Source organism: Priestia sp. TSO9 (genome assembly GCF_021029645.1).
In the GTDB taxonomy this organism is placed as follows: domain Bacteria; phylum Bacillota; class Bacilli; order Bacillales; family Bacillaceae_H; genus Priestia; species Priestia megaterium_E.
Window position 1 is genome coordinate 346,029 of record NZ_JAJEKD010000009.1, and the last position, 230,686, is coordinate 576,714.

General features: G+C 38.3%; 221 protein-coding genes, 3 pseudogenes and 4 riboswitches. Of the genes and pseudogenes, 166 read left to right on the forward strand and 58 right to left on the reverse strand.

Annotated elements, in window-relative coordinates; genetic code table 11:
• Nucleotides 1-344 precede the first annotated feature (344 nt).
• From pxpB to LJC66_RS04550, 4 genes are read left to right on the forward strand one after another with little or no spacing between them, the layout of a single operon-like run.
• Nucleotides 345-1,067: a 5-oxoprolinase subunit PxpB gene (gene pxpB, locus LJC66_RS04535; protein WP_230931884.1), complete on the forward strand. Its 723-nt coding sequence runs from the start codon at nt 345-347 to the stop codon at nt 1,065-1,067.
• Entirely contained in the window at nt 1,057-2,055 is a 999-nt protein-coding gene (locus LJC66_RS04540) for a 5-oxoprolinase subunit C family protein (protein WP_230931885.1), read from the forward strand. Before pxpB ends, LJC66_RS04540 begins: the two co-directional genes overlap by 11 nt.
• Nucleotides 2,056-2,067: 12 nt before the next feature.
• The gene (locus LJC66_RS04545) at nt 2,068-2,823 is read left to right on the forward strand and encodes a LamB/YcsF family protein (RefSeq protein WP_230931886.1); all 756 of its coding nucleotides are present in this window, start codon (nt 2,068-2,070) and stop codon (nt 2,821-2,823) included.
• A gap of 9 nt (nt 2,824-2,832) precedes the next feature.
• The gene (locus LJC66_RS04550; protein WP_230931887.1) at nt 2,833-4,020 is read left to right on the forward strand and encodes an NRAMP family divalent metal transporter; all 1,188 of its coding nucleotides are present in this window, start codon (nt 2,833-2,835) and stop codon (nt 4,018-4,020) included.
• A 42-nt stretch (nt 4,021-4,062) separates the two neighbouring features.
• Here the strand turns inward: LJC66_RS04550 and trhA are convergent, their stop codons facing one another.
• The gene (gene trhA, locus LJC66_RS04555) at nt 4,063-4,713 is read right to left on the reverse strand and encodes a PAQR family membrane homeostasis protein TrhA (RefSeq protein WP_014461342.1); all 651 of its coding nucleotides are present in this window, start codon (nt 4,711-4,713) and stop codon (nt 4,063-4,065) included.
• Nucleotides 4,714-5,095: 382 nt separating this feature from the next.
• Here trhA and LJC66_RS04560 point away from each other — a divergent pair, with 382 nt between their 5' ends.
• The 4 genes from LJC66_RS04560 (at nt 5,096) to LJC66_RS04575 (ending at nt 8,576) form a co-directional block, all read left to right on the forward strand.
• Nucleotides 5,096-5,734, forward strand: coding sequence for a DUF1643 domain-containing protein (locus LJC66_RS04560; RefSeq protein ID WP_223260294.1), 639 nt, complete (start codon nt 5,096-5,098; stop codon nt 5,732-5,734).
• A gap of 101 nt (nt 5,735-5,835) precedes the next feature.
• Nucleotides 5,836-6,255 carry a hypothetical protein gene (locus tag LJC66_RS04565; protein ID WP_230931888.1) on the forward strand — a complete coding sequence of 140 codons (420 nt, stop codon included), beginning with the start codon at nt 5,836-5,838 and terminating at the stop codon, nt 6,253-6,255.
• A gap of 464 nt (nt 6,256-6,719) precedes the next feature.
• Nucleotides 6,720-7,373 (forward strand): 5,6-dimethylbenzimidazole synthase, encoded by a 654-nt coding sequence (gene bluB, locus LJC66_RS04570; RefSeq protein WP_034269758.1) that lies wholly within the window; start codon nt 6,720-6,722, stop codon nt 7,371-7,373.
• A gap of 168 nt (nt 7,374-7,541) precedes the next feature.
• Entirely contained in the window at nt 7,542-8,576 is a 1,035-nt protein-coding gene (locus LJC66_RS04575) for an AI-2E family transporter (RefSeq protein WP_028412216.1), read from the forward strand.
• 300 nt (nt 8,577-8,876) lie between these two features.
• Here LJC66_RS04575 and LJC66_RS04580 read toward each other — a convergent pair whose 3' ends face one another.
• Nucleotides 8,877-9,755: a LysR family transcriptional regulator gene (locus LJC66_RS04580; RefSeq protein WP_230931889.1), complete on the reverse strand. Its 879-nt coding sequence runs from the start codon at nt 9,753-9,755 to the stop codon at nt 8,877-8,879.
• A gap of 161 nt (nt 9,756-9,916) precedes the next feature.
• Between LJC66_RS04580 and LJC66_RS04585 the strand changes: the two genes are divergently transcribed.
• Complete coding sequence (locus LJC66_RS04585; RefSeq protein WP_230931890.1) at nt 9,917-10,897, forward strand: zinc-binding dehydrogenase; 981 nt, start codon at nt 9,917-9,919, stop codon at nt 10,895-10,897.
• 231 nt (nt 10,898-11,128) lie between these two features.
• Nucleotides 11,129-11,695 (forward strand): DedA family protein, encoded by a 567-nt coding sequence (locus tag LJC66_RS04590; RefSeq protein WP_230931891.1) that lies wholly within the window; start codon nt 11,129-11,131, stop codon nt 11,693-11,695.
• A gap of 118 nt (nt 11,696-11,813) precedes the next feature.
• Here LJC66_RS04590 and atzF read toward each other — a convergent pair whose 3' ends face one another.
• The 5 genes from atzF to LJC66_RS04615 all read right to left on the reverse strand — a co-directional run bounded on the left by atzF (nt 11,814) and on the right by LJC66_RS04615 (nt 20,240).
• Nucleotides 11,814-13,562 carry an allophanate hydrolase gene (gene atzF / locus LJC66_RS04595; RefSeq protein WP_230931892.1) on the reverse strand — a complete coding sequence of 583 codons (1,749 nt, stop codon included), beginning with the start codon at nt 13,560-13,562 and terminating at the stop codon, nt 11,814-11,816.
• Between the two features lie 14 nt (nt 13,563-13,576).
• The gene (uca, locus tag LJC66_RS04600; RefSeq protein WP_230931893.1) at nt 13,577-17,188 is read right to left on the reverse strand and encodes an urea carboxylase; all 3,612 of its coding nucleotides are present in this window, start codon (nt 17,186-17,188) and stop codon (nt 13,577-13,579) included.
• A gap of 16 nt (nt 17,189-17,204) precedes the next feature.
• On the reverse strand, nt 17,205-17,858 hold the full coding sequence (locus LJC66_RS04605) for an urea amidolyase associated protein UAAP2 (protein WP_230931894.1): 654 nt from the start codon (nt 17,856-17,858) through the stop codon (nt 17,205-17,207).
• 19 nt (nt 17,859-17,877) lie between these two features.
• On the reverse strand, nt 17,878-18,615 hold the full coding sequence (locus LJC66_RS04610) for an urea amidolyase associated protein UAAP1 (RefSeq protein WP_230931895.1): 738 nt from the start codon (nt 18,613-18,615) through the stop codon (nt 17,878-17,880).
• Nucleotides 18,616-18,661: 46 nt separating this feature from the next.
• Nucleotides 18,662-18,766: riboswitch (guanidine-I (ykkC/yxkD leader) on the reverse strand.
• Between the two features lie 124 nt (nt 18,767-18,890).
• On the reverse strand, nt 18,891-20,240 hold the full coding sequence (locus tag LJC66_RS04615; RefSeq protein ID WP_230931896.1) for an APC family permease: 1,350 nt from the start codon (nt 20,238-20,240) through the stop codon (nt 18,891-18,893).
• A 69-nt stretch (nt 20,241-20,309) separates the two neighbouring features.
• Nucleotides 20,310-20,412, reverse strand: a riboswitch (guanidine-I (ykkC/yxkD leader).
• A 212-nt stretch (nt 20,413-20,624) separates the two neighbouring features.
• Nucleotides 20,625-20,726, forward strand: a riboswitch (purine riboswitch).
• A gap of 505 nt (nt 20,727-21,231) precedes the next feature.
• Here LJC66_RS04615 and LJC66_RS04620 point away from each other — a divergent pair.
• Complete coding sequence (locus LJC66_RS04620; RefSeq protein ID WP_230931897.1) at nt 21,232-22,560, forward strand: amidohydrolase family protein; 1,329 nt, start codon at nt 21,232-21,234, stop codon at nt 22,558-22,560.
• 47 nt (nt 22,561-22,607) lie between these two features.
• On the opposite strand, the gene LJC66_RS04625 is transcribed toward LJC66_RS04620, so the two are convergent.
• On the reverse strand, nt 22,608-22,805 hold the full coding sequence (locus LJC66_RS04625; RefSeq protein WP_013055689.1) for a cold-shock protein: 198 nt from the start codon (nt 22,803-22,805) through the stop codon (nt 22,608-22,610).
• Between the two features lie 429 nt (nt 22,806-23,234).
• Here LJC66_RS04625 and LJC66_RS04630 point away from each other — a divergent pair, with 429 nt between their 5' ends.
• The 8 genes from LJC66_RS04630 to LJC66_RS04665 all read left to right on the forward strand — a co-directional run bounded on the left by LJC66_RS04630 (nt 23,235) and on the right by LJC66_RS04665 (nt 30,089).
• Nucleotides 23,235-23,867, forward strand: coding sequence for an NAD(P)-dependent oxidoreductase (locus LJC66_RS04630; RefSeq protein WP_230931898.1), 633 nt, complete (start codon nt 23,235-23,237; stop codon nt 23,865-23,867).
• Nucleotides 23,868-24,038: 171 nt separating this feature from the next.
• Nucleotides 24,039-25,025, forward strand: a complete 987-nt coding sequence (locus tag LJC66_RS04635) for a Gfo/Idh/MocA family protein (RefSeq protein WP_195695204.1) — start codon at nt 24,039-24,041, stop codon at nt 25,023-25,025.
• 608 nt (nt 25,026-25,633) lie between these two features.
• Nucleotides 25,634-26,176: a peroxiredoxin gene (locus LJC66_RS04640; RefSeq protein WP_014461319.1), complete on the forward strand. Its 543-nt coding sequence runs from the start codon at nt 25,634-25,636 to the stop codon at nt 26,174-26,176.
• Nucleotides 26,177-26,295: 119 nt separating this feature from the next.
• Nucleotides 26,296-26,739: a TlpA family protein disulfide reductase gene (locus LJC66_RS04645; protein WP_013055693.1), complete on the forward strand. Its 444-nt coding sequence runs from the start codon at nt 26,296-26,298 to the stop codon at nt 26,737-26,739.
• Nucleotides 26,740-27,201: 462 nt separating this feature from the next.
• The gene (locus LJC66_RS04650; RefSeq protein WP_230931899.1) at nt 27,202-27,813 is read left to right on the forward strand and encodes a sigma-70 family RNA polymerase sigma factor; all 612 of its coding nucleotides are present in this window, start codon (nt 27,202-27,204) and stop codon (nt 27,811-27,813) included.
• Nucleotides 27,806-27,952 (forward strand): YvrJ family protein, encoded by a 147-nt coding sequence (locus LJC66_RS04655; protein WP_013055696.1) that lies wholly within the window; start codon nt 27,806-27,808, stop codon nt 27,950-27,952. Before LJC66_RS04650 ends, LJC66_RS04655 begins: the two co-directional genes overlap by 8 nt.
• Before the next feature lie 4 nt (nt 27,953-27,956).
• A complete protein-coding gene (locus LJC66_RS04660) occupies nt 27,957-28,184 on the forward strand; it encodes a helix-turn-helix domain-containing protein (RefSeq protein WP_230931900.1) in 228 nt (75 codons plus the stop codon).
• 372 nt (nt 28,185-28,556) lie between these two features.
• Complete coding sequence (locus LJC66_RS04665) at nt 28,557-30,089, forward strand: diguanylate cyclase domain-containing protein (protein WP_230931901.1); 1,533 nt, start codon at nt 28,557-28,559, stop codon at nt 30,087-30,089.
• A 28-nt stretch (nt 30,090-30,117) separates the two neighbouring features.
• Here LJC66_RS04665 and LJC66_RS04670 read toward each other — a convergent pair whose 3' ends face one another.
• The 5 genes from LJC66_RS04670 to LJC66_RS04690 all read right to left on the reverse strand — a co-directional run bounded on the left by LJC66_RS04670 (nt 30,118) and on the right by LJC66_RS04690 (nt 32,393).
• Nucleotides 30,118-30,291 carry a twin-arginine translocase TatA/TatE family subunit gene (locus tag LJC66_RS04670; RefSeq protein ID WP_013055701.1) on the reverse strand — a complete coding sequence of 58 codons (174 nt, stop codon included), beginning with the start codon at nt 30,289-30,291 and terminating at the stop codon, nt 30,118-30,120.
• A gap of 73 nt (nt 30,292-30,364) precedes the next feature.
• Complete coding sequence (locus tag LJC66_RS04675) at nt 30,365-30,679, reverse strand: DMT family transporter (protein WP_013055702.1); 315 nt, start codon at nt 30,677-30,679, stop codon at nt 30,365-30,367.
• A gap of 1 nt (nt 30,680) precedes the next feature.
• Nucleotides 30,681-31,022 (reverse strand): quaternary ammonium compound efflux SMR transporter SugE, encoded by a 342-nt coding sequence (gene sugE, locus LJC66_RS04680; protein ID WP_025749661.1) that lies wholly within the window; start codon nt 31,020-31,022, stop codon nt 30,681-30,683.
• Nucleotides 31,023-31,064: 42 nt separating this feature from the next.
• Nucleotides 31,065-31,655 carry a TetR/AcrR family transcriptional regulator gene (locus tag LJC66_RS04685; protein WP_230931902.1) on the reverse strand — a complete coding sequence of 197 codons (591 nt, stop codon included), beginning with the start codon at nt 31,653-31,655 and terminating at the stop codon, nt 31,065-31,067.
• Nucleotides 31,656-31,739: 84 nt separating this feature from the next.
• Nucleotides 31,740-32,393, reverse strand: a complete 654-nt coding sequence (locus LJC66_RS04690; RefSeq protein WP_116515288.1) for a hypothetical protein — start codon at nt 32,391-32,393, stop codon at nt 31,740-31,742.
• A 908-nt stretch (nt 32,394-33,301) separates the two neighbouring features.
• On the opposite strand from LJC66_RS04690, the gene pgsB reads away from it, so the two are divergent.
• The 6 genes from pgsB to LJC66_RS04720 all read left to right on the forward strand — a co-directional run bounded on the left by pgsB (nt 33,302) and on the right by LJC66_RS04720 (nt 39,688).
• Complete coding sequence (gene pgsB / locus LJC66_RS04695; protein ID WP_014461310.1) at nt 33,302-34,483, forward strand: poly-gamma-glutamate synthase PgsB; 1,182 nt, start codon at nt 33,302-33,304, stop codon at nt 34,481-34,483.
• A gap of 16 nt (nt 34,484-34,499) precedes the next feature.
• Nucleotides 34,500-34,949 carry a poly-gamma-glutamate biosynthesis protein PgsC gene (gene pgsC / locus LJC66_RS04700; protein ID WP_013055707.1) on the forward strand — a complete coding sequence of 150 codons (450 nt, stop codon included), beginning with the start codon at nt 34,500-34,502 and terminating at the stop codon, nt 34,947-34,949.
• A 40-nt stretch (nt 34,950-34,989) separates the two neighbouring features.
• Nucleotides 34,990-36,186: a CapA family protein gene (locus LJC66_RS04705; protein ID WP_025749659.1), complete on the forward strand. Its 1,197-nt coding sequence runs from the start codon at nt 34,990-34,992 to the stop codon at nt 36,184-36,186.
• A 29-nt stretch (nt 36,187-36,215) separates the two neighbouring features.
• A complete protein-coding gene (locus LJC66_RS04710; protein ID WP_230931903.1) occupies nt 36,216-37,778 on the forward strand; it encodes a gamma-glutamyltransferase family protein in 1,563 nt (520 codons plus the stop codon).
• A gap of 20 nt (nt 37,779-37,798) precedes the next feature.
• A complete protein-coding gene (locus LJC66_RS04715; RefSeq protein ID WP_013082014.1) occupies nt 37,799-38,002 on the forward strand; it encodes a CapE family protein in 204 nt (67 codons plus the stop codon).
• Between the two features lie 123 nt (nt 38,003-38,125).
• Nucleotides 38,126-39,688, forward strand: coding sequence for a gamma-glutamyltransferase family protein (locus tag LJC66_RS04720; RefSeq protein WP_230931904.1), 1,563 nt, complete (start codon nt 38,126-38,128; stop codon nt 39,686-39,688).
• Nucleotides 39,689-39,714: 26 nt separating this feature from the next.
• On the opposite strand, the gene LJC66_RS04725 is transcribed toward LJC66_RS04720, so the two are convergent.
• The gene (locus tag LJC66_RS04725; protein WP_028407691.1) at nt 39,715-40,164 is read right to left on the reverse strand and encodes a staygreen family protein; all 450 of its coding nucleotides are present in this window, start codon (nt 40,162-40,164) and stop codon (nt 39,715-39,717) included.
• 148 nt (nt 40,165-40,312) lie between these two features.
• On the opposite strand from LJC66_RS04725, the gene LJC66_RS04730 reads away from it, so the two are divergent.
• The 3 genes from LJC66_RS04730 to LJC66_RS04740 all read left to right on the forward strand — a co-directional run bounded on the left by LJC66_RS04730 (nt 40,313) and on the right by LJC66_RS04740 (nt 41,935).
• Nucleotides 40,313-40,480: a hypothetical protein gene (locus tag LJC66_RS04730; protein WP_013055713.1), complete on the forward strand. Its 168-nt coding sequence runs from the start codon at nt 40,313-40,315 to the stop codon at nt 40,478-40,480.
• 192 nt (nt 40,481-40,672) lie between these two features.
• On the forward strand, nt 40,673-41,146 hold the full coding sequence (locus LJC66_RS04735) for a hypothetical protein (protein WP_230931905.1): 474 nt from the start codon (nt 40,673-40,675) through the stop codon (nt 41,144-41,146).
• A 129-nt stretch (nt 41,147-41,275) separates the two neighbouring features.
• A complete protein-coding gene (locus LJC66_RS04740) occupies nt 41,276-41,935 on the forward strand; it encodes a haloacid dehalogenase type II (RefSeq protein WP_028412245.1) in 660 nt (219 codons plus the stop codon).
• A 31-nt stretch (nt 41,936-41,966) separates the two neighbouring features.
• Here the strand turns inward: LJC66_RS04740 and LJC66_RS04745 are convergent, their stop codons facing one another.
• From LJC66_RS04745 to LJC66_RS04755, 3 genes and pseudogenes are all read right to left on the reverse strand, one after another.
• A complete protein-coding gene (locus tag LJC66_RS04745; RefSeq protein WP_013082019.1) occupies nt 41,967-42,149 on the reverse strand; it encodes a CsbD family protein in 183 nt (60 codons plus the stop codon).
• Between the two features lie 143 nt (nt 42,150-42,292).
• Nucleotides 42,293-42,787: an NUDIX hydrolase gene (locus tag LJC66_RS04750; RefSeq protein ID WP_230931906.1), complete on the reverse strand. Its 495-nt coding sequence runs from the start codon at nt 42,785-42,787 to the stop codon at nt 42,293-42,295.
• Nucleotides 42,788-42,876: 89 nt separating this feature from the next.
• Nucleotides 42,877-44,427: pseudogene (locus LJC66_RS04755) on the reverse strand (glycoside hydrolase family 10-like protein).
• A 215-nt stretch (nt 44,428-44,642) separates the two neighbouring features.
• Here LJC66_RS04755 and LJC66_RS04760 point away from each other — a divergent pair.
• The 12 genes from LJC66_RS04760 to rpiA all read left to right on the forward strand — a co-directional run bounded on the left by LJC66_RS04760 (nt 44,643) and on the right by rpiA (nt 54,936).
• A complete protein-coding gene (locus LJC66_RS04760; RefSeq protein WP_116742291.1) occupies nt 44,643-45,497 on the forward strand; it encodes a MurR/RpiR family transcriptional regulator in 855 nt (284 codons plus the stop codon).
• Between the two features lie 14 nt (nt 45,498-45,511).
• A complete protein-coding gene (locus LJC66_RS04765) occupies nt 45,512-45,817 on the forward strand; it encodes a PTS sugar transporter subunit IIB (protein ID WP_013082023.1) in 306 nt (101 codons plus the stop codon).
• 80 nt (nt 45,818-45,897) lie between these two features.
• Entirely contained in the window at nt 45,898-47,199 is a 1,302-nt protein-coding gene (locus LJC66_RS04770; protein WP_221783956.1) for a PTS sugar transporter subunit IIC, read from the forward strand.
• Nucleotides 47,200-47,253: 54 nt separating this feature from the next.
• A complete protein-coding gene (locus LJC66_RS04775) occupies nt 47,254-47,520 on the forward strand; it encodes a hypothetical protein (RefSeq protein WP_230931907.1) in 267 nt (88 codons plus the stop codon).
• A gap of 16 nt (nt 47,521-47,536) precedes the next feature.
• Complete coding sequence (locus LJC66_RS04780; protein WP_230931908.1) at nt 47,537-48,853, forward strand: 6-phospho-beta-glucosidase; 1,317 nt, start codon at nt 47,537-47,539, stop codon at nt 48,851-48,853.
• Between the two features lies 1 nt (nt 48,854).
• On the forward strand, nt 48,855-50,000 hold the full coding sequence (gene anmK, locus LJC66_RS04785; RefSeq protein ID WP_195695195.1) for an anhydro-N-acetylmuramic acid kinase AnmK: 1,146 nt from the start codon (nt 48,855-48,857) through the stop codon (nt 49,998-50,000).
• 17 nt (nt 50,001-50,017) lie between these two features.
• Entirely contained in the window at nt 50,018-50,353 is a 336-nt protein-coding gene (locus tag LJC66_RS04790; RefSeq protein ID WP_195695194.1) for a PTS lactose/cellobiose transporter subunit IIA, read from the forward strand.
• Nucleotides 50,350-51,438: a DUF871 domain-containing protein gene (locus tag LJC66_RS04795; RefSeq protein WP_230931909.1), complete on the forward strand. Its 1,089-nt coding sequence runs from the start codon at nt 50,350-50,352 to the stop codon at nt 51,436-51,438. The genes LJC66_RS04790 and LJC66_RS04795 overlap by 4 nt, the downstream gene beginning before the upstream one ends.
• Nucleotides 51,439-51,442: 4 nt before the next feature.
• Nucleotides 51,443-52,336: a BadF/BadG/BcrA/BcrD ATPase family protein gene (locus LJC66_RS04800; protein ID WP_230931910.1), complete on the forward strand. Its 894-nt coding sequence runs from the start codon at nt 51,443-51,445 to the stop codon at nt 52,334-52,336.
• A gap of 35 nt (nt 52,337-52,371) precedes the next feature.
• Nucleotides 52,372-53,286 carry an N-acetylmuramic acid 6-phosphate etherase gene (gene murQ / locus LJC66_RS04805; RefSeq protein ID WP_230931911.1) on the forward strand — a complete coding sequence of 305 codons (915 nt, stop codon included), beginning with the start codon at nt 52,372-52,374 and terminating at the stop codon, nt 53,284-53,286.
• 308 nt (nt 53,287-53,594) lie between these two features.
• Nucleotides 53,595-54,185: a hypothetical protein gene (locus LJC66_RS04810; RefSeq protein WP_098600133.1), complete on the forward strand. Its 591-nt coding sequence runs from the start codon at nt 53,595-53,597 to the stop codon at nt 54,183-54,185.
• An 82-nt stretch (nt 54,186-54,267) separates the two neighbouring features.
• A complete protein-coding gene (gene rpiA, locus LJC66_RS04815) occupies nt 54,268-54,936 on the forward strand; it encodes a ribose-5-phosphate isomerase RpiA (RefSeq protein WP_013055734.1) in 669 nt (222 codons plus the stop codon).
• 32 nt (nt 54,937-54,968) lie between these two features.
• Here rpiA and LJC66_RS04820 read toward each other — a convergent pair whose 3' ends face one another.
• Nucleotides 54,969-55,562: a YdbC family protein gene (locus LJC66_RS04820; protein ID WP_050688399.1), complete on the reverse strand. Its 594-nt coding sequence runs from the start codon at nt 55,560-55,562 to the stop codon at nt 54,969-54,971.
• Nucleotides 55,563-55,698: 136 nt separating this feature from the next.
• On the opposite strand from LJC66_RS04820, the gene LJC66_RS04825 reads away from it, so the two are divergent.
• Nucleotides 55,699-57,630, forward strand: coding sequence for a hypothetical protein (locus tag LJC66_RS04825; protein WP_230931912.1), 1,932 nt, complete (start codon nt 55,699-55,701; stop codon nt 57,628-57,630).
• 58 nt (nt 57,631-57,688) lie between these two features.
• Here LJC66_RS04825 and LJC66_RS27910 read toward each other — a convergent pair whose 3' ends face one another.
• Nucleotides 57,689-58,753 (reverse strand): L,D-transpeptidase family protein, encoded by a 1,065-nt coding sequence (locus tag LJC66_RS27910; protein ID WP_115653197.1) that lies wholly within the window; start codon nt 58,751-58,753, stop codon nt 57,689-57,691.
• A gap of 565 nt (nt 58,754-59,318) precedes the next feature.
• Nucleotides 59,319-59,993, reverse strand: coding sequence for a class I SAM-dependent methyltransferase (locus tag LJC66_RS04840; protein ID WP_230931913.1), 675 nt, complete (start codon nt 59,991-59,993; stop codon nt 59,319-59,321).
• Nucleotides 59,994-60,124: 131 nt separating this feature from the next.
• Between LJC66_RS04840 and LJC66_RS04845 the strand changes: the two genes are divergently transcribed.
• Together LJC66_RS04845 and LJC66_RS04850 are read left to right on the forward strand one after the other, a co-directional pair.
• The gene (locus LJC66_RS04845) at nt 60,125-60,994 is read left to right on the forward strand and encodes a LysR family transcriptional regulator (RefSeq protein ID WP_230931914.1); all 870 of its coding nucleotides are present in this window, start codon (nt 60,125-60,127) and stop codon (nt 60,992-60,994) included.
• A 31-nt stretch (nt 60,995-61,025) separates the two neighbouring features.
• A complete protein-coding gene (locus tag LJC66_RS04850) occupies nt 61,026-61,379 on the forward strand; it encodes a DUF4181 domain-containing protein (RefSeq protein WP_230931915.1) in 354 nt (117 codons plus the stop codon).
• Between the two features lie 37 nt (nt 61,380-61,416).
• On the opposite strand, the gene LJC66_RS04855 is transcribed toward LJC66_RS04850, so the two are convergent.
• Nucleotides 61,417-62,349 (reverse strand): aldo/keto reductase, encoded by a 933-nt coding sequence (locus LJC66_RS04855; RefSeq protein WP_025749635.1) that lies wholly within the window; start codon nt 62,347-62,349, stop codon nt 61,417-61,419.
• 184 nt (nt 62,350-62,533) lie between these two features.
• Nucleotides 62,534-63,247: a suppressor of fused domain protein gene (locus tag LJC66_RS04860; protein ID WP_230931916.1), complete on the reverse strand. Its 714-nt coding sequence runs from the start codon at nt 63,245-63,247 to the stop codon at nt 62,534-62,536.
• A 697-nt stretch (nt 63,248-63,944) separates the two neighbouring features.
• Here LJC66_RS04860 and LJC66_RS04865 point away from each other — a divergent pair.
• The 6 genes from LJC66_RS04865 (at nt 63,945) to LJC66_RS04890 (ending at nt 68,740) form a co-directional block, all read left to right on the forward strand.
• Nucleotides 63,945-64,115, forward strand: coding sequence for a hypothetical protein (locus tag LJC66_RS04865; protein ID WP_160297360.1), 171 nt, complete (start codon nt 63,945-63,947; stop codon nt 64,113-64,115).
• A 153-nt stretch (nt 64,116-64,268) separates the two neighbouring features.
• On the forward strand, nt 64,269-65,051 hold the full coding sequence (locus LJC66_RS04870) for a hypothetical protein (RefSeq protein ID WP_230931917.1): 783 nt from the start codon (nt 64,269-64,271) through the stop codon (nt 65,049-65,051).
• A complete protein-coding gene (locus tag LJC66_RS04875; protein ID WP_214985200.1) occupies nt 65,051-65,317 on the forward strand; it encodes a PqqD family protein in 267 nt (88 codons plus the stop codon). The genes LJC66_RS04870 and LJC66_RS04875 overlap by 1 nt, the downstream gene beginning before the upstream one ends.
• A 76-nt stretch (nt 65,318-65,393) precedes the next feature.
• Nucleotides 65,394-65,753 (forward strand): S24/S26 family peptidase, encoded by a 360-nt coding sequence (locus LJC66_RS04880; RefSeq protein ID WP_230931918.1) that lies wholly within the window; start codon nt 65,394-65,396, stop codon nt 65,751-65,753.
• A gap of 28 nt (nt 65,754-65,781) precedes the next feature.
• Nucleotides 65,782-67,584, forward strand: coding sequence for an ABC transporter ATP-binding protein (locus LJC66_RS04885; protein WP_230931919.1), 1,803 nt, complete (start codon nt 65,782-65,784; stop codon nt 67,582-67,584).
• A gap of 28 nt (nt 67,585-67,612) precedes the next feature.
• Nucleotides 67,613-68,740, forward strand: a complete 1,128-nt coding sequence (locus LJC66_RS04890) for a nucleotidyltransferase domain-containing protein (RefSeq protein WP_230931920.1) — start codon at nt 67,613-67,615, stop codon at nt 68,738-68,740.
• A 310-nt stretch (nt 68,741-69,050) separates the two neighbouring features.
• On the opposite strand, the gene LJC66_RS04895 is transcribed toward LJC66_RS04890, so the two are convergent.
• Entirely contained in the window at nt 69,051-69,761 is a 711-nt protein-coding gene (locus tag LJC66_RS04895) for a M50 family metallopeptidase (RefSeq protein WP_195695184.1), read from the reverse strand.
• A gap of 203 nt (nt 69,762-69,964) precedes the next feature.
• Between LJC66_RS04895 and LJC66_RS04900 the strand changes: the two genes are divergently transcribed.
• A complete protein-coding gene (locus LJC66_RS04900) occupies nt 69,965-71,164 on the forward strand; it encodes an amidase (protein ID WP_230931921.1) in 1,200 nt (399 codons plus the stop codon).
• Nucleotides 71,161-72,045 (forward strand): fumarylacetoacetate hydrolase family protein, encoded by an 885-nt coding sequence (locus LJC66_RS04905; RefSeq protein WP_098333749.1) that lies wholly within the window; start codon nt 71,161-71,163, stop codon nt 72,043-72,045. Before LJC66_RS04900 ends, LJC66_RS04905 begins: the two co-directional genes overlap by 4 nt.
• 38 nt (nt 72,046-72,083) lie before the next feature.
• Here LJC66_RS04905 and LJC66_RS04910 read toward each other — a convergent pair whose 3' ends face one another.
• Complete coding sequence (locus LJC66_RS04910; protein WP_230931922.1) at nt 72,084-72,500, reverse strand: hypothetical protein; 417 nt, start codon at nt 72,498-72,500, stop codon at nt 72,084-72,086.
• Between the two features lie 96 nt (nt 72,501-72,596).
• Nucleotides 72,597-73,100, reverse strand: coding sequence for an acyltransferase family protein (locus LJC66_RS04915; RefSeq protein ID WP_230931923.1), 504 nt, complete (start codon nt 73,098-73,100; stop codon nt 72,597-72,599).
• Nucleotides 73,101-73,339: 239 nt separating this feature from the next.
• Here LJC66_RS04915 and galE point away from each other — a divergent pair, with 239 nt between their 5' ends.
• The 12 genes from galE to LJC66_RS04970 all read left to right on the forward strand — a co-directional run bounded on the left by galE (nt 73,340) and on the right by LJC66_RS04970 (nt 83,010).
• A complete protein-coding gene (gene galE, locus LJC66_RS04920; RefSeq protein ID WP_230931924.1) occupies nt 73,340-74,320 on the forward strand; it encodes a UDP-glucose 4-epimerase GalE in 981 nt (326 codons plus the stop codon).
• A gap of 230 nt (nt 74,321-74,550) precedes the next feature.
• Nucleotides 74,551-74,733 carry a DUF3973 domain-containing protein gene (locus tag LJC66_RS04925; protein WP_013055747.1) on the forward strand — a complete coding sequence of 61 codons (183 nt, stop codon included), beginning with the start codon at nt 74,551-74,553 and terminating at the stop codon, nt 74,731-74,733.
• Between the two features lie 205 nt (nt 74,734-74,938).
• Entirely contained in the window at nt 74,939-75,328 is a 390-nt protein-coding gene (locus LJC66_RS04930; RefSeq protein ID WP_153251764.1) for a PepSY domain-containing protein, read from the forward strand.
• 258 nt (nt 75,329-75,586) lie between these two features.
• Nucleotides 75,587-76,276 (forward strand): hypothetical protein, encoded by a 690-nt coding sequence (locus LJC66_RS04935; RefSeq protein ID WP_230931925.1) that lies wholly within the window; start codon nt 75,587-75,589, stop codon nt 76,274-76,276.
• Nucleotides 76,269-77,870 carry a DUF6792 domain-containing protein gene (locus tag LJC66_RS04940; RefSeq protein ID WP_154991659.1) on the forward strand — a complete coding sequence of 534 codons (1,602 nt, stop codon included), beginning with the start codon at nt 76,269-76,271 and terminating at the stop codon, nt 77,868-77,870. The genes LJC66_RS04935 and LJC66_RS04940 overlap by 8 nt, the downstream gene beginning before the upstream one ends.
• On the forward strand, nt 77,871-78,233 hold the full coding sequence (locus LJC66_RS04945) for a hypothetical protein (RefSeq protein ID WP_230931926.1): 363 nt from the start codon (nt 77,871-77,873) through the stop codon (nt 78,231-78,233).
• A gap of 106 nt (nt 78,234-78,339) precedes the next feature.
• The gene (locus LJC66_RS27915) at nt 78,340-78,642 is read left to right on the forward strand and encodes a hypothetical protein (RefSeq protein ID WP_308280721.1); all 303 of its coding nucleotides are present in this window, start codon (nt 78,340-78,342) and stop codon (nt 78,640-78,642) included.
• A gap of 12 nt (nt 78,643-78,654) precedes the next feature.
• The gene (locus LJC66_RS27920) at nt 78,655-79,038 is read left to right on the forward strand and encodes a hypothetical protein (RefSeq protein WP_308280722.1); all 384 of its coding nucleotides are present in this window, start codon (nt 78,655-78,657) and stop codon (nt 79,036-79,038) included.
• On the forward strand, nt 79,035-79,712 hold the full coding sequence (locus LJC66_RS04955; protein WP_230931927.1) for a hypothetical protein: 678 nt from the start codon (nt 79,035-79,037) through the stop codon (nt 79,710-79,712). The genes LJC66_RS27920 and LJC66_RS04955 overlap by 4 nt, the downstream gene beginning before the upstream one ends.
• Nucleotides 79,713-79,973: 261 nt before the next feature.
• Nucleotides 79,974-80,138 (forward strand): hypothetical protein, encoded by a 165-nt coding sequence (locus tag LJC66_RS04960; RefSeq protein WP_230931928.1) that lies wholly within the window; start codon nt 79,974-79,976, stop codon nt 80,136-80,138.
• A 266-nt stretch (nt 80,139-80,404) separates the two neighbouring features.
• A complete protein-coding gene (locus tag LJC66_RS04965) occupies nt 80,405-81,178 on the forward strand; it encodes an EAL domain-containing protein (RefSeq protein ID WP_230931929.1) in 774 nt (257 codons plus the stop codon).
• Nucleotides 81,179-81,402: 224 nt separating this feature from the next.
• The gene (locus LJC66_RS04970) at nt 81,403-83,010 is read left to right on the forward strand and encodes a sensor domain-containing protein (protein ID WP_230931930.1); all 1,608 of its coding nucleotides are present in this window, start codon (nt 81,403-81,405) and stop codon (nt 83,008-83,010) included.
• A gap of 23 nt (nt 83,011-83,033) precedes the next feature.
• Here the strand turns inward: LJC66_RS04970 and LJC66_RS04975 are convergent, their stop codons facing one another.
• Nucleotides 83,034-83,348, reverse strand: a complete 315-nt coding sequence (locus LJC66_RS04975) for a winged helix-turn-helix transcriptional regulator (RefSeq protein WP_013055757.1) — start codon at nt 83,346-83,348, stop codon at nt 83,034-83,036.
• Nucleotides 83,349-83,641: 293 nt separating this feature from the next.
• Between LJC66_RS04975 and LJC66_RS04980 the strand changes: the two genes are divergently transcribed.
• Both LJC66_RS04980 and gdh read left to right on the forward strand, forming a co-directional pair.
• On the forward strand, nt 83,642-84,493 hold the full coding sequence (locus LJC66_RS04980) for a GRP family sugar transporter (RefSeq protein ID WP_028412283.1): 852 nt from the start codon (nt 83,642-83,644) through the stop codon (nt 84,491-84,493).
• Between the two features lie 62 nt (nt 84,494-84,555).
• Entirely contained in the window at nt 84,556-85,341 is a 786-nt protein-coding gene (gene gdh, locus LJC66_RS04985; RefSeq protein WP_025749618.1) for a glucose 1-dehydrogenase, read from the forward strand.
• A 142-nt stretch (nt 85,342-85,483) separates the two neighbouring features.
• Here the strand turns inward: gdh and LJC66_RS04990 are convergent, their stop codons facing one another.
• Entirely contained in the window at nt 85,484-86,446 is a 963-nt protein-coding gene (locus LJC66_RS04990; RefSeq protein ID WP_230931931.1) for a bile acid:sodium symporter family protein, read from the reverse strand.
• A gap of 201 nt (nt 86,447-86,647) precedes the next feature.
• Here LJC66_RS04990 and LJC66_RS04995 point away from each other — a divergent pair, with 201 nt between their 5' ends.
• From LJC66_RS04995 to LJC66_RS05060, 15 genes are all read left to right on the forward strand, one after another.
• On the forward strand, nt 86,648-86,848 hold the full coding sequence (locus tag LJC66_RS04995) for a DUF3311 domain-containing protein (RefSeq protein WP_013055761.1): 201 nt from the start codon (nt 86,648-86,650) through the stop codon (nt 86,846-86,848).
• Nucleotides 86,845-88,308 carry a sodium:solute symporter family protein gene (locus tag LJC66_RS05000; protein ID WP_047931766.1) on the forward strand — a complete coding sequence of 488 codons (1,464 nt, stop codon included), beginning with the start codon at nt 86,845-86,847 and terminating at the stop codon, nt 88,306-88,308. The genes LJC66_RS04995 and LJC66_RS05000 overlap by 4 nt, the downstream gene beginning before the upstream one ends.
• A gap of 85 nt (nt 88,309-88,393) precedes the next feature.
• Complete coding sequence (locus LJC66_RS05005; protein WP_195697141.1) at nt 88,394-88,648, forward strand: hypothetical protein; 255 nt, start codon at nt 88,394-88,396, stop codon at nt 88,646-88,648.
• 486 nt (nt 88,649-89,134) lie between these two features.
• Nucleotides 89,135-90,442 carry a sensor histidine kinase gene (locus LJC66_RS05010; protein WP_230931932.1) on the forward strand — a complete coding sequence of 436 codons (1,308 nt, stop codon included), beginning with the start codon at nt 89,135-89,137 and terminating at the stop codon, nt 90,440-90,442.
• A 1-nt stretch (nt 90,443) separates the two neighbouring features.
• Nucleotides 90,444-91,367, forward strand: coding sequence for a response regulator (locus LJC66_RS05015; RefSeq protein WP_195695165.1), 924 nt, complete (start codon nt 90,444-90,446; stop codon nt 91,365-91,367).
• Between the two features lie 216 nt (nt 91,368-91,583).
• Entirely contained in the window at nt 91,584-92,855 is a 1,272-nt protein-coding gene (locus LJC66_RS05020; protein WP_028407730.1) for a cation:dicarboxylate symporter family transporter, read from the forward strand.
• Between the two features lie 149 nt (nt 92,856-93,004).
• Complete coding sequence (locus LJC66_RS05025) at nt 93,005-93,184, forward strand: YfhD family protein (protein ID WP_013055768.1); 180 nt, start codon at nt 93,005-93,007, stop codon at nt 93,182-93,184.
• A 143-nt stretch (nt 93,185-93,327) separates the two neighbouring features.
• The gene (locus LJC66_RS27665; RefSeq protein WP_269067480.1) at nt 93,328-93,462 is read left to right on the forward strand and encodes a hypothetical protein; all 135 of its coding nucleotides are present in this window, start codon (nt 93,328-93,330) and stop codon (nt 93,460-93,462) included.
• Nucleotides 93,463-93,691: 229 nt separating this feature from the next.
• Nucleotides 93,692-94,156: a C40 family peptidase gene (locus LJC66_RS05030; protein WP_016766438.1), complete on the forward strand. Its 465-nt coding sequence runs from the start codon at nt 93,692-93,694 to the stop codon at nt 94,154-94,156.
• Between the two features lie 196 nt (nt 94,157-94,352).
• A complete protein-coding gene (locus LJC66_RS05035; RefSeq protein WP_230931933.1) occupies nt 94,353-95,228 on the forward strand; it encodes an N-acetylmuramoyl-L-alanine amidase family protein in 876 nt (291 codons plus the stop codon).
• A gap of 217 nt (nt 95,229-95,445) precedes the next feature.
• Nucleotides 95,446-98,760, forward strand: a complete 3,315-nt coding sequence (locus LJC66_RS05040; protein ID WP_230931934.1) for an Ig-like domain-containing protein — start codon at nt 95,446-95,448, stop codon at nt 98,758-98,760.
• A gap of 130 nt (nt 98,761-98,890) precedes the next feature.
• A complete protein-coding gene (locus tag LJC66_RS05045; protein ID WP_230931935.1) occupies nt 98,891-99,208 on the forward strand; it encodes a hypothetical protein in 318 nt (105 codons plus the stop codon).
• 37 nt (nt 99,209-99,245) lie between these two features.
• Entirely contained in the window at nt 99,246-100,088 is an 843-nt protein-coding gene (locus LJC66_RS05050) for an aldo/keto reductase (RefSeq protein ID WP_082178425.1), read from the forward strand.
• A 404-nt stretch (nt 100,089-100,492) separates the two neighbouring features.
• Nucleotides 100,493-100,660 carry a Fur-regulated basic protein FbpA gene (locus LJC66_RS05055; protein WP_230931936.1) on the forward strand — a complete coding sequence of 56 codons (168 nt, stop codon included), beginning with the start codon at nt 100,493-100,495 and terminating at the stop codon, nt 100,658-100,660.
• A 49-nt stretch (nt 100,661-100,709) separates the two neighbouring features.
• Nucleotides 100,710-100,913 carry an IDEAL domain-containing protein gene (locus LJC66_RS05060; RefSeq protein ID WP_016766443.1) on the forward strand — a complete coding sequence of 68 codons (204 nt, stop codon included), beginning with the start codon at nt 100,710-100,712 and terminating at the stop codon, nt 100,911-100,913.
• 528 nt (nt 100,914-101,441) lie between these two features.
• Here LJC66_RS05060 and LJC66_RS05065 read toward each other — a convergent pair.
• From LJC66_RS05065 to LJC66_RS05080, 4 genes are all read right to left on the reverse strand, one after another.
• Nucleotides 101,442-102,797: an arsenic transporter gene (locus LJC66_RS05065; RefSeq protein WP_025749607.1), complete on the reverse strand. Its 1,356-nt coding sequence runs from the start codon at nt 102,795-102,797 to the stop codon at nt 101,442-101,444.
• Between the two features lie 431 nt (nt 102,798-103,228).
• Nucleotides 103,229-104,338, reverse strand: coding sequence for an o-succinylbenzoate synthase (gene menC / locus LJC66_RS05070; protein WP_230931937.1), 1,110 nt, complete (start codon nt 104,336-104,338; stop codon nt 103,229-103,231).
• Nucleotides 104,335-105,162 carry a GNAT family N-acetyltransferase gene (locus tag LJC66_RS05075; protein WP_230931938.1) on the reverse strand — a complete coding sequence of 276 codons (828 nt, stop codon included), beginning with the start codon at nt 105,160-105,162 and terminating at the stop codon, nt 104,335-104,337. Before LJC66_RS05075 ends, menC begins: the two co-directional genes overlap by 4 nt.
• A gap of 26 nt (nt 105,163-105,188) precedes the next feature.
• Nucleotides 105,189-105,983 carry a MurR/RpiR family transcriptional regulator gene (locus LJC66_RS05080; protein WP_230931939.1) on the reverse strand — a complete coding sequence of 265 codons (795 nt, stop codon included), beginning with the start codon at nt 105,981-105,983 and terminating at the stop codon, nt 105,189-105,191.
• 190 nt (nt 105,984-106,173) lie between these two features.
• Here LJC66_RS05080 and LJC66_RS05085 point away from each other — a divergent pair, with 190 nt between their 5' ends.
• From LJC66_RS05085 to LJC66_RS05120, 8 genes are all read left to right on the forward strand, one after another.
• Nucleotides 106,174-107,544, forward strand: a complete 1,371-nt coding sequence (locus LJC66_RS05085) for a sigma-54 interaction domain-containing protein (RefSeq protein ID WP_230183721.1) — start codon at nt 106,174-106,176, stop codon at nt 107,542-107,544.
• A gap of 73 nt (nt 107,545-107,617) precedes the next feature.
• Nucleotides 107,618-108,934, forward strand: coding sequence for an aspartate aminotransferase family protein (locus tag LJC66_RS05090; RefSeq protein WP_230931940.1), 1,317 nt, complete (start codon nt 107,618-107,620; stop codon nt 108,932-108,934).
• A 63-nt stretch (nt 108,935-108,997) separates the two neighbouring features.
• Nucleotides 108,998-110,404, forward strand: a complete 1,407-nt coding sequence (locus LJC66_RS05095; protein WP_230931941.1) for a sodium:solute symporter family protein — start codon at nt 108,998-109,000, stop codon at nt 110,402-110,404.
• Between the two features lie 130 nt (nt 110,405-110,534).
• Nucleotides 110,535-111,872 carry an MFS transporter gene (locus LJC66_RS05100; RefSeq protein ID WP_230931942.1) on the forward strand — a complete coding sequence of 446 codons (1,338 nt, stop codon included), beginning with the start codon at nt 110,535-110,537 and terminating at the stop codon, nt 111,870-111,872.
• Nucleotides 111,873-112,203: 331 nt separating this feature from the next.
• Nucleotides 112,204-115,233 (forward strand): efflux RND transporter permease subunit, encoded by a 3,030-nt coding sequence (locus LJC66_RS05105; RefSeq protein ID WP_230931943.1) that lies wholly within the window; start codon nt 112,204-112,206, stop codon nt 115,231-115,233.
• Nucleotides 115,234-115,443: 210 nt separating this feature from the next.
• Nucleotides 115,444-115,617 carry a Fe3+ hydroxamate ABC transporter substrate-binding protein gene (locus LJC66_RS05110; protein ID WP_230931944.1) on the forward strand — a complete coding sequence of 58 codons (174 nt, stop codon included), beginning with the start codon at nt 115,444-115,446 and terminating at the stop codon, nt 115,615-115,617.
• 104 nt (nt 115,618-115,721) lie between these two features.
• The gene (locus LJC66_RS05115) at nt 115,722-115,985 is read left to right on the forward strand and encodes an autorepressor SdpR family transcription factor (protein ID WP_013055788.1); all 264 of its coding nucleotides are present in this window, start codon (nt 115,722-115,724) and stop codon (nt 115,983-115,985) included.
• Nucleotides 115,986-116,624, forward strand: a complete 639-nt coding sequence (locus LJC66_RS05120) for an SdpI family protein (RefSeq protein WP_230931945.1) — start codon at nt 115,986-115,988, stop codon at nt 116,622-116,624.
• 149 nt (nt 116,625-116,773) lie between these two features.
• On the opposite strand, the gene LJC66_RS05125 is transcribed toward LJC66_RS05120, so the two are convergent.
• Nucleotides 116,774-117,766 (reverse strand): DUF3231 family protein, encoded by a 993-nt coding sequence (locus LJC66_RS05125; RefSeq protein WP_230931946.1) that lies wholly within the window; start codon nt 117,764-117,766, stop codon nt 116,774-116,776.
• Between the two features lie 309 nt (nt 117,767-118,075).
• Here LJC66_RS05125 and LJC66_RS05130 point away from each other — a divergent pair, with 309 nt between their 5' ends.
• The 5 genes from LJC66_RS05130 (at nt 118,076) to LJC66_RS05150 (ending at nt 123,042) form a co-directional block, all read left to right on the forward strand.
• A complete protein-coding gene (locus tag LJC66_RS05130) occupies nt 118,076-118,294 on the forward strand; it encodes a hypothetical protein (RefSeq protein WP_230931947.1) in 219 nt (72 codons plus the stop codon).
• Nucleotides 118,291-118,551 (forward strand): hypothetical protein, encoded by a 261-nt coding sequence (locus tag LJC66_RS05135; protein WP_230931948.1) that lies wholly within the window; start codon nt 118,291-118,293, stop codon nt 118,549-118,551. The genes LJC66_RS05130 and LJC66_RS05135 overlap by 4 nt, the downstream gene beginning before the upstream one ends.
• Before the next feature lie 279 nt (nt 118,552-118,830).
• Nucleotides 118,831-121,362: an EAL domain-containing protein gene (locus LJC66_RS05140; RefSeq protein WP_230931949.1), complete on the forward strand. Its 2,532-nt coding sequence runs from the start codon at nt 118,831-118,833 to the stop codon at nt 121,360-121,362.
• Nucleotides 121,363-121,419: 57 nt separating this feature from the next.
• Nucleotides 121,420-122,064, forward strand: a complete 645-nt coding sequence (gene folE, locus LJC66_RS05145; protein WP_050688360.1) for a GTP cyclohydrolase I FolE — start codon at nt 121,420-121,422, stop codon at nt 122,062-122,064.
• Between the two features lie 48 nt (nt 122,065-122,112).
• Entirely contained in the window at nt 122,113-123,042 is a 930-nt protein-coding gene (locus LJC66_RS05150; RefSeq protein WP_230931950.1) for an NAD(P)/FAD-dependent oxidoreductase, read from the forward strand.
• Between the two features lie 36 nt (nt 123,043-123,078).
• Here LJC66_RS05150 and LJC66_RS05155 read toward each other — a convergent pair whose 3' ends face one another.
• Complete coding sequence (locus tag LJC66_RS05155; RefSeq protein ID WP_195695146.1) at nt 123,079-123,357, reverse strand: hypothetical protein; 279 nt, start codon at nt 123,355-123,357, stop codon at nt 123,079-123,081.
• 206 nt (nt 123,358-123,563) lie between these two features.
• Here LJC66_RS05155 and LJC66_RS05160 point away from each other — a divergent pair, with 206 nt between their 5' ends.
• Nucleotides 123,564-126,008 carry a sensor domain-containing protein gene (locus LJC66_RS05160; protein ID WP_230931951.1) on the forward strand — a complete coding sequence of 815 codons (2,445 nt, stop codon included), beginning with the start codon at nt 123,564-123,566 and terminating at the stop codon, nt 126,006-126,008.
• A gap of 334 nt (nt 126,009-126,342) precedes the next feature.
• Here the strand turns inward: LJC66_RS05160 and LJC66_RS05165 are convergent.
• From LJC66_RS05165 to LJC66_RS05190, 5 genes and pseudogenes are all read right to left on the reverse strand, one after another.
• Nucleotides 126,343-126,456: pseudogene (locus LJC66_RS05165) on the reverse strand (flagellin); the annotation flags it as partial.
• Between the two features lie 343 nt (nt 126,457-126,799).
• Nucleotides 126,800-127,798, reverse strand: coding sequence for a flagellin N-terminal helical domain-containing protein (locus LJC66_RS27925; protein ID WP_308280723.1), 999 nt, complete (start codon nt 127,796-127,798; stop codon nt 126,800-126,802).
• 235 nt (nt 127,799-128,033) lie between these two features.
• Nucleotides 128,034-128,675 (reverse strand): pyroglutamyl-peptidase I, encoded by a 642-nt coding sequence (pcp, locus tag LJC66_RS05180; RefSeq protein WP_230931952.1) that lies wholly within the window; start codon nt 128,673-128,675, stop codon nt 128,034-128,036.
• Nucleotides 128,676-128,689: 14 nt separating this feature from the next.
• Nucleotides 128,690-129,655, reverse strand: coding sequence for a DUF979 domain-containing protein (locus tag LJC66_RS05185; protein WP_230931953.1), 966 nt, complete (start codon nt 129,653-129,655; stop codon nt 128,690-128,692).
• The gene (locus LJC66_RS05190; RefSeq protein WP_230932166.1) at nt 129,656-130,360 is read right to left on the reverse strand and encodes a DUF969 domain-containing protein; all 705 of its coding nucleotides are present in this window, start codon (nt 130,358-130,360) and stop codon (nt 129,656-129,658) included.
• A 375-nt stretch (nt 130,361-130,735) separates the two neighbouring features.
• Between LJC66_RS05190 and LJC66_RS05195 the strand changes: the two genes are divergently transcribed.
• Together LJC66_RS05195 and LJC66_RS05200 are read left to right on the forward strand one after the other, a co-directional pair.
• Nucleotides 130,736-131,641 carry a zinc ribbon domain-containing protein gene (locus tag LJC66_RS05195; protein ID WP_230931954.1) on the forward strand — a complete coding sequence of 302 codons (906 nt, stop codon included), beginning with the start codon at nt 130,736-130,738 and terminating at the stop codon, nt 131,639-131,641.
• Between the two features lie 64 nt (nt 131,642-131,705).
• Nucleotides 131,706-133,163: a zinc ribbon domain-containing protein gene (locus LJC66_RS05200; RefSeq protein ID WP_230931955.1), complete on the forward strand. Its 1,458-nt coding sequence runs from the start codon at nt 131,706-131,708 to the stop codon at nt 133,161-133,163.
• Nucleotides 133,164-133,256: 93 nt separating this feature from the next.
• Here the strand turns inward: LJC66_RS05200 and LJC66_RS05205 are convergent, their stop codons facing one another.
• Nucleotides 133,257-133,814 (reverse strand): HPP family protein, encoded by a 558-nt coding sequence (locus LJC66_RS05205; RefSeq protein ID WP_230931956.1) that lies wholly within the window; start codon nt 133,812-133,814, stop codon nt 133,257-133,259.
• Between the two features lie 233 nt (nt 133,815-134,047).
• Here LJC66_RS05205 and LJC66_RS05210 point away from each other — a divergent pair, with 233 nt between their 5' ends.
• Nucleotides 134,048-134,839 carry a histidinol-phosphatase HisJ family protein gene (locus tag LJC66_RS05210; RefSeq protein WP_230931957.1) on the forward strand — a complete coding sequence of 264 codons (792 nt, stop codon included), beginning with the start codon at nt 134,048-134,050 and terminating at the stop codon, nt 134,837-134,839.
• A gap of 1 nt (nt 134,840) precedes the next feature.
• Nucleotides 134,841-135,278, forward strand: coding sequence for an SMI1/KNR4 family protein (locus LJC66_RS05215; protein ID WP_230931958.1), 438 nt, complete (start codon nt 134,841-134,843; stop codon nt 135,276-135,278).
• A 46-nt stretch (nt 135,279-135,324) separates the two neighbouring features.
• Here LJC66_RS05215 and LJC66_RS05220 read toward each other — a convergent pair whose 3' ends face one another.
• Both LJC66_RS05220 and LJC66_RS05225 read right to left on the reverse strand, forming a co-directional pair.
• Nucleotides 135,325-135,447, reverse strand: a complete 123-nt coding sequence (locus LJC66_RS05220) for an anti-repressor SinI family protein (protein WP_195695136.1) — start codon at nt 135,445-135,447, stop codon at nt 135,325-135,327.
• A gap of 20 nt (nt 135,448-135,467) precedes the next feature.
• A riboswitch (cyclic di-GMP riboswitch) is annotated at nt 135,468-135,554 on the reverse strand.
• A 111-nt stretch (nt 135,555-135,665) separates the two neighbouring features.
• A complete protein-coding gene (locus LJC66_RS05225) occupies nt 135,666-136,001 on the reverse strand; it encodes a helix-turn-helix domain-containing protein (protein ID WP_195695135.1) in 336 nt (111 codons plus the stop codon).
• Nucleotides 136,002-136,197: 196 nt separating this feature from the next.
• Here LJC66_RS05225 and LJC66_RS05230 point away from each other — a divergent pair, with 196 nt between their 5' ends.
• From LJC66_RS05230 to LJC66_RS05240, 3 genes are all read left to right on the forward strand, one after another.
• The gene (locus LJC66_RS05230) at nt 136,198-137,916 is read left to right on the forward strand and encodes a phospho-sugar mutase (protein WP_230931959.1); all 1,719 of its coding nucleotides are present in this window, start codon (nt 136,198-136,200) and stop codon (nt 137,914-137,916) included.
• Between the two features lie 613 nt (nt 137,917-138,529).
• A complete protein-coding gene (locus LJC66_RS05235; RefSeq protein WP_230931960.1) occupies nt 138,530-141,070 on the forward strand; it encodes an Ig-like domain-containing protein in 2,541 nt (846 codons plus the stop codon).
• Nucleotides 141,071-141,295: 225 nt separating this feature from the next.
• A complete protein-coding gene (locus LJC66_RS05240; protein ID WP_230931961.1) occupies nt 141,296-142,303 on the forward strand; it encodes a serine O-acetyltransferase in 1,008 nt (335 codons plus the stop codon).
• A 21-nt stretch (nt 142,304-142,324) separates the two neighbouring features.
• Here LJC66_RS05240 and LJC66_RS05245 read toward each other — a convergent pair whose 3' ends face one another.
• Entirely contained in the window at nt 142,325-142,774 is a 450-nt protein-coding gene (locus LJC66_RS05245) for a VanZ family protein (RefSeq protein WP_230931962.1), read from the reverse strand.
• 747 nt (nt 142,775-143,521) lie between these two features.
• On the opposite strand from LJC66_RS05245, the gene galU (LJC66_RS05250) reads away from it, so the two are divergent.
• The 30 genes and pseudogenes from galU (LJC66_RS05250) (at nt 143,522) to LJC66_RS05395 (ending at nt 176,930) form a co-directional block, all read left to right on the forward strand.
• Nucleotides 143,522-144,418 (forward strand): UTP--glucose-1-phosphate uridylyltransferase GalU, encoded by an 897-nt coding sequence (gene galU, locus LJC66_RS05250; protein ID WP_230931963.1) that lies wholly within the window; start codon nt 143,522-143,524, stop codon nt 144,416-144,418.
• 19 nt (nt 144,419-144,437) lie between these two features.
• Nucleotides 144,438-145,124 (forward strand): sugar transferase, encoded by a 687-nt coding sequence (locus tag LJC66_RS05255; protein ID WP_230931964.1) that lies wholly within the window; start codon nt 144,438-144,440, stop codon nt 145,122-145,124.
• A 171-nt stretch (nt 145,125-145,295) separates the two neighbouring features.
• Nucleotides 145,296-146,621, forward strand: a complete 1,326-nt coding sequence (locus tag LJC66_RS05260; RefSeq protein ID WP_230931965.1) for a UDP-glucose dehydrogenase family protein — start codon at nt 145,296-145,298, stop codon at nt 146,619-146,621.
• A gap of 116 nt (nt 146,622-146,737) precedes the next feature.
• Complete coding sequence (locus LJC66_RS05265; RefSeq protein ID WP_230931966.1) at nt 146,738-147,871, forward strand: glycosyltransferase family 4 protein; 1,134 nt, start codon at nt 146,738-146,740, stop codon at nt 147,869-147,871.
• An 8-nt stretch (nt 147,872-147,879) separates the two neighbouring features.
• Nucleotides 147,880-148,737: a glycosyltransferase gene (locus LJC66_RS05270; protein WP_230931967.1), complete on the forward strand. Its 858-nt coding sequence runs from the start codon at nt 147,880-147,882 to the stop codon at nt 148,735-148,737.
• A gap of 21 nt (nt 148,738-148,758) precedes the next feature.
• The gene (locus tag LJC66_RS05275; protein ID WP_230931968.1) at nt 148,759-150,027 is read left to right on the forward strand and encodes an O-antigen ligase family protein; all 1,269 of its coding nucleotides are present in this window, start codon (nt 148,759-148,761) and stop codon (nt 150,025-150,027) included.
• Nucleotides 150,014-151,495: a lipopolysaccharide biosynthesis protein gene (locus LJC66_RS05280; protein WP_230931969.1), complete on the forward strand. Its 1,482-nt coding sequence runs from the start codon at nt 150,014-150,016 to the stop codon at nt 151,493-151,495. Before LJC66_RS05275 ends, LJC66_RS05280 begins: the two co-directional genes overlap by 14 nt.
• Nucleotides 151,471-152,166 (forward strand): acyltransferase, encoded by a 696-nt coding sequence (locus tag LJC66_RS27930; RefSeq protein ID WP_308280724.1) that lies wholly within the window; start codon nt 151,471-151,473, stop codon nt 152,164-152,166. Before LJC66_RS05280 ends, LJC66_RS27930 begins: the two co-directional genes overlap by 25 nt.
• Before the next feature lie 110 nt (nt 152,167-152,276).
• Nucleotides 152,277-153,671, forward strand: a complete 1,395-nt coding sequence (locus LJC66_RS05290) for a glycosyltransferase (protein WP_230931970.1) — start codon at nt 152,277-152,279, stop codon at nt 153,669-153,671.
• A gap of 6 nt (nt 153,672-153,677) precedes the next feature.
• Entirely contained in the window at nt 153,678-154,835 is a 1,158-nt protein-coding gene (cps2T, locus tag LJC66_RS05295) for a beta 1-4 rhamnosyltransferase Cps2T (protein ID WP_230931971.1), read from the forward strand.
• Nucleotides 154,836-154,851: 16 nt separating this feature from the next.
• Complete coding sequence (rfbA, locus tag LJC66_RS05300; protein ID WP_230931972.1) at nt 154,852-155,754, forward strand: glucose-1-phosphate thymidylyltransferase RfbA; 903 nt, start codon at nt 154,852-154,854, stop codon at nt 155,752-155,754.
• The gene (gene rfbC, locus LJC66_RS05305) at nt 155,751-156,305 is read left to right on the forward strand and encodes a dTDP-4-dehydrorhamnose 3,5-epimerase (protein ID WP_230931973.1); all 555 of its coding nucleotides are present in this window, start codon (nt 155,751-155,753) and stop codon (nt 156,303-156,305) included. Before rfbA ends, rfbC begins: the two co-directional genes overlap by 4 nt.
• Nucleotides 156,306-156,312: 7 nt before the next feature.
• Nucleotides 156,313-157,323 (forward strand): dTDP-glucose 4,6-dehydratase, encoded by a 1,011-nt coding sequence (gene rfbB / locus LJC66_RS05310; RefSeq protein WP_230931974.1) that lies wholly within the window; start codon nt 156,313-156,315, stop codon nt 157,321-157,323.
• Nucleotides 157,323-158,168 (forward strand): dTDP-4-dehydrorhamnose reductase, encoded by an 846-nt coding sequence (rfbD, locus tag LJC66_RS05315; RefSeq protein ID WP_230931975.1) that lies wholly within the window; start codon nt 157,323-157,325, stop codon nt 158,166-158,168. Before rfbB ends, rfbD begins: the two co-directional genes overlap by 1 nt.
• A 155-nt stretch (nt 158,169-158,323) precedes the next feature.
• Entirely contained in the window at nt 158,324-159,076 is a 753-nt protein-coding gene (locus LJC66_RS05320; RefSeq protein WP_230931976.1) for a YveK family protein, read from the forward strand.
• Nucleotides 159,066-159,776 (forward strand): CpsD/CapB family tyrosine-protein kinase, encoded by a 711-nt coding sequence (locus tag LJC66_RS05325; protein WP_230931977.1) that lies wholly within the window; start codon nt 159,066-159,068, stop codon nt 159,774-159,776. Before LJC66_RS05320 ends, LJC66_RS05325 begins: the two co-directional genes overlap by 11 nt.
• A gap of 393 nt (nt 159,777-160,169) precedes the next feature.
• The gene (locus LJC66_RS05330; RefSeq protein ID WP_230931978.1) at nt 160,170-160,937 is read left to right on the forward strand and encodes a tyrosine-protein phosphatase; all 768 of its coding nucleotides are present in this window, start codon (nt 160,170-160,172) and stop codon (nt 160,935-160,937) included.
• Between the two features lie 38 nt (nt 160,938-160,975).
• Nucleotides 160,976-161,128: a hypothetical protein gene (locus LJC66_RS05335; RefSeq protein ID WP_170959563.1), complete on the forward strand. Its 153-nt coding sequence runs from the start codon at nt 160,976-160,978 to the stop codon at nt 161,126-161,128.
• Between the two features lie 60 nt (nt 161,129-161,188).
• Nucleotides 161,189-162,313, forward strand: coding sequence for a non-hydrolyzing UDP-N-acetylglucosamine 2-epimerase (gene wecB, locus LJC66_RS05340; RefSeq protein ID WP_308280725.1), 1,125 nt, complete (start codon nt 161,189-161,191; stop codon nt 162,311-162,313).
• 24 nt (nt 162,314-162,337) lie between these two features.
• Nucleotides 162,338-163,219 (forward strand): UTP--glucose-1-phosphate uridylyltransferase GalU, encoded by an 882-nt coding sequence (gene galU, locus LJC66_RS05345; protein ID WP_045293121.1) that lies wholly within the window; start codon nt 162,338-162,340, stop codon nt 163,217-163,219.
• A gap of 58 nt (nt 163,220-163,277) precedes the next feature.
• Nucleotides 163,278-164,531 carry a glycosyltransferase family 4 protein gene (locus tag LJC66_RS05350; RefSeq protein ID WP_230931979.1) on the forward strand — a complete coding sequence of 418 codons (1,254 nt, stop codon included), beginning with the start codon at nt 163,278-163,280 and terminating at the stop codon, nt 164,529-164,531.
• Nucleotides 164,525-165,811: a glycosyltransferase gene (locus LJC66_RS05355; protein ID WP_230932168.1), complete on the forward strand. Its 1,287-nt coding sequence runs from the start codon at nt 164,525-164,527 to the stop codon at nt 165,809-165,811. Before LJC66_RS05350 ends, LJC66_RS05355 begins: the two co-directional genes overlap by 7 nt.
• A gap of 23 nt (nt 165,812-165,834) precedes the next feature.
• Nucleotides 165,835-166,092, forward strand: coding sequence for a hypothetical protein (locus LJC66_RS05360; RefSeq protein ID WP_043979847.1), 258 nt, complete (start codon nt 165,835-165,837; stop codon nt 166,090-166,092).
• Nucleotides 166,092-169,604, forward strand: coding sequence for a CgeB family protein (locus LJC66_RS05365; RefSeq protein WP_230931980.1), 3,513 nt, complete (start codon nt 166,092-166,094; stop codon nt 169,602-169,604). The genes LJC66_RS05360 and LJC66_RS05365 overlap by 1 nt, the downstream gene beginning before the upstream one ends.
• A gap of 10 nt (nt 169,605-169,614) precedes the next feature.
• Nucleotides 169,615-170,616 carry a glycosyltransferase family 4 protein gene (locus LJC66_RS05370; protein ID WP_230931981.1) on the forward strand — a complete coding sequence of 334 codons (1,002 nt, stop codon included), beginning with the start codon at nt 169,615-169,617 and terminating at the stop codon, nt 170,614-170,616.
• A gap of 72 nt (nt 170,617-170,688) precedes the next feature.
• A complete protein-coding gene (locus LJC66_RS05375; RefSeq protein WP_230931982.1) occupies nt 170,689-173,379 on the forward strand; it encodes an accessory Sec system protein Asp2 in 2,691 nt (896 codons plus the stop codon).
• Between the two features lie 35 nt (nt 173,380-173,414).
• Complete coding sequence (locus LJC66_RS05380) at nt 173,415-174,692, forward strand: nucleotide sugar dehydrogenase (RefSeq protein WP_045293110.1); 1,278 nt, start codon at nt 173,415-173,417, stop codon at nt 174,690-174,692.
• Complete coding sequence (locus tag LJC66_RS05385; RefSeq protein ID WP_230931983.1) at nt 174,689-175,492, forward strand: ABC transporter permease; 804 nt, start codon at nt 174,689-174,691, stop codon at nt 175,490-175,492. The genes LJC66_RS05380 and LJC66_RS05385 overlap by 4 nt, the downstream gene beginning before the upstream one ends.
• 16 nt (nt 175,493-175,508) lie before the next feature.
• Nucleotides 175,509-176,267: pseudogene (gene tagH / locus LJC66_RS05390) on the forward strand (teichoic acids export ABC transporter ATP-binding subunit TagH); the annotation flags it as partial.
• Between the two features lie 282 nt (nt 176,268-176,549).
• Nucleotides 176,550-176,930, forward strand: coding sequence for a triple tyrosine motif-containing protein (locus LJC66_RS05395; protein ID WP_230931985.1), 381 nt, complete (start codon nt 176,550-176,552; stop codon nt 176,928-176,930).
• 39 nt (nt 176,931-176,969) lie between these two features.
• Here the strand turns inward: LJC66_RS05395 and tagU are convergent, their stop codons facing one another.
• Entirely contained in the window at nt 176,970-177,932 is a 963-nt protein-coding gene (gene tagU / locus LJC66_RS05400; RefSeq protein WP_230931986.1) for a polyisoprenyl-teichoic acid--peptidoglycan teichoic acid transferase TagU, read from the reverse strand.
• A gap of 195 nt (nt 177,933-178,127) precedes the next feature.
• On the opposite strand from tagU, the gene LJC66_RS05405 reads away from it, so the two are divergent.
• A complete protein-coding gene (locus tag LJC66_RS05405) occupies nt 178,128-178,889 on the forward strand; it encodes an SGNH/GDSL hydrolase family protein (RefSeq protein WP_230931987.1) in 762 nt (253 codons plus the stop codon).
• Between the two features lie 45 nt (nt 178,890-178,934).
• Here LJC66_RS05405 and LJC66_RS05410 read toward each other — a convergent pair whose 3' ends face one another.
• Nucleotides 178,935-179,666: a DUF6270 domain-containing protein gene (locus tag LJC66_RS05410; protein WP_230931988.1), complete on the reverse strand. Its 732-nt coding sequence runs from the start codon at nt 179,664-179,666 to the stop codon at nt 178,935-178,937.
• A 313-nt stretch (nt 179,667-179,979) separates the two neighbouring features.
• Here LJC66_RS05410 and LJC66_RS05415 point away from each other — a divergent pair, with 313 nt between their 5' ends.
• From LJC66_RS05415 to LJC66_RS05430, 4 genes are all read left to right on the forward strand, one after another.
• A complete protein-coding gene (locus LJC66_RS05415) occupies nt 179,980-180,732 on the forward strand; it encodes a CpsB/CapC family capsule biosynthesis tyrosine phosphatase (protein WP_098332213.1) in 753 nt (250 codons plus the stop codon).
• Between the two features lie 454 nt (nt 180,733-181,186).
• Entirely contained in the window at nt 181,187-181,954 is a 768-nt protein-coding gene (locus tag LJC66_RS05420; RefSeq protein ID WP_221817964.1) for a tyrosine-protein phosphatase, read from the forward strand.
• Nucleotides 181,955-182,054: 100 nt separating this feature from the next.
• Nucleotides 182,055-183,776: a pyruvate oxidase gene (locus LJC66_RS05425; protein WP_230931989.1), complete on the forward strand. Its 1,722-nt coding sequence runs from the start codon at nt 182,055-182,057 to the stop codon at nt 183,774-183,776.
• 43 nt (nt 183,777-183,819) lie between these two features.
• Nucleotides 183,820-185,400, forward strand: a complete 1,581-nt coding sequence (locus tag LJC66_RS05430; protein WP_230931990.1) for an FMN-binding glutamate synthase family protein — start codon at nt 183,820-183,822, stop codon at nt 185,398-185,400.
• A 24-nt stretch (nt 185,401-185,424) separates the two neighbouring features.
• Here LJC66_RS05430 and LJC66_RS05435 read toward each other — a convergent pair whose 3' ends face one another.
• Nucleotides 185,425-186,051, reverse strand: a complete 627-nt coding sequence (locus tag LJC66_RS05435) for a GntR family transcriptional regulator (RefSeq protein ID WP_230931991.1) — start codon at nt 186,049-186,051, stop codon at nt 185,425-185,427.
• Nucleotides 186,052-186,343: 292 nt separating this feature from the next.
• Between LJC66_RS05435 and garR the strand changes: the two genes are divergently transcribed.
• The 4 genes from garR to LJC66_RS05455 all read left to right on the forward strand — a co-directional run bounded on the left by garR (nt 186,344) and on the right by LJC66_RS05455 (nt 190,765).
• Nucleotides 186,344-187,246, forward strand: coding sequence for a 2-hydroxy-3-oxopropionate reductase (garR, locus tag LJC66_RS05440; protein ID WP_230931992.1), 903 nt, complete (start codon nt 186,344-186,346; stop codon nt 187,244-187,246).
• A complete protein-coding gene (locus tag LJC66_RS05445; RefSeq protein WP_230931993.1) occupies nt 187,243-188,682 on the forward strand; it encodes a four-carbon acid sugar kinase family protein in 1,440 nt (479 codons plus the stop codon). The genes garR and LJC66_RS05445 overlap by 4 nt, the downstream gene beginning before the upstream one ends.
• Before the next feature lie 106 nt (nt 188,683-188,788).
• Nucleotides 188,789-190,147 carry a GntT/GntP/DsdX family permease gene (locus LJC66_RS05450; protein WP_230931994.1) on the forward strand — a complete coding sequence of 453 codons (1,359 nt, stop codon included), beginning with the start codon at nt 188,789-188,791 and terminating at the stop codon, nt 190,145-190,147.
• A 138-nt stretch (nt 190,148-190,285) separates the two neighbouring features.
• Nucleotides 190,286-190,765: a competence protein ComK gene (locus LJC66_RS05455; RefSeq protein WP_230931995.1), complete on the forward strand. Its 480-nt coding sequence runs from the start codon at nt 190,286-190,288 to the stop codon at nt 190,763-190,765.
• A 100-nt stretch (nt 190,766-190,865) separates the two neighbouring features.
• Here LJC66_RS05455 and LJC66_RS05460 read toward each other — a convergent pair whose 3' ends face one another.
• The gene (locus LJC66_RS05460) at nt 190,866-191,357 is read right to left on the reverse strand and encodes a sigma-70 family RNA polymerase sigma factor (protein WP_013082134.1); all 492 of its coding nucleotides are present in this window, start codon (nt 191,355-191,357) and stop codon (nt 190,866-190,868) included.
• Nucleotides 191,358-191,827: 470 nt separating this feature from the next.
• On the opposite strand from LJC66_RS05460, the gene LJC66_RS05465 reads away from it, so the two are divergent.
• The 5 genes from LJC66_RS05465 (at nt 191,828) to LJC66_RS05485 (ending at nt 197,760) form a co-directional block, all read left to right on the forward strand.
• Nucleotides 191,828-192,574, forward strand: coding sequence for an SGNH/GDSL hydrolase family protein (locus LJC66_RS05465; protein ID WP_230931996.1), 747 nt, complete (start codon nt 191,828-191,830; stop codon nt 192,572-192,574).
• A gap of 723 nt (nt 192,575-193,297) precedes the next feature.
• The gene (gene nirB, locus LJC66_RS05470) at nt 193,298-195,712 is read left to right on the forward strand and encodes a nitrite reductase large subunit NirB (protein ID WP_230931997.1); all 2,415 of its coding nucleotides are present in this window, start codon (nt 193,298-193,300) and stop codon (nt 195,710-195,712) included.
• An 18-nt stretch (nt 195,713-195,730) separates the two neighbouring features.
• Nucleotides 195,731-196,057, forward strand: coding sequence for a nitrite reductase small subunit NirD (gene nirD / locus LJC66_RS05475; RefSeq protein WP_013055862.1), 327 nt, complete (start codon nt 195,731-195,733; stop codon nt 196,055-196,057).
• A 71-nt stretch (nt 196,058-196,128) separates the two neighbouring features.
• Entirely contained in the window at nt 196,129-196,899 is a 771-nt protein-coding gene (gene cobA / locus LJC66_RS05480; RefSeq protein ID WP_230931998.1) for a uroporphyrinogen-III C-methyltransferase, read from the forward strand.
• 24 nt (nt 196,900-196,923) lie between these two features.
• Nucleotides 196,924-197,760, forward strand: a complete 837-nt coding sequence (locus LJC66_RS05485; RefSeq protein ID WP_230931999.1) for a formate/nitrite transporter family protein — start codon at nt 196,924-196,926, stop codon at nt 197,758-197,760.
• Between the two features lie 217 nt (nt 197,761-197,977).
• On the opposite strand, the gene LJC66_RS05490 is transcribed toward LJC66_RS05485, so the two are convergent.
• Nucleotides 197,978-198,304 (reverse strand): cyclic-phosphate processing receiver domain-containing protein, encoded by a 327-nt coding sequence (locus LJC66_RS05490; RefSeq protein ID WP_014461165.1) that lies wholly within the window; start codon nt 198,302-198,304, stop codon nt 197,978-197,980.
• A 455-nt stretch (nt 198,305-198,759) separates the two neighbouring features.
• Here LJC66_RS05490 and LJC66_RS05495 point away from each other — a divergent pair, with 455 nt between their 5' ends.
• The 8 genes from LJC66_RS05495 to LJC66_RS05530 all read left to right on the forward strand — a co-directional run bounded on the left by LJC66_RS05495 (nt 198,760) and on the right by LJC66_RS05530 (nt 205,865).
• Nucleotides 198,760-199,737 (forward strand): carbohydrate kinase family protein, encoded by a 978-nt coding sequence (locus LJC66_RS05495; RefSeq protein WP_230932000.1) that lies wholly within the window; start codon nt 198,760-198,762, stop codon nt 199,735-199,737.
• Between the two features lie 461 nt (nt 199,738-200,198).
• Nucleotides 200,199-201,062, forward strand: coding sequence for a GRP family sugar transporter (locus tag LJC66_RS05500; RefSeq protein WP_129706892.1), 864 nt, complete (start codon nt 200,199-200,201; stop codon nt 201,060-201,062).
• Between the two features lie 273 nt (nt 201,063-201,335).
• Entirely contained in the window at nt 201,336-201,794 is a 459-nt protein-coding gene (locus tag LJC66_RS05505) for a VOC family protein (RefSeq protein ID WP_230932001.1), read from the forward strand.
• 100 nt (nt 201,795-201,894) lie between these two features.
• The gene (locus tag LJC66_RS05510) at nt 201,895-202,032 is read left to right on the forward strand and encodes a hypothetical protein (protein WP_195695091.1); all 138 of its coding nucleotides are present in this window, start codon (nt 201,895-201,897) and stop codon (nt 202,030-202,032) included.
• A gap of 167 nt (nt 202,033-202,199) precedes the next feature.
• Complete coding sequence (locus LJC66_RS05515) at nt 202,200-203,327, forward strand: DUF2087 domain-containing protein (protein WP_230932002.1); 1,128 nt, start codon at nt 202,200-202,202, stop codon at nt 203,325-203,327.
• 62 nt (nt 203,328-203,389) lie between these two features.
• Nucleotides 203,390-204,712: an MATE family efflux transporter gene (locus tag LJC66_RS05520; protein WP_230932169.1), complete on the forward strand. Its 1,323-nt coding sequence runs from the start codon at nt 203,390-203,392 to the stop codon at nt 204,710-204,712.
• Between the two features lie 110 nt (nt 204,713-204,822).
• Nucleotides 204,823-205,467 (forward strand): cupin domain-containing protein, encoded by a 645-nt coding sequence (locus tag LJC66_RS05525; RefSeq protein WP_230932003.1) that lies wholly within the window; start codon nt 204,823-204,825, stop codon nt 205,465-205,467.
• Nucleotides 205,468-205,592: 125 nt separating this feature from the next.
• Complete coding sequence (locus tag LJC66_RS05530) at nt 205,593-205,865, forward strand: hypothetical protein (RefSeq protein WP_230932004.1); 273 nt, start codon at nt 205,593-205,595, stop codon at nt 205,863-205,865.
• On the opposite strand, the gene LJC66_RS05535 is transcribed toward LJC66_RS05530, so the two are convergent.
• Nucleotides 205,816-206,646, reverse strand: coding sequence for an LCP family glycopolymer transferase (locus LJC66_RS05535; protein WP_230932005.1), 831 nt, complete (start codon nt 206,644-206,646; stop codon nt 205,816-205,818). The genes LJC66_RS05530 and LJC66_RS05535 overlap by 50 nt on opposite strands.
• Nucleotides 206,647-206,723: 77 nt before the next feature.
• The gene (locus LJC66_RS05540) at nt 206,724-207,095 is read right to left on the reverse strand and encodes a PilZ domain-containing protein (RefSeq protein WP_034270461.1); all 372 of its coding nucleotides are present in this window, start codon (nt 207,093-207,095) and stop codon (nt 206,724-206,726) included.
• A 585-nt stretch (nt 207,096-207,680) separates the two neighbouring features.
• Between LJC66_RS05540 and corA the strand changes: the two genes are divergently transcribed.
• A complete protein-coding gene (corA, locus tag LJC66_RS05545) occupies nt 207,681-208,652 on the forward strand; it encodes a magnesium/cobalt transporter CorA (RefSeq protein ID WP_013055874.1) in 972 nt (323 codons plus the stop codon).
• Nucleotides 208,653-208,691: 39 nt separating this feature from the next.
• Here corA and LJC66_RS05550 read toward each other — a convergent pair whose 3' ends face one another.
• Nucleotides 208,692-211,880 carry a S8 family peptidase gene (locus LJC66_RS05550; RefSeq protein WP_230932006.1) on the reverse strand — a complete coding sequence of 1,063 codons (3,189 nt, stop codon included), beginning with the start codon at nt 211,878-211,880 and terminating at the stop codon, nt 208,692-208,694.
• A 454-nt stretch (nt 211,881-212,334) separates the two neighbouring features.
• Here LJC66_RS05550 and LJC66_RS05555 point away from each other — a divergent pair, with 454 nt between their 5' ends.
• The 4 genes from LJC66_RS05555 to LJC66_RS05570 all read left to right on the forward strand — a co-directional run bounded on the left by LJC66_RS05555 (nt 212,335) and on the right by LJC66_RS05570 (nt 214,688).
• The gene (locus LJC66_RS05555; protein WP_230932170.1) at nt 212,335-212,844 is read left to right on the forward strand and encodes an SUKH-4 family immunity protein; all 510 of its coding nucleotides are present in this window, start codon (nt 212,335-212,337) and stop codon (nt 212,842-212,844) included.
• Nucleotides 212,845-212,986: 142 nt separating this feature from the next.
• Nucleotides 212,987-213,265, forward strand: a complete 279-nt coding sequence (locus LJC66_RS05560; protein ID WP_195695085.1) for a YesK family protein — start codon at nt 212,987-212,989, stop codon at nt 213,263-213,265.
• A 1-nt stretch (nt 213,266) separates the two neighbouring features.
• The gene (locus tag LJC66_RS05565) at nt 213,267-213,725 is read left to right on the forward strand and encodes a GNAT family N-acetyltransferase (RefSeq protein WP_230932007.1); all 459 of its coding nucleotides are present in this window, start codon (nt 213,267-213,269) and stop codon (nt 213,723-213,725) included.
• A gap of 477 nt (nt 213,726-214,202) precedes the next feature.
• Entirely contained in the window at nt 214,203-214,688 is a 486-nt protein-coding gene (locus LJC66_RS05570; protein ID WP_195695083.1) for a hypothetical protein, read from the forward strand.
• A gap of 216 nt (nt 214,689-214,904) precedes the next feature.
• Here the strand turns inward: LJC66_RS05570 and LJC66_RS05575 are convergent, their stop codons facing one another.
• From LJC66_RS05575 to nagA, 4 genes are all read right to left on the reverse strand, one after another.
• Nucleotides 214,905-215,630, reverse strand: a complete 726-nt coding sequence (locus tag LJC66_RS05575) for an SIS domain-containing protein (RefSeq protein WP_230932008.1) — start codon at nt 215,628-215,630, stop codon at nt 214,905-214,907.
• Nucleotides 215,631-215,645: 15 nt separating this feature from the next.
• Entirely contained in the window at nt 215,646-216,371 is a 726-nt protein-coding gene (locus LJC66_RS05580; RefSeq protein ID WP_230932009.1) for a GntR family transcriptional regulator, read from the reverse strand.
• A 144-nt stretch (nt 216,372-216,515) separates the two neighbouring features.
• Nucleotides 216,516-217,247 (reverse strand): glucosamine-6-phosphate deaminase, encoded by a 732-nt coding sequence (gene nagB, locus LJC66_RS05585; RefSeq protein ID WP_230932010.1) that lies wholly within the window; start codon nt 217,245-217,247, stop codon nt 216,516-216,518.
• Nucleotides 217,248-217,249: 2 nt separating this feature from the next.
• Nucleotides 217,250-218,434, reverse strand: a complete 1,185-nt coding sequence (gene nagA, locus LJC66_RS05590) for an N-acetylglucosamine-6-phosphate deacetylase (RefSeq protein WP_230932011.1) — start codon at nt 218,432-218,434, stop codon at nt 217,250-217,252.
• 329 nt (nt 218,435-218,763) lie between these two features.
• On the opposite strand from nagA, the gene nagE reads away from it, so the two are divergent.
• The 4 genes from nagE (at nt 218,764) to LJC66_RS05610 (ending at nt 222,649) form a co-directional block, all read left to right on the forward strand.
• Nucleotides 218,764-220,641 (forward strand): N-acetylglucosamine-specific PTS transporter subunit IIBC, encoded by a 1,878-nt coding sequence (nagE, locus tag LJC66_RS05595; RefSeq protein ID WP_230932012.1) that lies wholly within the window; start codon nt 218,764-218,766, stop codon nt 220,639-220,641.
• A 387-nt stretch (nt 220,642-221,028) separates the two neighbouring features.
• Complete coding sequence (locus LJC66_RS05600; protein ID WP_016763328.1) at nt 221,029-221,748, forward strand: DUF554 domain-containing protein; 720 nt, start codon at nt 221,029-221,031, stop codon at nt 221,746-221,748.
• Nucleotides 221,749-221,877: 129 nt separating this feature from the next.
• Nucleotides 221,878-222,252: a VOC family protein gene (locus LJC66_RS05605; protein WP_230932013.1), complete on the forward strand. Its 375-nt coding sequence runs from the start codon at nt 221,878-221,880 to the stop codon at nt 222,250-222,252.
• Between the two features lie 79 nt (nt 222,253-222,331).
• Nucleotides 222,332-222,649, forward strand: a complete 318-nt coding sequence (locus LJC66_RS05610) for a hypothetical protein (protein ID WP_016763330.1) — start codon at nt 222,332-222,334, stop codon at nt 222,647-222,649.
• A gap of 56 nt (nt 222,650-222,705) precedes the next feature.
• On the opposite strand, the gene LJC66_RS05615 is transcribed toward LJC66_RS05610, so the two are convergent.
• The gene (locus LJC66_RS05615; protein WP_195695077.1) at nt 222,706-223,023 is read right to left on the reverse strand and encodes an iron-sulfur cluster biosynthesis family protein; all 318 of its coding nucleotides are present in this window, start codon (nt 223,021-223,023) and stop codon (nt 222,706-222,708) included.
• Between the two features lie 517 nt (nt 223,024-223,540).
• Between LJC66_RS05615 and LJC66_RS05620 the strand changes: the two genes are divergently transcribed.
• The 4 genes from LJC66_RS05620 to LJC66_RS05635 are packed head-to-tail and all read left to right on the forward strand — an operon-like array spanning nt 223,541 to nt 228,319.
• The gene (locus tag LJC66_RS05620; RefSeq protein WP_230932014.1) at nt 223,541-225,235 is read left to right on the forward strand and encodes a DUF6583 family protein; all 1,695 of its coding nucleotides are present in this window, start codon (nt 223,541-223,543) and stop codon (nt 225,233-225,235) included.
• A 14-nt stretch (nt 225,236-225,249) separates the two neighbouring features.
• The gene (locus tag LJC66_RS05625; protein ID WP_230932015.1) at nt 225,250-226,473 is read left to right on the forward strand and encodes an ABC transporter permease; all 1,224 of its coding nucleotides are present in this window, start codon (nt 225,250-225,252) and stop codon (nt 226,471-226,473) included.
• A complete protein-coding gene (locus LJC66_RS05630) occupies nt 226,470-227,612 on the forward strand; it encodes an ABC transporter permease (RefSeq protein ID WP_230932016.1) in 1,143 nt (380 codons plus the stop codon). Before LJC66_RS05625 ends, LJC66_RS05630 begins: the two co-directional genes overlap by 4 nt.
• Entirely contained in the window at nt 227,609-228,319 is a 711-nt protein-coding gene (locus LJC66_RS05635) for an ABC transporter ATP-binding protein (protein WP_230932017.1), read from the forward strand. The genes LJC66_RS05630 and LJC66_RS05635 overlap by 4 nt, the downstream gene beginning before the upstream one ends.
• Nucleotides 228,320-228,371: 52 nt before the next feature.
• On the opposite strand, the gene LJC66_RS05640 is transcribed toward LJC66_RS05635, so the two are convergent.
• The 3 genes from LJC66_RS05640 to LJC66_RS05650 all read right to left on the reverse strand — a co-directional run bounded on the left by LJC66_RS05640 (nt 228,372) and on the right by LJC66_RS05650 (nt 230,579).
• Nucleotides 228,372-229,727 (reverse strand): hemolysin family protein, encoded by a 1,356-nt coding sequence (locus LJC66_RS05640; protein WP_195695074.1) that lies wholly within the window; start codon nt 229,725-229,727, stop codon nt 228,372-228,374.
• A 59-nt stretch (nt 229,728-229,786) separates the two neighbouring features.
• The gene (locus LJC66_RS05645; protein ID WP_050688249.1) at nt 229,787-230,152 is read right to left on the reverse strand and encodes a MerR family transcriptional regulator; all 366 of its coding nucleotides are present in this window, start codon (nt 230,150-230,152) and stop codon (nt 229,787-229,789) included.
• Nucleotides 230,153-230,378: 226 nt separating this feature from the next.
• On the reverse strand, nt 230,379-230,579 hold the full coding sequence (locus tag LJC66_RS05650) for a hypothetical protein (protein WP_195695073.1): 201 nt from the start codon (nt 230,577-230,579) through the stop codon (nt 230,379-230,381).
• Nucleotides 230,580-230,686: the final 107 nt, after the last annotated feature.

Here is a 230,686-nt window from a genome sequence, read left to right on the forward strand (position 1 = left end):
TACTCCCTATGAATGTATAGATACTTACACAAAAAACTGCTTTGGTATAGGAAACAAAGCAGTTTTTTTATGTGAAAAATTGAAAAAGCATCATCCTTTTGACGATAAAATTTTAAAAAGGTTGAATTTTTCTTTAGAATTTGTTTTAGTAGAACATAAGATTATTTTATATTTGTATAATGTTATTCATACAGAATAGGGGTTTAGTGTTCTTTTTTTTATTAGATATATAAGAAATTGTTATTTGAAAATGATAATTTCATTAGTAATTCTAATAAAGGTATTTATCTACAGCATTAAAGAGAGCTGCTCAAACAATACTAAGTAAAAAAGGAGGAGACGGAATGAGTAACGATTATCGACTTTATCCTCTTGGTGACAGCGGCATTGTCGTTTCATTTGGAGACGAAATTAATTTTGGCATACATAAACGCATTCAGCAGTTTACTCAGGTACTAGAGCAATCATTATGTAAGGGAATGATTGAATATGTGCCGGCTTTTACAACAGTTACAATCTATTATGATCCTTGGATAATGAGTGAAAAAGGAAGAAGAAATCCTTACACAGCAATATCTACATATATTGAAGAACTGCTTTCCCATCAGGAAGAAAAATCTGAAGCGGTCGCTAGACAAATTGACATTCCGGTGTGCTACGGAGGAAAGTACGGACCGGATTTAGAGAAAGTAGCTGCTTTTCATTCCTTAACGCCTGATGAAGTTATCTCCATTCATACGAGTGGAGAATATTTGGTGTATATGATAGGTTTTGCTCCTGGTTTTCCTTACTTGGGAGGGATGAGCGAAGAAATTGCGACTCCAAGAAAAGAATCACCGAGAAGCAGCATACCAAAAGGGTCAGTTGGCATTGCAGGAATGCAAACCGGCGTGTACCCAATTGAGACACCTGGAGGATGGCAGTTAATCGGGCGTACTCCTCTTACACTATTTAACCCAAAAAAAGATTCGCCAAGCTTGCTTCAAGCAGGTGATCGTATCCGATTTGTTTCCATTTCTGAAACGGAATATGAAGCCCAAAAGGAGGTGGATGAAGATGAGTATTAAAGTGATACGTCCCGGTTTATTAACAACGATTCAAGATATCGGCAGACATGGATATCAAAAGGACGGCATGATTGTCAGCGGGGCAATGGACAAAGTTGCTTTAAGGATTGCTAACTTATTAGTAGGAAATCAAGAAAATCAGCCGGTTATTGAAATTACGTTAATGGGACCAAAAATTGAATTTCAGCAAGATGCTTTGATTGCCCTGACAGGAGGGGATTTATCGCCAACTGTTAATGGTGAAGCTGTAAAGATGTGGCGGCCTTTATATGTGAAAAAAGGGAGCGTGCTGCAGTTTGGTGTTCCGACTTTAGGGTGCCGTTCTTATTTATCGGTTTCCGGTGCTTTTAATGTTCCAGCAGTTATGGGAAGTACATCTACTTCACTTCGCGCTCGGATAGGCGGGCTGCATGGTAAAGCATTACAGTCAGGAGACGAAGTATTAAGCCATCCTCCTACAGAAACAGGGGAAGCAATTATAAAAAAACTGGTGAAAAAGCAAACGGACCGCTCTTTTCAGCAGGCTTTTTGGACGATTCATCCTAAACTTATTCCTTCATACGAGACGCCTATTATCCGCACGATGAAGGGTGCGGAATTTGATTGGTTTACAAAAGAAAGTCAACAGCATTTCTTTAATCAAGAATTTGACGTTACCCCTCAATCTGACCGCATGGGCTATAGGCTAAAAGGGAAGAAACTAGTCCTTGGTCAAGAAAAAGAGCTGCTCTCTAGCGCTGTGACGTTCGGTACGATTCAAGTACCAAAAGAAGGACAGCCCATTGTTTTATTAGCAGATCATCAAACCACAGGAGGATATCCTAGAATCGGACAGGTAGCAACTGCAGATTTTTCAGCGCTTGCGCAAATTTCTCCAGGGAAAAAGGTTTCTTTTCAAGTAATTTCACTGGATGAAGCGCAGCATTTATATATGGAGCAGGAAAAGAAAATAAATCATATTAAAAGAGCACTTCGAATGAAAATATAAGGAGAGAAGAAGATGGCTACTGTTGATTTGAACTGTGACTTAGGAGAGAGCTTTGGGAACTATAGATTAGGAAATGATAAAGAAATTTTACGCTATGTAACGTCAGCAAATATTGCCTGCGGCTTTCATGCCGGAGATCCTTCGGTTATGAGAGAAACAGTAAAGCTGGCTTTGAGTGAAAATGTGGCGATTGGCGCGCACCCCGGATTGCAAGATTTAGCTGGATTTGGACGTAGATATATGAAAATTACGCCTCGAGAAGCTTATGATTTAATGGTGTATCAAATGGGGGCTCTTTCAGCTTTTATATGTGCAGAAGGAGGGACCCTTCATCATGTGAAACCTCATGGTGCTTTATATAATATGGCTGCAGGGAATCGAGACATAGCTAAAGCTATTGCTGAGGCTGTTTATAATGTTGGTGAGGAAGCTATTCTATATGGTTTGGCTGGAAGTGAATTGATTAAAGCTGGAAACGAAATGGGATTGCGTACGTTTCAGGAAGTATTTGCAGATCGAACCTATCAACAGAACGGCATGCTGACGCCGAGAAACGTTGAAAACGCCGTGATTCAAGATGAAGAAACGGCTATTTCTCAAGTAATTAAAATGGTCAAAGAAAAGAAAGTATTTACTGTGCAAAATGAAGAGATTTCCATTCAAGCAGATACCGTTTGTATTCATGGAGACGGTGCACATGCTGTTGAATTTGCCAAAGCTATTTGTGACAAGCTAACAGAAGAACAAATTATTATTCAACCACAATGAGGTGACATCATGAAAAAAGAACGCAACTGGAGCGTGCTGCTCGGCGCAGCATTTTTAATGGCTACTTCAGCAGTGGGTCCGGGTTTTTTAACTCAAACAACGGTCTTTACACAAGCTCTCGCCGCAAGTTTTGGTTTTGTCATTTTACTGTCGATTTTATTAGACATTGGCGTTCAGCTAAACGTATGGCGTATTATTGCCGTTTCAGAAAAAAGAGCACAGGATATCGCTAACACTGTTTTGCCAGGTCTCGGCTTATTTATTGCTATTCTAATTGTAATTGGAGGCTTAGCATTTAATATTGGAAACGTAGGAGGAGCGGGTCTTGGCTTTAATGCGCTATTTGGTATTTCTCCTAAAGCGGGTGCAGTCATTACAGCCATCATTTCTATCGCAATCTTTTTAGTCAAAGAAGCCGGAAAATTAATGGATCGTTTTGCTCAATTAATGGGCGGAATATTAATTGTTTTAATGGTGTATGTTGCAGTTTCTTCCGCTCCTCCATTAGGAGAAGCAGTATCTAAAACATTTTGGCCGGATCACATTGACGTAATGGCGATTGTTACTCTTGTAGGAGGAACAGTAGGAGGATATATTACATTTGCAGGAGGTCACCGTTTATTAGATGCAGGAATCAAAGGAAAAGCCGCGATTCCTGAAGTAACAAGAGGAGCAGTATCCGGTATTACCATTGCTTCGATCATTCGAATTTTTCTATTTTTAGCGACATTAGGTGTGTTGAGTCAAGGGTTAAAACTGAATCCTGATAATCCACCTGCCTCTGTTTTTCAGTTAGCCGCAGGAGATATTGGCTATAAATTATTCGGTGTCGTCATGGCAGCAGCGGCTATCACTTCAGTTATTGGTTCGGCATATACATCGGTTTCCTTTATTAAATCCTTCAGTAAAAGGATTGAGAAATATGAAAACTGGATTATCATTGCATTTATTACAATTTCAACCCTGGTTTTCTTAACGATTGGTCAGCCGGTCACGCTGCTCATCTTAGCTGGAGCATTAAATGGGTTAATCTTACCTATTACACTCGGTACAATGCTTATTGCGGCGTATAAAAAGAAGATAGTAGGCGATTACAAGCATCCGACTTGGCTTACCGTTTTTGGCGGTTTTGTGGTCGTTATTATGGCTGTGCTAGGAGTCTATACGCTTGTGACTCAAATGGCAAAACTGTGGTAAGGAATTCTATAACCAATTAAAAAAGGGCCTTCTGGCCCTTTTTTAATTGGTTATAGGCAATACATATAAAATGATTGCTAAAAAGTGGAGTACGGTTCCGCCAAGAACAAACATATGCCAAATCATATGATGAAAACGAAATCCTCGCCATACGTAAAAAACGGCCCCGATTGTATACAATACGCCTCCAACTACGAGAAGGACAATTCCTTGATGGGCAATGTTTTGAGTTAACGAATCCCAAGCAAATACAATCATCCATCCCATAAATACGTAAAGAATAGTGGAAATAAAAAGGAATTTCTTCACAAAAAAAGCTTTGAATACAATTCCTGCAAGAGCGATGCCCCATACAATTCCAAAAAGTGTCCAGCCGGTGGTTCCTTTAACTGCGATAAATAAAAATGGCGTGTACGTCCCGGCAATGAACAAATAAATAGAAGAGTGGTCAAATATCTCAAAAAGATCTTTTACCTTACCTTCCGGAAAACTATGGACAAGCGTAGAGGAGACATAGAGAAGCAGCATGGTTACCCCGTAAATAGTAAAACTGATAACATGCCAAGGCGTTCCTTCTAACGAAGAAAGTACGATTAAAAGCGTTAATCCAACAATGCTGAGTACGGCTCCAATGCCGTGTGTAATCGCATTTGCAATTTCTTCTCCTCTTGTAAATGTGTGTGTAGTAGCCATTTACAAAATCCTTTCTTTACACAAATTTATCTTCTATTTTCTCAGAGGATCAGTTTTGAACATACCTGCTGAGAAAAAATCCGTGACTGTCAAAAACATGAGTGAAAAGTTCATTGGTTATTTCTTTATTATAGACCATTCTTTTGATTTTATCTATTTTGACTGGAGGTTCGAAAAGAGGAGAGATGTATATGTGAATGTTCACTAGCTGTAAAAAGCATGTATAGAAGAAAAAAATGCTTTTTGAAAAAATGGCTGAAAAGTTGTCATGAAGGCATGATTTTGAAATACATATAAAATAAAACTTTTAACAGTCATGGTTACGATTACTGCTTAGCTCATTTGCAATAGATAAGTAACAAGATTGTAAGAAGGCAGGGGGATGGAAGCAGTGAAAAAAGAAGTTATTTTTGATGAAACAGGCACATACAAATACTCTCTATTATGCAAATGGAGTGAAGTGAACGAACGTAAACTTACGTTTGTCTTGTCATTTCCAGAAAATACGTATGAATACAGCGACGATACAGCTATATCCAAATGTATAGAACTGGCGCAAAAGTGGGGATTTGGAGTCTTAGAAATCGTTTATTTATTCAGCTATCAAACCGATCATGTTTCGTTTTTACGCATGCTTTCAAAGGAAGAAGCTGTTGGAACAAGAACAGGTGAGTATATTCAAAAAGCAGTGGAAGATGCTGAACTGGTTGTGGTAGCTTGGGGTGATCATGGAAGCATTTATAACCGGCAAGAGGAAGTAGAACGCTTTTTGAAACACAAGCCGGTATACTGTTTTGGAAAAACGAAGCAGCAATTCCCTCGCCATATTTTATCCGTCGTGCACCGTACAGAATTACAGAAATACGAAGTGCCGGCTAATCGTGAAGAGTCAGAAGAAGTTTCTTCGTTTATTGAAGACATAGATCAAAGTTTTGGTGGAGAGGATTATTCTCCAATTAAACAACTAACAGAAGAAGAACCGCTTATGTTTATTGAAGACATTGCCAGTATGTATCGATAAAAAGAAGAAGCGAGGTTTAGATTCCTCGCTTTTTCGTTAGTATAAAACACCAAGTTTTGTCATATGGTTGTATCAAGAAGCGTGTGTGAAGGGGGAACTTTATGAAGTTGTATGAAGTGTTGCACCGCATCACAACTATTTATAATGAGCTAGAAGAAGAGTGCTTTCAATATATAGGGGCTGTGATCAACGAAAATGCAGAGCTGGATATTTCTCGTCTAGAAGAATTAAGTACGCTGTTAAACTTCGTATATGAATGCTCGCAGGATGTATTAGTAGGTTCCATTTTAACAAAATTGGATTATGGACAACCCATTTATCAATTTGCTATGTTAAAGCCTATTTCCCTTGAAGGAAATGAAGATAAGTTAGATATTTTATATGAAGAAAAGGTGAAAGTAGAAAGAGCTATTCTAGATGTGTATACAGCTCAGCGAAAGAAGTTATTGACTCAAGCAGCTGAAGACTTAAAAGAACTGCACTACGAGCTGCAGACCTATGTGTATGCTTGCAACATATAAGTGAATCTGTTGAAATGGCAGGGCATATATACAAATAAAAGGGAACATGTTAGGATAAGTAAAAAGAACTCCTAATCAAAGAGTTCTTTTTATTGTAAAATATATGATTTTGAACTAGTAAAGCATAAAGACGGTGGTAATGGCAGTTACCCTTTTCTTTGTGCTTTTTTTATCCGATCGTGTTGATGATGCTGCTTACTGCGTTAAAAAAGTTCATAAGTACCTCGTTTAGCATGTAATATGCCTCCTCTCTTACTAAATATGTACAATCAAATTATCCAATTGTGTTAATGATGCTGCTTACCGCGTTAAATAAGTTCATTAAAACGTCGTTGAACATGTTTGCAACCTCCTTTATGATAGATTCATATAGTAATACGAGAAAACATAAAGTTTGGATCACATTTTTTAAATGGTTTTTTAGAAAAATAGTTAAAAAGAAAGTTTAATGGAGGTTGAAGAAGATGAACTCGTTTACAAACGACGAAAAGCAAGCGGTATATAAAGCGATTTACGGAAGAAGAGATGTACGAACATTTTTGTCTGATGAGATTCCGAATGAAACCGTTTATAACATTCTACAGGCTGCTCACAGCGGACCTTCTGTCGGGTTTATGCAGCCTTGGAATTTTATATTAGTATCTGATACAGAAGTGAAAAATAAACTTGCCTGGGCAGCAGATAAAGAGAGAAGAGCACTGGCTATTCATTATGAAGGTGAAAAGAAAGAAGATTTTTTAGAGCTAAAGATTCAAGGGTTAAAAGAAGCGCCGTTAACTATTTGCGTAACGTGTGATCCAACAAGAGGAGGCTCTCATGTTCTCGGAAGAAACTCAATTCCAGAAACCGATATGATGTCAACTGCATGTGCGATTCAAAATATGTGGCTTGCTTCATATGCAGAAGGACTGGCCATGGGGTGGGTAAGTTTTTATAAGAAAAATGATGTACGTGACATTTTACATATTCCTCCTCATATTGATCCTGTAGCGCTCATGTCAATTGGCTATACAGATAAATACCCTGAGAAACCAATCTTAGAACAAGCTAACTGGGAAAAAAGAAGGGATTTAGACAAGCTAATTTATCATAATATATGGGAAAATGAAAAAGAATAGCGGAGAGAAAATAAAGACATACTAAAAAGCGCCGAAATATAGTAAAATTTGAATATTAAATGATACACTATATATAGCGAAAGCGGATATGAGCGTCTAGCGTATCCGTTTTATTTATATGTATACAAATGACTTGGGAAAAAGAGAGATAGGAGAATTGAAGGTTTCATGAATATTGCAAGAAGTTGGCTTCACAACAAACTTACTGTTCGCATCATTACGCTTATTATCATTACCGTTTTACTTGTCAGCATTAGAAGTATGCTTCAGCTGCTGTTATTTACGTTTATTTTCACCTTTTTAATTGGTCGTCTTCAACAAACGTTAAGAAGAAAGCTTCCGCTTAATTCAACGCTTATACTCATCGTCATCTATATCGCACTGATTGGGGCGCTCGGTATTGTAGGATATGTATATATCCCGGTTATTATGACGCAAGTTACTGAGCTTGTACAGAAGCTGATGTATTTTTACAAACACCCCCCTGATAATACATTTGTCACCTATATTATCGATAATCTAAAGAGATTCAAATCACCGGAGAATATTCAGCAGAATATTGATTTAGTATACAGCTATTTATCTAATATTGGAAAAGTAAGTGCACAAGTTTTCTTAGCACTCTTATTGAGCCTATTCTTTTTACTTGAAAAGTCGCGGATTCACCGATTGTTTGTCCAATTGGAACAATCTAGGCTGGGCTGGTTTTTCAAAGAAGCTGGCTATTTGGGGAGAAAGTTTGTTAATTCCTTCGGCAAGGTAATAGAAGTTCAGTTTATTATTGCTTTTGTGAACAGCATTTTATCCGTTATTGCGCTGTGGGTGTTAGGGTTTCCTAATTTGCTTGCACTTGGCGTTATGGTCTTCCTACTAGGGCTAGTGCCGGTTCTTGGGGTATTTGTTTCACTCATTCCACTTTGTACAATCGCTTACAGTTTAGGAGGCGGTGTAAAAGTACTATCTGTGTTAATTATGGTGGTAGTACTTCACGCACTTGAAAGCTATGTATTAAATCCAAAGCTCATGTCATCTAAAACAAACTTGCCAACGTTCATTACGTTTATCATTTTAGTGTTTGGTGAACACTTCTTGGGCGTATGGGGGCTAATTCTTGGTATTCCTATTTTTATTTTCTTTTTAGATTTGGTAGGAGTAGATTCAGCACAGCAACTGTCAAAAAAAGAAGAGACTGGGACAAAATGATTTTAGACGAGGTGAAAAACGAACCATTAATCAAGATGTTTGATTAGTGGTTCGTTTCTTTTTTGCTATGGTGAACGGAGGTTTCATCTGTTTTCGTTCCTTCTAGCAGTTGATTGGAAGGCACGGCAAAGACTCCTGCGGGAAAAGCGGAACAGGTGAGACCCCGCAGGAGCGTAGGCGACGAGGAGGCTCAGCGGCCGCCCGCGGAAAGCGATGCCTTGCATGGAAATCAACTGCGGTGTCACAAGCGGTTCAGCTCATGTTATCCTATTTGTTCGTCTTTAGAATGGATTCATGTCCTTATTTCTCAACCTCTTCTTTTTTTAACGAGCGTATCGTTTTTTGAATGACTGGATGATCTCGATGCTTAAGTTTATAAGCAAGAAAGATCTGATTTTTTACTGCTAAATGTTCAAGTTCGATTTTTACTTTTTTTTCTCGAAGCGCTTCTTGAATTAAATAGCGGGGAAGCAGGCTGATTCCCATGTGATGCTGAATGGCTTTTAACACCGTTTGAAGATTTGGAATCACGTGATGAGGCTGAATTTCAGGTCGTTTTTTAAAATGCTGCCGCCAAAAACGTCTAATAATAGGAAGTTCAAGACCATAGCTAATCCACCGCTGGTTGTATAAAAACTCTTCTACGTCTTTACTAGCTGTCATTTCAAAAGAAGGAGGGACGGTTAAGACAAACTCTTCTTCTTCAATGACCGTATATTCAATTCCAGGTATTTGCAATCTTTGGGTTGTAATCGCAATATCAATTTCGTCGCTTTGTATCTTTTCAAGCAAAACAGAAGCAATACCAAACTGGCTGTAGCAGCGGATACCTGCATCTTTTATTCTTTCTAAAGCTTGTTCGGTAAAATACTCTACGGGAGAACCAATTTTTACGACCGGCAGCGCGTCGGGAGATGAAGCGGTCATTTTTAGTTCAATTGAAGCAGCTTCTAGACTTTCAATTAACGGGACAATACGCGTGTACAGTTCTTTACCTTTTTCTGTTGGAATCATTTTTCTCGGTGCACGGATAAATAACCCTTCCCCTATTTCAGCTTCTAAAGCAGCTAAGTGCTGACTCATGGCCGGCTGCGTTAAGATCCTCGCTCTGGCTGCTTCAGAAACGGATCGATATTTGTAAATGCTAATAAAGCTGCGGTACCATTCAAAATTAATCATTTATGCTATCCTTTCTTATAAATTTATTTATGGATATCTATTTATTTTCTAATTTGTATTATAGACAAGCTCCCTTTAAAATAAAAATAGTAAGCAAATCATTTTTAGATAAAATAATAAAAGCAGCGCTAGGAAAATGATTTAAAAAGGAGAGTTAGACTGTGAAAGCATTATTATTGCAAGATAAAAATAAATGGACAGAAATGAAAGTAGAAGAAATAGAAAAACCTCTTCCAAATAAAGGGGAAGTAGTAGTTGAAGTTCACGCAGTAGGACTTAATCCCGTAGATTATAAAACGGCTACTAATGGAAATCCTCATTGGACATATCCTCACATTCTAGGTTTAGATGTAGCTGGGACAATTGATGAAGTTGGAGAAGGAGTAGTTGATTGGAAAAAAGGAGACCGCGTTGTCTATCACGGGGACTTTATGAAAAAGGGCGGATATGCTGAATATGCGGTTACAACTGCTCATTCAATTTCGCGCATTCCTGATGCTGTTACATTTGAAGAAGCTGCTGCTTTGCCTACGGCAGGTTACACAGCGTATGAAGCACTATTTCGTAAACTTCCAATGAACCATATTCAAACCATCTTAATTCATGGAGGAGCTGGAGGCGTAGGAGGCTTTGGCGTGCAGCTTGCTAAAAACGCTGGAAAAATGGTTTTCTCAACAGCTTCAGCACATAATCATGAGTATGTGAAGTCGTTAGGAGCCGATTATGTAATTGACTATCGCGAGGAAAACGTCGCGGAAAAAGTATTGGAGCTGACAAATGGCCGCGGCGTAGATGCTGTGCTTGACACGGTGAGTGCAAAGAACGCAACGGATTCTTTAGATATGATTGCCTATAGAGGACATTTAGCACATATTGCTGGTGCACCTGATTATACAAAAGTAACGCCTTTTACAAAGGTGATTTCTTATCATGAAGTAGCTTTAAATGCTGCACACCACATTGATGACATGATTGCGCAAGCGGATTTAGCAAAAATGGGCGATGAGCTTTTAGCATTAGTAGCAGAGAAGAAAGTAGCTCCGATGATTGAGCGCATCATCTCGTTAAAAGAAGTGCCAAGTGCATTAGAAGAGCTTTCAAAACGCCATGTGAAAGGGAAAATCATTGCTAAAGTTAAATAATAGCAGAAAAAAACTCTTTTATTAGTTGTAATAAAAGAGTTTTTTTCTGCTATTTTCTTTTTTTGCGTTACTTCACTTATGAACTGCATATGATAGAAGATAATCAAATATAGCAAACGGATGCGTATGAGCTTTTTTTACTAGTAAAATTGCTTTGAAATCGTGAAATTTCGAATAGTTTGAGTTATGATGAAAGAACGTGAAATTTGTGTGATTGAAAGGAGAAAAAAGGTGCAAGGGTTTATTGATTTTGTACAAAATTTAGGCATAGTGGGCATCTTTATTGCTACAGCAATCGAAGCTGCGGCAATTCCTTTTCCATGTACGTTATCGATTTTGCTCATTGGCTCGGTGCTCCAGCTCTCAATATGGAAAATCCTTATTGTTTCAGCTGCTAATACCGTTATTTATATCGCATTCAACTATATTCCGTTCGTTATGGGATACAGGTTTGAATCTATTACCAAGCGCTGGTTTGGTGAAAAAAATATAAAGCGTGCCCAAAAATGGTTTCATAAATATGGAAAATGGAGCATTACGATTTCTCGTCCCATCAGTATCGCAAACTATATCACCTATTTGGCAGGCCTTAGTAAAATCAAATCTAAGGACTTTGTTTTATACAGCACCTTAGGTATTTTTCCGTGGTTTGTTTTTTTGCTCTATGTAGGAGGACTTGGAGATATTGAAAAAATCCAAAAATATTTGCATGATGTTGATCGTTTAATATTTGTTATTCTTATAATCGGAGTGATAGTTGGTGCAGGCTGGTGGATGAAAAAGAGAAGAAATACATAAAAAAGGACCGGCCTAAATAAGCAATTCCTTAAAATAAGAGAGTTTTTAAATCAAAGTTTTCATAATTCAAAAGAGCCGCCTCTAAGTCGAAAATTCGACTTAGAGGCGGCTCTTTTATTCAACTACGAATAGCCCGCCAGCTTCTATAAGACGTAATATCCTCCGCATCTTCTGTCGCATGAGCTTCACAAAGAAAACCCGCTACTTCACTGCCGTCTTCAAGAGTGATTTTGCCTAGTCCGAGAGGAGAAGGGATAGAATCGGCAAAAGAGCCGAGTAGTGATAAAGGCATTTCCCAAAGTTCAACTTCAATTTTTTCTCCTTGTTGATGTGTTCGCAACAGCCCCGGTTTTGCTGGAGAAGTAGGCAGTTTAAAAAGCTGATAATAAGGAGCGGTTTGGTCTTTTCGTACGAATGAAGCTCCGTGTTCACGCATTTGAGATTCAAGTGGAAACCCGCGCATATGCAAACCGCAAACAGCTACTAATGTTGTATCTTTTTTTGAAGCAACCGTTCGTTCACCATTTAAAAATAATTCGCTGAGTCCGAAAATGAATTGTTCGCCGTCAAATGTAGAGAAAAATGAAATGCCAAACGGTAAATCGAGATCCGCATCCTGAGATGGAAGAGAGACAGCACACAAGTCGAGTAAGTTACAATGATTTGTAAAACGCCCCATGTCACTGTTTGTTTCAATTGGATTTTCTCTTACTTGTTCCCGGGTCCACGTTCCGCCTGCTGTCGGCATAACAAGAACAGCATTTTTAAGCTGATGATATGCTTTATGTTTAAAGGATTGAAGCTTATGTGAAGCTTGAAATAAAGCAGCAGCATCATATTCTGATTTAGCTCCTGAACGAAGCACTTGCTCGGTTACAGGAAAGGCTGTTTCTTCATGAGAAGTGATAAATTCTCCTAAGTCAGCCCAGCGCTCTGCTACGTAAGGACCGTCATATAATAAAGCAGCTGCTTCACTTAAATACGAGCCGTCCATGTATTCGATAGGAATAGATAAATCTTCAATCTTTTTCACAGCTTGTTTCCATGCTTTTTCGTACTGCTCAGCAAACGGCCCGTAAAACGAAAGCGGTTCTTTTACCATATAAATTTTTTCAGGAAGCGCCGAAGAAGCCCGAACAACAGAGCGTGACCATGGGTCTCGATCGTCTACTCCTCTAATAATGGAATCTACGAGCAGTACGTCACTCCATTCATGAGCAAAAGCAGTGACGCAGTCTAAGCTTTTACATGCCGGAACTACACCTGCAGATGGCCAAGCTCCAAGGGAAGGTTTGTAGCCGATTAGGCGATTTAAACCAGCTGGAACCCGCCCTGAACCTGCTGTATCGGTGCCTAAAGAAAAAGCAGCATGCCCCCGAGCTACGGATACAGCTGATCCTGAGCTCGATCCGCCGCTAATGAGCTCTTGCTTTAACGCATTCTGCGTTTCGCCATACGGGCTTCGTGTCCCGACCAGTCCTGTAGCAAATTGGTCCAGGTTGGTCTTTCCAAGAGGAATAGCACCTGCATCGATAAGGCGTTGCACAACCGTAGCATGTTCAGAAGGGGTATACGTATATTCTTTACATCCGGCCGTCGTCGGTACATGTGCTACATCGATATTATCTTTAACGGCGAATGGAATTCCCCACAAAGGTAACGCTTCAGGGCCTAGCGTAGCTAAGCGATCTAGATAAGGTTTTAACTCACCGAGTATGGGAGGGGTAATCCAAATATTCATGTCTTTGTCAGCTTCTACCCGCGCAAGAATTTGATGTACTACATCTTCTGGAGTTAATTCTTTTTTGATATACATATCACGTAACCATTGAACCGAAAATGTTTTAGGCAAGCTCACTGTTTTCATTGTATCCACCGTCCTTAATGAGTAATTGGAGCAAAGGCTTTTATACCGGCAATCAGCTGTCCAGCTTGTACTTCATCGCCGGGTTTCACATGAATAGAGCTGATATATCCATCCATAGGTGCTAGCTGTGGAAACTCCATTTTCATGCTTTCTTCGATAATTAACGTATCGCCTTTTTTAACTTTTTGTCCTTCTTCTACAAGAACTTTCCATACGCTTCCCGGCATTGTACAGCGCGCGGCTTCCGTACCTTCGGGCAGTTCTTGTTCCGTAATTTCAGCTGTTTCATGTTCAGAGACGTACTCAGCTAAACCAAGTGCTTTCCAATTTTCTCGTTCTGTTTGAAAAGCAGCCTGCTGGGTGTGACGAAAAGCAGCCGTGCTTTCTTCAATAGATGAAAGAAAATCTAAATATTCTCCAAGTTTAAACGTTGTCTCCGTAATATCTGCTTCAAATCTCCCACGAAGGAAATCTTCGCGCAGTTTTAAAAGCTCATCTGCTTCTACTGGGTAAAATTGAATTTGATCAAAGAAACGAAGAAGCCACGGTTTTCCTGCTTCAAAACTTTCCGTTTGACGAAGTCGGTTCCACATTTGAATCGTGCGTCCCACGAATTGATAGCCGCCAGGACCTTCCATTCCGTATACGCACATATACGCACCGCCAATACCAACTGCATTTTCAGGCGTCCATGTACGGGCAGGGTTGTATTTCGTTGTAACTAAACGGTGACGAGGGTCTAGAGGCGTAGCAACAGGTGCGCCTAAATATACATCTCCAAGCCCCATTACAAGATAATTAGCATCAAATACAACTCGTTTAACATCTTCAAGGTGGTTCAGACCGTTTACTCGGCGAATAAACTCTAGATTGCTTGGACACCATGGTGCATCTGGACGAACGTTTTGCTGATAGCGTTCAATAGCTAATTGAGTCGCAGGATCATCCCATGAAAGTGGAAGTTTTACAATGCGAGACGGAACTTCCATTTCTTCAAGAGGAGGAAGCGCGCGATCAATAGTTGAAATGTGCTGACAAAGTTCAAGAATAGACATCTTTGTTGCATCAATATGAATTTGAAGAGAACGGATACCAGGCGTTAAATCTAGAACCGGTAAATCCTCACGCTTTTGGATAGCTTCCATTAAAGCATGTACTTGGAAGCGAAGCAGAAGATCAAGCTCCATTTCTCCGTATTCCACAAGTATATACGCATCGCCTGAGCAGCGGACGGAAAATGGGAAGCGTCTATTTTCCGTTTCGTTAATCAGCAGCGGATAATCGCTTTTAAGCGGCTGTGCTACTGGATTTGTAAGTGCAGGAAGTGATGCAGATGTTCCGATATGCTGTAAAAAGTCTTCCTGAGTACATTTGAGTTTTTCAGCTTGTTCAAGGTCAATTAATTTAAACGAAATTTTATCTCCGGGATGAAGCTGTCCTATTTTCCAAAACTCTGCTGAAGCGGTGGTAACAGGGCAAACAAAGCCGCCAAGACTCGGACCGTCTGGGCCAAGTAAAATAGGCATATCTCCCGTTAAGTCTAAGGTGCCGATGGCATATGCGTTATCATGAATATTTGATGGATGCAAACCGGCTTCTCCTCCATCTTCACGGGTCCAAAAAGGAGCGGGACCTATTAACCTAACGCCTGTTCTAGAGCTGTTAAAATGAACTTCCCATTTTGTATCTGTTAGCTGCTGTAAGTACTCTGGCTGTAAAAATTCTTCTGTACAATGAGGTCCTGGAATTACTCCGATTGTCCATTCTTTAGTCATGGCTGGCTGATAGGAAAGGGCAAGTTCATTTTCAACGTGAGAGTGGTCAGAGACACGGAGTACATCTCCCGTACGAAGTGCTCTTCCGCCGTGTCCTCCGAAGCTTCCTAGTGTAAAAGTAGAAGAACTGCCTAATATTTTAGGCATATCAAGTCCGCCGCCAATCAGTAAATACGTACGCATTCCTTCGGTTGCTTCATTAAATGAAAGAATTTGTCCCGGCTTTGCTCTAATGGTCTTATACATAGGGATTTCAGCGCCGTCTAATGTAGCATGCATGTTGGCACCCGTAATGCAAAAAGATACATTGTCTCTAAATTTATAAGAGCCGCCGCGGAGAGTCATTTCAATCCCTGGTGCATCCGGGGAGTTTCCGAGAAGTTTATTTCCTATGCGGAAAGCAAAAGGATCCATTGGACCGCACGGAGGAACCCCTACGTTCCAGTGCCCGGTGCGTCCCGGGTAATCTTGAACAGTGGACTGAACGCCTCCGTCTAATACTTCGAGTGCTTGTTCGCTGGGATTATATGAGTTAAGCATTTGAGTATACACGTCGCCTGTTTTGCACGCTTTTTCTTCTAGCAGTCCTTGCAAGTATTGAAGATTAGTAGTAACGCCGTATAATCTTGTCTCTTTTAAAGCAGCGCTCAATTTTAGAAGGGCTTCTTCTCGTGTTTTTCCATAAACGATAATTTTAGCGAGCATAGGATCATAAAGTGATGTTACAGTAATACCGTCTCGTACCCACGTTTCAACTCGAGCACTTTTAGAGAAAATTGCTTGGTCGATTTGCCCGCCGCTGGGACGAAAATCATTTAAGCAATCTTCTGCATAAATACGAGCTTGGATACTGTGACCTGAAGGCACGGGAAGCAAAGAAGGAAGGTTTACTAGCTCATCGCATGCTTCTTTAAGCATCCATTCTACTAAATCAACGTTTAACACTTCTTCTGTAACGCCGTGCTCTACTTGAAGACGAGTATTTACTTCTAAAAAATAAAATTCCTCCGCTTCGGCGTCATAAAGAAACTCTACCGTTCCTGCGCTTCTATATCCGACTTCTTTAGCTAGTCGCGTAGCTGCTTGCAGCATATTTTCCCGTATACATGAAGGGAAGTTTGGAGCTGGACTTTCTTCAATTACTTTTTGATTTCTTCGTTGAATAGAGCAGTCGCGTTCTCCTAAAGCCACTACTTCTCCAAAAGAATTCCCGAAGATTTGAACTTCTACATGGCGAGCTTTTTGAATGTATTTCTCTAAAAAAACACCGCTGTTTTTAAAGTTTGTTTGTGCTAAATGGCAAACTGAGTCAAAAGCTGCTTGAAGCGCTTTTTCATCTTGGCAAACACGCATTCCAATTCCGCCCCCGCCAGCTGTACTTTTTAACATAACGGGATAGCCAATCTCTTCAGCAGCACGTACAGCTTCTGATACATCTGTAATAAGAGGTGTACCGGGCAGCAAAGGCACATCGGCTTTTTGCGCAATTTCCCGAGCTGAATGTTTTAATCCGAATATTTCCATTTGCTGAGGTGTAGGACCCATAAATACAATTCCTTCAGCCTGACAGCGACGAGCAAATTCCGCGTTTTCACTTAAAAAACCGTAGCCTGGATGAATAGCTTCCGCGCCTGTTTTCTTTGCAATATCTAGAATAAGGTCTTCGTTTAAATAACTTTCTTTGACCGGGCCGCTGCCAATTAAAATGGCTTCATCTGCTTCATCAACGTGCAGGCTGTCTTGATCAGCTTCTGTATAAACAGCTACAGATTCCACTCCGAAATGTCGTAATGTTCGCTCAATTCTAACGGCAATTGCTCCTCGGTTCGCAATTAATACTTTTGTAAACATAGATGAACACTCCTTTTTATAATGAATCCCAAATAACTAAGTGAATAGGGGTAGGGTTATAATCGTTGCACGGGTTGTTAAGCTGAGGGCAGTTGCTGATCAATACAAGTGTAGGATGGATAGCTTCCATTTCCACATAGTATCCAGGGGCAGATACCCCGTCATTAAACGTTAATCCGCCGCTTGGCGTCACAGGTACATTCATAAAAAAGTTTACGTTTGGTGCTAAATCTCTTTTGGTGTAGCGGCTATCATATTTTGATAGCTGAAGCATAAATGTATCTCGGCAGTTATGCATCGGAAGCGTGTCATGTGCATAGCGTACGGTGTTGCTTTGTGCCGAACAAGCTCCGCCTAAGGTGTCGTGGCGTCCGCACGTGTCAGCAACAATTTTGACTAGTTCTTTGCCAGATTGAGAAAGCAGCACTGTGCCGGTGGATAAATAAATATTTCCTTGATTAGCAATCGTAGATACTGCACTGTAATGATCTTCTAGGTTTTCAGCATCAAAGAATAAAGTATCCGCTGCTTGATTGCCTTCTACATCTATTATTCTAAGCGTTTGGCCGGGTTTGAGCTCGTGCATCCAGCCATCCCCAGCCAGTACCGTTTCATCATAAATTGCGTTCTCTATTTTTCTGTTGCTTTCCGCTCGATTAAATACAGCCATTATAAAGCCTCCTTTATTTTTAAATCATTGATAGTGTTTTATTTCCAAGCAATAGATCATAAGACCATGTGTTTTCAAACGCTCGTTTACTTTCAGGTCTGAAATTTAAACAGTAGTCGTCTGAGCTTACAGGAGCTGCTTCATCTACGGTTATTTCAATCGGAACAGAAGGGTACGTTCCGCTCGGGTCTAGAGGGTTAGGTGTATTAGACAGTAGAAAAAGCAAATCCATTTCTGTTCTAAGTGTAATAAAATCTCCTTTTTTACAATGAGAAGAAACAAAATTCATATTGCCTTTTTCGTCGCAGTATACTTTTGAAAATAAGTTAAGGTTAGGGACTAGATCCCGTGTTGTTAAACCGTTGCGCAAAAGCTCCATTGAAAAATTTTCTTCGCCATTTCTTCGCCATTCGTTTCGAGATTCTTGATAAGTAGATGCGCCGTATTTTTGGTGAGTTAAGCTGCGCGTAGTGTAGCCTGAAATGGTATCATGCCAGCCGGTGGTGTCAGCAGTGATGCTTGCAAATGCTCTGCCGTTGTCACTCATCAGAACGTGTCCTTTTGTTAAGTGAGCAGTGTGCTGAGCTTTTAAGGTATCGGGCATGTTATATCGTTCTGTTAAATCATAAGCGTTGTATAATAGTAGGGATACATTTGCACCGGATTCTTGTGCGGTAAACGTCACCGATTTTCCTCTTCCAATTCGGCCTGACCATTTTCCACCAGCCGGGATTGTTTGCTTCCAGATAGAACTCATAAAATAACCTCCTTAGAATAAAAAAAGATAAAAGCCTGGGAGAGTAGTCTCCCAGGCTTTTATCCTTCCGTGTTATACAGCGTAGCGCTATATCGCTCTCTCTCGGACCAGTCTTTAACATATGTTAAACGGAACCCTAGACAGCTTTTTTGTTCTTAACGGCTGTAAGAACCTTTATCCATTTGTGGCTTTCGATTAACCGTAGTATAGTACGAGTGAAAATGAGTTGACAAGCAGTTTGTTAGAATATCTGACATGAAAACTGATTTTTCAGTTTATTTTTCAGGGACCGTCCCTTTTGAATGATCTCTCTTTACAAAAGGAGCCGACAGTCGAGATTTTACAAATAAATAGAGAAATCCAATAGTAAGCCAGGCGACACCAATCAAAAGAGTGTCTTTGTTTAACAGTGTGAGCAGCCATCCGATAAATGCTGCTCCGATCAAAGGGAAGATTAAATAGAGTATTGTTTCAGTAAACGACCGTTTCTTTAACTTAATATAAAAATGGGCAATGACTGATACATTAACAAATGTAAAAGCGGTTAAGGCACCGAAACTGACAAAAGTGACGGCTGTGTTTAAATCAATGAACATTCCCAAAAACGAAAAAGCGGTAACAAGCAAGATATTCACCACGGGCGTTTTAAACGTTGGATGAATATATGAAAATACCTTTTGAGGCAGTACGGATTCACGGCCTAAAGCATATAAAAAGCGAGTAACGCTTGTGACTGAAGAAACTCCTTGAGTAAAGGTTGCAATAATTAATACCGTAATAAATAGACTGCTTAAAAGATTTCCGCCCACTAATTTTACAAGGGTGTAGGATGCATTATCAGGGTTAGTAAACGTGAAGCCCGGATAGGCAATCTGTGTGAAATAAGAGATAGCGATGTACATAACAGCTGCGATACAAACAATAAGGAAAATGGCTTTTGGAATTGTCCTTTCCGGTTGAATCGTTTCTTCCGCCATTGTTGTAACTGCATCAAATCCTAAAAAGCAAAAGCAAATGAGCGCAGCTCCAGAAAAAATAGTCGTAAACGGTACATCTGAAGCCAAAAAAGGATGAAGTGAAAAAAGAGTAGAAGAACTAGCTTGACCTGTTGCAATATCTTTGACGATAAATAAACAAAACAAACTTATAAAGAGAATCTGAACTACAACAGAGATGCCGCTTATACGAGCTACAGATTTAATACCAACAATATTGACTAAAGCTAAGATAATGTTCATGACAATGACCCATACGTATACAGGAATAGAAGGAAATTCCGTATGCATAAAAATACCAAATGTTAAAATAGCAATAATAGGGGAGAAAATATAGTCTAAAAGAAGTGCCCAGCCTACTAAAAAGCCAAGGCGAGGATGTATAGCTTTTTTCGTATACGTATAAGCAGATCCCGCTATCGGATATGCTTTTACCATTCGACTATAGCTATATGCGGTAAAAAAGATAGCTAAAAAAGCAATTAAATAAGCAATGACCATTTGCCCTCCAGCCGCATCGTAGGCTACTCCGTAAACCGTAAAGAAAATCATTGGAGTCATCCAGGCAAGACCCAAAAACACAATTTGATATACCTTTAGCGATTTACTTAACGCTGGTTGGTTGTTCATATAAATCCCTTCTTTCCTCTATTTTTATTTTATAGTAGTAAAAAAGAAAAGCCTGGGAGAATGATGTCATTCTCCCAGGCTTTTATCCCTCCGTGTATACGGAACCATTCCGTACGCTCTCTCTTGGACCAGTCTTTAACATGTGTTAAACGGAACCCTAGATCGCTTTTTTGTCTTCAACAGAGTGAAGACCTTTATAGGTAATGTAAGTAGTTCGAAGTATAAGCAGGATTATAAGAAGATGCAACTACTGTGTTAGATAGTTTAACAAACTTTTTTAAAAAGTAAACTTTTGTAAAAGGCGAACTATATACAATTTTATTAAAAAGATTATTCGTTTATAGTTGACTTGCAGAAAGACCTGTAGTATATTTGTAGACAAGAAAAAGCTAAATACGGTTCACTCATATATGTTTGAGAATATGGCTCAGACGTTTCTACCTTATCACCGTAAATGATAGGACTATGAGTAAAAAGTGAATCTAGGTTCCCATTTTTACGTTAGTAGAAAGTTTGGTCCAAGCGATTCACATATTCATTTTTGAAAAGAAATGGATATGACACCGAAGGGATAAAAGCCCAGGCGGGTAGGTTTTTGCTCATTGTATTTGAGAGACCTGCCTTTGTTTGGGCTTTTTCTTATGTGTCTATTTACAGTATGAGCGAGTGATGGAAATTTCTTGTTTGTATCTGCATTGCTTTCTGGGGAGAATAGCGATGTAAAGCATGAAATCACTCATTGAAGCTTTATCTGTAAGCCCTCATTTAACCATGGGAAGTACATTCTATCTATTTTCTAGCATTTTTTCTTTGATGAGCAGCGTGGGGACGCTGCTCCTTTTTTTGTTCTTGCTTTTTTCTCTGTAAATAAAGGTCTCTAAAGAGAAGGTGATTTGCGAAATTTGGCGAATTAATGCTTTAAACAATAAATGATAGAGAAGATAAAGCGGTCTATGAAAAATGAAGAAGTTGAAAAATTGAGGAGGGAATTATGTTGCTTCACTTAATTAATGTTCGTTTGCCAATTATGCACGACCACGCTCTTTTTGAAGTGAAAATTTCAAATGGAATGTATACTTCTATCGTTTTACAAAACGGTTATCTTGAAGGTGACGAGTTTTTTCCGCTGCACGCGGCCGTGTTAGGAAAAGAAACGTCACTTGATGCACAGGGTCGTGTGCTATTGCCAGGATTTGTAGATATGCATATGCATTTAGACAAAGCTCATTCGCTTCCTCAAGTGCCCAATATATCTGGAACTCTTCAAGAAGCCATTAAAAATTACAGCAGCAGCCTGCCGGCATTTCCAGAAGAAGAAATTAAGCAGCGAATGTTAAAAACTGCTTTGCAGGCATTAGCTAACGGTACGACTACGATTCGAACGCATATTGATTTTGACTGCAGCATGGAAGAAGATAGTTTATTTCGAAGTTTACAAGCAGCTGTCGAAGTGAGAGATGAATTAAGCCCGTATATGGACGTGCAGGTTGTTCCGCTATTCTCTAACCTAGACATTGATGATATGCACAAGATGAATAAAATTGAACGAGCATTCGACCTTGAAATTGATGCAATTGGAGGCTGTCCTCATTTAGCTAGAAATCCAGAAAAAGAGATTGATGCTCTATTTTCGCTGGCTCAAGCCTATAATAAACCTCTTGACTTACATGTGGATGAGAGCGATGATCCGTCTGTTGATACAATAATTAATATTGCTCATAGAACAATTGAATTAGATATGGAAGGAAAAGTGGTAGTGGGGCATCTTTGCTCGCTTGCAGGAATGACTGATGCAACAGTGAAAGAAATCTTAAACCTTTTGAAACAGGCGAAAATTGGAGTTGTCACATTACCTGCTTCTAATTTATATTTACAGGGAAGAGAAGATAAAGGAATTGTAAGACGAGGCGTAACGCGTATTCGCGACATACAAAAAGCAGCGGTTCCAATTGCTACTGCATCTGATAACGTGAACGACCCTTTTCATCCGTTTGGAAAAGCAGACTTGCTGCAAGTAGGGTTGCTAACTGCCTATGCTGCACATATGGGAAGTCCGGATGATCAGCGACAGTTGCTCCGAATGATTACAAGTATACCAGCCCGGCTGATTGGAAAAGAAAAGTACGGAGTGGAAGAAGGAAACGAAGCAAACTTTGTTCTATTAAATGTCCAGTCTGTACAGGAAATATGGACTGAACTTCCCGAAACTCGCTTTGTTTTCAACAAGCATCGTTGGCTTAGCGTAAAAGAGACGCATCAGCGGCTCGCTGATACGAATTTGACTAACCTTTGGCAGGAAAATCAAATTTTAATTGGTTAAATAGACATAAAAAGAAGCTGTCACATTAGTGACAGCTTCTTAATCAATTACTTTTGAACGTTAGCAGCTTGTGGTCCACGAGCTCCATCTTCGATTTCAAATGTAACTTCTTGACCTTCTTCAAGTGATTTGAAACCTTCGCCTTGGATAGCTGAGAAGTGTACGAATACGTCGTCTTGTCCTTCTACTTCGATGAATCCAAAACCTTTTTCTGCATTAAACCATTTTACTTTACCTTGTACCATTGTAGTACCTCCTGTGTGGAAAATCCACGAATATATTACTATCTCTGCTCAATTTCAATAAGAATCACTTTAAAGAAAGTCTTTCTATTTGTTAACACCGAACAAGAAATAATATACCTATTATAACACTTTCTTATAAAAAAGAAACCTTTTTTCATAAAAAAGTACTCTGAGATAAAAATAAGTTGAAAATATGGATATATTTTGAAATGGTAAATGAACTATTATTTTGTGGCTTTTTAGCAATCGCTAAAATCTTTTATCTCGTAAAAAAATGAATAGCGAGGTTGACAAATTGAGTGATGTGTAACTATAATGGTTACAACGAGCTGAGAAGAATTAGCAGTGCTATAAAAATAAAAAGCTCAAATTTTTTTGTGTTACATGTAACTGTAATGGTTACAACTGAAATAAAAGGAGAGAATAAAAATGAAAATTGGTGTTATTGGAGCAACAGGCAAAGCAGGTCAATTAATTATGGAAGAAGCAAAACAGAGAGGACATGAAGTAACAGCCATTGTTCGAAATGCTTCTAAACTAAAAAATCAAACAAACGTAATGGAAAAAGATATTTTTGCCATTACTTCAAAAGACATTAAACAGTTCGATGCTGTGGTAGATGCATTTAATGCACCTCCTGGAAGCGAACAGCTCCACGTTGAGTCTATACAATCACTTATTAAAGTATTTCAAGGTGTTCAAACGCGACTCGCAGTAGTGGGCGGAGCGGGAAGTTTATTTGTAGATGCAGAAAAAACAACGCCTTTAATGAGCACAGAAGGTTTTCCAGCAGCTTATTATCCAACGGCTTCAAACATGGGTAAAGGTTTAAAAGAACTTGAAAAATCGACTATAAATTGGACTTATTTAAGCCCAGCAGCCTTTTTTGATGCAGAAGGTGCTCGCACGGGAGCCTATCAATTAGGAAAAGATCATGTGATCACAAATAGTCAAAATGAAAGCTATATTAGCTATGCTGATTATGCGATTGCTTTAATAGATGAATTAGAGAATAAAAACCATGTGAATGAACGTTTTGCTGTAGTGGGTGAGAAAGCATAAGCTTACGTTTGAGTCATATAAAAAACAGCTTACATTTGTTGTGAGCTGTTTTTTATATAAAACAAAATAGATATAAAGCACTTGGAAATGGTATAGATTTTTTATTATTTCTTCGTTTTTCTTTTTAAAGACGATACAATACAATATAGATGATAAAAAGGAGATGAAAAGATGATTCGTTTTGGCGTAATAGGAACAAACTGGATAACAGATCGACTGTTAGAATCAGCTCAGTATGTAGACGACTTTCAGCTTGCAGCTGTTTATTCTCGAACGATTGAAAAAGCAGAAGAATTTGCAGATAAATATGATATTCCTCATATATTTACTGATTTAGAGGAAATGGCGGTGAGTGCTGAAATTGATGCAGTGTATATTGCTACTCCAAATGCTTATCATGCGGAACAAGCTATCTTATTTTTGAAAAATAACAAGCATGTGCTGTGTGAAAAACCGCTCGCAGCCAATGCAGTAGAAGTAACTCGCATGATTCAAACAGCCAAAAATCACAAGGTATTGCTAATGGAAGCGATGAAATCAACCCTTCTTCCTAACTTCAAAGTGATTCAAGAGAACTTACATAAAATTGGTCCAATTCGGAAATACGTTGCATCTTACTGTCAGTATTCTTCTCGTTATGATAAATACAAAGAAGGTATCGTGCTTAATGCCTTTAAGCCAGAGCTTGCCAACGGTTCACTGATGGATTTAGGTGTATATTGTCTTTATCCTCTGATTACGTTGTTTGGAGGACCTCATAAAATAAAGGCAACGGCGTTTATGCTAGAATCTGGAGTAGATGGAGAAGGGTCAGTTGCTTTAGAATATGAAGATCGAGACGCGGTCATCATGTATTCTAAAATTACAAATTCGCATTTGCCAAGTGAAATTCAAGGAGAAAAAGGCAGTATGGTTATTGACAAAATACATACCGCTGAAAAGGTAGAAATTCGATACAATGACGGACGGGTAGAAGAGTTAACGGTCGATCAGCCTTATCCTGCTATGTACTATGAAATAAATGAATTCGTAGAGCTGTTAAAGCAAGGAAAGATGGAATCGGACACAAATTCTTATGAGAATTCATATTTAACAATGCACGTGATGGATAAAGTGAGAGAGCAAATCGGTCTTGTATATCCAAATGATAATAAATAACAGAGGCTGGGCAAAAGTAGTTTAGTTGAAGAAAGATCCGAACGATTTTGATTCTTGATGGAGAATCAAGCTCGTTCGGATTTTTTTATTGATAGGGTAAAAGTAGGTTTCATGTATGAAGTTGCTTCTAGCTATTGTACGGAAATCAATAGCGGTGTAACCCGTCATCCATGCTAGATCATTTTCCAATTTGTTCGTCTCTAAATTAGATTGAGATAGTTATGTCTCATTCTCTTTTATTGTGGTTATAAAGAGCATAATTGAGATTCAAAATCTTGCCGCAGCACATTTTAAAAGCAAATATGTTGAAACAAGGGAAGTTTTTTAGTATCTTCTATCTTTATTCATCCCTGCATACATAGGATTAATCAAGAGAAAGAATAAAAAGAGTGGAAAACATTCGATAATTAATCCTAGATTAAAATGATTATAAAAAAGTATTGACTATAATAATAGCTCGTGTATAATAAAGAATGTAATCAATAGTCATTACTAGTTTATAATGATACTAATAATCGTTATCAAATAGAAGCTGTCATTGATTGCATTAAAAATAATACATACAAGCATAAGCTTGTGAAATACATTGTACAAGGAGAGATTTTGACATGGCAGAACGTATGGTAGGAAAACAAGCACCACGCTTCGAAATGGAAGCTGTACTTGCAAATAAGGAATTTGGAAAAGTAAGTTTAGAAGAAAATATGAAAAACGGTAAATGGACAGTATTGTTCTTCTATCCAATGGACTTTACATTCGTATGTCCAACAGAAATTACAGCTCTATCGGATCACTACGAAGAGTTTGAAGATCTAGATGCTGAAGTTGTAGGTGTTTCTACAGATACAATTCATACTCACTTAGCTTGGATTAACACAGATCGTAAAGACAATGGACTTGGAGATTTGAATTATCCATTAGCTGCAGATCCAACTCATGCAGTAGCACGTGATTACGGCGTATTAATTGAAGAAGAAGGCGTAGCGCTTCGCGGATTATTTATTATTAATCCAGAAGGTGAATTGCAATACGCAGTTGTAAACCATAACAACATCGGCCGCAGCGTAGAAGAAACATTACGTGTACTTCAAGCCCTTCAAACTGGCGGACTTTGCCCAGCTAACTGGAAACCAGGTCAAAAAACACTTTAATAAATAGTGGTGGAGTAGAGGAGAAATTCCTCTACTGCTGCCATTAAAATAGAAAAGACAGTTTTCTAACTACAAAAAACAGAATATTCAGTTTAATTAATATGGAGGAGGATTTTAACATGAAATTACGTGAACAAATGCCTGAATTAACTGGAGCAACATCTTGGATTAACGACGAAGTAACAAAGGAAGACTTAGTAGGTGATAAAGCAACGCTTATCCACTTTTGGTCAGTAAGCTGCCATTTATGTAAAGAAGCAATGCCTGAAGTTAATGATCTTCGTGATGAGTATGATGATCAATTGAATGTTGTAGCAGTCCATATGCCTCGTTCAGAAGATGACTTAGATATGGGTGTTATTGAGGCAATGGCAATGGGACACGATATTACTCAGCCAATTTACGTAGACAGTGAGCATAAGTTAACAGACGCTTTTGAAAATAAATATGTACCAGCATATTATGTATTTGATAAAGAAGGTCAGCTTCGTCATTTCCAAGCGGGTGGAAATGGAATGCCGATGCTTCGCAAACGTATTAACCGCGTTTTAGGCGAAGAATAATCTCTACATGAAGAAGAAATAAAAAGGCCGGGATAAAAATATTTTAGCCGAAGTGAAAAACGAACCGCTAATCAAAATATTTGATTAGCGGTTCGTTTTTTTGTTGTGATGAACATAGATTTTATCTGTTTCGTTCCTTCTAGCAGTTGATTGGAGGGGAAGGCGAAGACTCCGCTTTTCCCCCAGGAGTCTTGCACGGAAATCAACGGCGGTGTCACAAGCGGATCAGCTCATGTATCCTATTTGTGCGTCTTTAAATTGAATCCATTTCGTTATCTCTCAATCTCTTTTTTTATTTTTTACTGAGTCTTTTCAATCATTAATAAGCCTTTCATCATATTGACATAAAAAACCTAATATAGTTAAATTTATATAAGAACAAATGTTCGTTTTTGGTGTTGTTATTTTACTCTTTTCTCCCTTTTTAATAAGTATAGGAAAAAAAAGGAGGAGATTTGCACAATGACTCAGCTCTATTCGCAGCAAGAAAAGCGGCACGACAAAGAATGTACATTTCATACATTTCTTACAAACCACAGCGCAACTCTTCAGACTCATATAATGAATACATTTTTGACACCAGAACGCTATGAGCGATTACAAAAAGCGGTTGTTAAAAATGATACAAAAGAACAACGACTTCTAAACAAAGAATTTCATCAGTTTTATAGCGAAGTTAGATTGCTTCATTATATTAACAAGCTTTGCAGACATTATTCCAGAGATGTTATGCGTGTAAAAGAAAAAGAGCGTTCTTATATTCCTCTTCGCCTGCAGCAGCCGGCTGCGCTAGATGAAAATCGAACAGTTGAAGATATGCTAGGAGTACAGGACGTGGCTGTATGGGAGCATGAATTTTTAGGAAATCAACTTGAAAATCGTATTCTTCATCATGCATTTCGACAATTAACGGCCAAGCAGCAGTGTATGCTGCACTTGATTATTGTCGAACGCTGGACTCATAAAGAAATCGCTGCTTATTTTTCTATTTCTCAGCAAGCGGTTTCTAATCATTATCAACGTGCGCTAAGCAAGTTGAAAAAAATTATGAAGGTGAGTGATAGATATGTTTGATCCTCAGTGGCTTCAACTTGTTGGAAACGTAGGATTTCCCGCTGTCCTTTCTTTTTATTTATTACTGCGTGTAGAAAACAATATAAAGCGACTTGAAGAAAAAGTGGAAGAACTAACAACTGACTTAAGAAAGAAGTGAAGAAATGGAAACTCTATATGAGCTTGTAAATAAAGTGAAAGCTGGAGATGAAGAGGCGTCAAGGCGTCTATTAAAAAAGCTGGAACCAAAACTAAATAAAGCTGTCCAAAGCTTTTCACTGCATGAGAGAGAAGACGTAAAGCAAGATTTAAAGATTAAAATTCTTTCCGCTGTTAAGACGTTTGATTTTTCCAAAACGCCAGGATTTTGGGAATTTTTACGCCAAAAATAAAAAAGAGCGCTCGTTGTATCGACGCTCTTTTTTTATTTTTGTTGCAGTTCGACTACGTACCTTACAGTAAAAAATACAAAAATAGAAAATGGATAAATATTAAAAAAAGGTAAAAGGTGATGTGTAAGAATAGAGTTTAGTAGTATACTAACAAGTAGAATTTCTTGTATAAAAGGAAGATAATCACTCTTTATATAGAAAGGATTGTCGGCGACGAATAGAGGATAGAAGAGTTTTATTTAATGAAGGAAAAAATCGTGCTGTTCGATAAATCAAACAGTACGATTTATAAAAAAGCGGCAGTAAACAATATGTAAGCTAAGAAGCCTATTGTTTTTTGTTTTAGCTTTTTGGAAAGAGGTGAAGAATAAAGTGAGTCAACTTCTCTTTAATATCACGTTAATTATTTCTTTCATGTTTGCTGCAAGTATAGTTCGAGAGCAAATCATTTATAGAGTAGAAGGGATAAAACGGTACAATATGTATCGCTTAATTTATTACGGATGTTCTTACGGACTATTAGGCAGCATTTTAATGGTATATACAATTAAAATAGATTCTACTATTATTCTTGACCTTCGCTTTTTAGCAGTGACAATTGTTTGTCTTTATGCAGGAATAGTACCCGCTATCATGGCGGCTTGTATTATAGGGGTAATGCGTCTGCTTTTGTTTGGAATTACGGCAAGCGGAATAATAGGCGCTGCTACAATTATCGTAATGGCTTTACTGTCTGGGTGGACGGTTCGCTTACCTTATCGTCCATTTATTCGTTTTCAATTAATGAATTCTATCAGCTTGCTTTGCGTATTTTTCTCACTGTCCTTTCTTTTTAAAGATATCAAGCACGCTGCTACAATTATCGTCTATTTACTGCCTGCTTCTTTTATAGGTGGGTGTTTAGTGTATCTGGTAGGCAGATATATATATGTATCTCGAGTAACGACAAGTCAGCATAAAAAGCTGTCTAAAATGTTTTCGGTTATGGTTCAAAATGCAAAGACAGGCACCATGATTGAAACGCCAGAGCGCGAAGTAGCCGTTATTAATCAAACTTTTTGTGACATGTTTGATATACCCGGACCTCCTCATCAATACGTTGGATTGAAAAGTAATCAGCTGTTTTTATCTCACGCTCCTATGTTGAAAGATCCTGCTAGGTTTTTAAAAACGGTAGAAAGCACCGTTTATTCAAAAGAGTCAATAGTAGATGAAGAAATTACGTTTATTAACGGTAAAATTTATGCGCGTGACTACATTCCAATCTATGAAGGTCATGTGTATATTGGCCACTATTGGGAATATCGAGATATTACGGAGAAAAAGAAGGCTGAGTGTGATCTTCGCAAAGCCAATAAAAAGCTTGAAATGCTGTCCATGAAAGATGGCTTAACGGGCCTGAACAACCGCCGATCTCTTGATAAACAGCTGGAAATTGAGTGGGAATACGCACGGAAAGAAAAAGAGCCGCTTTCTTTTCTTTTATTTGATATTGATTATTTTAAAGCGTATAACGATACCTATGGCCATATTCAAGGAGACGAATGCTTAAAAGAAGTAGCGAAAATCGCTAAAAGCGTTGTTTTTGACGAATCGGCTTTTGTCGCAAGATACGGAGGAGAAGAGTTTGGTATATTGCTTCCTCGAGCTAATCAATATGAAGCGATAAAAATGGCAGAAGCTATTAGACAGCAAGTGGAGGAGCGTGGAATTGTCCACCAGGCTTCTGACGTGTTTAAGTGTGTCACAATCAGCGTTGGAATAATTACAGTCGTTCCATCCGAAAACGTACAGCCCATTTCAATTGTCCATGGAGCAGATCAGGCTTTATATGAAGCAAAGCGTACGGGTCGAAATCAAATTTCAGTATATTCTCACCACAAAGAAGCTGACTCAAACGTTTGAGTCAGCTTTTAAAAGAGATATAAGCCTCTTATTTAGGAGGAGCTTTTTCTTTTTCGTCTTCTTCCATAATTCCTTTTGTAGCGTTTTTAAACTCTTTTAACGTTTTTCCAGCAGCTTTGCCTAATTCCGGCAGTTTCTTTGGACCAAAAAGCAATAGAGCGACAAATACAATTAAGGCAATTTCTCCAAACCCAAGGTTCATTGTCATCGTCTCCTATTTTTTGAGAGTGTTTACAAGTTTAGTATAGCACGAAAAGAAAGGAAGTAGTACACCCTTATCCAGTGATTTTAAGGCCGATTACACCTGCTACAATACAAAAAATAAATAAAATTCGACGCATATCTTTTGCTTCGCGAAAGAAAAGCATGCCAAGAAGTACGCTTCCGGCAGCTCCTACTCCCGTCCATATACCGTAAGCTGTTCCAAGAGGTATTTCCTTTAACGCTAAGGAGAGAAAATAAAAACTTCCTGCACCGAAAAGGATAAATCCAATCGAAGGAAACAATCGCTTAAATCCATCTGAAAGTTTTAAGAAAATCACAAATCCCACTTCGCAAAAACCGGCAGCTATTAATGCAATCCAAGCCATGTTAAGATTCCTCTCTTTCTGTTTCTTCAGTAGAAATTAACTTTAAACCGATGATTCCAAAGATCATTAATCCTAAAAATAAAATCTTTCCAATATTTGCGCCTTCGTCTAAAACGGTCATTCCGAGTATCGCTGTGCCAGCAGCTCCTATACCAGTGAACACTGCATAAGCTGTTCCGACAGCAATTTTTTTTAAGGCATTTGAAAAGAAATAAAAGCTGATGACAATTGTAACGATCGTAATGATTGTTGGAGTTAATTCAGTAAATCCGTGTGAATATTTTAAACCGATTGCCCATACAATCTCGAGCAAACCAGCGATAATAAGATAAATCCAAGCCATTTTAATTCCTCCTTACATAATAATAAGCCCTTTTTACAGGGCCTATTTAGCACGTATGCCTTCCCAAAATATTGTCCAAGCATCGTGAATTTTTTGGTCATAATACTCTGGTTCATAATAAAAGCGCTGAATGAACAGTCCGTCGGTTAAACAATAAAAGCTATTGATATACAAATCAATCGGACGTTCAATTATTTCGCCTTCAGCCATTCCCTTTGTAAAAATAGCATGCAGAATTTGATCAGACAATCGTTCGCTTCTTAAGAAAATAGCTTTTACTTCTGACTGTAGATGTTCAGGTGGAAACAAAATAAGACGACGGTACATCTGGCCAAAAGAATCTTTTTCAATCATCGTGCAGAAATCTACAACAAAGCAGTGAAGCTGTTCTTTAGCAGACTTTGTTTTATGCTGTTCGTATATAACAGATAACTTTGTTAAAAATAAATTCATTAAATCATGCACGGTTAGTAAAAATAAGTCGTCTTTGTTCTTAAAATGAGCGTACAGGGAAGGTTTTTTGATGCCTACTTTTGATGAGATATCAGCAAGCGATGTTTCTGTATAGCCTTTTTCTCCAAAGAGCTCCATTGCTGCAGCTCTAATTTTTTCTACAGTTGATAATTCACTCAAGAAAAGCTCCTCCTCAATCTAACTAACGGTCGTTAGGTAAAAGATATCAAATATAAAAAAAAGAAGCAAGGGAATCGCTTCTTTTTAATGTATTTTCACTAAATGACGCTGAGTTAAAAATAAAGAGAAGATAAAAATAAGCTCAAACGTATTTGTTACGGCTGTGCTTGGTATAGGAATTGACACGGCACTTCCTACAATCATCACGGCTACTCCAATCATCATACTGCTCCATCGCGTCTTGCGAAATAAGGAAATTCCAACAAAAAGCAAAATAATCGCCACAATGAGAACCATAAGAGGGGGACCGGATGATCCCACTAATGTATAGCGAACAATGCCATATTCGCGTACAACTTCCATGCGCTGACTAATCGTCTCGATTATTTCATAGCTAATTAAGGCAAACGTAGTTAGCAAAAAAAGAATGCCGGCAACAGGTTTTTTAGCCCATGTAATCGTCGAATATTTTGCTACGCCATATGCAAAGAGCACCAAAGTAGGGGTAAATAAAGCGTGAAACCAAAATCGAAGCATGCTGAGTGAACGCAAAGTATCGCCTTCACCGATAAATGAACCAATCCCAATCATTATATTATCGTAAATTAGTCCAGCTATTACTAAAGGAAGAAAAAGCATGTAAAACGGCGAAGTGTTTTTTCTTACTACATATATGCTAAAGAAAAACAGGACAATATAGCAAAAAGAAAATAGAAAATAAAGGATTGTATCAACCATTGTTTTCCTCCTTTTGATGATACTTCTTCTTTTTATGATAACATCATATGCCAAAAAAGTGAGAAATCATGCATTTTTCTAGGCAATCTTATCGGACGAAAGCTGCCTTTATCGGTAGAAAGATTCAGAAAATATTGAAATGAAAATAGGAAAAGAGGCCATAGTCAAGAGATTTAGATTTACTGAATTGATTATTAAATAAAGGAAATCTATAAAACAACAACAAAAGAACTAGACGCATATGGAGGCTAAATACTTATATATTTAGAAAAAAATATTTAATGTCCTTTCTATTTAAGTAAGTTAAATGTAAGCAGAAAATGATAAATAAATGTATTTTTCTTACTTTTATATCTATCTATCATCCTTACAAGTACGGTTGTTAGACAAATCCAATTGGTATATCCATAAAAAGTAATTTATGGGATAAAATATTTTTTATCCCACCTTTATATTACAAAACGTTTTCTAAAGTTAAGAAATTTTTAATTACGTAATATTTTAGTGTGTTAATTGTAAGAGTGATGTATAAAATATTCCTGTTATTATGGTAAAAAAAGGTATCGATGGGATTTTTCTAGGTAAATAAACTTTAGACCTATTCTGTGAATTTTCAATAAAACGATGAGTTTTTAATTCTGTAAATAGACAATCGGAATTGTAAGAATATATAACATTTGAGCTATTGACCACTAATGAGCGCAGATGATAGTTTTAGAGCTGTTGAAATTGGTGCTCGAGTCCATTTTTCAAAGCAGGTGTTTTAGCAGCATGCTAGCGCTGTTAATTGATTAGCTCCCATACATATATAAAGGGAGTGAAACTATGAAATCGTATATCTATCATTATGAATCAAAAGCATTCATAACGTATCCAACAGGAGAAGTTTGGAAGGAGAAGAATGAAACATGATCTTAATTATCCTATGCTGCCTATTTTTAGTAGGGTATGGCGTTTGGGAGTATCGCAGACATTTACGCAAGCTGCATTCAATTCCTGTACGAGTGAATGTTAATGGTATTCGCGGAAAATCCACCGTTACACGATTGATTACAGGTATTGTAAAAGAAGCAGGTTACAAAACAGTAGGAAAAACGACAGGAACACAAGCGCGTATGATCTACTGGCATACAAGTGAAGAAGAACCAATTATTCGTCGTAAAGAAGGTCCGAACATTGGAGAACAGCGACGAGTGGTAAATGAAGTTGCCGATATTGGCGCGGAAGCTCTTATTTGTGAATGTATGGCTGTACAGCCTGATTATCAAATCACATTCCAAAATCAGCTGATTCAAGCCAAGGTAGGCGTTATTGTAAACGTACTAGAAGATCACATGGATGTAATGGGTCCAACTCTAGATGAAGTTGCTCAAGCGTTCACTGCTACTATTCCTTATGATGGTCACCTTGTTACAATTGAAGGTCCATATTTGGAATACTATAAAAAAATAGCCGCAGAGCGCAACACAAAAGTTATTGTAGCTGACAATGATAAAGTATCTGAAGCGTATTTACGTGAATTTGATTATATGGTTTTCCCTGATAATGCTTCCATCGGTTTAGCAGTAGCAGAAGCACTTGGTATCGATGCTGAAACAGCGATGAGAGGAATGTTAAATGCTCAGCCTGACCCAGGAGCTATGAGAATTACAACGTTTGGCGATGAAAAAAATCCAGCATTTTTAGTAAATGGATTTGCTGCCAACGACGCTTCTTCCACGCTTCGTATTTGGGAACGTGTAGATTCAATGAACTATAGTGAAAAGCTTCCTATTGTCATTATGAACTGCCGTCCGGACCGTGTAGATCGCACGGAGCAATTTGCTGAAGATGTAATGCCATACATTGAAGCGGACGTAATGATTGCAATTGGTCAGACGACCTCACCAATCGCTGCTGCACACCAAAGAGGCGAATTGCCAACAAAAGAATTCTGGGATATGGAAGGCGCTTCTACAGAAGAAATTTTAGAGCGCATGAAGCCTTATTTAAAAGATCGTATTGTATACGGTGTCGGAAATATCCACGGTTCAGCCGAGCCGCTTGTTGAAGCTATTATTGAAATGAAAAAGATGAGAAAAGCAGTTTAATCTAGGAGGCCATTTCATGTTCGGATCAGATTTATATATTGCCCTTGTGTTAGGGGTTACACTAAGCTTAATTTTTACAGAAAAAACGGGCGTATTGCCAGCCGGTCTTATCGTACCGGGGTATTTAGCTCTTGTATTTGATCAGCCAATTACCATTTTAATGATTTTCTTAATTAGTATTTTAACGTATGTTATCGTCGTATACGGAATCTCAAAAGTAGTTATTTTATATGGACGTCGCAAATTTACAGCGATGTTAATTACGGGTATTGTGATTAAAGTTGCATTTGATTATTTCTTCCCGATCTTGCCGTTTGAAGTGTTTGAATTACGCGGAATTGGTATCATTGTACCGGGCTTAATTGCAAATACAATGCAAAAGCAAGGTCTTCCTTTAACAGTTGGAACAACGGTTTTATTAAGTGGTGTAACATTTGGAATTATGCAAGTTTATTATTTATTTTAATACACAAACAAACCGCAGCTGGTAAAGGAAGGTGAAAGCGTTGAAAGAGAAAAAATTAAACTTTCAAGAAAAAGTATTGATGTTTATAAAGAAAACAAAGCCTACAACAGGCAAGCAAGCTCTTATCTTAACGCCAATTTTAATCGTAATTTTAGCTCTTTCAGGATGGATGGAGCGTTCGGATGCTCTTGAAAACCCTGAGACGGCTAATCCAGAGGCCAATAATGATTTAACGATGACTATGGTCGGAGACATTATGATGGGTCGCCATGTAAGAGAAGTAACTGAACGCTACGGAGAAGATTTTGTATTCCGCAACGTGGAGCCGTTCTTTAAAAATTCGGATTACGTAAGCGGGAACTACGAAACGCCGATTTTAACAAACGACGTAGATTCATATAAAGCAATGGAAAAAGGTATTCATTTATATAGTAAACCTGCTGATCTAGCGACCGTTAAAAATGCAGGTTTCGACGTATTAAACTTAGCCAACAACCATTCAATGGACTACAGTGCAAAAGGGTTAGAAGATACGATCTCTACTTTTGAAGCAAACAAATTAGATTTTGTTGGTGCTGGCCGTAACTCTGAAGAAGCAAAGCATATTTCATATAAAGATGCTGACGGCATCCGCATTGCAACCGTAGGTTTTACGGATGTATATTCAGACGGAATGTCGGCTGGAAAAAACAACCCAGGTATTTTAAAAGCAGACCCGGATCTTATTTTCAGCACGATTCAGCAAGCGAAAGCAAATGCTGATTTAGTTGTAGTAAATGCCCACTGGGGTGAAGAATACGATGCACAGCCAAGTCCTCGTCAAGAAGGACTAGCAAAAGCGATGGTAGACGCTGGTGCGGACATTATCATTGGTCACCATCCGCACGTTCTACAGTCATATGACGTATATAAAGGTTCGGTTATTTTCTATAGCTTAGGAAACTTTATTTTTGACCAAGGGTGGTCAAGTACAAAAAATACAGCGATGGTTCAGTATCATTTAAACAAGCAGGGCCAAGCTAAAATTGATGTTATTCCAATGGTTATTAAAGCAGGTACACCAACTCCAACAGATAACCCTTGGCGTATGAAGCGTATTTATAACGATTTAAATAAGTTTTCTTCAAACCCTGAACTGTTAGAAAAAGAACGAAACAAGTTTGAATTAAACTTAGATCATTCTCGCATTATAAAACATGCAGAGGAGCGCAAAAAGAACGAAGCGCAAGCTAACTAATAGCCCGTCATACACAGAGGAGGTAAAAGATGATAAATAAACGTAATACGATTATTGTTTCCATTGTCATCTTTTCACTCATAGTAGGTGTATGTGTTTATCAATTTATGTTTCCAAAACAAGAATATGCAGTAAGTACTTCAGATCCTCGCGCCACAAAAGTAGGTATGGAAATTCTTAAACAAGGCGGTACAGCAGTTGATGCAGCTATTGCCATTTCCTACACGCTTGGTGTTGTGGAACCGTACGGATCAGGACTTGGGGGAGGCGGCGGAATGCTGATTGATCCAGCAGATGCCTCTCCAACATTTATTGACTACCGAGAAATTGCACCTAAGAATGATAAAGAAGATGAGATTGGCGTACCAGGGTTCGTCGCTGGTATGGATTATATTCAGCATCACTACGGATCTCTGTCGATGAGCAAACTAATCGACCCGGCCATTAACTATGCCGAGAATGGGTACAAAGTGGACAAAGATTTGCACGATAGGCTGGTTTCATACAAAGGAAATGTGAATGAAGATGAAATTCCTAGCTTTTATCCAGATAAGGACGCCATTAACACAGGTGAAATTGTCAAACAGCATGAATTAGCGAACACGCTGCAAAAGATTAAGGAAGAAGGGCCAAATGCTTTTTATAGAGGGAAAATTTCAGACGATATTACAGAAGAAACAAAAGTAAGTCACAAAGACTTGCGAAAGTATGCGCCTGTTGAACGGAAACCTCTATCGACGAATTATAAAGGTCATCAAATTATTTCAGCACCTCCTCCTTTTGCTGGTGCTACGCTCATTCAAATGTTAAAAATGACGGATCAAGAAGATATTTGGAAGCTGAAGGAATCGCATCCTAGTCTTTATTATCATTTTCTTGGTCAAATTTCAAAAGTAGCTTATCAAGACCGCTTGAAAAAAATTGCCGATCCGGCTTTTATAAAAGAAACGCCAAATGATTGGATCGACGATCATTACGTGCATTTACTTCGTAATAAATTAAATAATACTGAAACAGATCACACCAAAGTAAGCGACGTCGAAGAACATGAAAGTACCACTCATTTTGTTGTGATGGACGGTGAAGGAACCGTTGTATCAACAACGAATACGCTGAGTAATTTCTTCGGTAGCGGTGAATATGTAGATGGGTTCTTTTTAAATAATACGCTCAATACGTTTGGTGAAGGAATTAATAAGCGTCAACCTGGCAAGCGTCCAAGAACATTTACAGCCCCTACCATTATCCGTGAAGGTGATGAATGGGTAATGTCCATTGGCACACCGGGAGGAAATCGCATTCCTCAAGTGCTAACGCAAGTAATTGGGGATTATTTCGAAGACAAAGATTCCATTAAAAACGCAGTAGAAAACAAGCGTGTCATTTTTGATTCTCATAAGTTTTATTCAGAAGCTAAGCTTAAACAGTCAACTAAAGATGGTTTAAAAACGTACGGCTATGACTTAAAAAACAATGATAACGCGATGTTTTACGGAGGCGTTCAAGCTCTTGTAAAAGACTTAAAGAAAAATAAGATTCAAGGTGACGCTGATCCGCGCCGCCACGGTTTATGGGAAAAAAGTACAGACTAACTTAATTGGAGGAATAGAAAATGATCGCAAAACGAATCGTAGGGATTGTAGGACCAATTGCTATTGTAGCAGGAGTAGTAGCAGGACTTGGAGCTTTGAAACACCCGGCTACTCTTTCAACAGATGAACAGCAAAAAATTGAAAATAACGTAAAAATGATTGAACAAACAAAATCAGCTGCTACAGATGCAGTAAATGATGCTGCGGCAGCTGCTGGAAAATAAATCTTATGTAGTAACAAAAAGGCATCGTCCTAGACGATGTCTTTTTTGTGTTCAATGTAATGTATGGATAAAAATGAAAGCGCTTCACAAAATATACAGATGAGTAAAAATGGAGGGTAATATGTGAATAAAAAATTACTGTTGTTTAATATTATTGCTTTTTTATTATTAATTTGCGTTATAGCCGCTTTTTTTATGACTCAATCGAGTACAGATCTTAGTCCTGAAAAGCTGCTTAAAAAAAATAATGATCATTCTTACGGTGTGAGTTCTTCTAATTCTCTCGCAGCAAATGTAGGGATGGACGTATTAAAAGAAGGCGGGAATGCAGTAGATGCGGCTATTGCTATTTCGTATGCCCTTAACGTAGTCGAACCTTTCGGGTCTGGAATTGGCGGAGGTGGAGGTATGCTGATTGCCAAAAAAGATCAGCCTGCGACCTTTATTGATTACCGGGAAACCGCTCCAACTTCTATGAGCGGTAAAAACGGCGTGCCGGGATTTGTCGCTGGTATGGAATATATTCAGCAGAAGTATGGTACAAAATCAATGAGTGATTTGATTCAGCCGGCTGTTGAATACGCTGAAAAAGGGTTTGAAGTAGACTCTCTTTTATCGTCTCGATTGTATTACTCTAGAGGAAGGATGGATGTAGACGATCTATCCGCTTTTTATCCGAAGGGAGAAGCAATCGAAGAAGGAGAAACGTTGTCGCAGCCAGTGTTGGCTAAAACGTTAATCAAGATTCAGCGAGAAGGTGCGTCTGCATTTTATAAAGGAGATGTGGCACAAGATCTTGCTGATGCAACGCCTATTTCTAAAAAAGACTTATCTTCCTATCAAGTGACAGAAACCAAGCCTGTCGTTTCAACTTACAATGGAAGTGAAGTGATTTCAGCGCCTCCGCCTTTTTCCGGAATTACACTGATTCAAATGTTAAAAATGGCAGAGAAAGAAAATCTTGAAACAATGCCTGACAAAGAATATTACGAAACGATGAACAGAATTAAAAAAGCAGCTTACTCCGACCGATTAAAACAAATTGGCGATCCAGACTTTCATAATCAAAACTCAAGTGAATTAGTCAGTGATGATTATATAACAAACTTGGTCAATCACCCGACACGTTCTTCAGGTGAAGGCGATGAAGAACACGAAAGTACAACACATTTTGTGGTTATTGATTCAGAAGGAACCGTTGTATCTACAACTAATACGTTGAGTAACTTCTTTGGTACAGGCGAACAAGTTGACGGCTTTTTTCTTAATAACAACGCTGATACCTTTGGAAGCAAAGAACCGAATAATCGCGAGCCGGGAAAAAGAGCAAGAACTTTTACGGCTCCAACTATTATAAGAGAAAAAGGTGAGTGGGCGATGGGAATAGGTTCTCCGGGCGGAACGCGGATTCCTCAAATTTTAACTCAGGTACTTTCTAAAAACCTTGCAGGAAATGAATCGCTTCAAAGAGCTGTAAACGAACCGCGCTTTATTTTTGAAGATTCGACTATTTATGTAGAGCACGATTTAAATACAAAAAATATTCCTTCTACATTTCGAATAGAAACAAAGGAAAGCGACGTTTTTTATGGAGGTATTCAAGCGTTAACCATTAACTTTCAAGATAAACAAATGGAAGGAGCCGGAGACCCTAGAAGAAATGGAGTTTGGAAAACAGGAGATTAACGAAGTAAAGATCCCTTCTCATATGCCTAGGCATAGTGAGAAGGCGTTTGAAAATATCGAATGGAATGAAAATCTTTGTCGCTGGAATGAAAATGTACGTAAATGGGGGAACGATCTAAAGCAGGGTGAGCGTTGAAAAACGTGGCATCACCGTAGCGCAATGCTTTTAGCAAGTAAGGCATTTCCTGTTTGAAAATAGCGTACCGTATGGCTTGAACGGACTTTTCCGTTTGTTCATTGCCAATAAATACGTATACATACAGCGTATCAACACCGTCTTTGTGGAGCCATTCGGCAAAAAGCTCATTTCGCTGCTCATTTAATTGATCAACAGCAAACTTTTCGTCGATCCAAAGAAATAAATCGTCTGTTTGTTCAGAATGTGTGAGCGTATAGCGTCGCCCAATAAAAGGAAAGGTGGGCGTGCTTCCTTGGCGGTATGTGACGCTAAATTGCTGAGGATTAAAAGCAGACAAACGGCATCTTCCTTTCACGCTTTTAAGTAGTTTATGCATAAAAAAGAGAAATTTCACACATTCGCCAAGAATTTTAAGCGGTTTTTCTTACATGCATACTTATGAAAAAGTTGTTACACTGAAGAAAAGAAATAGTGGGTGATAAAAGATGGAGCCGCTGTATATTGTCTTATCAATTTTTTTAGCAGCGATGCTATCGTATGATATTGCTAAATTTGTTCGAGGGGACCGGCCAGATTGGAAAGAGGGTCTCGTGACGGGCCTTGTGTTCGTGGGCTTTTTAGCAGCCATGCAAATGGCTTTTCACATTGTATAGCGACGAAAGAAGCTGGGACAAACGTAGTTTAGTTGAAGGAAGATCCGAACGATGAATCGTTCGGATCTTTTATGTTTATGTCTCAATCCCTTTTTTAAAGATATGCCGGATAAGTTCAGTCCGGCAATACTAAAAAGCTTGGATATCGAATAAGCTGTTGTATACTGCATTTTTGATAAAGGGGCTTTTTACTTGTATCGAAAAAAAACACTGCTTTTGAAGCGAAGTTTAGGAGTAGCTGTGTTTCTTTCTGTTATTGCGCTGGGAGTTTGGGTGTTTCAATTTACATTCTTTTCTCCAAGTCATCAAGCCAAATCTGCCGTAAAAGAATTTTATACGCTAGAACAGGAAGGAAACTTTTCGGAATCATGGGACCTTTTTCATTCATCCATGAAAAAGAAATGGACAAAAGGTGCATACATACAAGATCGAGCACACGTATTTCTCAATCATTTCGGGGTAGACACCTTTACTTATTCCATTGAAGATGTTGAAAAAAGAAAGAGCTGGAAGATGGAAAATGATCGTAAAGCGTTTCCTGTTGTTTACGAAATGACCGTTATCCAAACGTATAAAGGGAAATATGGAAACTTTGATTTGGTGCAGAAAGTGTATGCTGTTCGTGAAAAAGGAGAATGGAAAGTCGTGTGGGATTATAAACAGTAGGAGAGCCTGCTGTTTTTTTATTTTCATAAGAAATGAGCATACCTCAGCTGTTAATAGGCCTCTTTTTTAACAGAAAAAACGTTATGTTTTTTTGCGAGTGGGTAAAATGAAAGAAGGAGGCGAACACAGATGAAATTTAAAACGATTTTATTTGATGCATATGGAACACTGTTTGATGTACATACCGTTATTGAAACGTGTGATAAGCTGTATCCGGAGCGGGGAGAAAGCATTAGTCATTTATGGCGTTTGAAGCAAATTGAATACGCCATGCAATATCAGCTGATGGGACGATACGTTGACTTTTATACATTAACAAATCAATCCCTGAAATATGCAGCAGAAGCAAATGATATTGATTTAACGGAACACGAAGAAAAAATGCTGATGAGTGCCTACATGAAGCTGAATGTCTACGATGAAGTCAAAGAGGTGCTCGCCTATTTAAAAGAAAAAGGGTATCGCCTGGCTATTTTTACGAATGGTCCTAAGCACATGATTGATCCGCTTGTTTCTTATCATAATATGAATCATTTATTTGAAGACGTTATTTCCATAGACGAAATCAAACAGTACAAGCCTACGATGGCAAGCTATCACTATGCAAAAAACAAAATGAACGCCAAAAGAGAAGAAGTATTATTTTTGTCATCGAATACATGGGATATTGCCGGTGCTAAAAACTACGGGTTCGCAACGGCTTGGGTCAACCGAAAAGGAAATGTAGCTGAACATAAAGAATTGCAGCCAAACGTAATCATTAAAAGCTTAAATCAGCTTATTAAATAAAAAAAAGACGAGCATTTAAGCTCGTCCTTTTTTATTTATTGCTAAATGTATCTTTTGTTTCGCCTACTGCTTTCTGAGCATTTCCTTTTGTTTTCTCAGCTTTTCCTTCACGCTGAAGGTCGCGGTTATTCGTTGCATTTCCCACTTGATCTTTTACTTCACCTTTAGCTTTTGATACATTTCCTTTAACTTTATCTCCTAAACCTTTACTCATTTTAATCTTCCTTTCTATTAGTAATTAAGTAGTGTTACTTGTCTGTTCCACCATTAGAAAGAAATTAAACATATTTTCTGATTTCAACTTAAACAGAAGCTAAGCGTACGATATTCAGGAGTAATTTATAGGCACTATCATTATTATTGTTTGGAGGTTTTAAGCTCCCAATCATCATAAATCTGAGATTCATAAGGCCATGATAATAAGCTTAAAGATTCCACTGCTTTTAGAACAAGAGGCGAAGCATTATCGATGTTGAAATCCTGCGGTGCAATCCACAATGCTTCCAAAGAATCTTGGCCTTCAAACTGTACGGGGTGGGAAAGAAGCTCACCGCCGGCAATGTCTACGTAATAAAATACAGCAATGTGATGCACGTGAGTAAATTCTTTCCACTTACAAGGATACTGAAAATCTGTTGTACCCGCTTGAGAAACAATGTTAATCTCAAAGCCTGTTTCTTCCACAAATTCTCTTTTCATTGCTTCCGTTAATGTTTCACCGTGCTCTAGCTGTCCGCCTGGCAAATCAAAGCGATGAATATACGGACCTCTATTTTTTCGAATAACAAGCAGCTTGTTATCTCGCATACAAATTCCATATACGCCAAAAGCGCGATCATAGTTTGGTTCCATCTTTTTTCACTACTTTCTATAACAGAATGGCTTGATAAAGCATCATTGGATTTCTTTATCCTACCATACATTTTGCTATAGAACCTTTTTTAATGAGCTGCTTTTACAGTAAGCGTGCGGGAAACGGCACTTTCGTCATGCAAACGGTCAACAGAGGTTACAACATATGTGTACGTTTGATTTTTGAGTGCATTTTGATCTACAAACAATTGTGTTTCTCCTGTTTTTCGAACGGTTGTCAGCAGGTTTTCTGCGTTGTTAATGTCACCTTTTTTATTGCCTTGAAAGCGATAAATGGCATAATAAGCCGAATCATTCTGCTGGTGATCTCGAATTTCAAACGCTGCTTCTTTTGTATGAGGGCCCGCGTTTTTTAATTTTGGTGCTTTTGGGGCCGTATTATCAAGCCAAGGCATTGCTGGAATAAGTGCAGGGTGTTTATAAATATCGTTTTGCAGCTTGTCTTTTATTCCGAGCGGGTTTCGGTTCAAATCTTTCAGGCTAAAATGCATGCTCCCTTGTACTTCTGGAAACTGGTGATTTAGAGCAATTTGCCTTGGATACTCATCGGGATCAGACCAAGCTTCCACCGCGTTGTTATTAATTTTGTAAGCAGCTTGTCCAATATAAAGGTGAACTGGCTTTCCGCGGACTTCATCTCTCCACCAGTTGAGCAGCGTATCGTAAGCAGCGGGTTCAAATCCAATATTCCAATAAATTTGCGGAGTGATGTAATCAATGTATCCATTTTGAATCTACGTACGCGTATCGGCATACAAATCATCGTAGTTTGTTTGTCCAGCAGTCGTCTCAGAGCCGGTTGGATCATTAGCAATGTTTCGCCATACGCCGAACGGACTGATGCCAAATTTCACGTATGATTTTGTTTTTTTAATAGATTTATTTAAATCTCGAACAAGCTGATTAACATTGTCACGCCGCCAGTCTTCAATATTGGAAAACGTTTGAGCACCGTAGGCTTCATATGTTTTTTGATCTGGGAACGGTTGACCTGCAATTTTGTAAGGATAAAAATAGTCGTCCATATGAACAGCATCAATATCATAGTTTCTTACGACTTCGAGCACTTCTTCAATAATAAAGTTTTTTACTTCTGGAATACCTGGGTTGTAGTAGAGTTGTTTTCCGTAGGAGACGACCCAATCAGGATGTTGTTTGGCAGGATGATTATCGGCTAGTTTGTTTAAATCAGTATGATTCATTGTAATGCGGTAAGGGTTAAACCATGCGTGGAATTCTAAGTTGCGCTTATGTGCTTCCTCTACCATAAAGGCCAGAGGATCATAGCCGGGATCTTTTCCTTGTGTACCGGTTAAATATTCTGACCACGGGCCATATTTTGACGGATAAAAGGAATCGGCGGTCGGTTTAATTTGAACAACAACAGCATTCATCCCCATCTTTTTTACTTCATCTAGCAAATAAGTAAACTCTTTTTTCTGCTGTTCAACCGGAAGACCAGGCTGAGAAGGCCAATCAATGTTGTATACGCTTGCAATCCAAGCGGCTCGAAGCTCCCGTTTTTGATACGTAGTAGGTACGTCTGCTTTAGCAGGCAATGTGCTCGAACAAAACAGCAGCAAAAACAAGATGCCTCCAACCCATTTTTTAATATGCATGTTCGTTCCTCCTTCTTTTTTGGTTGAGATAAAATTTCTTTCATAATATAGCATGCGGTCGTTATATTCACAATAGATTTTAATAAAATATTCTGAAAAATAAAATAAAGTTTTAAAAATATCAGAAAAATATTGAAATTAAACTTCAGAAAAAATATAATAATGGTAATTTAAAGAATATTTTAGAAATACGTTACTTAACGATGGAGGAATTCATGCGCCAATTTTCCGTACTTACTTTAATCGATGCACAAATGAATCATTACAGTCCTGCTGAAGGAAGAGTAGCTGATTACGTGTTAGAAAATCCTACGACCACGTTGAACTTAACGACCAAACAGCTAGCTAAGCAGTGTCAGTGCAGCGAAGCTACGATTATCCGCTTTTGTCAGCGTGTAGGGATCAATAGTTTTAAAGAATTAAAGATTGAATTAGCAAAAGATGCCCATAAGGTGAATAACGAGCAGCTGCCGAATCTTCCGGTTAATTTTGAAGACGATACCGAAGCTGTGCTTGAAAAAGTCATGAGCAAAAGTATGAGCGCACTGATGAACACGAGTCGTTTAGTGAGCTCTTCTGCAATTGATGAAGCTGCGGAAGCTATTCATGGAGCGAAGCGAGTGTTTTTATACGGAGCAGGAGGGTCATCAGTGGTTGCACTAGATGCTCAGTATAAACTGCTTCGAATTGATATTTCAGCGCTGTTTTCATTAGATAGTCATGTTCAAATGGTGATGGCTACGAATATGACAAAAGATGATGTGCTGTTTGTAGTATCAACTTCTGGTCAAACAAAAGAAGTGGTGGAACTGATGCAAATAGCCAAAGATAAAGGAGCAGCGGTTATTTTGCTAACGCAGCACGGATCATCTCCAGCTTCTAGATTAGCTGATATTCTGCTGACTATTTCAGTAGAAGAGCAGCATATTCGAATTGGAACGATGAGCGCTCGTATTGCTCAGTTAGCCATTGTAGATGCGATGTTTATACGGTTATGTATTCAAAAAGGCAATCAAGTGTTTGAACGCATAATCGATACACATAATGTAATTCAAAAAATAAAGAGGTAGGGGGAAACGAGAAAATGAAGGTATTGTTTGTATGTTCTGGAGGAATGTCAAGTTCAATTGTGGTAAAAGCATTAAAAACGGAAGCACAAAAGCACGGAACAGATATGGAAGTGCTGGCAATTGGGACAAATGAAGTGGCAGAGGAAATTCAAAAGGGCTGGGACGTTGTAATGGTTGCACCGCAGATTCGTCACCGGTTTAACGCAGTGAAAGCGGAAGCGGATAAAGCTTCTGTTCCATGCGGGCCCATTCCGCCGCAGGCTTATACGCCGCTTGGAGGTCCGACGCTTTATAAAACGGTTCAACAGCTCGTTAGCTGAGGAAAGCAGGTGTATTCCTGCTTTTTAAATAAATAGGGGATTTATTACACAAGGGGAGAATATAGAGGGGGAAAGGGTATATGAGCAAATTTGTGTCGTTTTTAGAGAACAATTTATCGGGACCCATGGCCAGGTTATCAGAACAGCGGCATCTTCAAGCCATTCGTGATGGTGTTATTTCCGCTTTGCCGTTTATCATTATTGGAAGTTTTTTCTTGATTCTAGCATTTCCGCCTGTGCCTCAAGATAGCACAATTGCGAAATGGGCAGCTGACAACAGCGCCAACATTTTAATACCGTATCGAGTAACGATGTTTATTATGTCTTTATATATAGCCTTTGGGATAGGGTATAACTTGTCCAAAAGCTATAATCTCGATCCGCTGTCAGGAGCACAAATTGCAGTAGCTGCACTACTTCTTACGCTGACTCCAAAGCTGATTGAAGAAGAAGGGTTTATGCTTCCAATGACCAATCTGGGAGGTCACGGTTTATTTGTAACGATGATTGTATCGATTTTATCGGTCGAGATTCTCAGGTTTTGTAAAGCAAAAAATGTCACCATTAAAATGCCGGAACAAGTGCCGCCTTCGGTATCGAGGTCTTTTGAAGCACTAATACCGGTTGCGATTGTTGTTGTACTTATGACGATTATTACGATTGTTTTAGGTATCGATCTTCACCATTTAGTTGATAAACTAGTTGCTCCGCTTGTGGAAGCTGGAGATAGTTTAGCAGGAGTGTTAATACCCGTTTTCTTAATTACGTTTTTCTGGTCATTTGGAATACACGGCGTCTCTGTTGTTGGGACAGTGGCACGTCCTGTATGGGAAGTGTACTTAGCGAAAAATGCTGAAGCGGTAGCAGACGGAGCTTCCACACTTCCGTATATTGCACCTGAAACGTTCTTTCAGTGGTTTGTGTGGATCGGAGGATCTGGAGCAACGCTGGGCCTTGTTTTAGCGATGCTGTTTTTCTCAAAATCTAAATATTCGAAAGCGCTTTCTAGAACATCTTTTATTCCAGCGGTTTTTAATATTAACGAACCAATTATTTTCGGTTTGCCAATTGTCTTAAATCCTATTTTAATTATTCCATTTATCATTATCCCGATTATTACAACGATCATTTCATACGCAGCAACGGCGACAGGTCTTATTACGCCAACCTACGTAATGGTTCCATGGACGCTCCCGGCGCCGATCGGAGCTTATCTATCAACCGGAGGAGACTGGCGGGCGGTTGTGCTAGTCGTTATTAATATTGCTATTTCTGTTGTCATTTATCTTCCGTTCTTTAAAATGTATGATCGAAAGATGGTCGAAATGGAAAAAAGCGATGAAGCAACGGTTGCACCATCCGATAGTTCAGTTCAAATGTAAAGAAAGAGAAGCCAACTTGTTTGGCTTCTATCTCTTTAGTAGGAGTGAGGGTCAATGTTTGTTCGGTTTCGATATAAAACTGTGTTTTTATTTCTGCTAACCATGGTTCTTTGCAACGTTATTTTTACACCTCTGCTGCAGTATGCTGGTTTATCAGCGCAGCATAGTTTATTTGCCATTACAAGCCTATCAGCAGCGCTGCTTACAACATTTATTTCCATTCGGCTTTCAACCGCAGCTTTATCTATAACCGCCGTTTGTATACGCTTTGTTCTGCTTGGAATAGGGTGCACAGCCGTTACATATTTAGCCGTTTTTTAACAAGGAGGGGCAAAAAATGAAAGTAGTGACAATAGGGGGAGGATCAAGCTATACACCTGAATTGGTCGAAGGGTTTATTAAACGATATGATGAGCTTCCAATTCGAGAGCTATGGCTTGTAGATGTTGAAGAAGGAAAAGAGAAACTTGAAATTGTAGGAGCACTTGCGAGAAGAATGGTCAAAAAAGCAGGTGTTGATATGGAAATTCATTTAACGCTTGATCGACAAAAAGCGTTGATAAATGCTGATTTTGTAACGACACAGCTTAGAGTAGGTCAGCTTGATGCGCGTATTCAAGATGAACGCATCCCTCTTAAGTACGGAATGATTGGTCAAGAGACAAACGGGGCGGGAGGATTATTTAAGGGCTTACGAACGATACCGGTTTTGTTGAAAATTGCCGAGGAAATACACGAAGTTTGTCCAAACGCCTGGCTTATTAATTTTACAAATCCTGCAGGTATGGTAACGGAGGCGCTGCTTCGCTACGGAAAGCACTCTAAGGTAGTAGGAGTTTGTAACCTGCCTGTACATATGACAAACTCCATCGCGGGCTTGCTTCAAGTAGAAAAAGAAGATGTTCACATTGAATTTGCAGGGTTAAATCACTTGGTATATGGACTGCATGTGTATGTCAAAGGAAAGGAAGTAACGCAAGAAGTCATTCAGCGATTAAGTGATCCCAAGTCTCAAGTAACAATGAGAAACATAGCTCCTATTCCATGGCAACCGGACTTTTTGGAAGCTCTTGGCGTGATTTTATGTCCTTATCACCGCTACTACTACAAAACAAAAGAAATATTAGCAGAAGAGCTTCTGACCTTTCAGTCAGGTACCACACGCGCTGAAGTGGTCAAAGCATTAGAAGCCGAGCTTTTTGAACTCTATAAAAATCCAAATCTAGAAATGAAGCCACCGCAGCTGGAAAAACGAGGGGGCGCTTATTACAGCGATGCCGCATGCAATTTAATTTCATCCATTTATAACGATAAAGGCGATATTCAAACATTGAATGTAAAAAACAATGGCGCTATCTCCTCACTTCCAAACCAATCTGCGGTTGAAGTAAACTGTGTAGTAACAAAGCAAGGGCCAGTACCGCTCGCTGTCGGTGAACTTCCGGTAGAAGTGAATGGACTTGTGCAGCAAATTAAATCGTTTGAACGAGTAGGAGCAGAAGCTGCGGTTACAGGATCTTATGAAAAAGCACTGGTTGCGCTGAGCATTAATCCGCTTGTTCCAAGTGACGAGCTGGCTAAGACGGTCTTAGATGAACTGCTTCAAGCTCATCGCAAGTATTTACCCGTTTTTTTTAAGGAAGTGAACGCGTAGTATGTATGCTGTTGGACTTATGTCAGGAACGTCACTCGACGGAATTGATGCAGCTCTTGTGGAGATTGAAGGAAGCGGCTATGAAAGTAAAGTTAAGCTTCTTCATTTCATTACCATGCCGTTTTCATCGCAGTTAAAAAAAGAAATTGAGCAGGCGCTTTCTTTTGAACATTCAAATGTACAGCTGATCTGCAGCTTAAATTTTAAACTTGGCTATGCATTTGCGGATGCAGTGAAAAAAGTGTGCCAAGAAGCTCGCTTTTCTCTTGAACAAATAGATGTTGTTGGATCGCATGGTCAAACCATTTACCATCAGCCTTATGCTTCGGGAAGTACAGCGATGTCTACACTCCAAATTGGAGAGCCGGCTGTTATTGCCTATGAAACCAAAACGAAGGTAGTAGCAAACTTCAGAGTGATGGACATGGCAGCAGGCGGGCAAGGTGCTCCGTTAGTTCCTCACACGGAACGGATTTTGTACAGCCACGCTGACCGTACAAGGCTGCTTCAAAACGTTGGAGGTATTGGAAATGTAACGTTAATTCCGCCAAAAAAATCTCCTATACCGGTAGTAGCTTTTGATACGGGGCCGGGAAACATGATGATAGACGAAGCGTGTCAGCAGCTTTTTAATGTTTCATTTGATGAAAATGGGCGTTTAGCAGCTGGAGGAAAGATTATTTCAGAGCTTTTAGAAGACTGTATGAATCATGATTACATGAAGCTTTCTCCTCCTAAATCGACGGGAAGAGAACTGTTCGGTACACAGTACACAAAGAGACTGCTAGAGAAATATAGCAAACATAAAAAAGAAGATCTGCTAGCCACGATTACTATGTTCACGGCATCATCCATTGTACATCACTATGAAATATTTATTTTTCCTGCCTATTCTATTGACGAAGTGATTATTGGAGGAGGCGGAAGTTATAATAATACGCTGATGAATATGATTAAAACGCAGCTCGGGAAGCGCTGCAGCGTGTATACACAAGAAGAAATTGGAATGTCTTCAGAAGCAAAAGAAGCCGTAGCTTTTGCGTTGCTCGCAAATGAAACACTTTCAGGTTATGCAAGCAATGTACCAAGTGCAACCGGCGCCTTGTCTCCTGTAATATTAGGAAACATTACGCCTGCACCACTATAAAAAAGGGGATGGAAGAAATGACAGAAGCAGCAAATATGGAAAATGAAATTTTTGAACTTATTGCATATGGAGGAAATGCTAGGTCACTTGCATATGAAGCGTTAGAAGCAGCTGAAGACTATGATTTTACTAAAGCTGACGAACTTTTAAAACAGTCTCAAGAAGAGCTTAGTCATGCTCATAAAACGCAAACCGCGCTTATTCAACGTGAATTAAATGGAAAAACAATTGAAAAGTCCCTGCTTTTAATTCACGCACAAGACCATTTAATGACGGCTATTTCAGAGCAAAAATTAATTGAGCATATGATTAAGCTTATTAAAAAATTTAAAAAAGAAGGCGAAAATCAATGAAAAAGCTAGGTATTGCGATTTATCCGGAACATTCGACTGTCGAAAAAGATAAAGCGTATATAGCACTTGCGCATCAATACGGATTTACCCGCATTTTTACATGCTTGCTTTCTGTTGAAGGCGATCAGAAAAAAGTAATGGCAAATTTTAAAGAAACCATTGAGTTTGCTAATGAGCTAGAGATGGAAGTAGTAGTGGACATCGCTCCTCGCGTATTTGGAGCGCTTGGCATTTCTTATGATGACTTATCTTTTTTTCACGAATTAGGGGCTTATGCTATTCGTCTTGATTTAGGGTATACGGGAAATGAAGAGTCCATTATGACTTTTAATCCATACGGCTTAAAAATTGAAATTAATATGAGCAATGCGACGAAGTATGTGGATAATATTTTAAGTTACCGACCGAATCGAAAGCAGCTGCTCGGGTCGCATAATTTTTATCCTCATCGATACGCGGGATTGTCGTATGATCACTTTGTAAAGTGTTCAGCATTGTTTAAAGAACATAACCTTGAAACAGCAGCCTTTATTAATTCACCAAGCGCTACTTTTGGGCCGTGGCCTGTTACTGAAGGGCTTTGTACGCTTGAAATGCACCGTACGCTTCCGATCGACGTGCAGGCTAAGCATCTTTTTAAAACGGGATTAATTGATTGTGCAATTATCGCCAATGCTTATGTATCAGAAGAAGAAATGAAGGCGCTGCGTGATGTTGTTCAGCAAGAGCGCTTTACTTTTAACGTGAACCTGTATGATACGATTACCGAGCTTGAGAAAAAAATTGTGCTGGAAGAGTTTCATTTTTACCGCGGAGACGTATCCGATTATTTAATTCGCTCTACGCAAAGCCGAGTAAAATATAAAAAAGAAGAATTCAAGCCTACGCATACTCCTTCCATTCGAAGAGGCGATATTTTAATAGAAAATGAACTCTACGGACAGTACAAAGGAGAGCTGCAAATTGCGCTGTTAGACATGGAGAACTCAGGTAAAACAAACGTAGTAGGACGCATTGCAGAAGAGGAAATATTCTTATTAAATGAACTGCAGCCATGGGACAAATTTGCTTTTTGTGAGCGGTGATAAAATGGACTATATTATTGGTATCGACGGCGGGGGAACAAAAACAGAAGGCGCTGCGTACAGCTTAGACGGTCAAGAGCTCGCTGCTTCAAAAAGTGGCTATGGAAATTTGCTTATTCATTACGATACGGCTATTACTCATATTGATGAATGTATTACGGCGTGCAAAACTGCGCTTGCTGGTCATACATGTAAAGGCATTTCACTAGGGCTTGCTGGAAGTAAAGCATTATCTAAAGAAGAAATAAAAAGATATTTTTACGATCGTTATCAGGTAGAAGTAGGTTTATATGATGACGCCATGATTGCACATGAAGCACTACTGCATGGAAAAGACGGGATTTTAACCATTGCAGGAACTGGAGCCGTCAGCATTGGGAAAAAAGACGGAGTGTACGAATACGGAGGAGGGTGGGGACATCTTCTTGGAGATGAAGGAAGCGGATATTGGATTGGTCTTCAAGCACTGATATTGCTGACGAAAGAGCATGATCAAAGCCTTCCTTACAGCAGCCTTAGTCAGACAATCTTGCAACATGTAAAAGCAGATACCATACACGATATAAAAAAGTTTGTCTATTCATCTCCTAAATCAGAAGTTGCTTCACTCACTCCGCTTGTTGTAAATCAAGCGAGAAATCATAAACAAGAAGCTAGTGACATTCTTCAACAGGCTGGAAAGAACCTTGCAAACATGACTCTTCATTTATATAAGAAACAGCGCTTTGAAGGGAGCTGCTTACTGGCCTGCAAAGGCAGCATTTTAACGGAAATTCCAGAAGTGTTTGATGTTTATAAAAAAGCATGTGAAAAAGAAATAAAGCATATCCAGTGGGCAACACAGCAAGTATCATCTGCTAAAGGAGCTTATCAGCTGTTCATGAACGAGTATAAATAGAGAAAAAATGATGGTGGAAAAGGCAGGGGATCACAGTGAACTTAAATCATATCTTAACAGAAAAACGCAATCCGCAAACCTTAAACATTGATGAATTATCAAGTCTGGAAATTGTAAAAAAAATTAATGAAGAAGATCATCAAGTGCCTCAGGCAATCAATAAGGTGCTGCCTGTTATTGCTCTGTTAGTAGATGAAATTGTCAGTGCTTTTAAACAAGGCGGACGTCTTATTTATATCGGAGCAGGTACAAGCGGGCGGCTAGGTGTATTAGATGCATCTGAGTGTGTACCAACATTCGGTACACCTGCCGAACAAGTAATTGGGATCATAGCCGGAGGAGACAAAGCGCTCCGGCATGCGTTAGAAGGAGCAGAAGATAATAAAAAACAAGCGATAGAAGATTTGAAAGCAATTAATTTATCAAATAAAGATATTCTTGTAGGTATAGCTGCAAGTGGAAGAACTCCGTATACACTCTCAGCGCTTGCGTATGCAAACAGCCTGGGGACAGTAACGGGCTGCGTTGTCAATTCTCCTCAATCACCTATGGAACAAGAAGCAAAATATGCAATAGTAGCAGAATCAGGGCCGGAAGTTGTGACAGGTTCAACCAGAATGAAAGCAGGAACTGCTCAAAAGCTTGTTCTTAATATGCTGACGACCGCTTCTATGATTCAAATTGGTAAAGTCTATAGCAATCTAATGGTAGACGTACAGCCGACTAACGATAAACTCGTACAGCGTGCTAAAAATATTATTGCGGAACTAACAGGCGTCTCATCAGAAGAGGCAGCGGAAATTTTACAAACCTATAAAACGCCAAAAGCCGCCATCCTTGCGCTTCTTACTTCTACAGAAGGTGATGAGGTGCATCGACTGCTTGATAAGCATGACGGACATTTAAAAAAAGCCATTGGAGAAGCAATGGAACAGCAGACTAAAGATTAACTCTTAAAAGAAGTGCATACAGCACTTCTTTTTTATTGAGTACATTTTTTGCACAATGTATGTGGATGAATTCGGTCTAATCATTTTGTGGGCAAGAACTACTAACGTATACGATAGAGCCCGGTGAGGCTAACCGCCTGTTAGCTCAGCGTCTGTTATCAAATTTACTATTGTAAAAAAGTTTATTTTCTCTAGTTAAATTAGCATGTGCGCTCTTATAATCCTTTGGTTATTTCTCCTTATGACGATATAAACGTCAATATGGTATTATCAAAAGTTAAAGGGGTATTAAAAGGTGTGTGGAAACAATGGATCGAAAAAAAGCCGCATCAGTAGCTGGAGCATTGGTCATTGCCGTAGGAATTTGGCTGTTTCAAAGCGGGAAATTTAAAAGTGAAGCGCAGGCAGATAAGTTTACGAGTACGTTTTTGGTCGATCATGAACAAACAGACAATGGATTTGAATTATTTACTTCGGATACCAATCAATATAGAATGTGGTTTCCGCTTCAGTATGTTATTCATAAATCTTCTTATAAAAGCAGTGAAGATGAAAGTGAAGTATGGACAGCATCAACGAAGGAAAATGATTCATACAATGCTGGGAAAATAACGGCTTTATTTTCTAAGAAAAAAAGCAAAGCAGCTCAAAATAAAATGGATGCGTTTCAGCCTGATTACATGTTAAAAGGTAAAAACGCAACGATTTATGTGAAAAAACAAACAAGAGATGGAAAACATAGCATTTATCATGCTTATGTGAATGATGATTATTCAGACAAGTATATTTACTATACGTTTGAACTAAAAAGCAGCGAACAGACAAACAGTACAAAACAGCAGTATTGGGTAGAGAAAATTCTTCTAAATACACAGTTTCAAAAAAACTCAGCTGAATAGTCAGCTGAGTTTTTACGTAAGGGTTCATAATGCTTTTGCTTTTTTATGTAAACGGGTACAATATGAGTAAGGAGGCCTTTGTATGATTGAAAAACAAGCAGTTGGTGAAAAAGCAGCACAATTTGTTGAAGATGGAATGATTGTAGGGCTAGGGACAGGTTCAACAGCTTATTATACAATTGTAAAACTAGGTGAACGAGTAAAAAATGGATTAAACATCAAAGCGGTGCCTACTTCTCAAAAAACAGAAGAGCTAGCAAGGAAACTAGGTATTCCCATTGTTACCTTAGCAGATGTTGAATATATTGATATAGCAATTGACGGAGCAGATGAAGTGGATAGCGAACTTTCTTTAATTAAAGGAGGAGGAGGCGCGCTGCTTCGAGAAAAAATGATTGCGTACGCAGCGAAGCGGTTTATCGTGATTGCGGATTCTAAAAAAATAGTGAAGACGCTAGGAGCTTTTCCTCTTCCTGTTGAAGTTATACGTTTTGGCTGGGAAATGACGGCGAAGCATATTCGCAGTGCAGGTTGTGTACCGCAGCTTAGGCTTTTAGATGATCATACGCCGTTTATCACCGATAACGGAAATTACATTCTAGACTGCCATTTTTCGGAAATTGAAAATCCTGCTGAGTTGGAAAAACAGTTGATAAGGATTCCAGGCGTAGTAGAAAGCGGTTTGTTTGTAGGAATGACGGAGGAAGTCATTACCGTACAAAATCAAGATGTTCATATCATAAAAAAATAGAAGCTTTGGCGTCGGGCCTAGGCTTCTATTTTTTAATTGGAAAGAACGTTCCAATTTTTCTCTAATTGATATATGTATTGAGACGCGTTCAGTACATTTGGATGAACGAAGGTATCAATTGTTTTTTGCGGACAAGCAGATCCGTATAATGAAAAAATGACAAGCTTGCTATGCTCGATTGGTGATACGACGTGAGATAAACAGCGATAAGAAGGATTTATCAAGCTTTTTACCATCTCATGGATATCTTCTTTGTCGTAAAAATCGACTTCAATTTCCGTCTTTACTAAATAACGGCTTTCAATGGCGCTGCTTCGATAATAATTGTAGCGTGCTCCTATGAAGTAGGACGGATCTGATGTGGAAACGTCCAAACTTGTATATGTTTGATCCTGCTTGCTTTTATAAAAAATAGAATCATGAGTATGCTTCATGAATTCTTGATAAGTTTTTCCATCTTCCCACAGAGCTAAAATACAAGCATCTGTTTCATCTTCCACGTTCCAACCCCCTAGTTGGCCAATGAAACCATTCACGTGTGCAAGAGCAGCCCAATGCTGTTGCGTATATGAAAAAGATGCTTTTTTATCAGTCGGTATGCTGCATTTCACAATTTTTGTCAACATTCTCCCATCACCTCAATTAATTACTTCGATAAATGAAGGAAAAATCCTTCTAAAAAGAGGAAAATCATAGACATATCCCCCCTTTAAAAGCCATACATTTCAAATAGGACAATGTTAGGGAAAGAAGGGGAAATGAATGAAAGTTTTTCGTGCAAAAGCCTGTCAATCTCCTATGCGAAAAGGCTGGTCAATTATGTTTCAGCATCCGTTTAAAAAAGATGAAAGAGGAAGATCGCACCCGTTTGTTAAACGGTTTATGTATACAGAGCAACACGATGAAATTGACATTCTGGTTGAAGAGATGAATGAACTGCTGAGAGTGCAGGATTTTTGGACAAGTACTGCAAAAGGAAGAGCAAAAGCAAGATATGATGAACGAGTAGTGAACGCTTTTTATAACGATATTGAAAAAAGGACGAGCGAACAAATTGACAGCGAGTATGAGTACATTCATGTAATCGGAGAACAAGGAAGCGGCAAAACAGCTTTAATCCGCCAGCTTCTTGGTATAAAAAAGGAATGTGATTTTCTAAGAATAGGCAGTAAAGGCGCTTATTCTGCTACGTATAAGGTGAAGGATTCCCAACACTATGAAGCTGCTGTCTATTTTTTTACGCGAAGTGAAGTGCAAAAGAAATTGGAGAATATCCTACTAAGAAGCGCTGAAGTGTATGCTGAAGGAGGCACGGATTATGACTTGGTCTTTGAGTTGTTACACGGAGATTCCTCTTTTAATCTGCGCGCTCTTTTGGGAGATATCCCATACAAAGCCCGTTATTTTAATGATGATGTTCCTTTAAGAATGAGCGACGAAAATAGTTCATTCAAACAATTTGTAGATGCAATTAAACGAGAAAGTGAAATAGTAAAAGACGCTGTTGATCAAGAAGGAAGAGATTTTGCAGAGGGATGGCACAAGCGGCTTGAATGTAGGAAAATCACCGAGCAAATGCTTCTTGCAATCGAATCACGGTTGAAAGAATACAAGGAAGGAACGTGGGAAGTAGGAGAAGACGACTGGCCAATATCCTGTCGTCTCACAGCAAAAGAGCTGTCTTCCTTTGGTCCGCTAACAAATGAAGAAGAAGAAAATAACGGACGTCTTATTTATCCATTGTTTCGTAGAATTGAAGTTTGCGGCCCTTTTTCTTTTAAAAAAGGAGTAGCGATTTGCGAGCATGCGTGTTTTGAATATAGGAGCGCCATCCACGATTCTTTTAAACAAGCAGCTTCTATTTTATACGTACATCATGGGCTTAAAGAATTAAATATTCAATTTCTTCAACAGCTCATCGTACATGGTCACGGTGCTAAGGTAAACGTTTGTGTTACACACGGAGATTTGCTTAACTCTCCAAGCTGCCGTACGGATTATGCTAAAAAACATGCCATGGCTAAAATGATAGATTATGCGCTTAAAAGCGTTTCACCTCTTATGAAAAAGCAGCTTCACTACTATTTAACAGTAGGGAATACGTCTATTTTAGAATGTGTACACGAGGAATCCAAAGAGAGTCACTTTCTGTATAAAGACTTAAAGGCAGCTTTAGTATCAGAACCGAGAAAAAAGCAGCAAGAGCTGCATCCTATTTATTTAAACTTGACTGTCTCTCAGGCTTTTTATGAAGCGATGGAGTCGCTGAACATTCCTTATATGGATAGAGAAACATGTTTGAACATTTCCTTAGGAGAGCATGAAGGGCCGGTGCCAGTCATTGCGTCCGCTTTTATTTCATCTGTCTACGAGCATTTTCTAAGCCAGCCGTCTGGGTGGTCAAGTACCTATCATTCCGTCACCGACCGACAGCAGGTTATTCAAGAATTGGCGGGTGAGTTTGCAACCGTCGTTTATTCCTATTTCAACGAACAGCTGCTTGAAAGATCCCGTAATGACTGGCTCGCTCTTTATAAACAAAAAGAAGACGATCAAGCCTACAAATATAGCAGACTGATAGAAAACGTAATTCCTGCCAAAAATGATATCTATCAGCAGCAAATTCTTATGAGAAACGTTTATCAGTTGATTAAGTATGTGATAGAAAAGAAAGACGGCGTAATGGTTCATTAAGGAGTCAATGTAAAAAGAGGTTTATAAATAAAAAAACAGAGCCTGATTTCAGGCTCTATTAGCGTTTAGAAATAGCAGTTAAAGTATTAGGTCCGGCAACGCCGTCAACTGCTAGCTTATTGTCTTTTTGAAACTTACGCACAGCAGCTTCTGTATTGGCACCGAAGATACCATCCGTGCCTTTTGTATCATAGCCAAGCGACGTTAATTTCTTTTGAAGAGCTTGAACATTGCTGCCTTTGCTTCCTTTTTTAAGCGTTTGTTTTGTGTTAATTGCTGTATCTGCTGGTGGATTTGTTGGCTTTGGATTTGTTGGGTTTGTTGGTGTCGTCGGGTTCGGTTTCGTTCCTGAACTTCCTAAAGCTTTATATGTTGATGGACCAACAATGCCGTCAGCGGTTAAGCCGTGGTCTTTTTGGAACTTACGAACAGCTGAATCTGTATTGGCACCGAACACACCGTCCGTACCTTTTGTGTTATAGCCAAGTGAAGTTAGCTTCTGCTGAAGTTCTTTAACTGCATTTCCTTTACTGCCTTTCTTTAAAACAGTTCCTGTAGAAGGAGCTGGAGTAGAACCTGAGTTTCCAGAAACATTGTATCCGTTTGCTGCTGCAATGTCGTTAAACGATTTAGAAGAAGTTGTAATCACAACTGGTGTACCGACGGTCACTTTACTAAATAACCATGCCACTTCTTCATCGTACATACGAACGCATCCGCTGCTTACATATTTGCCAATGGAAGCAGGATTATTATTTCCGTGAATAGCATACGTCGTGCCGTATGTACCTCTCGCATTTAGACCTAGCCAGCGATTGCCAAGAGGGTTTCTAGGATCTCCACCAGGAATGTTCCCTGAGTAATAAGGGCGATTGACAATTTTATTCACTACTTTGAAATGCCCTTCTGGTGTAAGAGACTGCGTGCGCCCTGTTGCGACTGAAAACGTTCGGACCAGTGAACCATTTTGGTAATAAGCGAGTTTATTTGTTGCTTTGTTAATGATAATTAAATGAGATGGTGTTGAAGCAGCTTCTGTTTTTGGAACCCCTACAAACAAGCAGGCTAGAGCTAGAATAGCCGCTATGAGTACGATTGTTGTTCTTGATATTCTATTTGCCATGTGCTGCGCCTCCTTAGGCTGCATTAATGAAAAACGTATGGTGCGGCAGTGCTATAAATTCTTCACTAATAAAATAAAAGACGAATAGCTGCATTTTCTATACCTGTATGTATGCGCTTAATAAGGAAATCATTAAGTAGAAAGACTTTACTAGCGGGAATTTATAATAATAAGAATAACTAAGTTTTTCTTGATGTTTTGCATAATTTTACTAATATAAGTTTACTAATCTAGCGGATTTATATTTACATAAGCAGCACATCCTTTCCAGTTCTTCATTTTCGTGTAAAGAAATGAAAGCGTTATACAGATTATTTTGTAATCATATTGTAACATAGTTGTATTTTTTATACCATAAAAAGACATAAAATAGTATAAAAATACTTTATATGGGTTTTGTGTACAAAAAATTCAAAAGTTCAGGAGAACGAAGCTATTATTAGATATACGAAACTGGAAAAGAAGTATGCGTAGTTTTGCGGAAATAGATAAATATTCTTATTCGAATATAGGGAGGAAAAAAGTAAAAAAACTACTTGCAAAGAGACAAGTAGTTTTTAAACCGTTATTTTTGAGCATACATTATAACAAAATTAAAAAATTTATAAATGCAATCCACTGTGCTGAACCCGCTTGCTGTTAGCCAATTTAACTGATCATGTAGGGTTGCCATTTTATCTAACTTCGTACGTTCATGAGCAGCCTCAAGTTGCTCATGAGTTAATCCGCTTGCGGCAATTCGTTCGCTCCAGTCTTTTTTATATAACTCTTCAATAATAGAAGAATGGCCTAATACTTGATCTGCATTAATAAATATTCCTCCTGTATGCAGTAAATTATGAATTTGTTCATACAGCTTTTGTTTTTGTTTGTCTTCTAAATGATGAATAGCAAGTGAAGAAATCACAATGTCGAATGAGTGCTCAAATTCGTAGCTTGTTATATCTGATACGATAAATTCCATATGCTGTTCATTTTTAAAGCGCTCCTTTGCTTTTTCAAGCATTTGATCTGAGACGTCAATCAACGTGAAATGCGCATCCGGATACTTTTCTTTAACAAAAGAAGAAAACAAGCCTGTACCTGCTCCGATATCAAGTATGCGAAGCGGCTTTTTCGAAAAGTGAAGAAGCGAAACGGGAATAGAATAAAAATCAAAAAAACAAGGAATGAGTTTGCGGCGCTGCTCATCATACTGAGAAGCATGAGCATTAAATTTTTCTTTCACATTATTTTTCATTTTTACAGCTCCTTTATTTGGTAATATTGAGATACATATATCGTATAGAAGTTTGGTAGAAAAGAAAATAAACAAAAATAGGCAGTATTGATTCCAGTTTGTTATGAATAGAAAGAGATGGAGAGAAGAAAATGGAGATCAAATGGTTAAAAACATTCATCATAGCGGCTTCTTATGAAAATTTCAGGCAAGCGTCTGAAGATTTATTTTTAACACAGCCTGCTGTATCAAAGCATATTCAGCGACTGCAGCAAGAGCTAGGCGCTGAGCTTTTTGAAAAAAAAGGTAAATATATTACGCTGACTGAGGCAGGACGCTTTTTTTTGCCTCATGCTCAAAAAATGGTGAGAGCATATGAAGAAGGAGTAGGGAATTTTAAGTTATGGAAGCAAGGATATAACCGAAAACTGACTATATCCGCTGCTCCTCAAATAGCAGCATCTGTTTTGCCGAGTCTAATCAAACAATTTGTAGAGAGATATCCCCATATTGAAGTCACGGTTAATATCACAAATTCGTTTCAAGTGGGAAAAGACATCAGCGACAGAAGGTCAGATATTGGATTAACAAGGATGCTTCCGGGTCAGGCAGACGTTTTTTATGAGTTAATTCATAAAGAAAAAGCAGTCTTAGTTGCCCCGTTTTCTGCAGGGACACGTACGGAACAGGAGCTGTTATCTTCCTACCGGCTGCTTACGAATAATCATCCTGTTTATTGGGAAGATTTGCTCCTTCAAATCAAGTCTTGTTATCGTCACATTCAGCTGCTTCCTGTGACGCAAGTAGAAATTACAAAGCGCTTTATTGAAGAAGGTTTAGGCGTATCTTATTTGCCATTTTCTATGGTGAAAAAGGAAGTTGAAAATCAAACGTTAAGCGTAATTTCACAGCAAAAAATTATCCGGCCTTCTTCACACACGTATATCGTAACAAAAGGCGAAACAGAAGAAATAAAGCAGTTTAAGCACTTTGTAGCTGAGACCTTAACAGAAACGAGCTGAAATGATACCATAAAAAGGAAGGGGGATGCCGATGTATATACTGATTATGCTAGTAGCAGCAGCGGTCGTAGTAGATTTAATTTTAAGAAAAGTGCTTCATATACCTCGCAGCAAATTTTGGGGCAAATACGAGTATGAAAGTCTAGCTTTAGAACGTTGGGACAAATATGTCATGGTAGCTTTTGTTCTTTTTCTAGTACTCGATGTGATTTTTATGGTGGTGGAGCCTTATATCGTGACTTGGTGGTTTTTAGGCATGCATATTTTGCTGAAAAGCATAGATGAATGGAAATATAAACAAGAAACAAAAGAATACGTAACAAGCTTTGTACAGATGGGCTTCTTCTTTACGGCTTTTGTTCTATTAGTCAGCGGAATTGTATAGAAAAAAGAGCTTTACCTATGGCAAAGCTCTTTTTATATTATTTAAAAATATGATCAATGTCTTTAATTTCGGAAGAAGTGAGCTGAACATCTAATGTTTTTAAGTTATCAAGTACTTGTTCAGCGCGTTTTGCCCCTGGAATTAACACATCAATTGAATCACGCGTTAAGTACCAAGCCAGAACAAGATGAGCTACTTCTACGCCTTTTGCGCTAGAGATTTGACGAAGACGCTCTACTTTTTCTAGGTTTTGCTGAAATGCTTCCCCGATAAAATGAGGCATATCTTCGCGCAGGTCATTAAACTTTGTGTTTTTATCGTATTTCCCAGCAAGTAAACCAGCAGCTAGCGGGAAGTACGGAATAAATGAAATGCGGTTTGCAGCCGTATAAGGTAAAATATCGTTTTCTGCTTCTCGCTGAATTAAGTTATATTGGCCTTGCACCACGTCTACATAACCATCTTTATTTGCTTCTTTTAACTGATCTAACGAGAAGTTTGATACGCCAATAGAACGGATCTTACCTTCATCTTTTAATTCTTTTAACGCACCAACCGCTTCGTCTTTTGGTGTGTTTTTGTCTGGGAAATGAATATAATACAAATCGATATAATCTGTTTGAAGGCGTTTTAAGCTATCTTCAACTGACTGTTTTAAAAACGCAGGAGAGTTGTCTAGCAGTACCTCATCTCCAACAATTTTATGTGCTCCTTTTGTGGCGATAACCGCTTCTTCACGATTTCCACGTTCTTTTAGCACTTCGCCAATTAGTTCTTCAGAACGTTTTGGACCATAAATGAACGCTGTATCAAGGAGGTTTATGCCATTATCTAGCGCCTTATGAACAAGGTCTTTGCCGACTTCTTCGTTTAGGTTAGGATATAAGTTATGTCCTCCTACAGCGTTTGTTCCAAGTCCAATAGGATTAACATATAATTCGGATTTTCCAATCTGTACTTTTTCTGCCATGTCTAACGTCCATCTCCTTTTTTATATCTTCTTTTTTACTATAGCAAAATATACCATGAATCAAAAATAGTACGCTCATATGAAAAGCAGCTTTAAAAAAGTATGTGAACTTGAGTTACATGTAAATAAGGAGTATATTCTACAGGGCTCTATTTCAATAGCAAAAATAAAAAAAGAACCTCTTCTAAATAAGAGATTCTCTTTTAGTCATGGTAATATGATAACTTTTTGACAGCTGAAATGTTTCAGCAAGCTGTCTGCGTCCTTGCGCTCCTTGTTCGCGTACATACTCTAATTCGTTTGGTGTAAGAAGCTTCATGCTAATCAGTTTAATAGATTCGTAAGGTAAAGAGAGGCTAGCTGAAACAGAAGGAGACTGAACGCCTAGCAATACACCAATTTCTCCATTTTCATTTACAAAATGAGACGGTACGTCCAAATCAGTAAATTCAATTGAAAGAATATCGTGCTTTATGAATAGTTCTAGCATATTAGGATGAGCGGCAGCATTTTGACTCATTTGATAAAGAAGGTCAAATGCCCAGTGATCCTGGATATCAGATACAGGTCCGCGCAGAGATTCATCATCGCATTCGATATAGAATTCTAAGCCTTTTCCTTGCTTTCGGCTCTTTTCTTCGGGGGATTGAAACGGATCGGACAAGCCGTCGCTTGCGAGAATAACCGTCTCTGTTTTTTGAACACGAATAAATGTTTGACGTCCAGATGGCCAAGCAGGCCCGCCAAAAAACATGGGATTTAACAAATGAGTTAATACGTCTCCGTCTACATGTCCAATTGTGTTCCAGTAGTCTTTTCTTTTTGAGATTGATTCCTCAAGAACACGCTCTGCTTCTTTTTCATGCTTCTTTTGCTTCCACTTTAAAAATAATGACAAGTATCCCACACCTCTTTACGACTTCATAGTACCCAATATATACCTCATTAAGGGAACTCGTAAACCACTATTTAACAATAGTGTATAAATTATTATATATGCTAGATACATATACGACGGTTTACTACTTTTACTCATCTACCACATAAATTTGCTTCTATTCCAATAATAAACAAAGATAAATAAAATAAAAATAAGTGATGTTCTTAATAAAGGTACGAATTTTGTAAAAATTTATATCTTTTTGTTCTTAATAAAGGTTTACTATTTTTGTTTTGTTCTTTATAATAGAAAACAACTAGTTATTAAGTATTATAAGCCCAGGTTTCATAGGTTTAAATGACTAGTCAGGGATATCTTTCATAATTTTGTTCTTTATAATGAACATTATTATGAAGTATGAAAGGAAAGTGAGTAGTGTCACAACTGTCTTCTATCCCCTTGTCTAAAGGACATATAAAAATTTAAAAAAGAATGTGTAGAAGCGTGAAATTCATGTGAAACAAATTACTTTTTGTGAAGTGTTTTTCTAGTTACTAGGTTAATAGTTGAGGGGAAACCTTATCACTTTGCTTCTGAGAGTTGGGGTATAGTAACTTCTTTAATTCTCGAGATCAAGGAGTTATAAAAGAACCCTCAAATTATTATATATAATCTGAATAATATGACGAATTGAAAGGAGGACTACATTATGAAAATGACAAAAAAACAACCAGGCGTATCATCTAAGCGCCCAATGGTTATGGATCATCAGCCTATTAGATTTGAAACTGCTCAAAGCTGGAATCCTGGACAAGGTAACCAAGACCACCCTGGACATGGTAATGGAGGTGTTAATTTCCCACCAAACAATCCAAATAGACCATAAAAAAGGATATACGAAGAGGCTCTAAACCCACTTGTTAGGCATCTTAACAAAATCTATTATTTTTAAATCAATGTTGAATGCTACATATAGATGATTGTAGAGATGCCTAACATTTACTTGTTTTTCTCTATTTAAAAATTGAAGGAGCATATTATGGAAAAAGTTACAATGAGAATTGGAGAGCATCAAGCTTTAATTGTTTGTCATTCATTTCAGATTTTAAATTTAATTCAAAAAAACTACGACCCTTTTTTTGCTGAAATTGAACGTCCAGATATGGTTATAAGAATAGAAGATGGATACGGAGTTCCTTTTGTAGACTATCAAGTAGAAGTCGAACAAAAGGTAGATACTATATCTTTTCAAAGGGCTGATTATAGAATTCAAGCAAACTTGAGCGAGGGAAAGGCTCAAATTCAAATTTATGATGAATTAGCTTTAAAGCATGCGCTTATGAATTTTTATAGTTCTTATATTGTTTATCACAACTGGGGGCTGCTTATTCATTCCTCATGTGCAACTGAAAAAGGAAAGGCCCATTTATTTGCTGGCCAATCCGGAGCAGGAAAATCAACTTGTGCACAATTGTCCGCTCCAAGACCCATTCTTTCTGATGAAGCAACTCTTGTAAAGGTAGAAGAAAATCAAATTACTGTGTTTAATTCTCCGTTTCGGAGTGAGCTCTCAGCTCCATCTATTAAAGGAACTATTCCATTAGCAAGTATTCAGCTGTTGCATCAAGCTTTAAACAACGAGAGAACAAAGTTGGGAAAAGCAAGTGCTTTACTTCAAATAATGGATAAAGTCTTTTATTGGAATAAAGACCACGAAGAAACAAAGAAAATTGTTCAAATGATAAAAGAGGTATTAGATTATGTACCTGTATATGATCTTTACTTTCAAAAAAATAATACGTTTTGGGAGTTGATATCCTAATGAAACAGTTTATTCGAAATCAAGATATGGAGGCCGTTCAACTTGACAGTGAATGGGTGATTTTAAACACGGAAGCATATACGGTAACAAAAATTAACGAATTGGGAGGTTGTTGCTGGTCTTTACTCGAAAACCCTTGTACCATTCCTTCACTTATTAAATCTTTGCAAGCGGATTATCAAATAGAAGACGAGCTTTCGTTTGAAGATATGGAAAGCTTTCTATCTGAATTAATAAAATATGGATTAATTGACCATGTCGATTAACCAAGAAAGCATACTATTGCTGAAGAGTGTTATAGAAAAAAAAGGGTATGTCCATTTTCCTTCTGAGGGGTTCAGCATGTACCCTTGCATTCGTCAAAATGACCTTTGTACCTTTGAAAAAGCATCTGTTTTAAAAAAAGGTGATATTGGTCTCTTTCATACGAAAAGCGGGCAATTGATTGCTCATCGATTAATTAAAACAAGATACAAGAAAGAGCAGCTGCACTATATATTTAAAGGAGATACTAATCTTTGCTGTGATGAGCCTGTAACGAGAGAACAAGTTATTGGAAAATTGACGGCAATCTCCCGAAAAAAACAAAAAAAAGTTTATATGGCTGCTCCTTTTGACTATATATGGTGCTGGTTAATGCTTTTTTTTCCTTTTAGCTCCCGTTTCTTAAAAAAATATATTAATCAAAAAATAGTTAATTAAGCTAATCGCTTATTTTTGGAGTGTTATGATGAAATTAAATCGAGCTGATATAAAGCGGTATTTTGACAAAGAGGAAATGATAAGCGCTTTTTCAATTGTATACCCTTTGCTTAGAAAACATTGGAAAGCTTACGCAGGTCTAATGCTTTTTTTATTGACGGACATTTTAATTACTCTTGTCTCCGCATGGTTTCTTGGAGATCTTTCAGATGCTGCCGTTCAAGGAGACTTTACCCGGGTTAAGCACTTGCTGCCACTTGCTTTTGGTCTAATACTTATAAGCTTTCTTACAATCTATTACGATACGTATATTGAAGCGGTTGCAACATCTTCTATTAAACGGGATTTAAAAGAGCAGCTTCTAAGGCAACTGTTACTTTCTCCCGTTCATAAAATTCATACAACCCACTCTGGAGAATTGATTTCTCATTTTACCAATGATATTAACAGCATAGATGGAATGATTGGGCGAAATCTTATTAACCTTATAAAATTACCGTTATTATTTATTGCTATCTTTCTTTATTTAGCCCATATTAGTCCATTACTGTCATTTGTGGGTTTATTTATTATACCTATTGCTGTGATTGCCGGTGGTGTTTTTGGTTTTTTATTGCGCAACAGCAGCAGGGAAATTCTAAAGTTAAACAGTGCAATGACGAGTAGTTTATCTGAAATCTTTCAAGGATTTATTGTCATTCGATCTTTTTTATTAGAACGATCTTTCTTTAGTAAATACCGTCAGCAAAATCAGCAAGCTTTAGCATTGGATTTGTATAATGGAAAAATGAAGGGGTTATTTTATGCAGGAGGCGAAGCTATTGCATTAATAGCCTTTCTAGTCACTCTATGCTTCGGCGCTTTAATCGTTTCAAAAGGAATGTTAACAGTGGGGTCCCTTCTAGCGTTTGTAACTCTAAGCAACCGGATAATTTATCCATTGAATGGACTCGCAGGACAGTGGGCTGCATTTCAACGGTCTATATCAGCAATTGAACGAATAGCTCCTATATTAAAAGTGCAATATGAAACTACTGACTTTCCTGAGTTTTCTCAAAAGAAACCAAAACAAAAAGCTATTTGTTTTCAGAATATGACCTTTAGCTATGACGGAGAAAGGTATATCTTTGAAAATTTTAATTTACAAATACCTGCAGGAAAAAGCATAGCTATCGTAGGAGCGAGCGGTGCAGGGAAATCTACTCTATTTAACTTGTTACAAGGTTTTTATAAGCCTCAAGCGGGAAAAATTTATGTGGATCAAACCCCGATTGGTACTCTTAATGCATCCGAACTGCAGAATTTAATTGCATATGTCCCACAAGAAACTTTTCTGTTTACTGGTACTATAAGAGAAAATCTGCTTTTAGCTAACCCTCTGACAACTGAAGAAGAGCTAGTCACAGCTGCAAGAGCTGCTCATATTCATGACTTCATTCTATCACTTCCTCATGGATATGAGACCAAAATAGGCGAAAAAGGGGTAACGTTATCCGGAGGGCAAAAGCAAAGGATTGCAATTGCTCGCGCTATTTTAAAGAATGCACCTATTTTGCTGCTTGATGAAGCAACATCTGCACTAGACAATGAAACAGAATACTTGGTTAAAGAAGCGCTCCAAAGAATTATGAAAAATAGGACAACTATCGTAATTGCTCATCGTTTATCTACTATTCAAAATGTTGATTCTATTATTGTCATTGATAATGGAAAACTGATTCAATCAGGAAAGCATGAAGAGCTGATTCATCAGCCAGGCTTATACCGAGACCTTGCTAATGTCAACACATCACAGCTTTCTAATAACGAAGAAAGAGCCATCATCCTGTAAAGACAGATAAATTAGGAGGACTTCCATAATGTTCATTGAGTTTATTCAATCATTATATGATCAAAGCCATCCATTGCCAGAAAATCCGAATGATTATAGCTCTATATTAGAAGATATCGAATACTTTCACTTATCAGCAACGGTATATTCTTTGTTAAAACAGCAAGGAAGAATGGAGCAAACGCCAACATATTTTCAAAATCAGCTGAAGACAGAATATCAAGCTGTTTTGTATAACAACCTTTATATTAAAAATCAGCTAAAGCTTATTTTGGATACGTTCGAAGCTAATGATATCTCTGCTATCCCATTAAAAGGAATTTTATTTAACGAAACATATTTTGGTCATTTCAGTGCAAGAAGGACAACGGACATTGATATATTAATTCGCAAAGAGGATATGGAAAAAGCGATAAGGTGTATTGAAGAGCTAGAATACGATACAGAAGGAGAATACTCATCTCATCACTTTCATCGTTCGTTTGGTAAAGTGATTCCTCATTCACCTGTTCCGTTAGCTATTGAACTTCATTGGGATCTTCTTAAAGAGGAGAGTTCCTCATTAGAGATTGAGCAATTTTGGAAGCACTCTACTCCTTTAGAAGGTTACAAACATATAAAACAACTGTCTGAAGTACATACCTTCTATATGATTTGTCTTCACGGCTGGAAGCATGGAATGGATTCTTTAAAATATTTTATCGATATTATACAAACTATACATGTCTTAAATCATAAAATTGATTACAATGCATTATTTAAAATAGCAAAAAACGATCACACTTTAAAAAGACTAACAAGTACATTAACAGTTGTTTATAATCAATTTCCACATCTCGATCAAATTAATAGCTTTCCTTTTAATAAAAAATCAAAAATATGGTGGGAGTATCAAGAAATACGTTATGGAGACAGACAAAGCGTAAAAGGATTTAAAAACCTTATTAGGGTACATTTGTCTGAGTATGACCAGTTCAAGCATTCTATGATCTTTTTTAAGAGATGGCTTTTTCCAAATAAATCGGAGATAACTAATCTTTATCCACCTTCAATAAAGCATAAAAAATATAGTATCTTTAGAGGATATATTAAATTTTATCAAAAAAAGTTTCATACATTATTTCGTGCTTTATTTTATTCAAAAGTTAAAAATTAGCAAAAATATTGAAAGAGTAATATAGTTAAACCTGGTTTTTGGTAATTTTACAAGACATTCAATGATCGGTGATTAAAACTTTAAAAAGGTAGCTATAATAAAGCGTCTTTCTACTTAGAAGGTGCTTTTTTGTTTTAGACAAAAACATTAAAAAGTCAGGTTACTTTTATGAAGGTGCTTTTAGATAAAAATCCATTGCAAGGAAAACGTAAATAAAGAATGCTATCTCACACAACGAGAGGCATCCTTTATTTAAATATATACGTTTGTGAAGCAATAATTAATTATATTGTTTCTTCTGTGTCGCTCTCTAATAAATCAGTTGAAAAATCAAATAAGCCACATAGACGGCCTGTGCGAAAAATAAAAAACCCCAAAAGCGTGCTGAAAGATGGGTAAGCTGCTTTAAACTCGTAGCGTCACCTGCATCGTGTGGATATTTGATGCTTAACACAAAAATAATAAAGGCAGAAAATAGAGATTCTACAAGTAACAGCGCACCAACAAACATCATGCTGTAGCGCGTAAGCTGTGGGTCTTGTAAATAATAAATACCACCGAGGATCAAACCGATAGAAAAAAGCCACGCAATTCCGTATCCGTTACGTACCCAAAGCAGTAAATTAATAACAACCACACTTCCTAACCCGTAAAAAAGCCAGTCGTAGTGATGGTGAACGAGCAGGTAGAAAAACAAATAAGCCATTGCTGAGCTGAACGGGTACCCGGCTAAAGCAATAATGACGCGCGGCAGCCATCCACGGGATCCCGCGTAGGTGGCAGTCACAGCTACGCCTTCATTATTGGTATACAGCTCAATGCGATTGACGCCTTTTCCGACAATAAGGCCCATTAACGCGTGGCCATCTTCATGAAACATCGTATTTAAATTTGAAAAATAACGTCCAATATGCCGAAGCAGCTGATTAATGCTAGGAGCAAATGAACCTATAAATGGAATGCCTCTTGTTAGCACAAAAGCTAATAAAATAAATAAGAAAAGCGTAGTAGATTGTTCCATCGCGATAGTCCTTTTCGTAAAATGGTATGTTTCTACTTTACTCGCAAACGTGCTAAAAGGGAAATAAAACGGCTAGTTTCTCTAGGAAAAGAGAAGCTGGAAGATTTGCATAATATTAATGTTAACAGACCTGACACATTCATTGACCAGCTTATTCCAAATTTTATATTCTAAACAGATATAAGAAATGAGGAGATGGTTGAATGAAAGATACGTGGAACGCATTTGTAGACAGTGATCTTTACGTACCTCCAACGGGAACGGGAATGTTAAATAACTTGAGTTTTGCGTTAAAAGACGTATTTGATGTACAAGGACATATATCAAGTGCGGGAAATCCAGATTGGCTCTCCACGCATCAGCCTGCAAGTGAACATGCAGACGTAGTAGCTGCTCTTTTAAAAGAAGGAGCTGCACTAAAGGGAGTTACGCATACTGACGAGCTTATGTACGGATTAAATGGAGAAAACGCGCATTACGGAACACCGGTAAACCCAAAAAGCGCAGATCGAATTCCGGGAGGTTCTTCAAGCGGATCAGCGGTTGCTGTCGCAGCGGGAATAACTGATTTTGCGATTGGAACAGATACGGGAGGATCGGTTCGAATTCCTTCAAGCTACTGCGGTATTTTCGGGTATCGTCCTTCTCACGGACGCATTTCTACAAACGGTCTGATTCCACTTGCTCCAAGCTTTGATACAGTGGGTGTAATGGCTAGAGACGGCCACACTCTGCAAAAAGTAGGAGCGGTTTTATTGAATTCAACGTCGCGTGCTAGTGGATTTACACGGCTTTATGTACCAACAGATGTGATGGAACTTGTGGATGAACAAAGCATGCGAGCTCTTGCGCCGTCTATAAATCACGTAATAGAGTCTTTCTCTACTATAGAAGAGATAGCGATTGCTCCTCAGGGTTTTTCTACATATATGGAAACCTTCCGTTTGCTGCAAGGAAAAGAAATCTGGCAAACGCACGGAGAGTGGATTCAAAAAGAAAATCCAACGTTTGGAGAAGACATCGGAAGCCGCTTTCAATGGGCGAGCACTCTTACATTATTAAATATGAATTATATAGAAGAAAAGCGTCGTGAACTTCGCTATTTTATGTACTCACAGCTTGGAGAAGAAGGAATATTAGTACTTCCTACAGCTCCAGGACCCGCGCCTGTAAAAGATGCAAAAGGACCGGAGTTAGAAAACAGAAGATTGCGAACACTTCAAATGACGTGTATTGCCGGCCTAAGCGGTCTTCCCCAAATTACGATACCTGCAGGAGAACTAGACGGTTTGCCAATCGGTTTATCTTTTATTGCAGGATACAACCAAGATGAAAAATTATTAAATTGGGTAAAAGAAAACAGCGATCGTATCATTCAAGCATCGGTAAGGAGCGTATCATGAAGTTAGTAAATATAATAGAGCAAGGGAAAGAACAAGCAGCCATTTTAGACAATGACAGCATTCTGCTTATAGAAGATATTAATACTAAATATTTAACAAACTGGTCTACAACAATTTGGGCTCTGATTCAATATAAAGAACTTCGCCACCTTGAAACATGGTACGCCCATAATAAATTTGGTATGAACAGCTCTTTTCCTGTAATGCACTTGCAGGGCAGAAAAACAGCTCCTATCATTAGTAATCCGTCGAAATTATTAGGCATTGGGTTTAATTATGCCGCTTCTGAAGAAAAACTAAAAGACTACGACCGTGCCATTGATCCAGTTAGTTTTTTAAAACCTGCAACCGCCATTATTGGACCAGAAGACAGCATTCGTATTCCAAAGCAGTCCTACAAAACAACGGCTGAAGCGGAGCTAGCGGTGGTAATCGGCGAAACGTGTAAGGATATAGAGCCAGATGAAGCCATAAACGTAATTGCTGGTTATACGTCAGCAATTGACGTAACCGCAGCTGATATTCATGCGGCGAATCATCGCTACTTAATGCGAGCGAAAAGCTTTGATACCTTTTGCAGTATAGGCTCAGAATTTGTTACAAAAGAAAGTATATCAAACGTAAAATCACTTCAAGTGCGCACATTGCTAAATGGAGACATGCAGCATGAAAATACAGTGTCTAATATGATTTACGACATCGCATACTGTGTTTCATTTTTCTCAAAAGTCATGACGCTGCATCCAGGTGACATCATCCTCACCGGAACGCCGGGACCGGCTGTTATTGAAGACGGGGACTGTATTGAATGTCATATTGAAGGGATGCTTCCATTAAAAAATAAAGTAAAAGATATGAAGAAAGTGCCTCAGCAAATCTAGCAGCGTAGCCCCTGTTTTTGCAGGGGTTACATTGCTGTTTACTTCGAAACTGGAAGCGTTTGTCCGCTGTCTTTTTTTGGAATGGGAAACGCACCCAAAAATAATGCGTTAGTAAGTAGAAATTGTTTGAACAATAGATGAAACATTAAAGGAATCAATGTTCCCATTACTATGTACAAAAAGACAGTAGATATGCCAGTATATTTTTCTATTAAAATAGTAACCGGTACGTGCAAAAACATAATGGTAAACGAGGATCTTCCTACGTATTCAAAAGGTTTACTCCACTTTGTTAAGCTCATTTTTTTGCTTATATATACAAGGATGCTTGCTGCGCAAAGAGGAATAATCAAATCAAGCAGCCATGTATAAATGTTTGCTTTAATATCTAATATATAAGAAAGAACGTTGAGCTTTTCTAAAGCTACAATCAATAAGATGATCAAGCTGCTCAATATTACAGTGCTTTTTCTCTCAACAAACGAAAAAGCTTGTCTGCTGTAATATCCAATTGCGTAATAACAAATGGATAGCAAAACGGAATTGGCGCTCTATATAATGTTTTTTTGCTGAAGAAATGGAAAGCTGACATAAATATGAGCGATAAAATAGCATAGAGTTAAGAAAAGAACCATTGACCTTTTTCTTTTAATCAGTAGAGATGCATAGGCAAAAACAAGGTGAGTTAAGAATAAACAAGTGACAAACCAAAAAACACCGTAATAATATCCGAGAGTTCTCCCGCCAATACATAAATGGTAGATGTTCAGTAACACTTCCCGAACGTTAAATGTTTGAACAAAGATAAGGGCTGCTATTAACAGGCCAAATGAAAAATAAGGGATAAGTAAACGCATCCATTTTTTCGAAATCCATTCTCGTACTTCTTGTATTCTAGAACGTGGGTGAAACAGATAGCCGCTAATCATAAAAAAGAGAGGCATGTGAAACCAAAAGAAATAATGATGAAAAAAAGGGTTGCCAGAATGCCCTGCAACTACTGTAAGAATACATACTCCTTTTAGCGCATCTAGCCATGAAGGGTGTTTGCTCATTAAGCTTTCATTCCTTTAATAAGTAAATTAGTTCCTGCTATATTATCTAATTCTCTGTGAAAAAGAGCAATAAAAATTTCCTTCCCTTTTCTTCATAATGAGTTCATATTGATTGTCTATACTAATAAAAAATATAAACGTATCGCTGCAGGATACTGAAAAATGAAATATTTACAAATGGAAAAGAAACGGGTACGATATCTGTAGCGACACTTAATAAAAAGGAGCTGACTGACAGTATGATTTTAGTCATCGGAGGAGCAGGCTATATCGGAAGCCACCTAGTAAAAGAATTAGTGAAAACAAATGAAGTTGTGGTACTTGATAATCTATCAACAGGTCATCGCTGGGCAATCGATGAGAAAGCGGTATTCGTAGAAGGAAATCTAGGTAATGAGAAAGATTTAGAAAGCGTATTCACAAATCATGAAATTGATGCTGTCATGCATTTTGCTGCTAATAGTTTAGTAGGGGAGTCAGTAACAGATCCTCTTAAATATTATCAAAACAACGTAGCTGCGACGTTAACCCTTTTACAAACGATGATGAAGCACAATGTGAAAAAGTTTATTTTTTCATCTACTGCTGCTACATACGGGATTCCTTCTGTAGATATTATCACAGAAGACACGGCAACAAACCCAATTAATCCGTACGGGCGTTCAAAGTTAATGATTGAACAGATTTTAGCTGACTTTGCAAGTGCCTACGATATGGAATATGTGGTACTTCGTTACTTCAACGCAGCGGGTGCTTACGAAACAGCAGAAATTGGCGAGTGCCATGATCCTGAAACGCACTTAATTCCAATCATTCTTCAGCACCTGCTTGGTGAACGTGAAAACATCTCTGTATTCGGCTCAGACTACGATACTGAAGACGGAACGTGCATCCGTGACTACATTCACGTAACGGACCTAGCAAATGCTCACATTTCAGCGCTTCAAGCACTGTTAGACGGCACGAAGAAAACAGCAACGTACAATCTTGGAAACGGCCTTGGTTACTCTGTAAAAGAAGTGATCGAAACGTGTGAAAAAGTAACGGGTAAAAAAGCGAATGTTGTGATGGCAGACCGCCGCGCTGGAGATCCGGCACGCCTAGTTGCATCTTCTGATAAAATTCACGCAGAATTAGGCTGGAAAGCGCGAATTTCATTAGAAAAAATCATCGCATCAGCTTGGAACTGGCATCAAAACAGCGCAAAAGTAACAAATTAACAAAAAGTGCCTCTTTTTTCTTTGAAAGAGGCTTTTTTGTTACAATCAAACTGATTTATGTTCTAAATAATCCTTTTGAAAAACCAGCGGTTTAGCTCATGGACAATCCTTCTCCTTTTCGGACATTTTCGCTAAACAAGCACGACTTTTATTCTTTTCCATATCCTATAGGTAAATATACCACTCACAACTATCCCCATTTATAAAATAGTCCGCAAGGAGGTTATGATATGTATTACTGTGTAAGATGCTCCAAATTTCATGACGAACAGGAAAAAGAAAACATCTTTCAAAATGGTTTTTACATTGATCCCTATTTGCTTCAAAAAGTTCATCTGGGCATGTGCGTACACAAATCCCCATCAATCAAACAAATGAGAGCCGTAGAACGATTCGAAACGAAAAAGATGTAGAATTCACATTCACCAATAAGAAGCTAGATCTAATCAGGTCTAGTTTTTTCAGTGAATAACAGCTTTCTTCAGCTATCTTTCATGTAATATTAAGAGAAATTTAAGACAAGCCCGCTATACTAGTTAGTAGACGTATACATAGAATATGGTACGTTAAGAAATTGAAACAGCAGTCCGTTTTATAAACTAGAAAGGATGGCGTCAAATGATTTCTGAAAAACGATCACTTTTGTTGAAAGAACAAGCAAAGCTTCTCGCATTAAAAGAATATAAAGGTATTGTCAAATCCATATCGCTGAGTAAAATACTCACTCTTCCTATTTATACAGTAGACATCCTTACGTTAAACGGAGAAGAGCACAAAGTAAAAATTAACGCCGAAACCGGCAATGTTTTGAAAGAAAAAACGATTCCTTTAACTAAAAGCCGTGCAAAAGCATATGCATTAAGACAGCATAAAGGTATTATCGAATCGATTGTCCTTGCTAACAAGCAATACGAAATTGTGATTCTTGGACTTGATGGGAAAACCCACAGCGTGAAGATTGACGCTGAAATTGATGTGCTAGCACAAGGAGAGCGAAGCGTTCAGTAAATGGCCCATATTATGTAATCAACCTCACTTTGTTGAAAGTGGGGTTTTCTTTATTGAGAGAAATCATTAACAAAGGTAACAATGATAAAACAAGAAACGATTATTTATTTAAAAGAAAGGGTAAGTGATAGTAAAAAATAACCGCTTCCTAATTATGGTTCTTTGATTCGTTCTGCTTATGACTCTCCCATTATAAGTATGATAGTATCGAACATGTATAAAACATAGGTTATAACATAACTAAAAGGGTGTGCGACAATGAAAAAACGTACGAAGACCATTATTGCAGTCATTGCAGGAGCTGCTATTTTAATAGGAGGAATATGGATGATAAACGAAAGCCGATACCCAAACGTCCCTGCTTTTGATGATCACTTTACGCGTGAATTCTTAAACAAAGATAAAAAAGCGGATGACGGGTTTTATGAGTTTAAGTCGAAGACAGGGCAGTATACGATGTGGTTTCCGGAGGAGTATCAGCTTATAAAGGAGAACGAGGAAGATTATGTAATAAATGACAATTCTTATGAAAGGTGGATAGCGAAAGATGTTAATGACAAAGCTGGAGATACTGGGGGAGATTATATCGAAGTAACATTTTCAAATGCAAGAAAGGCTGAAAATGAATCATTTACTGTAGAAAATATGTTTAAAGAACAGCTAAATACCAATAAACCTAATAATTTTGAAACTGCTAGTACCAGGATCTACTATGATGCAGCTTATACATACTTTAAAGGAACACAAGAAGTAGTAAAGCATAACAGCAAAGAACATGCTCCAAACACATATATAGCATATATAGTTGATAAAAAATCCAATAATGCAATCGAATTATGGTTTGATAAAAGTAAAGGGGGCCAAAAAAATAATAAAGTAACAGAAAAAAAATGGTTGCTAACAATATTAAAAAATATCAGATTCCGTGAGGGCAATGAAAATGAGTAAAAAACCCGTGTTGGACAATAATTTAAGAAATAAGATTACTCAACTTGAGTATACGGGGTTAGCCGGTAAGGAAAAAGAAATTAAGGAAATATACAAGGAAACTACAGGGAAAGAACCTCCAAATTTTGAGATTTATAGTAGTAAAGAAATGGGTATTGGAGAAAATTCAGGGTTCGATGGTGCCGCTGTCCACTTTTATGACAAAAAAAATCACATTAACGAAGTATATTATATCTTTAGAGGAACGGAACCCTCTAAAGATTTTGGAGATGTCGTGTATGACGCATTAGGAATTGGAAGCGGAGAGAGAAATAATCAAGTTCAAGATGCAAAAGTTATGTATGAGGAAGTTGAGAAAAAAATTAAAAGCTCAAATTCAAAAATAAAAAGGTATGGGGATGGTCATTCTTTAGGGGGACATCTGATAGTGACCCTTGGACTTATAACTAAGAATTTTGTAAACATAAGAGGCTTAAATGATGCTCCAGTTAATGTCAAGCAGTTGCAAAGGTTAGATAGGAAGTTTGCAAATTATGTAGAACAACAAACTGGTAAAAGAAATGGAGTGTCTTCAAAAAAATTAGTAGTTTTAGCCAACTCCTATTATAAAAAGCAGAAAGCTACCATCAGTCATACCTGGGTAAAAGGTGAACCTATGCATGCGCAATCTTTCCCTGGCAGTTGGTATGCAGGTAATAAAGTAACCATGCTTGGAAATATGAATACAGAAGAAATGATTAATATTGGAGAATACCCTCTGAAAAGGTTAGCCAAATGGAACTTGTTTTTAAAACTTGACGAAGTCAGATATAACTCTGGAGTATCCAATATAATTGGAGGATTATCTTTGGCAAACGCCCATGTAGACGACAGTGTTCTTCTCAATATTCCATCATATGTTGATGATGTTAAGGAAAAGCCGCTTAAGCATCTTCCTGGGATTGTGCTAGGAACAGAAGGTGCATTTTTCTTGACGAAACAGGCGATAAAAAGTCCTGGAGTTTTAGTACAAGGGATTAAAGGAATATCTCAAAGAAATCAAGCAAAACTCCACGGAATTAATTACGTTGTCAAATACACAGAAGCTAATGCTATGAAGACGTATTATCAGGTTTTTGATTCAGGATCTCAGGAAGAAATCTTGCTAGATTATGAACAAATGAAGAAGTTTGTTTATTACTGTGCTAATGCCATCAAAGACAAAGAAGCAAACTTAAATGCACTAAAGCAGTATTTACATAGTGAAATTAACGAAGTCTTCGAAGCTAAGAAGAAAAAGTTAAAAATGAAAATATCCAGAGAAGAAGCTTCTCCCCAGTCATTTATGGAAAAGGCAGATAAAGACGGCGCTACCCTCGCATGGTTTGGACAAAAGCGTGTGGCTGAAAAAGTGACGTTTGACAAAACGTTTGACCCGCTAGACGATAGTGTATTTACTCCTGTTGAAGAGATTATTTCTTCTATTCAAGAGGAAGTTACATACTATCAAAAGTTTCTTGAAGCGTTCTTCCAAAATTTCGAGAAGATGATGGAAGCTGACGAATCGGTAGCTTCAGATATTAAAAGCATGAAAGAAGTAGTAGGGGGGATTTAATTGTTTGATTTTGATTTTACACACACAGGAACAACGAGCGGTAAATACACGTTTGAATTTGATAGTGATGACTTCAAAGACGAGCAGGCAAAAAGGATTAAAGAGTTAATCAAAAAGGATCAAGAAGTAAATGAAAAGCTTTGGCATGCTAAAAGCTATTTAGAAAACCAAACGGGTGAGTTTGCGGATGCGGTTAAAAGTAAATTAGAAGCAGCTGAGCGGGGATATACGCTAAGGGCTCAGCAGTATGATACTGGAGCATTTCAGCATATTATGAGTTTTATGCATTCTGTTACAGATATGCATAAGAGAGAGTACGAAATTCGATATAAAGAATCAATGGATGAAAGTGAATTAACATAAGGGATACTGTTATTCCTCAGACGGTGGTCTGAGGGAGTTTTATATGTTAAACAATTTACATTAAGTCCCATTTATTTCAAAAGAATAATAAAGGGAGTGTAGGACAATGAAAAAACGTACGAAGACCCTTCCCGCAATCATTACAGGAGTCGCTATTTTAATAGGTGGAATATGGATGATAAACGAAAGCCGCTACCCAAATGTTCCAGCTTTTGATGATCATTTCACGCGTGAATTTTTGAATAAAGATAAAAAAGTGGACGACGGATTTTATGAGTTTAAGTCAAAGACAGGACAGTATACGATGTGGTTTCCAGAAGAATTTGTAATAGCGAATGACGATGGTCAAGGCTATTCAAAGAACGGACAAAATTATGAAGATTGGAGAGCCTTATCGACTAAAAAATAAAAAGGGGAAAATTTGATTGGTCAACTGAACTTGAAATTTTTTGAGCGGAGCACCAAATATGAAGCTGTGTTTGTAGAGGCTACTTTTAAAAGAAGATTTCATGCTAATAAACCAAAGGTAATAGAAACGAAAGATAAAAAAATCTACTATGATAATGCCTATACTTACTTCAAGGGTATGGAGGAGAAAGTAATTGAGGATAAAAGTAGTTACATACCCAATACATATGTTGCCTACGTAGTTGATGAACATTCAAATAAGACAATTGAAATATCTTATGACTCTATAGGTAATAACTTATCAAAAAATGAAGGTGACAAAACAAATAAGCAATTTTTAAAAATGTTAAAAAGTATTCATTTTAGACCAGAAAACAACGGAGATGTCAGAGGATGAAGAAACGTACGAAGACTATTATTGCAACTATTGCAGGAACGGTTATTTTAACAGGAGCCATATGGCTAATAAACGAAAGCCGCTATCCAAATGTCCCAGCTTTTGATGATCACTTCACCCGTAAGTTCTTGGACAAAGATAAAAAAGTAGGCGACGGATTTTATGAGTTTAAGTCTAAGACAGGTCAGTATACGATGTGGTTTCCAAAAGAGTATCAAGTTTTACATAAATATCGCGAGGATTACACTAGAAATGGCGAATCATATGAAAATTGGTCAGCCGCTTATATTAAACCCTTTAAAAATGATCAACAAACGTACGCTATAAAGGCTGAATTTTCCGAGAACGACACAAAATCAGAATTAATTTATGTAGAGAGTTTATTTAAAGAACAATTAGACAGTAAAAAACCTAAACAGTTAGAAACCTCTAATACAAGAATTTATTATGATTCTGCCTATACATATTTTCGCGGTACTAACCAGCATATAGTATATGACAGTAAAGAAAATCCACCTAACCTTTATGTTGCATACGTAGCAGATAAAAGCTCTGATAAGGTAATCAAATTAATATACGATAGTGTAGGAGAAAATACAGAAACAAATCAAATGGATAGGAAGAAATGGTTTTTAAAAATGCTAAAAAATATTCATTTTAATGAGGGGAAATAGTAGAGAATTTATAGAGAAGAAGAGGTAACAATTTAGATGAAGAAAGTTATAGGATTTGCTTTAGCTGTTAGTATATTAGCTGTAGGTATGTAGGTATAATGTTTTTTGGTAATGCTGTATATAGGCTATTATCGTTAATTTTCCAACGAGCGTCTATTTATCAGTACGAGCAATTTGTCTATGATTACAAACTAACGATAAGAGGTTATTGCGCTAAGTATCTGGTAAACGTAAGTTTCACATATTAGGTGCTTCTAGCGGTTGATTGGAGGGCAAGGCGAAGACTCCTGCGGGAAAAGCGGAACAGGTGAGACCCCGCAGGAGTGTAAGCGACGAGGAGGCTCAGCGCTCGCCCGCGGAAAGCGAAGCCATGCACGAAAATCAACCGCGGTGTCACAAGCAATCTATACTAGTCCCTTTATTTAATTTGCTCATCTTTACATGGGTTGAGTTACTTATGTCTCAATCTCTTTTTTGAAACATCCTTTACAGCCTATCTATCAAAAGCATAAAAGTCTCTAAAACACTTCTTTGTTGCTATCATAAGCCTCCAGCAAGTCTCAAAATACCTAAATCGCCTAATGGAATATCTTACTTTTAATGGACAATTAGCTGTTTTTAGGATATATTTTTATAAGTTTAGGTTATGGAAGAAATAGTATATTGAAAACGAAAGGTGATTAAACGAAAGAATGGATGCTCATGTTTTAAAGGAACTGACGTATGAAGACCTTCAGTTTGTATATCAGCCTATTTATGCGTTGAATTCGTGGGAGACGCTGGGTTTTGAGGCTTTGCTGCGCACAGCTTTCGCAAAAGGGCAAATTGAAGAGTTGTTTTCACTGGCAAGATGCCATAATTATTTGTACAAGCTTGATACGATGGCAATTGAAGGGGCTATAAAGAACTTTCCGTTTGAGGTATTGAAATCAGAGGATGTATTTATCAATGTGTTTCCATCTACTCTTCTCCATCCGCATTTCCAACTGTTTTTAACATATCTGTTGAACACCTATAAAAATGCGAAGCATCGCATTGTATGGGAGTTAAATGAAACGCTTCATGAAAAGCTTTTATGGGAATCGCCTGCTCTTTTTGCCCGAGTAATGAGTTTAAAAGAGGCCGGTTTCAAAATCGCGATTGATGATTTTGGAGCAGGGGCTGCAGCGATGAGACAAGTGAGCATGTACGAACCTCACTATATGAAATTAGATCGAAGCTATGCGGAAGGGCTAGCTGACTGCAAACAAAAGAAAGATCTGATTGATTTGCTTGTTAACTATTATCCGCATACGAATCTCATTTTAGAAGGCGTGGAACGAGATAAAGATTTAGCCGCAGCAATTTCGTTAAATCTACATGCTGCTCAAGGCTATTTGCTGGGCATGCCGCAGTCGATCTCTTCCTACTTAACTTATAATAAGTACCGCGGTTTATTCAGACGAGAACGGCTGCTGAACTCTTAACCCATATGCTTCACTAAATAGATAATTTATCGTAATATAGGAACGGGTAATTAGACTTATATGCAGCATAGATATCTTGAATTTTTATAAAATTATGTGATTTTGTGCGATTGTTAAAATATTTTAAGAGATAAAGAAGACGTGTTGTTTTGGGATAATGGGTGAATTGCATATCAAAACAAGACGTTGAGTGAAATTCCAAAGGCAGATGGAGGATATGTAGTATGTATAGTGAAGGGATATTCCAATTTTATTTTATGAATATGCCGCAGCCCGTTATTGTAATTCAGCAAAAAAGACATCAGCTGTACTATAAAGAATGTAATAAAGCCGCTCAGCAATTCTTTGACAAAATGAAAGACAAGATAATCAATAAAGAAGAAAATCTGCTTTTTTACACACTTTGTGAAAAAGCCATTGCCACGAAAGAACCGATTCAATATCAATACATACAGCTTTTTCATCCCGAACGGCATGCATATGAAGTAACATTTACCCCTCTCTTTAATCAAGCGACAACCCCTTCACATGTCCTTGTCATGGCTCAAGAAATTCATTATAAAAAAACGCAGGAAGAGAGCACGCGCTTACTCGATGCGTTTCTAGAAAACACGGTAGATGCCATTCTAATTGCTGATTGTAATGAGAAGGTCTTAACAGTCAATGGAGCATTTGAAAAGCTATTTCAGTGGAGAAAAGAAGAAGTTATAGGAAAAAGCCGTCAAGAGATGGACATCGTATCAAAAGAAGAGGGAAAAGAAAACCTTAAATTAATCAAAGAATTAAAAAATGGTAAGACGCTCCCTCCTTATGAAACAGTCAGGTACACCAAAAGTGGCGAAAGCGTGTGTGTATCTGTCAGCTGTTCACCGATTTATGATGATCAAAATCAACTGGTCGCCTATTCGGTGATTTACCGAGATATTACGCCTCAAAAAGAAGCAGAAGAACAGCTGGCTTATACGCTGAAAGAACTTGAAAATATAAAATATGCGCTTGATGAATCAGCTAGCGTTATGATTCTAGATGCAAATGGAACTATCACTTATATAAACGATATGTATATACGTTATTCAGATTATCAAAAAGAAGATTTATTGGGGAAGTATTATCGAGATGCAGGGCTTCGTCATGACCTTTCTGAGCTGCGTGAGACAATAAAAAGCGGAAAAGTATGGCGAGGGGAGCTTGAAATGTGGACGAAGCATCATCAGTTGTACTGGGTATCGAACACAATTGTGCCGTTAAAAGATATAGACGGAAATATTACTTATTATGTCTCGATTCATAATGATATTACAGAACAAAAAGCGCTAGAAAATAAACTTCATTTTGAAGCCACTCACGATAGTTTAACAGGTCTTCCCAACCGGGCGATGTTATTAAAAGAGTTAAACAAAGTGATTGAAAAAGGGCAGCAAAAAAGCGATGAGTTTTTTGCGCTTTTGTTTCTTGACTGTGATAATTTTAAGCAGATTAACGATGAATATGGCCATCATATAGGCGACGAATTTCTAAAAGCATACACGAAGAGATTAAAAAGCTGTGTACGGAAAGGCGATCGCATTTATCGTTTGGGCGGAGATGAGTTTATCATTATTTTAAATGTAACAAATGGACGGGAAATTGAACAAATTGCTGGGCGAATTCACGTATCTCTTCAGCAAAGCTGGAACGTACGGGGCTATTGTTTGCGCACAACAACTACCATCGGAGTTTCTATTTATCCAGAGGACGGGGAATCGGCTGCTTTATTATTAAAAAATGCAGATGATGCGTTATACAAAGGGAAAAGAGAAGGGAAAAATAATTATATCCTCTACCAAACATAAAAAAAGCCTCACTGGAGGCTTTTTTATTTTATCCATGTTTTTGCCCACTTGCTGACGGGTCCCAAGATCATACCAAGCTCTGATCCTTTTTTAGTTAAGATATATTCAATACGAACCGGACGTTCAGGAATAACGTGCCGGATTACAATTCCTTCTTCTTCTAACTCTTTCATTCGTTCGGTTAACATTCGTTTACTTAAAGAGGGAATGCTGCTGTGAATTTCACTAAAGCGTTTAGGACCGCTCATCAGGACATAAATAATTAGTCCATTCCATCTTTTTCCTATTATATCAAACGTTTTCCACACTTTTGGACATAACTCATCAAATTCATTCATTCATTCATGCCACCTACTTTATTGTATATAGGATATTAAAAGTAACCCTTATAATGTTATTATATACTAGCATTTGGATAATGAAAAGGCTATCTTTTTTTATTTTCAAAACTTTCAGTAGCTTGAAAACGCTGTATTGTAAAGTTTTTAAAAAAAGTCACAGAATCGACATATTATTATTGACGTATCAAGAAAAAAGGTCTAAGATTGGTTACATAAAGTTACCTAGTTAAATAAAAGGTACTTTAAATTTACAATTACATCAAGAGTTTGAGAAAGAAGGTTAGTATCAAATGGATATCCTTTTGGCTATTCTTCCTGCGATTTTCTGGGGAAGTATTGTCCTGTTCAACGTTAAATTGGGCGGAGGTCCTTACAGTCAAACGCTTGGAACTACAATTGGTGCGCTGATCTTTTCAGCCGTTATTTATTTCGTAGTTCATCCAGTGTTGACGCCGCTTATTTTTATTGTCGGAATCGTTTCAGGATTATTTTGGGCAGTTGGGCAAAGTAATCAGTTGAAAACGATTGATTATATTGGTGTTTCAAAAACCATGCCAATTTCAACTGGTATGCAGCTTGTGACGACATCACTATTTGGTGTTATCGTGTTTCACGAGTGGTCAACAACAACAACCGTTATTTTAGGCGTGTTAGCTCTTATTTTTATTGTTATTGGTATCGTGCTAACATCACTAGAAAGCGAAAAAAACCCAGAGCAATCTGGACAATTCAAAAAAGGGATTATTACCCTTATTGTTTCAACAATTGGATACTTAGTGTATGTAGTTGTCGCGCGTTTATTTAATGTAGACGGCTGGTCGGCACTATTCCCACAAGCAATTGGTATGTTAATTGGTGGACTTATACTTACTTATAAACACAAACCGTTTAATAAATACGCAATTCGTAACATTATTCCAGGCCTGATTTGGGCAGCTGGTAACATGTTCTTATTTATTTCTCAACCTAAAGTAGGGGTTGCAACAAGCTTCTCATTATCACAAATGGGAATCGTTATTTCAACGCTTGGCGGTATCTTCTTACTTGGAGAAAAGAAAACAAAGCGTCAGCTTATTTCAATTACGATTGGTATTGTGCTCATCATTTTAGGTGGCGTATTCCTCGGAATGGCTAAAAGTTAACGTTTACGTAAAAGTTAATGGTAGTATGTATGAATAAATGAAAACACTAGGAGGATTTTATTATGTATACAGATTTAAAAGATAAAGTAGTTGTAATTACAGGCGGATCAACAGGTTTAGGACGTGCAATGGCTGTTCGTTTCGGTCAAGAAGAAGCAAAAGTTGTTATTAACTATTACAACAATGAAGAAGAAGCTTTAGATGCGAAAAAAGAAGTAGAAGAAGCAGGCGGACAAGCAATCATCGTTCAAGGCGACGTAACAAAAGAAGAAGACGTTGTAAATCTTGTTCAAACAGCTATTAAAGAATTCGGTACATTAGACGTAATGATTAATAATGCTGGTGTTGAAAACCCAGTTCCTTCTCATGAGCTATCTTTAGACAACTGGAACAAAGTTATTGATACAAACTTAACAGGTGCATTCTTAGGAAGCCGTGAAGCAATTAAATATTTCGTTGAAAACGACATTAAAGGAAACGTTATTAACATGTCTAGCGTTCACGAAATGATTCCTTGGCCATTATTTGTTCACTACGCAGCAAGTAAAGGCGGTATGAAACTAATGACGGAAACATTGGCTCTTGAATATGCGCCAAAAGGTATCCGCGTAAATAACATTGGACCAGGTGCGATGAACACACCAATTAACGCAGAGAAATTTGCAGATCCAGAACAACGTGCAGACGTAGAAAGCATGATTCCAATGGGTTACATCGGTAAACCAGAAGAAGTAGCAGCAGTTGCAGCATTCTTAGCATCATCACAAGCAAGCTATGTAACAGGTATTACATTATTTGCTGATGGCGGTATGACGAAATACCCTTCTTTCCAAGCAGGAAGAGGCTAATAGTTTTTAATCGATGTAGAAAAAAGAGACATGGCAAAAGCGCCATGTCTCTTTTTTCTATACCTAAGCGAATGCCACCCCCCTTTCGGTTGGTGGCATTCGCCAAGGGAGCTTTTTGTGCTTCCCTTATAAGTTTATTGTATCAGCCAGCCATTTTTTTGTTAGAAGAGGGCTGGTTTTTGTCTTTTAGTTTGCTGAAGATAAAGGCTAGCACTGAGCCTGAGATGTTGTGCCAGACGCTGAAGATGGCGCTTGGGACAGCGGCTAGCGGCGAAAAGTGAGTGGAAGCGATAGTGACGCCGAGCCCTGAGTTTTGCATGCCAACTTCCATTGCCACTGCTTTTTGTTTAGCTAGATCCATTCCGCATAAGCGGGCAAAGAAGAAGCCGATTGTGAAACCAAGAATATTGTGAAGAACAACTACGGCAAAAATGATACCGCCCGTTTTAGCGAGCTGTGCTTGGCTTCCTGCCACAACGGCAGATACAATCAAGACAATCGCGACTACTGAAACAAGGGGAAGAGCTTTGGAACTTGCTTCTGCAGCTTTCCCAAAAAACTTTTTGATCGTAAATCCAAGAGCAAGCGGAATGATGACAACTTGTATAATGGAAATAATAAGAGACATGATATCAATATCGACCCACTTGCTTGCAAATAATAAAATAAGAAGCGGTGTAACAATCGGTGCTAAAATGGTTGAAACAGAAGCGATAGCAACTGCGAGCGCAACGTTTCCTCGAGCCAAAAAGACCATTACGTTTGATGATGTGCCGCTTGGACAGCAGCCTACTAAAATAACGCCCACTGCTATTTCTTTTGGTAAATCTAAGCCAATCGCCAAACCGAATGCAAGAAGCGGCATAATCATAAAATGTCCCACCACGCCTAGTGCTACTTCTTTCGGTCTTCGAAATACTTCGCTGAAATCAGACGCTGACAGCGTTAATCCCATTCCAAACATGACAATTCCTAAGAGCGGAACGATGTACTTTCCAATCCATACAAAGTGCTCTGGGAATGAGTAGGCAATAATGGAAATTAAAATAACCCAAAGCGTAAACGTTTTTCCTGCAAATGTACTGATTTTCTCTATTGTTTTCATCTGTACGATACCTCCTGCGAACTATAAGAAGAAATTATACTATTTATTCAGAAAAATGAAAACAGTATTTTTGTAAAATAGTACAGAATATTTTATCTTTTGGAGATTATTTCAGTTTAAATGCAAGCATTCCTTCATTGAATACACGGAATATGTGGTAATATAAAGAAGTTAGTTTTAGAAAGTCGGAGGAGTTTAGTCATGAAATTTATCTATATTTTGTCTGTCCTTCCGTTCGTAGGCATATTAGGTTTTCTCCCTTTTGTTAATCGAGTGACTCCGTTTGTTCTCGGTATGCCGTTCAATATGTTTTGGATGGTGATATGGGTGGTGCTTACGTCCATTATTTTAGGGGTTATGTACAAGCTTGATCCCAGAAATCGGGAAGGGGAAGAAGAATGAATAGTGCACTTATTATTATTTTACTATTTTTAGTGGCCGCTATTTTTCTTGGCATACGATCAACCAAAGGCAAGGATATGAACTTGGAGCAGTGGACGGTAGGCGGCCGCGGTTTCGGGGCTGTTTTAGTGTTTGTGCTGATGGCCGGAGAAATCTATACAACGTTTTCGTTTTTAGGCGGAAGCGGATGGGCTTATGGAAAAGGAGCACCCGCACTTTATGTCTTAATTTATATTAGCTTATCATATGTCTTATCATACTGGCTTCTTCCTGTTATTTGGAAGTATGCAAGAGATCATAAGCTCGTTTCGCAGCCTGATTTTTTTGTAAGCAAATATAAAAGCCCTTACCTTGGTGTGCTTGTAGCTGCTGTAGGAGTGATTGCTGTCATTCCTGTTATTGTTGTGCAGTTAAAAGGATTGGGGATTATTGTATCACAAGCATCATACGGCGCCATTTCAATGCCAGCAGCCATTTGGATGGGAGCTATCAGTTTAACGCTGTATGTTATGATATCCGGTATCCACGGTTCTGCATGGACGGCCGTTATTAAAGACATTATGATGCTTGCTGTGATTGGATTTTTAGGCATTTATTTACCTTTTCATTATTACGGAGGATACGGTCCGATGTTTGAAGCCGTGAATACAGCGAAGCCAGGGTTTTTAAAGTTTCCTGAGCAAGGATTAAGCGTCTCGTGGTTTATTTCGACCGTTATTTTACTAGTACTTGGTTTTTATATGTGGCCGCAGGTGTTTAGTTCAAGCTATACAGCGAAAAATGCAAAGGTATTTCGTAAAAATGCAATCATTAGTCCTCTTTATACGCTGATGCTGCTTTTTGTATTTTTTGTTGGATTTGCAGCTATTTTAAAAGTTCCTGGTTTAAGCGGAGGAGACGTGGATCTTGCGCTGTTACGGATCTCAATCCAAACCTTTGACCCTTGGTTTATTGGAATTATAGGAGGAGCGGGTTTGCTGACAGCGCTTGTGCCGGGGTCGATGCTGTTAATGAGTGCGTCAACGCTGCTGGCTAAAAACATATACAAACCGTTTGCGCCTCAAGCAAGCGAAGCGCGTATTGCTCGTTTAGCGAAAAGCTTTGTACCGGTTGTGGCTCTTATTTCTGTTTACTTTACGTTAAACGGAGGAACGACGCTGTCAACAATTATTTTAATGGGCTATAGTCTAATGACACAGCTGTTTCCATCTCTGCTTTTCAGCTTGAAGAAAAATAACTTTGTAACGAAACAAGGAGCAGCGTGGGGGATTGTTGCTGGAATTATTGTAGTAGCCTATATTACAATCAGCGGATCTACTATTGGGACGTTGTTCCCGTCACTGCCTCAGCAAATGAAGGATATCAATGTCGGATTTATTGCGCTGCTTGTCAACTTTATCGTAATGTGGGCAGTCAGTATGCTCACAAAGCAAAACGAGGCTGGGACAAAAGTATGTTAGACGAAGTGAAAAACGAACCATTGATCAACACGTTTGATTAGTGGTTCGTTTTTTTATTAGGGTCAACGTTAGACCCTTCTAGAAGTTGATTGGAGGGCAAGACGAAGACTCCTGCGGGAAAAGCGGAACAGGTGAGACCCCACAGGAGCGCAAGCGACGAGGAGGCTCAGCGGCCGCCCGCGGAAAGCGAAGCCTTGCATGGAAATCAACTGCGGTGTCAAAAGCGGTTCAGCTCATGTCATTATGTCTCAGCCTCGTTTTTTCTAATCAAACAGCAAAGAGCCAAAGGAATAGTTCCATCCTTTGGCTCTTTACGTGGCTTTTAACCGATAATTTGTAAAATTTCCTACATCAACTGATTTACGCTAAAGCGGGAACTCGGTCGTTATAGTAAATAACTTCCGATAGGATCTTACACCCTTTAATCTCCTGAAACGTCTTTTTTGCCTCTACCTCTGATTCAAATTCAAACATAGTCGGACTTTGGTTTTTCGAGTAAACGGTAATGATCCACATTGTAAAATAAGCTCCCCTTATAAAATAATAGTTTTCCTTTTTAGTGTAGCTATCAGGTGATGTAATAATAATTGAATAGTTGTGATACAGCCTCACATTTTAAAAGGTACTTCTACTATACAACAAAAATTACAAAATAAAACAAGAAAATCTAAAAAACTACAGAGAATAATGAAAGAGAATAAATAACTGTTTATATATGGGCTATATTTATAAATGAAAGTAGGAATGTAAAAAATATAGAGAAGAGCGATTGTCTTTTAGATTGCTAAACTATATACTTATGTTCAAAAAGTGCAGGAAGTGAACGATGAAAGTTGATACGGTAGTAAAAAAAGATGTTTTACTCATTCTAGTGATGATAGTCGTTGTGCCGCTAGCAGGAGAGCTTAAATATTATCCTTTTCATGATACGTATAGAGTTAGCTTTGCTGTGCCCATTTTTTTCTTTTCACTGCTGCTTTTAAGAAAGGTATCTCCTGTAATACCAGGTATTTTAGTTGCGAGTGCTATAGTGGGCTTTCGGATGTACCTTGACTGGTATAATTACGAATCATTTGATTTTCTGCATTCTTTGCAGATCAGGTGTTCAGCGGGGATTTATTATCTCGTTTATGCCATTTCTTTTTCGTGGTTTAAAATTAACGATTTTCATTCAAAGCCTTGGATTATTGGCATATGGAGCATCATTATCGAAACGGTTTCAGGCGGGATGGAATTGCTTTGTATGTATGTGATGGTTCACCATCATATTGTGTTTCCAGAGTTCATGCAAATTTTTATTGTAGGCGTCTTTCGAAGTTTCTTTGTTTTATGCCTGTTTAGCATGATCAAACTTTACGAAGGGCAGCTGAGAGAACGACAAATCTCTCAAAAAAATGATCAGCTGCTTGTTGTGCTTTCAAATTTATATGAGGAATCCATTCATTTGAAAAAAACGCTGCAGGACGCTGAAAGAATTACGAAAAAGTCGTATGATTTGTATGAAGAATTACACGAAGCGGATATCCACGAGCTTACTTCACTGCACGATTTTAGCCAAAAAGCATTACAAATTGCAGGAGAAGTACATGATATTAAAAAAGACAACCAGCGGATATCAGCAGGACTGTCCAAGGTCATTACAAAAGAAGAATTTTCTGAGTATATGGAAATCGGAAGTCTGCTTCAAATCGTCATGCGCAGCAACGAAAAATATGCGGCGATGTTAGCAAAAGATATTCATTTTTCATATTCGATTTTAGGAGAGCATCCTCGCTATCACGTCTACTTGTTTTTATCATTAATTAATAACCTAGTAACGAATGCGGTCGAAGCGATTGAAGAAGAAGGCGCGATTATTATCGATGTATGTCGAGAAGAAGACCGCATTTTATTGTATGTAAGAGACAGCGGTCCCGGAGTGAAAAAAAGGCATGAACGTCTCATTTTTAAAGCGGGATTTACATCCAAATATGCAAAGGACGGAACGCCTTCTACGGGTCTTGGGCTTGTCTACGTTAAGCAAATGACGGAGCAGCTGGGAGGGAATATTCAATTTGTTAATCTGTCTCCAAGCCCCGGTGTTCAATTTGCTATAGATTTACCTATTTCTACGTTAATGGGGGATAAGGACTAATATGCGATTTTATATCATAGATGATGACGAAGTCTTTCGTTCAATGTTAGCCGAAATTATTGAAGATAATGATCTAGGGGAGGTTATAGGAGAAGGAGAAGACGGGATCGTGTTAAATGATCAAGTTTCTTTATTGCAGCAGATCGATATTTTATTTATTGATTTATTAATGCCGATTCAAGACGGAATCGAAACCGTGCGCAAAATAAAGGATAGTTTTAAAGGGAAAATTATTATGATGTCACAGGTAGAAACGAAAGATTTGATTGGAAAAGCCTACTCGCTTGGCATTGAATACTATATCACGAAGCCGCTTAATCGTATGGAAGTGCTCATGGTCATTCAAAAAGTAATTGAACGAATTCATGTTCAACAATCGATGGAGAAAATTCAAGAATCGTTAAATACCGTACTTAATGTAGGAAATCAGCAAAAAACGCCTTCTTTTGATAAAAAAGAAAGCGATCCGGCAGAAGCGTGCAGGTTTGTTTTAAGAGAACTTGGGATTTTAGGAGAAAGCGGAAGTAAAGATTTGATTGAAATCATCAATTACTTGCATCAAACGGAAAAAAGCACGATGTATGAACAGCATTTTCCTTCTCTCAAAGAGATTTTTGAGAAAATTACCGTGAGAAAGCTTGGTTCATCTTTTTCAGAAGACGTGCTGCAAAAAGAAATGAAAGCAGCCGAGCAGCGAGTAAGAAGAGCTATTTATCAGTCTTTAAATCATTTGACCTCTCTTGGTATGGTTGACTTCTTTAATCCTAAATTTGAAAATTACGCTTCTAAGTTTTTCGATTTTTCAATGGTGCATCAGCGCATGAGAGATATAGAAAAAGGGACGGGAAAAAGCAGCACTCCGAGTCGTATAAACGTAAAAAAATTTATTCAAATGCTCTATTATGAAGTCAAACAAACGCTGTAGTAAAAAAACTACAGCGTTTTCATTTTGTAATTTTCTAAAAACTTTTTGTTAGTTTCAGTAGGTTTTTGTTAGATTTTGTGATGCCTATGATAATGTAATCTTATGAATAAAAGAACTACTTAATAAACAGTTCTTAATGGAATTGTATCTGTTGAATACAGTAAGTGCAAATAAACAGCTTCGAGCTGTTAGAAAAAAGAAGGAAGGTGCAAAGATATGTTCAAAAAGCTTGGATTAGCAGGACAAATTTTAATTGGTTTGATTGCAGGTATTATTGTAGGGGCCATTTTTTACGGAAATCCTAAAGCAGTTGAAGTGCTGCAGCCAATTGGAGACGTATTCATTCATTTAATTAAAATGATTGTGGTGCCGATTGTTATATCTAGTATCATTGTGGGCGTTGCGGGTGTTGGTGATATTAAGAAGCTTGGTAAATTAGGCGGAAAAACAATTCTTTACTTTGAAATCATTACAACGGTTGCCATTGTTGTAGGCTTATTAGCAGCTAACTTGCTTCACCCTGGTACTGGTGTGGACCGCAGCGGTCTTGAAAAATCAGATATCAGCAGCTACACATCAACGGCAGAAGCTACAGAGCAAAAAGGATTTGTAGAAACATTTGTTCACATCGTTCCAACGAATGTATTTGAGTCAATTGCTGCAGGCGACATGCTGCCAATTATTTTCTTCTCGGTCCTATTTGGACTTGGAATTGCATCAATCGGTGAAAAAGGCAAGCCGGTTTTAAGATTTTTTGAAGGCACGGCAGAAGCGATGTTTTGGGTAACGAATTTAGTTATGAAGTTTGCACCGTTTGGCGTATTTGCATTAATCGGTGTAACCGTATCAAAATTTGGACTAGCGTCTCTAATTCCGCTTAGTAAGCTTGTAATTGTTGCTTACGGCACAATGATTTTCTTTGTATTAGTTGTACTAGGACTTGTAGCTAAATGGGCAGGCGTTAACATCTTCCACTTATTAAAAGTGTTAAAAGATGAATTGCTGTTAGCATTTTCAACTGCAAGTTCAGAAACGGTATTGCCGCGTATTATTGCGAAAATGGAAAAGTTCGGATGTCCTAAAGCCATTACATCTTTTGTTATTCCGACGGGGTATTCGTTTAACTTAGACGGATCTACTCTTTATCAAGCGCTTGCTGCGATTTTTATCGCGCAAATGTACGGTATTGATATGAGCATCACACAGCAAATTTCACTGATATTAATTTTAATGGTTACATCTAAAGGAATTGCAGGAGTTCCTGGCGTATCGTTTGTTGTACTGCTTGCAACGCTTGGATCTGTAGGACTTCCGGTAGAAGGGCTTGCTTTTATCGCTGGAATCGACCGTTTGTTAGATATGGGACGTACAGCGGTAAACGTAATTGGAAACTCACTTGGTGCGATTGTCATTTCGAAGTGGGAAGGTCAATTTAACGATAAAGACAAGGAAGCTTACATTAACGAAGTAACAAAAAAAGTATCGTAACAACAAAGAGTCTGGGACAAAAGCATTGTAGTTGAAAAAAGATCCGAACGATTATTCGTTCGGATCTTTTTTCGTTTGAATTTGCTTTGAAAAATTGGGAATAGTAACTAAAGATGAAAAACAAATGATTGATACAAGGAGGTCTCAACATGGGAAGAGCAAATAATCACAAATCATCACATAACAACAAAGGGTCACTGCCTCAAACACCAAAAGAGTTAAAAATTGCTCCGGATCAAGCAAATGAAGAATTTTCACGTGAGTTAGCGCAGCATCATGATGCCAAAGCGAAACAGGACTTAATTTTGAAACAGCAAAAAGAAAAGTAAGAGAAAAAGAGGCTGGACAAAAGTGTTTTAATTGAAGGGAAATCCGAACGATGAATGGAGATTCTTGATGGAGAATCCAACTCGTTCGGATTTTTTATTGGCAGAGTGAACGAAGGTTTCATTTCTATAGTTGCTTCTAGCTTGTGATTGGAGGGCAAGACGAAGACTCCTGCGAGAAAAGCGGAATAGGTGAGACCCCGCAGGAGCGTACGCGACGAGGAGGCTCAGCGGCCGCCCGCGGAAAGCGAAGTTTTGCACGGAAATCAACTGCCGCGTAACAAGCGATTCATACTAGCTCATTTATTCGTCTGTAAATTGGATTGACTTAGGTATGTCTCAACCTCTTTTATACATATCTAAAGATAAAAATTCCTAAGTAACCATTTTGTAACATTATTTAATCATAGCGTAATAGTTTTTGAGGCTTTTTTCATTATAATTAAACCGAACATATTGAAAAATAGGTTCATAGAAACGTAACGTTTGGTTACATAATGGAGGAGAAAAATGAAAAAAGCCATCATTGGGTCTATAACGGCAGCGGCAGTCTTATTTAGCGGAGCCAGTCCGTTTATTGCACCTGCTCAAACAGTAGAAGCAGCGTCATATTCATACAAGGACACGGCTATTGCTACTGGTAAAAAATTAATGGGTGTTCCTTATAAATGGGGAGGCACAACAACAAAAGGTTTTGACTGCTCAGGATTTATTCAATACATTTTCAAAAAGGCTGGAAAAACACTTCCGCGCACAACCGAGCAAATGTATCGAGTAGGGACAAGCGTTTCAAAAGCAAAGCTTCAAAAAGGAGATTTAGTTTTCTTTCAAACATATAAAAAAGGTCCTTCACATGTAGGCGTGTACTTAGGAAATAATCAGTTTCTTCAAGCTTCTACGTCTAAAGGCGTGACGATTACATCTCTTAGCAATAGCTACTGGAAAGCACGTTATATTGGTGCAAAACGGATTTAACCATCCGTCATTTTTTTTGGAAAACAACACTACATTATGTAGTGTTGTTTTTGTTTGCATATACATAACATATTGCCGATATTATTTTTAACGTTTTATACAAAAAAATCCATATTCTGTGAGATAATAATGTTAACACATTTTGTACTTTAACATAAGGAATATCCCACTCTATTCGAAAGTTTGGTGAGCGAAGATGAAGCGCTTAGTATGGAGTTATGGAATAGGTATTGTTGCAATAGTAGCAGTACTCTCATTTTTCTTTATGATGAAAGGTCAAACAGAGAAAGCCGTTGTTAGCGGAGATGTACCAAAAGCTCATGCGCAGGGAGAAAGAGTGAAGCAGCCCATTTCACAGTTTCAAGCAGTACAGCCTCATGAAGCAGATAATGAAGTGAAAAATGTAAAAAACAACATGCCTGAAAAAGCGGATCCTCCTCCTTTTTTAGTCTACATTGACCCGGGTCATCAATCTCAGGCTAACCTAGAGAAAGAGCCAATCGGACCGGGATCAGCAGAAACAAAAATAAAGGTTTCCGGAGGCACATCAGGCGTAGTGACCAAGAAGCCGGAATACAAGCTGACGTTGGAAGCTTCTATGATATTAAAACAGCTGCTCGAAGAAAAAGGCATAACCGTAAAGCTTACTCGGAGTTCTGATAATGTAGATATCAGCAACCGGGAACGAGCGGAGCTTGCGAACAATTCAGAAGCTGACTTACACGTACGTATACATGCAGATGGTTCTGAAAATGCTTCTGTAAAAGGATTTTCTGTGCTTACTCCTGCAGAAGATAATTCCTATACAAAGTCTATTTATCAAAGCAGTCTGCAGGCATCTCAAGCTATTCTGACAGAGGTGAAAAAAGATCAGTTTGTCGAAGCAGACGGCATTCGCTATCGCAGTGATCTTTCAGGATTCAACTGGTCGACTGTACCTGTAACGCTAGTTGAACTGGGATATATGACGAATCCAGAAGAAGACCGGAACCTGTCTGATCAGGCTTACCTTACAAAGCTGATGAATCATATTGCAGATGGTATAGCGGCATATGAAGAAATGAAAAAATAAAAGGTGAAAAGACCTATAAAAGCGTGTGACTAAATCAATTGATTTATGTCACACGTTTTTTTTGTCGTTCATATGATATAAAGAAGCGTTTTTTCGACAAAAAAATGGACGAGCAGAAAAGAAAACTAGGTAAAATGCTTTAATTTTTATAAAACTGTGTCGATATAACGAGTGATATTAAAATGCGTTAGACAGTACATGAAAATGGGGGAACAAGATGAGAAAGTTAACGGCATTTGCTTTAGTACTAAGCGTACTGCTGTTTCAATTCACGCCGCTTGCTAGCGTGAAAGCTGAAACGGTAGAACCAGTTGTGTCTGTAAAATTAGTAAACTATTTAGGAGATCATCATGCAATTACAATTAAGCCGTCTCATTTATACACTATTAAAAACTCGGATTTGGTCTTAAAGGCAAATACAGAGTATACGGTAACAGCAACAACTCAAGGTGTCACTCTAAAACAAGGAAGCACTGTCTTAGGTGATTTTACAAGCTTTGAAATTACACCGTCTCTTTATAAAAATCCCGTATCTATTAACGGCAGACAGTACTTAGGGGACGTTGCGTTTACAAATGAAAAAGGAACGTACGTCAGACCTGTTAATACGCTGCCGATTGAAGACTATTTAAAAGGCGTTGTGCCAAATGAAGTCTATACATCTTGGAATCTGCAAGCTTTAAAAACTCAGGCAGTAGCAGCGAGAACATACGCAATGAGCTATGCAGGAAAAGTAATCAATGACACGGTAAGCTATCAAGTATACGGTGGCTATACGTGGTACGACAGCACAAACAAAGCAGTAGATGAGACATTCGGACAAGTAGTCACATACAACAATAAATTAATCAACGCCGTTTTCTCATCAAGCAACGGAGGAAGAACCGAATCAAACAGCAATGCTTGGGGAGGAACTCAGCTTTCTTATTTCCCGGTGAAAGAAGATCCATACGATAAGCAGACGCCGTGGACGTTAGCTGTTCAAAAAACGCAAATTGATTTAACCGGAAAAGATTTAGCTAACTATAGCGCTTGGTGGAATACGGTTTCTGAAAAAGATAAAACCGTTACGGATAATTTGAAGTCATGGTTAGTAGCCAATAAGCATCCTGGTAAAACGATTAAAATCACCTCTATTCCAAAGGTGAGTTTTTATGCTCCTTCATCAGGAGGCCGTGTGACTAAAGGTGCGATTACAGTGGACTACCTCGTTAAAGGAGATGTAGACAGTTCGCAAAAACTAGTGGTTCATCATTTGGAATTAAAAGATTTAACATCGACGAAGCTAAAATCAATGTTAAACAGCCGTGCGATGCTTAGTCTGCTTGTAACGGAAACAAATGAAACAAGCACATCCACAACTTTTAATGGGAAAGGAAATGGACACGGTGTTGGAATGAGTCAATACGGTGCTCAAAAAATGGCAAGCCTAGGCAAAGACTATCGTGAAATTTTAGATTTTTACTATCCAACAACTACTCTTTTAAGTTTTTATACAACAAAATATCCGCGAAAAGAGCAGGAGCAAGAACCACCGAAAGATACGGTTGCACCTGATGCACCTTCAGTTAATGCACTAGGAGACAACGAAACATCGCTTACGGGCGTGACAGAACCAAATGCTTCTGTTATTGCAAAAGTGGAAAATGAAGTAATTGGAACGGGCCTTGCTGACGAAGCTGGAAAATTTGCAATTACGATTGCCAAGCAGCCAGCAGATACAAAAGTGTCTGTAACGTCTAAAGATGCAGCTGAAAATGAAAGCACGGCCACAGTAGTGACGGTAACGGATCAAACGCCGCCTTCTGTTCCAATTGTAAATGAAGTAAGTGACCAAGATACGACCGTAACAGGCGTAACAGAAGCAAACGCCGCCGTGACGGTAAAAGCAGGCGATGCAACGTTCTCTGCAGTAGCAGATGGTAACGGTAAATTTACTGTTTCAATTCCAGTACAAATAGGTGGAACAACAATATCGGTAAGTGCAAAAGATAAAGCAGGAAACGAAAGCCAAGCGCCTTCTTTTACGGTTAAATCTACGTTAAAAGCACCGCTTGCACCAAAAGTAAATGCAGTAAGTGATCAAGACACAGTGCTTAAAGGAACGGCTGAAGCAAATGCGACGGTCATCGTTAAAAACGGAAGTCTTCAGCTTGCAACAGGCAATGCAGATGCCAAAGGAAATTACAGCATCTCAATTGTGAAACAAAAAGCAGGAAGCACGCTGTCCGTAACGGCTGGAAACGCAGCGGGCGTAAGTCCAGTTGTAACGGTAACCGTGCAGGATAAAACAGCACCCGTTACACCAAAAGTGAACGCTGTAAGCAATCAAGATACAGTCGTAACGGGAAGCACAGAAGCGGGCGCGGAAGTGCATGTGAAAATTGATAAAAAAGTAATTGGCAAAGGAAATGCCAAATCGGATGGAACGTTCAGCATCACCATTCCAAAGCAGCCTGCTGCTACAAAATTAGCTGTTATTGCAAAAGATGCAGCTAATAACTACAGCTCCAATGCGTTTGTAACGGTTAGTGCCGTACAGACAAAACCAGCGCTTCCAACCGTTAATACGCTTACTGAAAAAAGTACAGCCGTAACGGGAACAGGAGAAAAAAATGCGTCTATTTATATTAAAGTAGGCGGAAAAATTATTGCGAGTGGAAAAATTGATGGAAACGGCAAGTTCAGCGTGAAAATTCCTGCTCAAAAAGCAGGAACAGAAGTAACGGCCGTTTTGCAAAATAAAGTAGGATACAGCCCGTATAAAATTGTAAAAGTACAAGACACAACGCCGCCGGCACCTCCGGTGGTTGATGCTGTTACGTCTTTGTCCACCTTTATCTCGGGAAAAACAGAAGCAAATGCTGTGATTACGATTAAAAATGGTACAAAGCTGATCGCATCAGGCAAAGCAGATGGCAAAGGACAGTTTAAAGTAACTATTCCAAAACAAACACCAGGCGTAAAACTGGCTGTGACGGCAAAAGATGCAGCCAATAACTACAGCTCTAATACGTTTGTAACAGTCAGTGCCGCGCAGACAAAACCAGTGCTTCCAACCGTTAATACGCTTACTGAAAAAAGTACAGCCGTAACGGGAACAGGAGAAAAAAATGCGTCTATTTATATTAAAGTAGGCGGAAAGATTATTGCGAGTGGAAAAATTGATGGAAACGGCAAGTTCAGCGTAAAAATTCCTGCTCAAAAAGCAGGAACAGAAGTGACGGCCGTGCTGCAAAATAAAGTGGGATACAGTCCGTATAAAATTGTAAAAGTACAAGACACAACGCCGCCGGCACCTCCGACAGTGAATGCCGTTACGTCTTTGTCCACCTTTATCTCTGGAAAAACGGAAGCGAATGCCGTAATTACGATTAAAAGCGGTACAAAGCTGATCGCGTCGGGCAAAGCCGATGGCAAAGGGCAGTTTAAAGTAACTATTCCAAAACAAAAAACAGGCGTAAAGCTGGCTGTGACGGCAAAAGATGCCACTGGAAATACAAGTTCAGCAACGAACTTAAGTGTTAAATAGAAAGAGGTTGAGACAAAAGTATTTTAGTTAAAGTTAAACACGAACTATCTATCGAAAACTGATGGATAGTTCGTGTTTTTTTTATGATTATCGTGAACGTAGGCATCATGTAGGTAAGTGCTTCTAGCGGTTGATTGGAGGGCAAGGCGAAGACTCCTGCGGGAAAAGCGGAAAGGATGAGACCCCGCAGGAGCGCAAGCGACGAGGAGGCTCAGCGCCCGCCCGCGGAAAGCGAAGCCTTGCACGGAAATCAACAGCGGTGGAAAAAGCAGTCCAGATTATTTATCGGGGTTGTTCATCGTTAGATTGGATTTATTTCGTGATGTCTCAATCTCTTTTAGCGGTTTTTAAGTACAATAGCAGGTTACTAAAAAGTTACCTTAGAACTTTGAAGTGCCTAACTTACTTTAAAGTGGGTTCTATCTTTTTCTTTTTTTCTGTTTCATAATAACAAATGTAAAGAAATTAGCAGGGGGTTTTTTATAATGAGTAATCATTTGCAAGATACAGTAACACTTCACAACGGAGTCAAAATGCCTTGGCTTGGACTAGGTGTATTTAAAGTAGAAGAAGGGCCTGAATTAGTGAACGCGGTGAAAACAGCTATCGTCAAAGGCTATCGCAGCATTGATACGGCAGCTATTTATGGAAATGAAGAAGGTGTAGGAGAAGGAATTCGCCAAGGTCTGAAAGAAGCAGGTCTTTCACGCGAAGACATTTTTGTTACATCAAAAGTTTGGAACGCAGATTTAGGCTATGAAGAGACGCTGGCTGCTTACGAAACAAGCTTACAAAAGCTTGGCTTAGAATATTTAGATCTATACTTAATTCACTGGCCGGTAGAAGGTAAGTATAAAGCAGCGTGGAAAGCATTAGAAACGCTTTATAAAGAAGAAAAAGTAAGAGCCGTGGGCGTAAGTAATTTTCAAATTCATCATTTAGAAGACCTAATGAAAGATACAGACGTTAAGCCTGTTATTAACCAAGTGGAGTATCATCCTCGTTTGACGCAAAAAGAGCTGCATGCTTTTTGTCAAAAGCATGATATTCAGCTAGAAGCATGGTCTCCGCTTATGCAAGGAGAATTGCTAGATAACGATGTGTTAAAAGAAATTGCTGAAAAACACGGTAAATCAGTTGCTCAAATTATTCTGCGATGGGATCTGCAAAACGGAGTTGTAACGATTCCAAAATCGACAAAAGAACATCGTATTGTTGAAAATTCATCGTTATATGATTTTGAATTGGATGCTGAAGATGTAAGTAAAATTAATGAATTAAACCAAAATCACCGAGTAGGTCCAGATCCGGACAACTTTGATTTTTAATAGAAGAACTAAGAAGCTGCGAGAAAAGTATTTTAGCCCAAGTGCAAAACGAACCATTGATCAACTAGTTTGATGAGTGGTTCGTTTTTTTTGTTATGGTGAATACAGCTTCATCTATTTTGTGCCTTCTAGCAGTTGATTGAAGGGCAAGGCGAAGACTCCCGCGGAAAGCGAAGCCTTGCAGGGAAATCAACTGCGGTGTCATAAGCGGTTCAGCTCATGTATCTTATTTGTTCGTCTTTAGATTGGATTCATTTAGTTATGTCCCGGCCTCTTTTTATGCATTATTACATAAATTTAACATTTTCTTCACAGTAAGCTAAAGGACGGGCCGTATCATAAAGAAAGGTCGTGAAAGGTAGAAAAATCATTTCATTTTTAAGTGTAAAATAGGCGGTGTAACGATGACAAAACAAGCTTACTCTCACATACAATGTAAAAAAACATCAATGATTGATTTATTGCTGGATGCAGGGGTTTATAAAAAAGGAAATAAGCAGCTATACGAGCTTACGCTTCAAGAACTAGAATCAGAATACGAAGCTGTTGCACAGCAGCGCGTATCTCAATGAAATTTTGATACATTGCTAGAATTTGTTATAATAGAGGAAAGGATAGGAGTTGATTTATATCGAAAAGCACCCGACAGACTCGCAGCCCATCCGCATGGATATCCTCGATTCTATATTTGCTAAAATGGTATTAAATAAGGCTATCCGAGATTTTAGAAGAGATCAAATTTTACGTGAAGTCGATCAAACATTAGAAGAAAGAAACAAAGAGAAATTTTTTCAATTAATTGAAGAATTAAAATCAATTTCGTAAAGGGCGTTCGCGTGATAGAATTTGATTTTATCATTTTAGCATATAAAAACAGGTAAGAAGCCGCATGCTTAGTTACCTGTTTTTTTGTCGTCTTATTGCAAAACAAAGCCTTACATAAGAAGTGCACCTTGCTAGTAAACAGACAAAAAGAGCAAGTCTAATGTACTCACTCTTTTCAGAAAGGTATGGGTGGTACTGAGAAAATGAATGTCGCTCTCTAAATGTTGCGTGTGGGGTTTAGAAAGTTCTATGCAATTGCATATTTTCTAATTCATTCGCTCTATGTATTGTTAAAGTAACAATATAACCATATCTTATCACATGAACGAAATTCGATTCAATATATTTATTGATTTTCTTTTTAAATTGTTCTAAATAATTAGTGAATGTAAAAAAATGTTTTTATTGGGTGAATGTGTATCTATAAAAAAACATTAGAAAAATATAGTGGGTTTTTATGAGAGACATTTGTTTATTTCTGACGGACTGTAAGCTTCAAAAGAGTACAATCCGTCCTGTAAATCAGTATTAAGAAAAAATGAGCTGAACCCAGTAGAATAGGAGGAAAAGCGTAACGATGGTGGTAAGCGGAATAACGATAAGTGATACTTTTAAATAATCTTTCCATTTTACCTTGATATGATTTTCTTTTAAAATATGCATCCAAATAAGAGAAGCCAGTGTTCCAATTGGCAATAAAAGCGAGCCCATATCACTTCCAATAATATTAGCAAGATAAATAGTTTTAAGAGTAATAGGATCGAGCCCCATTTCAGTCAAGGTAATGGTTCCGACCATTAAAGCAGGGTGATTGTTAAACAAGTTAGAGAGAATGGAGACAAGTCCTCCCATGATAAAGCTTGCTTCAAAAAGCCCTCGATTCACAATTGGTTCGCAAATTTTCACAAGTAGATCTGTCAATCCTACGTTATGCAATCCGTAAATAATAACGTACATTGAAAATGCAAAAACGAAAATGTGCCACGGCGTTTTCTTTAAAATATCAATCGGGTTTGTACGTAAGTGATACCATCTCCAAATGAGCAAGATCAGTGAGCCCAGTACAGCAACCAATTCGATTGGTATGCCGAAATAAGAGGCGACAAATAGGAGACAGCGCATAACAAACACAAATAATAAAACTTTCAGCATAAATTGTGTGCGTTTACGTTTTGTTTCAACAGAAATGCTTCCTTTTAAGGGGTGAAACTGTTTCGTAAAGAAACTCTCTTCTATATCTTTTGAAGCATGCGGCAGTTTTTTTGGCAAATGGCGTTTTACGACCGTATACATGAGCCAAGACATAAATAATAAACCAAGTGTCGCCGGTACAAACATCATCGCCGTGTGCATATAAAGCGACATATGAACAATTTTTAAGGCAATCAAATTGACAATATTACTTACACCTATAGGCGCGCTGGAAGCGGTAGCAATAAGCGCTCCACTTAAAAGGTAGGGGATCTGCTGGTGGGGTTTTAGCTGAAGGTTTTTCAAAAGTAGAATTAAAATTGGAGTGGTAATTAAAATACTGCCGTCATTATTAAATAGTAAAGTCATTAAAAAGCAAAGCAGTTGAATGTACCAATATAATCGGTACCCTGAGCCTTTGGATAAACTCACTAGCCGTGCAGCTGCCCAGTGGAAGAATCCGAAACTTTCTAATATGACGGCCATGACAATGGTGGCAATAATGGTGATAGAAGCGCCGCTTATCTTTCCGAAAATATCAACAATGTCTGATTTGGATACAATCCCTGTAAGCAGGATAATGGCTGCTCCTATGGATGCCGGCCATGCTTCGTTGATGCCGTTTGGCCTCCAAAAAATGACGAGCATTGTCATTGTAAACACGAAAATGGCAATTCCAATTTCAATATTCATCAGTATGCTCCTTTCTTCTAAAATTTGTAATGAATATACCCTTGCATGTCCCTTACACTCTATTTATATTCATTTATTACTAGAAGGATTGTGCATAAGACCATTTTTACTAATATGTTTGTTTATCTTGCCAAGGCACATATCATCTCGGGAGAGGAGCCTATGAAAAAGAGGCTGGGACATAACTAAATCTATCCATTCTAAAGAAAAATCAATTGGATAAAGGAGTTAGCAGGCATTGCTTTTTATATTGCTGTTGATTTTCATGCCAGACTTTGCTTTCCGCTTGTCCCGCAGGAGTCTTCGTCTTGCACAGATAAAAGCCGCTATATACATGAAACCTACGCTCACCATATCAATAAAAAAATCCGAACCATTCATCGTTCGGATCTTCCTTTAACTAACATACTTTTGTTCCAGCCTGTTTAAGATTAGCAAGTATAGATTTTTTTATGTAAAGTTAGCGCTTTTATCTGATCGTGATCAGGTTCGTAGCCGATGCCTGGTGTATCAGGAACGGAAATAATCCCGTTGTCGACCGTGATTTCCGGATGAACGATATCACGCGGCCAGTATTTAGAGGATGCGGCTGTATCTCCGGGAAGCGTAAAATTGGCAAGTGTGGTAATGGCAATATTATGTGCTCGTCCGACACCTGATTCCAGCATACCGCCGCACCATACGGGCACACCGTGAGTTTGACAAAGGTCATGAATTTTTTTGGCTTCTGTCAGTCCGCCTACTCGTCCAATTTTAATGTTAATAATTTGTGTGCTTCCAAGTTTAATAGCTTTTCGAACGTCTTCAGCTGAATGAATGCTTTCATCTAAGCAAATGGGCGTGCGCATGCGGGCCTGCAGTTCAGCGTGATCAATTAAATCATCATGAGCCAACGGCTGTTCAATCATCATTAAATCAAATTCATCAAGCTGAGCAAGGTGATCAGCATCTGCAAGCGTATAAGCAGAGTTCGCGTCAACCATCAGCGGAATAGAAGGGAACTCGTTTCGAACTGCGCGCGTCAAGTTAAGATCCCAGCTTGGCTTAATTTTAATTTTGATCCGCTTATATCCTTCATTCAAGCCGGCGTCAATTTTGCGAAGCGTTTCGTCAATCGTAGGCTGAATGCCAACGCTAAGACCAACTTCAATTTGACTTTTACTGCCTCCTAACGCTTTAGATAGAGAGAGGTTTTTCCTGCGCGCATACAAATCCCAAACTGCGCCTTCTAACGCCGCTTTTGCCATGTAATTGCCTCGAATATGAGCAAAGCGTTCAGATACTTCGTCAGGATGCTGAATTTCTTTCTGTTGAAGCAAAGGAATTAAAAAATCCTCCATAATGTGCCAGTTTGTTTTGAGCGTTTCTTCTTTATAAAAAGGATCGGCGCACGCTACGGATTCAGCCCAGCCCGATCGTCCGTCTTCGTCTTGAATTTCAACTAAAATAAAATCTCGATCCACTTCTTTTCCAAGACTTGTGGTAAACGGATGAAGTAAATCCATTTTTAAATGCCGTAAAATGACGCGTTTTATGTTCATTTTTGCACCTCTTTTTTCGTTAAAATATAAAAATGAACGGGTGCGCTGCTTTCTGGAGACTTCATGAAGTCTGTTACTTGGAATCCTTTAGCAAAACACGTTTGAAATACGCGTCTTGTTCGCATACGCCAGTCTAATGCCAGAGAAGGAGAGACTTCTTTCATTTGCTGAAAAGCAGACGGAATAGCTACAGACACGACGTCATGATCCAACCATTTTTCATCAATATCTGTAACAGAAGGGAACCCTTCATCCGTTAACGTCCATTGAATGAGCGATGCGTCCATTATTTGATCTGGCGTATAAAGAAGCTGAGCTTGTTTTGTATCTTCTGCGGATGCCCATTCCACAACGAATCGATCTGAAGGCAAGTCAGCATTCAACGGATCGTTCATGTCTCCGTAGCAGTTTTCAATATAGGTAGAACAAACGGCTCCAAGCTTTCCAATATTTAAATACCCGTTGGCGCTTTCTAAAGGGTCATACGTCCAGCTGATATATGAATAGCCCTTTTTTTTACTTTCCTGGCGCTGTGCATGCTTAAGTTTGGCACCGATACCCATGCTGCGATAGGCAGGGTCAACTGCTAGTATATGAGAACATAAATAGACGCAATTTCCGTCAAACCCTGGAAAACTATATTGAAAGCCAATCAGCTTTTCATTTAGAAACGCACCGAGAACAAGACCTCCGTTTTTAACAGCGGTTAAGGTTTGATGAACGGGCGTTGCTTCTTCTTCTCCCCAGACGCGGCTTTCTAATGCGCGTACGTCTTCTAGTTCAGCCGTTGTTTTGAGTGAACGAATCGTTAAAGCTTCAGTCATTTGTTTACTTCCTTTCTTTTAATCATTTATTCTAAAAAGATGCCTTGCTCGGCATAGAGTTTTTCCAAGTGTTCTTGTCGTTTTCCAGCCGTTTTTTCATCTCTTTTTTGCATGCTGCTAATGACAATTTGAGATAGGGCAAGAAGCGATAAAATATGTTCGGTTGTGCCGGCTAAAAGCGTGATATCAGCGATTTGACCTACCGGAGACAGACGGCGGTCTGTAATGGCAATTACTTTTGCACCTTGTCTTTTAGCCTGCTGAGCTACTTCGAGCGCTTCTTTTGTATAGCGCGGCAGTGAAAATACAACAACGGCTGATGCGCTCGTGAGATTGCATAGCGTTTCAAGCAAAAATCCAGTTGGAAAAGATAAAAGAACATGATTGCGAAGCTGATTCATTTTATAATACAGCCAGTAGGCTGCCGTATGAGATTCACGGAAACCTGCAATATACACTTGATCACTTTTGATAAGCGCATCTACAGCTTGAGATAATTCCTTTTCGTCAACAGGGGAAAGCCATTCACTAAAAGGTTTCTTTTCTTCCGCTGCAGGCTTGCTAGCTGCTTCTTTTGATTCAGTAGATGAAAGCCATTCGTTTCGCATTAGCTCCTGCAAATCGGAAAAACCATTTAACCCAAGTGCGTAAGCTAGACGAATAACGGTTGTTTCACTGACACCTGCTTCTTTGCCAATTTGCCCGGCCGTGTACAGCGAGCCTTTTTCCATAAAATTGACGAGAAACTCCGCCACTTTTTTTTGACCGCGAGAAAGGTCAGGGAATTTATGTTTAATTAATTCTTGAAATGATGGATTCATATAGCCTCCTAAAAAAAGAAGTTATAACTTCATAAAAACATATTAATGCATTTTTAACTTCATTTCAATTGCTGTTTCAAAATAAAAAGAAGCCCTCGTGATATAATAAATTGATTATTCAAAAATAAATGCTGTTATTCAAAAACGAATTGTATTTTATTCAAAAATGAATAGAAAGCGGGGAGCATATATGAATTCAGAATGGAATGAAAATCAGTGGATCCTTCATTCATTAAAAGATGATTTGCTTGTAACCGATGAAAAAGGCATTATTGTCCGAATCCATGAAGGAACGGGAAACATTTACGATGTAAAAGCTGAAAAACTGCTGGGAAAGTCTGTTTATGAACTTGAAAAACAAGGGTTGTTTACCCCAATCGTTACCCCAATTGTGCTTGAAACAAAGAAGAAAATTACGCTTGTACAAACAACTAAACAAGGCAAGCAGGTACTCGTCACGGGCATTCCGGTCAAAGATGAAAAAGGAGAGATTAAAAGAATCGTCAGCTATTCTCATGATGTGACGGAGCTGATGGAAATGAAAACATATCTTGATGCGATGGAAGGCGAAATGCAGCGCGTAAAGAGCGAGCTTATGCTGCTGAGGAACCAAAATCTATCAACAGAAGGAATTGTATGCAACAGCGAAAAGATGCAGCACGTTCTTCGTACGGCTGTTCACGTGTCGAATGTAGACGTAAATATTTTACTTTTAGGGCAGTCAGGAGTAGGAAAAACGCACTTAGCCAAGCTGATACATAACAAAAGTACAAGAAGCAAAGGGCCATTTATTGAAGTGAACTGCGGAGCGATTCCAGATCATTTATTTGAGGCTGAGCTGTTTGGCTACGAAGCGGGTGCTTTTACCGGTGCATCTAAAAATGGAAAAGTGGGACTGGTCGAATTAGCAGATGGAGGTACGCTTTTTCTAGATGAAGTCGGAGAACTGTCACCGGCGCATCAAGTAAAAATCTTAAAGCTCATTCAAGAGAAACAGTTTTATTCCGTTGGAGGAAGAAAGCCTAAAACCGTGGACTTTCGCTTAATTGCAGCGACGAACAAAGATTTAGAAAAAGCCGTTGCTGAAAAAGAATTTCGAGAAGATTTATACTTTCGTCTAAGCGTCGTACCGATTACCATTCCATCTTTGAACGAGCGCCCTGAAGATATTTTTCCGCTGCTCACACATTTTGCCGAGCAGTTTGAAAAGAAATACAACCGAAAAAGAACGTTTGATAATGCGGTTATTCACGCACTGCTTGCACATGAGTGGAAAGGAAACGTACGAGAGTTAATCAATGTGATTGAACACGCTGTGGTTGTGTCTTCGCAAACGCTGATTACAATGGAGCATTTGCCGCATTCTCTGCATAGAAAAAAACGGATTCAGCACGTTGAAGAACATGGGGAAATAAAGCTTAATGACGCGTTAAACGAGCTGGAAAAAGAGATATTAGTGAAAGCCAAAAAACAGTATAAAACGACAACAGAAATAGGGGAAGCACTTGGAATCAGTCAGCCTTCAGTTGTTAGAAAATTAAAAAAACATTCCGTTTTTTAACGTCTTTGGCACGCTCTTTGCATGTAAAACAAGTACAAACACATTACTTGATAGATTGCGAGGAGGAAGTCAGATGACGCAGGCATCACTTACACAGTTAATGAACAGTTTACCCGATTTACTAGCACCAAGCATGGCGAAAGATCACCCTAATTTACCGGTGGTAAAAGCAGAAGGCTGCTACTACTACGGAGCTGACGGAAAAACGTATTTAGATTTTACATCAGGTATTGCAACAGCGAATACAGGTCATCGTCACCCTAAAGTTGTACAAGCGATTAAAAATAGCGTTGACCATCTTATGCACGGCCCGTCGGGTGTAATCATGTACGAATCTATTTTACAGCTTGCCGAAGAATTAAAAACAGTATTGCCAAGAGGGTTGGACTGCTTTTTCTTTGCCAACAGCGGAACCGAAGCAATTGAAGGAGCGTTAAAACTGGCAAAGTACGTTACGCAAAGACCTTATACGGTTTCGTTTATGGGCTGCTTTCACGGCCGTTCTCTCGGAGCGCTTAGTGTGACAACGTCAAAAAGCAAATACCGGAAATTTCTTCAGCCATGGGGCTTAACGTATCAAGTGCCTTATGCAGACGCGACTCAGTGTCCGAAAGGAGAAGATCCGGAAATCTACTGCGTGGAAAAGCTGGAAAGAGATTTTGCCACTTTGTTTAAGCATCAAGTAACGCCGGAAGAAGTAGCATGCATGATTGTAGAGCCGGTTCTTGGAGAAGGCGGCTACGTGATCCCTCCGAAAGCGTGGCTGCAAAAAATAAGAGAAGTGTGTGACAGACACGGCATTCTGCTTATTTTTGACGAAGTGCAAACCGGCTTTGGACGGACCGGCGAGTGGTTTGCAGCTCAAACGTTTGACGTGACGCCGGACATTATGGCAATCGCAAAAGGCATAGCATCAGGACTTCCGTTAAGTGCGACCGTGGCTTCCAAACAGCTAATGGAAAAGTGGCCGATTGGTACACACGGAACAACTTTTGGAGGCAATCCCATTGCTTGTTCAGCAGCACTTGCGACACTAGACGTATTAAAAGAAGAAAAGCTGATTGAAAACTCAAAAGCAATGGGGAAATATGCAGCGGATCGCCTTCAGCATTTAAAAGCGAAGCATGAAGTTATCGGAAGCATTCGTTCAGTAGGACTAATGATTGGAATTGAAATTATTAATCCAAAAACAAAGCAAGGTGACGGAAATCTTCTTCTTGAGATCCTAGACAAATGTTTGGAAAAAGGGGTGCTGTTTTACCTTTGCGGAAATAGCGGAGAAGTGATTCGAATGATTCCTCCTTTAACGATTACAAAAGAAGAAATTGATGCCGGGCTTCGCGTGTTAGACGAAGCATTAACAGAAATCACAAGTCTTCACGTGATCTAAAGCTTTAAGAAGCTCTTTGTTTCAATGAAAGATAGATTGACCCATAATAAGGAGGAATCTGTTATGAACGGACTGGATATGACGGTTATGTTTGTCTATTTTGGCGTATTGGTTGTAGCTGGTATTATTGGCTCGTTAAAAGCAAAGTCATCAGAAGATTTTATTTTAGCCGGACGAAACTTAGGGATGTTCATGTATTTAGGGTGTTTGTCTGCCGTTATTTTAGGCGGAGCTTCAACGATTGGAACGGCTCAGCTTGGCTATGAGCACGGGCTGTCCGGCATTTGGTTTGTGACGATGATTGGACTTGGAATCATTACGCTTGGCACGATTTTTATCAAGCGGATTTCGTCCTTGAAAGTGACAACTATCAGCGAACTGTTAGGAAAAAGATATAACGCTCAAGCGCAAATTATCAGCGCCGTTGTTGCCGCTATTTATACACTCATGGTATCTGTCACTCAAGTGATTGGCATGGGAACGATCATTCATGCGCTGCTTGGATGGAACATGACGGCCTCGATGCTAATTGGCGGTTCAATTGTTTTGTTCTATACGATTTTAGGCGGAATGTGGAGCGTAACGGTCACTGATATTATTCAGTTTGTTGTGATGACGGTGGCGATTTTTGGATTTATGCTTCCAATGAGCGTATCAGAAGCAGGAGGTTTCAAAGCCCTTGCCGGAGATTTGCCATCATCTTATTTTGATTTTTCATCCATTGGATACGGTCAAATCTTTCAGTATTTCCTCTTGTATACGCTTGGTATGGCAGTTTCTCAAGATATTTGGCAGCGGGTATTTACGGCGCGAACAGAAAAAATTGCGCGAAACGGCTCCATTTTTGCAGGTGTGTACAGCATTGCCTACGCGATTGCTGGAAGTGTAATTGGAATGTGTGCATATTTGCTGCTGCCAAACGCAGAAAGCAGTCAAAGCATATTTGCGACGCTTGCAGTTCAAATCCTGCCTCAAGGATTATTAGGTCTCGTACTGGCAGGCGTTTGTTCGGCGCTGATGTCCACTGCTTCAGGAACGCTGCTTGCGTCTTCTACGCTGATTAGTAATGATATTATTAAAAAAGTGTGGCTTAAGAATATTTCAGAGAAAAATTATTTAATTTTAACGCGCGTGAATACACTTATTGTTGGCGTGCTTGCTATTATTTTTGCTCTTTGGATTCAAGACGTGCTTGTTGCTTTAGACGTGGCGTATGCCATTTTATCAGGAGCGATTTTTGTTCCATTTGTTGTGTCGCTGTTTTGGAAAGACATTCATCCAAAAGCCGGAGTTTCAGCGATTGTTGTCAGTACGCTAGTAGTACTTGGAGGTCTATTGATTGAAGGACTTTCTTCTACTACGCCAATCCTATACGGAATTTCAAGCAGCATCATTGTAATGGCTGGATTTGCGGTTATGGCTCGAAACAAAGAACTGTCTGATCAAGAAAAGGTTCAAGAAGATATGTGAATAAGGGGTTAAAAAGCTTCTCATAGTAAAGTGAGAAGCTTTTTAGCATTTTGTATGCATAAGTATAGACAACAAACGGCAAGGAGGAGTACACTAGACGCTCAGATTATAGGGATAAGGAGATTGTTACATGAAAAGCAGAACGTCTGTAATGGTTAGTATTGTGCTGGCAATGCTAGTGGCTTCGCTTGATTCAACGATTATGAATACGACGATGCCCGTTATTGCAAAAGAGCTTGGAAGATTTGATTTGTACGCGTGGTCGTTTGCTTCGTACATGATTGCAAGTACGATTTTATCTCCAGTAGCGGGAAGATTATCGGATTTATTTGGCCGCAAAAAAGTATTTGGGTTTGGAATTATTGCTTTTTTAATTGGTTCGATGCTTTGCGGCGTGGCGAATACGATGATTCAGCTTGTTCTTTTTCGTGCGGTCCAAGGAATAGGAGCCGGTTTTATGGTGGCGTTTCCCGCTATTATTGCCGGAGACTTATTTCCAGTTGAGAAACGAGGGAAAATTCAGGCGCTGTTTACAACGATGTGGGGATTATCAGCTGTGTTGGCTCCGCTTTTAGGCGCTTTTTTTGTGGATTATTTAACGTGGAGATGGATTTTCTTTATTAATTTACCGGTATGTATCGTCTCATTTCTAGCGTTAATGCCGTATCAGGAAAGCTATGAGCCGAAAAGAGCAAAAGTCGATTACATCGGTGCTATCTTGTTTGGAGCTGGCGTTACGTCACTGCTGCTTGTGACGGTAGTGGAACAAAACCGAGTTGTGTATGCAGTAGCGGGACTTATTTTATTAGTGATTTTTTATCTCCATGAACGAAAACATGCTTCTCCGATTGTACCGCTGTCTATGTTTCAAAACAAAACGCTGTCATGGATTAATATCAATGCGTTTATTGGAACGGTAGCTTTATTCGGAACGTCAAGCTACATTCCGTTATTTTTACAGCGAGTAGCGCATTTGTCACTGTTTATGAGCGGAGTTGCGCTGTTAGGAACAGCGGTCGGATGGATGTCTGTGTCCGTACCTGCAGGTAAATGGATTTTAAAACATGGCTACAGAAAGCTGTTGTTAATCGGGAATGTGCTGCTCGTTGGCTCAGGAACACTTCTGCTGATGCTAAATGAAAGCCACGGTTTCTTCTACGTGTTTTGCGTCATGATTGTACAAGGGCTATCGTTTGGTCTGCTGTCTACGGTTGGCGTCATTGGTGTACAGCAATTAGTAGGAGGACATGAAAGAGGTATTTCAACGTCATTTTTTATGTTTTGCAGAAACATGGGAACAGCCATCGGCGTTACGATTATGGGTGCGTTGCTGACTTCAGGCGGAAGCTTTATGGCAGGCATTCATCACTTGTTTTTATTTGGCTTTGCCGGAAGTATCGTGGCTTTATTAACGTCGTTAAAGATTCAAAACGATACGGAAACAAAGCACAGTCGAGCTGCTAGTTAAGGGAATTTATGCTAAATATGTTTATTTCATAAAAAAACGGGAAAAAACCAAATAAGGTCATAGAATTGCCTGAGAAATCGTAGGCATATTCTTCTTCTTCTTTCACTTACTACATGTGGGACGCCGGGTATCGGCGTCTTTTTTTTGTGCTGTAAAGAGACTGATTATCTAAGCAAAAGCATATACATAAACGATTTTGTTCAAATAATGGGACTTTTTACAAAAATAAGTCTTTAAATGGCAAAAAACATTAGGTATAATTTAGTAGTCATTTAGCATATTTTAGAAATGTTTGGCTAAGTTTGTACGAAAAAGTGAAAGGGGATATTTCATGTCTTGGCTCACCAAATGGTCGTTCAAAAATAAAGCGGCTATTACCATTATGTCTATTTTAATTTTAGCTTTAGGAGTCATTAGTTATTTTACACTTCCGATGGAGTTCCTGCCGACCGCTGATCAGCCTCAAGTATCAGTAGTGGTTATGGGGCAAGGAACGGATGCGGATTCTATGGAAAAACAAGTGACGTCACCGATTGAAGAAGCGGTAGCCGGTGTTAAAGGAAAAAGCAACGTGTATTCAACGACGGGAGACGGCTATTCCAAAATCGATCTTTCATTTGAATCCAAAACGGATATGAAAGAAGCAAGAACAAACGTCCAAGAAGCGCTGTCTTCGGTGCAGCTTCCAGCCAGCGTATCAAAGCCTAATGTTATTCAATTAAATACCTCTATGATTCCCATCGCAGATATTTCACTCACATTTAAAGAAGGATTAACAAGAGACAATCTGGATCTTGCAGAGAAAAAACTCATCCCTAAATATAAAGACATTAAAGGCATTGCCAGTGTTCAAACATATGGAACAGCGGATTCCTACGTGTCTATTAAAGTGGACAATAAAAAATTGTCACAAAAGAACGTAACTATTGATAAAGTCATCAGCGTGTTAGAAGGAAAAAATACGTCGCTTGCAGTTGGAGAAAAAGTCATTAATAACAAGTCGAGCAACATCAATGTAACAGGTAAAATTGACAGCTTGGACAAAGTAAAAAAGCTGCCGGTTGCACAGAATGTAACGCTAGGCGACCTTGCAAAAGTAGAGGTCAAAAAGCCTGAAGGCGTCGTGACGCATATTAACGGAAAAGATGCACTTTTACTTATTGTGACAAAAGACAGTCACTCAAATGCCGTTAGCATTACAAAAGAAGTAAAAAAACTGTCTCAGCAAATTAACAAAGACTATAACAATGTGAATGCTTCTGTATTTTTTGCAACAGGGGACAGCGTACAAAATTCTGTTCATTCCATGATGAAAGAAGTGTTGCTAGGCGCACTTTTTGCGACTATTGTCATCATGCTGTTTTTACGCAGCGTTCGCTCTACGTTTATCACAATTGTATCCATTCCTTTATCACTTTGCTTTACGCTTTTCCTATTATCTAAATCAGGCGTTACGCTCAATATTTTAACGCTTGGAGGAGTAGCGGTAGCGATTGGGAGATTGGTAGATGATAGTATCGTTGTTATTGAAAACATCTTCCGGAAAATGCAAAAAGAAAAGTTTTCGCTTGGACTGATTATTGATGCGACAAAAGAAGTAGGCTCTGCTATTACCGCTTCTACGCTAACGACAGTAGCCGTCTTTTTACCAATCGGCCTTGTAAACGGAGGGCTTCAGGACTTTATGCTTCCATTTGCTCTAACGCTGACGTATTCACTGCTGTCTTCACTAATTGTGGCACTTACGGTTGTACCGGTAATGAGTGCGGGATTATTAAAAAATGAAAAAATTCGCAAGCACAAGCAGCCGGTTCGTTTTACAAAGGTCATTACGTGGTCGCTTAATCATAAATGGGTTGTGCTGCTGCTTTCGCTGCTTTTATTTGTCGGATCTATTGGCGCGTACACGATGATGCCTAAAGGAGCGGTTGATAACTCTTCATCTGACTTTGTAGGCACAACGTTAAGCTATCCAAATAACACGCCAATTAAAACCGTAGAAGAAAAATCACTGCAGCTTGAACGCTATATTTTAGCTCAAAAAGAAGTAAAAGAAGTATACATGCAGCTTGGTAATACGGACGAAGGAGCCAAGTGGGGAGACGTTGGTTCACCTACTGAAGCTACGTATACGATTACCGTAAAAGACAGTGGAAACACGGATTCCCTAATGAAACGAATCCAAAATCAAAAGAAGCTCTATGACGGAGGAGATCTTAGCGTCAGTGCTGCTTCACTAATGGGAGCGTCTACTACTTCCATTACCGTTGATGTAATTGGAAATGACATGAACAAGTTAGAAAAGACGGCAAACAGCATTAAGAAAGAAATCAGCAATATAAAAGGAGTAGACAAAGTTTCTACGAACCAAGACGAAAAGAAAACGATTTACTCTTTAAACGTAGATCCAACAAAAGCGAATACGCAGCAAGTAGCACAGCAGCTTGGCGTTATGCTGAACAAAACGCCGATTGGAGCGATAGATTTAGAAGGCAAGCAAGCAAACGTACTTCTTGAATCTGTCCTAAATCCCACATCACCAAAAGAGTTAAAAGATATTTCCATTATGACAGAGACAGGACCGTCGCCTGTTTCAAAAGTAGCTTCGCTAACGCAAGCTGAAAAGCCAACAAATCAGTTTCATAAAAATGGAGACCCGTATATTCAAGTAACAGCGGATGTCAATCCAGAAAATCTTTCAGAGATTAATAAAAACATCCAAACAGCGATTTTTGGAGACGGTAAGAATAAAGGACTGTCGATTTCAAAAGATGTTGACGTTGTAATCGGAGGAGCAAGCACGCAGCAAGGAGAAGACTTCTCTGACTTGTTCATTACAATGCTCGTGTCGATTGGTATTGTGTTCTTAATTATGGTGATCACGTTTAAAACGATCCGCACGCCGTTTGCCATTTTATTTTCACTTCCGCTTGCTGCAATCGGTGCCGTTTTAGGATTATTAATCAGCCGTATTCCAGTAGACGTAACGGCTCTACTGGGAGCACTGATGCTGATTGGTATCGTTGTAACCAACGCCATTGTACTATTAGACCGCGTGAAGCAAAATGAAAAGAAAATGATTATGCGCGATGCCATTGTTGAAGCAGCCGCTACGCGTATGCGCCCAATTGTCATGACGTCTGCTGCTACGATTTGTGCGATGCTGCCGCTTTTATTTAAACAAAGCGAAAGCGGAAGCCTCGTTTCTCAAAGTCTAGCAGTCGTTGTAATCGGAGGATTGGCCGTTGCGACTCTTCTTACGCTCGTCGTCATTCCGGTTGTATATGAACTGCTTCATTTCAGAAAATCGAAAAAACAGAGAATACAGCAAAAACAGCAGGAAGACATCACGCCGCTATAATGTTTAAAAGAGGCTAGGACATAAGTACTTTAGTTGAAGGAAGATCCGAACGATGAATCGTTCGGATTTTTTCATTGATGATAGGGTGAACGTAGGTTTCATGTCTCTAGTTGCTTCTAGCTGGAATTGATTTGGTTACGTCCCAGCCTCTTTTTATGAAACCTTTTGGCTAGGAAAACTTATAGTTATACAAAGAGATGGAGGAATACTGTGTTTAAAATAAAAGAGCGATGTTGCGTTTGTCAAAAAGAAATTCAGCCGAATGAAGAAGTATGGATGCGGATGAAGTATTCAAGTAAAAGAGGCATGACCGAAATTAAAGCTTTTCTACATCAAGAAGCGCAGTTTGTATGCATGGACTGCTTTGAAAAAACAAAAAAATGAGTCAAATGCAGTGTTCTCTTTTCAAAATATTGACATATTATACTTTATAGTTTAATATTTAGATAATTATCTAAATACTTAAATATGATGGAGATGAACTTCAATTGAATGAAACGTTTAAAGCCTTAGCGGATCCTACTCGCAGAAAGATTTTAGAGCTGCTAAAAGAGCGGGATTTAACCGCAGGAGAAATTTCCGAGTATTTTAATATGACCAAACCAAGCATCTCAAATCATTTAAAAATCTTGAAGCAAGCGGACCTCGTTCAAGATGAAAAAAGAGGGCAGTTTGTGATTTATTCGTTAAATACAACCGTTTTTCAAGATTTAATCGGCTGGTTTTTCAGCTTTCAGAAAGGAGAGAATTAAATGAAAAAGCACGTATTTCCTTTAGGCATTACCCTTCTAACATTGGTTGCATGGCTCATTGCACTGCCACACCTACCAGCTACGATGCCCATTCACTGGGGAGCAAATGGAGAAGCAGACGGATTTGCAACGAAGATCAATGCAATGATCTTAACAGTAGGAATCATGGTATTTATTTATTTTGTCATCGCATTTGTTCCGCGAATTGATCCGCGTAAAGAAAATTATAAGTACTTTTCAAAAACGTATAACATCCTGTTAAACGCTGTACTGCTATTATTCTTTTTTGTAAATATGAGCACTATTTTACAGGGGCTGGGCTATAACGTGCCGATGTCGTACATTGCTCCGATTATGGCTGGACTCGTTTTTATCATTATCGGAAACTACTTGCAGCGCGTGCGCTCGAACTATTTTATGGGAATTCGTACACCGTGGACATTAAGCAATGAAACTGTCTGGAAAAAGACGCATCGGTTGTCGGGAAAGATCTTTTTTATCGGCGGACTGCTAATTCTTATTAGCGCTTTTTTACCTGATGGATACAAGTCAGTTATCATGTGGGGTAGTATCGTTCTGTGCGTGGCGATTCCTTATCTGTATTCGTACGTGGCGTATAAAAAAGAAATGAATATGTAAGCATACCAAAAAATCCGATGAAGATACCGGATTTTTTTATGGATAACAAATCAGCCGTAACGCCACCGTTCGTGTCACGCCGGCTGATGGGAATAAATACAGCATAAAGTATGAAACGCGTTTCAGGTCAAGAGCTGCTATGAAAAAACTTACACTTGCTTACGATCGCTTGCTTCAGGCGGCTTTTCAATCCAGCCGTTTTTAATCATCACTTCGCTGCAGCGCCCCGCTACTTTTAAGTCTCGTAAAATACACGCTTCACAGTGCCCGACAATATCAAGCCTCATGCTGGTGGTCATTGCCGTTGCGTAGTAAGTAATGGCTACCTTAAACATTGCGCCTGCATGAAACGTCATCAGCTTTTCTGAAAAAGGCGCGTGCGTAGACGTTGTGATTTCATTATCCAAAAGCGGAGGCGTATGAAGGTTTTCTTCATGCATAATGGAAGAATAAAGCTCAATATGCTTGTGGGCCACATCAAGACCGGTCTCCATTACTTTCTTCACGTCTTTTCGTTTGCTCACTTGTTTAAAGGCAATCAAAAGCGCTTTGGTTGCCATGCTTTTGCGTAAGTTAAAATAAATATTACCGGCTTCATTTGCATTTAAAAGACGCTGCTTTCCGACAAAATCAAGAGCGTAAGACAAATCTGTGATCGGCTCTTGTTTTTTCGGATTTAAAAAATAAGGGGCAGGTACATAAAGATTTTTTGCTAAAAGCAAATCGAGCGACCGATTGTAGATTTCCATCGCATCTAAATTACATTGATGATAATAATCTCGAATATCTCGCCGAATCGACACGCTAAACGAAATGCCGTATCCTGACAAGCCGTGAATCGTCATGTCGTGAAGATACTTCAGCCAAAACGAGTCTGTAAAAAGCGGAGGTGCGTGCAAGTCCACATCTTCATGGGTAAATCCGTTGGGCAGCGGAAAATGTTCGGCCTGAAAAATGGCAGTCAGTATCTCAATATGTCTTTCAGATAACTTTAGAGAAAAAGCAAACAGCGACCGAATCTCGGCATCTGTCACGGTTGCAAGAACGTGTTTCGCTACACAAACCGCCAGCGTATCCTGGTGATACTGCGTGCATAGACTCGTTATTTCAGTTGAAGTCAAACGCTTGCTTTCTGCGTTCAATTGGCTTTCCTCCTATCTATAAAAATGTTACGTATCTATGAAAAAACAGATAGGTATAGTGTGGACAAGGGTGTGTTAAAATATTCCACAGGTTAATTTGGAAAAAGAAAATAACGGCTAGGGTATACGTCTAGAGAAACATTGTTTTTTCGTTTTACTGTTATGAATAAGAACTATCAAAAGAATTTTTCTCAACTCTATACTCTAACAATTTTCTTTATCCGTTTTCCAAAACTACCCAATATGCTAACATAAAGATAGAACCCCTAGATGGATAAGTGATGGATAAGATGTAAAAGGAGAGTTTAGATGAAGTTGTTTAAAGATGCGTCTAAACGAGAGCATCAAAATTGGAATAAAGCTGTGTCGGCAGGTTTTTATATACTTTTATTGCTGCTGTTTGTGAACATAATAATGTATACCTATAAAGGTGCCGAGTTAGTGTCGTCATCTTCTATGTTTTGGACAGGGATCATTGTGACGTTCGGCTATCAGTTCATTTTAAATAGAAAAAGTGAGAAAAAATGAATAAACAGCCTTGGCACCATTCAGAAAAATTCCTGCTGCTGCTGTGCTTTTTTGCACCACCCATTGGTTATATAGTGGTGGTAGTAAATAAGAAAAAGTTAAGCCGAGAACAGTGGCTGAGTAACTTAACGGTAGCTACTATTATAATGTCCATATGGCTGCTGAAGTTTTTACCTCATCAGTGGGGAACGATTATTTTATTAACGGGCGTGGGAATCTATTGGTATCATCGAATTTTGAAGAAGTTTAAGAAATAGGGGCAGGAATAAAGAAAGTTAAATTTTCCCCCTTTGATATTTTGAAAAAAGAAGTTAAAATATTATAGTAATACAAATTTGTTCTACCCATGTAAATAAAAGTATTTATTTGATGTGTTTTATGATTAGTTAAGAATAGAGCCAACCAAAGCGGTTGGTTTTTTGTATGAGTTCATTCTTTTTTTGTGGAAATTGAAGAATAGTATCCGATGTAAAGCTAGAGCATACAGGCGAGTTTTAAACTGTCGGATTAGTTCTTTAAACAGGAGGCCATCACTAGTGTCGATAAAGAAAAAGTTATCCGTATTCTTTACTTTGCTGGTATTGTGTATTCTACTAGCAAATAACACCTTGCACTACATTCGATCAAAAAATAGATTAATAGAGTTTAACCAAAAGGAAATTACGCTGGTAACAGAAGAAATTGCGTACGAAGTCGAAAATTCCAAAAATAGTGCTTCCTATATGGAAGATCGAATGGCAAAAGAATTACGAACGGCTTCAATTGCGATTCAACAGTCTTTGCCTGCTGATTATCATGACATCAGCAACGACCAGTTAAAACAACTGGCTAAAAAACTGATGATATCTCACATTACATTATTAGCTCCTGCAGGAGACGATATTATAGGCGTAAAATCTTCTGATCCTAAGGAAATCAATATGTCTACCAAAGAGTGGGGCTATTGGTATACATCTTTCCAGCAGCTTCTTTCACAGCAGCCGGTTACTACCAAAAAAGGATTTGCTTTATCTCACTTTTGGAGCGGGCCGATTGAAATAGCTTCCAGCAACCCTAATCACATTGACAAATGGGGTTATTATTACGACGGGTCTACTAATTATATTATTAACCCTTATTTTCGTGATAAGCATGTGCTGGATTTTGAAAGGAAATTTGGTCCTACGAACGTAATGAACCGCTTTACTGAAAATCTTGACGGCGTTCTTGAACTGACCGTTTTTAACCCTAAAAATTTCGGAAGAAAAAATCAAAACGTATATTTAAACGGCAATAAATATATTAAAATAAAAGATCAGCCGATTGGGTACGGAACATACACGTATCGAAATACTAAACGTGACGAACAGTTTATTCAAAAGGCCTTAAAAACAGGAAAATCACAAAGCTATACTGCTGCCATTAACCATAAAAAAGTATTAAAAACATTGGTGCCGATTAAAGAAAAAAACTCTCCAGCTTACGTAATAGGCGTAGTGTATGACTACGGACTTATTGAAAAAGAGCTGCAGCAAGAATTAATCAAACATTTATTGCTGTCTCTTCCATTCATTCTTCTTGTTCTTATTATCAGCTTTATCTTCTCTACATCGATTACGCGGCCAATTAAACATATTATGGAGCACGTAAATCAAATCGCCAAAGGCAATTTTGGCAAGGTGCTGAATACAAGAAGAAAAGATGAGCTGGGAGGACTTGTGGCAAATATCAACCACCTTTCTCACTTTTTAAAAACATATGTGGACGATTTAAAGAAAAGTCAGGAAGAAAGTGAGTATCATGCATACCACGACTTTTTGACAGGATTGCCGAACAGAAGATATTTTAAAGAAGAATTAAACAGGCGCTTAATTGAGTCAAAGGAAAAGTCTATTCGTCACGTAGCCGTGTTATTTATGGATATAGACCGGTTTAAAGATATTAATGATACGCTAGGGCATTCAAAAGGAGATCAGCTTATACAGCTGATAGCCAACCGTATTAAAGAATGTCTGCCTCCTGCTAACAGCTTTCTTACAAGGCAAGGAGGAGACGAGTTTGTCATTTTATTCAGTGATTTTACGCCGGAAGAAGTTGAGCGTATCACCGAGAAGATCATTGCGTATGTCCAACAGCCCTGCTACATTGACAATGATGAAGTTTTCGTCAGTATCAGCAGCGGGTTAAGCTTTTATCCGGAACACTCTACGAATTTGGACACGCTTATTACGTATGCAGATGTCGCCATGTATGCTTCAAAAAGACAAGGCGGCAATAAAGTAAGTATTTATCACGATTCGTTAAATCAAAAACAAGCTGAAAAGGTTCACATCGAAACGCGCTTGCGAAAAGCAATTCAAAAAGGTGACATTGACGTTTACTATCAGCCGAAAATAGAAGCGAAGCGCAATGTAATCACCGGCGTAGAAGCATTAGTTCGCTGGAATGACGCAGAGCTTGGGTTTGTTTCTCCGGAAGTATTTATCCCTATAGCAGAAGAAGCTGGTTTGATTCAGTCTCTATGGGAAGTTGTTATGAAGAAAGCTTGTTCTCAAGTCAGCAAATGGAACAAGAACCGAAACGAAAAAATGACGCTAGCGGTTAATTTTTCTCCGCGGCAATTTCAAGATCCGATTGTGTTGGTTAATGAAATACAGCAATTTCTTTCGCTCCATAGATTTGATCCCGCATGGTTTGAAATGGAAATTACGGAAAGTACATTGCTTATGAACGCGGAAGAAACGATTAAAGCTTTACATTTGTTAAAGAAATATGGTATATCAATTTCTATCGATGATTTTGGAACCGGATATTCTTCATTGAGTTATTTAAAAAAATTACCAATCGATTGTTTGAAAATCGACCGGTCTTTTATCCAGGATATTCAAGAAGATTACAGCAATAGTGAAATTGCCCAGGCGATTATCAGCTTATCTCAAAGCTTAAAGCTTGAAGTAATCGCAGAAGGTGTGGAAGAAGAATATCAAAAAGCGTTTTTAATGGAAAATGGCTGTGATCACATGCAGGGGTACTTGTTTAGCAAGCCACTTGCTGCAGAAGATTTTGAAAAAGCGTTTTTAAATAGCTGAAGCAAAACCATCAATTGAAAATAAACTTACTAAAAAGAGGGAAGAGGACATAAAAAGATGGCACTTAGTACACAAAATTTAATTGCTCAAAAATTTTTAGAAACAGTAGGAACAAATTCAACTGAAATTGATAAAAAAATAGGTCAGGCTGACACATTTATGAATGCGGTGAAAGAACTGATTGATTTATGCGGAGATAATCCGGAAAGAGACGGTCTTGAAGAGACGCCGTACCGCGTGTTAAAGGCATTTTTGGAATACACGGAAGGCTACCGAGAAGACCCGAAAGCTCATTTGGAAAAAACATTCGATGTAAATCACAACGAACTGGTATTAATACGAGATATCGAGTTTCACTCAATGTGTGAACATCACTTTGCGCCGTTCTTTGGCGTTGCCCACGTTGGGTATATACCGGATAAAAAAATTACAGGTCTATCTAAAATCGCTCGTACGGTAGAAGGATATGCAAAGAGATTTCAAGTTCAAGAACGTCTAACAAATGAAATTGCAGATGCAATCGAAGAAGTGTTAGAGCCGAAAGGAGTTATGGTGATTATTGAAGCGAAGCATATGTGCATGTGCGGAAGAGGAATTAAAAAATCTTCAGCTTCTACAGCCACTTCATCCGTTCGAGGGACATTTGTGGAAAAACCAGAGGTTCGAGGAGAATTTTTATCTCTTTTACAGCGACAAATGTAAAGAAACAAAAAGCCATATAAGCTGAGAAGCAGAAGCGAGGTGAGCTGTATGCAACATGTTGACGTACTGATTATTGGCGGAGGACCCGCTGGTATCTCTGCTGCGGTGTGGTGTAAAAGGCTAGGCGTTGAGTGCTTGCTTCTTGAAGAGCAGGCACAGTTAGGCGGACAGCTGTTTACGATTTATAATGAGATTATTGATTATCCCGGAATACAAGCGGAAAATGGAATTGAGATGCAGCGGAAAATGGTTCAGCATTTTATTGATATGGACTGCTTATATGAAGCGAATACAAAAGTAATTTCTATTGACGAACGTTCTAAAACAGTCAAAGTAAAGCAGCAAGAAACAGAAAAAGAAATTGGCTATACGTATCTTATTTTAGCAACGGGTTCTAGTCAGCGAAAGCTCGGAGTGCCTGGTGAGCAGCAAATGATTGACCGAGGAGAAGTGTATTCAGCTTCAGCAGACGGAGAACGGTTAAAAGGTAAAAGGGTTGCTCTCATTGGCGGAGGAGACCGGGCTTTTGAAGGAGCACATCTTTTAGCATCAAAAGCAAAACAAGTATATTTGATTCATCGCTCTACACATTTTAAAGCAAGAGAGCAATACGTTGAAAAAGTTCTTTCCGATCCTGGTATTAAGGTGATAACAGATACCGAAGTGACGGCTATCCATGGAAAGCATCACGTCACATCGATCGATTTAAAAAGTAAAAACAGTGAATGCGAGAACTTAACAGTAGACGCAGTGCTGATCAGACTAGGCGTAGCGCCCAATGTTGAACTCATTAAAGAAAAAGTCACCACTACGCAAAGCGGACTCATCGTCATCAATGAAGTGCATCAAAGCAGCAACCCAGCTATTTATGCCATTGGAGACGCGTGCACGACTCCCTTGTTTTCTAGTATCAGCTCTTCAGCCGGTCAAGGAGCGATTGTAGCCAAGCATGTATCGAGCCTTTTGAAAAAGTCATAATATCAAAAAGCATCTATCAAATCGATAGATGCTTTTTTACGTAACATAATAAAAGAAACATAGCAGAAGTACGTTCACAGGCAGACAAATCGTTTGGAAAAAAGCAATGTAGTTTTGAGGCGTAGCGCTGATTCTTTTTACCAGTATACACTCGGTGATGTAATTAAAAAGAACGATGATAGAAGCGACTGTTATATACGTCCAGACGTTCTGCTGAAACAAACGAGTAAAAAGAGGGGAGAAAAGAAGCAGAAAAGCAGCGGTTTGAAAAGAACCTCTAGAAAATAAGTCGAATTTTTTAGCACTTTGAGTCACGCTATCCCTCCTTTATATGTTTTATTTTACCAAACTAAAAAGACTTTAAAAACGGTTTCAGTTATTTTTACCTGAGATGTTCCTCATTTGGGGAAAGTAGGGTGAAATATATGTCAAATATAGCTTATAATAATATAAAAGAAATAGATAAAAGGAGGCGTCATGAGATCTTGCCGGATAAAAACACGGAGAAGGAGCAGTCGATCATGATCATGAAACATCTTGATCGTTTGAACACACAGCTTTTAAAAGAATACAGTGAAGGTATTTTTTTTATTAACTGTGAAGGCGATATCATGTTTAGCAACGAAGCAGCCTTCAAGCTAACAGGAAACGAACACAAACAAAAAAGCCAGCAGCTGACGGCTCTTATACATAAGCCGAAACAACAGCAGGCACAAGAACTTTTTCAACGTGCTTTAAAAGGGGAAAAAGTTCATTTTTCGACAACTATCAATCATAAAACAAAAAAAGAACTTCATTTATATATCACTCTTATTCCTATTATCGTAAGTGAGCAAGTAGCGGGCGTTTATGCCGTATGCAGAGATGATTCAAAAGAGCAGGAGCGCTCCAATCACATTTCTCAATTAGAAACACATTTGAAAATGGAGCAAAAGCTTGCGAATGTGGGAAGCTGGTATTACGACGTGACGGAAGATAAAAGCTATTGGTCACCTCAGCTGTATAATATTTACGGATTAAATCCTAGTCAGCTCTTTACTCCTTCTTTTAGAGATGTTCTTCAATTTATTAAAGAATGTGACCAAAAAAGATTAAAAAAAGCAGTTACAGAGGCACTTTCAACGGGAGAAAGTTATAAAATTGAATACGCGCTGATGCGGCCAAACGGTGAAGAACGTACGGTGTTTGAGCAAGCGGACGCACTAGCAGATGAGCAAGGAAACGTCATACAGCTGATCGGCGTTGTTCATGATATTACCGAATCAAAAGTGATTACGAATGAATTAAAGCAAAAAGAACAGCAGTTTCAAACCATTTATAACAACTTGGATGCCGGAATATGGTCCGTTGATGTGTCAAGCAATAAAATGATTGTATGTTCAAACGGTGTTAGCCACATTTACGGAGAAGATGCGATTAAATTTTTGGAAGATAGAGATCTGTGGAAAAGCTTTATTCACCCTGACGATAAACCAGCTGTGGCAAAAGCGCAGCATCAGTTGCAAAAAGGAAAAACAATTCGCCAGCAGTATCGAATCTACACAAAAACAGGTGAGATGAAATGGGTAAAAGATCGATGCATTCCCACGCTTGACGAAAACGGCAACCTGATGCGCATAGACGGCATTGTTGAAGATATTACCGCAGAAAAAAAGTACGTGGACCAAGTTGAATATCTTGCAACTCATGATCATGTGACAAACTTGCCGAATCGAAGAAAGTTTGAAAGAGAATTAAAAAATTTCATTCGGCAAATGAAAAAAGAAAGAGATTCATTAGCGGTCTTTTATGTAGGATTGAATCGCTTCAAACATATTAATGATACGTTAGGCCACGACGTAGGCGATCGCCTGCTGCAGCGTATCACCAATCGGTTAAAAAAGTTTGTTACGCCAGATGTGATGCTAGCTAGAGCAGGAGAAGACGAGCTTGCAATTTGTTTTTTATCTCTTGCACATATAAATGAATGTCAAAAGCTAGCGGCAGCACTTTTTCAAGAAATCGAAAAAGAAATTACCATTGACGACTTTTCTCTGTACGTCACAGCCAGTATCGGAATCAGCATCTATCCCCATGACGGTGAAGATGTGAAAACCTTATTGACCAATGCCAACCTTGCTATGCGCCGTGCAAAAGAAATCGGGCGAAGCGACTGGCAGCTGTATTCGCCGTTAATGGACAGCGAGACGTATAAAAGCTATCATCTGGAAACAGGACTGCGCAACGCGCTTCTGCAAGATGAGTTTTTTATTGAATATCAGCCAAAAGTTCATACAAACAGCAGAGAGATTGATAGTATCGAAGCGTTAATTCGCTGGAATCACCCGGAATGGGGGCGCGTATCACCAGAAGACTTTATTCCATTAGCGGAAGAAACTCATTTAATTATTGAACTCGGCGACTGGGTGATCGAGAACGTCTGCAAGCAGCTGCAGCAGTGGAAGAGTCAAGGATTACAAACCGTGCCCGTTTCGATTAACGTCTCGTCTAAACATTTGCTGAAACGAGGATTTGTAGAGCACGTTCAACAAACGTTAGCTCATTACAACATCGACCCTTCATTCATTGAATTTGAAGTGACGGAAAGCTCTATTATTCAGTATGAAGAACACGTAAAAAAAGTCATGGACGAATTAAAGAAAATCGGCGTAACGTTTGCTTTAGATGATTTTGGCACCGGCTTTTCTTCGTTATCATATTTAAAAGACTTCGAATTTAACACGCTCAAAATCGATAAAACATTTATTCAACACGCGACCGATAAAGGAAAGCAGCAGGCGATTACAAAAAGCATTTTGTACTTAGCTCATGCTCTTAACATGAAAGTGATCGCAGAAGGCGTTGAAACAAAAGAACAGCTTGCCTTTTTACAAAAGCATGAATGTTCCTTTATTCAAGGCTATATTGTGAGTCAGCCGGCTGCGCCTCAAAAAATTGCCGAATATTTAAAGGAACGATTTCTATAAAAAAAGTGATGTCTCGACGGAGACATCACTTTTTTTTACGCTTGAATAGGTTTTCGAAGCGTCCAAATTTGGTAAAACATATAAAGAGACTGATAGATGGTCAAATACGTCAGCAGAATCCAGCCGTTCATTAAGTACGGGTAAATAGCTTGCTGTACGGAAGTAGATAGCGTTGTACACTATCAAAAAAGGCTTTGGAAGTTTGCTGAGAAGGAAAGCTTTTGTTGAGAAGATGATATCTGAGCAATTAATAGCATTAATATGCTAGGATCAAATAAATAAAATCACATGACAGAAAAGAGTCTCCATTATGGAGACTCTTTAAAAATGCCAATTAACGTAACAGTTGAAGTACGTTTTGCGGCTGTTGGTTAGCTTGACCTAACATAGCCTGAGAAGCTTGAGATAGAATTGAATTCTTTGTTTGTTCCATCATTTCTTTCGCCATCGTGCGAACATTTGCTTTCACAAATGACTAGACTATATCTTCACCCTCTAAAAAGTAGGGGCCGGGCACTTCGGGTATAAATAAACGGAACAGCATATTTTTACCCTACAGATTTCATCGTCGTAGCAGGATGCCTTAGACGGTTTATCTTAGTCGTTGAACTTTCTCCAGAGTTTCCTCACAGGAGCTTAGCTGCTGATTGCCCAATCTTTTCTTTCTTTAAACCGTTGCGCCTGTCGTTTCCAACTACGCTGTGGTAAGAAAAGCTCTCAGGGGTTTCCAGCAATTCACCCGATTATAATCACTAGCCGTTACCAGCTAGGACGACTGTGCTTAGGGCTGCTTAGGCAGCTAAAGCATAATCTACGTCACGGATACGTGATTCCGCAGCTGTTAGGTTTTCTGATGATGTGCTCAGGTTGTTGATTCGATGATCTAGCCTATTTTGTTTCGAGCCTAAGTTAGAACGTTCATCCGAAACTTTTTTTAAAGCTGACTCAAGGTTAGTGATTGCAGTGTTAGCGTTATCTCGAGTAGTCAAATCATCATTATTTATTCCTAAACCATTTGCACTCATGTCACTAATACTCAAGCTCATTGTATCTCCATTATTTGCACCAGTTTGGAATGTAACAGATCCATTACCTTCAACAACAATGTTGGTACTATTAAGGCCGGCTGCTGAAAACGTACTGTCTGTTTGAATAGTTATATCAAACTTATCAATTTTTAATGTCTGTGCTCCATCTTTCATAGTTCCACCAGCAATTGTTTCAGTGTTTCCATCGCCATCTGCAATAGTGAAATTTGTTCCATCATCAGTAATTGTGTATGTTCCAGCAGCGCCACTTCCAGAGATGGAAGTTACACCTGTAACTGCTAAAGCGGTAGAGCTTAATGGATCCGTACTTACAGCGTTACCAAAAGTTCCGTCTAACAAAGTCATTTTATTGAATTTTGTTTGGGATGCAGTATCAGTGATTTCAGTTTTTAATTGTTGAAATTCCGAATCTATTTGTTTTCGATCTTCATTGGTATACGTATCCGAAGAAGCTTGAACAGCTAATTCGCGCATTCTTTGAACCATAGATTGAGTTTCTGATAATGCACCTTCTGCTGTTTGAATTAATGAAATTCCATCTTGAGCATTACGAGAAGCTTGGTCTAGCCCACGAATTTGTCCACGCATCTTCTCAGAGATTGCAAGACCTGCTGCATCATCAGCCGCACTGTTGATACGTAAGCCTGATGATAATTTCTCCATTGATTTAGCTTGAGCGTTATTAGCGCTGTTAAGTTTACCATACGTGTTTAAAGCTGTAATGTTGTGATTAATTCTCATTTTCCTTACCTCCGTATAATGGTTTTACTTCTTGGCTTACATCCTTGTATGCAAGAAGTGTCTCGCCCTTGGACGAGATAAAAGTAATTGAACATATTGAGAAAATACGTTCATACTATATATCGACTGGGAGGTAAGGTTGTTTATAGCTTTTATTGATTTATTTAATGAAAACTTTGTACTTATATAAAAAGAAAAACCAGCTCTTTTTATGAACTGGTTTTTAGTATTAGTATTAATGAGTAGCGCCGCCTGAAACTAAAATGTCATCTTCTGTTACAATTGTGGTTTTTACGACAGAAAGCAATCCCCGCATAATCAAATCCAGCGACATGCTCGCTTTCCCCGGATGATTCACGGCTTGTTCAGGAAGGTAAGGAATATGAACAAACCCGCCTTTAATACAACAGTTTTGAATCATGTTCATAAGCCCATAAAATACGTGGTTACAGACAAACGTTCCAGCGGTTTGAGAAACGCTGCTTGGGATGCCTGCTTGGCGCAGGTTTTCGACAGCTGCTTTGATGGGCAGTGTCGAAAAGTATGCGGCGGGGCCATTTTCGATAATAGGGCGGTCAATCGGCTGCTGGCCGATGTTGTCAGGGATTCGCGCGTCGTCTACGTTAATTGCAACGCGTTCGACCGTAATTCCTTCTCGGCCGCCTGCTTGTCCAACGCAAATGACGATAGAAGGGCTGACTTCTTCTATATACGTATGAAGCTTTGCGAGCGATTCCCCAAACACAGTAGGAAGAGGTTGAGCAATAATGTGATAGTCTTCAACAGCTACACCGTCCAAAGCTTTTACAGCTTCTAAAGACGGGTTAATGCTTTCACCTTCAAATGGTTCAAAGCCAGTTAGCAATACAGTTGTCATTCTACTAGTCTCCTTTAAAAGTGATATACAAGGTAGTACATTAATAATGTGTTAACGACAAAAACGGATAAAGCAATCGGTAATTGAGCTTTAATTACGGCGTTTTTGTCTTTTAATTCAAGCAGCATAGCAGGTACGATGTTAAAGTTGGCTGCCATTGGCGTTAACAGCGTGCCGCAGTAGCCAGCAAACATGCCGAGCGCTGCCATAATCGCTGGATTTCCTCCGTGCATATGTACAATCAGCGGAAGACCAATCCCTCCAGTAATAACGGCAAACGCCGCAAAGGCATTTCCCATGACAATCGTAAATAACAGCATCCCCAAACAGTAAGCAAGCACAGCCACAAACGCATAGTTAGTCGGAAGCACATCACTTACAATATCTGATACTACTGTTCCAACGCCTGATTTTGAAAAGATGCCGCCAAGCGCTGCGAGCATTTGCGGTAAAATAACCGCCCAGCCGACGGCTTGAAGCAAGCGGCTTCCTTCTTTAACAGGCACGTCCATTTTTGCTTTGGTAACGCCCATTGAAGCGATAAACGCAATGACAGCTGCGATTGCTAGTGAAATTAATGTAACTTTTTCTGGATCAATTAAAGCCCAGTTTCCAAACTTAATTTTGCCAAAGAGAAGAGTACCGATAATCGTAAAAATAGGAATAAGTAAAGCCGGTAAAAAGATTTTATTTTTTAATCTCTTCGCGTGAGCCACTCGTTCTTCAGCAGGTGTTTCCGCTTCATTGGATTTGGTTACGCGGTTAAATGAAGCAAGCAGCACCATAATAATGACTAAACATCCTACATAAAAAGGCGAAATGACGTTGCCAAATAAAAACGTAATAGAAAACAGTGCCCAGAATAGAGAAGACCCTAAACGGTTAGGATGGTTGTGGTCGCGTGCGATTCGAATCGCGATAAAAGCGACAATAATACCGAGTAAGTAGTAAATCATATCAAGCGTCAGGATGCTTTTCATTTAACTCGCCTCCGTCTTTGAAGCTGAGGTTGGTTTATGCTTCGTCATTTTTTTATGAATACGTCGGTCTAACTGACGGAAACGAATGGCACTGATCAGCAGCGCTGCGATGGCTGTTGGAATACCCCAAAGCGCCATATCCCAGACGTCAACGTGAATCCCTACAGAGTCAAAAAATCCTTTCATTAAAAGAATTCCACCCGTTGCGATAAAGATATCTTCACCAAAAAACCAGCCCGTATTTTCAGCTGCGGCTGCGTGAGCGCGAATATCTTCTTTGACTTTAGGCGGAAGCTCTCCGTATTTGGCACGAGCTGCACCTTCAGACATGGGTGCTACTAACGGACGCACGGATTGGGCGTGTCCTCCAATATTTAAGCCGACTGCAGCTGAGATTTCTCGAATAAAAAGATATATAAGTAAAACATTTCCAGAAGAAGCGTTTTTGGATTTTTTAATCAGCACTTCCGCTTGTTCCTTTAACCCGTATTTTTCTAACACGCCAAAAATAGGAAGAGTAAGTAAAATAGCCATAGACATATAGCGGTTATCTACAAAGAATTGGCCGAACATCGTAATTACTTCATGCAGTGACAGACCTGATACAAGGCCCGTCATGATGCCTGCGACGGTCACAACAAGCAGCGTGTTTAAACGAAATAAAAAGCCCACTGCCACTAGCAAAACCCCAATTAATTTCAATATAAAAAATCCCCCTCTAGGATGTATAGACCGTGCTACAAGGTCACCTCCATTACTTTTCTAAAAAAACAAAGATGTTTTGAGTATAAACAATTCTGAAAATTAAAACAAGATAGTTAAGGCATAAAATAGTTATATTGGTGAACTAAAAGCATAAAAAGAAGGTTTATACACAACATGCATGTAGAAATAAAAAAGAGAATTTTGCGAAGAAGTTTGGGGAGAAACTTTTTAAGCTGATATGCTGAAAACGCCTCTCCTAAAATACCAAAAATGGTGTATAATGCTAAATGATATGAATATAGAATTATATAGATTTTATATAAGTAAATCTATATAACTATATTTTAAACAATTTATTGAAGGGAGCAGAAGCATTTGAATTGTACAAATTGTGGCCATTTTAATGAAGGCGGGAAGTTTTGCGTGAAGTGCGGTCATAAATTACAAGAAGAGGCAGCTGTAAGCCAGGCGGCAGCAACATCTGAATATCAGTCTCAGCCGCAACCAGTGTATGCGCCTCAACAGCCTAATCAGCGTGTCCGTCAGGCGAAAAAAGTGTCAAAATCATTTTTTAGTTATTTTGCAGAAGGAATTAAAAATCCAACAGCTACAGCACAAGCAGCAGGGGAAAGCCAATTCGTTAATGCTCTTATCACCGTCATTCTTTATGCTCTTAGTATACCTATTATGCTGTATGTAGGCTGGAAGCTATTGTTGATTCAATTTGTTCGAAGCATGTTCAAACTGCCTATTATCAGTGAAGAGCTGGCTCCATCTGACATGGAGGATTTTAATACAGGCGCTGATTTGATAAAAGCCACAGATATAAACAGCATCATTCACTTCAATTTTACCGATTTTGTCTTTAAACAAGGGATTTTCATTTTTATTGGACTTGCGGTTATTATTGGAGCAACATATGTTGCAGCAAAGTTTGGAAAGGTAGACGTTTCTTTTAAAGAATTCTTCTCACGCTTTGGCACGTTTTTAATTATTCCAACAGCTCTTCTTTTAATTGGGCTTGTGCTTGCATTTCTTCACGTTGAATACTTCTCTTATTTTATGAATTTTGGTTTGCTAAGTATTTTCCTTGTGGTTCCATTTACGATTGCTAGCTTTAAGCAAAACGGAACAAATGGGCTTGATCGTATCTATAGCACTCTTATTGTATATGTAGTCATTACGATTGTGCTGACGTTCATTGCGAATGGCTTAGGAGAAGAAGCCAAAACCATTATTACAAGAATGGGAAACAGCAGTGAATTGAATGATCTATTTTAAGTCGACAGAAAGCATCGTGTACAGCGGTGCTTTTTCATACCATTATAAAAAAGGAGTGTAGAAATTGGGATATTGCAGAGAGTGTGGCCATCAGTTAACAAATGAGCATGAATTTTGTCCGGAGTGTGGACATCCCGTCGAAAGGAAAGCGGCTTCTAGTGAAGGAGCAGCATCACAGCGTTACGCAGAACCTGCATCATCTTCAGTAGAGGAAGGGAGACAATCGGTAAAGCCTTCAAATAAAAAAACAAAGGTTATAACCATTTCAGTTATAGCAGCAGCTGCTATACTTGGCGGTGCTTATTACGGAATAGATAAAACAATGATGGCGCCGAAAGCCGTGTCAGAAAAATTTATTGCTTCAGTAAAGGGCAATGATGTTGATAAAGTAAAAAAATATGTAAATGATGGTCAAATTCAATTAGAAGCCAACGATGAGCAAACAAAATCATTTATTACATATTTGCACGAAAATCCGGATGTCATGAAATCAATCTCTGAAGGGTTAGCGGCAGATAGCAGAGCGCTTGAAGCAGGAGTTCCAAGCGAAGATCACTCTTCATACGCTAAGCTAGAACAAGACGGAAAGAAGTGGGGAATCTTTGATCATTACACGGTACAAATAAACCCTGTATATGCAAAAGCTCAGTCTACAGAAGATGCGACAGTAGTATATATTGACGGTCAAAAAGCTGAAACGGTAAGCAGTGACTCCTCTAAAAAGGTTGGTCCATTTTTACCTGGTACGCATACCGTAAAAGGTGAAGTGCAAAATGATTATGGAAAAGTTGAAAACGAACAAGAGATTGAAGCCACCAACGGAGAAGATGTGAACGTTGAGTTTGATTGGTCAGATCATGCAGTATACATCTCTTCAGATTATGATGACGCGACCCTGTTCGTTAATGGTAAAGACACAAAAACAGAAATTGGCGATATTGAATATCTAGGTCCGCTGCCAATGGACGGTTCAGTAAAACTATATGCAAAACGTGGAGAGAAGAAAACGGAAGAAGTATCAATTAAAAAAGGCATGGAAGATGTTGCGCTTAATTTTGATGAAGAAAATACGACAGAAGCTACAGCAAAAGCATCGGCTCCTTCTAAGAATCAAGAGACGACGGACAAAGGTTCAGAAGTTAATTCTGGAGTATCTACTAGTGAAGTTTCTAGCTTTATTGAACAATATATGTACGCTACAATTTCCTCAATTAACAGTGGAGACTTCTCTATTGCAGAGCCATATATCGATTCTAACGGGCCAAAATACAAGGAACAAAAAGATTATACCGCTTACCTAATCAAAAAAGGAATAACAGAAGATTTATTAAGCTTTAATGTAAATAGAGTAACAAAAATTGATGACTCTATGTATAAAGTATATACAACAGAAGAGTATGACATTTCGTATGGAGACGGATCTGTGAAGTATAAAAAATTCAACAGTATTCATAAAGTAAAAGAGTTATCTGATGGAAGTTTAGGTGTTTATCAGCTTATTAGTTCAACTGAAGTAAAGTAATAGCTAATAAATAGACCCTGAAACAGCAAAAAACGTAGTAGGAAATAACAAATAAAAAAGACGTCTTCCATGAGAAGACGTCTTTTTTATATATCAAACCCAATACCTGGGATACTGCCGGTCTTGAAATAAATTATTATACACGGTAGAAATCAATACCACTACACAAGCACAAATCATAATAATACCTAAATATCCCCAGCCTGCTTGAGTATTAATTGCGACAATCGCGCTAGCTGCAGCAGGAGGATGAACGGTTTTGGTAAGAATCATTAAAATAAGAACAAAAGCAAGCACAATCGCTATGGTGATTAGACTTCGATGAAATAAGCTCCAAATAATAAGTGCGGAAACCGTTGCGAGCAAGTGTCCTCCAAGCACGTGGCGCGGCTGTGATAAAGGACCTTTGTGAGCTCCGAAGACAAGCACGCAACTCGCACCAATCGGAGCAAGCACCATTGGATAACCAAGCGCTAGTGCAATCGCGCTGCTGATGATAATCGCAATTAAGCCTCCGATAGAAGAAACGACCGCATCTCTATAATTGATTTTCGGTTCTTCTTTTAGTTCTCCTTTCATCTTTTTAGCATAAGAGCTTAAGTAAGACAGAAAGGGGCTTTTTGTTTGAGCAAAACTTTTTTCAATCTGCATTTCTTCTTTCCTTTCTCTTTTGTAAGTAAAAGTTGTTTGTCAAGTTGTATGTCAGAACATCTGCTATATTAAGTTAGTTTATAAGAAAAGAAGGATTACTGGAAGAGGAAAAATATCTTTTTTTAGTGGAAATTCTTTTCATGACCGAATAAAGGCAGGATAGGCGACATAAAGGGTATCTATGTGCAGTAAAAGCAGGAGAAATGTATAATAGACTTAGAGGTGACTAAATTATGTATCTAGTAGACTACCATCATCACACAAACAATTCATTTGACTCACAGGCAGTCATGAAAGAAGTGTGCGAACAAGCTGTAAAAAACGGCATAAACGAAATTTGTTTTACCGAGCACTTTTCATTAAATCCATTAGCGCCAACTTACGGTCATATGGATTTTGATAAATATGAACGAGAACTAGCAGAATGCAGAGATCAATTTCAAGGCCAGCTAGTGATTAAAAAAGGAATTGAAATTTGTGAGCCGCACTATTTAAAAGAGAAGTATCAAGAAACGATTAAGCAGGAGAACTTTGACTTTATTTTAGGATCGGTTCATAACATTAATAATATCAAGCTTCGTAAACATTTGGAGCTAAACGATAAAGAAGCGATTTACCGCGCTTATTTTAATGAAATGTATAAGCTAGTAAGCGAAGCGGATATTGATGTCTTGGCCCATTTAGATTTAATGAAGCGCTATGCATTTGAGCAATACGGCATTTACAACTTTCATCAATTCAAAGATATTCTTGCAGATATTTTGAAAAAAGCCATTGATCGCAATATTGGAATTGAAATTAACACTTCAGGTATGAGAGGGAAGCTGGGCGAAGCATTGCCCGCACTTGAAGTTGTTGGGCTGTACCGCGATTTAGGCGGAGAAATCTTAACAATTGGATCTGATTCACACTTTGCCGAAACCGTAGGAGCACATATGAAAGAAGCAGTTGAAATGGCAAAACAGTGCGGATTTACGCAGATTTATACGTTTGATCAGCGTCAGCCAAAAGGAATTCGTATTTAATATGAGCTTATTTCAATTTCTTCATAACGAAAAGCATAAATTTTATCCATTAGAAGCAAAAGAGATAGAAGCTGCGGAGCGAAGGTTAGGAACAAATTTCCCGGCAGAGCTCCGTCAATTTTATGCAGAAATAGGATATGGCTTTGCGAATAGAAACGAAACAACTGCTTTTCAGCGAATTATAGATCCAGACAGCGCAGTAGACTTGCATTTGCGTGAAGACTTTTACGAGCATGATTCTGATTTAGATATGTATGATGAAAGAGAGGGCTTTCTTTTCTTTGAAGTCGTAGAAGGATTGTATTTTGAAGTAAGGTGGGATACAGTGGATGCTTTGCCAGTGTACTTTATGAATACAAGAATCTCAGACTCCCTTCAAGCGTTTCTTGAACAGCTTGATTGCGACAGCCATTTCTATAAAAAAATGTTAGAAGAATAATATTATTTGCAAAAAGCACGCTCTAATATGAGCGTGCTTTTTAAATTTACTGTTGCTTGAACTCCGATAAAAATCTCCGGACTTCTTCGACGGTCAGCCCTAGCTTGCGAGCTGATTCCATAAGGCTTATCCATTCTTGATCAATTGACAGTACATTTTCTTTTTTCATTACGACTCATCCACCCTTTGCCAGGGAACCCAGCCGTCGTAGCCAAAAGTGGCCTTAGACCTGAAGCTTTGCGTCACTATTTTTCAATAGTTTTGCCCTTATCTGGATAATTTGTAATAGTGTTCTTAGTATACAGTTATTTTACAAGATAAAATTTGTAAAAGGTGTCGAAACGGGTCGATTGTCATAAAAAAATTAAAAGTCAGATAATAGATGCATCAGTTTGTTTTTCGGAACTTTAAATAGTACTGAAATTCAATAAATTCTTCTTTGGTCATGCCGTCTCGAATAGCTCGTTCAATTAAATAAAGCCATTCTTGGTTGAGACTTGGCTTTGAAGTTAGAGCTGGACGGCTGATATCGCCTTCAATTAATTCATCGATTGTTGTATGAAGAGAAGAAGCAATTTTATCAAGCATTTGAAGAGAAGGGTTATTATTTAACCCTTTTTCTAAATGAGATAAATACGATTTTGAAATACTAGCTTCTTCAGCTAAGCGTGTAATAGAATAGCCTTTTTTTAATCGCAAATTTTTAATCTTTTCTCCTATCACTTCAGTTCATCCTCTTTTAGTAGTTTTTTGTTCATTATAACGTATAAGAAGGGTTTGTGAACGTTTTTTTACTAAATAATGTTCTTTATAAAGAATATTATTTAGTTTTTTTACGGGACATATAAACCAATTCATGCACAGTTCATACAATCCGTGCACAATAAAAGCACAAAAACATAGAATAGGAGAGATGAACATGACGTGGAAAAGAGAATGGACTAAATGGAGTACTCATAAAGAGCTGCCAAGCGAATTAAAAAAACAAATGAATAAAATGACCGAAAGTGAACGAGAAGATGCTTTTTATAAACAGCTCGAATTTGGAACAGGCGGAATGAGGGGCGAACTCGGTGCGGGACCGAATCGTATGAATATCTATACCGTTCGAAAAGTCACTGCTGGACTAGCTGCATACATTAAAGAAAACGGAACGGAAGCTAAGAAACGAGGAGTCGTTATTGCCTATGATTCTCGTCATGGCTCAGCAGAGTTTGCTTTAGAAGCAGCCAAAACTTTAGGGTCTTACGGAATTAAAAGCTATGTATTTCAAGAACTGCGCCCAACGCCAGAATTATCATTTGCCGTTCGTTATCTTCGCGCTTATGCCGGCATTATGATTACAGCGAGCCATAATCCAGCAGAATACAATGGCTATAAAGTATACGGAGAAGACGGAGCACAGCTTCCTCCTACAGTGGCTGATGCTATCATCACGCATATGAACAAGATTGAAAATGAACTGGTGCTGGAAGTAAAAGACGAACGTGAACTTCTGAGACTAAATCTAGTAAGCTATATCGGCGAAAATCTGGATCAAGTGTACCTTGATTACGTAAAAGGACTTCAGCTAAACAACGATGGGGTAAAAACAAACCTGCATATTGTTTATACGCCGCTTCACGGTACAGGACAAACGCTTGTGCCTCAAGCACTTCAAAACGCCGGGTTTCAGCACATCACAATTGTGAACGAGCAAAAAAATCCCGATCCTAACTTTTCAACTGTTTCATCTCCTAATCCTGAAGAAGCACAGGCTTTTCAGCTAGCAATTCAGTACGGAAAAGAAAAAGCTGCGGATTTACTGCTTGCTACAGATCCAGATGCTGACAGGTTAGGAGTGGCAGTGAAAAATAACAGCGGTGAATACGTTCTATTAACAGGAAATCAAATGGGCGCTTTATTGCTGCATTATATGCTGTCACAGAAACAAGAAAAAGGAGTACTTCCAGATAACAGCGTAATCCTTAAAACAATTGTCACATCAGAATTAGGACGTGCAATCGCAGAAGATTACGGTGTACAAACAGTGGATACGTTAACTGGCTTTAAATACGTTGCAGAAAAAATAGAAGAATATAAAGGGGACAAAACCTTTCAATTCGGCTATGAAGAAAGCTACGGTTATTTAATTGGGGACTTTATACGTGATAAAGACGCTGTGCAGGCAGCCGTGATGATTGCTGAAGCTGCGGCTTATTATAAGCAGCAAGGAATGACGCTTTATGATGGACTAACTCAACTTTATGAAACATACGGCTATTACAAAGAGTCTCTTACTTCTTTCACTTTAAAAGGAAAGGACGGAGCAGAACAAATCAGCCGTATCGTGAACAGATTCCGTGAGCACCCTCTGACAGAAATAGCAGGTGCGGCAGTCGAGAAAATAGAAGACTATCAAAGCGGAAAAAGAACTAACTTGCTTACCGCTCAGCAAGAAAGGATGAACTTGCCTTCATCCAACGTACTGAAATTTTGGCTGCAAGACGGCTCTTGGTTTGCCATTCGTCCTTCAGGCACAGAGCCGAAAGTGAAGTTTTATTTTGGAGTCAAGCAAGGAACGGAGGAGGAGAGTGAAGAGCGATTAAGAGAAATGGAAACAAATGTTATTAATATGGTTGAAAGTATCATTTATTAGCAGAGAAGCGCTGACTGCATCAGGGTAATTTTTTATTAGCAAAAATACTGCCTGGATTCAAAGCGAAACAGCCTGGACGCATCAGCTGATTCTCACAATGTATCTGCTGCAACTGAAGAACAGCTTGCTTCCATAAGGGAGATTGATTCATTGACAATAGATGTAGCAAATATAGCAAAGAAATTGTAAGAATTGATTGCGATATTTAAAGGGTTGGAAGCTTTCAAAGCCAAGAGAAAAACTGAAGCAAAAAGATGCAGTAAAAAACAAGCTGAAACTAGTAAGACTATCTGCAGCTAATTTCATACATGAAAAAAAGTCTGGTTCTCATTGAGAACCAGACTTTTTTTCGGTTTTATTATCAAGCAAGATATAAAGATATCTCTAGCATTATAGCATGAACAAAGGACAATAGTCATTAAAATATGGAAAATAAATAAGAAAATATCTTTATTGGATTTTAAAATAATTGTCACTGTTCACAGATAATAAGCAGCAAGCTAAATAAATGAAGATAAAGTACTGGAAAATCTAAGGGTTTATCCGATATTAGAAAAGATGCCTTTAAATTTATATAGTACTAGAAAAGTAGTAAAAGTAAGGAGAGCAGCCAATGAAAAACATGATGAGAATCTTGGTAGCGATAGCTATCATTCTAGTTCCTTTAACGGTTTTTTCGACAGCAGAAGCCGTAGGAACAGAACCTCTTGTATCAGTAGAACTAAGAAATTACTTAGGCAATAAAAGCAGTATTACAATTCACCCTTCAGCATTGTATCGTCTTAAAGGTGAGGATGTAGCTCTGCAAGCAAATAAAGATTATGAAGTGAAAGCAGCAGGCACGAACGTGGCGCTATATCAAGAAGGAGAAAAGGTAGGAGAGTTTTCTAGCTTTGAAGTTACACCTTCTACTTATGATGCAAAACTTACTATTAACGGCATGTCTTATTTAGGGGACATGAAGTTTATAAATGAAAGCAATAAGTATGTTCGTCCTGTCAACACTCTTCCTATAGAAGATTATTTAAAAGGTGTAGTAGGAAAAGAGCTGTATTGGTCTTTTAAAACAGATACGTTTAAAGCTCAGGCAGTAGCAGCAAGGACGTATGTACTTAGTCTTAAGAAATCAGTAATTAACGATACGACGAATTTCCAAGTGTACGGAGGCGACTATTGGGATGAACGTATCGGAAAGGCTGTAGATGATACATTCGGACAAGTCCTCACGTATAAGGGAAGTATTATAAACTCGGTATATTCTTCAAGTAATGGAGGGATTATTCAATCCAATACAAATGTCTGGGGAACTCCAGTTAATACATATTCTCAAGTAAAAGATGATCCGTATGATCCGCAAAAAATATGGACCAAAACGGTTCGGAAAAAACAAATTGATTTATCAGGAAAAGATTTAAAAAAACCAGAAGAATGGTGGAGCAAAACAAAAGAGGCTGATGCAGAAATGACCAATCGTCTTAAAGAAAAAATGGCAGCTGGAGAACTAAAAGGAAAAGATATTAAGGTTACAAGCATTTCAAAAATTAATTTCTACGCTCCTGACTCAGCCAAGCGTGTAACAAAAGGCGATATTAGTGTCAAATATATTGTGAAAAATGAGTTTGATAAGAACGGGAATATTGAGGAAAAGCAGTGGGATTTAATCGGCAGTTCAGCTGGAACAATCAATTATCTTATTACTGAAGGAGGTATTGGAAGTAAATATGTGACAGATATTAATGATGATGGAACTTCTATTGTCATTAAAGGAAAAGGATTTGGACATGGGATAGGTATGAGTCAATTTGGTGCTGACGCCATGGCTACTGGAGACAAAAACTATCAGGAAATTCTCGCATTTTATTATCCTACGACTCTTCTAACAAGCGCTTATGACACAGCTTATCCAAGGATATATAAAGTACTGCCTAATGCGCCAGAAGTAAACGACATCACATCAGAAGATAATAAGGTGATGGGAAAAGCTGCTCCTGGAAGCATTGTGTATGTGAAAAAAGGATCAACGTTGTTAGGCCGTAGTACAGTATCCAATCAAGGTACATATTCTGTATCTATACAGCCGCAGGCAGCTAAAACTAAAATTGGCGTAGTGATTAAAGATAGTGCAGGATACAGCCCTTATACATATAAAACAGTTATACAAAAAGTAACAAAACCAGAAGCACCAACCATTAACAAAATCTACGATCAAGATACATCAGTCAGTGGAACAGCTGAAGCAAACAGTATCGTATATGTAAAAAAAGGAGCAACAGTGCTGGGAAGAGGAGTAACAACCAAGCAAGGAACGTATAGCATTGGAATAGCATCTCAACCCGCTAATACGAAAATAGGCGTGACGGTGAAAAACAGCGCTGGGTATAGTGGCTATACGTACATGACTGTTTCAAAAACTGTTCAAAAACCAGCCGCTCCTGTTATTTATACAGTGACTGACCAAGATACACATGTAACGGGGACGGCTGAAGCAAACAGTATTGTGTATGTAAAAAAAGGAGCAACAGTGCTGGGAAGAGGAGTAGCAACCAAACAAGGAACGTATAGTATTGGAATAGCGCCTCAGCCTGCTAAAACGAAAATTGGCGTGACGGTAAAAAACAGCGCTGGGTATAGCATGTACACATACAGTACGGTAGGGGCAAAATATACAGCACCTAGTGCACCCGCAGTTAGTGATATTACGGATGAAACCGCAGTCGTGACAGGAACGACTGAAGCAAGAAGCCGTGTATATGTTAAAGCAGGAACAAACGTAATTGGAATAGGTACGGCAAATAGTAAAGGTGCATTTAGCATCTCTATTCCAAAACAAGCAGTAAACACTAAAATAGGCGTAACGGCAAAAGGAAAAGGCGGATACAGTCCTTATACTTACAAAACGGCGGTATCCTCTAGTGCTTCAGCACCTAGTGTAAACCGTGTTTTTAGTCTTGCAAACACAGTGACAGGGACAACAGAACCTAAAAGTGTTGTCTATATCAAAAAAGGATCTCAGCTGATTGGAAGAGGCGTAGCGGATAGCAAAGGCTCTTTTAATATAGCCATTATACCGCAGGCAGGCAAGACGAAAATCAGTATCATTATTAAAAATCCAAACGGTAAATACAGCCCGTATCGTATTGTGACGGTCGGTTAACAAAAAAGCGGACGCATTTAAACTATAAATACGTCCGCTTTTTGCTTATTCAGCTTTATAAAAGAAGAGAAGGAGATAACAAACCTCCATATATTAAAAAGAAAACCAAATTTTTCTCTCCGTTTTTTCTTGATTAAGATAGAATAGAAAGAGAATCTATTACATAGGGACTAAAGTATTCAGTTGCAATAAGAGTATGCAGCTGAGGAACAAAAGGAGTTACGAATGGAACTATCGACTACTGATGTAACAATTGAACTTAAAAACTTTTATCAGCTTCTAGTTACTTGCCACGGACAACACAAACATACAAAAATGTCTTATTACTTAATTAAAGATCAAGAAGTCATTGAAAAGGTACCGTATTCTAGAAATCATTCACATACATTCAACCTATATGAACGAGGAAGGTATAGAGTAAAAGTCTTTATGCGGAACACGAAAGGAGAGCAAACAGTAAAAACAAGCGACGATTTTCGCTACAGGGATTTTGAAACAAAAGATTATCCAGTCTATGAACAGAAAATCTATTCGATAGTAGGTGTGCATCGAAATGCGGCTTTTATTAAACTATTGATGGAAAAACATAATCAAATTAGAAGTTTTATTGATCCTACCAACCAATACTGCGGCCAAACTTTTTTTGATCTTCCGGTTGAAAGTTTTGAAGACATTAAAGGACAAAACGTTACGTTAATTGCGTTAGAAGGTCTTGAACTAGACGAATATCAAACGGAGAGCTATAGCTTAAAAGTAAGTGAAACAAATATACTGACAAATAACTTACATCGTTTCCTTGCTATGGATCTTTACAAGCTATCTAGAACATTTTATGAAAATGACTTAACAAAAGGAGCGGAATACGTAAAAGACTTTATTCGTCATAAATTCAACTCTTATATTCCATACACAGCAGAAATAGGCGAAGGGACAAAGCTAGGCTACGGGGGCATTGGAGTTGTTATTCAAAAATCAGCGAAAATCGGAAGAAACTGCACTATCTCACAAAACGTAACCATAGGCTCACGCGGCAAACAGCCGATTATTGGAGATAATGTATACATTGCTCCTGGAGCGATTTGTATTGGAGGAACGATTGGAGATAATGTTGTAGTAGGAGCGAATGCGGTAGTGACAAAAGATATTCCAAGCAACTGTGTCGTAGCGGGAGTGCCAGCTAAGATTATTAGTACGGAGATGGAAAAGTACGAGAAATATGTAAAAAAGGAATAGAGGAAACGCAAAAAAAGATCTCTAATTTCTAGAGATCTTTTTGTATCTATAAAGTAAAAATAAAAACAGTGCACCGCCAAAGGAGTCAATAGCTACATCAATAATTCGCCCATCGCGTCCAATAATAAAAGCTTGATGCAATTCATCTAAAAAAGCAAAACAAGCCAGTAAAACCCACGCTTTTACATATCTCCAAGAACTTTTTTTCAAATTCCAGTAAATTAATAGGGCTAATAAGCCGAAAAAAGAAATATGAGCAATTTTACGTAAGATAAACTCTAGATTAAAACCGTATGTATAAGACGTATAAAATTCACTGCCAGGATGTAGCACGGACCAAAGAGTAGCTTTATGATTCCAAACTGAAACATTGCTCCATGAGTTCGGATCCGTCACTTGAAGATGAGGCGTGTGGGAAAAATGAGAAATAGCAAGTATCATTGCAACAACACAAATTCTTTTTAGTATCATACAAAAAATTCCTTTTGTTTTTAGATTTATTTTCATATCGTAAGAGAAAAGCAGTGAAAATGCAAGAAATATCCTTAAGTATCTTTATCTTCGCATAATACATTAAGATATTTTCATATAGAAATATCTATTATTTTCGCTGTATATGACAGAAGTTCTAACCACTTACTAAATATAGAAAAAAGAAAGACTATCAACATTTAACGACATGAAAAGGTCTTTTGGAGTGAAAATATTATCTTTTCATTCAAAAAACTTGTTATATCGCAAAATTCGACAAAAAAATTCATCCCTCTTTTCCTATTTTTGTGATAACATTAATTTTACGATTGTATCATAAGTTATAGGTCTAATGACTATTAATGAAAACTTATAGAAAAATATGAGAATAGATAAGATAAATGAACTATAAAAATCCTTTTAGATAATGTGTCGAACCCTTAGAAAACTTGTTGAAATTAAAGACAAGTTTTTAATTTTTATCTAGTAAAGGATTAATATTCAAAAATAGTCATATAAAGCTTAATATGTATGGTGATGTCTCCTCAGCCACTATCAAAGGAGGCACTCGGCTGCACTGTGGGTAGAAAATACCTTAGACACGTCTGTTGTCAGGAGTGTGGTGTGAGGTGGGGTTAAATGCCCCAATTAATTTATAAGCACTTACGAATGCGCTGTTGCTGCAGCTTGTTCGTAAGTGCTTACAAAAAGTATATATAAATAGGAAGAAACAAGGAGTGAATGACGATGAAAAAAATTAAAAAAGCTATTATTCCAGCTGCTGGACTCGGCACTCGTTTTTTACCAGCAACAAAAGCAATGCCAAAAGAAATGCTTCCAATTGTTGATAAACCAACTATTCAATATATCGTCGAAGAAGCGGTTCAATCAGGTATTGAAGACATCATCATCGTAACGGGCAAAGGAAAACGCGCGATTGAAGATCATTTTGATTATGCTCCAGAACTTGAAAATAATTTAGTCGAAAAAGAAAAATTCGATATTTTAGAAAAAGTGCGTCAATCTTCAAACGTAGATATTCACTATATTCGTCAAAAAGAACCAAAGGGATTAGGTCACGCTGTATGGTGTGCGCGTAACTTTATCGGCGATGAGCCATTTGCTGTGTTGTTAGGCGATGATATTGTCCAAGCGGAAACACCTTGTCTTCGCCAGTTAATGAATGAATATGAACAAACTCTTTCGTCCGTAATAGGCGTGCAAACGGTTCCTGATAACCAAACGCATCGCTATGGCATCGTAGATCCGATTTCAAATGACGGCCGCCGTCATCAAGTGAATACATTTGTAGAAAAACCAGCCGCGGGTACAGCTCCTTCGAATCTAGCAATTATGGGACGATACGTATTCACACCTGAAATCTTTAAATTTTTAGAAGAACAAGAAGTCGGAGCAGGCGGTGAAATCCAATTAACAGATGCCATTCAAAAATTAAACGAAATCCAGCGTGTGTTTGCCTATGATTTTGAAGGCAAGCGTTACGATGTTGGAGAGAAGCTAGGATTTATTGAAACGACAATTGAATTTGCATTGCAGCATAAGGATATGAAAGATCAAGTATTGCATATTATGGAGAGATTGGTTAAAGAACAGAAGAAAAGTGAGACAGTTCAAGTAAAATAAGAGAAGGGGTTAGATTGCTATGCCGCCAGTAGCTGGAAAAGAAGCTGTTAAGCAAGTAAAAGCACCCCAGATAAATAACACCATTTCTGTAAATGAGCGTCTATTGTATCTAATCTGCAAACGAAGCATAGATATACTTGGCTCACTTATAGGTCTTGTTATTTTATCTGTGTTTATTTTAGTTATTGCGATTGCTATTAAGTTAGAAGATCCTAAAGGTCCTATATTCTTTTCACAAAAGCGCATAGGAAAAGATGGAAAAGAGTTTGATATGTACAAATTTCGCTCCATGGTGACGGATGCTGAAGAGAGATTAAAAGATCTTCTAGAGTTAAATGAGACGACAGGTGCAATGTTTAAAATGAAGAACGACCCCAGAGTTACAAGGATTGGACATTTAATTCGTAAAACTAGTATTGATGAACTTCCACAGTTGTTTAATGTGCTGAAAGGGGATATGAGTCTTGTAGGTCCTAGACCGCCATTACCACGAGAAGTAGCAGAATATACTAACTACGACAAGCAGCGTTTGTTAGTTGTACCAGGGTGTACAGGTTTATGGCAAATAAGTGGTAGAAGTAATATAGGTTTTAAGGAAATGGTCAATTTAGACTTAGAATACATACAGAAACGTACAACTTTAATAGACTTGAAAATTATTTTCAAGACTGTTTTAGTGCTTTTTGGTTCAAAAGATGCATTCTAAGAATTCGCTATTTTAACTTATTTTTTAGCTAAGATTATAATTTTTGTTTATTTATATTGCATATCGGGAGAATTGCGTAAAACTAGGAGCGTTATAAATATCTTTATAGAGATAATTAAAAAATCTCTATAATCTTTTAATGAAATTAAGATAGAACTTGAGGTGTTCATAATGAAAATTGCAGTGATAGGAACAGGCTATGTAGGGTTAGTAACGGGAGTTAGTCTATCAGAAATTGGACATAAAGTAACATGTATCGATATCGATACTGAAAAAGTGAAAAAAATGAAACAAGGAATTTCACCTATTTATGAACCAGGATTAAGTGAAATGATGAAAAAAAATATTGAAGCAAATAGATTGCATTTTACAAGTGTTCACAAAGAGGCATTTGACGAAGCTGACATAATATACATCGCTGTAGGAACGCCAGAAAAATTAGATGGATCAGCTGACTTTACATACATAGAAGCTGCTGCTAAAGAAATTGCTAATAGTGTGGATAGAAATGTAATTGTTGTTACAAAGAGCACAGTACCAGTAGGCTCAAATCAAAAAATTAAACGAATTATTGAAAGCCATTCTACAGAGGGAATTCAAGTCGAGATAGTCTCTAACCCAGAGTTCTTAAAAGAGGGATCAGCAATTTATGACGCATTTAATGGTGATAGGATTGTTATTGGGTCTTCAAGCACTAAGGCTGCTGCTTTACTAGCAGAAATCAATAAACCTTTTGGTATACCTATATTCCAGACTGATATAAAAAGCGCAGAAATGATTAAATATGCGTCTAATGCTTTCTTAGCAACAAAAATTAGTTTTATCAATGAAATTTCAAACTTATGTGAATTACTTGGAGCAAATATAGAAGAAGTTGCTAAGGGAATGGGGCTAGATCAACGCATTGGAAATAAATTCTTAAATGCTGGTATAGGATACGGTGGTTCATGTTTTCCTAAGGATACAAAGGCATTAGTACAAATTGCTGGAGATTACAATTATGATTTTGAGTTATTAAAAGGAGTTATAAATGTAAATAAAAAGCAACAAATTTTATTGATTAATAAATTACTAAATAGATTTGGGAAAATAGATAACCTTACAATTGGTATATTAGGATTAGCATTTAAACCGAATACCGATGATGTTCGTGAAGCAGCTTCTATAATTGTCATTGAAAAGCTTGTTTCATTAGGGGCGAATGTGGTGGCGTATGATCCTGTAGCAATAAAGAATGCTAAACCTCTACTTCCAAAACGTGTAAGATATACAGATAACATTGATGAATTGCTTGAAGAAGTCGATACTGTATTAATTTTAACTGAGTGGGAACAGATAAAAAATATTGATCTAAATAAATACAACAAGATGAATACCAATGTAATATTCGATGGACGAAATTGTTATGAAGCTGAAATGATGGAAAACTTTGGTTTTGAGTATCATTCAATTGGAAGGCCTCTAACAACTAAAGGTATTAAACAGATAACAAACTAAAATTACTAAAAATATTAATTTTGTTTAAATGTTATCTAGTATTATATACAATATTTAGTATATAGTCTGAGTTATACATCCGTTAATAAGATTACACTAGATTAGGAAGAATGATAATGAAAAAAGTATTATATGTTAGAAATGGTCCGTACGTAGTAAATCCATCATTATATAATCTTCAAGAAATTGGATTCTGTAAAGCTTTAGCTAGCAAAGGGATTAGTTCCGATATTATTTATTATGCGCCTGAAAATAAGGATGAAATTATATATAAAGATGATAACGCTGTGATAAGAATCTTATGGAGAAAAGGTTATAAGTTTCTCCGTACAGGTCTTTATCCCTCATTATTAAAGAAAAGCTTCGTAAACGAATATGATATGATAATCACCACGGAATATAGTCAAATTATGAGTTTACTATGGACATACTTTAAGCCTAAAGTTGTTCTATATAATGGCCCATATTACAATTTATTTAAAATTCCATTCTGCGAAAAGATTTACGATACTCTTTTTGTAAAAGCAATTAACAAAAAAGTTGATAAAACTTTCACTAAGTCAACAAAAGCCCAAGTATATTTAGAAAAAAAGGGCTTTTGTAACGTAAGTACTTTAGGCGTCGGACTAAACAATGAAATTTTTGAAGTGGAATCCCAAACAGTTCCACCTCATATACAAAAAATTATTAATTATATAAAAGATACAAAAAATATTCTTTATGTAGGTTCTTTAGATGAAAGAAAAAATTTCTCTTTTCTAATTAAAGTATTTAAATTAGTACTAAAACGTGAAAAAAACATTAAATTAATAGTAGTTGGAAAAGGTAAAAGAGGTTATGTTGATAAGTGCCTGTCAACAGTTGACGACGATATTGCTAAGAATATTATTATCTATGATAAAGTTGCGAATAAATATTTAAAAGAAATATATATAAATTCTAATGCTTTTGTATTGCCTTCTAAAAAAGAGATTTTTGGAATGGTATTGTTAGAAGCGATGTATTTTGGAGTTCCGACTATAACAAGTGATAATGGAGGTTCAAGTACACTAATTCAAAATGCTAATAATGGATTTATCATAAAAGAGTTTGATGAAGTTTTATGGAGTGAGACTATTCTAAATGTTATAAGAGATGAACAATTATCGCAGATGATTTCAAATAATGCTGAGCTCACTATAAAAAATAATTTTACATGGGATTCTATTGTCGATAAATTTTTATCTGAAATAAGTAATATTGAGAGGTAACTAAGCCGATGATTACGTATGTTATACTTCATTACTTAACTAACGATGACACTTCAAAATGTGTGAAATCTATTCAACAATGCAACCAAAATCAAGACTTTAACATTGTTATCGTTGATAATGCCTCACACAATGAAAGTTTTTTATCAATAAAAGAAGAATTTTCAAATTTAAGTAATGTTTATTTTATTGAAAATGACTATAATATGGGATTTGCTCAGGGTAACAATATAGGGTACGATTATGCCAAAAATATTCTGAAAGCTTCTTTTATCGTAATTTTGAATAATGACATAATTGTTAAAGATAGAGAGATATATAAAAAGATAAAAGAATCATACAAAAAATATAATTATCATATAATGGGTCCGGATATAATTTCCTTAATAGATAAGGGACATCAAAATCCACTATCCAACGTAACTTCTTCTAAGAAAGAAATTTATTCAAATATAACAAGATATACATTTTTATTATTATTAAATTATATTTATATAGAAGAACTAATAATAAAGCTAAAGAAAAAGCTTTTCTTTTCAAAACAAGAAAAACTGAAGGTAGAGAACTTTAACGAAATAAAAGAAAATATACCCTTACATGGAAGTTTTCTAATTTTTTCACCAAGTTTTATAATAAAGAACAATGAAGCGTTTGATGGAAGAACATTTTTATTTTTGGAAGAAGATATTTTATTTTATAAGGCGAAAATTAATAATTATAAAACGTTATATTATCCTGAAATATGTGTTCTCCATAAAGAAGATTCCTCTACAGATTTTTTAACCAAATCTAAGTTGAAAAAACGCAGATTTATTTATAAAAATTTAATTAAGTCTTCTTTAGTGTTAAAAGGTATTTTAAAGTAATCGTCTAGGAGTGCTAATCTATTGAAAACAATCTTCACAGCAATAATAATGCTTCTAATTATTTTGAAATTAAACTTCTTTTATTTATTAAAGGTTCCGCAAGGGATAAGTGAATTTAATTCAGATCACCAAAATATATTATTAGTGATCATCATTTTAGTATCTCTTACCTTTTTCTTTACCTTTATGTTAAAAAAGCCTCAATTGTATCCCTTAGGATCGATTGTTATTTTATTTTTAATGCTGTTTTTTTTAGAAATGTTATTTAGTACATTCAGGTATAACCAACCACTATTTGATGTAATAATATCTGGTAATTATAGCCTGGTTTTCGGGATGTATTTTATCACGCTATATTACCTATATATGAACAAGGCATATCATAAACTAGTTAATTTCTTGATAGTTTGTAGTGTTATTTTGACGTCTTTATTCATTATTCAATATTTTTTACTCAACAGAGGGGTTATATTTTTAAATTTAACTCTTGATAGGTTACGGTTTGGGGAATACAGAATTTATCAACTTGGGGATTTTGTTAATTTCATGGTAGTTATAGCTGTCGGAGTATTACTAAAAGGTAAAGAAAAGATTTCTAAAAAAAATTATTATTTAACTATAGCGTGTCTACTTTTAGGTGTATTTCATATCATATTTGTTGCAAAAACAAGAAGTGCCTTAGTTATTGTAATTTTATCAATATTTATAATGATGATATATAAATGGAGGAAAGATATACTTAAGTTTGTTGTAGGCACGGCTTCTCTATCTATAATCATAATTCTTTTTAGTTTGACTCCTACAGCTAAAGCTTATATAGAATCGTTTGGGGTATACGATGCTAGTGTATCTGCGAGAGAAAGAGCTATAGATTTATATATGAGTCAATTTTATGAAAATCCGTTGCTAGGTATGGGTTTTATTCGGGGAGTAGAAGGAACGGATTTATATTATTTATTAAGAGGAACTAGTGGTAATTTAACGAGAACTGATGTAGGTTTTATCGGTTACCTCAATACATTTGGTATTATTGGAGCTATTCTTTTCATCTTATTATTTTTCAAAGTCTTTAGAGTTATATTGTTTCTTATCTCTAAGAAAATAATGATAAATTATTTAGAAGTACTTGGACTATTTGTATTCTTTACTTTAAGTTCAGTAAATTTAATTGCCTTTGACCCTCAACGAATTTTTTATTTTGTATTATATCTGAGTTTTGTTTCCTATATCTATTATATAAATAAATATCATAATGAAAGTAAGGTTAAATTCCAATATGAAAAACCCTAATATTTTACATTCATCTTGGTTATATGCAGTAGCAACATTAGTGCCAGCTTTGTTGGGGATGTTATCAATATCTATTTTTACAAGAATTTTTAATGCTTATGAGTTCGGAGAGTACAGTTTAGCTCTTAATACAGCAGTATTTCTTTCCACATTACTAGTTCAATGGATTCAACAATCAACTCAAAAGTATCGTCCTATTTATACTCGAGAAAATAAAATAGACGAGTTTAATAGCAATCTGTTAAAGATCCTATTACAAGTTTCTGGTGTATTTCTAATAGTTGCAATTATAAGCTATATATTTCTAAAAGGTTTTATTTCAATAGGATATTATTATTTCCCTATAGTTTTTTTGGTTGTTTCAAATATTTTCTTTCTATCTTTTAGTACAGTTTTACAGTCTGACTTTAAAGTTAGTAGATTTAAGAATATTAGTGTATTAGCATCTTTCTTAAAATTAATATTGCCATTAATTCTTTTGATGACTTTAACAAAGTCACCTACTATGATTTTAATAGGAACAGCACTAGTCCAATTTGTTTTTGTTGCTAGTATTTATTTTAAAGATTTAAAACCAGCAGTATTGGAAAAACAAAATCGTGATAGTTACAAATCTTTTAAAATGAAATTTATTCAATTTGGGCTTCCTATGGTTGGATGGTTTATTGCAAACTCAATTATTACTCTATCAGATAGATATATGTTGCAAATTTTTGCAGATGATAGACAAGTAGGAATCTATTCTGCTAATTATAGTTTGATTATTGCCGGAATTGGGTTGCTAACTAGGCCTATATTGTCAGTAGCTCATCCTGAATTAATGAACATGAAGTATGAAACTAAAGAAGAAAGGAAACGAATTGAGCTAAGAAATCAGTCGTTTACGCAGTGGTACTTTATCTTAACAATTCCTATTTTTTTCTTTTTATTGTCGTACTCAATTAATTTAGTAAATATATTTTTGGGGGAACAGTTTCACGAAGGATACAAGATTTTACCTATTTTGTATTTGTCCTTATTAGTATGGAATGCGGGACTGTTTGGGCATAAGGGCTTCGAAATATTATCTAAAACTAAGGTTATGATGATACTTGTTGCCTGTAGTGCAGTAATCAATGTAATTTTAAATTTATTAATAATACCTAAATACGGTTATCTCGGGGCTACTTATGCTTCTTTATTATCGATGATAACGTATCCAGTCAGCGTATATTTTTTGTCTAAAAAAAATATACCGTGGAAGATTAATTTTTTAAGTCTAACAAAAACAATTATTGCAAGTTTGGTATCTTTTAAGGTAGCGTATCTTATTACGAGTTTAATAAAAAATGGCTTTATACAATTATTTTTTGGGTTTAGTGTTGGTACCATAATTTATTTGGTTCTAATGATTTTAATAAAAGGTATTACAGTGCCAAACTCATATGAGAAAAGAGTGAGAATTTGGTTAAATTTCTTGAAAAGCTAATATTTTTAATCAAAAAGAAGGAATTTAAATTAGATGATTCAATATCAGCGTCAGATTTTCTAATGATTTGTTTTTTAAGAATATTAATGATAGTGAGAGGATTTTTCCAATGTGTTTTTAGAGTCAAATTTAATCGACTTATCTTTACAGGTAAAAAAGTTACTTTATTACATAAGAAGCACATGACTTTTGGACAATCTGTGACGCTAAATAATTATGTGGAAATAAATGCTCTTTCTAAAAATGGAGTTGTTTTAGGAAATAACGTTTCTATAGGTGCGTACAGTAAAATACAGTGTACTGGATCATTATCTAAGTTAGGTGTAGGACTCGAAATAGGATCTAATAGTGGGGTAGGAGAGTTTTCTTATTTTGGTGCTGCAGGAGGTATTAAAATCGGATGTAATGTGATAATGGGACAAAATGTGAGGTTCCATTCTGAAAATCATATATATAATCGTATTGATATACCGATTAGAGAACAAGGAGTATATAGTAAAGGAATTATAGTTGAAGATGATTGTTGGGTTGGAGCAGGCAGTGTTTTTTTAGATGGAGTAACCGTAGGAAAGGGATCAGTTATTGCTGCTAATTCTGTAGTTAACAAAGATGTTCCACCATATTCGGTTGTTGCAGGTATTCCTGCTAAAGTTATAAAAAACAGAAAATAATATAAGAGGGAAAAGCACATTTCCTTAGAATATTGAGTCGTTAGAAAGTTTATGTGTTATTATCCAAAACATTATTAAAAATAAGTATATCTTTGATGAGGCGGGAAATAATGAACATACTTCATTACACATTAGGGTTACCACCTTACAGAAGTGGTGGGCTAACAAAATATTCCCTTGATTTGATGCTTGAACAAGTGCGTAGTGGACATCAAATTCACCTTTTATATCCAGGTCAATTAACACCATCGAATAAGGTTACGATTAAACAAAATAAAGAGTATAAAGGCATTGATGTATACGAAATTATTAATCCTCTACCAGTTTCTTTGTTGGGTGGTGTAATTAATCCTGATAAATTTATGAAATCATTAAAACCAGGAACTCAATTATATCTAAAATTTCTTAAAGCGTTAAACATAGAAGTTGTACATATACATACTTTAATGGGACTTCATGGTGAATTTATGCAAGCTGCTAAAGAGCTAAATATAAAATTAATTTTTACTACTCATGATTATTATGGAATTTGTCCCAAAGTAAATTTGATCGATAGTAAAGGTGATATATGCAAGGATTTCAAAGAGGGGGCTAACTGTATAAGTTGTAATGAAAATGCTTTTAGTTTACCCATGATTTATGTTATGCAGTCGCACTTCTATAAATATTTTAAGGATAGTAAATTAATTAAAAGTTTAAGAACATTTAAAAAAAATAAAAAAAGTGCACAGATATCAGATCAAAAATCTATCGAATTAAATGATAATAATTCAATACTCAATAGTGCTCAATTACAGCAAAAATTTCTTCAGTTGAGAGACAACTATATCAATATGTTAGAAATGGTAGATTTATTCCATTTTAATAGCCAGTTAACTAAAAATGAGTATGAGAAATATATCACTAAGCCCAATAAAGTTATCTCAATTACGCACAATGATATTAAAGATAATCGGAAAATCAAGGATTATAAACATACTAAACTTCAAATAGGATTTTTAGGTCCCATAGAAGAATACAAGGGATTTCCATTACTACGTAAAAGCTTATTAAAACTATTAGAACAAGGAGAAATTAATTGGCATCTTTCAGTTTATGGAAATGATAGAGAGATTGAACTCACGGAAGATAAACAGCATATTTCGTTTCACGGGAAATATAAGCAAAGTGATTTGGAAAGTATTTTTGATCAAATCGATGTTTTGATCGTACCAAGTGTGTGGAACGAAACGTTTGGCTTTATTGGGTTAGAAGCAATGTCTCATGGAGTCCCTACAATTGTAACTGAACACATAGGCTTCAAAGACTTAGTTCAACATGAGGTTAATGGGCTTATTGTTGGTGCCAATGTCAATGAGTTAGCGCATGCTATTAAATATGTAATTGATAATAAAAAAGAAACACTTGAAAAATGGAATAATAATATTTGTAGAGGTCCATTTCTATCAGTATTATCTTTTCATAATAAAGAAATTGAAGAATTATATAAAAGTGCTAGGAGTTAAATGATCATGAAAAATGTCTTTATTATAGGTTCAAAGGGCATTCCTGCAAAATATGGAGGATTTGAAACATTTGTTGAATATTTAACAAAAATGAAAGTCAGTGAAGAAATAGCTTATCATGTTTCCTGTATGGCTGAAGATAACAAAGAATTCTATCACAACAATGTTCGCTGCTTTAATGTGAGAGTGCCTAATATCGGAAGTGCTAAAGCGGTTTTGTATGATATTTTAAGCTTGAAAGAATGTTTAAACTATATAAAAGAAAAGAAACTTACTAATTCAATAGTATATGTACTGGCTTGCCGGATCGGCCCGTTCTTCGCTAAATACAAAAGAGCTCTTGAAAAAATGGGCGTCCAAGTATTTGTGAATCCTGACGGACATGAGTGGAAGCGAAGTAAATGGAATTATTATATTAGACAGTATTGGAAACTTTCTGAACGTCTCATGGTTAAACATGCAGATTTATTAGTATGCGACTCTAGAGGAATAGAAGATTACATACAAAAAGATTATCAACGTTATTCTCCAAATACCACTTTTATTGCTTATGGTGCGACAGTAGAAGAGGCGCCATTAAGTAGTACTTCTAGCAAATTAACTGAATGGTATCAAAAACATGGCGTTGAAGCATTGGAATACTATTTGATTGTTGGTCGCTTTGTACCCGAAAATAATTATGAGCTAATGATCAGAGAGTTTATGGTATCTAACTCGAAAAAAGACTTAGTTATTATTTCAAATGTAGAGCAAAATAGCTTTTATGAAGAACTTTTAAAACGTACAAACTTTAACCAAGATTCACGTATTAAGTTTGTTGGAACAGTATATGATCAAGAATTACTTCAAAAAATTCGTGAACAAGCATATGGCTATTTTCACGGACATGAAGTAGGAGGAACCAATCCTTCTCTACTTGAAGCACTTGCCTCTACGAGACTTAATTTATTACTGGATGTTGTTTTTAACAGAGAAGTAGGAGCTGAAGGGGCAGTCTATTTTAATAAAAATAAAGGTAATTTAGCAAAGTTAGTGGATTCGGCAGATTTATATAACAACGATACAATTAATTTAATGTCAAAAAAAGCTAAAAAACGTATCGTTGAAGAATATTCATGGGAAAAAATTGTTGACGAATACGAGACGTTATTTTTAAAAAATTAATAAAGGAGCTGGAAATATGAAAGGCATAATATTAGCAGGTGGCAGTGGTACTAGATTGTATCCTATTACACGATCGATTTCGAAACAATTAATTCCAATTTATGACAAACCGATGATTTATTATCCATTATCTGTATTGATGTTAGCTGGTATAAAAGATATATTAATTATCTCCACCCCTACGGATACTCCTCGTTTTGAACAGTTGCTTGGAGATGGGAAAGATTTAGGTATTAATTTAAGCTACGAAGTACAAGAATCGCCTGATGGGCTAGCACAGGCATTTATCATTGGTGAAGAATTTATTGGAAATGAATCAGTGGCACTTATTTTGGGAGATAATATTTTCTATGGTCACGGATTTACAAAAACACTAGAGCGTGCAGCAAACCGTTCTGAAGGGGCTACAGTGTTTGGGTATAATGTTAAAGACCCTGAACGTTTTGGTGTAGTAGAATTTGATGAACAAGGAAAAGCCATTTCTATTGAAGAAAAGCCTGTTCAGCCCAAGTCGACATATGCCGTAACAGGTCTGTATTTCTATGACAATGATGTAGTAGAAATCGCAAAATCTATTAAACCATCAGAGCGTGGGGAATTAGAGATTACTTCAGTTAACGAAGAATATTTACGTCGTGGTAAACTCCAAGTAGAGTTGCTAGGACGTGGTTTCGCATGGCTTGATACAGGTACTCACGAATCATTATTGGAAGCTTCTACGTTTATTGAAACAGTTGAAAAACGTCAAAGTCTAAAAGTGGCATGTTTAGAAGAGATAGCGTTCCGCAAAGGTTACATTACAAGAGAACAGTTAATTCAACTAGCCGAACCATTAAAAAAGAATGAGTATGGACAGTACATGCTACGTTTAGCGAATCAAAGTGCATTAGAAAAAATATTGGTGGGTGGAAAAGCATGAATATTATAAAAACAAAATTTGAAGATGTGATCTTGATTGAACCAAAGGTTTTTGGCGATCATAGAGGTTTCTTTACAGAAAGCTATAATAAAGAAATGTTTAAACAAAACGGAATTGATATGGATTTTATTCAAGATAACCATTCATTATCTCAGCAACCAGGCACGTTGCGAGGTATGCATTATCAGTTGAATGACAAAGCACAAACAAAACTTGTACGTGTAACAAGAGGTGCGATTTATGATGTTATTGTAGATATCCGAAAGGGTTCACCTACATATGGAGAATGGCAAGGGTTTATTTTATCAGCAGATAATAAACGTCAGCTTTTAGTACCAAAAGGTTTTGCACACGGCTTTTGTACGATTGTAGAAAATGCCGAGGTTCAATATAAAGTAGACGAGCTATATTCTCCAGAACATGATAGAGGCATTGCTTGGAATGATCCAGCTTTAAATATTGATTGGCCGTTTAATAATCCAGTTCTCTCTGACAAAGATACAAAACATCCAACTTTAGCAGAAGCAGATAATAATTTTACTTGGGAGTGATTCAATAATGAATATTTTAGTGACGGGTGGAGCAGGTTTTATTGGAAGTAATTTTGTACGTCATATGGTAGAAACATACCCTAGTTATGGTATTGTAAATTATGATTTACTTACATACGCAGGTAATCTTGAAAACTTAAAAGATATTGAAAGTCATGAAAACTATACGTTTGTAAAAGGTGATATTAACAATAAAGAACTCGTAGATCATTTAGTTAAATATCATAATATTGATGTAATTGTGAACTTTGCAGCGGAATCACATGTTGATCGTAGTATTACAGAGCCAGATATTTTTATTAAGAGTAATGTGTTAGGTACACAAGCACTTTTAGATGTAGCAAAAGCTAATAACCTGAAGAAATATGTACAAGTATCAACCGATGAAGTATATGGTTCACTAGGTGAAACTGGTTATTTTACAGAAGAAACCCCTCTTGCTCCAAACAGTCCTTACTCTGCAAGTAAAGCAGGGGCTGACATGCTTGTTAGTGCGTACCACGAGACCTTCGGTATGAATGTTAATATCACAAGATGTTCAAATAACTATGGTCCTTATCATTTTCCTGAGAAATTGATTCCATTAATGGTAACAAATGCTCTAGAAGGAAAAGAACTTCCTATCTATGGAGATGGTAAAAACGTTCGTGATTGGTTACATGTAAAAGATCATTGCGCTGCTATTGATTTGGTTATTCATAAAGGAGCGCCAGGAGAAATTTATAATGTAGGCGGGCACAATGAACGAACAAATAATGAAATTGTACATTTAATCGTAGAGAAACTTAATGCTCCAAAAGAATTAATTAAATTTGTAGAAGACCGACTTGGGCATGATCGTCGTTATGCAATCGATCCTACTAAATTAACAACAGAGCTTGGATGGAACCCAAAATACACGTTTGATACAGGAATTGTTGAAACAATTCAATGGTATTTGGATAATCAAGACTGGTGGAAAAACATTAAATCAGGTGACTATGTAAACTACTACAACAAACAATATGGTGATAAATAATGAGTCAAAAAGTCTTAATTACAGGAGCGAATGGACAGCTTGGTAAGGAATTAGTTGAGCTCTTTACTGAAAAAGGTTTTGAAGTCTATGGATTTGGTCGAGACAGAATGGATATTACAAACCAAGCGCAGGTTCAAGAAATGATTAGTACCTTGAAACCAAATATTGTACTTCATTCAGCTGCTCATACACAAGTAGATTTAGCTGAGTCAGAGCCTGATCAAGCATTTCTTATCAACGCATATGGTACACGCAATGTTGCTGTAGCGGCAGAAGCAGTAGGAGCAAAGCTTGTATATGTAAGTACGGATTATGTGTTTGATGGCACAACTGATGAACCTTATAATGAATTTTCTCCCACTTCTCCTTTAGGTGTATATGGAAAGTCTAAGTTAGCCGGTGAACAATTTGTCCGTGATTTACACTCTAAATTTTTTATTGTGCGAACTTCTTGGGTATACGGCAAGCATGGAGCTAACTTTGTTAAAACTATGCTGAAATTAGGAGAAGAAAGAAAAGAACTTTCCGTGGTAGCTGATCAAATAGGATGTCCAACTTACACATTAGATTTAGCTCATGCTATTTTAGAGTTAGTAGGTACTCAGAAATATGGTGTGTATCACATCTCTAATAGTGGAAGTTGTTCTTGGTACGAATTTGCAAAAGAAATTTTTAAAGTATCAAATATGGAAGTGCAAGTAAAACCATGTACAACAGCTGATTTCCCTCGTCCAGCGGCGAGACCAGCTAATTCTGTTTTTGAACACATGTCTATAAAGTTAAACAACTTTACTTCAATTAGACATTGGAGAGAAGCATTAAGCAGCTTTTTGAAAAATAATTAACTTTTTTATTAAAACTCCTGCATTAATTCCGATATAAGACTAGGAAATGTAAAGCTTTCATTTAATTTACAAAAGAATATAGTAAAAGGATCTTTTGTCAACTATAATGAACAGTATATTGAATTTTTAGAAGTTATTAAGTTCGGAGGTCAACTATGGAAGAGATACTTAGTTTGCGAGAGTTGTTTGCAGTGCTTCGTAAGCGTCTTTGGCTTATTGTACTGATTACAATTATCGCTGCAACCGTAAGTGGAGTGATTAGCTTTTTTGTGCTAACGCCTGTGTATGAATCAAAGACACAAATTTTAGTCAATCAAGCGAAAAATGATCAGCAGTTATATAGTAATCAAGCCGTTCAAACAAACGTGCAGCTTATTAACACGTACAATGACATTATTACAAGTCCGGCTATCTTAGATAAAGTGGTGAAAGAGTTAAAACTTGATAAATCTGCTCAATCCCTAAGCGGTCAAATTCAAGTGACAAGCGCACAGGACTCGCAGGTAGCACGGATTGTCGTACAAGATACAAGTGCAAAACGTGCAGCTCAAATTGCCAATACAACGGCTTCTGTTTTTCAAAAACAAGTGCCTAAACTTATGAATGTCGACAATGTTAAAGTTCTTTCAAAAGCAGCGATTGGCGAAAGTGCAAGCCCAATTAAGCCTCAGCCATTAATGAATATTGCAATTGCATTAGTAGTCGGTTTAATGGTAGGTATCGGGCTATCATTCTTACTTGAGTACTTAGACAACACGTTAAAAAACGAGCAAGATATTGAAAATATTCTAGGGCTTCCTGTGATTGGAGTCGTCACGAATATTAAAGATGTGCCTAAGTCATCAAACGTATCGCGACCAGATGTAGCTGCTCGCGTACCGCAAAGAGGTGAAACGTATGGCTCGTAAAAACAAAGCCCAAAAAAATGATAAAATGCTAACGTTAAAAAGACGTTTGCTTGCTCATAACAGTCCAAAAGATCCGGTAGCTGAACAGTACCGTACGATTCGTACAAATATCCAGTTCTCAAACGTTGATCAAGACATAAAGACGATTGTTGTAACATCAAGCGGTGCTGAAGAAGGGAAGTCTACAACAACTTCTAATCTAGCAACCGTTTACGCACAGCAAGGTTTAAACGTATTACTAATTGATGCTGATTTACGTAAACCAACGGGTCATTACACATTCCGGTTAGAAAACCATATTGGCCTTACGAATGTATTGACACGTCAATCTACGTTAGCGCAAGCGGTTCAAGAGTCAGAAATTCCTCATCTTTCTGTTTTAACAAGCGGTCCTATTCCGCCGAATCCATCTGAACTGCTAGCATCTGCTCAGATGGTTGAGTTGTTAAAAGAAATGAAAGAGCAGTTTGATATGATCATTTTTGATACGCCTCCGATTTTAGCTGTGGCTGATGCGCAGATTTTAGCGAATCAAGTAGACGGCACGATTTTAGTAGTCAGCAGCGGTAAAACAGAGAAAGACGCTGCATTGAAATCGAAAGAGCTGTTAAGTAGTGCGAAAGGCAAACTGCTTGGGGTTGTGTTAAATAACCGCAAAGTAGAAGAAGGTAACTACTATTACTATTATGGTAGCAATTAATTAAAGCCTCCCCGCTAGCTTTTGCTAGCGGGGAGGCTTTTTGGCGTATTTTTATAGAGAAAACGTATAAAAAATTATGACTATTGTTATAGAAAGTTTAAAATGTGAGATTTTTCATAGGTGAAGTATTTATAAAGAATTAGTAAAATTTTTCTATTTGTTCATGTATTGGCAAGATAGCTAAAAAGTAGGTTTTTCTCGGTAAACAGCGCTTTTTAGGGCTTGTTCAGTAGTTCAAATGAAATGAATAAATTTATTCAGACTATTCTTAAATATTTACAGGACGTTGATTTGCAGATGTTTCGACAAAAAAAGACATAGAAATACATGTTGTAATATGCTAACATAAGTATTGCTTTAATTAGGTCTTAAGAAGGATAGGGGTGAGGGTAGATGATTGACTTACATTGTCACATTTTGCCTAATGTCGATGATGGTTCTGCAAGTAGTGAGATGAGTATTGAAATGGCAAAGCGAGCTGTCTCAGAAGGCATTACGGCTATTGTTGCCACGCCTCATCATCAGAATGGCAGATATCATAATGAAAAAGAAGCTATTTTACAGAGTGTTGAACGATTAAATAGTTTGCTTGTTCGTGAAGGAGTGCCATTAACCATTTTACCTGGTCAAGAAAACCGTATTTACGGTGAAATCTTGGAAGACTATCATCAAAACAAAATACTCACTTTAAATAATACGGGAAAATACTTGTTTGTTGAATTTCCTTCAAGTCAAGTCCCTCGATATGCGGAGCGGCTGCTGTTTGATATTCAATCACAGGGAATCATCCCTATTATCGTCCATCCAGAACGAAACAGTCGGTTGTTAGAGGACCCTGATCTTCTCTATAACTTTATTAATAAAGGAGCATTAGCTCAAGTTACAGCTTCTAGCTTGGTTGGACACTTTGGAAAGAAAATAAAGAAATTTTCTCACCAGTTAATAGACGCCAACCTCGTGCATTTTGTTTCCTCAGACGCCCATAACCTCCAACATCGCTCTTTTCATATGCAAGAGGCGATTGATGTGATTGAGAGTGCGCATGGAAGAGATTATTATTATATGTTTCTAGAAAATGCTCAATGCGTCGTCGACGGAACAAGATGCTACAAAGAATCTCCGGAAAAAATTATGCGGAAAAAGTTTCTAGGTATTTTTTAATGCCTAGAGGGTAGAAGCTATTGAGCAGTATAGAAAACATGAAAGAATTTGATCATTTACCTAAGAGTGTAAAAAAGGCTGTGCGGTACATTTACCAAGATGCATCTTACGATCAGCTGCTGATTTTAAAAAAACATTTAGCACATGCCATTCAGCAGAAAGAACAAGAACTTTATAAAAAAAGAGACTAGTATTTTCTATTAAAAATACTAGTGCTTTTATACATAATTTAATGAAACTAGGTGACTACATTGCAACAGCGTATTAAAGTAATGACGATTTTTGGAACACGTCCAGAAGCCATTAAAATGGCTCCCCTTGTATTAGAATTAAATAAACGTTCAGAAGAATTTGAATCTATCGTGACGGTAACAGCTCAGCATCGTGAAATGCTAGACCAAGTGCTGCGTGTGTTTGATATTACACCAGATCACGACTTAAACATTATGAAAGACCGTCAAACGCTTATGGATGTCACAACACGCGGACTTCAAGGACTAGATCAAGTCATGAAAGAAGTTCAGCCTGACATCGTACTGGTGCACGGCGATACAACAACAACCTTCATCGCAGGTCTTGCGGCTTTCTATAATCAAATCAAAGTAGGCCATGTAGAAGCGGGTCTTCGTACATGGAATAAATACTCTCCGTACCCGGAAGAAATGAATCGCCAGTTAACAGGAGTATTAGCGGATCTTCATTTTGCTCCCACTACAAAGTCTGCTCATAACTTATTGCAGGAAAACAAAAAAGAAGAAACGTTGTTTATTACAGGAAACACGGCAATTGATGCATTAAAAACAACGGTATTAGAAGAATATTCTCACCCCGTATTAGATCGTGTAGGAAATGACCGTTTAATTCTGTTAACGGCTCACCGCCGTGAAAATCTTGGTGAACCAATGCGCAATATGTTCCGTGCGATTAAACGAATTGTAGAGGAGCATGATGACGTACAAGTAGTCTACCCTGTACATTTAAATCCTGTTGTTCGTGAATTGGCAGATGAAGTGTTAGGAAATGATTCTCGCATTCAATTAATTGAACCTCTAGAAGTAGTAGACTTCCATAATTTCGCTTCACGTGCTCATATCATTTTAACGGATTCAGGCGGCGTGCAAGAAGAAGCTCCTTCATTAGGTGTGCCGGTATTAGTCCTGCGTGATACAACAGAACGTCCTGAAGGTATTGAAGCCGGAACGTTAAAGCTTGCAGGTGTAGAAGAAGAAACGATTTATTCACTTGCTAAAGAGCTTTTAACAAATGAAGAAGAATATGCGCGTATGTCTAAAGCATCGAATCCGTATGGCGATGGCCTTGCTTCAAAACGTATTGCCGATGCAATTAGTGAATATTTTAATGCTCAAAATAAGTAATTAGTAGATGGGGGAAGTTTAGTCATGTCAAAAGTAAAAAAAGCGATTATTCCAGCTGCAGGATTAGGTACACGTTTCTTGCCAGCAACAAAAGCAATGCCAAAAGAAATGCTTCCAATTGTAGATAAACCGACCATTCAATACATTATTGAAGAAGCAATTGAGTCTGGTATTGAAGATATCATTATCGTAACGGGTAAAGGCAAACGTGCTATCGAAGATCATTTTGACAACGCACCGGAATTAGAACAAAACCTAGTAGAAAAGGAAAAGTTCGAACTTCTAGAAAAAGTGCGTCAATCAGCGAATGTAGAAATTCACTACATCCGTCAAAAAGAGCCAAAAGGATTAGGACATGCGGTTTGGTGTGCGCGCAAATTTATTGGAGATGAGCCGTTTGCTGTACTGTTAGGAGACGACATTGTTCAAGCAGAAACGCCTTGCTTGCGTCAGTTAATGAATCAGTATGATGAAACGTTATCTTCTGTGATTGGTGTGCAGACGGTTCCAGAAAACGAAACGAACCGTTACGGAATTGTAGATCCTATTTCAAGCAATGGCCGCCGTTATCAAGTGGATACATTTGTTGAAAAGCCAGCATTAGGAACAGCACCTTCTAATCTAGCTATTATGGGACGTTATATCTTCACACCTGAAATCTTCAAGTTTTTAGAACAGCAGGAAGTAGGCGCAGGTGGAGAGATCCAATTAACGGATGCGATTCAAAAGCTGAACGAAATTCAGCGCGTATTTGCTTACGACTTTGAAGGCAAACGTTACGATGTTGGTGAAAAGCTTGGATTTATTCAAACGTCGCTAGAATTTGCTCTTCAGCATGAAGATTTACGTGAAGATTTACTTACATTTATGGATGAGCTATTACAGAGAGAAAACGTAAAAGCTTAATTGATGTTTCACTAGTTCGCTTGGCGAGCTAGTGAAATTGTATTGGAGTGAAGTTGCTTTGACAAAAAGGGTACTTGTGATTTCTCAACATTTTTATCCTGAAATCGGTAGTGCAGGAAATCGTATAAAAAATATATATAAACTCTTAAAAGATGAAAATTATGACGTAAATGTACTGACGACTGAGCCCACATATCCAAATAAAAAGATCTATCATGACGAACAGTTTTGGGATGATGAGTCAATTGATGAAGAAAATGATGTAACACGCATTGGTGTGAAAAATCGCAAGTATTCTAGAAGTATTATCAATCGTTTAATGTATTATTTAGAAATTGCTTTTAAAATGATGCTATTCATTTTAACTGACCGAAAACAGTACGATGTGGTTTTTGTTACATCTCCGCCTATTTTTATTGCTGTCGTCGGGCTGCTTGCCAAATATCGTTATCGAAGGCCGCTTATTTTAGACATTCGAGATTTATGGCCTGAATCGTTAAAAGGCGTAGGGGTGTTCAATTACCCGGTCGTTATTTCTGTGTTCAGCCGCCTAGAGAAAATTCTCTATGTAAAAGCCGATCATATTATCGTAAACAGTGAAGGCTTTATTCGGTTTATGACAGAGAAATATGCTATTCCTTTAAATAAAATTCATTTTATGCCTAATGCTGCAAATCGTAATGAGATTTCAATGATTGAATCTGGAAGCGACGTATTTAAAGTTATGTATGCAGGCAATATTGGTTTAGCACAAGATGTAACGGTTCTAATGGACCTTGCAAAAGAACTAAATGAGTATAATATTGAATTGACGGTTATGGGATATGGGTTTAAAAAGAAGGAGTTTGTGCGCTTTGCAAAAGAGCATAAGTTAACGAATGTTCGGTTTATTAAACCAACTACTCGTCAAGAGTGCTTACATATTATTTCTGAGCATCATATTGGAATTGTCACGTTGAACGGCAAGCAAGTATTTGAAACGGTTCTTCCTGGTAAGATCATTGATTATATGACATGTGGAATCCCGATTGTCGCATCGGTTTCTGGCTATGCAAAAGACGTGATTGTTTCACATGAAGCTGGAATTGTATCAGAGACGAATACAGCAGATGAGATGTTAAGACATATCCTGTATTTGTATCAGAAGCCTTCTAAAAGAGGTGAAATGTCTCGCAACAGCTTGAATTATGTGAAAAAGCATTTCTTCTGGGAAAAAAATATTGAAGTATTAATACGTTTGATTGAGAATAAAAGTTCTGAACCGCTGCATGTGGAGCAGACAGAATCAGTGGATAAGGTTGAAGTATTATGAGAAAAAATGTCTGTATGTTTGTATGGAATCATTTTACCAATGATGCGCGCGTCCTGCGTGAATGTACGGCTTTATCAGAGAATGGTTATGCCGTTGATTTAATTTGTATTCATGATCCGAGCAATCCGGATTTAAAACAGTATGAAGAAGTAAATGAACATTTTCACGTTCATCGCGTCAAGCGCTATCCTTCTTCGCTACTTTTTATGAAAAAAGCGTATCGCGCACTTCTAAAATATAAAGTGCTCGCTCTGATCGCTTTTTTGCTGTGGTTAGGAGCAGCGTACGTAGCTCCTTATGTAGTTCTTCCTGTTACGGTCGTAGCAGCGCTGTTATTAAAAACGAAGCTGCAAGTGGTCTGGGTAAGAGGAAGCATTATCTTAAGGATGATTTTAAAAGGCAGGAAGAAGAAGTACGAGATTTATCACTCGAATGATTTAAATACGCTTCCTCAAGGGTTTATCTGTTCAAAGCTTCGCTTTAAGCGTAAGTATCTTGTTTATGATTCTCACGAGGTACAGACGAGCAGAACTGGCTACGACAGCGGCGTATACGCAAAGATGGAATCTTTCTTTATTAATAAAATTGACTCTATGATTGTAGAAAATCACACGCGTGCCAAATACAATGAAGATTTATATGGCTTCTATCCAAACGTTGTCTATAACTATCCGTTTCGACCAAAAAATAAGCAGCAGCAACAAGTGAACTTGCACGAACGCTTAGGGCTTCCTGAAAATGAAAAAATTCTGCTGTATCAAGGCGGCATCCAAACGGGACGAGGGCTTGAAAAGCTTGTTCAAGCGGCTCCGTTATTTAAAGAAGGAACGTTAGTCTTTATTGGAGACGGACGTATCAAGCCAGAGCTAGAGCGTATGGTAGTTGAAATGAAGTTAGAAGATAAAGTGAAGTTTATTCCAAAAGTACCGCTGCAAGACTTACCGAAGTATACAAAAAATGCGTACTTAGGTTTTCAAGTATTAAATAATGTGTGCTTCAATCACTACTCGGCATCTTCAAATAAGTTATTTGAATACATCATGAGCGATGTACCGGTGGTAGCATGCGACTTTCCGGAGATTAAAAAAGTAGTAGAAGGCGAGCATATTGGATTATGTGTAGATTCGCATGATTACAAAGAGATTGCGAGTGCCGTCAATCAGTTGTTACGAGATCCTGTGCTGCGTGCAACGATGAGCAACAACTGTAAAACAGCGAAGTTCAAGTACAACTGGGAAAGTGAACAAGTTCAATTTTTGAAAGTCTATCAAGCAATATAACGTAAAAGGAGGAACTTACGCGTATGGGTGTCAAACTCCATAGCCATGTATCTGTAGAAGTTCTTGAAAAAGAACTTCAAGTGGTTAAATCGGAACTAATCGAACAATTAAATATAAGAGAAAAAGAATTAAAAGAGTACCAGGATTTGCAAAAGCGCTATACGATGCTCGAAAAGAGATATGCGGCTATCAGCCGTTCTTTTCTAGGGAAGTTAACGCTAAAGTACTGGACGGTTCGAAAGCGAATGGGTACAAATAAAGCAACAAAGGGGCATAGATAATGATCAGTGATATTCAAAAGCGTATGAAGTCGATTACGCAAAAAAGAGATTGGGCAAAAGCACATCGCATTCCAAGCCTAGAGTTTTCAGAAGTCGAAGCAAATAGCGGCTGGTTTAAAAAGAATCAAGTTGCTGTTTCATTTAATGAAGACGACCGAAGTTTTACTGTTGATTTGAATTCTAACAACTATACGTATCTAACTTATCGCGAGCAGAATATCGACTTTCAACAAGCTCCTGTAGAAGAAAATATTGCATTCGACTTTTCAAGTCAGCAAACGCTTGTCTTCAAAGGGACAAAAAGTGAAAGTGTCTCCGTCGAGTTATTCATTATTGAATATAAAAATCGTCAAAAAGTAGGTATACATAGATTTGAAATGAACAGTGAAGGTATTATACCGTTCTCTCAATCTACTGATTCTATCCGCTTAGCGCTGCGCGTGAAAGGGCAGGGAACATTTAAAATTGAGAGCATGTTAATTAATGACCGAGGATTCTGGAATCAAAGCGAGCTTTTGACAGAAGGAAATTATATTGTTTTAGAACAAAATCAGTGGTACATGCCTAAGTCCGATCAATTATACTATGATCCATTTAACAAAAAGTTCAACGTGAGCTTTGAAGATAAGCAATTCGCGTATGTAACGCACAGAGAAGGAAATGCTGCTTTCTCTGCTCAGCCTGCAAGTCCAGTGGCTGTTCATGACGATACACTATCGGTTTGCTTCCAAGGCGAGAAAGAGAATTCTGTTGATGTACGTCTTGCTGTTGTTTTTTACCAAGATGGAAAAAAAGTAGGAACAGATGAATTAAAGTTAAATAATAAAAAACTTATTCATTTCCAAGAAGAATATAACTCTATTCGTCTAGCAGTGAGAGTATCTGGTAAAGGTGAGTTTAAACTTGATGATATCATCATTAACAACGTGTCTTATTGGTGGGTTCATGACGTTGAAGTAACAATTCCTAAAATGACGGTTGATGCACCTATTAAATATGCTCTTAACGAACACTCCCTTAAAGGATGGCAAGAGTCAAATAATGGTGTCATTTATCATCCTTGGAACCAGTTGTTTCAATCGAAGTTAAAAGGACAAGAATTCATTCATTTAACAGCTCAGCACTTTAATACAAGTGAAAATATCTCAGTAGCTGTTGATCATGATTCTACGTATGTGATTACGCCAGCAGGTGAAGTGTACGAAGGTATTGAGTTAGTTGTATATGCCGTAGGATATAAAAACAACAAGCAAAATGAAATTCATCAGCTTGAGCTAAATGAAAAAGCTGAACTGCGTTTCAAAAAAGATACAGAACACGTTGAGTTTTTAATACGTGTGACGGAGAGCGGATTCTTTAAAGGACTGCAGATTAACATTCAAGAAAAGCCAATTGAAATTACCAACAGTGCACAGCTAGAGTTACAAGCTTCAGATTGGTTTGCAAGCGCGAAGAAATTAGTACAGCTTTCTACATCAGAAAAAGGGCTGCACGGTTTAGTGAATATTGAAGCTGGAAAAAACAGCTATATTTCGTATAAAGAAACAAATAACAGTTTTAAAATGCTTCCGACTCACCATATCATGACGATGCAAAAAGGATTTGAATATGAGTTCACTGTAAAAGGTAAAGCAGATGAAGATGTAGCGGTGATTCCAATGTTTATTGGATATTCAGATGAAGAAAAGCTTCAAGTGCTGCAGCTAAAATTTAACTCAATGACAAAAGTTCAAATTCATCCTGATATTACACAGTTCAGAATTGCTTTACGCGTTTCTGGAAAAGGTGAATTTGATGTTCATACGATTTCTATTAATGAAATGAAAAGCATTGAACGAGAGCAGTCATTAGATTACGTAGCAAAACAAGAAGTAGATGCATTTAACATGCTTCCTCCAAAGCCGATCAAAGAAATGAAGATGGCGGTTATCTTTGACGAATTTACGACGGCTTCTTATGAACATGAATGTAAATTAATTAAAATGACGCCAGATAACTGGCTTGAGGTTATGACAAAAGAACAGCCGGACTTGTTAATGGTTGAATCTGCTTGGCGTGGTAACGGAGGCGTTTGGAATAAGCGTGTTGGTTACTACGGAGAAGAGAATATGAAGCCTCTTTACTCACTGTTAGCTTGGTGTAAAGAACATAATGTGCCAACCGTATTCTGGAACAAGGAAGATCCTGTTCACTTTAATCGTTTTATTGAAACAGCTAGACGATTTGATTACATTTTCACAACGGATGAAAACATGGTTCCTTACTACCAAGAAAGAGCTGGGCATCAAAACGCATTTGCGCTGCCGTTTGCTGCGCAGCCGGCTATTCATAATCCGATTAAAATCGTGGATGAACGCGAAAACAAAGCGTGTTTCGCTGGATCTTATTATCGTCATCATGAAGAAAGATGTATTGATATGGATCGATTATTAGATGCCGCGGCTAAAGTGGGATTAGATATTTATGATCGAAACTATATTCAAAACTTAAAAGGGCTTATGCCAAACCATCAATTCCCGGATCGCTTTGTTCCTTATGTAAAAGGAAACTTAAAGTATTACGAAATTGATAAAGCCTATAAAGGCTACAAAGTCATGATTAACGTAAATACAGTAAAAGAATCTCCTACGATGTTCTCGCGCCGTGTGTATGAAGGTTTAGCATGTGGAACACCTGTAATTAGTACGTACGCACAGGGAATTGGAGAAATTTTCGGTGATCTTGTTTATATGTCTGAAAATCCAACGAGTTTGCATGAAGAATTCAAGCAGCTGTTAGAAGATGAACGCTACTACGAAGAAAAAGCTTTAACGGGTATTCGAGATGTATTAACCAAGCATACGTATACGCATCGCTTAGAGTACATCATTGAGAAAGTGGGCTTAAACTTTGCTTTTGAACTGCCAACAGTTACGGTAGTCGCGATTGCTAATACGCGTCAAGAGTTTGAAAACATCGTTGATCAATTTAACCGTCAAGCTTATGAAAATAAGCAATTATATATTTTAGTAGATACATTCGATGGCTATTTAGATCTTTACAATAAGTACAACACAAAAACCATTCACACGTTTGTTCGCAGTTATATGCATAACTACTTAAACATTCGCGACTGGATTTCAAGTGAGTATGTAACGTACTTTGGCCAAGAAAGCTATTATGGGCAAAATTATTTACTAGACTTAATGCTGAGCACAACGTTTACGGACAGTGACTTTATTGGTAAAACAACTCACTACAGTGTGGAAAACGGAAAGCTTGAAGAGAAAAACGCAGGTCAAGAATACGAGTTTGTAAGAGAGTTATCTTCACAGAGCTCCGTTGCTAAAACAAATGTATACAGCAATCTTTCGCTTGAGCAAGTAATTAATCTCTTTGAACAAGATCAAAGTCTTGCGTCATATGCTAAATACGGCAAGCAGTTCTTTAGTAATGACAAATTTAATTACTTGAAATTAGAAGATAGCAGCAAGGACGACATCACTGCTATGGTAAATAAAATAGAGCTGTGAGGTTACAAAAATGAAAAAGATATTATTTGCAGGACATGATTTGAAATTTGCACGTATCATTATGGACCGTTTGGCAAGCCGTCCTGGGTTTGAAATTAAAACGGATGAGTGGAGTGGCCATAATGCTCATGATGAAGAACAGAGCCAAGCTTGCTTAGAGTGGGCAGACGTTATTGTTTGTGAATGGGGACTTGGAAATGCAGTGTGGTATTCTCATCATAAGAAGCCTCACCAGCATTTAATTGTACGCATGCATCTTCAAGAGCGCGATACGATTTATCCTCATAGCTTTAACATAGAAAATATCGATAAAATTATCGCGATTTCTCCATACGTATATGAAGAGTTTTATCGAACGTTTAATTTTCCACGTGAAAAGATGACGATGATTTATAACGTAGTCGATACAGAAAAAGTGGATGGCTCCAAAACGGAAGACGCTAAGTATCATTTAGGCATCATTGGAATTTGTCCGCAGCGAAAGCGTCTAGACTTAGCTGTAGATATGCTGGATAAATTATGGCACCAAGATAATCGCTACAAGCTGTTTGTCAAAGGGAAAATGCCGCAGGAGTATTCATGGCTATGGAATAAAGAAGAAGAGCGTGAATATTACGAAGCAATTTTTAATCGTATCGAAAAAGCTCCGTGGAAAGACGCTGTTATTTTTGAAGGGTTCGGCGATATTTCTGAATGGCTTTCAAAGGTAGGAATTATTCTATCAACAAGTGATTTCGAAAGCTTCCACCTTTCGCCAAGTGAAGGAATGGCTTCAGGCGCTTATCCAATCATTCTTAACTGGGATGGCAGTGATACGATCTATCCGAAAGAGTACCTTCTATCGGATGTTGAGGAAGCAGTAGAGCGCATACTAGCACTCAACTCAAAAGAAATGGATGCAGAGCTTCAAGCTTCTTTAAAAGAGTATGTAAAGCAGCACTTTGGAGCTGAAAAAGTAACGAATCAATGGGAAGATTTAATTGTGAACGTTGCAGAGCCTGTTTTAAGTTAATCTATAAGTTCCTTTTGAAATTTATAGTTTGTATGCGTACAGCGCGCATATGAGAAAGTGGGAAATGACTGAATGATAAATACAAAAAAAGCATTAACGGCATTGGATGAAGAAAAAATTCAAAAGCTGATGAGGATCTTACCGAAAAGTCGGAATAAAGATCCGCTAGCAGCTGCTAAAAACATTATGGGTAATAAATATCCGCTTCCGCCTTTTGGGGTCATTCGATACCCAAAAGGAATTTTATGGAACGAAGATAAATCTAGAAGTTTTTTACGCTTGATTCATGGTCATACTTTTTTAGGATGTTTGACGGATGCTTACGAAGAGACAAAAGAAGAGCAGTATAAAGATAAAGCCATTGGGTTAGTCAAAGATTGGATTCAAAAAAATCCATATCCTAATGGTTCAAATGAAATGGCTTTTCACGATGAAACAACAGCAATGCGTTTGCAGTATTGGCTGAGGTTATACATCTTAGCGAAGGACAAGCTTGCTTCGTCCGATGAACAGCTTATCTTAGAGAATATGGCTAAAACAGCTAATTTACTGTCTCAAGATGACTTCCACTCAACAAATACAAATCACGGTATGTTCCAAGATATTTCTCTGCTTGCTTACGCGATGTATTTCGAAGAGGCAGATAATGAGTCTGATCGTTATCGTGATATTGCATTAAAGCGTCTCGTTGATTACTTTACCTATGTATATACAGAAGAAGGCGTACATAAGGAACATTCGCCGTCGTATCATTTCCTCGTCTCTAATTATTTAAATAAACTGGTCGTATGGCTGAAGGATTTAAGTCCTAACCATGCAAAGTTTTTCGTTGAATTATTTAAGAAGACGGAAAAATATGCAACTTACATTATTCGACCAGACGGACTGTTTCCGCCTCTTTGTGATACAGAGTCTAAGCCTGTTGTAAACAGCAGCTACCGAAGCTTGTACAAAAGTGAAGAGTTTCTATATGCAGTACACCAAGGTAAAGCTGGCAGAATGCCTGTAGAAAAAGATGCGGTGTTCAAAGACTCCGGTTATGCGATTTTCAGAAGCGGATGGGAAAGAAAAGAAAAAGAAACGTACGTACTGTTTTCCGCAGCGTATCATACTAGTTATCATAAGCACAGTGATGACTTAAATATGCACATTTATTCAAACGGTGATATCATTACAGAAGCTGGACCGAATGGATATAATTACAAAGATAAGTTTACGAAATATGCGTATTCTTCATTTGGACACAATACGCTAATCGTGGATGGACAAGGTCTTCCTCGAGTGGATCATCAGCACGAAAAAGTATATATAAAAGATTATCAGCTAACGGAAGACTACTCAGAAGCAACGGGAGTGAATGAACGCTATAGTGGAGTTACTCACACACGTAACGTACGCTATAACAAACAGCTTGAGCATATCACTGTACGTGATCAAGTCGCTTCAGAAGATACTCATCAATACAAGCTGTTTTGGCATGTGGCTCCAGACTTAGAAGTTCACGTAAGAGATCAAATTGTTGAGTTGTTTAGAAACAATAACAAAGTAGCTGAACTTGAAATTACATGTACTACAGATGTGAATATACGAGCTGTGCGTGAACAAACAGTTCCGCACGTGCAAGGATGGGTATTTCCTAAGATGGAAGCCAAAAAGCCTGCCACTGTGCTTGAGCTGGATTTCAGCAGTGGCAAAGAGTCGGTTGAAGTAGTGACAGAGTTCCGCTTAGCGAATTATAAAATCGCAGCAAGAGATCAAGGGCCATTTGAATTAGAGTCACATTATCAATCTATGAATGGCGTGAAGTATCATTTTGTTCCAGCAGCTGATGAGACATTACAGGATAAATTGGTTATTGTCTTTTCTGCTTTAGCTACTAAATATCATTATGTATATAATTATATGAAAACGTTAGATGAAGTTGGAGCAAATAAACTTTTCATTTTAGATGATTTTGGTGAACAAGGCTCTTACTACTTAGGCAAAAATAGAAATCATGTGATTGAAACAAGCGTATCTTCGCTTATTCAATATATTATGTCCAAGCACGGTTTTACGCACAAAAATGTTATGACCGTAGGCTCGTCTAAAGGCGGCTATGCGGCGCTATACTATGGAATTAAGTATCATTTTGGACAAGTAATTGCCGGTGCTCCTCAAAGTAAATTAGGAGACTTCTTGATTGATCAGGCAGAGCATGTCAATATTGCAGAGTATATTTCAGGCTCGGATAATGTAAACAAAGAATACTTAAATCAAATTCTATTTAACTTACTAGATCAGCCTGTAGATAGCGCACCAGACATCCGTTTGTATGTAGGAACGTGGGATTATCATCACAAAAGTCATGTTCTTCCGCTGTATCACCAGCTAAAAGACAGAGGGTATAAAGTAACGCTAGATTTAGAAGATCGAGCAAACCATAAGGATTTAAAAGGTTATTTTCCTCTGTATCTTGGCCGAACGATTAGCGAAATTTTAGATGTGCAGTATGTCGAACACGTGCCATTTAAAATTAAAAGAGCTCTTTTAAAAGATAACGAGAGCTACTTTATTGCAAGATGTGATACAGAAGGCCACGGCAATTTGGAGTACGCATACTACATTTACAAAGACGATAAAATCGTTCACAAAACGTCTTATATCGAGGAAGAAATTTTCCGCTATAAGCCAAGAGCTAAAGGCGAATACAGATGTAGAATTTTTGTAAGAAATCAATACAAACAAAAAGCGGTTAGAGACACGAATAGTGTCTTTATATAAAACATTATTAAGCAGTTAACACAGGAGGAAATAAAATGAAACTTTGTACAGTAGGATTAGGATATATTGGATTACCAACATCTATTATGTTTGCAAAACATGATGTGGACGTTGTGGGTGTCGACGTAAGTCAACGCGTAATTGAATCATTAAACAATGGGAAAATCCATTTAGAAGAGCCTGGTCTGCAGGAAGCATTAAATGAAGTAATTGAAAAAGGTACATTCCGCGCAGCATTACAGCCGGAAAAAGCAGATGCATTCATCGTAGCTGTACCAACACCAAACCATGATGACCAACACAAATCTTGTGATCTATCATATGTATTAAGCGCTGTAAGCAACGTTATTCCTTACTTAGAAAAAGGAAACGTATTAATCGTAGAATCTACAATCGCACCGCGCAGCATGGATGACCATGTGAAACCGTTAGTAGAAGCAGCTGGCTTTGAAGTTGGAAAAGACGTTTTCTTAGTACATTGTCCAGAACGTGTACTTCCAGGACAAATCCTTCATGAACTAATCCACAACAACCGTATTGTTGGAGGACTTACGCCAAACTGTACAGAAGCTGGTGCAATGGTATACAGCACATTTGTACAAGGTGAAATCATTAAAACAGATGCAAAAACAGCAGAAATGTCAAAACTAATGGAAAACACATTCCGTGACGTAAACATCGCGTTAGCAAACGAATTAACAAAAGTATGTAACGAATTAGAAATCGATGCATTAGAAGTGGTTCAAATGGCTAACAAGCATCCGCGTGTAAACCTTCATACACCAGGACCAGGTGTAGGCGGGCACTGCTTAGCTGTAGACCCATATTTCATCGTTGCAAAAGCACCTAAAACAGCTCAGCTTATTAATCTAGCAAGAACAATTAACACGTCTATGCCTCAATACGTAGTAGATAACACAAATGCTCTAATGGAAAAAGTAGACGGCCGTGTTGTAACAGTATTCGGTTTAACGTATAAAGGAAATGTAGACGACATCCGTGAAAGTCCAGCAATGGAAATCTATGATCTATTAAAAGCAGAAGGCAAATACGAAATTCGCGCATTTGACCCTCACGTGGAACAAGATTGGGTTGAACAAGATATCAAGGAAGCTGTACGTAACTCTGATTTAGTTCTTGTGTTAACAGACCATAATGAATTCAAAGAATTAAACTGGAGTGAACTAGAAGGTATGGCAACAAAACGTATTTTTGATACGAAAAACGTGGTAGCTAACCGTTCTGACAATTTCAGCTATATTAACTATGGTAACCTACATGCATTTCTTAAGAAGGAAGAAGTAATGGCATGAATTCTGTAGGGAGGATTTTGAAAGAACAATCCTCGAATTTTCATTTAATATTGAGATTATCTCTTTATGATGCAAAAAGTAAATACCAAATGCACTATCTTGGAGCTGTATGGCAGTTTTTAGGACCTGCCATACAGATTCTTCTGTACTGGCTTGTTTTTGGATTAGGAATTCGTGGAGGCGCACCCGTACATGGAATTCCATTCTTCGTATGGCTAATTGCTGGGTTAATCCCTTGGTTTTTTATTAGTCCTTCCATTACTCAAGGTTCAAACAGTGTGTATGCAAGGGTAAGTTTGGTTTCAAAAATGAAGTTTCCAGTCAGTGTACTGCCAACTGTCACAATTGTCAGTAACAGTTTTCAGTTCATCATCATGATGCTGGTTATGGGAGTTATCTTCGTCATTTATGGAATTAATCCGGGATGGTATTTACTTCAATTGCCATATTATTTAGTAGCGCTATTTGTGTTTTTATTTGCGCTTACGCTGCTAACATCAACTATTTCAACGTTAATAAGAGATTTTCAGCAAATATTACAATCATTAATGAGAATGGTGCTTTACTTATTGCCTATTTTATGGGATACGTCTAAATTGTCACATGCATATGAAACGATTTTAAAATTAAATCCACTCTTTTACATCGTGCAAGGATTTAGATATTCATTGTTAGGTTACGGTTGGTTTTATGAGGATTGGATATACACATTATATTTTTGGGTTATCACATTATTAATACTAACAGTAGGATCAATCCTGCATTTGAAATTCAGAAATAAATTCATCGATTACTTGTAATCTAGGAGCGTAATCTATGGCACTAAAAGTTCAATTTGAGAACGTTAGTAAAAAGTATGTTTTATATAAAAAAAGATCCGATAAACTGCTTGAAATTTTCTTTCCAAAAAAGAAAAATGAAAGCTTTTACGCACTAAGAAACATTTCTTTTTCTGTAAATGAAGGAGAAACAATAGGTGTTGTGGGAATTAACGGATCAGGAAAATCCACTCTTTCTAACTTGCTGTCGCAAGTTGTGCCTCAGACGTCAGGTGATATTAAAATTAATGGTGAAACATCATTAATTGCTATTTCAGTAGGATTAAATAATAACTTAAATGGATTAGAGAATATCGAGTTGAAGTGTCTGATGCATGGACTAACGAAAGAAGAAATTAAAAAAATTACTCCTGATATCATCGAATTTGCTGATATCGGAAAGTTTATTACTCAGCCGGTAAAAAACTATTCGAGCGGTATGAAATCAAGGCTTGGATTTGCCATTTCTGTTCATACCAATCCAGATATATTGGTAGTAGATGAGGCGTTATCAGTTGGAGATCAAACATTTTACGATAAATGTTTGAAAAAGATTAATGAATTTAAAGAACAAGGTAAAACTATTTTCTTTATAAGTCATTCGTTGACTCAAATCCGCAGTGTATGTAACAAGGTTATGTGGATTCACTTTGGAGAGTTAAAGCAATTTGGCGGCACTCGTGTCGTTTTAGAAAAATATAAAGAGTTTGTTAAATGGTTTAATGGATTAACTGATGAAGAGAAAAAGCAGTATAAACTAGATATGCTGGCCAATCAGGCAAAAGATGAATATGCTTTGATGAATGAAAAAAATGAGTATAATCAGCCTTTATACTCATTAGAGCAGCGTACAAAGAGACGTGAACGAAAAAAAGAAAGACGAAAAACGTTCAAGCTTTATTGTCAAATAGGCATTCTATCTATGCTGTCTTTGTTTTTAGCGATTTTAATGTTTTATACATAAGGTTTATAAAGCATTTTAATAATATTGAGAATAGATATGTAGATTGATATATCTACCATTCAAGGAGGATCTCTAATGAAAGCAAAAGTATTAATTCCAATCGTAGCAGGTGCACTATTATTCACAGGCTGCAGCAATGACAAAGAAACTGCAAGCAAACCAACTAAAACGGAACAAACTCAACAAGAAAAAACAGCATTAAACAAGGTCTCTATTAAAAACGTAGGAGACAAACGCTTAGAAGTAAAAACAACAGCGGAAGGGAAAGACCTTAAATACGCTTATTCCGTTTATAAAGACGGAAAGCTATTCCAAAAAATCCCTTACTCATCAAAAAAAGAGTTGGCTTATAAGCTAACGAAGTCTGGCGACTATCGTGTACGCGTATACGTGAAAGCTGGAAAAGAAAAAGCTGTTGCAAAAAGCACAGAATTAGTAAAAGTAAAGAAATCATAATAAATAAAAAGATCACGGGATACATCCCGCGATCTTTTGTTATTTTAGATTTAAACTTTCTTTTAATTCAGCAGATAGTTGGTTACGCGTGTCATCAGATACGGCATAGTAATAGATACCGTTAATCTTTTCGCCTTTTCCATCTATTTGAAGCTGTTCTGAATGTTTACGTGCGTCTTTATAGTTTGATTGAATTTGCTTCATATCATCAAACGTAAGGTTTGTTTTTACATTTTGGCCAATTGCATCTAGAATTGTACCGTAGTTTGTTAAAGACTGAACGCTAGCTCCTTCATCAATAACGCCTTCAATTACTTGACGCTGACGTTGTTGACGTCCAAAGTCACCGCGAGGGTCTTGTTTACGCATACGTGTGAAAGCCAATGCTTCTTTACCATCTAACGTTAGAGGACCTTTTTGGAAGCTGTAGCCGTCATAATCAAATGCAAGAGTATTATTTACAGTTACGCCGCCAACAGCGTCTACAATGTCTTTAAAGCTTTCCATATTCACTTGAACGTAGTAGTCTACAGGAACGTCTAAGAATTTTTCTACCGTATTTACGGACATGTCTACGCCACCAAAAGCATAAGCATGGTTAATTTTATCTTGTGTGCCTTTTCCTACAATTTCAGTTCGCGTATCACGTGGAATACTCACCATCTTCATAGACTGTGTCTTTGGGTTTACCGTCATTAAAATAGTAGAATCTGAACGTCCGCGGTCACCGGCACGCTGATCTACTCCTAATAGTAAAATAGAAATAGGATCTCCATTTGCTAAGCTCACTTTATTTGAGCGCTTTTCAGATACATCACGTTTTAACGGTTCGTGAGTTTGTGTAAATGTCTTTTCAACGGAATGCCATATGCTATATGCATAGCCTGCTACACCTAGAATTAATACTAAAATAATACCAAGAATAATTTTAAACGCGCGTTTCTTTTTCGGTTTTTTTCGTTTGCGTCTGCGCGCGTTTGAAGGTTGTACTTGTTCTTCCATGTGGAACCTCTCTTCCTTTTCCTTATGTATTGATAAAATAAATGTCTTCTATGTAAGCCATTATTCTTATCTTATTCATCAGAAAACACGTCAAAATGATTAAAAAAATGACAAATTTAATCAAATTTCTTCATGTACTTTAAAATTATATTATAATAAAAGAAAAAAAGAAAGATATAGTAAGGGAGACATTTTATGAAAATTTTAATTAACGTATTTGCTATTCTCATCTTTGTTTCATCTTTAGTAGCAGGAAAGATGTACTGGAATCATCAATTAGACAAGCAGTTTGAAACAAAGCCTACGAGAGTGAGCGCAGCAGAAACAGAAAAGGATATGCAGACTGAAACTAAGAACTTGCCGGAGTCAATTGTGAAGAAATTAGAGACGGCAAAGAAAACAGGAAATCCCGTAAAGCTTGTGATTGTAGGATCCGCTCCTGAGCAAGTTATAAAGACGTGGGGAACTTTACTAAAAGAAAAAGTGGAAAATACATATGGGAAAGATTTGATAAATGTAGAGTTGTATGAATACAAACAAATGAATACATTACAATTTGTGAAATCAAAAACGTATGAAGAAATTACAAAAGCAAAGCCTGATATCTTGCTTTTTGAACCATTTTTATTAAATGATAACGGTGTAGTTGGTATTAACAATACAATTGATAACTTGCAAATTATTATGAAGCATATTGAAAGTGAAAATAAAGACCTAGTTACTATTTTTCAACCATCAGCTCCGGTCTATCAAGCTCAAAATTACCCTAATGACGTAAAGGCTTTAGAAACCTTTGCTAAAGAAAATGGATACGAGTTTGTAAATCATTGGAGTGCATGGCCAGATTATAATAAGGAAGACATTTTAAAGTATTTATCTGATGAAAATGGCCAACCGAACGAAGAAGGGGAGAAGGTATGGTTTAAATTTCTCTCTGATTATTTTACGAATTCATAATGAAAAAGCACGCTACCTTATAAAGAAGGTTCGTGCTTTTATTTTTTAATTTGTTACAACAGGTAAAAGTAAAGCGTTAAGCTGCTCTAAAAATCTTTCATAATAAGCTGGTTGATAGTGTCTTGGCGTAAGACCCCATTTGTGATTTTCATCTGCCATAAATTCTTCTTTTATTTCAAGGTATGTACTATTGTTAATTTTGTTGCCAAGGTATGTATACATATACTCTAATTGCTGATTGTGACGTTGAATTTCGTCTTGATTTTCAAAAACTTGAACGTTTCCTTCTTTATCTACATATTTTTCTTTCCAAAACGCTTTATGAATAATGACTTTTGAAATGCTGCTTGCGTTGATTCTTTCGCATATTTTATCAGCAGAACTATCCCATAATTCATCAGTGCGTTCTACAATTCTTTTACTCTTTAAATCATTCATTAAATTAGATTGAGCAAATTCTTTGGAAAGGGCGATGTAAGATTCTCCGCGTTTCATAAGTCTTAATCTTTCAGAGAGTAAGTCAATGATTAACGTGTCGGCAGGCTCTTCATCCACATGTTTTAAGAAAAGTTTATTAAGATCATTGTATACACTTCTACGCTGGAATTTGGACTCAATGTGGATGCCTCGAATGGAAAGTCCAACAGGTTTGGATGCTAGCGATATAATATTCGTTCTAGCAAAATACTCATTAATTTCATATTGATGGTCAAACATAGCAAAAGGGTCTCTAGAAACACAGCTTCCTAGAATGTCAATTTTTTTCTTCAAATTCATCTACAACTCCTACAATCTTTTCTCATTTTTAGACACATATAGAAAAACTATAAACGAAGAAGAAGAGAAAAGTCAATCAGTGTTTAGGTATATTTACTCACTTTCTATCTCGTTAATTTTCCATTATTTATTTTTAACATTTTCTTCAAGAAAAGAATGCTACATTTCAATACAAAAGGAACGTCTATCAATCCCAAAAGAGAGCATGAGCAAAAATAGATACTTATGCTAGAAGATAGAAAAAAAGCCCTGTGATATAATATAACTCATGGAATACTATCCATGATCTGAGGCATAGAAAGAGGAGAAAAAAATGATAGATATATATACCAATATCTTGCCAAATGTGAACAGTGGTCCCAAAAGTGTAGAAGAGTTTTTAGAAATGGCAAATGTATTAGTGAAACAAGGAGTAACAGAAGTCGTAGCAGCACCTCTTTATGACGGAAAAGATTCCAGCTGTAGAGAAAGTGTTGATCTTGCGAATGAATGGTTAAGAAAATCTTCTATTTCGTTAAGCGTTTTACCAGGTCAAAAAGTAATTGCCTCTACCAACATGATTGTATCAAATGAAGAGTATTACACGATGACAATAAATGAAAATGAAAAATATATGTTTTTACACATTCCGCAAGACGTGGAAATTGAAGTGTTAGAAAATATTGCTTACGAGCTTCAGCTAAAAGGTATTGTACCGGTTTTAAATGAGCCTGAGTGCCATTCATTATTTGTGGAGAATCCTCCGCATTTGTACAAGCTGGTAAAAAATGGAGCAGTCGTTCAGCTGTCTGCACAAAGTGTGCTGGGCGGCAACGGCAGTAAAGCTAAAAAAGCAGCTTATCAGTTCATTGATCACGGATTAGCACACGTTATTGCATCAGGCGTGAATCGTGAAAATTACCAGCAGTACGGCCTGCAAAAAGCTTATTCAGCCGTGTCTAAAAAATACGGCAACAGCAAGCTATATCATTTTATGGAAAATGCAGAGGCTATTGCGAGCGGGAAGGCTGTTTATAAACAAGAGCCTGAACGTATCAAAAAAACAAAATTCCTGGGAATCTTTTAACTTTCCCTTTGTACCCTGATTAACTTCTGTTTAATCAGGGTATTTGCATACAAAGACCTATTTCAATCCCTTCTTTTATCATCATTATTTGGAGTTATTTTACAAATTATGTTTGCGTTTTCACACAGAGTGATAGTAAAATATTGTTAGTTAAGTAGATGACAGGAAAGTACGCGGTTTTCCGGGGTTTGTGGTGGTAAATGTCGAGAAGAATACATAGTTTCACACTAGAAATCGTCGTAGAATATATGTATATCGATGTAGAATACGTTCCATGACTAAAGAGCGTAGTCATGGAACGTATTCTAGACCTAAGCGTCTGTCGCTCCCCTAGCGGGGTTAGCGCCATACGCATAGGTGGACCTTTAAGTGAGTATTCAGTGAAGAAAAAATCATGTTCTCTGATGAAAGAAGATTGCAATTGGACGAAGTAGAACGCAGGGAGGGAAATAAAGTGATTGATATTCATACGTACATATTGCCTAATATCGATAGCGGACCTGAGGAAGTAGACGGCTTTTTGAAGATGGCACGCTCTTTAGCGGATCAAGGCGTTCAGTCCGTTGTGGCGACGCCGCTTTATGATAGCGATCAAGAGTTTATGAAACACCATTTATTTCTCTATGTAAATGCAGCTAATGAATGGCTCACAAATTCATGTATTCCTCTTCAAGTGTTACCAGGCCAGCTTATTCCTTTATCACCTCAACTTCTGCGAAACTATGAGCGAAATCAGCTTCTTACGCTTAATCACACCGATAAATATTTATTTCTTTCACTGCCTGAATATGATATCTCACCTTATTTTGAAAAAACGCTGTATGATCTTCTCACAAAAGGCGTTGTGCCTATTCTGCGTTCACCAGAATGTCATCCGATTTTCCGAGATCACCCTGAGCGTTTGTATGAGCTTGTTAAAAAAGGCGTGCTCGTGCAGCTAAGCGCTGCTAGTATTCTTGGTTTAAACGGAAAAAAAGAAAGAAAAGCGGCCTGTACGTTTATTAAATACCGCTTCGCCCACGTGATTGCCTCTGGCGTTCATGCTCGCAATTACCACGACTATTCACTTTCAAAAGCGTATGATTATATTTCCGATATGTACGGTGCGTCAGAACTTTATTTTTTTATTGAAAATGCAGAAGCGATTATCGACGGTCGTCCGGTGCATCAATTAGAGCCTGAGCCGATGAAAAAATTTAGTTTATTTAAATTATTTAGCTGAAAACAAGGGACTTTTCCATAAAAACGGGAAAGTCCCTTGTTTTGTCTTTCTTTCATTGTGGTATGGAATAGAAACAAAGTTAAAGAAAGGAAGGCTGAATATGATAAAAACTACAGCTGGAAAAGCAGCTATGTCGGTTTTAAAAGAATGGAAGATTGATCACATTTTCGGTATGCCGGGAGATTCAATCAATCATTTTATGGACAATCTGCGAAGTGAAAAAGATGAAATTGAGTTTATTCAAGTCCGTCACGAGGAAGTAGGCGCACTTGCAGCATCTTCTTACGCTAAAATCACGGGTAAAATCGGCGTGTGTCTGTCAATTGGAGGGCCGGGTGCGATTCATTTGTTAAACGGCTTATATGATGCGAAAGCAGACGGTGCACCGGTGCTAGTGCTAGCCGGACAGGTGCCACGTGCGAAGCTTGGCAATGAGTCATTTCAAGAAGTGAACTTAGAACGTGTTTTTGACGATGTGTCGGTGTTTAATCACCGAGTAGATTCGCCGGAATCATTTCCGCATCTGCTGCAGCAAGCGATTCGAACGGCTTATGCGAAAAAAGGCGTCGCGGTCTTAGTCATTCCAGATGATATTCCGTCTTCAACGATTAAAATTGATGAAAAAACGCCAGTTGCGAATGTATCAAAAACCATTTCTCACAGCGATCCGGAAGATGTAGCTAAAGCGATTCTAGCGATTAAATACGCGAAAAAACCGGTTATTTTAGCAGGAACAGGTGCCAAGCACGCCAAGCTTGAATTAGCGCAGTTTGCGGAAAAAATTGCGGCGCCGATTATCTTTACGCTTCCGGGTAAAGGAATACTGCCTGATCATCATCCTTATAATCTAGGGCAGCTTGGGCAAATTGGGACAAAGCCGGCGTATGAAGCAATGGAAGAGACCGACTTATTGATTATGGTGGGCACGTCGTTTCCGTACCGTGAGTTTTTACCGGACGGGGTTGAAGCGATTCAGCTGGATTCTGACGCCACACAAATCGGCAGACGCTATCCTGTATCGATCGGATTAGTTGGAGACTCGAAAACGACGCTGTCACAGCTTACGCATAATTTAGATTATCAAGAAAACCGCCGCTTCCTAGAAGAGTGTCAAGTTAATATGGAAAACTGGTGGAAGCACGTAGAAAAAGAAGAAAACGAAGTGAGTACGCCAATTAAGCCGCAGCAAGTCATTCCTAAGCTTCAAAAAATCGTTGATGATGATGCGATTGTATCTGTGGATGTCGGGAACGTGACGGTATGGATGGCGAGACATTTCCGCATGACAAATCAAAAATTTGTCATTTCAAGCTGGCTGGCAACGATGGGCTGCGGACTTCCGGCTGCGATTGCAGGAAAGCTTGCTCATCCTGAAAAACAATCGGTAGCCGTATGCGGTGACGGAGGCTTTACGATGGTCATGCAGGACTTTGTAACGGCTGTGAAGTATAAGCTGCCAATTGTTGTCGTCGTCCTTAATAACAGTGAAATCGGTATGATTAAATATGAACAAGCGATTCAAGGCCACTTGGATTACCAAACGCAGCTTGGTGAAATGAACTTTGCGAAGTTCGCTGAGTCGTGCGGAGGAATTGGCTATCGCGTTGAAAAATACGAGGAGCTCGAAACAGCATTTGAAAAAGCAGCACTTGCGAATGTTCCTGTGGTCATTGATGTCGTTATTGCGGATGAACCGCCGCTTCCAGGCAAAATTTCATTTGGGCAAGCAGCCAATTATTCGAAGCACATCATGAAAAAGTTCTTTAAAGAACATGAGCTCGAAATGCCGCCGCTTCGAAAAGGACTAAGCAGAATGCTTTAATCAGTGACTCTCCTTACAGGAGAGTCTTTTTAGGAGGGATATCATGGGAGTGTTTGAAATCATTTTACTTATTTTTGGTGCGGTCATGATGCTTGTGATTGTAGTGCCGGTTATTATCGCTATTATTCTTTGGATGAAAGATGAAAAACAAGAAGAGCATTCGGTTTTGAGAAATTATCCGCTGCTCGGTAAAATGCGCTATATTTTTGAGAAAATGGGGCCTGAACTGCGTCAGTATTTATTTTTAAATAATAATGAAGGCAAGCCGTTTTCTAGAAATCAATACGAGCAAACCGTTAAGTCAGGTAAATATCTCAACCGAATGATGGGATTTGGCTCAGAGCGTGATTTTAGCGAACCGGGCTATTATATTCGAAACGCGGTGTTTCCAAAGCAGCGCGACGAAATGAAAGCGGATAATACGACAAAAGTTAAAACAAAAGTATATAAAATGGACGCGGATAACTTATTTAGCCGAAGAGAGCACCGAGAAGAAAAAGACGCGGATCCGTTTTATTTGCGAGATGAAGAAGCGATCGTTATAGGTCCTTCATGCAAAAAGCCGTTTGTCGTAAAAGGATTAATCGGTCAATCAGGCATGAGCTTTGGAGCGCTTGGTGACCATGCGATTACGGCTTTGTCACTCGGATTAGGACGAGCAGGCGGCACGTGGATGAACACGGGAGAAGGAGGCCTGTCACCGTATCATTTAAAAGGAAACGTCGATATTATTTTTCAAATTGGCCCTGGGCTTTTTGGCGTTCGGACAAAAGAAGGCGAATTTTCATGGGAAGAATTTAAAAAGAAAAGTGAAATGAAGCAAATCAAAGCGTTTGAAATAAAGCTGGCGCAAGGAGCCAAAACGCGAGGCGGTCACGTAGACGGTTCAAAAGTAACGGAAGAAATCGCCGAAATCCGCAACTTAAAGCCGGGAGAATCGGTAGACAGTCCAAACCGTTTTAAAGAGTTCGCTTCGTATCCTGAAATGTTTGGGTTTATTGAAAAACTTCGAGATGTAGGCGGCAAGCCAGTAGGGATTAAAATGGTTGTCGGCAACACAAATGATCTTGAAGAAATGGCGGCGTATATGAAAGAGACAGGAAGCGGTCCTGACTTTATTACGATTGACGGAGCAGAAGGAGGAACAGGCGCATCGTTTCAAGAATTAGCGGACGGAGCGGGGGTACCGCTGTTTTCAGGACTTCCTTTTGTGGATGAACTGCTTAAAAAATATGGCGTTCGTGATGAAGTGAAGCTTTTTGCATCCGGCAAGCTGTTAACGTCTGATAAAATTGCGACGGCTTTATCGCTAGGTGCTGACTGCGTTAATATTGCCAGAGGCTTTATGTTTTCAGTTGGCTGTATTCAAGCGCAGGTTTGTCACAACAACAGGTGTCCCGTGGGCGTAGCCACAACAGATCCAAAGCTGCAAAAAGCGCTTATTATTGAAGAAAAGTCATACCGCGTGTGCAACTACGTGCTGTCATTACGTGAAGGGTTGTTTAATTTAGCAGCAGCAGCCGGTATTGATTCGCCAACGAAGTTTTCAAAAAAACACGTGGTGTTCAAAAACAGCAGTGGACAGTTAGCTGATATTTCTGTAAAAGAAAAGATGTACGTATAAAAAAGCTGCCGATCGGCAGCTTTTTTATTGTCTTCGCTGAAGCAAATGCAGGCAAAACTCTAAGTCTTTTTGAAGATGCTCTTGCATTAATGCTTCTGCTTTTTCCGCATTGCGTTCTTTAATCGCGTTATAAATGTCTTCATGTTCGTCAATTAAAAACGGGCGGTTGTAAAAAACCACGGTATGACGGAATAAGTAAATTATGGACTGCATGCGGTCGATGAGATTAATCATTACGTCATTGTTGCTTGAATTCACAATAATGGCGTGGAACCGTTCATTTGCACTCATAATTTCTTCAAACGAGCCGTTTCTTCCGATGTCTACGCATTCCTTTAATTCTTCTAATTCGTTATCAGATAAAAAAGTTGCCGCAGCTTTAGAAGCTGAGCCTTCTAGCAGCATTCGCACTTCAAACAAGTTGCGTAGATCTTTTTCTGTCGGCGACACGACTTTTTTTCGAACAATCAGTCCTTCATATTCTAAGCGTCTAATGGAATCACGAATCGGCGTTCGGCTGAATCCAAGCTCGCTCGCTAATTTTTCTTCGACGATTTTTGTACCGCCTTCAAGCTCACCGTTTAAAATTTTATCTCGAATCATCTCATAAGAAGGGTGATGAGACGAACGAGAACCTTGATCTCTTAACATACTCTACTTCACCTCTAGCATTCGACACGAGAAAATCTCGTCTCTTTCTCTCTTTATTTTTAATCATTTTGTACGCGTATACCCAAATCATACTATAACTTGTGAAAAGGTAGGACGGAAAGTTTCGCTTTTAGAAATAAATTTCATTTAAAAAAGGCTAGACAAATAAATAGAATGCGAATATGATGAGTGTATACAAAATTATCAGAAATGTATACAAAAAATATTTTAACGTATACATTATTTTTTAAAACGTATTTGAAAACGTATACAACAAGGGGAGGAAACGAAAATGACAAAACGCGTTGGATTTATTGGACTTGGAATTATGGGAAAACCGATGACGCTCAATTTATTAAAAGCAGGCTTTGAGGTAGCGGTTTACGATATTAATAAAGCAGCAGTGGAAGAAGTGAAAGCAGCAGGAGGATTCGGAGCAGAAAGCCTTGCTGAAGTTGCAGTGAACAGCGACGTGATGATCACGATGCTTCCGGCTTCACATCATGTAAAAAGCGTAGTGCATGGAGAAGAAGGGTTAATTCATAGCGCCAAAGAAGGAAGCGTTATCATCGATATGAGTTCCATTTCACCGGTAGCATCAAAAGAAATTGCCGCTGAACTTGCACAAAAAGGAATTCACATGCTAGACGCACCTGTTAGCGGAGGAGAGCCAAAAGCAATTGACGGCACGCTTGCGATTATGGTCGGAGGAAATGAACATATCTTTGAAAGCGTTTTACCTATTCTTCATGCGATGGGAGCAGAAATAACGCTTGTTGGAGACAACGGAAGCGGCGTAACAGCTAAGCTTGCAAACCAAGTGATTGTAAACTTAAACATTGCAGCGATGTCTGAAGCACTTGTACTAGCAGCCAAAGCAGGAATTGACGTTGAAAAAATGTATCAAGCGATTCGCGGCGGATTAGCAGGAAGCGCTGTATTAGATGCAAAGGTACCGCTTATTTTAGACCGTAACTTTGTAGCAGGCGGACGCATTGATATTAACTTAAAAGATATGACAAACGTGATGGAAACGGCTCATGACATTGGCGTACCGCTGCCGCTTTCAAGTCAGCTTGTGGAAATTTTTCACGCGTTAAAAGTAGACGGAAAAGCAAGTGATGATCACGGCGGAATTGTGCAGTATTATGAAAAATTAGCAAACGTTGAAGTGAAAAAGAAGGTGGAAGCATGATTAAACAGCAGGAAAAACGTCTTGTAAGCGATGTGTTTAAAAACATTCCAGCGGTCGATGAGGCACTTGTACAAAAAATGCTCGATGATGAGCTGCTGACATTTAATCAAAAAATCATCGTACTGGATGATGATCCAACGGGGGTTCAAACCGTTAACGGCATTTCCGTTTATACAGACTGGAGCAAAGACAGCATTAAGCAAGGGTTTTTAGAAGAAAACTCCATGTTTTTTATTCTAACAAATTCACGCGGATTCACCGCTTCTGAAACGGAAAAAGCCCACGCGGACATTGCGGCTGTTATTACAGAAGTAGCGGCTGAAGTGGATAAAGAGTTTTTAATTATCAGCAGAGGTGATTCCACTCTTCGCGGTCACTATCCGTTAGAAACAGAAGTGTTAAAGAAAACGGTTGAACAGTACTCCAATCAAGTGCTTGACGGCGAAGTTATCTTTCCTTTCTTTAAAGAAGGCGGACGATTCACAGTTGATAACATTCACTACGTGCAAGATGAAGACTACTTAGTGCCGGCAGGAGAAACGGAGTTTGCAAAAGACCGTACGTTTGGCTACAGTAAATCTCATTTAGGCGAGTGGGTAGAAGAAAAGTCAGAAGGAAAATTCAAAGCAAGTCATACGACGTATATTTCGCTCGGGAGCATCCGTGCCCTTGATTTAGTGACGATTACAAATCAGTTAATGGAAGTGAAAGACTTTAACAAAGTAGTTGTGAACGCAGTGGATTATGTAGACGTAAAAGTTGTGACGATTGCGCTTCTTCGCGCGATGAAGCTTGGAAAGCACTTTATGTATCGAAGCGCTGCGGCTCTAACAAAAGTGATGGGCGGCGTGAGCGACAAAGATCTTTTAACAAAAGAAGAGCTCATTAAAGAAAAGTCGTCAAACGGCGGATTAATTATGGTTGGCTCGCACGTAAAAAAAACAACAGAGCAGTTAGAAGAATTAAAGAAATGCAGCTTCATTGAATTTATTGAATTTGATTGTCATCTTGTCTTAGAACCTGAAAAGTTTGAAGAAGAAGTGAATCGTATTATCACTGAAGCAGAAAAGCTTATTTCCAAAGGTCAAACGGTAGCTGTGTATACAAGACGCGAGCGCTTAGATCTTGGCGAAGGCAAAAAAGAAGAAGAGCTTAAATTATCGGTAAAAATTTCAGATGCGGTTACAAGCATTGTTCGCCGCTTAAACGTTCGTCCAAACTTTATCGTTGCAAAAGGCGGCATTACGTCAAGTGATATTGGTGTAAACGGCTTATCTGTAAAGCGTGCGACGGTTGCTGGACAAATCAAGCCGGGCATTCCGGTATGGGTAACGGGAGAGGAAAGCAAGTTTCCAGGCATTGCGTACATCATTTTCCCTGGGAACGTCGGAGCCAAAACAACGCTGCGTGAAACGGTTGAGTTATTAAGTAAATAAGCAGAAGTGAACGTACGAGGTGCGTTCACTTTAGAAAATATTTGAAAGCGTATACATTATTTGGATGTACGTACATGAAAAATGGTCACACTAAGGGGATGAACATATGAATTCAGTATTCGGACTAAGTCATGAAGCAAGTCTTTTGCTATATGCGATTGTATCGATTGTCGGACTGATCTTTTTAATTGCCAAATTTAAAACAAATCCGTTCGTAGCGCTAATTGTTGCGGCTTTGTTTATGGGTCTTATTTCAGGAATGAAGCTGCCTGATATCGTAACGGCTTTCCAAGAAGGAGTAGCGAGCGTTTTAGGATTTATCGCGATTGTTCTTGGTCTTGGAACGATGTTAGGTAAAATGATGGCAGAGTCAGGCGGAGCCGAGCGTATTGCCCGCACGTTAATTAAAGTATTCGGTGAAAAGAACGTACACTGGGCAATGATGGTTGTAGCCGTTATTTGCGGTATCCCGGTCTTTTTCCAAGTTGGTGTTGTGTTATTAATTCCGCTTGTGTTTGTAATTGCCAAGCATACGGGTACGTCACTTATTAAAATCGGTTTATCATTAATTGCCGGTTTAGCCGTTGTTCACAGTTTAGTACCTCCGCATCCGGCAGCGATGCTAGCGGTGGATATTTTTAAAGCAGACTTAGGTAAAACGATTTTGTATTCATTAGTTGTGGCATTCCCAGCTGCAGCAGTGGCAGGTCCTATTTACGGATCGTTCATTTCACGCCGTGTTCACGTAGAGCCAACGGGTGAAATTATGGAGCAGTTCACAGAGTCGAAGCATAAAGATCTTCCTGGTTTCGGCATTACGTTATTCACGATTTTACTTCCAGTACTATTAATGCTTTTAGCAACAATTACTGGGTTTGTTTATCCAGAAACAAGTACGATTCGCTACGTAACAAACTTTATCGGAAGTCCAATCGTAGCGCTGTTAATTTCGCTAGTGTTTGCTTTTTACTCGTTCGGTTTTGCAAGAGGATACAACAAAGACGATCTATTAAAGTTCACAAACGAATGTCTTGGACCCGTTGCTTCGATCATTTTAATCATCGGTGCAGGCGGCGGTTTTAACAAAATTTTAACAGTAAGCGGTGTAGGTGACGCGATTGCAGGATTTGCTCAAGATGCACATCTTTCTCCTATCGTACTAGCGTTTGTGATTGCCGGGTTAATTCGTGCAGCAGTTGGTTCAGCAACAGTAGCCATGACCACAGCAGCAGGTATTGTCGCACCAATTGCAGCAACGATGCCAAACGTAAGCCCAGAGCTACTGGTGCTAGCAACAGGCGCAGGTTCTGTAATGCTATCGCACGTAAATGATTCTGGCTTCTGGTTAATCAAAGAATTCTTCAACATGTCAGTGGCTCAAACGTTAAAAACGTGGACAGTGATGGAAACGATTCTATCATTTGCGGCGTTTGCAATGGTTCTTATTTTAGACATTTTTATTTAAAAGAAAAGTGCTGGTTTCAGCGCTTTTTTCTTTGATATAAAATACATTCAAAATATTTCAAATAACGAGAAAAAAAGACTAGATTTTTCCCATTTCGATAGTATAGAATAGTTATAAAGTAGCAAAGGGGGTAGATGTATGACAAATGATGAAAAGTATCAAATTGGTTTGACGACAAAAGCATTAATTCCAGTGAACGATTCTGTGCACCGAACGAAGGTGCTGGATGAAGCAGGAGAATACATGCTAAGCAAGACGTGTAAGCAATTATTAGAAGAAGCGTGTATTCGAGAATTAAGTACGTTTAAGGGATCGATTGCCGCCGTTCGAAAAATGTTTCCGTACAAACAACTTACGCCGCTTGTTATTAATCGTTCACAAGCCATCATTGCGTTTCCGACATCTTCGCCAAATGACTATAGCTGCGCCTGGATTTTTGCCTCTCATGTTCATACTTCACACACGCTTGCTACAGTTGATCCAACCTCCATGCTAATTCACTTCAAAGATGGAACGTTCATTCCAGTTAAGCTTTCTTATTATAGTTTAGAAAAAAAACTGGCCAGAGCGGCTGTTATTCGTAATTACTGTTTAGAAAGTCCGGTTGTCTTGGCATAATCGTTCGATTTATCAAATAAACTTGTCCTACATATGAACAATCGTTTGGACTACACATATGAACGGAAGGAGGAAGCTTATCATAAGCTTCCTCCTTTTCTTACTCCTGAAGAAGCGAGGCTTTTAGCTTTTTGCGAGCTGCTTTTCCCCAGTTTTTAACGGCTCCCGTGGAGACTCCGTATTTGTAGGCAATATCTTTATAAGAGTAGCCTTCTAGCAGATGTTCGAGTACATAGATTTTTTCTCTTCCTGTTAAATGTTCGATATGCTGTTTGATGATTTCACTTTCTAGCGGAACGGGAAGAGCGGGATCTTCGTTTAGTGAAAGCAGGTTCTGCTCAGCAGGTGTTTCACGTTCTTCGTATAAAATGGTGCCTTTTAAATGAGATAGGATCGTACCGCGCACAGTTGTGTAGGCATAAGCGGAAAAAGAGCCTTTGTTTTCATCAAATTTTTGATACGCTCTCCATAAACCAATTAACGCAATTTGATAATATTCGTCGTAGTCTTTGTAAATGTGAAACTTTTTAATCATCGATACAATTAATGGATGAAAAGATGAAGCGATTTGATCAAACGAGCTTTTTTGCATGTAGCATTCCTTTTTCAAAAACGCGTTTTTGCTGTATTCCGCCGGTATCTCTACTGTACAAGGGGAAGATTATATGTGCGAATGAGCGTACATTATGTTTTCTTTTTAAGAAACGTGACGTAATTTCCCCGGAAACTTCACGTTTCGCTAGGAAATACGCGAAGTATATACGTATTTGTAGAGATTTTACGTACGAAAGGTCCCCCATTCCAAATTCTACTAATCTATAATTATTTCTATATCCATTATCGATGTAGCAACTCTACCATCACCGCTCTTCCGTGATGGTAGAGTTGCTAGACCTAAGCGGCAGTCACCCTCCCTTGCGCGTTTGCGCCTGCCGCATAGGTGAACCTTTTTAGGCAAATTCAGTGGAGTGTTTTTGTGTTGGTCTCTTTGTTTATTCTATTGAATGTAAGTTTGGTGGAGAGGATATAGTAGTTTTTAAAAATGGGTAAAGGGGAGATTGAATGAAGGCGATGGTTGGGGTAAATGTGGCGGCGGCTGTTTTGTGCGGGGCGGTGATGTATGCGGGGGCGCAGCACTGGCAGGAGCAAACGGAAGCGCAGGCAAGTGAAGTAAAAACTGCTGTTGTACATAAAGAAAAACAGTTTTCTGATGTATCTGTTTATACAAAAAATCTTCCAGACTTTATCACAAAGCAAATCCAGTCATCTATCGCAAATAAAAAACCTCTGACTTTTGTAATTGCCACATCCGCGAAGGAAGCAGGGTGGCCTCAGCAGTTAAAAAAAGAGCTGGCAGCTACATATGGAAGTGATGTATTTACGGTTAAAACACTTTCATACGGCAGCCAAACAACGGATGAGCTTTTATCCGCACATATTGCCGATCAAATTGATCAACTTCAGCCAAACATTATTCTGTTTGAAGCACCTCTTAAAAATGACTATCAGCACCTTATGCTAGACGAGACGCTTCAAAATACAGACAAGCTGATTCATCAGCTTAAAGACTTGAAAAAAACCCTTATGATTCAGCCGTCACAGCCATATATTTCACAAACTGAGTCCTACGAAGAAGGGGTAGAAGCGATCAGAGGAGTATCTGAAGCAAACTGGGTATATTATATGAATCACTCGCTCATTTGGCCGTTTCATTTAGGAGAGTATATAAATAAAGACAGCGGTAATTTAACGAAAAAAGGAAATGAGGTGTGGGGAGAGTACGTTGTGAATTGGTTTACGGGAAAATAAAAAACAAGCCCTCTTTCTTTTGAAAGAGGGCTTGTTTTTTACAATTTTGCTAGATTGTGACTTTTCTTTGTTTTATAGTAGTAATTTTTGGTGTCTTTGCACTTATAAAGTTTAAAGCCAAAAATCTCTAAAGGAGTCCAAACCTTTTTGATGTTTACGAGTGGCATTATGATTCCCCATTCTGTTCTTTATAGAGTTTATATTAATTCATTATAGAGAACTTAAGGGGGATAGTAAATACTATAAAGAACAGTTTATCTAAAAAGTTCTTTATAAAGAATTTTTTGGAATAATTATTGTTGGTACATAAACATTTAGATTTCTTGGTCTGCAATACCCGCAATAATCAGTTTGCATGCTGATAAAAGATAGATGACAAGATACTAACTCACGTCATTAAAAAAAGACTATCAAATTATTGATCATTTTCCATAGGAGTGATTTTTATCATAGCTCCGGTTATTTATTCTTGCTACATTAATGTTGTGAAAAACATCACAAAATGATATGTAAAGGATGATCCAAATTAAAGGTAATTAAACCACTTTTTTTTTACTTGCTGTTAAAGCAATGGAATCGCATACATATCATAACTATGTTAGATAACCTAACACATAAGTTGAACGATTCAGAAAATTCATATATCTTAAATGTATCTTTAAAGATGCATAGAAAATATATCTTTGAAACAAGCAGGTATAGACGCCAGGGGAGGAATGAAAGATGCAAAAAAAGAAACTCGTATTGATTGGAAATGGAATGGCTGGAGTTCGAGCGATTGAAGAAGTATTGAAGGTTTCAAGCGAAGCGTTTGAAATTACGATTTTCGGAAGCGAGCCGCATCCGAACTATAATCGTATTTTACTATCAAAAGTGCTGCAAGGAGATACGAATGTTGAAGACATTACGTTAAACGATTGGAACTGGTATCAAGAAAACAATATTACATTATATACGGGCGAAACGGTTACTAGTATTGATTCAGTAAAAAAAGAAGTAGCGACAAACAGCGGCAGAGTAGAATCGTATGATGAGTTGATTTTAGCAACGGGCTCTCTTCCTTTTATTCTTCCGATTCCAGGGTCTGATAAAAAAGGAGTTACGGCTTTTCGAGATATAAAAGACACGGACGAAATGCTGCAGGCTTCTCAGCAGTATAAAAAAGCAGCGGTTATTGGAGGCGGACTGCTTGGATTAGAAGCAGCGCGCGGACTGTTAAATTTGGGAATGGACGTATCTGTGATTCATTTAGCTCCGTATTTAATGGAACGTCAGCTTGATCCAACAGCCGGCAAATTGCTTCAAAATGAATTAGAAAAACAAGGCATGAAGTTTTTGCTTGAAAAACAAACGGCGAAAATCGTCGGCGATGAGCGAGTTGAAGGATTATCTTTTAAGGACGGGACGTTTTTAGAAGCTGATTTAGTCGTGATGGCCGTTGGAATTAAGCCAAACGTTCAGCTTGCAAAAGAAGCGGGATTTACCGTAAATCGAGGAATTGTCGTGAATGACTATATGCAAACGGATATTCCAAACATCTACGCGGTTGGAGAATGTGCAGAGCATAGAGGAATGGTATATGGATTAGTAGCACCTTTGTATGAACAAGGAAAAGCATTAGCAAAAGCGATTTGCGGGGCAGAAAAAGTCCCTTATGAAGGATCGGTTTTATCCACGCAGCTAAAAGTATCAGGTGTTGAAGTGTTCTCCGCAGGAGACTTCACGGAAGATGAAGAGAAAAAAGCAATCAAAGTGTTCGATGAACAAGACGGCATTTATAAAAAGCTTGTTTTGCGAGGGAATCAAATCGTAGGAGCCGTTCTTTTTGGAGACAGCAGCGACGGAAATCGACTGTTTTCAATGATTCAAAAGCAAGAAAATGTATCCGATGTCGCAAAAGTGTCGATTTTACAGCCATCTGGCGGTAACGCGGGTGAAAGCTTAGTAGCAAGCATGAGCGCCGATGATATTATTTGCGGCTGTAACGGCGTAACAAAAGGTACGATTGTGGAAGCTATCCAAAAACAAGGATGCTCATCGGTTGATGAAATCAAAGCTTGTACAAGTGCCTCTCGTTCTTGCGGAGGATGTAAACCGCTTGTAGCGGAAGTGCTTCAGCATACTCTTGGCGCTGACTTTGACGCTACGGCTCAAAAAGAAGCGATTTGCGGCTGTACGACTCTGTCACGAGATGAAGTTGTCGAAGAAATCAAAGCAAAAGGCCTTTCGCATACGCGTGAAGTGATGAATGTGCTCGGCTGGAATAATGAGGAAGGCTGTTCGAAATGCCGTCCGGCGCTAAATTATTATTTAGGTATGGTGAATCCAATCGGATACGTTGACGAACGGGAATCGCGATTTGTGAATGAACGCATGCACGCAAATATTCAAAAAGACGGCACGTATTCTGTTGTTCCTCGCATGTACGGAGGTGTTACAAATGCAGAAGATTTACGGAAAATTGCCGATGTTGTTGATAAATATGAAATTCCGCTCGTAAAAGTGACGGGTGGTCAGCGTCTTGATTTGTTTGGTGTTAAAAAAGAAGATTTGCCTAGCGTATGGGAAGAGTTAGATATGCCTTCTGGCTATGCGTACGGTAAGTCGCTGAGGACGGTGAAAACATGCGTGGGCGAACAGTTTTGCCGTTTTGGTACGCAGGATTCAATGGGCGTTGGAATTGCGCTTGAGAAAAAATTTGAAGGACTATGGACGCCTCATAAAGTGAAAATGGCTGTATCTGCTTGTCCGAGAAGCTGTGCTGAGTCAGGTATTAAAGATATTGGCTTTATTGGAATCGACGGCGGCTGGGAAATTTACGTGGGCGGAAATGGAGGTACGCATCTTCGCGGGGGAGATTTATTGTATAAAGTAAAAACAGACGAAGAATTGATGGACATTACAGGAGCTTATTTGCAGTATTACCGAGAAACGGCTAATTACTTAGAGCGTACGTCTGCATGGATTGAGCGCATGGGACTTTCGCACATTCAGTCCGTGCTTGATGACGCTGAGACGAGAAGAGAGCTGAATATGCGTATGGACGAAGCGTTATCTACGTACCGTGATCCTTGGAAAGAAATCGTCGAAAGCAAAAAGACGAAAAAAGAGCTGTTCGAAACAGTTGTTACATCATAAAGCTGGGGGGAAATAAAGATGGTGAATAAAAACATTACAAAAGTATGCGTAGGGTCGATTCATGATTTTCCGGTAAGCCTAGGTAAAACAGTGAAAGTAAACGGAAAAGAAATTGCGGTGTTTAAGCTATCAAGCGGAAAAATACGGGCAATCGAAAATCGCTGTCCGCATAAAGGCGGGGTGCTAAGTGAAGGAATCGTGAGCGGCGACTCGGTGTTCTGTCCGATGCACGACTGGAAAATTTGCTTGCATGATGGCAACGTGCAAGAGCCTGACAGCGGATGTGTCGACACGTACGAAGCGTCTGTTGAAGGAGATTTGCTGTATCTTTTAATTGAAGAATAAGTAACGTGGCGCGTTGATTTTCAACGCGCCACAAAAATTCATGGGGACACACTAAAAGGAGCGAAGCAAAAATGAGAACAGGAAAAGTGTACATTGTAGGAGCCGGACCAGGAGATCCAGATTTACTGACGATAAAAGCAGCCAAATGTTTAGAAAAAGCAGATGTTATTTTATACGACCGATTAGTGAACCCTGTTCTTCTTCAGTATGCAAAAGAAGGAGCAGAACTCGTCTACTGCGGGAAAAAGCCTAGTGATCACTGCGTTTCTCAAGAGGATATTCACGATTTGCTTGTATTCTATGCAAGAAAAGGAAACACCGTCGTGCGGTTAAAAGGCGGAGATCCGTTTATTTTCGGAAGAGGCGGAGAAGAAGCAGAAGTGCTCGTTCAAAACGGAATTCCGTTTGAAGTCGTTCCAGGTATTACAGCAGGCATCGCGGCACCGGCCTATGCTGGGATTCCTGTGACGCATCGTGAGCTCAGCCGTTCGTTTGCGGTTGTGACGGGACACTGTTTGAGCGGCAAGCCGGAAAGTATTCGCTGGGAGCATTTAGCAAAAGGTGTTGATACGCTTGCGATTTATATGGGCGTTAAAAACTTGCCGTATATTTGCCGTCAGCTTTTAGACGCCGGAAAAAGCGCTGATACGCCGGTCGCTCTTATTGAACAAGGCACGTCGGTTTATCAGCGCACGGTTATAGGTACGCTTGGCACTATTGTAGACACGGCTGCTGAACAGCAAGTGAGTAATCCCGCGATGATTGTGATTGGTGAAGTGGTGAAGCAAGCTTCTGCTCTTTCTTGGTTTTTGGAAAAAACAGAAGAAAAAGTATGCGTCTAAGATGAATAAAAGGAGGAAACACTTTTGTTTAAGAATTCACTGCAGTCAATGAATGAGTTAGCCCGTGAAAAGACGAAGCTTGTGAATGAGCATTTGCCGAGTTATTTGCTGTTAGCTGTGCTAGCGGGTGCTTACGTAGGACTTGGCGTTATATTAGCTCTATCGGTAGGAGCGCCTTTGGCCTCTGCTTCTTTACCGGTCGTTTCTCTTGTGATGGGGTTATCTTTTGCTGTTGCTCTCCTGCTTGTCGTATTTGCAGGAGCTGAATTGTTTACGGGCAATCATATGGTTTATACGATTAGTACGCTATCGGGAGTCACGACATGGAAAGATACGTTCAAAAACTGGACGTGGTGTTTTATCGGAAATGCGATAGGTGCGTTTGGGCTTTGTTTGTTAATTACCGGAACCGGTTTGTTTAAAGGAATGGAACCGAACCATTTACTTATGACGCTGGCAGCTAAAAAAATGAATTTGCCGGTTAGTGAATTATTTTTTCGCGGCATCCTTTGCAACTGGCTTGTTTGTCTTGCGATTTGGACGGCTTCGCGCACTAAAAGCGATGCGGCAAAGATCATGCTTATTTTTTGGATGCTATTTGCATTTGTGGCTTCAGGATACGAGCACAGCGTGGCAAATATGACGTTTCTTGGCCTAGCTTTATTGCTTCCGCACCCTGAGGCGATTTCGGCTGCTGGACTATTTCATAATTTAATTCCTGTTACACTCGGAAACATCGTAGGGGGAGGACTGTTTGTAGGAAGCATTTACTGGTTCGTGAACGCTAGGCAGCTAAAAGAAGCTAAAAAGCAGCCGGCTTCTCTCTCAGCTGATTTGGATTCTGCTAAACTGTCTAAATAGCACAAAAACCGCTCTTTGTACCATATAGTCTGCTTTTTAAAGCTGTCATCACGGTATTTTAGAGCGGTTTCTTCTATATAATATAAACTGCTTAAAGCGTATTCACATCTATACGTATCGAACAAGCAGTATTGTTCTTCATTTTATAGAAACAGGAAGTCTGTGAGAATTGAATCCGGACAGATTCTGTTGAAATGAATGTGTGAGGGTGCAGGTATCATCGAAGAGGCAGAGGGCATCTTAGAATTTTAATGTTGTTTGGCATTTTATGCTCTTTTTGAGCTTCCTTAAAGCAGTTGTACATTGCTTTGCTGCCTAAATGATTAGCGGAGTGAATCGTAATTCGATCGGCATATAAATGATGCTTTACCATAAAATGCACGAGCATTAATCCATTCCGTGTCTTGCTGAGTAAATCGTGATCGAGTGATAAATGTTCAACATCGAATGATCTTAGCAGATCAATACATTCGTCAATCGTTTCGGCTAAAACATGACCGTCAGGGCACTTGCGATAGTCGTCTAGAAAAACATTGATTTTCATGACTGATTCTCCCTTCCTTGCCTTGTATTTAGTGTAACATACATAATGTCATATACCTACCTAAGTCTATTCGACACATTTTCCTGCATTCCTTCTTAAATAAGGGTAAAAACATGAATTTTTATCATTATTTGCATATCCGAGGCGAATAAACAAGAAATAAGGAAAGAGATGTCGAACGAAAAATGAATAAATAAACAGTTTAAACTGGAAATTAACTTTTTTTATTCTGTGATCTTTGTTTAACAAGGTCATTTAAATCCCAGATTTGACAAGGGGTGGAAAAGGTTTAATGAATAAAAGATTGTGAGAAAAAAACGATAATTTGCGATTTTTTTAAAATAAATTGGAAATTTCTCTTTACGAAAAAGATGTTTGGGACGTATAATTTGATTTAAGGATTTTTTGGAACATAGTATGACAATATGACAAAAAAGAAAAGTAAGGTGAATAGAATGGGTAAGTTATTTAGTATCGGTGAAGTATTAATTGATATGATTCCAGCTCAAAAAGGTCTTCAATTGAAAGAAGTGGAATCGTTTACGCGTGTGCCAGGCGGAGCGCCGGCAAACGTTGCAGCAGTTGTTGCTACATATGGTAATGAGTCAGCGCTTATTACAAAAGTTGGGGAAGATGCGTTTGGAGACTTTCTAGTAGATACGCTTCGTGAAGTAGGAGTAGGTACTGATATGGTCTATCGTACAGAAGAAGCAAACACAGCTTTAGCTTTTGTTTCCCTGCGTGAAGACGGAGAAAGAGATTTCAGCTTCTATCGTAATCCTTCAGCAGATTTATTGCTAACAGAAGACGAAATTAACCCTGATTGGTTTGCAAGCAAAGATGTTCTTCACTTCTGTTCGGTTGATTTAGTTGAAAGCCCTATGAAATACGCTCATATGAAAGCGATTAAAAGCATGAAAGAAAAAGGCGGAGTTATCAGCTTTGATCCAAATGTACGTCTTCCGCTGTGGAAAGACCATGAGCTATGCCGTCAAACGATTTTAGAATTTATTCCTCAAGCGCACATTATCAAAATTTCAGACGATGAGCTATCGTTTATCACAGGCATTGAAGATGAACAGCAAGCGATTCAGTCTCTATTTACAGGTGACGTTCAAGTAGTTGTGTTCACAAAAGGTGCAGAAGGCGCAACGCTTTATACAAAAGAAGCTGTCTATGAATCAAACGGTTACAAAGTAGCAGTTGTTGATACAACAGGTGCAGGAGATGCGTTTATTGGCGGATTCCTTTATCAGCTATTAAGCCGCGATGTGTCACAAGAAAACTTAACGGCTATTCTCGACTCTGACCACGATGCTATTTTACGTTTTGCAAATGCAAGCGGTGCCTTAACGACAACTGGAAAAGGTGCGATCAGTTCAATTCCAGCTAAAGAAGTAGTAGAACAATTTTGTAAGCCTGTAGCTAACTAAAATGAAAAGGCTTTATCTCTTCTTATTTTCAATCAGCAGAGGCGCTAGTTTCTGCTGATTGCAGATCACATAAGAGGGAGAAGCAAGCTGCGGAGTAAGAAGAAAAAAATTTTTTTCTGTTTTTAAAAAATAATCAAAAAAATTTCTAGCTAAATAATAAATGTTCGTGTTAGTATAATACGAGCAGCAAGAAATAGCAGGTTTACCACCATTTATGAAAACGTTATATATTTATCGATGTAGGAAATTTAATAGGATCAAAGAGCGACCCTATTAAATTTTCTCGACCTAAGCGGTTGCTGCCTCCCTTGCGGGGTAGGCATCATCCGCGTAAGTGGACCTTTGGGGGAATATTCGAGGGAGTATAAGTGCTTGGCTCTTTGCCCTTGATGAGAGAAAAGCAGCAGGTCGTTACATACGATGTACATAGATTAGAAATAGGAAAGTAGGTTAAGAGAAAGATGGATATTTTGCTAGGTGTTCTTCCTTCCGTTGCGTGGGGAAGCATGATTTTAGTTAGTATGAAGATGGGCGGTGGACCTTACAGTCAAACGCTGGGAACAATTATTGGAGCTTTGATTCTTTCATTTGTTCAGTTTATGATTGTGCAGCCGGTGTTAACGCCAACGCTCGTTATTGTCGGAATTGTTTCAGGTTTGTTCTGGTCAGTAGGTCAAAGCAATCAGTTTAAAAGTGTTCCATACCTTGGCGTTTCAAAGTCAATGCCGATTTCAACGGGTATGCAATTAGTATCAACAGCTCTTTTTGGTGTTATTGTATTTAAAGAATGGTCAACGCTTCAAACGATTGTACTTGGATCTATTGCGATTCTTTTAATACTAGCAGGTGTTGTGCTTTCTTCATTAGACGGTAAAAAAGAAGGAGCACAAGGAGCTCCAGGACAAACGAAAAAAGGAGTTATCACTCTTATCATTTCAAGTCTTGGGTTCTTAGTTTACGTAGTTATCGCACGTATCTTCAACGTAGACGCATGGGCAGCTTTATTCCCGCAAGCAATCGGTATGTTAATTGGCGGCTTAATCATTACATACAAACATAAGCCATTTAACAAATATACGATTCGTAATATCTTACCAGGTCTAATCTGGGCATCTGGAAACATGTTCTTATTCTTATCTCAATCAAGACTAGGCGTAGCAACAAGCTTTTCATTATCGCAAATGGGTATCGTTATCTCTATCTTTGGCGGTATTGTCTTCTTGGGAGAAAAGAAAACGAAGCGTCAATTATTTTATGTATCTCTTGCGAGTGTACTGATTATTTCAGGCGGTATCTGTATCGGCCTAGCAAAAGCTCATACTTGATTTATCGATGTAGAAAAAACCTCATGGCTAAAGTGCAGCCATGAGGTTTTTTCTAGACCTATGGTTTTGAGGCCACCCCTTGCGGGGTGGCCTCAAAACCGTAGTTAAGGTCAAAATCTTAGTCAAAACCTACCCATATGCTCTTCAGAATTTCAAAGCTGTACGTTTGGTTGAGGGTTTCTCGTTCTTAAGACTGATGATTTTTCATTCTTTGTTAGGAAGCTGTTTAATGCGAAATAGCTTATAGTAGTAGAAAAGGATGGAGGAGAGGCTATGATTAAGAGTATTTATGAGACTCATGTGCAGGTTCGGAGTTTGGAGGATTCGATTGAGTTTTATAGACGTTTTGGGCTGATGTTTGTTCATAAAATTGAAGAGAGGCGCTGTGCTTTTTTCTTTGTTGGGGAACAAAAGCAGATGCTTGGACTTTGGGAAACTGATGAAAAAGAGTTGAAAAGAAGTCATTTTGCTTTTGGAATTGAAGCAGCAGATATTCATGAAGCGTTAACGTGGCTGCGTTCAAAAGGTATTGAACCGGAAGAGACGTCGTTTGGAAAGCCGCAAACAGAGCCGATTGTTCATACGTGGATGCCAGCGGCTTGCGTGTATTTTAATGACCCTGACGGTAACCGTTTAGAGTTAATTACACTTTTAGATGATAAGCCCGTTATATCTAAGGATTTTCCTTATTTAAGTGAATGGAATAAAGAGACCGGAACGAAATTATTTTAGCCTAAGTGAAAAACGAACCATTGATCAACGTGTTTGATTCGTGGTTCGTTTTTTTGGTTATGGTTAACGTAAGTTTCATGTGTGTAGGTCTTTCTAGCAGTTGATTGGAGGGCAAGGCGAAGACTCCTGCGGGAAAAGCGGAAGGGGTGAGACCCCGCAGGAGCGCAAGCGACGAGGAGGCTCACTGGCCGCCCGCGGAAAGCGAAGTCTTGCATGGAAATTAACTGCGGTGTCATAAGCGATCTATATGAGCTCATGTATCCCATTTGTTCGTATTTAGGTTGGATTCATTTCGTTATAATTCAACCTTTGTTTGTGTATCATAAACGTAAGTTTGACATAATAATAAACATATAATATATTTGTTTATAAATTAATAAACAAATGAGAAAGGTGTCTATTTATATGGTAAACGATTTGTTTTGGGAATCATCTTTTGAAGATATGAAGAAAGGGTACGGGGAAAGCGAAGATCACTACCACTGCTTACTGTGCGGTGAAAGCATTGAAAAAGGCATTATTTATCCGGTGGAAGGTGTTTTTTATGAAGCAAAACGTTATATGAAGCTTCATGTGGAACAGCAGCACGGGTCTGTATTCCAACATTTAATAGCGCTAGATAAAGATGTAACGGGTCTGTCTGATCATCAAAAAAATTTAGTGAAGTTTTTTAAAGAAGGAAAAAGCGATAGTGATATTCAAAAAGAAATGGGAATTGGCAGTTCATCGACCATTCGAAATCACCGCTTTACGTTAAAGAAAAAAGAGCGTCAGGCAAAAGTGTTTTTAACGCTGATGGAACTGTTAAACGAGGGGGAAGAAGAGAAGGCGGTATCCGTAACAAATACGGCGCCTAGAAGAAGTCAGCGCTACAGCGTCAGTGATGAAGAGCGTGAAAAGATTTTAGCGAAGAACTTTCCGCAAGGTTTAAACGGACCTCTTCGCACCTTTCACTTGCAAGAAAAACACCGTCTTGTTGTTCTTGAAGAGTTAAGCGGGCATTTTGATGTTGGAACAACGTATACCGAAAAAGAAATAAATGATAGGTTAACACCTTTTTATGACGACTACGCGGTGCTGCGACGCTATTTAATTGAGTACGGTTTCTTAGAGCGCAGCGCAGACGGAAGCAGCTACTGGAGGAAAGGAGAGACAGGGATGAGTGAAAAAGACTATAAAAAGCAAATGAAGCAGCTAGCGAAAGAAGTAAAAACAGAAGGCGGCGTGTATCAAATAAAAAACCTTCAAAACGATAAGATTTACATTGGCTCTACCCCTAACATAAAAACGTTAAACGGCGTAAAGTTCACGTTAAAGACGAATACTCATCAAAATAAAGAGCTTCAAAACGAGTGGAATACGTACGGAGCGGATGCTTTTTCAATCGAGATGCTGGAAACGATTAAAAGAGAAGAAGAAAAAGCACTTTCAAAAAAGGAATTGCTGAAACTGGAAGCGAAATGGTTAGAGAAGCTGCAGCCTTACGGCGAAAAAGGCTATCATTCGCCGAAAGCTGATACAAAGGAGAAATAGGTGTGAAGAATCAAGATGTGAAAAGTGAAGTAGTGGAATCAGAAAAGTCCGTCAGTAAGCTGATGCTTGTGTTTTTGATTCCGCTCATGTTAAGTAATGCCATGCAGTCAGTTGGGCAGCTGGCGGGGAGTATTATTGTCGGAAGAGCGCTTGGAGTTGATGCGTTAGCCGCTATTTCCGCTTTTTTTCCTCTGTTTTTTCTGCTCGTGTCGTTTTCGATTGGAATTGGTTCAGGAAGTTCCATTTTAATCGGGCAAGCGTACGGGGCACAAAATGAAAAACGCGTCAAAGAAATTATCGGCACCACGCTCACGTTTACCTTTTTAGTAGGGGTTGTGCTTGCCGTTTTGGGAAGCATATTTGCTCCGGATATTCTTCGGATTATGGGAACGCCGGCTAATATTATTGATGTAACGGTTCACTATGCGCGCATTTTGTTTGTGGCAATTCCTGTTTTGTTTTTATACTTTGTTTATACGACGTTTATGCGCGGAACCGGAGACTCTAAAACGCCTTTTTACTTTTTAGTTGTGAGTACGGTCTTAAATATCATTTTCCTTCCGATTTTAATTTTTGGATGGATCGGAGTACCAAAGCTTGGAGTGTACGGCGCTGCGTACGCAACGGTGTTTTCAACCGTATTAACGTTCGTTATTATGACTATCTATTTACGCAAGAAAAATCATCCGTTAAAGTTTGACTCATCTATTTCATTAAAAATGGACGGAACGCTTTTAAAGCTGCTTATGCGTTTAGGGATTCCAGCTAGTATCAATATGATTTTAGTTTCTCTTTCTGAAATCGCGGTTATTACGTTTGTAAATGGATTTGGCTCAGACGCTACAGCAGCGTACGGAGCGGTGAACCAAGTGGCAAGCTATGTACAAATGCCGGCAATCAGCTTAGGAATTGCGGTTTCTATTTTTGCGGCGCAGTCGATTGGCGCCAATAAATTTGAGCGTTTAAAAGAAGTGATCCGCTCTGGAATTATGCTGAATTACGTTATTGGCAGCGTATTGATTTTACTTATTTATCTCTTTTCCAATCAAATTTTAGCTCTGTTTTTAACAAGTCAGCACACGCTTCATATTGCTGAAGAGCTGTTAGTGATAACACTTTGGAGCTATTTGATTTTCGGTCATGCGCAAATTATTACCGCTACGATGCGAGCAAGCGGTACGGTGCTTTGGCCTACGGTATTTAGCATTATGGCTATTTGGTGTGTGGAAGTACCCGTAGCCTACGTGTTATCGCAGTTTACACCTCTTGAAATCAAAGGGATTTGGATTGGATACCCAGCGGCGTTTGTGGTCAGCTTAATCCTGCAGTACAGCTATTATCAATTTGTATGGAAGAAAAAGAAAATTGAACGCCTTGTCGGATAAAAAACGAGTGGAAACGCTCGTTTTTTATTTTTCCTAATTAAAACACCCTTAGCTAATAGTTTTAATAGGATAGTGCATATAACTTTTTGATGAAAAGAGGGTATGACACTATGAGTAAATCTGGATTTGTACCGGATAATTCAAATATTAAAAAAAGCTCAGGAACGCCTAATCTGTCAGTGAACTATAAGCAAAACGTCCTGTTCAAACGAAACGACCAAAATATAGCGTATCAACTAACCTCAACTCAGCTGCCTGCAATGCTTGGGGGTGCTTTTGTTGATTTATATATGACGAAAGGGCATATGAGAGAACCGCACTGGCACCCAAACGCATGGGAGTTAGATGTCGTCGTTTCAGGTGAAGTGCAGGTGTCTGTCTTGGACCCTGATACAAGCAGCATGCACAATTACCGAATAAAAGAAGGGGAAGTTGTTTTTATACCGATGGGCTGGTGGCATTGGATTGAACCTCTATCGGAAGAAGCGCATCTGCATCTCTTTTTTAACAATGATCAATTTGAGTCTACAGAAGGATCCGACGTGCTGCGCTTGACGCCTCCGATCGTGTTTCAAAAAGCGTATGGAGTAAGCGCAAGTGAAGTAGCAGAAGCCGTTGCTCCGATTACGGATACGGTTGTGATTGGACCGCCTAATGATCATACTTTTTATCAAAAGAGCTATCTCAAAGATGAACGGGATGAACGAATTGTGGTTAAAATAAATGAAAAAGTGGTGCCTGCTGAAGATAAGTAGCAAAAAAAGAGGCTGGGATAAAAGTCTTTTAGTCGAAGTGAAAAACGAACCATGAATCTTTAATTCACGGTTCGTTTTTCTGTTATGGTGAACGTAGATTTCATCTGTTTCATTCCTTCTAGCAGTTGATTGGAGGGCAAGGCGAAGACTCCTGCGGGAAAAGCGGAACAGATGAGACCCCGCAGGAGCGCAAGCGACGAGGAGGCTCAGCGGCCGCCCGCGGAAAGCGAAGTCTTGCACGGAAATCAACTGCGGTGTCACAAGCAGTTCAGCTTATGTATCTCCTTTGGTCGTCTTTAGATTGGTTTCATTTTGTTATGTCCCAGCCTCTTTTTCGTGAAGCGTTTTTTATAAAAATAGCTCCTTACGTTTTAAGTGCTTATACAGCCGCGTTGTGACTTGTTTTTGGTTCCATTCGTTTTGCGGAAACTGCTGCTTGTCTACGTGAGCAACGGCCGGCTTATAGGTTTTTTGAATCCGTTTGATATCATTAAACGTTGCGTTGGTTTCAATGTGATCAGCGAGCTTGAATACAAGAGAATGCAGCTTTGCAACGTTGGGTACCGTGGCTGCTTGACTGAAAATGGCTTTCGCTACAGACAGCTGTCTTTCATGGGCAGTAAAGACGTCTTGTTCATTACGCTGCTTTAAATAAACAAGCGCTTCTTTTCCGTTAAGGCGAATTGATCCTTTTGGAAAAGCAATATTGCTGTGTTCAAAAGCACGTTTGTTTGTGACGATAATGCCGCCTAATTTATCTACAGCATCGACGACTGCCTGCTGATCCATTTTGACATAATAATCAACAGGAAGCTTTGCATATGCTTCGACGTTCTTTACAACAGCATTCATATTTCCTTGGCGATAAATAGTTCGCAGCGTTTCATCGCCGAGCTGAGTTGAACCGGGCAAGTGGGTCATTTTTATTGATTTATGCTGCTTATTAACAGTCATATATACAAATGACGTATTTTGATGGTTTTCTTGAATTAAAAGCAGGGAAAACGGTTGTCCTTTTTTTAAATTGACGTGTGTTTTGTTACCATGCTCAAGCGGTACATACGTTTGATCCACTGCAGCTTTCACCGTATGATAGCCTGCAAACGTGATGCTGACAAAACTGACGAGTAAAAACAGTACGAGACCGCCAATCCACTCTTTTTTTGCTTTACTGCTCATCGTCTCACCTTTTTTCTATCGAATTCGTTCGTAGTATTGCCATCTTAAAAGGGGAGTAAAACAAATGAGCGCTATTTTTATTGCGTATCTTGCTTTTTCTTGGCGTAGGTTTTGAGTTCTGTAATTAAAATTGCTTGTTCTTCCACATCGTTAAACGCTTCAATGCCATAAAGGTATTCGGTGTGCCGTTTTTCTTTCCACACGCAAAGTCCGGTAATATGGATGGGTTTTTCATTTAAATAAAAGCTGATTTTTAGCTGAATTTGATGGTTGAAAATAGGTAAATCAAGCGGCGTAATTATTTTGATTCCTTTTGGTGAAAGGTCGATAACGGACAAAGGACCGGGCTTAGAATCGATTTCTTTATTGTCGTATTTAGCAATGGAAAACGTTCCAACAATGGGAGTCTCAAATAAAAAGCGAAACGGTTCTTCACGTTTAAAATGCATGTATCATCAGTCCTTTTCGTAATCTAAGTTTGTTAAGTAAGTATTCGATGAAAGTCTAAAAATTCCTACACGTTTTTCCCCATGACCCATATAATGTTTATCGATGTAGAATATCTACCATGACCAAAGGGCGGCCATGGTAGATATTCTAGACCTAATCGTAGGTCACCCCCCTTGCTAGGTTGGTGGCCTACGATTAGGTGAACCTTTGTAGGAGGATTCAGGCGGTCTTAGTTATCGATTGCCGATTGTGAGTGCGATCGGATTATTAAATAGCGGGTATACTAGTAGGGCTTTTATAGTATCGGAAGTTTTGTTTGAAACTTTAAATAGAGAGGAAAAGGTTTTGAAAAAAGCGCTACGCTAGAGTTGGATTGTATGTTAAAATTAAACTTTGTGAAGTAGCTGTATTACAAGTCAGCGTTCCTTCAACTAATTAGGAGGTGAGATGAATGGGCACTGATGACCCCATTTCGATGAAGGTTACTGCAAAACAAGATAGGGGCAACAAAGGTGTATATGTTCCTCTCATTTCAACGAAGGAAAATACCCCTTAATGCCTCAATGATGTGAGGTGAAAAATCAATGATTAAAACATACTTATATGATGATGAAACAAAAGAAATGGTAACGAATCTTGATTTAGGAGACGTGCATGAAAAATTGCGCAATCCTGATAATTTGCTGTGGATTGATTTGTATGATGTCCACGGACAAGAGCTTGCTCAAATTGCTAAATTATTCGATTTTCACCCATTGGCGATCGAAGACTGCTTACACGACAGTCCTCGCGCTAAAATGGATGATTACGAAGACTATAAATTTTTCGTTTTTCACGCGCTTCGCTATAACGAAGAAAGTGATGACGAGATTACGACGCTTGAGTTAAATGCCTTTGTCGGATCAAATTACGTAGTAACAATTCATAAACATAAAATGGGCTGGCTTCGCAAAATGGATGCTGTGTGCTCACGTTATCCAAAGTTTATGAACCGCGGCGCCGACTTTTTACTGTATGCTTTGATTGATGGCATCACGGACGAATACTTTCCGATTTTAGACCGAATTGACATGCGTATTGATGAATTAGAAGATGAAATCTACAACAAAGAAGTGCGCGGAGTGACGGAAGAGTTCTTGGCGTTAAAAAGAACGATTATCTTAATCCGGCGCGTTATTCTGCCTCAGCGCCGAATTTTCTTAACGGTGAATGGAAAGTGGAAATTTGATATACGAGAAGAAAATGTTCCTTTCTACATTGATTTGCTTGACCACTTAGAGCGTATTGTAGACTCTGCTGAAACGTTTAGAGACCTCGTAAACAGTGCACTTGATACGTATTATTCTATTACCAATGCAACTTCATCTGAAAAGCTGAATGTCTTAACGTTAATTTCAACGATTATGCTTCCGCTGACGTTCGTAACCGGATTTTTTGGAATGAACGTACCGATTCCATATCAGAATTCCCACTGGGCTACTGCTGTTATTATTGTTATGTTAATTGTGTTAACGTGGGGAATGTGGAAATACTTTAAAAACAAACAGCTGTTATAACAAAAAGGCACTTGGCCATAAGCCAAGCGCCTTTTTTCTTTATTTTGTCACTGTTTTTGTTGTTGTCTTACTCGTATTGTTCGCTTTGTCTTTTGCAGTTACGCTTAAGACTGTTTTTTCTTTTTGCTTTTTAATTTTTACTGAGTATTGTCCTTTGCTGTTAGCAGCAGCAGAGCCAATGCTCTTTTTATTTACTGTTACCGTTACGGTAGCATTTGCTTCTGCTTTACCTGTTACAGCGGTGCTTTTCGTTGTGACAGCATTGACGCTTGGTGCAGCAGGGGGAGTTTTATCGCTCACTTTTACAGTCGTAGCTTTACTTGTGTTGTTGGCTGCGTCTGCTGCTGTTACGCTGATTGCTGTACCTGCTTTTTGTTTTTTTATTGTTATGCTGTATTGCCCTTTTGCATTGGCTTTTGCTTTGCCGATTTCTTTGTTGTTCACTTTTGCTACAACAGATGCATTTGCTTCTGCTGTTCCCTTAATAGCTGTATCCGCGTCGCTGACTGGATTTACCTTAGGTGCATTTGGAGCAATAACGTCACGCACTGTTACTTTTACTTCTTCACTTTCTTGTTTTTGGCTGTTTGTAGCCGTAATATACAAGACTGTGTTTTCTTTTTGTTTTGGAATCTTCACTTTGAACGCGCCTTTTGCATCAGCTTTTGCCGAAGCAATCACTTTTTTAGCGCTGTTTTTAACATTTACCGTAAAGTTTGCTTTAGACGTTCCTGTTACGTACTCATCTTTATTCGTTACGGCTTTTACCGCTGGTTTGGCAGGTGCTTTTTGAACAACTGCACGAATGCTCGTACTTGCTTTTCCGTTTGTGACAACCACTTGTAAAACGGTATCAGCTTTTTGAGCTGGAATGTTCACAGAGAACGTATTTTTTGCATCAGCTTTGGCAGTGCCAAGTGTTTTTGAGCCGTTCATTACTTTAACAGTTGAACCGCTTTGAGCTTTACCTGTAACCACTTTTTGCGTGCTGACAAATGTATTTACCTGCGCTTGCAGCTGCTGTGCACTTACCGCGCTGTACGCATTTAAACGTCCCCATCCTGATACGTAATCGTAGCCTGGAGCAGGAGGTTCTGCTGGACTTTCTTCATCATCGTATACAGGAGCATCTTTTTCATCAAATTTAATATCTTTAGCTGTATCCGTTAGGCGTTTTTCAACGTCTTTTGGCTTTAAGCCTGGGTTTTGTGATAGCAATAATCCCGCAACGGCTGCCACGTGAGGCGTTGCCATTGATGTTCCGCTTAAATAAGTGACGTTTCCGTCTGGAACAAGACTTGGAATATCAGAGCCAGGAGCTGTAATATCTAATCCTTTTCCGTAGTTTGAGTAGTCAGATACGATATCTAAACGGTTTGATGCGCCCACTGAAATCGCATAGGCAGATGAAGCAGGGTAAGAGAGCTCTTCCATACCGTCGTTTCCACTTGCAGCTACAACCGTTACGTTATGATCGTATGCGTATTTTAACGAATATTCAAGCACGCGGCTGTAAGATCCGCCAAGGCTTAAGTTAATGACTTTTGCACCGTGATCAACCGCGTATTTAATACCGTACGCAATTTGTTCTGTATCTCCGCTACCAGATGCGTCTAGAATTTTAACCGGTAAAATTTTTGCATGAGAATTAATGCCGGCCATTGAATAGTTATTGTTTGCAGAGGCTGCGATAATACCAGCTACGTGAGTTCCGTGTCCGTTGTCATCAGTTGCATTTGACGAACGATCCACGTAGTTATAGCCTGTTTTTGTATCCACCACGTCTTTTAAATCAGCTAGTGATGAATCGACGCCTGTATCCGCAACGGCAATAACCGTATCTTTTAACTTTTGACCGTTTAGTAATTTTTCAAGTGATTCGTATTGAATATCGGCATGCTGAGTACCGTCATTTTTACCCGTGTTATTTAATGACCATTGATACGGATATTGTGAATCCATTGAAAGAGCGTGGTACTCTTGAACCGGCTCGATAAATTCAGTTTCAGGAAGTGCCTGAATTTGTTTTGCCGTCATTTTACCTTGAGCAGATGACGTGCTGAAGCTTTTTCCATTGCTGTCATCTAATTGAATAACAAACATATTATCAAAAGAAGCAGCTGATTGTTTTAATGGATTAATAGATTCAATGCTTGCTGATTTTGACTGTGCTTTTGTTTTGAATGATTTAGCATTTGCACCATCTTTTAATTTAACAATATAGCGAGTTTCAGCTTTTGTTGAAACGCTGTTTGCGCTGACTAACTTAGCTCTTACTAATACAGACGATACGTTTAAGTCCGTTACGTCTTTTAATTTTGTCTGTGCTGCTACTTTTTCTAAGTCTTTCTTTAAAGCAGCCGGAACGGATTTATAAGCGATGTTGTATAAATCATTGATTGCTTTTTGATCAGCACTTGTAATCATGTATGTGCTTGATGCGCCGTTTTTCGCTACATCTGTAAATAGACCTTTTAGCTGAACTAAATCTTTGTATACTTGTTCGCGCATCGATTTATCAATAATCATTTTAGAGCTGATAAACGGAGCGGCTTTGTAATAAAGAGAAGAAAGGTCTTTTCCGCTTGCTGTTTTTGAAAGCACAGCGTCGCGAATCGTACGCAAATCTTTTAAAATACCTTTTCCGTTTTCTTTTTGGCTTGTACTTAATTCAGCCGGGCATTCTTCTGCCTCCATTTGAGAAGGGGGAAGTGAAGCGCCTTCATAGCTGATTGTATATGGAACTTCTGTTTTTTCATACGGCTGTGGTTCTGGAGAAGTCGAACCATCTTCCGCATCTTCTTCAATCATGTCGTCTTCGCTTCCATAATAATCAACTTTCACATAATAAGGGCCGGTCCAAGCGATTGGAAAATCTAGCTGAGCAGGCTCGTCTTTGTAGGAGTATCCCATATAACGGTCAAATGCCACGTTATTTTTGGCATCTTCAAGACTAGAGTAAACCGTGATGTTTACTTCATCATCACTTTGAAGCTTAATTCGGTAGTGTGAAAACTTTGCTACCTCTTGCTTAGAAGGATTAATTTTGTACCAATGTGTTTGTTCTGGTTCTGTAAATGTTCCTTTTGCTGCTTTACCGATGCTTAATGTTTTTTCATTAGCAGGAGGATTGCCTGCCGCTTGTGTTTTCAGTAAGCCCAATTGGCTAAAACACAAGGTGAACATTAAAGCAAAAGCAATAAAACGATAAATTGACCCTTTTTTCATGTTAAACCTCCAAAAAAATATAGTAAAAAACAGGAATTACATACCTATTAAACCATAAAGTTTAAAAATTTGTAAATAATTACTGTTGCTTATTTTAGTATTTTGTCAAGTTATTAATCTCGCATAAGAAATGGTGAGATAAGTCCTAGTTGCAAAAAGTAGAAAAAATTGGAATAATAAAGATTAAGCCTATTTATAAGAGGCGAGAGTATGCTGAAAAGGGAAGAAGGGAATGAGAATTATTTTTAAAAGCAGAATCTGTTGGAGAAAATCTGATCGGTTTCTTTTTACCTGTGTTTATAAAGAGGAAATCGGGCTATATAAATAAAGATTGGAAAAATTTTCAGTCTAATTAAGTTCATTTGTAGCATATAATACGAGCTGGATTTCTTTTATAATAAACAAAAGCAAAGAAAGAGCAAATGGTGAAAAGGAGTGAAAGAAGTTGTCAAATGTGATGCAACGACAGGAAAAACGAATGAAGTTTGATGCCGAACAGCTTGCACCCCTTGATATTGATAAAGAGACAAAGAAGTTGCTAATAGAAAAAGGATTGCCCAAAGAAGCTTCACCATTTCTAGAGTTCGTTTCATCCAAAGGAAAGCTAACAACGCTATGCGAAACATTTGAGTTATCATCTCGCTACCAGCACTATTGGTTTTTAGGAACAACAGGCGCTGGAGATCCAATTTGTCTTCATCAAAAAAACGGTTCGGTTGTGCTGCTCGATACGTCCAACGATGACTGCGAGCGTTTCGTGAATACAACTTTTCCGCAGTTTTTAACATGCTTAGATGTGTTTGAAGAGCTAGTAGAAGAAACGATTCAAGCTAACGGAGAATCTGCATACTTAGAGAGACACATTCCTGCTGAGGTGCTGCAGCGATGCAAAAAACGCATGAATGAAATTGATGAAGCTTGCTTAGCCCCTTATTCTTTTTGGTTCAAAGAACTTTCTTTTTAATATAGTAGAAAAATAGACATGGCCGTTTTGGTCATGTCTATTTAGTTATGGCTGCAGGGCTATTAATTATAGATAGAATAAATAAAAATGATAGTATATAATGGATATAAATTCCTTTTTTAAAGTAAGAAGGAGGGTGTAAATGATTTCTTTATTTGGATTAATGGGTGCTTTCTTTGTGCTGCTTTTTGGTGCGTCTTATTTCTTCTATAGAAAGAACTCACCCGTGCAGTACGGAATTTCACTTAGCAGCATGCTGATAAGCATATTTCTATTTCTATATAGCATATTTGGAGTTGGCGGCTTTGAAGGAATGGGGGTTGGTGCTTTAGCGGCTGCTTTGTTCTTGGCGTCGGTTCTGAGCTTGTTCGTCAGCGTTCTTTTTACCATCATAAATAGACATGGGAGAGGTGCTGTGTGAAATGGGAGAAATAACCTTTAGAGAAGCGGTGCGGGAAGATTTAGAACAAATTGTTGAAATGCTTGCTGATGATATGCTTGGAAGCAAACGAGAGCGCTACGAATTACCGCTTCCAGACTGTTATGTTCAAGCATTTCAGGCAATTGATGCGGATCCAAACAATGAACTGATTGTCGCATGTAAAGATAGTAAAGTAATAGGTGTTCAACAAATAACCTTTACGCCCCACATTGCACGACAAGGTGGGTGGAGGGCAACGATTGAAGGAGTTCGAACCGCTTCGTCAGAGCGCGGAAAAGGGGTTGGATATCAGCTGATTACATGGGCGATTCAACGAGCGAAAGAACGTAATTGTCAGTTGATACAATTAACAACCGATAAAGAACGGTCAGAGGCATTGCTTTTTTATCAAAAACTCGGATTTACTGCTTCTCATGAAGGGTTAAAGCTTCATTTGTAATTCGCTGTTAATAGTTGTATGCCTGTGGGAAGAATTTTTTGATTAAAATGAATTTTTTAGTTTAGTTCAATTGAAACGTGGTATACAAATAGTACAGAGCCGATAGAAATTTTTCTAAGGCTACTGTGAAAGGTAAATACTTAGCTTCATGAAGGGACTGGTTTAGTTTTGGAATACTTAACAGCAACTTCAGCAAACGTATTACCTCATATGAAAAGCAGATATTCTGATCTGGCAATTGGCACTCTCGTTATGAACCGATATACGTAGCGAAAGGGCCTCACAAGGGCAAATGAACATGAAATAATTAGCATGATATGAAGGGAAGAAGCTGCATCAGTTTTGATGCAGCTTCTTTTTTTGTGAGATGCGGCAGGAAACCTTATACAACACTTTGGCAGAAATTTATAGATAAAATTCATAGATATGGTAAACTATTTGAAATTGTATCGGCACGAAAAAGGAAGGAGGAGTTCTATGGATACACGCGAGCTATTTTATTACATTTATCAAAAGAATGTGACAGCGGAAAAACATTATTTACCATGGGCACTTTCTATGCTTGAGCATGAACAGGGTTCTGTATCTCTTTCTATTTTAGCTTCTCTCCGCCCACCTTATAATCTCTTTGAAATAGAAGATTATTTTCAGCGTACTTTAAAAGAGCTTTCCTTATCGGAACCGAGTGAACAGGAATGTACAGATTACCTGATCTATACTAGGCTTCAAACAATTGTGCAGCATGAAGAGAGGGCGCTAACAGAAGCCAATCACTTATACAACATGTTCATTGAACTCGACTGTCCGACGGAGTTAGTAGGTTGGCTTGAAATTAGTGATATGGTAGATGACTATCAGTACGGAGACAATTATTTTACCATCACGGATGAAATCATACATACGACAATTATGAAAGAAGCTAAAAGCCAGCTAGAACATTACCGTAAAAAAATCTTCAAATGAATGTACTACGAAATTTCTTATAACTTATTTGACACTTAACGTATAAAAGAGTATACTAATGTTAAACATAGTAATTATGTCGGATAAGTAGGTTATGGTGCTGTGAACAAGACTTCTACTGATAAAGAGGAGATCTAGTCCAAATCGTACAGTCCGACTTTGATGAGATGCTTTCAAGCATCTTTTTTTGTGCGAAAAAAACAGCCGCAGGGGCTGTTATAGGGCAGTAATTCTTCCTTTGTAAGCATCAATCAACCGCTGGTTATGTTCATCTGAACCTTCCATGTTTCCGCTTAAAAAGACAGGAGGCGTGATGCCGCGGCTGAGCAGTTTTTGGATGGCTTTAGATAGGACATCGTTTAAGATAGCGCCTCCAATTACAGTGGAGCCAGAAGCGAAAGAAATGTCTTGCTGATGAAGAAGAACGTCTCCTTTTGGAATATGATTATTAATAACAAGATCCACGACATCATGAAGGTATTTTCCGCTTTTATGCCGCGAAGCCCGGCTCGTAGCATAAGAAGGAGAGGTAAGCCCGATCACAAAGGCGCCTTTTTCTTTTGCAATTAAAGCCACATCAATCGGAACGGGATTTACGCCCGACGTAGAAATGACGATCATAATATCGCCTGGTACGATATCTTCTTTTTCCATAAAGGTATTTGCATAGTCATTTCTACGCTCTAGCTGTGAAGAGCGTGAAGCTCCTTTATGAAGCATCAGTTCTTCTACAAAAATAGGATGAATCGGTGCAAGCCCTCCGGAACGGTAAAACACTTCTTCCGTTAAAATATGAGAATGACCGCACCCAAATAAATGAATGAGGTGATGAGAAGCTAATTGCTGTGAGATTTTCTCGGCTGCGGATTCCATTGCCTGCTTTTCATGCGCCTCCACTTTGGCAAGCAGTTTTGTTAGTTCCTGTAGATATAAACTAGACATAAGAAAACTCCTTAGTTAAGATCGTGTCATGTTAATCGTAAACTTATAGCGGTCTGCTCGGTACGAAGACTTCACTACTTCAAGCGGCGTGCGGTCTTGCAAATACGTATTTCGTTGAATCAGTAGAACCGGTGAATATGAGCTGATTCCAAGATGCTTCACTTCGGTTTCAGAAGCTAAAATGGATTCTAACGTTTGATTGGCTTCACCAATTTTCAGCCCGAGCTCTTCTTCAATATAGCGATAGAGAGAGTCATTAACAATGGATTCTGTTAAGCCTTTGACTAAGTTAGCGGATACATATACGCTTTCAAGCGCCATTGGCACGTCGTCAGCTAAACGAATACGCTTGATTTCATAAACAGGTGCATGAAGAGAAATGTGCAGCTGCTCGGCAATTTTTTCTGAAGCCGCAATAATTTCAAAGCTCAGCAGCTTACTGCTTGGCACCATTCCGCGCGCTTTCATATCTTCTGTAAAACTCGTTAATCCAACGAGCTGCTGCTCCAGTTTTTTTTCAGATACAAAGGTGCCGCGGCCTTTTTGACGATACAAATAACCGTCGTTTACTAAATTGTTAATCGCTTGGCGAACGGTCATTCTGCTGATTTCAAATCGTTCTGCAAACTCTCGTTCAGAAGGAAGCGAATCATTTGGTTTTAACTCTCCGTTTTCAATTTGTTTTTTCAACTGTTCTTCAATTTGATAATAAATCGGAAGAGGTGAGCTTTTATCAATCACTTAAGTTCTCTCCTTTATGTAAACCTCCTCATCTAAAAAAGACGAGGAGGTATGTTATCTATATATACTCTAACTAATAATCAGATATCTTTCTTTCATAAAGACGGATTGATTATAGCCGGGGGAGGCTACTTGACTATTCTTTCAAAGGTTCACTTTAGCTAAAGCTTCTTGGTCCGCAATAATTGTAACACACTGATGCTTCTTTAAAATAGAAGCAGGGAAGTTCTCTGTGATTTCTCCGTTAAGCAGCTGATACATCGCTTCTGCTTTGGCTTCCCCGGAGATAAGCAGTAAAATTTCTTTGCTTTTCATAATCGACTCAATTCCCATTGTAATTGCCTGAGTAGGCACTTCGTCAAGAGAATTAAAGTAGCGTGCATTGGCTTTTCGCGTTGACTCTTCTAACGTCACAATATGAGTAGGAGAGTTGAATGACGTACCGGGTTCGTTAAAGCCAATATGTCCGTTTTGGCCGATTCCAAGAATCTGAAGGTCAATGCCTCCGTGAATTTGAATCATTTCATCGTAGCGGCGGCACTCTTCTTCAGGCGTATCAGCTAAGCCGTTAGGAACATGGGTGCTGCTTGCATCAATATCAATGTGATTAAATAACGCGTCTGCCATATAGTAATGATAGCTGTTTGGATCTTGCGGCTTCATTCCGACATATTCATCTAAGTTAAAGGAAGTCACGTGTTTGTAAGACGTGCCGTGCTCTTTATGATCTTGAATTAAACGATCATATAATCCTTTCGGCGTGCCTCCCGTTGCAAGTCCCAGATTCATATTTGGCTTTTCATGAAGTTTGCTAATCAGCATATCAGCTGCTTTTGCACTCATTTCACTGTAATTTTTCACTTGGATGATATTCATTGTTAGTCCTCCTTTTGAAAGCTCAATGTGCCTCGGCAAAATGTCATTTCAACATCTAAGTTTTCATTTAATACCACGATATCCGCATCTTTTCCAATTTTAAGGCTTCCTTTTGTATCAAACAGGTTAAGCTGTTTTGCTGGGTTTTCAGCGGTCATTTTTACGATGTCTTCTAATGAGCAGTTCGTAAAGCTCATCGTGTTTTTAATCGCATCGTTCATCTTTAAGATGCTTCCTGCTAATGTTCCATCTGCAAGGGTAGCCGTTGTGTCATTTACGTGAACAGGCTGTCCTCCTAAATCATACGTACCGTTTTTTAGCCATTTGGCACGAAGAGAATCCGTGATAAGAATCATGCGTTCACTTGTGATTTGATCGTAGGCAAGCTTGACCATTTCAGGTCGGCAGTGGATGCCGTCTGTAATTAGCTCTACAAATAATTCATCTCTCAAATAAGCGGCGCCTAATACGCCCGGCTCTCTATGGTGAAGGCCGCGCATGCCGTTATATAAGTGCGTAATATGAGAAGCTCCTGCTTCGATGGCTTCACCAACTTGATCATATGTGCTGTCGGAGTGGCCAATAGAAGCGACAACGTTTGTTTCTTTTAAATAAGAAGTAAGTGCTAAGCCGTTTGGCTGCTCCGGAGCTAACGTGACAAGTTTAATATGTCCTCCGGCTGTTTTTTGCCACTCTTGAAACAGTGCTACATTCGGATCTTGAATGTGAGTAGGCGGCTGTGCACCCGCACGTTTTGGTGAAATAAACGGACCTTCTAAGTGAATACCAACTACTTCAGCATCTCTATCTGTTTGCTCTTCGATATAAGCGCCCGCGTTGCGAAGCGCTTTTTCAACCGCTTCATTCGATTGCGTCATAGTGGTTGCTAAAAAGCTTGTTGTACCTTCTTTTGGAAGCGTGCGCGCCATTGTTTGTAATGCTTCTGCTGTACCGTCCATTGCATCGGCATTGTTAACGCCATGAATATGAACATCAATGGCACCAGGAATCACTTTATAGGAAGGAGAAAGCTCAATCACATGGTCTTTTGGCTGACGTACGTATTGATGTGTCTCTCCGATTTCAGTAATTTTCTTGTTCGTTAGTTTAATATACCCGTTTTTTAATGTCTGATTTTCACTATAAACGGTTACATTATAAATAATGATGGATGAATGTGTATCCATACATACACTCCTTTGCTTGTTGTATTGATTTAAGTGTAACGCTTTTTGGAATAGTTGTCTAGACCAGTTGATTCTTTTTTGTGAACTAGAAAGTTTTGTAAGGGCTTTTAACATTGATATAGAGAGGTTTTCAAAAAAGAAAATTGGTATAGACAACTATATATTTTATGTGCTAGTATGAGTCCATGCAGTAAAACCGCCTTCATTTCAGCTGATGATGTAGTCATAGGACGGGGATGAATGCGGTAACTTGTCATCCGATAAATATTGTTACGAAAATCCTTGCTCGTAACATCGGGTTAAATACGTTATACAAAGGGGATAGAAACATGCTGAATTTTTTACAACGTATTGGTAAATCGCTTATGCTGCCAATCGCAGTATTACCTGCTGCGGCATTGCTTCTTCGTTTGGGTCAAAAGGACTTATTGGATATTCCATTTATGGCTCAAGCCGGAGATGCGATTTTTGCGAATTTAGCACTACTGTTTGCACTCGGAATTGCTGTAGGGCTTTCAAAAGATGGAAGCGGCGCAGCAGCACTTGCCGGAGTCGTTGGTTATTTTGTATTAACAAAAGGAACTGTAGCTATTGATAAAGACATTAACATGGGTGTACTCGGCGGGATTGTCTCAGGAGTAACGGCCGGTTTACTATACAATCGTTTCTCAGCGATTAAGCTGCCCGAGTGGCTTGGCTTCTTTGCAGGAAAGCGGTTTGTACCGATTATTACGTCAGTCGTTATGCTCGCGCTTGCAGGAATCTTCGGGGTTATCTGGCCGCCGATTCAAGATCAAATTAACAACTTAGGAACGTGGATCACAGGAGCAGGAGCGCTTGGTGCAGGTATATACGGATTTTTAAACCGTCTGTTGATTCCAATTGGACTGCATCACGTGTTAAACAGCTTAGTATGGTTTGTATTCGGAGACTATCACGGCGTAACGGGAGATTTGAATCGCTTCTTTAAAGGAGATCCAACGGCAGGAATATTTATGTCTGGATTCTTCCCGGTTATGATGTTTGGTTTACCGGCAGCTGCGCTTGCGATGATCGCAGCAGCTAAAAAAGAAAAGCGCAAACAAGTCAGCGGTATGTTAATCGGACTTGCTGTTACTTCTTTTTTAACAGGAATTACGGAACCAATTGAATTTCTATTTATGTTCGTAGCACCGTTATTATATGTTATTCATGCCGTTTTAACAGGAATATCAATGGCTTTAGCCGTCGCTCTTGGTATTCACGCTGGATTTGGATTTTCAGCAGGGGCCATTGATTTCTTCTTAAACTACGGAATTTCACAAAAACCGCTGCTGTTAGCGGGAATTGGAATTGTATATGCAGTCATTTACTTTGTCATTTTCTACACGCTGATTAAAGCGTTAAATTTAAAAACACCGGGACGTGAAGATGATGAAGAAGTAGACACATCAAACGAAACGGTTGTAGCAACAGGCGATAAATATGTGGATATGGCATCGTATTTTATTGAAGATCTAGGCGGAAAAGAAAACTTAACCGCAATTGATAACTGTGCGACTCGTCTTCGCTTACAAGTAGCTGATGCCGGCAACATTAACGAAGCAGCCTTAAAGCGTCACGGAGCGAGAGGAATCATGAAGCTCAGCAAAACAAATGTTCAAGTCATTGTCGGAACAGAAGTAGAGTTTGTTGCGGACGCAATGAATCAATTAGTTAAATACGGAACAGCGTCAACCGCTGCACCTGTTGAACAACAGGCTGTTCAAGCAGACGTACACACAGAGTTTGTGTTACCGTTTGAAGGCGTTGTAAAGCCGCTTAGTGAAGTAGAAGATCAAGTGTTTTCACAAAAAATGATGGGTGACGGCTTTGCAATTGAACCGATTGAAGGAACGCTCGTATCACCGATTAACGGTGAAGTCATGACCGTATTCCCAACAAAACATGCGATTGGCTTAAAAACAGCAGAAGGAATTGAAATCCTCATTCACGTTGGATTAGATACCGTGAATTTAAAAGGCGAAGGATTTGAAGCGCTTGTTCAAGAAGGCGACAGCGTTCAACAAGGGACGCCGCTTTTACAAGTGAATTTAGACTATGTTAAAAAGCATGCACCGTCTATTGTGACACCAGTTGTATTTACCAACTTGCCAGCGGATAAAGAAGTAAAGCTGTTAAAAACAGGCTACCAAAAGCAAGGCACAAAAGACGTTATTACATTTTAATAAGAGGGCTAGAACAAACCTGTTCTAGTTAAAAGAAGATCCGAACGATGAAGCGTTCGGATCTTTTTATTGTGATGGTGAACGTAGATTTAATCTATTTAGTTGCTTCTGGTTGTTGATTGGAGGGCAAGGCTCAGCGCCCGCCCGCGGAAAGCGAAGCCCTGCACGGAAATCAACAGCGTTGTCGCAAGCAATCAGCTCATGTATCCTATTTGTTCGTTTTTATATGGGGGTAATCTAGTTACGTTTCAATCTCTTTTTTCTTTTCTTCATAATTGAAAGAATTTTATGTTAAAATTTAGTGTGTTTGATACAGCTAGTGCGGAGCAGAGAGGAAGTAGAACAAATGAAAACAGTAACGGCATTATTCAAAGTAAAGGTGACAGCATGTTTATTATAGGAGCATTAGTAAATGGACTAGCGATTGTTGTAGGAACATTAATGGGCAAGCTTGCTCACCGCATTCCTGAAAAAGTAAGCGTGACGGTGATGCAAGTGATGGGGTTATCCGTTATCACGCTTGGTTTGCAAATGGGCTTTAAAAGTCATCAGTTTTTAATTGTGATTTTGAGCTTAGCCATTGGAGCGGTTATTGGTGAGTTCATTGATTTAGATGAAAAGCTAAATCTTTTAGGTAATATGATTGAACGAAAATTTCAATCTCAGCAAAATGACAAGCAAACATTCAGTATTTCACAGGGCTTTGTAACAGGGACGTTAATCTTTGTCATTGGAGCGATGGCGATTGTCGGGGCATTAGACAGCGGAATACGAGGCGACCACAGCGTATTGTTTACAAAAGCGGTGATGGATGGATTTATCTCATTACTATTAACGACTACGCTTGGAATAGGCGTCATTTTCTCAGCGGTGCCCGTGTTTCTATACGAAGGCATCATTGCGTTATTTGCCACGCAAATTAATGCGGTCGTGCCGCAAGATTTAATGAATAGTATCATTGCCGAAGTCACAGGAGTAGGCGGCGTATTAATTTTAGCAATTGGGATTAATTTATTAGAAATTATTAAAATTAAAGTTGCGAATTTACTGCCTTCGATTTTAATTGCGGTTGTGATTGTAGTTGTACAGCATACATATTTTTTATAAAGAAAAAGCTTGTGAATAGTATTTGCAAGCTTTTTTGTATATATGAGCAAAAGTTAAGGTAGTAGCAGGTATAAAGTGATACGTGGATAATGGTATAGAATGAACCGAAACCAAAAAAGAGGATTAAAAATGCCAAGTCCTGTTTTCAATAAAATAAATACGGTATTTATTCACGTATCTCATTTAAAAACTTCGGTAAAATGGTATAGCAAGTTATTGAATCAAGAATATAAGATGAGCGAAGTTAAGAACCCAGTTTATAATCTTAAAATTGATGGAGAAACAGGATTAACGCTGGACGCAGGCCCTCAAGGAAAAGAAAAACAAATAGCGGCTAACCCTCATCCAATTTTTAATTTTCATACGGAAGATATTAAAGAAGAGTATGAATTTGTTAAAGGGATGGACTATACGATTGAGTCTCCGATTACTTCTTTTGAGGATTTTTCTTTTTTTACGATAAAAGATCCGGATGGACATGTGGTCATGATTTGTACAGGTTAAGTCGTTAGCTCCAGAAGTTTAAGGTATAGTATACTAATAAGAAAACCCTAATGAGATGAAGTAAGGAGAAATACTGCTTATGAAAGACAATCAACCGATTACAGCTCTTATTGCTGCACAAGTGGAGAAGTTAGCACGTCAATTTGGCTATGACTTTTTATCTGAAAAACAAGGGAATCAAACGCTTTGTCAAATTCTTCAGCGAGATGAAGACGGATCTATTTTGGCAACGCCGCTTAGTTTTCATTTACATATGAATGAAGACAAAGGGACGGGAGATATTATTTACTACCATGAACAAGGAGAATTTAAGCGCCAGCAAGTGAATGTATATGAAGAAAATAGTCTTGTGAACGTGTTGTTATTTATCCAAGAGCGCTTAAAGGTCAATCGATAGAAGCGAGTTTCCTAACATATTCATAGAAAAAAAGCAGGGAGTTCCCTGCTTTTTTTCTATGAATTAATATAGCGCAATCCTACGCGGTTATTAAAAATTTGGTTGTGATTTTTAAAGACAAAAGCACCTGCTGTGTGATCAATCACCAGCTCATTGTCGTATACTTCTTCCATGTCATCATCAACAATAAATTCTAAGTCTTCAACCGTTACAACTTTTTCATAGGGTTGAAGGCTGCGCTTTGAGATGATCTTCATTTCATAAATTGTATTCACAATATCGCAGCTCCCCCGGTCAAAAGAAAGCTGAACCATTTGATTTTGTTCTACGTTCTGCAACGCTTCTTTTGCAGAAGGAGTGACGCGTATGTTCATAATGATATCCTCCTTTGTCTATCCTCAAATTAAGTTGTGTGAAATGTATTTAGGAATACTTTATTCGATTTTTATATCACGGGCAAGAAAAAAGCTTTCTTATATTTATTATTTCCCTTTCAAAACGGAACAAAACGCTGATGTTTTTATCATGTTTTCATAAAGGCGTACATAGATATCACCTGTATGTGATTAAAGGAAAAAGAATCGACTATAGAAAAAACGCCGATTCGTAATTATTAGGTGTAAATGCTTAAAAATAGGAATATATTGTAATAAAATAAGAAGTTAAGTCATTTACCTATTTTAATAGTTATTGAGATAGTTTTGAATAATTGGTTTTATTTTCAATATATTGGGTACTTAAGTAGAGTACTTTGCACACGATATTGCACCGAAAGACATCGGTTTATCGGACTAATTATTGTCTTATTTTGTCGAAGTAGTAGAATTTATGGAAACCATTCCTTATCATGTACAAAGTGACTAACAAAATACATAGGAGGTTCTGGTGTAGATGAGTGAGAAAGATCAAAACAGAACAACAGACGAAACAGCGGCTTCGCTAGAAACAGCGCCCGCTCCCAAAAAAGCGCCGGCTAAATGGATTATCATTTTGGCAGCTTTAATTGTGATTATTGGAGGAGCAATTACATTTGCTACGGTATTTAAAAAATCCCCTAAGCAATTATACTTAATTTCTGAAGTAAATACGTATCAAAAAGCAGCTGATGAATTAGAAACAAAGTACAGTGAAACGATGGCTTATCAGGAAAAAGCGATGAAGCAGCCTTCTACTACAAATGCTACTATCAAAGGCGGCTTTAACATGGATTCACTTTCGTATGATCCAAGTTTTAAAATGATTCAAGACCTTATCAGTAAAGCTGAAATTAAAATTAAAGCGGAACAAGATCCGAAAAAAAGTGAAGGATACGGTTCACTGGCTCTTAATATCGGCGGTTCAAAAGCGCTTGATCTAGAAGGTTTTCAAACGAAAGAAAGAATAGGCTTTAAAGCCCCGATTCTAGCAAATGAATATTTCTATTTAAACTTAGACGAATATGGACAGGTAGCGCGTAAGTTCGATCCTTCTTATTCAGGTCCTGAAACGCTTGATATTAACACAAGCAACGTGAGTTTAGAAGACTTACAGTTAACGGAAAAAGAAAAGACCTACATTGCAAAAGAGTACGGAACGTTCATTTATGATCAGCTAGACAGCGATTATTTTACAAAAGAAAAAAATGTGGATTATAAAACAAATGGCAAAACGCTTCAGTTAACAAGCGTGACGCTTAACATGTCTGACAAAGAAACAAAACAATTTATGGATAAGCTTATTGCGAAGGTAGCAAAAGATGACAAGCTTCATACCATCTATGCAAATCACGTATCTAAGCTGTTTAAATCTTCAGCAGCAACGAATCCAGAATTGAAAGATATGGCAGATCCAAAAGAATTGAAAAAATCAGTAAAAGAAAGTCTTCAAGACTTCCAAAAAGAAGCAAAAGATACGACTTACCCTGGCGGTGTTAAATCAACTGTGTACGTTCAAGATGATGTTGTGGTAGCTCGCGATATGAACATGGGCGTAAAAAATGCTTCTAACGATAAAGGCAAGCTTAACGTAGTGACTAAAAATATTCCGTATGAAGATAACAAAACGGCTAAGCAGTTTAAAGCAGTTCTAACTGATAGCACTACCGATGATGCGTTTACGTTTGATATGAAAAATGACGTAACAACGGAAAGTGAAAAACGAAAAGAAAACATGTCTATTCATTTGTTAACAAAAGATTCAAAAGATGAAGACACGAATATGACGTTTAAAATGAATTCAGTAATCAATGGTAAAACCGATGCGAAACAAACGGCTGACCGTACTTTCTCTTTAGACTTAGGTGATCAAGAAGATCTAGTAGTAAACGGGGAAGTAAAGCAGAATCAAGCAATAAGTGCTTCAAAAGGAAAAGCAGATTATTCGTTTGATATTCGTACAAAAATAGGACCAAAAGCAGATCCGGCAAACGTTACGTTAAAAATTGACTCTGCTTCTCAATTAAAAAAATCAGCAGCTATTCCAGAGCTTGATGCGTCTAATGCAACAAATGTAAAAGATGTAACGCCTGAAGATATGCTGTCGATTCAAGAAAATTTCGCTAAAAATGTTCAAGGTCTCATGATGAATATGGGAACCGCTGGTTACTAAAAGGTGCAAAGCAGATGAAGATATATTTCTCTTTGACTCTTTTTACATGTAAAGCTCTATTGAAAAATATAAAATCTCTCATACTGCTAATAATGATCCCTGCTCTGTTTTTACTTGGAGCAGGGATCATTATTAGTCAGACCATGCAAAGTGAGGAGAAAGTAAATCGGTTTCCCGTGGCCATTGTGGATAAAGATGATACTGCACAGACGAAATACGTCATCGAGCAGCTGACTGAAGGTAAGCTTCGCAAGATCATGAAGCCGCTTTACACGAATGAACAGAAAGCTAAACAGCTGCTGCAGGAAAATAAAGTGGCAGCCATTGTAACGCTGCCAAAAGGTTTTAGTCACGATATTGCTCATGGGAAAAATCAGCCTTTACACGTCATTGGGAACAACAATAAGCCGCTTCAGTCACAGCTGTTTCGCTACGTGATGGAAAGTGCAGCCGACTACACGTCAGCCGCTCAAAGCGGTATTAATACGGTTGATACCTTTTTAGAAAAAGAAAATGTTTCCGATGAAAATAGACGCGCAGAGTTTAAGAAGAGCTTAGTAACGTTTGGGCTTCATGTATTAGATAGAGGAAGTTTATTTGATGAACAAGTAGAAACGAGTTTCTTTCAGCAGGATATGAAGCAATATTATGTCCTGTCTTTTGCTGCTTTGCTGCTTATGATTTGGAGCTACGGCGGATGGCTGCTTGCTAGTGAAACGCAGACTTCTCCCGTGCTGGCTCGAATGAAAACAAGAGGTGTATCGTTTGCCCACATTTATTTAGCGCAGCTGACGGCTCTGTTTGTTCTTTTGCTGCCGGTATCTGTCGTATTGTTTGGAAGCCTCATTAAAGGACTGAAACTGCCTGTAACCGGTACGTACGGAGAGCTTTTTTTAGGGGTAAGCGGAAGTTTGGTTGCTTTTTTATGTTTGTTTTTACTGCTTCGGGTTCTTTTTTTATCACAAAAAGCTTATCAACTAACCGGTTTGCTGTTTATTTTGCTGAGTGCGATTTTAAGTGGACATGTTGTGCCGGTCGTCTATTTACCGGACTGGGCGAGTGGTTTTCAGAAATGGTCACTCAACACCCGCGTCTTGGAGCTGTTATTTTATGAATTTGATGGATATAACACAAACGAAGCTTTTCTTTACCTTAAGCCTATTCTCATTACGACAGCAGGAAGTTTTGTTCTTGCTGTTGGCTACGTGATGATTATGCAAAGGCGGTGGAGAAAATGATCAGTGAAAAAATAAAGCAGCTGCTGAAGCGCCCTATGCTTATTGTCATGATCTTCTTTTTACCTTTAATAGGAACGGTCATCAGCAGCTCATTTTTAGCAAAAGTACAAAGTGATTCGAAAATACCTGTTGCTCTTGTCGATCAAGATCACAGCAACATGTCTAAACAAGTGATGGATCGACTACAGAAAACAACAGAAATTCAGTTTCTTTCTCTGAGCGAAGAACAAGCAAGAAAGCAGCTGGCAAAAAATAAAATTGACAGCATTTTTATGTTTCCTAACGGATTTCAACAAGAAGTAGAAGCGGGGAATTATCAAGGGGTCATTGATTTGCTCACGCTGCCTTCTTTCGTTGCCACAGAAGCGGTTCGAGAAGTTGTGGCGAGTGAAGTGACACGGTTAACAACAAATGTTAAAGCGGCAAATGAAGTGCGTTTTTTATATAAAGTCTATAACATTCATGCAGGACCGGATTTATGGAAAGAAGCGTATCGTTATACCGATAACCAGTGGAAGCCAAAGCCGCTGATGACAATTGATTACGAGGCGCAAGGAACGAAGCATACGAAGCAAGGGAATGTTCAAATGACCGGATACGTGCCGCTATGGGGATTCTTTACGCTTTTACTTTGCTGCATCACATCAGATTGGATGATTAAAGAGCGGAAGCACCTTTTCAAACGAATGAAAACGATGCAAAAAGGACTTTACGGTTATGTTCGAAGCGTCAGCGCCGCTTATGCCGTGCTATACGTGCTTCAAGCTCTCATAAGCTTTGCTCTATTTAAATGGCTGTATGGAGTAGCGTCTTACGGTGTGCTGCTGTATATGTGTATCTATGTGATTGTGTGCGTTGCCTTTAGCACGTGGCTTGCAAGTGAAAGTCAGCGAGTTGGATCTTATTATATGATCAGCGTCGTCATGGTCACAGGACTCAGTATAATAGGAGGGAGCTTTTTCCCGGTAGGGGAGCTTTCTGCAACGATTGAAAGAATAAGTCAGTGGCTTCCGCAGCATCTGCTTCTGTATCAGCATGCACTGCCGCTTACGTTCATTTGGAAAGAGATAGCTGTTTCCATTGCATGTATATGTTTGTGCGCGTTTAAAATAGTGTGGAATGTGAGGAGCATCAAATGATTGAAATTAACAATGTTAGCAAAACATACGGAAAAAAACGGTCGTTAGCAAATGTTACGCTGACCGTAGAAAGTGGAGAAGTCATTGGTCTTTTAGGACCAAACGGCGCTGGTAAGTCGACGCTTCTGTCTATTTTGTCTACCATTACGGCTCCTTCAAGCGGGAATGTCACGATTGGAGGCTTATCGGTTAAGAAAAATCAAAAAGCGATTCGAGAAGTCATTGGCTACGTTCCACAAGATATAGCGCTGTGGGAAGAGCTTAGCGTAAAAGAAAACATGAAAATGTGGAGCAAAATGACTTCACGCTCTCTGTCGAATGAACAGCTTCAGTCTCTTTGCTCAGCTGTACAGCTCGAAGGAAGATGGAAAGAAAAAGTGAAAAATTTATCAGGAGGCATGAAGCGAAAGCTAAATATAGCCGTTTCACTTATTCATGAACCGTCCGTTTTGTTAATGGACGAGCCGACGGTCGGAATTGATTTGCAGTCAAAGCTTGAGATCATTCGTTATATTAAACAGCTGGCGGCAAAAGGAAAGACGATTATCTATATTACCCACGATTTGAATGAAATCTTAGACGTGTGTCATCGGTTTGCGGTCTTAAAGGAAGGAAAGCTGGAATTTGTCGGCACGATGGACCAAGCGAAGGAAAAGACTGGGGAAGAGGCAGAAGAGAACGTTGTGTATAAGCTGCTGCATGATTAAAGCAAAATAATAATAAAAAAAGAGCCGCTTCATGAAGAAGAGGCTCTTTTTATTATGCTTGTGTAACTTCTTGTTCTGGTGAATGACTTTCAGGCTGCACGCGTTCTTCTTCAGGAAGGGCACGTACTTCTACTTCTTTCATTTGGTGACCGTCCATTTCTTTTGCGATAAACTCGTATCCGAAAAGTTTGAACGATTCGCTTTCTTGAATATCGATATTTTGCATTAGCATCCAGCCGCCAATTGTATCGATATCATCATTTTCAATTTCGATATGAAGCACTTCGTTGACTTCTTCAAGCAGTACTTTTGAGTTAAAGACAAAATGCTGATCGCTGATTTTTTGAACAAGCGGCTTTTCATCTGTATCAAACTCATCTCGAATTTCTCCAACGATTTCTTCTAAAATATCTTCAACGGTAACGATACCTGCCGTACCGCCGTACTCGTCAATCAACACAGCCATATGCGTACGTTTCTTTTGCATCGAGCGCAATAGGTCTTGAATCGCTACGGTTTCAATTACTTGAATAATAGGATTCATATAAAGCTTCACGCTTTGCTTTTTTAACGCATCGTTAATTACGACATCGTTTAGAATCTCTTTGACGTTGACTAAGCCGATAATGTTATCTTTGTCTCCGTCAACGGTAACAGGGTAACGAGTGTAGCGATCTTCTACAGCAAGCTTTAAGAAATCTTCAATGCTGTCGTCTTCAGAAACAGCTGAAATTTCTGTTCTTGGTACCATGATTTCGCGAGCAACACGGTTATCGAATTCGAAAATGTTGTTCACGTACTTATATTCAGACTGGTTAATTTCCCCGCCTTTAAAACTTTCTGATAAAATAATGCGCAGCTCTTCTTCACTGTGCGCAAGCTCATGCTCTGAAGCTGGCTTTAATCCAAACATGCCAGTTAATAAACGAGCAGATCCATTTAGTAACCAAATGAACGGGAACATAATTTTATAGAATAAAATTAATGGACGAGCAAACAATAACGTAACTGTTTCAGCTTTTTGAATCGCAAATGTTTTTGGCGCTAACTCACCAACGACTACGTGAACAAACGTTACAAGCGCAAATGCGATAATGAATGAAAAAATATGTGTTAAAGATGCAGCAACACCCATTTTTTCAAACAGCGGTTCTAAAATCTTTGCAACAGTCGGTTCTCCTAACCAACCGAGTCCTAAAGCAGTAATCGTAATACCAAGCTGACACGCAGATAAATACTCATCTAAGTGTGTCGTCACGGTTTTAACCGCATTCGCTCCTTTTTTTCCTTCAGCAACAAGTTGATCTACCCGTGAACTACGAAGCTTCACAATTGCAAACTCTGAAGCAACGAAAAAAGCAGTGAGTACAATTAAAATCGCAAAAATAATTAAGTTAATGGTTATCAATGAATATACTTACTTTATAGTGCTATAAAGTAAGTAAACACCTCCTGTAAATAATAAATTTACGACAGCAGCATCAGCAAAGAGTGCAAAAGAGTGACGCTTTCTGGTGAAAGCCGATTCATCATTACTTTTCGATCTTCTTCATTCAGCTTTTCCATAAGCGGTGCAACTTCTTTTAAACTGTCGTTTAGTACGTAAAATTTGGATGCTAATTCGTCTTTGGAGTGGCTATTCTCGGATTGCTCTATAGAAAATAGAGAAGAAATCTCTTCAAGAGAACGGCCTTCGCTTTTTAATTTTTCAATTAAGTAAAGACGTTTCAGCGCTTCTTCGTTATAAAAGCGATAGTTAGAAGCAGAGCGTTCTGCTTTTAACAACCCAATGTTTGTATAATAGTCAACCGTGCGTTTCGTTACATGTGCCATCTCTGCAAGTTCGCCAATTTTGTATGTCGCAACCCCATCAGAATACCACCTCCTTTAACTATGTCAACCATCACGTGATGGTTTTTATCTGCGTAACTATTTATCTTTTATCCTATCGTAATTAAGTATACGCGCGTGAGATCAAAAAGTTTCATTTTTTTATTAGCATTCAGTATATCTCAAAATAAGGTAGTTTGCCAAAGATTTTATAAAAAACTCGCTTATATTAAGCGAGTTTTTTAGTAGGATGACGTACGATAATGTGCATGCGTTCATACACATATTGAATACGTTCAGTATATTCCATGAACTCAGGGCTCATTGGAGATAGCTGATCAGCAATACGATGCATAATAGCAGCTTCTTCTTTTAACGAATCTAAATTTTGAGTTCGGTCAATTCTTGCTTTAAATGGTAACGAAATCATGTTATTCACCTCGTTGTTATGTTACTTGTTATCAGTCGCTATGTCCGTGACTTTTATCACTCTAGTCAAAGGTGATAACGTAATTATTTGATGTTTGCCGGCATTTT

What these genes read in the sequence shown, in the direction of transcription:
- LJC66_RS04730 (WP_013055713.1), top strand. Translation starts at nt 40,313, where the DNA reads ATGGAGCCGCTGTATATTGTCTTATCAATTTTTTTAGCAGCGATGCTA.
- LJC66_RS05365 (WP_230931980.1), top strand. Translation starts at nt 166,092, where the DNA reads ATGATCAGTGATATTCAAAAGCGTATGAAGTCGATTACGCAAAAAAGA.
- LJC66_RS05075 (WP_230931938.1), bottom strand. Translation starts at nt 105,162, where the DNA reads ATGACTGAAGCTTTAACGATTCGTTCACTCAAAACAACGGCTGAACTA.
- LJC66_RS04975 (WP_013055757.1), bottom strand. Translation starts at nt 83,348, where the DNA reads ATGAATGAATTTGATGAGTTATGTCCAAAAGTGTGGAAAACGTTTGAT.
- rfbD (WP_230931975.1), top strand. Translation starts at nt 157,323, where the DNA reads ATGAGTCAAAAAGTCTTAATTACAGGAGCGAATGGACAGCTTGGTAAG.
- LJC66_RS05360 (WP_043979847.1), top strand. Translation starts at nt 165,835, where the DNA reads ATGGGTGTCAAACTCCATAGCCATGTATCTGTAGAAGTTCTTGAAAAA.
- LJC66_RS04550 (WP_230931887.1), top strand. Translation starts at nt 2,833, where the DNA reads ATGAAAAAAGAACGCAACTGGAGCGTGCTGCTCGGCGCAGCATTTTTA.
- LJC66_RS05055 (WP_230931936.1), top strand. Translation starts at nt 100,493, where the DNA reads ATGACAAAACAAGCTTACTCTCACATACAATGTAAAAAAACATCAATG.
- LJC66_RS05505 (WP_230932001.1), top strand. Translation starts at nt 201,336, where the DNA reads ATGATTAAGAGTATTTATGAGACTCATGTGCAGGTTCGGAGTTTGGAG.
- LJC66_RS05380 (WP_045293110.1), top strand. Translation starts at nt 173,415, where the DNA reads ATGAAACTTTGTACAGTAGGATTAGGATATATTGGATTACCAACATCT.
- cps2T (WP_230931971.1), top strand. Translation starts at nt 153,678, where the DNA reads ATGAAAAATGTCTTTATTATAGGTTCAAAGGGCATTCCTGCAAAATAT.
- LJC66_RS05565 (WP_230932007.1), top strand. Translation starts at nt 213,267, where the DNA reads ATGGGAGAAATAACCTTTAGAGAAGCGGTGCGGGAAGATTTAGAACAA.
- cobA (WP_230931998.1), top strand. Translation starts at nt 196,129, where the DNA reads ATGAGAACAGGAAAAGTGTACATTGTAGGAGCCGGACCAGGAGATCCA.
- nirB (WP_230931997.1), top strand. Translation starts at nt 193,298, where the DNA reads ATGCAAAAAAAGAAACTCGTATTGATTGGAAATGGAATGGCTGGAGTT.
- LJC66_RS04770 (WP_221783956.1), top strand. Translation starts at nt 45,898, where the DNA reads ATGAGCAAATTTGTGTCGTTTTTAGAGAACAATTTATCGGGACCCATG.
- LJC66_RS05630 (WP_230932016.1), top strand. Translation starts at nt 226,470, where the DNA reads ATGATCAGTGAAAAAATAAAGCAGCTGCTGAAGCGCCCTATGCTTATT.
- galE (WP_230931924.1), top strand. Translation starts at nt 73,340, where the DNA reads ATGATTTTAGTCATCGGAGGAGCAGGCTATATCGGAAGCCACCTAGTA.
- LJC66_RS05330 (WP_230931978.1), top strand. Translation starts at nt 160,170, where the DNA reads ATGATTGACTTACATTGTCACATTTTGCCTAATGTCGATGATGGTTCT.
- LJC66_RS04710 (WP_230931903.1), top strand. Translation starts at nt 36,216, where the DNA reads ATGATAAATAAACGTAATACGATTATTGTTTCCATTGTCATCTTTTCA.
- corA (WP_013055874.1), top strand. Translation starts at nt 207,681, where the DNA reads ATGATTAAAACATACTTATATGATGATGAAACAAAAGAAATGGTAACG.
- LJC66_RS04565 (WP_230931888.1), top strand. Translation starts at nt 5,836, where the DNA reads ATGAAGTTGTATGAAGTGTTGCACCGCATCACAACTATTTATAATGAG.
- LJC66_RS04580 (WP_230931889.1), bottom strand. Translation starts at nt 9,755, where the DNA reads ATGATTAATTTTGAATGGTACCGCAGCTTTATTAGCATTTACAAATAT.
- LJC66_RS05265 (WP_230931966.1), top strand. Translation starts at nt 146,738, where the DNA reads ATGAAAAAAGTATTATATGTTAGAAATGGTCCGTACGTAGTAAATCCA.
- bluB (WP_034269758.1), top strand. Translation starts at nt 6,720, where the DNA reads ATGAACTCGTTTACAAACGACGAAAAGCAAGCGGTATATAAAGCGATT.
- tagU (WP_230931986.1), bottom strand. Translation starts at nt 177,932, where the DNA reads ATGGAAGAACAAGTACAACCTTCAAACGCGCGCAGACGCAAACGAAAA.
- LJC66_RS05410 (WP_230931988.1), bottom strand. Translation starts at nt 179,666, where the DNA reads ATGAATTTGAAGAAAAAAATTGACATTCTAGGAAGCTGTGTTTCTAGA.
- LJC66_RS05050 (WP_082178425.1), top strand. Translation starts at nt 99,246, where the DNA reads ATGAGTAATCATTTGCAAGATACAGTAACACTTCACAACGGAGTCAAA.
- LJC66_RS05395 (WP_230931985.1), top strand. Translation starts at nt 176,550, where the DNA reads ATGAAAGCAAAAGTATTAATTCCAATCGTAGCAGGTGCACTATTATTC.
- LJC66_RS27910 (WP_115653197.1), bottom strand. Translation starts at nt 58,753, where the DNA reads ATGGCAAATAGAATATCAAGAACAACAATCGTACTCATAGCGGCTATT.
- LJC66_RS05015 (WP_195695165.1), top strand. Translation starts at nt 90,444, where the DNA reads ATGCGATTTTATATCATAGATGATGACGAAGTCTTTCGTTCAATGTTA.
- LJC66_RS05415 (WP_098332213.1), top strand. Translation starts at nt 179,980, where the DNA reads ATGATAGATATATATACCAATATCTTGCCAAATGTGAACAGTGGTCCC.
- LJC66_RS05215 (WP_230931958.1), top strand. Translation starts at nt 134,841, where the DNA reads ATGAGCTTATTTCAATTTCTTCATAACGAAAAGCATAAATTTTATCCA.
- LJC66_RS05120 (WP_230931945.1), top strand. Translation starts at nt 115,986, where the DNA reads ATGAAAAAGCACGTATTTCCTTTAGGCATTACCCTTCTAACATTGGTT.
- LJC66_RS04845 (WP_230931914.1), top strand. Translation starts at nt 60,125, where the DNA reads ATGGAGATCAAATGGTTAAAAACATTCATCATAGCGGCTTCTTATGAA.
- LJC66_RS04900 (WP_230931921.1), top strand. Translation starts at nt 69,965, where the DNA reads ATGAAAGATACGTGGAACGCATTTGTAGACAGTGATCTTTACGTACCT.
- LJC66_RS05095 (WP_230931941.1), top strand. Translation starts at nt 108,998, where the DNA reads ATGAACGGACTGGATATGACGGTTATGTTTGTCTATTTTGGCGTATTG.
- LJC66_RS05600 (WP_016763328.1), top strand. Translation starts at nt 221,029, where the DNA reads ATGTTTATTATAGGAGCATTAGTAAATGGACTAGCGATTGTTGTAGGA.
- rfbB (WP_230931974.1), top strand. Translation starts at nt 156,313, where the DNA reads ATGAATATTTTAGTGACGGGTGGAGCAGGTTTTATTGGAAGTAATTTT.
- LJC66_RS04630 (WP_230931898.1), top strand. Translation starts at nt 23,235, where the DNA reads ATGAAAATTGGTGTTATTGGAGCAACAGGCAAAGCAGGTCAATTAATT.
- LJC66_RS05645 (WP_050688249.1), bottom strand. Translation starts at nt 230,152, where the DNA reads ATGGCACATGTAACGAAACGCACGGTTGACTATTATACAAACATTGGG.
- LJC66_RS05260 (WP_230931965.1), top strand. Translation starts at nt 145,296, where the DNA reads ATGAAAATTGCAGTGATAGGAACAGGCTATGTAGGGTTAGTAACGGGA.
- LJC66_RS05025 (WP_013055768.1), top strand. Translation starts at nt 93,005, where the DNA reads ATGGGAAGAGCAAATAATCACAAATCATCACATAACAACAAAGGGTCA.
- LJC66_RS04780 (WP_230931908.1), top strand. Translation starts at nt 47,537, where the DNA reads ATGAAAGTAGTGACAATAGGGGGAGGATCAAGCTATACACCTGAATTG.
- LJC66_RS05650 (WP_195695073.1), bottom strand. Translation starts at nt 230,579, where the DNA reads ATGATTTCGTTACCATTTAAAGCAAGAATTGACCGAACTCAAAATTTA.
- LJC66_RS04880 (WP_230931918.1), top strand. Translation starts at nt 65,394, where the DNA reads ATGTACCCTTGCATTCGTCAAAATGACCTTTGTACCTTTGAAAAAGCA.
- LJC66_RS05030 (WP_016766438.1), top strand. Translation starts at nt 93,692, where the DNA reads ATGAAAAAAGCCATCATTGGGTCTATAACGGCAGCGGCAGTCTTATTT.
- LJC66_RS04640 (WP_014461319.1), top strand. Translation starts at nt 25,634, where the DNA reads ATGGCAGAACGTATGGTAGGAAAACAAGCACCACGCTTCGAAATGGAA.
- LJC66_RS05620 (WP_230932014.1), top strand. Translation starts at nt 223,541, where the DNA reads ATGAGTGAGAAAGATCAAAACAGAACAACAGACGAAACAGCGGCTTCG.
- LJC66_RS05135 (WP_230931948.1), top strand. Translation starts at nt 118,291, where the DNA reads ATGAATAAACAGCCTTGGCACCATTCAGAAAAATTCCTGCTGCTGCTG.
- LJC66_RS05515 (WP_230932002.1), top strand. Translation starts at nt 202,200, where the DNA reads ATGGTAAACGATTTGTTTTGGGAATCATCTTTTGAAGATATGAAGAAA.
- LJC66_RS04995 (WP_013055761.1), top strand. Translation starts at nt 86,648, where the DNA reads ATGAAATTTATCTATATTTTGTCTGTCCTTCCGTTCGTAGGCATATTA.
- LJC66_RS05085 (WP_230183721.1), top strand. Translation starts at nt 106,174, where the DNA reads ATGAATTCAGAATGGAATGAAAATCAGTGGATCCTTCATTCATTAAAA.
- LJC66_RS04655 (WP_013055696.1), top strand. Translation starts at nt 27,806, where the DNA reads ATGTTTGATCCTCAGTGGCTTCAACTTGTTGGAAACGTAGGATTTCCC.
- LJC66_RS04865 (WP_160297360.1), top strand. Translation starts at nt 63,945, where the DNA reads ATGACAAAAAAACAACCAGGCGTATCATCTAAGCGCCCAATGGTTATG.
- LJC66_RS05130 (WP_230931947.1), top strand. Translation starts at nt 118,076, where the DNA reads ATGAAGTTGTTTAAAGATGCGTCTAAACGAGAGCATCAAAATTGGAAT.
- nagE (WP_230932012.1), top strand. Translation starts at nt 218,764, where the DNA reads ATGCTGAATTTTTTACAACGTATTGGTAAATCGCTTATGCTGCCAATC.
- LJC66_RS04855 (WP_025749635.1), bottom strand. Translation starts at nt 62,349, where the DNA reads ATGGCAGAAAAAGTACAGATTGGAAAATCCGAATTATATGTTAATCCT.
- LJC66_RS05080 (WP_230931939.1), bottom strand. Translation starts at nt 105,983, where the DNA reads ATGAATCCATCATTTCAAGAATTAATTAAACATAAATTCCCTGACCTT.
- LJC66_RS05445 (WP_230931993.1), top strand. Translation starts at nt 187,243, where the DNA reads ATGATTAAACAGCAGGAAAAACGTCTTGTAAGCGATGTGTTTAAAAAC.
- LJC66_RS05535 (WP_230932005.1), bottom strand. Translation starts at nt 206,646, where the DNA reads ATGAGCAGTAAAGCAAAAAAAGAGTGGATTGGCGGTCTCGTACTGTTT.
- LJC66_RS05105 (WP_230931943.1), top strand. Translation starts at nt 112,204, where the DNA reads ATGTCTTGGCTCACCAAATGGTCGTTCAAAAATAAAGCGGCTATTACC.
- LJC66_RS04645 (WP_013055693.1), top strand. Translation starts at nt 26,296, where the DNA reads ATGAAATTACGTGAACAAATGCCTGAATTAACTGGAGCAACATCTTGG.
- LJC66_RS04820 (WP_050688399.1), bottom strand. Translation starts at nt 55,562, where the DNA reads ATGTTGACAAAAATTGTGAAATGCAGCATACCGACTGATAAAAAAGCA.
- LJC66_RS05370 (WP_230931981.1), top strand. Translation starts at nt 169,615, where the DNA reads ATGAAAAAGATATTATTTGCAGGACATGATTTGAAATTTGCACGTATC.
- LJC66_RS05035 (WP_230931933.1), top strand. Translation starts at nt 94,353, where the DNA reads ATGAAGCGCTTAGTATGGAGTTATGGAATAGGTATTGTTGCAATAGTA.
- LJC66_RS04870 (WP_230931917.1), top strand. Translation starts at nt 64,269, where the DNA reads ATGGAAAAAGTTACAATGAGAATTGGAGAGCATCAAGCTTTAATTGTT.
- LJC66_RS04540 (WP_230931885.1), top strand. Translation starts at nt 1,057, where the DNA reads ATGAGTATTAAAGTGATACGTCCCGGTTTATTAACAACGATTCAAGAT.
- LJC66_RS05610 (WP_016763330.1), top strand. Translation starts at nt 222,332, where the DNA reads ATGAAAGACAATCAACCGATTACAGCTCTTATTGCTGCACAAGTGGAG.
- LJC66_RS05425 (WP_230931989.1), top strand. Translation starts at nt 182,055, where the DNA reads ATGATAAAAACTACAGCTGGAAAAGCAGCTATGTCGGTTTTAAAAGAA.
- LJC66_RS05635 (WP_230932017.1), top strand. Translation starts at nt 227,609, where the DNA reads ATGATTGAAATTAACAATGTTAGCAAAACATACGGAAAAAAACGGTCG.
- LJC66_RS04935 (WP_230931925.1), top strand. Translation starts at nt 75,587, where the DNA reads ATGAAAAAACGTACGAAGACCATTATTGCAGTCATTGCAGGAGCTGCT.
- folE (WP_050688360.1), top strand. Translation starts at nt 121,420, where the DNA reads ATGGCACTTAGTACACAAAATTTAATTGCTCAAAAATTTTTAGAAACA.
- LJC66_RS04850 (WP_230931915.1), top strand. Translation starts at nt 61,026, where the DNA reads ATGTATATACTGATTATGCTAGTAGCAGCAGCGGTCGTAGTAGATTTA.
- pgsB (WP_014461310.1), top strand. Translation starts at nt 33,302, where the DNA reads ATGATCTTAATTATCCTATGCTGCCTATTTTTAGTAGGGTATGGCGTT.
- LJC66_RS04560 (WP_223260294.1), top strand. Translation starts at nt 5,096, where the DNA reads ATGGAAGCAGTGAAAAAAGAAGTTATTTTTGATGAAACAGGCACATAC.
- LJC66_RS05490 (WP_014461165.1), bottom strand. Translation starts at nt 198,304, where the DNA reads ATGAAAATCAATGTTTTTCTAGACGACTATCGCAAGTGCCCTGACGGT.
- rpiA (WP_013055734.1), top strand. Translation starts at nt 54,268, where the DNA reads ATGATTGAAAAACAAGCAGTTGGTGAAAAAGCAGCACAATTTGTTGAA.
- LJC66_RS05240 (WP_230931961.1), top strand. Translation starts at nt 141,296, where the DNA reads ATGGAACTATCGACTACTGATGTAACAATTGAACTTAAAAACTTTTAT.
- LJC66_RS05065 (WP_025749607.1), bottom strand. Translation starts at nt 102,797, where the DNA reads ATGAATATTGAAATTGGAATTGCCATTTTCGTGTTTACAATGACAATG.
- pgsC (WP_013055707.1), top strand. Translation starts at nt 34,500, where the DNA reads ATGTTCGGATCAGATTTATATATTGCCCTTGTGTTAGGGGTTACACTA.
- LJC66_RS04670 (WP_013055701.1), bottom strand. Translation starts at nt 30,291, where the DNA reads ATGAACCTTGGGTTTGGAGAAATTGCCTTAATTGTATTTGTCGCTCTA.
- LJC66_RS05465 (WP_230931996.1), top strand. Translation starts at nt 191,828, where the DNA reads ATGAAGGCGATGGTTGGGGTAAATGTGGCGGCGGCTGTTTTGTGCGGG.
- LJC66_RS04575 (WP_028412216.1), top strand. Translation starts at nt 7,542, where the DNA reads ATGAATATTGCAAGAAGTTGGCTTCACAACAAACTTACTGTTCGCATC.
- LJC66_RS04885 (WP_230931919.1), top strand. Translation starts at nt 65,782, where the DNA reads ATGAAATTAAATCGAGCTGATATAAAGCGGTATTTTGACAAAGAGGAA.
- LJC66_RS04650 (WP_230931899.1), top strand. Translation starts at nt 27,202, where the DNA reads ATGACTCAGCTCTATTCGCAGCAAGAAAAGCGGCACGACAAAGAATGT.
- LJC66_RS04635 (WP_195695204.1), top strand. Translation starts at nt 24,039, where the DNA reads ATGATTCGTTTTGGCGTAATAGGAACAAACTGGATAACAGATCGACTG.
- LJC66_RS04925 (WP_013055747.1), top strand. Translation starts at nt 74,551, where the DNA reads ATGTATTACTGTGTAAGATGCTCCAAATTTCATGACGAACAGGAAAAA.
- LJC66_RS04605 (WP_230931894.1), bottom strand. Translation starts at nt 17,858, where the DNA reads ATGGCTGTATTTAATCGAGCGGAAAGCAACAGAAAAATAGAGAACGCA.
- LJC66_RS04895 (WP_195695184.1), bottom strand. Translation starts at nt 69,761, where the DNA reads ATGGAACAATCTACTACGCTTTTCTTATTTATTTTATTAGCTTTTGTG.
- LJC66_RS04690 (WP_116515288.1), bottom strand. Translation starts at nt 32,393, where the DNA reads ATGGTTGATACAATCCTTTATTTTCTATTTTCTTTTTGCTATATTGTC.
- LJC66_RS05520 (WP_230932169.1), top strand. Translation starts at nt 203,390, where the DNA reads ATGCTTGTGTTTTTGATTCCGCTCATGTTAAGTAATGCCATGCAGTCA.
- LJC66_RS04955 (WP_230931927.1), top strand. Translation starts at nt 79,035, where the DNA reads ATGAAGAAACGTACGAAGACTATTATTGCAACTATTGCAGGAACGGTT.
- LJC66_RS05570 (WP_195695083.1), top strand. Translation starts at nt 214,203, where the DNA reads ATGGATACACGCGAGCTATTTTATTACATTTATCAAAAGAATGTGACA.
- rfbA (WP_230931972.1), top strand. Translation starts at nt 154,852, where the DNA reads ATGAAAGGCATAATATTAGCAGGTGGCAGTGGTACTAGATTGTATCCT.
- LJC66_RS05235 (WP_230931960.1), top strand. Translation starts at nt 138,530, where the DNA reads ATGAAAAACATGATGAGAATCTTGGTAGCGATAGCTATCATTCTAGTT.
- LJC66_RS04750 (WP_230931906.1), bottom strand. Translation starts at nt 42,787, where the DNA reads ATGGAACCAAACTATGATCGCGCTTTTGGCGTATATGGAATTTGTATG.
- LJC66_RS05430 (WP_230931990.1), top strand. Translation starts at nt 183,820, where the DNA reads ATGGGAGTGTTTGAAATCATTTTACTTATTTTTGGTGCGGTCATGATG.
- LJC66_RS04610 (WP_230931895.1), bottom strand. Translation starts at nt 18,615, where the DNA reads ATGAGTTCTATCTGGAAGCAAACAATCCCGGCTGGTGGAAAATGGTCA.
- LJC66_RS05450 (WP_230931994.1), top strand. Translation starts at nt 188,789, where the DNA reads ATGAATTCAGTATTCGGACTAAGTCATGAAGCAAGTCTTTTGCTATAT.
- garR (WP_230931992.1), top strand. Translation starts at nt 186,344, where the DNA reads ATGACAAAACGCGTTGGATTTATTGGACTTGGAATTATGGGAAAACCG.
- LJC66_RS04930 (WP_153251764.1), top strand. Translation starts at nt 74,939, where the DNA reads ATGATTTCTGAAAAACGATCACTTTTGTTGAAAGAACAAGCAAAGCTT.
- LJC66_RS04620 (WP_230931897.1), top strand. Translation starts at nt 21,232, where the DNA reads ATGTTGCTTCACTTAATTAATGTTCGTTTGCCAATTATGCACGACCAC.
- sugE (WP_025749661.1), bottom strand. Translation starts at nt 31,022, where the DNA reads ATGGCTTGGATTTATCTTATTATCGCTGGTTTGCTCGAGATTGTATGG.
- LJC66_RS05375 (WP_230931982.1), top strand. Translation starts at nt 170,689, where the DNA reads ATGATAAATACAAAAAAAGCATTAACGGCATTGGATGAAGAAAAAATT.
- pxpB (WP_230931884.1), top strand. Translation starts at nt 345, where the DNA reads ATGAGTAACGATTATCGACTTTATCCTCTTGGTGACAGCGGCATTGTC.
- LJC66_RS04940 (WP_154991659.1), top strand. Translation starts at nt 76,269, where the DNA reads ATGAGTAAAAAACCCGTGTTGGACAATAATTTAAGAAATAAGATTACT.
- uca (WP_230931893.1), bottom strand. Translation starts at nt 17,188, where the DNA reads ATGTTTACAAAAGTATTAATTGCGAACCGAGGAGCAATTGCCGTTAGA.
- LJC66_RS05455 (WP_230931995.1), top strand. Translation starts at nt 190,286, where the DNA reads ATGACAAATGATGAAAAGTATCAAATTGGTTTGACGACAAAAGCATTA.
- LJC66_RS05090 (WP_230931940.1), top strand. Translation starts at nt 107,618, where the DNA reads ATGACGCAGGCATCACTTACACAGTTAATGAACAGTTTACCCGATTTA.
- LJC66_RS05205 (WP_230931956.1), bottom strand. Translation starts at nt 133,814, where the DNA reads ATGCAGATTGAAAAAAGTTTTGCTCAAACAAAAAGCCCCTTTCTGTCT.
- LJC66_RS05020 (WP_028407730.1), top strand. Translation starts at nt 91,584, where the DNA reads ATGTTCAAAAAGCTTGGATTAGCAGGACAAATTTTAATTGGTTTGATT.
- LJC66_RS04990 (WP_230931931.1), bottom strand. Translation starts at nt 86,446, where the DNA reads ATGAAAACAATAGAGAAAATCAGTACATTTGCAGGAAAAACGTTTACG.
- rfbC (WP_230931973.1), top strand. Translation starts at nt 155,751, where the DNA reads ATGAATATTATAAAAACAAAATTTGAAGATGTGATCTTGATTGAACCA.
- LJC66_RS05615 (WP_195695077.1), bottom strand. Translation starts at nt 223,023, where the DNA reads ATGAACATACGCGTCACTCCTTCTGCAAAAGAAGCGTTGCAGAACGTA.
- LJC66_RS05280 (WP_230931969.1), top strand. Translation starts at nt 150,014, where the DNA reads ATGAAAAACCCTAATATTTTACATTCATCTTGGTTATATGCAGTAGCA.
- atzF (WP_230931892.1), bottom strand. Translation starts at nt 13,562, where the DNA reads ATGAAAACAGTGAGCTTGCCTAAAACATTTTCGGTTCAATGGTTACGT.
- menC (WP_230931937.1), bottom strand. Translation starts at nt 104,338, where the DNA reads ATGAACATAAAACGCGTCATTTTACGGCATTTAAAAATGGATTTACTT.
- LJC66_RS04625 (WP_013055689.1), bottom strand. Translation starts at nt 22,805, where the DNA reads ATGGTACAAGGTAAAGTAAAATGGTTTAATGCAGAAAAAGGTTTTGGA.
- LJC66_RS04965 (WP_230931929.1), top strand. Translation starts at nt 80,405, where the DNA reads ATGGATGCTCATGTTTTAAAGGAACTGACGTATGAAGACCTTCAGTTT.
- LJC66_RS04765 (WP_013082023.1), top strand. Translation starts at nt 45,512, where the DNA reads ATGAAGGTATTGTTTGTATGTTCTGGAGGAATGTCAAGTTCAATTGTG.
- LJC66_RS04715 (WP_013082014.1), top strand. Translation starts at nt 37,799, where the DNA reads ATGATCGCAAAACGAATCGTAGGGATTGTAGGACCAATTGCTATTGTA.
- LJC66_RS04760 (WP_116742291.1), top strand. Translation starts at nt 44,643, where the DNA reads ATGCGCCAATTTTCCGTACTTACTTTAATCGATGCACAAATGAATCAT.
- LJC66_RS05230 (WP_230931959.1), top strand. Translation starts at nt 136,198, where the DNA reads ATGACGTGGAAAAGAGAATGGACTAAATGGAGTACTCATAAAGAGCTG.
- LJC66_RS05220 (WP_195695136.1), bottom strand. Translation starts at nt 135,447, where the DNA reads ATGAAAAAAGAAAATGTACTGTCAATTGATCAAGAATGGATAAGCCTT.
- LJC66_RS05000 (WP_047931766.1), top strand. Translation starts at nt 86,845, where the DNA reads ATGAATAGTGCACTTATTATTATTTTACTATTTTTAGTGGCCGCTATT.
- LJC66_RS04980 (WP_028412283.1), top strand. Translation starts at nt 83,642, where the DNA reads ATGGATATCCTTTTGGCTATTCTTCCTGCGATTTTCTGGGGAAGTATT.
- LJC66_RS05335 (WP_170959563.1), top strand. Translation starts at nt 160,976, where the DNA reads ATGAAAGAATTTGATCATTTACCTAAGAGTGTAAAAAAGGCTGTGCGG.
- LJC66_RS05210 (WP_230931957.1), top strand. Translation starts at nt 134,048, where the DNA reads ATGTATCTAGTAGACTACCATCATCACACAAACAATTCATTTGACTCA.
- nagA (WP_230932011.1), bottom strand. Translation starts at nt 218,434, where the DNA reads ATGGATACACATTCATCCATCATTATTTATAATGTAACCGTTTATAGT.
- LJC66_RS04970 (WP_230931930.1), top strand. Translation starts at nt 81,403, where the DNA reads ATGTATAGTGAAGGGATATTCCAATTTTATTTTATGAATATGCCGCAG.
- LJC66_RS05500 (WP_129706892.1), top strand. Translation starts at nt 200,199, where the DNA reads ATGGATATTTTGCTAGGTGTTCTTCCTTCCGTTGCGTGGGGAAGCATG.
- LJC66_RS04545 (WP_230931886.1), top strand. Translation starts at nt 2,068, where the DNA reads ATGGCTACTGTTGATTTGAACTGTGACTTAGGAGAGAGCTTTGGGAAC.
- LJC66_RS04840 (WP_230931913.1), bottom strand. Translation starts at nt 59,993, where the DNA reads ATGAAAAATAATGTGAAAGAAAAATTTAATGCTCATGCTTCTCAGTAT.
- LJC66_RS05245 (WP_230931962.1), bottom strand. Translation starts at nt 142,774, where the DNA reads ATGATACTAAAAAGAATTTGTGTTGTTGCAATGATACTTGCTATTTCT.
- LJC66_RS05385 (WP_230931983.1), top strand. Translation starts at nt 174,689, where the DNA reads ATGAATTCTGTAGGGAGGATTTTGAAAGAACAATCCTCGAATTTTCAT.
- LJC66_RS05290 (WP_230931970.1), top strand. Translation starts at nt 152,277, where the DNA reads ATGAACATACTTCATTACACATTAGGGTTACCACCTTACAGAAGTGGT.
- trhA (WP_014461342.1), bottom strand. Translation starts at nt 4,713, where the DNA reads ATGGCTACTACACACACATTTACAAGAGGAGAAGAAATTGCAAATGCG.
- LJC66_RS04905 (WP_098333749.1), top strand. Translation starts at nt 71,161, where the DNA reads ATGAAGTTAGTAAATATAATAGAGCAAGGGAAAGAACAAGCAGCCATT.
- LJC66_RS05270 (WP_230931967.1), top strand. Translation starts at nt 147,880, where the DNA reads ATGATTACGTATGTTATACTTCATTACTTAACTAACGATGACACTTCA.
- LJC66_RS04915 (WP_230931923.1), bottom strand. Translation starts at nt 73,100, where the DNA reads ATGAGCAAACACCCTTCATGGCTAGATGCGCTAAAAGGAGTATGTATT.
- LJC66_RS04740 (WP_028412245.1), top strand. Translation starts at nt 41,276, where the DNA reads ATGAAATTTAAAACGATTTTATTTGATGCATATGGAACACTGTTTGAT.
- LJC66_RS04775 (WP_230931907.1), top strand. Translation starts at nt 47,254, where the DNA reads ATGTTTGTTCGGTTTCGATATAAAACTGTGTTTTTATTTCTGCTAACC.
- LJC66_RS05525 (WP_230932003.1), top strand. Translation starts at nt 204,823, where the DNA reads ATGAGTAAATCTGGATTTGTACCGGATAATTCAAATATTAAAAAAAGC.
- gdh (WP_025749618.1), top strand. Translation starts at nt 84,556, where the DNA reads ATGTATACAGATTTAAAAGATAAAGTAGTTGTAATTACAGGCGGATCA.
- nirD (WP_013055862.1), top strand. Translation starts at nt 195,731, where the DNA reads ATGGTGAATAAAAACATTACAAAAGTATGCGTAGGGTCGATTCATGAT.
- LJC66_RS05100 (WP_230931942.1), top strand. Translation starts at nt 110,535, where the DNA reads ATGAAAAGCAGAACGTCTGTAATGGTTAGTATTGTGCTGGCAATGCTA.
- LJC66_RS04675 (WP_013055702.1), bottom strand. Translation starts at nt 30,679, where the DNA reads ATGGCTTGGATTGCATTAATAGCTGCCGGTTTTTGCGAAGTGGGATTT.
- LJC66_RS04790 (WP_195695194.1), top strand. Translation starts at nt 50,018, where the DNA reads ATGACAGAAGCAGCAAATATGGAAAATGAAATTTTTGAACTTATTGCA.
- LJC66_RS04875 (WP_214985200.1), top strand. Translation starts at nt 65,051, where the DNA reads ATGAAACAGTTTATTCGAAATCAAGATATGGAGGCCGTTCAACTTGAC.
- LJC66_RS05625 (WP_230932015.1), top strand. Translation starts at nt 225,250, where the DNA reads ATGAAGATATATTTCTCTTTGACTCTTTTTACATGTAAAGCTCTATTG.
- LJC66_RS05460 (WP_013082134.1), bottom strand. Translation starts at nt 191,357, where the DNA reads ATGCAAAAAAGCTCGTTTGATCAAATCGCTTCATCTTTTCATCCATTA.
- LJC66_RS05325 (WP_230931977.1), top strand. Translation starts at nt 159,066, where the DNA reads ATGGCTCGTAAAAACAAAGCCCAAAAAAATGATAAAATGCTAACGTTA.
- LJC66_RS05550 (WP_230932006.1), bottom strand. Translation starts at nt 211,880, where the DNA reads ATGAAAAAAGGGTCAATTTATCGTTTTATTGCTTTTGCTTTAATGTTC.
- LJC66_RS04810 (WP_098600133.1), top strand. Translation starts at nt 53,595, where the DNA reads ATGGATCGAAAAAAAGCCGCATCAGTAGCTGGAGCATTGGTCATTGCC.
- LJC66_RS27915 (WP_308280721.1), top strand. Translation starts at nt 78,340, where the DNA reads ATGAAAAAACGTACGAAGACCCTTCCCGCAATCATTACAGGAGTCGCT.
- LJC66_RS05320 (WP_230931976.1), top strand. Translation starts at nt 158,324, where the DNA reads ATGGAAGAGATACTTAGTTTGCGAGAGTTGTTTGCAGTGCTTCGTAAG.
- LJC66_RS05010 (WP_230931932.1), top strand. Translation starts at nt 89,135, where the DNA reads ATGAAAGTTGATACGGTAGTAAAAAAAGATGTTTTACTCATTCTAGTG.
- LJC66_RS04825 (WP_230931912.1), top strand. Translation starts at nt 55,699, where the DNA reads ATGAAAGTTTTTCGTGCAAAAGCCTGTCAATCTCCTATGCGAAAAGGC.
- LJC66_RS04890 (WP_230931920.1), top strand. Translation starts at nt 67,613, where the DNA reads ATGTTCATTGAGTTTATTCAATCATTATATGATCAAAGCCATCCATTG.
- LJC66_RS05540 (WP_034270461.1), bottom strand. Translation starts at nt 207,095, where the DNA reads ATGCATTTTAAACGTGAAGAACCGTTTCGCTTTTTATTTGAGACTCCC.
- nagB (WP_230932010.1), bottom strand. Translation starts at nt 217,247, where the DNA reads ATGAATATCATCCAAGTGAAAAATTACAGTGAAATGAGTGCAAAAGCA.
- anmK (WP_195695195.1), top strand. Translation starts at nt 48,855, where the DNA reads ATGTATGCTGTTGGACTTATGTCAGGAACGTCACTCGACGGAATTGAT.
- galU (WP_045293121.1), top strand. Translation starts at nt 162,338, where the DNA reads ATGTCAAAAGTAAAAAAAGCGATTATTCCAGCTGCAGGATTAGGTACA.
- LJC66_RS04745 (WP_013082019.1), bottom strand. Translation starts at nt 42,149, where the DNA reads ATGAGTAAAGGTTTAGGAGATAAAGTTAAAGGAAATGTATCAAAAGCT.
- LJC66_RS04795 (WP_230931909.1), top strand. Translation starts at nt 50,350, where the DNA reads ATGAAAAAGCTAGGTATTGCGATTTATCCGGAACATTCGACTGTCGAA.
- LJC66_RS05560 (WP_195695085.1), top strand. Translation starts at nt 212,987, where the DNA reads ATGATTTCTTTATTTGGATTAATGGGTGCTTTCTTTGTGCTGCTTTTT.
- galU (WP_230931963.1), top strand. Translation starts at nt 143,522, where the DNA reads ATGAAAAAAATTAAAAAAGCTATTATTCCAGCTGCTGGACTCGGCACT.
- LJC66_RS05040 (WP_230931934.1), top strand. Translation starts at nt 95,446, where the DNA reads ATGAGAAAGTTAACGGCATTTGCTTTAGTACTAAGCGTACTGCTGTTT.
- LJC66_RS05255 (WP_230931964.1), top strand. Translation starts at nt 144,438, where the DNA reads ATGCCGCCAGTAGCTGGAAAAGAAGCTGTTAAGCAAGTAAAAGCACCC.
- LJC66_RS05605 (WP_230932013.1), top strand. Translation starts at nt 221,878, where the DNA reads ATGCCAAGTCCTGTTTTCAATAAAATAAATACGGTATTTATTCACGTA.
- LJC66_RS05150 (WP_230931950.1), top strand. Translation starts at nt 122,113, where the DNA reads ATGCAACATGTTGACGTACTGATTATTGGCGGAGGACCCGCTGGTATC.
- LJC66_RS05435 (WP_230931991.1), bottom strand. Translation starts at nt 186,051, where the DNA reads ATGTTAAGAGATCAAGGTTCTCGTTCGTCTCATCACCCTTCTTATGAG.
- LJC66_RS04800 (WP_230931910.1), top strand. Translation starts at nt 51,443, where the DNA reads ATGGACTATATTATTGGTATCGACGGCGGGGGAACAAAAACAGAAGGC.
- LJC66_RS05405 (WP_230931987.1), top strand. Translation starts at nt 178,128, where the DNA reads ATGAAAATTTTAATTAACGTATTTGCTATTCTCATCTTTGTTTCATCT.
- LJC66_RS05575 (WP_230932008.1), bottom strand. Translation starts at nt 215,630, where the DNA reads ATGTCTAGTTTATATCTACAGGAACTAACAAAACTGCTTGCCAAAGTG.
- LJC66_RS05495 (WP_230932000.1), top strand. Translation starts at nt 198,760, where the DNA reads ATGGGTAAGTTATTTAGTATCGGTGAAGTATTAATTGATATGATTCCA.
- LJC66_RS05160 (WP_230931951.1), top strand. Translation starts at nt 123,564, where the DNA reads ATGATCATGAAACATCTTGATCGTTTGAACACACAGCTTTTAAAAGAA.
- pcp (WP_230931952.1), bottom strand. Translation starts at nt 128,675, where the DNA reads ATGACAACTGTATTGCTAACTGGCTTTGAACCATTTGAAGGTGAAAGC.
- LJC66_RS04660 (WP_230931900.1), top strand. Translation starts at nt 27,957, where the DNA reads ATGGAAACTCTATATGAGCTTGTAAATAAAGTGAAAGCTGGAGATGAA.
- LJC66_RS27925 (WP_308280723.1), bottom strand. Translation starts at nt 127,798, where the DNA reads ATGAGAATTAATCACAACATTACAGCTTTAAACACGTATGGTAAACTT.
- LJC66_RS04615 (WP_230931896.1), bottom strand. Translation starts at nt 20,240, where the DNA reads ATGAACAACCAACCAGCGTTAAGTAAATCGCTAAAGGTATATCAAATT.
- LJC66_RS05185 (WP_230931953.1), bottom strand. Translation starts at nt 129,655, where the DNA reads ATGAAAAGCATCCTGACGCTTGATATGATTTACTACTTACTCGGTATT.